Consider the following 226958-nt stretch of genomic DNA (forward strand, 5'->3'; position numbering starts at 1 on the left):
ACGGGGATCCCCTTCCAGTGCCGCCGCCACCAGGCTGCCAAGACGCCATTCACGGACCAGGCCAACCGACAGATGCCGTAGCGAAAAACCCAGCACGATCTGCTGCGCCTCCTCCTCGCGCATCTGGGACTGGGTAAGGCAACGGTCGAGAGTCTGCGCGTGCGCACCGCCGAAACACCAAAACGCCATTTCACCGACGCGTGCCAGCAGCGCGGCGATAAAGACCTCTTCACCGGATCCATCGCCCCGTCGCGCCGATACCCAACGCGCCTGCACTGCAGCATGGAAACTACGAGCCATCTCGATCTGCACACGGCTGCGCACACCGCCCTTCAACAGGGAATCGATCAGCGACACCGACAGCGCAAGTTCCGCCACCGGATCGAAGCCCAGCACCACAATGGCTCGCGACACCGTATTGACGCTCTGGCGCGCGTTGTTGAAATAGGCGCTATTGGCAAGGCGCAACACCTTGGACGTCATCGGCGCATCCTTGAGGATGACCTGCGCCAACGCCGATGCGGACGCCCGCTCATCACTCATGATCTCACGCAGGGCCTGGACCGTATGCCCGAAGACAGGCATTTCACACCCGCGAATCCGCTCAATCCACGCCGACAAATCCTGATCGTTCTGACTCATGCCCTCACCTCTCGCCCCATAACGGCTGCCGGCTGCCCATCTTGAGGCAGACTGTAAACGAACGGGGCCGGCATGACGCCGGCCCCGTAGTCCACATCAAGCTAACTCAGCTCAGCTTACCGTGGCAATGCTTGTACTTTTTGCCGGAGCCGCAGGGGCAAGGATCATTGCGGCCCGCCTTGGGCGCGAGGTTCACCTGCGGCTGCACGGTATCCCGGTCCGGGTTGGCGATCGCCAGAGCCTCGTCGTAATCGGCATGGTGATACTGGACGTTCTCCAACTCGGGCGGCGCCTCAGCCTCCTCCAGCTGAGCCTCCGAGCGGATCTGCACGGTCATCAGCAACTTGGTGACTTCGGTACGCACAACCTGCAGGAGACTCTCGAAGAGTTCGAAAGCTTCGCGCTTGTATTCCTGCTTCGGATTCTTCTGCGCATAACCGCGCAGGTGGATGCCCTGGCGCAGATGATCAAGGGCGGACAGGTGCTCACGCCAGTGAGTATCCAGGCTCTGCAGCATCACGTTGCGCTCGAAACCACGCCAGGCATTGATGTCCACCAGAGCGACCTTGTCCGCGTAGGCTTGGGCGCCCGCCTCGAGAATGCGCTGCAAGATGTCCTCGTCGGCGAGATTGGGCTCCGCCTTGACCCATTCGCCCACCTGCAGCTTAAGCTGGTATTCGGACTCCAGAGCCAGTTCGAGCGCGGAGATGTCCCACTGTTCCTCGACGGAATCGACCGGCACGTAGATGCGGAACAGGTCGTGCAGGACACCCTCGCGCATCGCCGTGATGGTTTCGGCGATGTCGGCGCTTTCCAGCAGTTCGTTGCGCTGCTGGTAGATCACCTTGCGCTGATCGTTGGAGACGTCGTCGTATTCGAGAAGCTGCTTGCGGATATCGAAGTTGCGCTGCTCGACCTTACGCTGGGCGGTTTCAAGCGAACGGGTCACCATACCCGCTTCGATGGCCTCGCCCTCGGGCATCTTGAGGCGCACCATGATCGCGTTGAGGCGCTCGCCGGCGAAGATCTTCATCAGCGGATCTTCGAGGGACAGGTAGAAGCGGCTCTCGCCCGGATCGCCCTGACGGCCGGAACGACCGCGCAGCTGGTTGTCGATACGGCGCGACTCGTGACGCTCGGTACCGATGATCTTCAGGCCGCCGGCCGTCAGCACCTGTTCGTGGCGGACCTTCCATTCCTCGCGCAGCTTGGTGATCTGAGCGTCCTTGTCCGCCGCAGCGAGGGACTCGTCTTCACGGATCAGCGCAATGGGTTTCTCCACGTTGCCACCCAGCACGATATCGGTACCGCGACCGGCCATGTTGGTGGCGATCGTGATGACGCCTGGCCGGCCGGCTTCCGCAACGATTTCGGCTTCCCGGGCGTGCTGCTTGGCGTTCAGCACGTTGTGAGGCAGCTTGGCACGGGTCAGCAGGTCGGACAGCACTTCAGAGTTTTCTATCGACGTCGTCCCGACCAACACCGGCTGACCACGAGCGACCGACTCCTTGATGTCGGCAACGATAGCGTCGTGCTTTTCCTTCAGGGTGCGGTATACCTTGTCGTTCTGGTCTTTGCGGATCATCGGACGGGAGGTCGGCACGACGACAGTCTCAAGACCGTAGATCTGGTGGAACTCGTAGGCTTCGGTGTCTGCCGTACCGGTCATGCCGCCCAGCTTGCCATACATCCGGAAATAGTTCTGGAAAGTGATCGAGGCCAGTGTCTGGTTCTCGGCCTGGATACGCACCCCTTCCTTCGCCTCGACGGCCTGGTGCAGGCCTTCGGACCAGCGACGCCCGGACATCAGGCGGCCGGTGAATTCGTCGACGATCACCACTTCGCCGTCCTGCACTACGTAATGCTGGTCCTTGTGATACAACGCGTGGGCGCGCAGCGCCGCGTAGAGGTGGTGGATCAGAAGGATATTGCTGGGATCGTAAAGGCTGGTCCCCTCGGCCAGCAGGCCCAGGTTGGCAAGGATCTGCTCGGCGTGCTCGTGGCCTTCTTCGGTGAGCAACACCGAATGTGCCTTCAGGTCGACGGTGTAGTCGCCCGGCGTGGTGATGTTCTCGCCCTCACCTTCCTGAACACTGAGCAAGGGCGGCACCGCGTTCATGCGCAGGTAGAGTTCGGTGTGATCCTCAGCCTGCCCGGAGATGATCAGCGGCGTCCGCGCTTCGTCGATGAGGATGGAGTCCACCTCGTCGACGATTGCGTAGTTAAGGCCGCGCTGCACCCGCTCGGCCACGTCGTAAACCATGTTGTCGCGCAGGTAGTCGAAGCCGAACTCGTTGTTGGTACCGTACGTGATGTCCGCCGCGTAAGCTTCCTTCTTCTGGTCGTGGGGCATCTGCGACAGGTTGCAGCCCACGGACAGGCCGAGGAAACGGTAGATGCGCCCCATCCAGTCAGAGTCGCGGCTGGCCAGGTAGTCGTTGACCGTGATGACATGTACGCCCTTGCCGGACAGCGCGTTGAGATACACCGGCAGCGTCGCGGTCAGGGTCTTGCCCTCGCCGGTACGCATTTCGGCGATCTTGCCATCATGTAGCACCATGCCGCCGACCAGTTGCATATCGAAGTGGCGCATCCCATGCACGCGCTTACCCGCTTCCCGAACCACGGCAAAGGCTTCCGGCAGCAGAGCATCGAGACTTTCGCCATTGGCGATGCGCTGGCGGAACTCAGCGGTCTTCCCACGCAGCTCCTCGTCGGACAGGGCCTGAATCTTCGGCTCCAGCGCGTTGACGCTGCGCACCGTTTGCGTGTACTGGCGAATCAGGCGGTCGTTACGGCTGCCGAAAATTTTCTTGAGTAGGCCTGCGATCATTTGATTTGGAAGGGGAAACGCGGCAAAACGCCGATTCTAACATGGCGTCCGGACTCGACCATGACAGGCCCACGGGCGGGCGCCCGCTTGTACGACACGAACGTTCTCCATAGCATGGGGGCGCATTCCCGAAATCCAAGCCCCATGAGCACCAGTTCGATCGACAATTTCCTCGGCAACGGCACCACCCTGTCCCGCCTGCAGGCCCACGCAGGCCGCCTCCTGCGTCTGCAGCGTCAGCTCGACGCCCTGCTGCCCGACTACATGGCCCGCAGCTGCAAAGTCGCCAACCTGAAGGGGGAGGAACTGGTACTGCACGTGGATAGTGCCGGGCTGGCCGTCAAGCTACGCCAGGCTGTACCCAGCCTGCTGACTGACTTTGCTCGGGCCGGGGTGCTGCTCCGCGACATCAAGGTCAAGGTCGCGGTCCGAGAATACCGCCCGGCCCCTCCCCCACCGCCGTCCCGCCACATCAGCGACTCGACCCGCAGCGGACTCGACCAGCTAGCCTCCGACCTCCCGGCCGATTCACCGCTGGCCAAGGCCCTGAAGCGTTTCGTGAAGAATACGGGTTAGACGAACGGAACGAGCACGCGCTCGAGGATCAGCAGCGCGAAAAACAGTAGCGCAACAATGATGGCGTAACGGAACAGGCGCCAACCCAGCACCAGATAGCGCTGCTCCCGCGTGAAGATGAAGGCGAACACCGATGCCCCGATTCCGATCGCCACCAACACCGCCACAATGCGCAGGATCAGCAAGGCAAACCTCAGGCGCTGGCAAGGTCGAAGAGTTGCGCCACCGCTGGCGGCGTCTTGGCATCTTCCTCGAAGGTGACGATTTCCCAGGCGCTGCGGTTTTCCAGCAGCACACGCAGGATCTGATTGTTCAGGGCATGTCCGGACTTGTAGGCGCTATAGGACGCCAGTAAGGAATGGCCCGCCAGGTACAGGTCGCCGATAGCATCGAGCACTTTGTGCTTCACGAACTCATCCGCATAGCGCAGGCCATCAGCATTCAGCACGCGGTATTCATCCATCACGATCGCGTTATCGAGGCTCCCGCCCAGACCAAGACCATTCGCGCGCATGAACTCCACGTCCTGCATGAAGCCGAAGGTGCGTGCACGGGCGACTTCGCGCACATAGGAGTGCTCGGCGAAATCCACGGTTACGGATGTTCCGGTACTGTCGATGGCTGGGTGGTTGAACAGGATGGAGAAGCTCAGCTTGAAGCCGTCGTAGGGCTCCAGGCACACCCATTTGTCCCCCTCCACGTACTCGACCGGCTTGACGACCCGCAGGAAACGCTTGGGTGCCTCCTGCTCCTCGATACCGGCGGACTGGATCAGGAACACGAACGGGCCGGCGCTACCATCGAGAATGGGAATTTCCGCCGCGTCCACGTCGATGTGCGCGTTATCGACGCCCAGCCCGGCCAGCGCGGACATCAGGTGCTCGACGGTATTGACCTTCGCACCATCCTTCTGCAGGCCCGAGCACATGCGCGTATCGCACACGGCATAGGGGTCAGCCGGCAGATCCACGACCGGATCGAGATCGACGCGGTGGAAGACGATGCCAGTATCCGGCGCCGCCGGACGCAGCGTGAGCGAGACCTTGTTGCCGCTGTGAAGCCCCACACCGGTAGCGCTGACGAGGGTTTTCAGGGTTCTCTGCTTCAACATGATGATCCGGTCTCGCATTCAACTCGTTGAATTTTAACACACCACCCTTGTCGCACTGCAGCATCAAGCGTAGACCACCCGGCATCCAAATGACAAACGCGCAGCGGACGGAGGCAACGTCCCACTGCGCGTTTGTCTAAGCCACCACGAGGGGCGGCTCTTTGCGGGTCAGTCCGCCTGCTTGCGCAGGAAAGCCGGGATATCCAGCGTGGACATACCGTTGGCGCTCATGGCCTCGACCGTCGTACGGGACGTGCGGCGGATCACGGCCGGCAGCTCCAGGTTACCGTAATCCACTTCCATGCCGACGTTGTCGGTACCGGTGCGGATCACCTGCATCTCCGGCTTGCGTGCAGCGGCTGCACGCACCACGCCGAGGCCAGTAGCAACCACGGTAACGCGGATGCGATCTTCCATATCCTCATCGAAGACCGTACCGTACTTGACGAAGGCTTCCTGAGCAGCGAAGGCCTGCACGGTGCGCACGGCATCACGGACTTCAGCCATCTTCAGGCTGCGGTTAGCGGTAATGTTGATCAGCACGCAACGGGCTCCAGCCAGTTCGGTACCTTCCAGCAGCGGTGACACGGCAGCCTGTTCAGCAGCAATACGGGCACGATCTAGGCCGGACGCCTCGGCAGAACCCATCATCGCGCGGCCCATTTCGGCCATCGCAGTACGCACATCCTGGAAGTCCACGTTCACCAGGCCATGCACGTTGATGATTTCGGCTATGCCGCCGACCGCGCAGGTCAGCACGTTGTCGGCGGAGCGGAAGCACTCCTCGAAGCTGGCGTCATCACCATACACTTCGAGCAGCTTGTCGTTCAGCACCACGATCAGCGAGTCCACCTGCTTGGAGAGTTCCTCCACGCCACTCTCGGCGACGCGGATACGGTTCTCGAAATCGAAAGGCTTGGTCACCACGGCCACGGTCAGGATACCCATTTCCTTGGCAATCTCGGCCACCACCGGTGCGGCACCCGTCCCCGTGCCACCACCCATGCCGGCAGTGATGAAGCACATGTGCGCCCCCTCCAGTGCCGCCGCGATGGCGTCGCGGGACTCCTGGGCCGCGGCACGACCGGCCTCCGGCTTCGCGCCGGCACCCAGACCACTCTTGCCGAGTTGGACCTTGGTGTGCGCCAGACAACGAGTCAGGGCCTGGGCATCGGTGTTGGCGGCGATGAAATCGACACCCTGCACCCCTTCGCGGATCATGTGATCGACCGCGTTACCACCAGCGCCACCGACACCAATCACCTTGATGTTCGTGCCGCCAGCAGCCTTTTCAACAATTTCAAACATTTACCTCGCCTCCAAGAGATACTGCGCTGATCGTGCCACTGCGCAACCGGCCCCATATTTAGTGATAACCGCAAATTTTACAGCTAAATAAGGGCCGCTCGCACACTGTTATCCAATTGCAATGATTTCACCCACCGGGCCCAACGGCCCTCAGAAATTGCGCTCAAACCAAGACTTCATCCGCGAAAACACCTGCCCCACATTGCGCGTCTGACGCGCCTGAATACCTCGCCGCTTTTGCGCAGCCCCCTCCATCACCAGACCCATCGCATTGGCATAGCGCGGTTCGCAAACCACGTCGGCCAGCGCACCGTCGTATTTCGGATAACCGATCCGTACCGGCATGTGGAAGATCTCCTCACCCAGTTCGACCATGCCCTGCATGACGGCTGCGCCACCCGCCAGCACGATGCCGGAGGACAGCAACTCCTCGTAGCCCGAGCGGCGTAGTTCGGCCTGGACCAGTTCATACAGTTCGCACACGCGCGGCTCGATCACGTCGGCCAGCGCCTGGCGGGACAGTTTGCGCGGCGGACGATCGCCGACTCCCGGCACCTCGATCATCTCGGAGGCATCGGCCAGCGTGTGCATCGCTACACCGTGGCGGATCTTGATTTCCTCGGCCTCGGCGGTCGGCGTGCGCAGCGCCATCGCAATGTCGTTTGTGACCTGATCGCCGGCAATTGGAATCACCGCGGTATGGCGGATCGCACCCTGCGTAAACACGGCCAGGTCGGTGGTGCCACCGCCAATGTCCACCAGGCACACGCCCAGTTCCTTCTCGTCTTCCGACAGGGTCGCGTAGCTGGAGGCCAGCGGCTGCAGGACCAGATCGAGCACCTCGAGGCCGCAACGGCGCACGCACTTAACGATGTTCTGGGCCGCTGACACAGCACCGGTGACGATGTGCACCTTCACTTCCAGACGCACGCCGCTCATGCCGATCGGCTCTCGCACGCCATCCTGGCCGTCGATGATGAATTCCTGGGTCAGGATGTGCAGGATCTGCTGATCGGCCGGCAGCGGCATCGCGCGGGCAGTCTCGATGACCCGTTCGACGTCGATCGGCGAGACTTCCTTGTCCTTGATCGCCACCATGCCGTTGGAGTTGAAGCTGCGGATGTGGCTACCGGCGATACCGGTATACACGTCGCGGATCTTGCATTCAGCCATCAACTCGACCTCCTGGATAACCCGCGAGATCGCATCGACGGTAGCCTCGATATTCACCACCACACCCTTCTTCAGGCCCGAGGACGGCTGCGTGCCGAGGCCGATCACGTCCATGCGGCCGTCCGGCTTGAGTTCGGCCACCACGCAGGTGATCTTGGATGTACCGATATCGAGGCCGACGATCAGTTCCTTATATTCCTTGCTCATCGCTTACCTTTGCTTTCTTGCTTGCCCGCCGCCACTGCAGGCGGTATCGGCCGGAGGGCAAAACCACTGGGGTAGCGGAGATCCACTACCGCCACATTCATGTTCACTTGCGCCTTGGCGCGGGGGTAATACTTCACGAAGCGGGCCAGGCGCTCGTCGATCGGCGCCTTCGGCTGGTCGTGTCCGAGCTCGATAGTGAGGCCGTCGTCCATCTTCAGCTGCCAGGCCTCCCGGGCCGACAGGGAGACGCCGACGAGTTGCTTGCCAAGGGGGCCTAGCTTGCGGGTGAACTCGTCGAACTTGGTCAACAGCGCCCCGGACGAGCCCTCAGGTCCACTGAAGATCGGCATGCGCGCATTGCTGGCCGCCGAGAACACTTCACCGTACCGATTCACCAGGCGCATGTCACCGGTTTCGCCCACCCTCCAGTAGGCTGATGCAACATGCTCCTCGAGACGCACTTCGATACCGCCCGGCCAGTGCCGGCGCACATCGGCACGCCGCACCCACGGCAGCTTCTCGAAGGCCCCGCGCACATCATCCAGATCTACCGTGAAGAAATTCCCGCGCAAGGACGAACGCGCCGCGTATTCCAGCTGGGCCGTGGTGACCTGGGCCAGCGGCGTCATCACCACCACCTCGCGCAGCGGGTACACCGGCAGGCGCGAAATCGCCGCCACCGCCGCATAGCCGAGGCCCGCCGCGCCGAACACCATCAGCACATCGGAAATGAGATTGAGGAGCTGTGGACGATCCCACAGCCCGTTCCCTCCCGCGTCCCGGGCCGGGCGCGCGGCGCGCGCGCGCTTCGCAGGGGCAGCCTTGCCTCCCGCTGGCGGCGGAACGTTGGAAGTGGTGCGCTGGTCAGCCAAGACGCGCTCCGGCAAGGATTTCCAGGCACAGGGCCTCGAAGGACAGACCGGACACACGGGCCGACATCGGTACCAGCGAGTGGTTGGTCATACCAGGCGCGGTGTTGATCTCAAGCAACGTGAAACTGCCGTCGTCCCGCAGGATCAGGTCGGCACGGCCCCAGCCACGACAGCCGAGCACCTGCGCACAACGCACGACGGCCACCTTGATCTCGGCCTCAAGGGCCTCGGGCAGACCGCTCGGGCAGAAGTACTGGGTGTCGTCGGTGAAGTACTTGTGCTGGTAATCGTAGTTGCCATCCGGCGCGACGATGCGCACCAGCGGCAGGGCCTGATCGCCGAGGAAGGGCGCGGTCAACTCCTGGCCGGTCACGAACTCCTCCGCCAGCACCAGCGAATCGTACCTGGCCGCCAGTTCCCAGGCAGCCTTCAGCTGGCCCGCCTCGGTGACCTTGGCGGCGCCCATGCTGGAGCCTTCATGCACCGGTTTGACGAAAATCGGCAGGCCAAGCTGAGCCACCACCGCATCCCAGTCCGTCCTCTCGTCGAGGATTGCGAAGCGCGGCGTCGGCAGGCCGCTGGCCAGCCACACCAGCTTGGTGCGCCACTTGTCCATGGCGATGGCGGAGGCCATCACGCCGCTGCCGGTATAGGGAATGCCCATCAGTTCGAGGGCGCCCTGCACTGTGCCGTCTTCGCCACCGCGCCCGTGCAGCGCGATGAAGACACGGTCAAACCCCTCTTCCTTGAGGATGTGCAGATCCCGCTCGGCCGGATCGAAGGCATGGGCATCCACGCCCGCGCCCTGCAGGGCCGCCAGCACGGCACCTCCCGACATCAGGGAAATCTCCCGTTCAGCGGACGTCCCGCCCAGCAGGACCGCCACTTTTCCGAATCGACTGCTCACCTCAGTTGCCACCTTATTAGACTCCACCACTCACCAGTTTGCCGGGTACGGCGCCGATGCTGCCGGCACCCATCGTGATCACCACGTCCCCGTCCTGCGCCGCGGCCAGGATGGCCGCCGGCATGTCTTCGATGTTCTCGACGAACACCGGCTCGATCTTTCCCGCCACGCGCAACGCCCGTGCCAGCGAACGGCCGTCGGCCGCCACGATGGGCGCCTCGCCGGCGGCATACACGTCGCCGAGCAACAGCGCGTCGACGGTGGACAAGACCTTCACGAAATCCTCGAAACAGTCCCGCGTCCGCGTGTAGCGGTGCGGCTGGAAGGCCAGCATCAGGCGCTTGTGCGGGAAGGCGCCGCGGGCGGCGGCAATGGTCGCCGCCATTTCCACCGGATGGTGGCCGTAGTCGTCGATGACGGTGATCGCACCGCCACTAGGCAGCGCCACCTCACCGTAGCGCTGGAAGCGCCGGCCAACGCCCTTGAACTCGGCCAGGGCCTTCACGATCGCCTCGTCGGACACGCCAACCTCGGTCGCCACCGCGATAGCCGCCAACGCGTTGAGCACGTTGTGACGGCCTGGCAGGTTGAGAACCACGTGCAGGGGCTCGAACTCCCCGTGGCGACGCAGCACATCGAACGTCATCTTGCCGTCCACCGCGTGAATGTTCTCCGCATGCACGTGGGCGGACTCCGAGAAGCCGTAACGGACAATCTGCTTGGACACCAGAGGCACAATGGAGCGCACATGCTTGTCGTCGTCGCACAGCACCGCCACGCCGTAGAAAGGCAGGTGCTGCAGGAAATCCACGAAGGACTGCTTGAGCCGCGCGAAATCGTGGCCGTAGGTCTCCATGTGGTCGGCGTCGATGTTGGTAACGACCGAAATCACCGGCGTCAGCAACAGGAAGGACGCATCGGATTCGTCCGCCTCAGCTACCAGAAAGTCGCCCTTGCCGAGGCGCGCATTGGCGCCGGCGGCGTTGAGCTTGCCACCGATCACGAAGGTCGGATCCAGCCCGCCCTCGGCGAGGATGCTCGCCACCAGCGAGGTGGTCGTAGTCTTGCCGTGGGTGCCGGCGATGGCGATGCCCTGCTTGAGGCGCATCAACTCGGCCAGCATCTGGGCTCGCGGCACCACCGGAATACCACGGTTGCGGGCGGCGATGACTTCCGGGTTGTCGCCCTTTACTGCGGTGGACGTCACCACTGCATCGGCCTCGGCGACGTTCTCGGCGGCGTGCCCCTGCACCACGCGGGCGCCCAGCGCCTGCAGGCGGCGGGTCGCCACGTTGTCGCCCAGGTCGGAGCCGCTGACCTCGTAACCGAGGTTGAGCAGTACCTCAGCGATACCGCTCATGCCGGCGCCGCCAATCCCGACGAAATGAATGCTTTTGACTTTGTGTTTCACGTTCTTCCTTTAGCCGGCGAGACCGGCGCAGACGTCCGCCACACGGGCCGTCGCTTCCGGCTTGGCACACCCGCGGGCCTTGTCGGCCATCGTCAGCAGGCGCTCGCGATCCATCTCCTGCAGCAGCGCGGCCAGGCGCTGCGGCGTCAGTTCGGTTTGCGGCAACAGCACCGCCGCGCCGGCATCGGCGAGGAAGCGGGCATTGCCGGTCTGGTGGTCGTCCACCGCGTGGGGGAAGGGCACAAGCACGCTGGCCACACCGACAGCCGCCAGCTCAGCGACGGTCAGCGCGCCTGAACGGCAGATCACCAGATCCGCATCGGCATAGCGCACTGCCATGTCGTCGATGAAGGGCAGCAGCTCGCCTTCCACACCGGCCGCGTGGTAGGCCGCGCGCAGCGCATCGATCTGCCTGGCACCCGCCTGATGCGTGACGACCGGACGCAGCGCAGGCGCCAGCAGCGCCAGTGCCTTCGGCATCGCCTCGTTGAGGGCTGCCGCACCAAGACTGCCACCGACCACCAGCACGCGCAGCGGGCCCGAGCGGCCGGCAAAACGCTGCGCGGGAGGCGCCACGGCGGCGATATCGGCACGCACCGGATTACCGGCCCATTCACCCTTCTTCAGCACGCCCGGGAAACCGGTCACCACCTTGTCGGCCACGCCGGCCAGCACCCTGTTGGCCAAGCCGGCGACGGAATTCTGTTCATGCACCACCACCGGCCGGCCGAGCAGTGCCGCCATCATGCCGCCTGGGAAGGTCACATAGCCGCCCATGCCAAGCACCACATCCGGCTTGACACGCCGGATCTGGCCGAGGGCTTGGGCAAAGCCACGCAGCAGGTTCAACGGCAGCAGCAGCTTGCGCAGCACACCCTTGCCGCGCAGAGCCGAGAAACGCACCCAGGCCATGTCGTAGCCGCTGGCCGGCACGATGCGCGCTTCCATGCCCTCCGGGTTGCCCATCCACACCACCCTCCAGCCGCGCGCGCGCAAGGCGTCGGCAACGGCAAGGCCGGGGTAGATGTGGCCGCCGGTACCGCCGGCCATAACCAACAGCGTCGGCATCAGGCCTTGCCTCCACGCATGATCTGGCGGTTTTCCCAGTCGATCCGCAGCAGGATCGCGATGGCCACGCAATTGGCGAGAATACCGGAGCCGCCGAAGCTCATCATCGGCAGGGTCAGCCCCTTGGTAGGCAGCAGGCCCATGTTCACGCCCATATTGATGAAGGACTGCACACCGAACCAGATGGCGATCCCCTGGGCCACCAGCGCCGCGTAGTTGCGCTCCAGCACCACAGCCTGACGGCCGATCGCGAAAGCGCGCTGGATCAGGATCGCGAACAGCACGATCACCGTCACCACGCCGGCGAAGCCAAGCTCCTCGGCGATCACCGCCAGCAGGAAGTCGGTATGGGCTTCCGGCAGGTAGAACAGTTTCTCGATGCTGCCACCGAGACCGACGCCGAACCATTCTCCGCGGCCGAAAGCGATCAGCGCGTGGGACAGCTGGTAACCCTTGCCGTAGGCGTCCTGCCAGGGGTCCATGAAACCGAGGATGCGCTGGCGGCGATACTCGGAGAAGGTGATCAGCAGCACGAAACCTACCGCCGCCACCACAGCCAGCAGCGCGAACAGGCGGACGTTGATGCCGCCCAGAAAGAGCACGCCGAAGGCGATCGCGGTGATCACGACGAAGGCGCCGAAGTCCGGCTCCTTCAGCAGCAGGAAGCCGACGAACAGGATCACTCCGGCCATTGGCAGGAAGCCCTGCTTGAAGCTGCCCATCAACGGCAGCTTGCGGGCCGTGTAATCCGCCGCATAAAGGGCGGCGAACAGCTTCATCAACTCGGATGGCTGCAGATTAACGACCCCCAGCGGCAACCAGCGCCGGGCGCCGTTCACATCCCTCCCCACGTGGGGAACCAGCACGATCAGCAGCAACACCACGCCGGCGATAAAAAGCAATGGCGCCATCTCCTGCCAGGCACGCATCGGGATCTGGAAGACCATCACACCGGCGATCAGGCCAATCGTCAGGAAGACCGCATGGCGGATCAGGAAATAGGCCGGCTGGTGACCGAACATGCGGCTGCCTTCAGCAGTCGCGATGGACGCCGAGAACACCATCACCAAGCCCATAAGTAGCAGCGCCGCCGACGACCAGATCAGCGCCGGATCGAGCTCTCGCGGCTGGCCGAGCGGACGCATCAGGCGATGGACCGCGCGGCCGGTCACCAGCGAACCGTTGTCGCCGGCATGACGGGCCCAGAAATCGGACAGGCGGGCAGCGAGTTTCATACGGCACGCACTCCGGGCAGACGTTTCACCGCGTCGATGAAAACCTGGGCGCGATGGGCATAGTTGCGGAACATGTCGAGGCTGGCACAGGCGGGCGACAGGAGCACCACGTCGCCGGTTTCGGCGCGGGCATCTGCTTCCAGCACCGCCGCATCCATGTCGGCAGCGTGAATCAACGGCACGCCGCAACCGACCACAGCGGCCTCGATGGTCCGCGCGTCGCGGCCGATCAACACAACGGCGCGGGCGTAGCGGCTGAAAGCATCCCTCAGGGGGGAAAAATCCTGGCCCTTGCCATCGCCGCCGACGATCAGCACCACCTTGCGGCGCAGCCCTTCCAGCGCGGCAACCGTCGCGCCCACGTTGGTGCCCTTGGAGTCGTCGTAATAGGTCACGCCATCGCTACGCTCGGCGACCTGCTCGACCCGATGCGGCAGGCCACGGAAGGCCTTCAGCGCCGCCACCAAGGCGGGCCGCGGCAGGCCGGCGGCCTCGCACAAGGCCAGCGCGGCCAGCGCGTTGGCGACGTTGTGGCTGCCGGCCAGCTTCAGCTCTGAACGCGCCAGCAGGCGCTCGGCTCCACGCACCAGCCATTCGCCGTCGGCAACCTGCACCATACCGAAATCATCGGCACCGGCCGGCGCATCGACGCCGAAAGTGAACACGCGTCGCCCCGGCAGGGCCATCGCCGCGACGCGGGCATCTTCCCGGTTCAGGACCTGCACGCCATTTCCCTGGAAGACTGCCGCCTTAGTGGAGGCGTAGTCGTCCAGCCCGTCGTATCGGTCCAGGTGATCGTCAGTAACGTTGAGCACCGTGGCCGAAACGGCTTCGAGCGCCGGCGAGGTTTCCAGCTGGAAACTCGACAGTTCCAGTACCCACACTGCAGGCAACGCCTGACCGGCGGCCTGACGACCCATCAATACATCCAGCGCCGCCGGGCTAATATTGCCGGCAACCACGCCATCCACACCGCAGGCCCGCACCATCTCGCCGGCCAGCGTGGTAGTGGTTGTCTTGCCGTTGGTGCCAGTGATGGCAACGATCTTCGTCTGCTCACGCACGCCGAGGATCTCGAGGGCCTGAACCAGCAGATCCATCTCGCCGACGACCGGGATGCCGCGCTGGCGGGCCATCTGCACAAGGGGCTGGCGCGGGTCGATACCCGGGCTGATCGCGATGCGGTCCACTCCGTTGAGCAGAGTCAGTTCGAACGGACCGGTGACGATCTCCGCTGCCGGCACCTCGCCACGCAGGCGATCCGCATTAGGCGGCTGCTGACGGGAATCCGCCACCCGCAGCACCGCGCCCTGCCCGGCCAGCCAGCGGGCCATCGCCAGGCCGGATTCGCCAAGGCCGAGAACGAGGGTGAGTTGGGCAGTGCTCATGTCGGCTTACCGCAGCTTGAGGGAGGACAGACCAAACAGCACGAGCATGATCGTGATGATCCAGAAACGCACGACTACCTGGGTTTCCTTCCAGCCACCGAGCTCGTAGTGATGGTGCAGCGGCGCCATGCGGAAGATGCGCTTACCACCGGAGTACTTGAAGTACAGCACCTGCACCATCACCGACATGGCTTCGGCGACGAACAGGCCACCCATGATGAACAGTACGATCTCCTGGCGGACGATCACCGCGATGGTACCCATCGCCGCACCGAGGGCCAGCGCGCCGACGTCGCCCATGAAGACCTCCGCCGGGTAGGCGTTGAACCACAGGAAACCCAGGCCGGCACCGGCGATCGCGCCGCAGATGACCGCCAGCTCACCGGCCCCCGGGATATAGGGCACCCCAAGATACTTGGAGAAGCCCATGTGGCCGGCGACATAGGCGAAGATCGCCAGCGCCGAACTGACCATCACGGTCGGCATGATAGCCAGGCCGTCGAGGCCGTCGGTGAGGTTCACCGAGTGGCTGGTGCCATTGATGACGAAGTAGCTCAGGATGATGAAGCCGATCACGCCGAGCGGATAGGCCACGGTCTTGAAGAAGGGCACGATCAGTTCTATCTGGGCCGGCAGCGTAGCCGTCAGGCCGAGGAACATGGCTGCCACCAGTGCGATGGCGGAGGTCCACAAGTATTTCCAGCGGCTCGCCAACCCCTTCGGGTCGCGATAGACCACCTTACGCCAGTCATCCACCCAGCCCACGGCACCGAAGCCAAGGGTCACGAAGAGCACCACCCATACGTATTTGTTGCGCAGATCACCCCACAGCAACGTGGTGAAGGCGATGGCAATGAGGATCAGCGCACCACCCATGGTCGGCGTACCGGCCTTGGTCAGATGGGACTTGGGGCCATCGTCGCGCACCGCCTGGCCGATTTTTTTTGCGGCCAGCCAACGGATCACCGGGGGACCGAAGACGAGCGACAACACCAGCGCCGTACCGGCAGCCAGCACCGTGCGCAGCGTGATATAGCCGAACACGTTGAAAAAACGGGCGTCCTTGCCTAACAACAGGGCCAGTTCAAGCAGCATGACAGGCCTCCCCGCCTACGAAGGAAACCCGACTGCCAACCCTTGTACTGCAACAAATCATCAAACCTTCTCCGCGATGGCGCTCACGACCCGCTCCATCTTCATGAAGCGGGAACCTTTCACGAGCACCACCGTATCTGCATTGAGCTCCTGCTTCAGCGCCGCGACCAGTTCGTCGAGCTTGCTGAAATGGAAACCGCCTTCGCCGAAATTGCGTGCCGCAATCTCGCTCATCTCACCCAGACCGAACAGGAAATCGACGCCTTCGCTCTTCGCGTAGCCGCCGATCTCGTCGTGGTACTGGAAACTCTGCTCGCCGATCTCCCCCATGTCGCCGATCACCAGGATCTTGCGGCCCGGGGTTGCGGCCAGCACTGCGATGCCGGCACGCATCGAGTCGGGGTTGGCGTTATAGCTGTCGTCGATGACCACAGCGCCGTTGAGGCCCTTGCACAGGTGCAGACGTCCCGGCGTACCCGTGAATCCACCCAGCCCATCGGCCACCGCTTCGAGGGTCACCCCCGCCGCCAGACAGGCTGCTGCCGCCGCCAGTGCATTGCGCACGTTATGCTCGCCCGGCACCTGCAACCGGAACCGGACTTCGCCTTGGGGGGCGTTCAGCACGACATCGCTGGCAAAACCGTGACAGGTGCTGCGCGCGGTGACATCGGCGGCCGCCTTCAGACCGAAGGTAAGCGTCCGGCGCCCTTCGTTGAGGCCCTGCCAGAAGCCCGCGAAGGCGTCGTCGGCATTAATCACCGCAACACCGTCCGACGCCAGGCCGTTGTAGATCGCCCCCTTTTCGCGGGCGACCTCCTTGAGGTTGCCCATGCCCTCCAAGTGCGCGCGCTGGGCATTGTTCACCAGCGCCACGGTCGGCCGGGCCAGATGGGTCAGGTAGTCGATCTCGCCCGGATGGTTCATACCCATCTCGATGACAGCTGCCCGGTGGTTGCCCGACAGGCGCAGCAGCATCAACGGGAGACCGATATCGTTGTTGAGGTTGCCCTTTGTGGCCAGTACTGCCAGGTCGGGGTCGAAACCGTCGCGACGCGTCTGCTCACGCAGGATCGCCGCACACATTTCCTTGACGGTGGTCTTGCCGTTGCTGCCGGTCACGCCGATCAGCGGCAATTCGAAACGGCTGCGCCATCTCGCAGCCAGGCGGCCGAGCCCCAGGCGCGTGTCGTCGACGATCACCAGCGGCAGCGGTACCGGGTTGGCCGCCGCCCAAGCGCGGTCCACCATAGCTGCCGCCGCCCCTTGCGCTGCCACCGCAGACACAAAGGCGTGTGCATCGAAGCGCTCGCCGCGCAGGGCTACGAATAGCTGCCCCGGCTGGATTGCACGGGAATCGGTGCTCACGGACGAAAAAACGGCATTCCCGCCCACCGCCGTACCCGCCGTAGCCAGCGCGGCTTCCTGGATATCCATCACAACAGATCTCCCTGAGCATCGTTCCAGGCTTGCAACGCGCCCCGGGCCTGCTCCACGTCGGAGAATGGGTAACGCACACCCTTGATTTCCTGATAAGGCTCATGCCCCTTGCCGGCCACTACGATCACGTCGTCGGCAGCGGCGGACAGGATGGCCTTGCGGATCGCCTCGGCGCGATCGGGAATGATCTCCACCTGAGGGCCGCTCGCAGCCACTGCGATCTGTTGCAGGATCGCCAACGGATCCTCGCTGCGCGGATTATCGCTGGTCAGTACGACCCGGTCGGCGAGGCGTGCCGCCAGTTCGCCCATGATCGGCCGTTTGCCGGGATCGCGGTCGCCGCCGCAGCCGAACACGCAAGTCATGCGCCCGTTGCGTGCGGTAACAGTCGCGCGCACAGCGGTCAGCACCTGCTCCAACGCATCCGGCGAGTGGGCGTAGTCGACCACCACCAACGGATCGCACACGCCGCCCAGAGTCTGCATGCGCCCCTGCGGCGGCGTCAGGCCTTCGGCCACCGAAGCCGCATCGTCGAGCGTGAAACCGGACGCCATCAGCGTACCGATGACCGCCAGCAGGTTGGAGACGTTGAATTGTCCGACCAGATTCGGATACAGATCGGCGGACTCGTTGCCGCAGCGCGCGGTGAAACGCATGCCGGCGGCCGTCGTGGTGAGCTTGTCGGCGATCAACACGCGATTGACCGGGGCCGCGTCGGCATTGCTGGCGATGAGGGTGTAACCGATCACCTCCAGCCCGTGCCCGGCCAGGCGACGGGCTTGCTCCATGCCGAAACGGTCGTCCAGGTTGAGCACCACCGAGCGCAGCCCGGGCATGTCAAACAGGCGAGCCTTGGCGGCGGCATAGTTTTCCATGCTGCCGTGGTAGTCGAGATGATCACGGGTCAGATTGGTGAACACCGCCACATCAAAGCGCAGCCCGTTGAGACGTCCTTGGTCGAGCCCGATAGAGGACACCTCCATGGCCACGGCCTGGGCATCGGCTGCTCGAAACTCGGCAAGCGTACGATGCAGGGTCAGACTGTCCGGCGTAGTGTTGAGGCTGGCCGACAGCGCACCGGGAAAGCCGATGCCCAATGTCCCGACCACTCCACACTTGCGGCCGAGGGCCGCAAAGGCACGGGTCAACCACTGGCTCACGGAGGTCTTGCCATTGGTGCCGGTCACGCCGACCAGCCACAAGGCCTCCGACGGGCGTCCAAAAACTTCATCGGCCAGATAACCGGACAGCGTCGCGAGGCCGTCCACTGCCAGATTGGCAAGCTTCAGGTCGGCATCCCAGACGTAGCCATTGCGCTCCCACAATACAGCCGCAGCGCCTGCATTGACCGCATCCTTGATGAAGCGCCGCCCGTCCACCCGATGCCCGGGATGGGCCAGGAAGACATCACCCGGACGCACCTGGCGTGAATCGACGCACAAGCGCGACACAGCCACACCAGCCTTGGCCAAGGCATCGAGAATGGCGCGCGCCTTCTGCTGAGGCAACTGCATCTACATGGACTCCCCGGAAGCGGCAGACGTGGCGCCCTGACGGGCAACCTGCAAGGGTTTCAAGGGCGCATCGGCCGGCACGCCGAGAGTTCTCAGGGCACCGCCCATCACCTGCGCGAAGACCGGGCCCGCGACGTCACCGCCGTAGTGCTTGCCGCCCGTCGGTTCGTCGATCATCACTGCGACGATCAGGCGCGGATCGGAAATCGGCGCGATGCCGACAAAGGACGCCACGTACTTGAGCGCATAGCGGCCGCCGACCAGCTTCATGGCCGTACCGGTCTTGCCGCCAACGCGGTAGCCCGGAATATTGGCCTGGGTGGCGGTCCCTCCCGGCTGGACCACCATTTCGAGCATCTGGCGCACTTCACGGGCAGTTTGTGGGGAAAACACCTGCGTACCATGCAGCGGGGGCGCATCCAGACGCGACAGGGATAACGGCACCATGTCACCGTCGCGAGCAAACACCTGGTAGGCATTGGCCATTTGCATCAGGCTCACCGAGATGCCGTGGCCATAGGACATCGTGGCCTGCTCGATCGGACGCCAGCTCTTGGCTGGACGCAAGCGACCACCGACCTCCCCCGGGAACCCGAGCTTCAGTGGCGAACCGAAGCCAAGGTTGTCGAACATCTTCCACATCACTTCGGGCTGGAAGGTCAGCGCCATCTTGGCTGCGCCGATGTTCGACGACTTCTGGATCACCTGAGCCACGGTCAAGGCACCATGGGGGTGGGCATCAGAAATCGTCGCCGTGCCGATGGTCATCCGCCCCGGCGCACAATTGATGATGGTATTTGACGTGAACTTGCCGTTCTCGAGGGCCAGAGCCGCTGTGAAGGGCTTCATCGTCGAACCCGGCTCGTAGGTGTCGGTCAGGGCCCGGTTGCGCAACTGATCACCGGTGAGATGAACCCGGTTGTTCGGATTGAAGGTCGGCGCATTGGCCAGCGCCAGGATCTCGCCAGTCTTTGCATCGAGCACCACCACACCGCCGGCCTTGGCCTTGTTGTCAGTGATGGCCTGCTTCAGTGCCGCGTGGGCCAGGTACTGGATCTTATTGTCGAGCGCCAGCGCCACTTCCTTACCATCCTGTGGCGGACGGATGGACTGCACGTCCTCGACCACATTACCACGCCGGTCCTTGACGACCCGGCGGGAACCGGGCTTTCCAGCCAGCGCCGATTCGTAAGCCAACTCAATGCCTTCCTGCCCCTTGTCGTCGACACCGGTGAAGCCCAGCATGTGGGCCGTAACTTCGCCACCGGGGTAGAAACGACGGTATTCCCGCTGGTCGTGGATGCCCGGCAGCTTCAGCGCAGCAATATGGTCCGCCAGCTCCGGCGAAACCTGACGCTTCAGATAGACGAACTCCTTGTCCACCGCCAGCTTCTGGTTAACCTCGTTGACGTCCATCTCCAGCAAGCCGGCCAACTGGCGCGTCTGGGCCGGGCTGAGACGGGCATCCTCCGGAATCGCCCAGATCGACTTGACTGGCGAAGATACCGCTAGCACGTCCCCCTGACGGTCGGTGATCTTGCCACGGGTCGCCGGCACGCTCAGCAGACGAGCGTAACGAGACTCGCCCTTGGCCTGCAGGAACTGGTCATTGACGCCCTGCAGATAGGCCGCCCGGCCGATCAGCGCCAGCGAGCCGCCAAGCAGGCACAGCAGCACGAAGCGCGGGCGCCAGGCCGGCAACTCGGAACGCAGGAGAGGATTGTGATTGAAGGTGACGCCCTTCTTGGCCTTGGTCATGGCCGCTCCTCGATGGCAATGATCTGCCCAGACTGAGGCGGGCGCATCGCGAGTTTTTCGCGAGCGAGCTTTTCGATACGAGCGTGAGCAGCCCAAGTGCTCTGCTCCAACTGGAGCTGCCCCCACTCGACTTCCAGCTGGCTGGAGCGCTGCTGCTCCCGCTCGACGGCGGCATACAGCTTGCGGGCTTGGTGCTGGGACGCAACGACGCCAAGGCTGCTGGCCACCACCAGCATCAGGAGGAATCCGTTGAGACGCGCCATGTCAGGCCTCCAGCCTCTCGGCAATACGCATCACGGCACTGCGCGAACGCGGATTGGCGGCCACTTCGGCATCGGACGGCCACACGGGTTTGCCCACCAACGCCAGCTTCGGCTTCGGCAGATCGACCGCGCGGACCGGCAGACGAGCGGGAAGCTGTGGCGGACGAGACTCATCCCGCATGAAGCGCTTGGCGATGCGGTCTTCAAGCGAGTGGAAACTGATCACCACCAGACGGCCTCCCACAGCCAGCCTTGCAACAACCTGTGGAAGAACTAGCGACAGTTCCTCGAGCTCTTGATTGACACAAATCCGTAGAGCCTGGAAGGTGCGCGTCGCGGGGTGCTGGCCCGGCTCGCGTGTGCGGACCGCTTTTTCCACGATCGCGGCAAGTTGTCTAGTGGTTGCAACAGCCCCCCCTGCCCGAGCAGCTGCAATCGCCTTTGCAATCTCATAAGCAAACCGTTCTTCACCGTATTCCCTCAGTACGCGGGTGATGTCAGCAATCGGCGCATCCGCCAGCCATTCCGCGGCGGTCACCCCGCGGGTCGTATCCATTCGCATGTCGAGCGGCGCATCGAACCGGAAGCTCATACCCCGCTCTGCCTCATCCAGCTGGGGGGATGACACACCCAGGTCCAGCAGGACACCGTCCACCCTCTCGACCCCCCGCTCGGCAAGGGCCTCGGCGAAATCCGAAAACGGCACATGCACCAGTTCGAAGCGTGGATCCGCAATCGCCAGCCCCGCGGCAATCGCCACCGGGTCCCGGTCAAAGGCGATCAGGCGCCCCTTCGGCCCGAGCTTCGCCAGGATTGCTCGACTGTGCCCGCCACGTCCGAAGGTGCCGTCCACATAGACGCCGTCCGGCTTGATAGCCAGGGCTGCCACTGCCTCATTCAGTAGCACCGTGATATGCGGTGTATTCATCACAGCGGCAAAGTTTCCCAACCGGCAGGCATGAGCTGTTCGCCCAAGGCGAAGATCGCCTCCTGCTGCTTCTGCCAGCCGGCATCCGACCATAGCTCGAAGTGATCGCCCTGCCCCACCAGATGCACCTGTTTTTCCAGTTGAGCGAAGGCCCGCAACTCCGGCGCGATGAGCACACGCCCTGCCGAATCCACCTCCTCGTCACGGGCAAAGCCGACGAGGAGACGCTTGAGGAGGGCGGAATGCTGATCGAGGCTGGAGCCGGCTAACACCTTGTCACGGATCGGCAACCAGGCCGGCGCCGGATAGATCAGCAGGCAACGATGGGGATGAGCAGTGAGAACGAGTTGATTCTCGGCGAGCTTCGTCAGCACGTCCCGATGCCGCGCCGGAATCGCCAAGCGACCCTTCGCATCGAGACTGAGCGCTGCTGCGCCTTGAAACATCACTTCCCCCACTTCTCCACTCGGACGAACCGGAAAAACTCACTTTTTCCCACTTTCATCCACTTCGCCCCACTTTAGAGGAAAAGAAATACTCGGTCAACTTGACCACCACGTAAATTTCTTTTTGACACAAGCACTTACAGTTAAGAAAGGCGTAAAGCAAATCCGCTTATAAATCAATGCCCATGAGAAGGAATGCAAAAGTGCTGGATCAATTGCACGGCCCACCGAACACCATCCAGCGGAGAAAAAGAAGATGGAACAGGACACCACCACGCCGCGGACAGACCGAAAAAGTCTCCGCGGGTGGAAAAAAGTGGGGAAACCGAGAATGTGGGGGAAGCCCGCCGATAAGCCGGGTTTTGTCGAGCGACCGGATCGGATGATCCGGCCGCCGGGCAATCATTCCTCTGGTCAACGCGTTGCCACGCCGCTCTAGCAGCCTACCCGGGGACTCCGCGAGCAGCGTCAACGTCCCCCTATTTGGCCTTGCCCCGGATGGGGTTTACCGTGCCGTCACTGTCACCAGTGCCGCGGTGGGCTCTTACCCCACCGTTTCACCCTTACCTGATCTCCGAAGAGCCATCGGCGGTCTGCTTTCTGTTGCACTTTCCGTCGCTTTCACCCGAAGGCTATGGCGCCCGGCCGTTAGCCGGCATCCTGCTCTATGGGGCCCGGACTTTCCTCGATGCGCGAGCACCGCGATTGCCTGGCGAACTTCCCGGCGCGCAGTATAGCGGGTTGCCCCTGTCCGTGCCCGAAAATCACCACGGATCGCGCAACTCCGCCGCTTGTTCGACCACCTTGCCAACCACGCAATCCAGGCGGGACATGAAGGCCGGGTCGTCCATACTCCCCCAAGCCGTCAGCGAATCACCCACAGAAATCCCGACCTCCAGCCTGCCGCAAGCTGCGCTGCTGACAAGCCCCGAAAGGCGCCCGACAACCTTGCGTCCCAAATGCCCACCACCGACCAGCACTACCACCACATCCTCACTGTTACGGGGATCCACACCCAGGCTGCGGACACCGACAGCCCTCAGCGCAGCGCCATGGCGCTCCTCGATCTGCTTGACGATCTCCGGGTTGCCCTTGGGGCGCATCCCGTCGTCCGAAATGTGCACCTGGAAATACAGCACAGCGCCGACAGCCAGCAGGATTAGCACACACAGTGTCACCGCGAGTTTTCTTACATCCATGACTGTTACCGTAGTACACAATGAGGTTTATCGTCCCACGCAAATAGTTACAGCACCACACACTGCGGCAGGTGCATTCATGCCCCAGGCGGACTTGTCAGCAAATATTGCAATAACTGGCTTCAGTTGCATTCGCTTACGCATGTAAGCGCCGCCCGTACGCCCCGCCGTCGCCCCGGTGCTGCAATGAGAGCGTTTCGTTCCGGAGTCTAACAAGATGACAACACGACTCATCCATTGCGTGGCACTCGCCATCCTCGCGGGCACCGGGCTGCTCACCACCTATCCGGCCAGCGCTGACGGCCCGCATGGCCATGGCAGAGGGCCAGGCAACTTTCCCGGCCATCGTGGGCCGATAGGCAACCCCGGATACTGGCATCACGGCTACCACAATGGGAATCTGGGCTGGTGGTGGGTCGCTGGCGCAACCTGGCTATTCTACCCACCGCCGGTCTATCCATACCCTCCGGTAGTCGTCCAGCAAGCCCCCGAGCCCGCCGTGGCCCAACCGGCACCGCAGCCCGCCGCGCAGAACTGGTACTTCTGCGACAGCGCCAACGCGTACTACCCCTATGTACAAAGCTGCGCAGAAGGATGGCGTAGCGTACCCGCCACCCCTCCTTCCGGCCCCCAGAGCGCCCCTGGAACACAGAGCAATTGGTATTACTGCGACAGCGCCAAGACCTACTACCCCTATGTGCAGAGTTGCCCTGAAGGTTGGCGCGCCACACCGGCCTCGCCGCCGCCTGGCAACGCGGCCTCCGGAGGTGCCCAATGAAAGCCCCACACGCGAAAGCCCCACACGCCTGACTCCCGCTCATTCTGTTAAGCGCCCGCGCCAGCCCCTGCAGGGCGGCCCTCGCGGCGCTGTCATGCGGGCGCTGGGCAAGCCTTTCGGCCTGTTCGCCGTCGAGAATCGGCGGTGCCGCCTTTGGCATGGTTGCCGGTACTGCCAGCGGCGCCTCCCAGACTGGTTATTCCGGTGCCGATACCCAACGCCGCTACGACATCACTTACCAGCAATGCAGTACACCAAGGGCAACCAACTATCGGACTGCGGTTATCGGCGGCCCCCCCATCCAGCCCCCAGCTACTACTATCCACCTCCGTGCTGATCGCAGCGCACCACGGATGACTTCCCCTGCGCCGTCCGGCACAATCCGGCGCAGGAGAACCTTGCATGAAATTCGATGTACTCGTCGTAGGCGCCGGACTGGCCGGTGCCGCCTTTGCCGCCGCATTACGCGGCAGCAGCCTAAAGATCGGGATTGTCGAAGCCCGCCCACCTTATCGCCCTACTGGCTGGGATCCCCGTATCTACGCGATCAGCCCCAGCAATGCGGACTTCCTGACCGCCATCGGTATCTGGCCGCATCTGGACATCAGACGCATCGCGCCCGTCTATGACATGGAGATCCACGGCGATGCAGGCGGGCAGTTGGAGCTTTCCGCCTACGACTGCGGCCTGCGTGAACTGGCCTGGATCGTCGAATCCAGCCTGATGCAGCAGGAACTATGGGAAACCGTCAAACGCCAGCACAACGTCACACTGTTGTGCCCTGCCGAACCCTCTGCGCTAGCCATGGATGACGATGCCGGCCGGTTGACGCTGGCCGATGGACGGCGCCTGGAAGCGCGCCTCATCGTCGCCGCCGACGGACGGGACTCGTGGGTCCGCCAGACGGCCGCGATCGGTGCACGCAATACCCCGTATGGCGAAAAGGGTGTAGTCGCCAACTTTCGCTGCGAGAAACCTCACCGAAACACGGCCTTCCAGTGGTTCCGCAAGGACGGCATCCTCGCTTACCTCCCCCTGCCTGAGCAGCAGATGTCGATGGTATGGTCTGCGCCGGACGCCCTCGCCGACGAATTGGTCGCCCTGCCGCCATCCGAGTTATGTGCCCGCGTCGCCGAAGCCGGTGAATACCGCCTCGGCGCCCTCGAACTGACCACCCCGGCCGCCGCCTTCGCGCTGCGCCTGATGCGCGTCGAAACTGTCGTGCAGCCGCGCCTGGCCCTCATCGGTGACGCCGCCCATGCGATCCACCCGCTTTCCGGGCACGGCATCAACCTCGGCTACCAGGACGCCCGCGTTCTCGCCGAGCAACTGGCCACGCTGCCCGCCTGGAGGGATCCGGGCGAACTGTCGATCCTGCGCGCCTATGCCCGCGCCCGCGCCGAGGAAACCGCCTTGCTGCAATACACCACGCACGGCCTCAACCGTCTATTTAAGCCCGCTGATCCGCTTCTGTCCGGGCTACGCAATTTCGGACTGAACCTCACCAACCGCCTGCCGGTCGTACGCAATGCACTGATGCGCTATGCCATCGCCGGCCGATTCTGAACGCGCCGCCCCTGAACCTGCAGTCTCTGGAGATCCTGGATGAAATTCCCCTTCGTACGCTCGCTGCTCGCCACCCTTTTTCTCGCAGCGGGTGTCGCCCATGCAGCCGACGAAGCCTCGGTCAAGAAAAACTTGGAGAGCTTCCTCAACGCCCCGGCCGTCGATAGCGTCAAAAAAACCCCCTACGGCAATCTGTACGAAGTGGTATTGAAGTCCGGAGAGCTGCTGTACACCGACTCCGGCGTCAGCTTCATCATCGACGGCAGCCTGATCGACGCAAAGACGCGCAAGAACGTAACCCAGGCTCGCATGGCCCAATTGATGAAGATCGATTTCAATACCCTGCCGCTGGATCACGCCATCAAACAGGTCCGCGGCAACGGCAAGCGCGTCATCGCCACTTTCGAAGACCCCAACTGTGGCTATTGCAAGCGCCTCGCCAAAGACATGCAAGGCCTCAAGGACGCCACGGTTTACACCTTCCTGTACCCGATCCTCAGCCCCGACTCCACCGAGAAGTCGAAGAACATCTGGTGCGCCAAGGACCGTGCCGGTGCATGGAACGACTGGATGACCGCAGCCAAGGCACCGCCCGCTGCCGCCGCGAACTGCGACACCAGCGCCATCGAGCGCAATGTCGCCCTCGGCCAGAAGCTGAAGGTCAGCGGCACTCCGACCATCTTCACCGCCGATGGCAACCGCCTGCCCGGCGCCGTCCCGCTCGCCCAGCTCGAACAAGCAATGACTCAGGCCACCGGCGGCAAGTAAGAAGGCTGAGCCAGCCGATCGGGTTGTCAGGCCGCTGCGCGAGGGCGGCGCGGCCTGACGATAGGCCGGCAGCTGGCCGATGGCTGGCCGAACAGATAGCCCTGCATCCAATCCACGCCAGCATCCCGAGCCACATCCAGCTGCAGCGGATGCTCGATGCACTGGCACGCCACCTGGGCCCCGAGACGGCGGATCTCCACGACCAGATCGCCCATCACCTTCCGGGCCAGGCTCAGATGGCCTGAATGCCCGATCAAGCTGCGATCCAGCTTGACCACGTCCGGCGCCAGCGCCTCCAGGCGCTCCAGATCGGATGTGTGACGCCCGAAATTGTCGATAGCGATCCGGTAGCCTCGCGCCCGATAGCCAGAAATCGCCCGCAGCAAATCCGGCAGCGCCTCGAAACCGTCGTCCGATACCTCCAGCACGATACGCTCCGGCGTCAGACCACAACGGGCCAGGATGGACTCGAAGACATGCCCGTGATGCTCACGGATCGTGCGCAAGTGCTGAGGATGCACATTGAGGGACAGGAAGCCGCCATGCTGGTGGCGTTCCTGCAGGAAATTCAGCGCATGCAGCGTGCGCGCCAGCCGATCGAGATGCACCAGCTCGGCATCGTCACGGGCATCGAGGAACACCGCCTGCGGCGACAGGCCGACGGCATTGCCCTCCAGCACCTTCAGGTGCGCCTCGTGGCCGAGTACCGCATCGCCCTCCCGCGCCATCACCGGCTGAAACAGCGTGCCCAGCAGCATCGAGCCGAAGCGCGCCCGCACCCGTCCATCGGCGATGACGAAGCTCTGTTCCGGTGCCGACGAGCAGGCCAGCTGGTTGCGTTTGTTGAAGTAATGGACGAGTTCTGTGAGGGGCACGATGTTCTCCCGCCGGTGAATCCTGCGGCGCCGGCTCTCCGGCTCCAAACCGAAGCACGATACCGGCGCCCCCCGAGTCAGCCAACAATGAAATAACGCAAAACTTATTCCCTTCCGCAGCAACCCGCCGGTTAGCTCAGCGGGGCACCTGGTCCCGCGGCCACAGCACCCACATCTCGCCCTTCTGGCGCATCCGCCCGGCCTGCATGCCCGCCTCGGCACCAAAGCCCCAGAAGAAGTCCCCGCGTACGCCGCCCTTGATCGCACTGCCGGTATCCTGCGCCAGCACCAGGCGACGCAGGGGTTGCGAGCTGTTGGGATAGGTAGTGGACAGGAACACCGGCGCCCCCAGCGGCACGCTGCGCGGATCGACAGCCATGCTGCGCCCCTCCGTCAGCGGCTGCCCGATGGCACCAACCGGCCCACCGGCAGAACTGGCCACCTCGCGGAAGAAGATGTAGCTCGGATTGGCATTCAGCAACTCCTGCAGACGCGCCGGATTGGCGCGGGCCCAGTTCTTGATGCCGTCCATCGACGCCTGCTCCATCTTCATTTCGCCACGATCCACCAGCCAGCGCCCTATCGATTGGTAAGCGTAGCCATTGGTGTCGGCATAGGCCAGGCGAACTACACCGCCGTCCGGAAGCTGCACGCGCCCCGAACCCTGCACTTGCAGGAAGAACAACTCGATGGGGTCTTCGGCATACAGGATCGTCTTGCCGGCAAATTTGTCGGGCTGGCGTGCCATGTCGCTGCGGGAGAAATACGGGACGACCTTGTTGCCGACCAGGCGGCCGCGTACTCGTTGCCCCTTCAGTTCCGGGAAGATATCGCCCAGCTCGATGGTCAGCAGATCCTCCGGAACGCCCAGCACCGGCCATTGGTAACTCTTCGAGCGGATCCGGCTGCCTTTGATCAAGGGTTCGTAGTAACCCGTCACCAGGCCCTCATAGGTGCCGTCGGGATTGACGACTCGCCACGGATTGAAGCGGGCCTCCATGAAGCTACGTACCGCCGCGGCGCTGGGATGCCCCCCGAGCGAGCGTGCGGCATCGCAGGGCGCCTGCCACGCCGGCTGACGCATCAACGCGCGGCAGGACGCCAGGAAGGCCGGCCAGGCCTCGTCCAGAGAGTCGCTCCCCCAACCGGGCAGATCGGACCAGGACGAGGACAACAATGGCCGACTCAGCGCTTGCGGCATGACACCGCCACTGTGGGCGACCGGCGCCGCTGTGGGCGATGCGGCAGAAGGCGTCGCGGAAGGAGTATGGGAAGCTGGGGCACAGTGGACACAACCTGCATCGCTGACAGGTTTGGGAGCGCTTGCACAAGCGGTCAGCAGGGCCGAAACCAGAACGACGGACAGACGGGGAAAAGCGCGGAACATGGATGGGGTACACTCACGGCTTGCAGAACAACCGTTTCAGTATAACCACCGGTTCGCCGGCCGGGCGCACAGAAGGACACTCCATGTGGTTGATCGGTCTTGAACTCGGCATCGCCGCCGTGCTGCTCGCCATCGTCGGACTGGCCCTGCGCAGCCCCAGGAACAAGGACTCGGATCCCCCTCCCCATGACTGACCTGAACCAGTTTCTCGCCCGCGCCGAGCGGGTGCTCGAACGCCTCGAAGCCATCCTCCCCACCGCCCCCACGCCGCCCGACTGGAATGCCGCAATCGCCTTCCGCTGGCGGCGTCGACGCAACGCCGCCGGACTGGTGCCGGTAGCCCATCCGCACCAGATCCGCCTCGATGACCTGCAGGACATCGACGACAAGAAGGAACGCATTGTCGCCAACACCCGCCAGTTCCTGGCCGGCAAACGCGCCAACAACGTGCTGCTCACCGGCGCCCGCGGCACCGGCAAGTCCTCGCTGGTAAAGGCGGTGCTCAACGAATTCGCCGCCGACGGCCTGCGCGTGATCGAGGTGGACAAGGACGACCTGGTGGACCTGCCGGACATCGTCGAACTGCTGGAAGGCCGCCCCGAGCGCTTCATCCTGTTCACTGATGACCTCTCCTTCGAAGATGGCGAACCGGCCTACAAGGCCCTCAAGAGCATCCTCGACGGCTCTCTCGCCGCGGTGCCGGACAACGTGCTCATCTACGCCACCTCCAACCGGCGCCACCTGATGCCCGAGTACTTCGCCGAGAATGCCGCCACCGTGCACAAGGACGGCGAGGTCCATCCCTCCGAGGCCGTGGAGGAGAAGATCTCCCTGTCCGAGCGCTTCGGCCTGTGGATCTCCTTCTACCCCTTCAGCCAGGACGAATACCTGGCGGTGGTGAAGCACTGGCTCGGCGAATTCGGCGTGCCTGCCGAGGCCATTCCGGCCGCCCGTGGCGATGCGCTGCAATGGGCGCTGCTGCGGGGTTCGCGCAGCGGGCGCGTGGCCTGGCAGTTCGCACGCGACTACGCAGGGCGCTTCGAAGCATGAAGAAGATCGTCCATGTGTCGGCCGCGGTAATCACCCGGCCCGACGGCAGTTTCCTGGTCGGCCAGCGCGCCGCCGACACCTTCTACCCCGGCTACTGGGAGTTTCCCGGTGGCAAGGTCGAGCCCGGCGAGACCCCGCGCGATGCGCTGATCCGCGAACTGCATGAAGAACTCGACATGCAGGTGGACGAAGCCTGGCCGTGGCTGACCCGAGAGCATGTCTATGAGCACGCCCACGTCAGCCTGCATTTCTTCGAAGTGCCGGCCTGGCACGGCGAGATTCACGACCGTGTCCATGCCGCGCTGGCCTGGCAACAGGCCGACGCGATGACCGTCGAACCGATGTTACCGGCCAACGGCCCGATCCTGAAGGCGCTGCGCCTGCCGCGCACGATGGGCATAACGCAGGCGGCGGAAGTCGGCGTGGCCTCTCAACTGGCATGTCTCGACAAGGCACTGGCTAACGGCCTGCGTCTGGTCCAGATCCGTGAAGCCAGTCTGGCCGAGAACGAACGGGAAGTTTTTGCGCGGGAAGTCGTCGCCCGCTGCCGGGCCCTTGGCGCTATCGCACTGATCAATGGCGACACGGAACTGGCCCGCCGCAGCGACGCTCACGGGGTACACCTGCCCGGCCGTCTGTTGGCCAGTACGACCGCACGGCCTGATTTCGAGTGGGTTGGCACGGCCTGCCACAGCCGTGCGGAACTCGAACATGCAGCCGCGCTGGGCCTCGACTACGCGGTGCTGGGTTCCGTGAAGCCGACCGCGAGCCATCCGGACCAGGCGGGGCTGGGCTGGGAGGTCTTTGCGGAGCGGGTGCGCAACCTGCCGCTACCAGTGTTCGCAGTCGGCGGCCTGGAGGCGGCCGACCTCAACGCCGCCAAAGCGGCCGGCGCCCATGGCATTGCAGCGATACGGTCGATCTGGAAGGACTGATCAGCGACTGAAACGCGACAGGGGATCCGTCTCGTCATCGAGAGGCGTTTCCCCTTCCACCCGGTACGCGTCGGACGCCCAGGCACCCAGATCGATCTTGCGGCAGCGCTCCGAGCAGAACGGGCGATGGGGACTCTGCGGCCCCCAGACAACAGGCGCCCCACAGGTCGGGCATTTCACCTCGCGAGGTGCACGCGGCTTTTCCATCAGAGATTGCAGAAAGTCAGCTGAAATGCCACATCCACATCCACTTGCCCGGGGCGGGTGACGGTTTCGGCATTCATGAAACGGATATTGAGAGCGTACTTGTTGGCACTGGTTTCCGGCACGCAGTGGGCCCCGCCCTGAAGGCGGATGCGGATCATCTGCACGGTACGGCCTCCCATGGTCTGCTGGAAGGCCCCGTGCAGCGCGGTCAGGTCTTCCGGCTGGCCGCTGGCCCGCAGCAGGCGCAGCACAATCGCCTGACCATCGCGGATCGGCAGCAACGGCTGCAGCCAAGCACTCAGGTCATGGCGGCGCAACTCCGGATCTCGGTTCAACCAGTGATGATAGGACGGCAGGTCGAACTCACAGGCCCCGCCCGGAATCGCGGCGCGGCTGCGGATGTTCATCAGCCATTCGTTCTCGCGGAGGTACTGGCCGGTCTTGCCGGCCATCGCGAGCAGGGACGCCGACGCCTGCTCTATCTCGTAGAGCGCGCCGGACAGCGCATCTTCGGAAATCTGGGGATTGTTGCGGAAGGACAACAGGATCTGACGCTGGCGCTCGAGCTCCTGCACGAGATCGACTTTCAGATCCGCCCGGCTGGCGACCTCAAGGATCTCGAACAGCGTCAGCAACGCTACATGGTGTTCAAGCGCGCCGTCCGATGCCAGGAAGTGTGCGGCCTTGTCGAAAAGGTCTTCCAGCCTCAGGAGCGTCCGGATCCTCTCGTTGAGCGGATATTCGTAGGTGATCACGCGCGCGCCTGGATATCGATGGGGATGGTGTCGGTCAGACCGGCGTGAATCATATCACACGCCCTCCAGCTGCGCGGCGAGCGCCAGGTAGCGGTGATGCAGGTCGGCAACCTGCTCCCGTAGCTGCGACAGATCACCACTGTTGTCCACCACGTCATCCGCTGCCGCCAGGCGATCGCCCCTCTGGGCCTGGACCGCCATGATGGCCCGCACCTGCGAGGCCTCGAGGCCGCTGCGACTAACGACGCGCTCGACCTGGACCTCCTCCGGACAATCCACGACGCACAGGCGCTGTACCCGTCCGCGGTAACTCCCAGACTCGACCAGCAACGGCACCACCAACACCACGTAGGGCGTCTGCGCTCCCTGGCATTGGCGGTCGCTCTCCTCGCGGATCATCGGATGGAGAATGCCCTCGAGTCGCTTGCGCACGTCGGGATCCTCGAAGGCCAGCATACGCATGGCGGGGCGATTCAGGGAGCCATCCTCGGCAACCACCCCGGAGCCGAAAGCTCCGCGGATCGCCGCCATGGCGGCCCCACCCGGCGCGGTCAGCGCGTGGGCAATGCGGTCGGTATCGACAACGGCCGCCCCCAGCTCGGCAAAAAAATCGGCCGCCGCGCTCTTGCCGCTGCCGATACCGCCGGTCAAACCTACGACGAAGGCGTGTTCGCTCATGGCGTGCACTCAAGACGATTAACGCCCCGCAGGCGCTCGGAAAGGTCACTGACCACGGTAGCCAGGCTGTCGCTGGGGCCACGCACTTCAAGACGGGAAGCCCCGCCCCGAGCCAGCACCTGAGCACCACGCACCCCCTTTTCCTTCAGGGCTTCGAGCTGGCGACCCGCCGCCACCTCACTCTTGTACAGCCCCAGGGAGATGGCGAACTGCGCCGGCCCGGCCTCCTGCATTATGAAGAGATCGGCGACGCCGAGTTTGCGCAACTCGGCCGCTTTCTTTTCAGCGGCCTCCTTACTCCCCAGCGATGGAACATGCACCCACCAGGACGACGGTACGTCACTACGCCCCTCGCTCAACTTGAAACCGGAGCCAGCCTTGGCGATACGCGCCGACAATTCCCTTATCTGATCGGCACTCAATCCACTGAAGATCACACAGGCCTGCGGGGCGACGGCATCCGGTGCCGGCACATCCTCGACCTTGCTCTCCACCACTGGAGCTGGCGGTTGGACGGCAGGCGCCCGACGGACCGGTGGTCGCGGCTCCTCGCCAACCAGACGAATCCCGTCGGGGTTCAACTGGTTGCTCAGCCGCTCCGGCTCCCCATGATGGAGCTCTCCGCCCAGCCACCCCTTCCACAAGGACAGGGCAAGCAGATTGGCGAACAGCAGGACGATGACGAACACGCGCAATGAGGCCATATCCGCAAGACTAACGTATCCGCCGCATGCGGAAAAGGCACCCGCCACAGGCGGAACAGCGCACGAAGCCTCAGGCTTCGGCCAGCATGCGGACGAGGCCTTCGAGAACCAGGTTGTCCACCACACGCACCGGGCATTCGAGGTGCGGCGCCAGTGTCGCCGCCGCACCGCCATTGAGGAGGCAGACGGCAGACGGTTCGCTGCCCACAAGGCGAAACATGCGCTCGATGGCTCCGAGCTGGGCCTGCAGGCAGCCACTGACGATGGCATCCGCCGTCCGCCGCGGCGCGGCGACGAAGCGGCCGTCCGAATAGGGAAGCTGGGCCGTATCGCGGGCCAGGGACAGGCGCATCAGGTCCAGGCCCGGCAGAATCACCCCGCCCTGGAAGACACCGGAAGCATCGAGTACATCCGCTGTCGTGGCGGTCCCTGACGTCACCACCAGGGCCGCCCCTCCATGGAGCTCGCGGGCACCGATCAGGGCTGCCCAGCGGTCTGCACCGAGACGGGCAGGCTCCAGGTAGCGATTGACGACGCCATAGCCCTCCAGCTGGGGCTGAATCCACTCGGGTAACACATGACGAGCGGCAAGCATTGCCCCCAACCGTCCTCCAACCGTGGCGCCTGCCACGTTGGCGCCGAGCATTCGCTGGACTTGCCCGAGGCCCGCCAGCACATCGGCAAAACCATCCAGGGCGGTCAGCAGGACTGCCCCCTGCCCCTTCCAGCCAGCCCCGTCATGAAGCCCCCACTTGAGGCGGGTATTGCCCACATCAAGCAACAGATCCATCAGGCCATCCTCAGGGAAACATCGCCTGAGAGCACCCGCCGCACGCCATCCTCGGTCTGCAACAGCAAGGCACCGTCCTCGTCCACACCCACGCAGGTCCCGGCCAGCTCTTCGGCCTCCCCGAGGATGCGCACCGGCAAATCGGCAAAGGCATTGCGCTGCTGCCATGCACCGCGCAATGCCCCGAAACCGGCGGCGGCGTAGATGTCGAGCAGGCGCCTCAAGTGGACCAGCACCACACCGAGCAACCGACCGGGGCTCGGCGGTTGCCCCAGACAGACCGCCAGATCGGTCACGCCGGTCGGATAGTTGACACTAGCATCAGGCGGCAGGCGCCGGTTGATGCCGATCCCAATCACGGCGGCCGGCGTTCTGCCACGCCCCGGCAACAACTCGATCAGGATGCCCGCCAGCTTGTGGCCATGGACCAGCACATCGTTGGGCCATTTGAGCTGCACGCCCTCCACGCCAAGATCCTCCAGTGCCCTCGCCACAGCAAGGCCAGCCACCAGGGACAGGCCGGCGGGCACCGGCGCCCCCGGCTCGAAGCGCCACAAGGCCGAGAAGGTCAGGCTGGCACCGGGCCACGACTGCCAGACCCGGCCACGGCGGCCTCGCCCGGCCGTCTGCACGTCTGCGGCCAACACGTATACGCGCCCATCGTCCGGCGGAGGATCGGCCAGCAAGCGGCTGTTGGTGGAGTCGCACTCCTGCAGGAGCACCACGGAAAACCCGGCAGCGTCACCGCCGAGGGCGGCAGCCACCTCGGCCCCGTCGAGGGCCTCGTAAGCAGAATGGTCCAAGAATCACTTCCCGGCTGTTGAAAACAAGCCGGTCATTATGAGCCAAGGTAGGAAAGGTGAGAAACGGGCAGCGCAAATCCGCCCACGGCAGAGACGCGCCAGATTGCCGCTTGGTGTGACAGGAGGCGCGACCACCGGCCCGCGTCGGACAGGAAGCCCGGTGGCGCGCCCCACTCACTCAGGCGTGGTCGGACTCTTCAAGCCCCAGCTCCTGGATCTTGCGGGTGATCGTGTTGCGTCCGATGCCCAATAGCTGGGCCGCCTCGATCCGGCGCCCTCCGGTCGCCGCCAGTGCACGGCGGATCAGGATCCGTTCGAAGTCCCGGCTCAGGCGGTCGAAGACCTCACCCGGATTCTGCGCCAGCGCCCGGTCCGCCTCCGCCATCAGCGCATCGCCCCAGTTGGCCGGCAGCTCGCGGGTCGGCTGGTCCTTCAGCTCGGGCGGCAGGTCGGCGACCTCGACGGTCTGACCGGGCGCCATCACCGTGAGCCAGTGGCACAGGTTTTCCAGCTGACGCACATTGCCGGGGAAATCGAGGCTCTGCAGGTACTTCAGCGTCGCGTCGGACAGACGCTTGGCCTCCACACCCAGCTCCTGCGCGGACAGCGCGATGAAGTGCTTGGCCAGTGGCGGAATATCCTCGCGCCGCTCGCGCAGCGGCGGCAGGCGCAGCCGGATCACGTTCAGGCGATGGAAGAGATCCTCGCGGAACAAGCCCTGGCGAACGCGATCCTCCATGTTCTGGTGGGTGGCGGCGATGACCCGCACGTTGGCCTTGATCGGCTGATGCCCGCCAACCCGGTAGAAGTTGCCGTCGGACAGCACGCGCAGCAGCCGCGTCTGCAACTCGGCCGGCATGTCACCGATTTCGTCGAGGAACAGCGTACCGCCTTCCGCCTGCTCGAAACGCCCGCGGCGCATGGTCTGCGCACCGGTGAAGGCACCCCGCTCGTGGCCGAACAGTTCGGATTCGAGCAGATCCCTCGGAATCGCCGCAGTATTGATCGCGATGAAGGGTGCGTCCCGGCGCGGACTGTGGCGGTGCAACGCGCGCGCCACCAGTTCCTTGCCGGTGCCCGACTCACCGTTGATGAGCACGGTGGCGTGGGACTGGGACAGACGGCCGATGGCGCGGAAGACCTCCTGCATCGCCGGCGCCTGGCCGAGGATCTCGGGCACAGCGCTGAGCACCTCTTCGGTGCCGGCTTGATGGGCACTTTCATCGATCGCACGACGCACCAGTTCGACGGCCTGATCCACGTCGAAAGGTTTAGGCAGATATTCGAACGCGCCGCCCTGGAAGGCCGCAACGGCGCTGTCCAGATCGGAGTATGCGGTCATGATGATGACCGGCATGTGCGGGAAGCGTGCCTTGACCTTACTCAGCAAGGCCAGGCCCGACTCACCGGGCATCCGGATGTCGGACAATAACACGCGAGGCGGCTGGGTCGTCCCCTCCAGCGCCGACATGACCTCACCGGCAGTACCAAAACTCTTGTACGGAATTTCCTCCCGAGCCAGGGCTTTTTCGAGCACCCAACGGATCGAGCGGTCATCATCAACTATCCAGACGGCTGCATTCATATCATTCACACGCACAAGAGTGAAACACGGCAGTACTCTGCCTCACAATTCACGCACCAATAAGGTGCATCAGCTATTCAAGCCCTAAACATCCGCTTCCCGTGTTATAGGCAGAAAGACGGTGAAACAAGTGCGCCCCGGACGGGAGTCCACATCGATCGCCCCCTGATGCTGGTCGATAAAGCTCTGCGCCAACGATAGCCCCAGACCGCTGCCGTTTTCGCGCCCGGAGACCAGCGGATAAAAAATCTTGTCGCGGATCTCTTCCGGCACACCCGGCCCATTGTCGATGACCTGCAACTGCAATGCCAGCTTGAAGCGGCGCTTCGCCAGCGTGATCTGCCGGGCTGCCCGGGTGCGCAGAACGATCTCGCCATCCCCTTGCATGGCCTGGGCAGCATTGCGGGCGATATTGAGGATGGCCTGGATCAGTTGCTCCCGGTCGCCGGTGATATAGGGCAGGCTGGTGTCATAATCTCGGCGCACCTCGACGGACGGAAACTCGGCCAGGATCAGGCGCCGCACGCGCTCCAGCACATCGTGGGGATTCAGCTGCGACGGCTGCATCATGCGGTGGGACGTGAGCAGGCGGTTCATCAGGTCCTGCAGGCGGTCGGCCTCGGCGATGATGACCTGCGTGTATTCCCGCAACTGGGGATCGTCCAGCTCCCGCTCCAGCAACTGGGCCGAACCACGAATGCCGCCCAAGGGATTCTTGATCTCGTGGGCCAAGTTGCGGATCAGCTCCCTGTTCGCCTGCTGCTGGTGCGCCAACTGTTCTTCCCGCGCCACTTTCAGGTGCGCATCCATCGGCCGAAACTCCAGAAGGAGGCGCGCGCCGGCGACTTCCACTGGCGTGACTGTGCAATCCAGGTGCAGGGCCACCATGCCGGGGCGGCTAACTGTCAGGTTATGCCCCGTGTAGCTCCAGTTATCCCGCAAGACATTGTTCAGAGCGCTGTCGAGCCCTGCCGGCTCACCGAGCAGGCGCCGCAAGGAAAAACCGACGATCTTCCGGCTGCTGACGGCAAATAGGTTCTCCGCCCCCGGATTGAGGTAACGAACTACGAATTCGTCGTCGATCAGGACTACTGCCGAAGAGAGCAGCTCCAGACCGGCAAAGGCAGGGGGCGTTGTGTCGAGCTGATCGTTTTGCATACGAGGGCCCAATGCAAGAAGCAGACCAGGCGAGCATACTGCATCCAGACCACCTCACCCCAACTTGAATTCAGCGCAAATTGGAGATCTCGCGCTTCAGGGCCTCGACATTGCGCTCATGCAGCTGGATCTTGTCCTTCAACGGCTGTCGATCACCACCACGGCGCGCCGAATCGAGCTCGGCCAGCTGCCGGCTGGCAACATCCAGCGCACTTTGCTCTGCGCCAAGCTCTTCTTCAAGAATCCGGCGACGATCCGTGTCACGCGCCCTTTGCGTGCCCGCATCAACCCGCGGAAAACCGGCGGAACCACTGGAAGCGGAGCCAACCGAGGCGGACGGGGCCGCAGGCCGACCTCCCCCGCCAGGCACCGACGACACCGCCTGATCCCGGGCCAGAACACTGCACCCCCTGGCGGAGGTCTTACTGTTGGTATAGGTCACATGACCCGCTTCATCGACACACTTGAAGATGTCGGCACGCACCAGCGGCGAACACAACAATGCGGCCAGCACCAAGGCTATTCGTAGACTCATCGTCGGTACAGTGGAAACCGGAAGCGGCAGTAAGTTTAGGGGGCGGGCGGGACAAACACAAACCCAGACCCCGGAAACAAAAAAGGACGGGAGTAATCCCGTCCTTCTTCAACGCAGCAGCCGGCCAGCACGCTGACCGGCCCCGATCCAAAGATCAGATGGCGTAGTACATCTCGAACTCAACCGGGTGCACTTCGACGCGCAGACGGTTCACTTCTTCGCTCTTGAGGGCGATGAAGGAGTCGATGAAGTCATTGCTGAACACACCACCGCGGGTCAGGAACTCGCGGTCCTTGTCCAGGGCTTCCAGAGCCTGCTCGAGGCTGGAGCAGACGGTCGGGATGAGCGCATCCTCTTCCGGCGGCAGGTCGTACAGGTTCTTGTCGGCAGGTTCGCCCGGGTGGATCTTGTTCTGGATGCCGTCGAGGCCGGCCATCATCAGCGCAGCGAAGCACAGGTAGGGGTTCGCACCCGGATCCGGGAAACGGGTCTCGATGCGGCGAGCCTTCTCGCTGTTGACGAACGGGATACGGATGGAAGCGGAACGGTTCTTGGCGGAGTAGGCCAGCTTCACCGGAGCTTCGTAGTGGGGCACCAGACGCTTGTAGGAGTTGGTCAGCGGGTTGGTGATCGCGTTCAGGGCACGGGCGTGCTTGATGATACCGCCGATGTAGTACAGGGCGGTCTCGGACAGGCCGGCGTAGCCGTTGCCAGCGAACAGGTTCTTGCCGTCCTTCCAGATGGACTGGTGCACGTGCATGCCGGAACCGTTGTCGCCAACGATGGGCTTCGGCATGAAGGTCGCGGTCTTGCCGTACTGGTGGGCGACGTTCTGGACGATGTACTTCGTGATCTGGGTCTGGTCGGCACGACGCACCAGGGTGTTGAACTTGGTGCCGATTTCGTTCTGGCCAGCGGTCGCCACTTCGTGGTGATGCACTTCAACCGGCACGCCACAGGCTTCGAGAGCCAGACACATGGCAGCACGCATGTCGTTGAAGGAATCGACCGGGGGAACCGGGAAGTAACCACCCTTCACAGCAGGACGGTAGCCGGTGTTGCCACCCTCGAACTTGATGTCGGAAGACCATGCACCTTCTTCGGAGAAGACCTTGTGGTAGGCACCGGACATGCCGACCTTCCACTCGACGGAGTCGAAGATGAAGAATTCGGGTTCCGGACCGAAGAACGCGGTGTCACCGATGCCGGAGGACTTCAGGTAAGCCTCGGCACGATTGGCGATGGAGCGCGGATCGCGGTCGTAGCCCTTGCCATCGGCCGGGTCGATCACGTCACAGGTCAGGACCAGGGTGGTTTCGTCGAAGAACGGATCGATGTAGGCGGTGTTGGGGTCCGGCATCAGCAGCATGTCGGAGGCTTGGATACCCTTCCAGCCCGCGATGGAGGAACCGTCAAAGGCATGACCGCTTTCGAACTTGTCTTCATCGAAAGCACTGATGGGCACGCCGACGTGCTGTTCCTTGCCCTTGGTGTCGGTGAAGCGGAAGTCGACGAACTTGACTTCGTTCTCCTGGACGATCTTCATGACGTCTTGCGGGGTCATATAACTCACTCCTAACGGGTTGAAGCTGCTGCGCAGTGGATAAAGGTCAATTATTACGACAATTCAGTCGACGAAACCAACAAGCAGCAAGCATGCCAGCACGCGATTGAAAACACTTCATTGTGCCATAAGGCTAATGCACAAGGTTCTTTAAAAAATATGCACCATATATGTGCATACTCAACACAAATGCACCGTTAAGGTGCAATTTTGCAAAGCAGCGCAATCTGTCCCCAGTGGGGGGATGCACCATTGCAGTAGTTCCGCAGCCGCTGCTGCAGGCCAGCCAGCCGATCGGCATCGGCGCACCACTCAAAGGGTAGATACACCTCGGCCTCCACGCGCTCGCCGACGTAGTGGAAAACAGCCGGTGCCGCCTGCGGCACGTCACCGAGCAATGCATCCAGTTCGGCGACCAGCGCCTCGCGGCCGGGCAGCGTACGCCCCAATGCGGCCATCTGGTCTTCTTCAGTATCCACATGCACCAGCACGTCGAGCACATCCTCATGACGGCTGCGCACCCGATGGCGGGCAAGTTCGGCAATGCGGTGCCCTTCCGACACGCTGATCCGTGCATCCACACGAACATGGGCGTCCACCAGCACCCGATGGGCCATGCGGCGGGTACGCAATTCATGAACATCGATCACGCCAGGCGTCGTCGTCACCGTCTCGCGGATCTTGGCGACCTCGTCGGGCTGCACGCCGGTATCGATAAGCTCGCGCAGCGCCTCGTAGCCGAGCATCGCCCCCATGCGCAGGATCATGAAGCCGACCAACGCGGCGCCAAGAGGCTCGAGAAATCGATAACCGAGCAGGCTGCCACCGATGCCCACCGCCACCACCAGCGACGACGCCGCATCGGCACGCGCATGCCAGGCATTGGCCACCAGCATCGGCGAACGCAGGCGTTGGGCCACCGCCAGCATGTAACGGAACAGGCCTTCCTTGCCAGCGAGCGTCAGCAAGGCCATCCACAGCGCCATCGGATGCAACTGGGGCAAGGACTCCAGGCTTTGCAGGCGAACGGCCGCAGTCAACAGGAAGCCCGCACCGACGCCCGCCAGGACCAGTCCCAGCACCAGCGAAGCAGCCGTCTCGTAGCGCCCGTGGCCGTAGGGGTGCAATTCATCGGCGGGGCTTGCCCCATGACGGCTCGCGAACAGGACCAGGAAATCGCCAAGCAGGTCGGACAGCGTATGCATGCCGTCGGCCACCAGGCTCTGGGCATGGGAGATCAGGCCGACGGTGATCTGCAGCACCGTCAGCACGACATTGACAGCGACGCTGACCCAGGTGGCCTGCTGGGCCTGACGGGCACGGTCGGCGTCGAGGGCTTCGTCCGGCGCGGATACGGGATGAGCTTCGAAAGACATGACTTGCAGCCCGTAGGGCCGGGGGTATACTCGCAAGCCCGCCATTCTAGCCGGATGTCCGCCATGGGAAAATTAAGCGAAACACTCGCCCTCGCGCAGGAACGCGGCCAAGGCCTGAACGTTCCCTACGCCGGTAGCCTCACGCCCAAGGAAGCCTGGGAAGTCCTCCAGCTCGCGCCAGGCGCGCGGCTCGTGGACGTGCGCACGCGCGCCGAGTGGGACTGGGTCGGGCGTGTGCCGGGCTCCGTCGAGATCGAATGGATGCTTTACCCGGGCAATGAACCGAATCCGCATTTTCTGGCCCAATTCAAGCGCCAGGTCGATCCGGAAGCGCTGGTGATGTTCCTGTGCCGCAGCGGCGCCCGCTCCAACGCGGCCGCCACGCTGGCCGCGGCGTCGGGCTTCACCAATGCCTACAACATCCTGGAAGGCTTCGAAGGCGACAAGGACGCCAACGGGCGCCGCAACGCGGTCGGCGGCTGGCGCCATGCCGGCCTGCCATGGAACCAGGGCTGAACCAACAGGACTCAATCGATGCAAGCCGTACCGATCAGTTTCGACCGTTTCAACACCCTCGCCGACGCCGACGCCCATGAGCGCATCCGCGCCGCCCGCGCCCGCCTCGGTGATAAGGCCGTGCTGCTGTGCCACCATTATCAGCGCGCCGACGTGTACCAGTACGCCGACCTGACCGGCGACTCCCTCAAGCTATCGCGCCTTGCCGCCGAGACCGACGCCGAGTACATCGTGTTCTGCGGCGTGCACTTCATGGCCGAGGTCGCGGACATCATGTCCAAGCCGCATCAGCAGGCGATCCTGCCCGACCTCGCCGCCGGCTGTTCGATGGCCGACATGGCTAACCTCGCCAAGGTCGAGCGCTGCTGGCGCGAGCTGGCCGAAGTGCTGGACACTCCCGACACGCTGATCACGCCGGTCACCTACATCAACTCGGCAGCCGACCTGAAAGCCTTCTGCGGCGAGCACGGCGGCATCGTGTGCACCTCCACCAACGCGCCGACCATCCTCGACTGGGCCTTCAAGCAGCGCGAGAAAGTGCTGTTTTTCCCTGACCAGCACCTGGGCCGGTGGACCGGCTTCAACAAGGGCATTCCCCTCGACGAGATGGTGGTGTGGGATCCCGACCAGGAATACGGCGGCCTCAGCGTCGAACAGATCAAGAAGGCCAAGATCCTGCTGTGGAAGGGCCACTGCTCGGTGCACCAGATGTTCCAGCCGGCGCACATCATCAAGTTCCGCAACCACTACCCCGACGGCAAGGTCATCTCCCACCCGGAAAGCGCGCTGGAAGTGTGCCGCCAGTCCGACTTCGTCGGCTCCACCGAGTACATCATCAAGATCGTCAAGGAATCCGCCCCCGGCACCCGCTGGCTGGTCGGCACCGAGCTGAACCTGGTAAACCGCCTTGCCGAGGAAGTGAAGCACGAAGGCAAGATCGTCCAGTTCATGGCGCCAACGGTGTGCATGTGCTCGACGATGCAGCGTATCGACCCGCAGCACCTGGCCTGGACCCTGGAGAACCTCGCCGATGGCAAGGTGGTCAATCGCATCACGGTGCCCGAGCACGAAGCCGCGCTGGCCAAGGTCGCCCTCGAGCGCATGCTCGCGGTATCCTGAGCGCATTCCTCGCCAGCCACGACGGCGCCTGCGGGCGCCGTTTTGCATGGTGGCGCCGGATGCGGCAAACGGCCGATGAGCGCAGAATGCACCCCGAAAGGAGACCGCGATGAGCACCACGCTGCGCATCTGCACCTACAACATCCACAAGGGCTTCTCCCAGTTCAACCGTCGCCTGGCCATTCACGAACTACGCGACCGCCTGCGCCTGCTGGGCGCCGATGTAGTCTTCCTGCAGGAAGTCCAGGGCATGCACCTGCGCCACGCCAGCCGCCACCCGGATTGGCCGGCACTGCCGCAGCACGAATTCCTGGCCCGTGATGTATGGCAGCAGACGGCCTACGGCGGCAACGCGGTTTATGACCACGGCCACCACGGCAACGCAATCCTCAGCCGCCACCCCATCCTGTCGCAGGCCAACCAGGACGTCTCCGACCACCGCTTCGAAAGCCGCGGCCTGCTCCACTGCGAGATCCGCGTCGACGGCATGGCGCAGCCTGTGCATTGCATCTGCGTGCACCTAGGCCTCACCGCCGGCAGCCGGCGCCGCCAGATGGCGGCCCTGGTCAAGCGCCTGGACACGCTGGCCCCGGACGGCGCACCGTTGATCATCGCCGGCGACTTCAACGACTGGCGCAACCATGCAGACGACTGCCTGACCGAACCGCTTGGTTTGACGGAAGTCTTCACGTCGATCCGCGGTCGCCCGGCGCGCAGCTTTCCAAGCACGCTGCCGGTGCTGCGCCTGGACCGCATCTACGTGCGCGGCTTCGCGGTCGATCGGGCCGAAGTGCACTACGGAGCCCCCTGGAGCCAGATTTCCGACCACGCGCCGCTGACCGCGCAGATCCGTTTCCGCTGACAGCACCGCGCCATGAGCACCACCTGGCTGCGCGGCAATGCGCTGACCCTGCTGGAGAACGGAACCGAGTTCTTCCCCGCGCTGCAGCTGGCCATTGACGACGCCCGCGACGAGATCCTCCTCGAGACCTACATCTTCGCCCATGACGACATCGGTCAGACGATCGCCACCGCGCTGGTGCGCGCCGCCGCCCGCGGCGTCACCGTACGCCTGCTCGTCGATGGTTTCGGCAGCCGTGAGTTCGTCGCCGAGCACCTGGCGCCGCTAAGCGAAGCTGGCGTCCACGTGCTGATCTACCGCCGCGAGGTCGGCACGCTGCCCCTGCGCCGCCACCGCTTGCGCCGCCTGCACCGCAAGCTGGCGGTCATCGACGGGCGGATCGCCTTCGTTGGTGGCATCAACATCATCAGCGACTACGAGGCACCTAGTCTCGACGCGCCCCGCCACGACTACGCGGTACGCGTCGAAGGCCCTCTGCTCGGCCCCATCCACGCCAGCGTGCGCCACGTGTGGGAGCTGGTCGCCTGGGCCTCCTTCCGCCGACGCCTGCGCCTGCCGACCAGCCCACCCATCGCCCCCCAGCCCTGCGGCGACGTCGAGGCCGCCTTCCTGATCCGCGACAACATCCGCCACCGGCGCGACATCGAGGACGCCTACCTGCTCGGCATTGCCAGCGCGCGGCGCGAGGTCATCCTCGCCAACGCCTACTTCCTGCCCGGCCGACGCTTCCGCCATGCGCTGCTGGACGCATCCCGACGCGGCGTAATGATCACCCTGCTGGTCCAGGGGCTCGCCGATCACCCCCTTCAACAGCGCGCCACCCGTGCGCTGTACGGCCAGTTGCTGGCCGGCGGCCTGCGCATCGTCGAATATCATCGCAGCTACCTGCACGCCAAGGTCGCCGTCATCGACGGGCGCTGGGCCACCGTCGGCTCGTCCAACATCGACCCGTTCAGCTTGCTGCTGGCCCGCGAGGCCAACGTCATGGTCCGTGATACCGGCTTCGCCGAACGCCTGCGCGAGTGCCTGCTCCGGGCGATCCGCGATGGGGGGCAGGAAATATCCGCCGCCAGCTGGCAGCGGGGCCCGCGTCTGCAGCGCCTGCTCAACTGGGCGTCCTACGGGCTGGTGCGTCTGATGATCGGCATCGCCGGCTACGGCAACCATCACTGAAAGCCCTCCACCCAGCGCCAGACGGCGCGACAGCGGCTAACATACGAGCCTTCCGAGTTCCCCTAGCATCCCTCCCCATGTATTCCGCCCCCGCCTTCGAAGCCAAGATCTGTCCGCCCGAACAGCTGCGCGAACGGATCGCCGCGCTACCGCGCCCACTGGTATTCACCAACGGGTGCTTCGACATCCTGCATCGCGGTCACGTCACCTACCTGGCCCAGGCCCGCGCCCTCGGCGCGGCGATGGTCGTCGCCCTCAACAGTGACGACTCGGTGCGCCGCCAGGGCAAGGGGGACGACCGGCCGATCAACACGCTGCAGGACCGCCTCGCGGTGATGGCCTCCCTCGGCTGCGTCGATCTGGTCACCTGGTTCGACGAGGACACACCGATCGCCCGCATCCTCGAATGCCAGCCCGACGTACTGGTCAAGGGCGGCGACTGGGCACCGGACCGCATCGTCGGCGCCCCCGAAACCCTGGCCCGCGGCGGCAGCGTGCATTCGATCCCCTTCGAACACCAACGCTCCACCACCGCACTACTGGAGAAGATCCGCCGGCTGTAATCGCCAAGGCGACAGACAGCGATTATTTGCATATTCGGTTTCGGTCTATTGAAAGGCGGCAGCTAGTTCTAGAATGAATTAGAGAAACAATAACCACTTTCCCGACACGGAGAATCACCATGCGTATCGCCAACAACGTGACCGAACTGGTCGGCAACACCCCGCTGGTCAAACTTAATCGGCTGGCGCCCGCCAACGGCGCGACCCTCGCCCTCAAGCTGGAGTTCTTCAACCCCGCCCACAGCGTCAAGGACCGCATCGCGGCAGCCATGCTCGATGCGGCCGAAGCAGCCGGCAAAATCAAGCCCGACACCATCATCCTCGAGCCCACCTCCGGCAACACCGGCATCGGCCTGGCGATGGTCTGTGCGGCGCGCGGCTACAAGTGTGCGTTCGTGATGCCCGAGACCATGAGCCGCGAGCGCAAGCTGCTGCTGAAGGCCTACGGCGCCGAGCTGATTCTCACCCCGGGCCCAGAAGGCATGCCCGGCGCACTGAAGAAGGCCGCCGAACTGGCCGCCGCCGACTCCCGCTACTTCATCCCGCAGCAGTTCGAGAACCCCGCCAACCCGGCCATCCACCGCAAGACCACGGCCGAGGAGATCTGGGCCGACACCGACGGCCAGGTGGACATCTTCGTGTCCGGCATCGGCACTGGCGGCACCATCACCGGCGTCGGCGAAGTGCTCAAGGAGCGCAAGCCGGGCGTCAAGGTGATCGCCGTCGAGCCCGCTGCCAGCCCGGTGCTGTCCGGCGGTCAACGCGGCCCGCACCCAATCCAGGGGATCGGCGCCGGCTTCGTGCCGGCCATCCTCAACACCGCGATCTACGATGAGATCGTGCAGGTGCCCAACGACGCCGCCCTCGACACCGCCCGCAAGCTGGCCACCGAGGAAGGCCTGCTGGTTGGCATCTCCTCCGGCGCCGCCGTGTGGGCCGCGCTGCAGGTGGCCGAACGCCCCGAAAACGCCGGCAAGTTGGTGGTGGTGATCATCCCGTCCTTCGGCGAACGTTACCTGTCCACCGTGCTCTACCAGCACCTGGAAGTCTGATCCTTCACTTCAGCGAGACCCCGGCTTGACGACCTTCGATTTCAACACCGGCCCCCAGCGGGCCGGCTCCGACAGCATCAAGTGGCGGCGCTATGCCGGCCGCGACGTGATTCCGATGTGGGTGGCGGACATGGACTTCGCCGCCCCGTCGGCGGTGCTGGAAGCCCTCCACGCGCGCATCGACCATGGGGTGTTCGGCTATGCCGACCCGTGGCCCAGCGTTGCCGAGGCGGTCATCGACGGCATCGCCCGCGACCACGCCTGGCAGATCAAGCCGGAGTGGCTGGTGTGGCTGCCGGGGGTCGTCACCGGTTTCAACGTCGCCGTACGGGCGGTTAGCCAGCCGGGCGACGGGGTGTTCACCGCCACGCCGGTCTATCCGCCCTTTCTGCACGCACCGGGCAATTTCGAGCAGCGCCTGGTCACCACGCCGCTGGTCCAGCACGGCGCGCGCTGGGAATGGGACTGGAGCCGCACCGAAGCCGCCGTGGCCGACGGCGTGCGCCTGTTCATGCTGTGCAATCCGCACAACCCGGTCGGCCGCGTCTTCGACCGGGACGAACTCGGCCGCATCGCCACGCTGGCCGAACGCCACGACCTCGTGATCTGCTCCGACGAGATCCACTGTGGCCTTGTCCTCGATCCTGCCAAGCCGCACATTCCCATCGCAACCCTCGACGAGTCCGTGGCGAAGCGCACCATCACGCTGATGGCGCCATCCAAGACCTGGAACATCCCGGCCCTGTACTGCGCCTTCGCGATCATCCCCGACGCAGGCCTGCGCGCCCGCTACAAGCGCGCGATGGCCGGCATCGTGCCACACGTCAATGTGCTCGGGCTGGCCGCCACCGAAGTGGCCTACCGGGACTGCGGCCCGTGGCGGGAGGCGCTGATTGGTACCCTGCGCGCCAATGCAGCACACGTCGTAGACGTCATCAACCGCCTGCCAGGCCTGGCCACCACGCCCGTCGAGGCCACCTACCTGGCGTGGATCGACTGCCGTGAATTCCTCGCCGCCCGCGGCATTGCCAACGCTGCATCCTTCTTCGAGGCCGCTGGCGTCGGCCTGTCCGACGGCAAGGATTTCGGGTTGCCGGGCTTCGTGCGCCTCAACTTCGGCTGCCCGCCGTCCCGCCTGGAGGAAGGCCTGGCACGCATCCGCCGCGCGGCCATTTCCTGAGTTTCATGATCTAACGCAAGAATCCCGGCTTCCCGGCGCGCATACTTTGTGCGTTGCCACCTGCAGCCGGAGGTTCTTGTGAGTGCTCTCCCTGCCACCCCGACCGCCGCCCTCGACGGCGTTCTTCAGCGCCACGGCCACTGCCCGACCGGATTGCTGCAGATCCTGATCGAAGCTCAGGATCTCGAAGGCTGGCTACCGGCCCCAACCCTCACCCATATTGCCCAATCGCTGCACATCCCGCGCAGCCGGGTCGAAGGGGTCGCCGGCTTCTACAGTTTTCTTTACACCCAGCCAGTCGGCCGCTACCGGGTGCTGTTCTCGGACAACATCACCGACCGCATGCTCGGCAATACCGAGCTGATGGATGCCCTGTGCCGCAAGCTGTGGATCGAGCCCGGCAAGCTGTCGGAGGACGGTCTGGTGAGCATCGCCACCACCTCCTGCACCGGCCTCTGCGACCAGGGGCCGGCCATGCTGGTCAATGGCCGTGCGATCGGCCAGCTGACCCACCGGCGCATCAACGAGATCGCCGAGATGATCCGCCAGCAGCGCCCTCTCGAGCTGTGGCCCGCCGAGTATTTCCAGATCGGCGACAACATCCGCCGCAAGGACAGCCTGCTCAACCTGGACATGAAGCCTGGCGAGGCGCTGGCCGCCGTCATTGAGCTGGGCCGCGAAGGCTGGCTGCAGGAAGTGCAGAAATCCAACCTTCGCGGCCGCGGCGGCGCCGGCTTCGCCACGGCGGTCAAATGGGCCAGCGCCCGCAATGCGTCGGGCGAGCCCAAGATCATCGTCTGCAATGCCGACGAAGGCGAGCCTGGCACCTTCAAGGACCGGGTGCTGCTCAACAGCTATGCCGACCTGGTCTTCGAAGGCATGACGCTGGCCGCCTGGGCGGTCGGCGCGTCGGAAGGCTTCCTGTACCTGCGCGGCGAGTACCGCTATCTGATGCCGCGGCTGGAGGCCGTGCTGACCCGCCGTCGTGAGGCCGGTCTGCTCGGCCGCCACATCCTGCACGAGCCCTGCTTCGACTTCGACATCCGCATCCACCTGGGCGCCGGCGCTTACGTGTGCGGCGAGGAAACTGCTCTGATCGAATCCCTCGAAGGCAAGCGCGGCACGCCGCGGATCCGCCCGCCCTTCCCGGTCACCAAGGGCTACCTAGGCCGCCCGACGGTGGTGAACAACGTCGAAACCCTGGCCAAGACCTGCCTGATTGCCCTCGCTGGCGGCGAAGCCTTCGCCGCCAGCGGCACCGCCCAGTCGGCCGGCACCAAGCTACTGTCCATCTCCGGCGACTGCGCTGAACCGGGCATCTACGAATATCCCTTCGGCGTGCCCATCGCGCGCATCCTCGAAGACTGCGGCGCCAGCGACACCCAGGCCGTGCAAGTGGGTGGCGCGTCCGGCGTGTGCCTGGCCGGCTACGAGTTCCAGCGCCGTATCGCCTACGAGGATGTGCCCACCGCCGGCGCTTTCATGATCTTCGACGGCAGCCGCGACCTCTTCGACGTGGCCCGCGCCTTCGTGCATTTCTTTGCCCACGAGAGCTGCGGCTTCTGCACCCCATGCCGGGTTGGCACCTCGCTGCTGCAGGGCTTCATGGACAAACTCGCCGACGGCCACGGCGCCAAGGCCGACTTGGCCGACATCGACTGGCTCGACCGCCTGCTGAAGAACGCCAGCCACTGCGGCCTCGGCAGCGCCGCACCAAATCCGGTCATCGACACGCTGCAGAAATTCCGTCCGGCCTACGAGCGGCGGCTGGTGTCCCTCGACTTCGAGCCGGCTTTCGATCTCGACGCCGCGCTGGCCGAAGCCCGCCAGCTCACTGCCCGCGACGACCCCGGCGCTCACCTGCACACTCACGAGGAAGAAGAAAAATGACAAAACAGTTTCTCCTCGACGGCCAGCCGGTTCCTTTCGAGGACGGCCAAACCATCCTCGAAGCGGCCCGCAAGGCCGGCCACTACATCCCCAGCCTGTGCTGGCACCAAGACTTCCCGCCCCACGGCAGCTGCAAGCTGTGCATCGTCAAGGCCGCTGGCCGCCACGTGTCCGCCTGTGCCACACCGGCCAAGGAAGGCTGGGAGGTGGAGAGCAACACCCCGGAGATGAACGGCGAACGGCGCGGCCTGCTGCAGATGCTGTTCGTCGAGGGCAACCACTTCTGCCCGTCCTGCGAGAAGAGCGGCAACTGCGAACTGCAGGCCCTCGGCTACGAGTACGAGATGCTCACGCCGCGCTTCCGCCATTTCTTCCCCGAACGCCCTGTGGACGCCTCCCACCCGGACATGCTGCTCGACTTCAACCGCTGCATCTTCTGCGAACTGTGCGTGCGCGCCAGCCGCGATGTGGACGGCAAGTCGGTGTTCGCGCTGACCGGCCGCGGCATCCACAAGCACCTGACGGTCAATGCGGAGTCCGGCCGGCTGGCCGACACGGACTTCTCGAAAGATGACATGGCCGCCCACATCTGCCCGGTCGGCGTGATCCTGCACAAGGGCGTGGGCTTCGCAGTCCCCATCGGCGAACGCACTTTCGACACCGAGACGATCCGCAGCAAGACGCTGAAGGAGGAGGAATCATGAGCCCGGCGCCCGCCCCTGCCCGCAAGCTGCGCGTCGCCACCACCTCGCTGGCCGGCTGCTTCGGCTGCCACATGTCCTTTCTGGACATCGACGAGCATCTGTTCGAACTGGTCGAGCTGATCGAGTTCGACCGCTCGCCGCTGACCGACATCAAGGACGTCGGCCCCTGCGACATCGGCCTCATCGAAGGCGGAGTCTGCAACGCCGAAAATGTCCACGTCCTGCGCGAGTTCCGCCGCCACTGCAAGACCCTGATCGCCCTCGGTGCCTGTGCGGTCAATGGCGGCCTGCCGGCCCAGCGCAACCACCTGCCGCTGTCCGAATGCCTGCGTGAGGTCTACCAGTTCCGTCCCGGCCTCGAGAACGGGCAGATCCCCAACGACCCGGAGCTGCCGCTGCCCCTCGACAAAGTGCGGCCGATCCACGAGGTGGTCCGCGTCGATTACTTCCTGCCCGGCTGCCCACCGTCCGGCCCGGCGATCTGGAAGTTCCTCACCGACCTGATAGCCGGCCGTACACCGCGGCTCGCCAACGGACTGCTGCATTACGACTGAGGTTCGCACCATGAGCTTCGAACTGGAAACCGCCACTAATCGGGAGAGCCTGCGCCGGGTCGCCATCGACCCCGTGTCGCGGGTCGAAGGCCACGGCAAAGTCACACTGCTGCTCGACAACGCCGGTCATGTGAAAGAAGCGCGGCTGCATATCGTCGAATTCCGCGGCTTCGAGAAATTCATCCAGGGCCGCCCTTACTGGGAAGTGCCAGTGATGGTGCAGCGCCTGTGCGGCATCTGCCCGGTCAGCCACCACTTGGCTGCGTCCAAGGCCCTGGACCCGGTGGTCGGTGCCACACAGATCACGCCCACGGCCGAGAAGATCCGTCGCCTTATGCACTATGGGCAGATCCTGCAATCCCACGCGCTGCACTTCTTCCACCTGTCCTCACCGGACCTGCTGTTCGGCTTCGAGTCGCCGGTCCACCAGCGCAACATTGTCGGCGTCGCCGCCGCCTATCCCCACGTGGCGAAGGAAGGCGTGCTGCTGCGCAAGTTCGGACAGGAGGTCATCCGCGTCACCGCCGGCAAACGCGTACATGGCACTGGCGCGATCCCCGGGGGGGTGAACAAGTCGGTTAGCGCAGCCGACCGCGACCTGCTGCGCAAGGACGCCGACCAGGTCGTCAGCTGGAGCCGTGACGCAGTGCACCTCGCACGCCGCCTGCACGAGAGCAACAGCCCGCTGTACGACGAGTTCGGCCTGTTTCGCAGCCACCTGCTCAGCCTGGTGCGGGCCGACGGAGCGATGGATCTCTACGACGGCCACCTGCGCCTGCGCGATGCCCGCGGCCAGATCGTCCGCGACAACATGCCCTGCACCGACTATGAGCAGCACATCGTCGAGGAAGTGAAGCCATGGAGCTACATGAAGTTTCCCTTCATTCGCGAGCTGGGCCCGGCCAAAGGCTGGTACAAGGTCGGCCCACTGGCCCGGGTGCAGAACTGCGACTTCATTCCCAGCCCGCTGGCCGAGGCTGAACGCCAGGACTTCATCGCCCGCGGCGACGGCGAACCAATACACGCACCGCTGGCCTACCACTGGGCGCGCATGATCGAGATGCTTCACGCCGCCGAAGTGGTGCGCGATCTGCTGGACGACCCGGACCTGCTGTCCGACGATCGCCTCACCAGCGGCCCGAAGGGACGCGAAGGGGTCGGCATCATCGAGGCGCCGCGCGGCACGCTGATCCACCACTACCGCGTCGGCGAGGACGACCTGATCAGCTACTGCAATCTGATCGTATCCACCACCCACAACAACCAGGCCATGAACGAGGCAGTGCGCCAGGTCGCCCGCCGCTACCTGGATGGGCGCCAGCTCACCGAAGGCTTGCTGAACCACATCGAGGTGGCAATCCGTGCCTTCGACCCTTGCCTGTCCTGCGCCACTCACGCGCTTGGCAAGATGCCGCTGGCCGTCGAGTTGATGAATGAACACGGGCAACTGGTGGATCGGGCCGTCAGTGGAGGGTGAGCAATTGCGACTGGTTATCTTCGCCGTCGGCAACCCGTCACGGGGCGACGACGCCCTCGGCCCGATCTTGATGGCCGAACTGGAAAGCTGGAATCTGCCGAACCTGCGCCTGGTCGGCGACTTCCAGCTGCAGATTGAGCATGCCCTCGACCTGGATGACCGGGATCTGGCGCTGTTCATCGACGCAGGCACGGGTACGCCGGCGCCGTTTTCGTTCCGGGAGATCCGCCCCGCTCCTGACCACTCGATCACATCCCACGCGCTGTCGCCGGAGGCTGTCCTGTACGTATATGGGGAAATCCGCCGGCCACCACCACCGGCCTTCGTGCTGTGCGTGCGAGGTGAGGATTTCCGGCTCGGCGAAGGCTTGAGTCAGGCAGCCAAGTTACATCTGGCAGCAGGCCGGCATCACCTGCAGGCCTGCCTGACCAGCGCCGACGCGGAGCGCTGGCGACAGCTGACGGGCTAGCGGAAGTTTCAGGAAAAGATGATCAAGTACCGGTCTGCAGCGTGGCCGCTTCCCGCCGGCCCGCATATTCACGGATGAGCACGGCGATCGCCCGCGCCGTTTCATCGGGCAGAACGACACTGCCGCGTAACTGGGCAGCCAGGATCAGAGTGCCTCCGTCATTCTTGCCGCGGCAGTCACGCACCAGCAGCAACTGGTCGCAGGGCACTTCGTGCCAAGCGGGCGAACGCGTGTCGATGGCGATGCTCAACGCATCCTTCGTGGAGGCCAGCCAGCCACGGATTTCATCGGCGAAGGCGGCGCAGGACAACACCCGTTCCGACTCGCCGCAACGGCCAAAACCGCTTGCCCACACCAACTCCTCCTGAAGGCTGGAGCCATCCGGATGCAATACCCCGATAGCGATCCGTTCCGCATCAAGGGCGCGCAGCAGCTGCCGCAGCGCGCGCAGGCTGGCGAAGCGCGCATCGTTCAGATGACGCACCAGCGCCGCCCCGGTAATGGCCGCTTCGGTCACAAGGTCACCCACGGGCAACCTCATCTGACAGGTTCATCGATTCCCCTGGCTAAACATATCGGCCACGGCCCGACCCGGTCCGTAGCGCTTGGCCTGCCCCCGGGTGAAGGTGGACAGACGCGGGAGGGATGGCAACATCAAAGCCCTCCATTAACGACAAAAGCATAAACATGAAATATATCATTATCGTTAAATTCTACCGCACAATGGAAATTGTCACATAAGATCCTGACATATACATCTCCTTTCCGCGGTCAAACGTCGACACCATCACAGCATGGCCGCATATGGCGCGCCATACCTTGACTGATTTCAATTTCGGACAAATAGGATGGAATCCGGTTCCGGGCATCGACCACCGGAAACACGCAGTCGGGCCGCGTCTTCTACCCGTCCGCCGATGTCCACCGGACAGCAGCACCAAAAAGATCGGCCCCGACAGCACTGGTCTGCCGGGGCCGATCGATTTCTCTACTGAGAATTGCCCGAGAGCGCTCAGGCTCCTCGCACGCGCCGCTGCAAGGCCATGATCTTGGCCTGCACGTAGCCCTTGAGCTCACGGAACGGCACCGGCTTCGAATACAGGATGACGTCCGGAGGCAACCCGCCCTGTTCGGCAATGTCTTCATCGGTCAGGCCGCTGACCACTACGATGTCGAGATCCTGCAGTTGCGGATCTGCACGCAAGCGGCGGATCATCTCGAAACCATCGATGCCGGGCATGCGCAGGTCGGTGATCAACAGATCCGGCGCCTCGCGGCCGATCTCGAGCAGACCGTCAATGCCGCTGGAAACCAGACGCACCTGAAGAGGCAGGCCCCACGACGTGAAGGTATGCTCGTACAGCTTCTGCAAGATACGGTCATCCTCGGCAACCAGGACCAGCAAGGAATTACCCGGTGCCCGGGTCTGCCCCCCCTGCCCGCCTCCCGCCATCGCGCGGGCCCGGAACTCCTCGATGGAGCTCACCCGAATCCGGCGATGCCCCCCTGCAGTCTTCCAGCCCTCAAGTTGGCCGTTCTCGACCATCTGCTGAACGGTCCCCAAGGACAAACCCAGGCGCTGGGCAGCTTCGGAGGTACTGCAATATTCCTTTTCAGGAGAGTCGGGCGTGGCGGCCATGGATCGATCGGGTAATACGGACAGCGGTTGCAAAAGATCTTATCAGTGTAGACGGACATGACGAAAAGCTCACGATCAGTACGCCGGAAATGGGCGTAGGATCGCCAGTCCGCAAGATTTGAAGAGATCACCTAAAAAAATCGTCTCCGTGAATATGCAATCTCACCCCTCCCGTTCGCCGTTGTCATTCCCAACATGACAACCAGCACCTTCAGCCAAGCATACGGCAAAGATGGGGACACAAGCGCGAAAACGTTGAAAAGACTGGCTTTGTCACAGCCGAACCTACCGCTTCGCATAATCGCGGGTTCGTGTTCACGACAAGGCGGCAGATTATGACCCACTTGTCGACGTTCACAAAATCACCGTGCGGAAAGTGGCCACTCATGCCGGCAAACCGCGGGGATGTGAGGCCACTACCTTCTCAACCAGGAACGGATACCCGAGTGTGCTAATGCACGCAGATCGAAGCGGCCGGACGGGAGCACTTGCCGGACTGATGCTCATTGCATGGAGCGGATGGCTGGGCCTGGGTTTCTCCGTCCTGGGCGCCCCCGGCAGCGGAACCCTGGTCGGCTTCGCGCTGGCAGGCGCCAGCCTGCTGGTGGCCAACATCCGCTTGCCGAGAGGGGAAACCCTGCAAATCCTGTTGGCCGTCGCCCTCGGCACCCTGGCCGCCCTGAGCCTGCTGCGCGCGCTGGAGACGGTCTCTCCGCCTGGCAACCTCCCCACACCAACCAACGCCATCGCACTGGCCCTCGCGGCCATCATCCTCGCCGGTCTCCCAACGGCCAGACGCCAGATTCCTCACATCGCACTGCAGCTTCTGCTGCAGTGGCTGTGTCTCCTGATCCTGCTCGGCAGTGCGGCTCAGGTGCTGAACGGCATAGTCGGCTTCGACCTCTTCGATTTCGCCGGACGCCACTTTGCCCTCGACTGGGCATCCGCACTGGCCCTGACGGTGCTCGCCGTTGGCCTGGGGCTGACCCTGCTGAAGCAGCCCGGGCTGCGCAACTTCTACCGCCATCGCCAGGACAGGCAGGTGCTCGCAGTAGGCAGCGCCATGCTGCTGATCGCCGCCATTGCCGCCTGGCTGATCGGGGTGGGTACTTTCGCCGGCCAGACCCTGTCCCTGTTCCAGCACACCCTGCAGTCCGCCCTGAGTGCCAACATGAGCGTCCTCGGCAGCGCGATCCGCCATGTCACCACAGCGGCGGAACAAGGCATCCAGCTGGCCCGCACGGAAAACCTCGTCCGGCTCGGGGTTGGCGGCCCGGTGCTGCACACCGAACTGCAACGAATCCTGAGCAGCGGCCGGGCCTCGGGCCTGAAGGCCCTGTGGGTCACCGGCGCCGATGGCAGGATTCTGGCCAGCACCGGCGAACGCTCCAGCACCGAACGCAACCGCCTGCGCATCGACCACCACACCTGGCTGTTCTGGAACGACGCCTACTGGATCGAAGTACGTATCCCGGTGGGCACCGGCGCCCCCGTTCCCAACGAGATCGTGGTCCAGGCGCGCCTGGACAGTCTCACCGACGTCCTCAATCACTCCGACAACCTTGGCCATTCCGGCGAGCTCGTCGTGTGCAAATCGAGCGGCCTGAATATCGATTGCTTTCCGACCCGCCTGACCCCTCACGTCTTCACCACACCCAGGCTCGTGGATGGGAAGCGGAGTCCAGCTTCCCGCGCACTGGACGGTGAGCATGGCTTCGGCCTGTCCCGCGACTACCGGGGAAATGCCGTGCTCGCCGCCTACGCCCCTCTGCCCGAATTCGGGCTCGGCGTCGTGCAAAAGCTGGATACCGGCGACATCCACGACCTGCTGCTCGATCAGTTGCGCATCTCCGCTCTGCTGATCGGCATTCTGGTGCTGGCCGGCTCCCTGCTGCTGTACAGCCGCATCAGCCCGGCGATCAGCAAGCAGGCCCGCACCCGCCTGCACCTCGATGAAGCCCAGCGCATCGGACGCATCGGCAGCTGGGAATACGACATCGCCAGCGGCACGCTGGCATGGACCCAGGACGCCGCCGAGGTGCTCGGCCTCGGCCCGGCGACGGACCTGTCCACCCTCGATGCGGTCTTCGCACACATTCCCCGCGAGCAGCACCAGGACGTCCGGCTGGCCCTCGGCGCCGCCCTCAACGGCGGCATGCCACTGGACATCAAGCACCAACTGATCACGGCCGATGGCAGCCGCCGCTGGGTTCACGCCCAAGGCAAAGTGTTCCACCGTCCAGACGGAACCGCCAGCAACATCGTCGGCGTCACCCACGACATCACCGAGCACGTGCGTGCAGAGGAGAAGATCCGTCGCCGCGACATCTTCCTCAACGAAGCCCAGCGTATTGCCCACCTGGGCAGCTGGGAATGGCGCCTCGACACCGACGAGCAGCTGTGGTCCGACGAGTGCTTCCGGCTGTTCGGCTACGAGCCGAACGAAATTGCCGCGAGCCTGGAACAGTTCAAGCGCCTGGTCGTACCGGCAGACCTGCCCGACGTGCTCGCGCATGTGGACACCGTGATCAAGACCCGTCAGCCGTGCTCGTACCAGATGCGCATCCGGCGCCCCGACGGCGAGATCCGCTACCTGGACTGCCACGCCGAACTCACCTCCGACGTCGACGGACGCCGGCTGCGCCTGATCGGCACCAAGCTCGACATCACCGAACAGGTCCGCGCCAAGAAGCGGCTGGCCTACCTGGCCCGTCTCTATGCCGTGCTCAGCAAGGCCAACCAGGCCATCGTGCGGATCCGCGACAACGACGCATTGCGCCAGGCCCTGTGCCGCATCATGGTCGAGGACGGCGGCCTGGTAATGGCCTGGACCTGCCGCATGGCAGACGGCCAACCCACCCACATCACCCACTGGGGCCACGAGGACGGCTACATCGACGCGGCACTGGCCATCTACGCGACCCTGGCGAACGCTCAGGGCCCCACCCAACGCGCCTCGCGCGAAGGTCGCCATGTGCTGTGCGACGACATCGCCACCGACCCCGACATGCTTCCCTGGCGTGAGGCCGCACTTGACCGCGGCTACCGTTCGTCAGCGGCCTTCCAGATCCGCCACCAGGACGAAATCACTCTCTTCAACCTGTACGCGCCAGAGCCCTACTTCTTCACCGCAGAGATCGTCACCCTCCTCGACGACCTGTGCCAGGACGTGGCCTTCGCCTTCGATGCGGCCCACCAGAACGCCCAGCGCCAGAAAGCCGAGGCCGAGCTGCGCCAACTCAACGAAGAACTGGAATGGCGGGTCGCCGAGCGGACCCGCGCCCTCGAAGACGCGAACCGCGAGCTGGAGTCCTTCAGCTCCGCGGTATCCCATGACCTGCGCGCCCCGCTGCGCGGCATCGACGGTTTCAGCCAGGTCCTGCAGCGCCGCTACCAGGACCGTCTCGACGACGCCGGACGCGATTACCTAGACCGCGTACGGCGTGCCGCCCAGCGCATGGGACAACTCATCGACGACATGCTCAAACTGTCCCGCGTGGCCCGCGGCCCCGTGCACCGCCAGCAGGTGGATCTGAGCGCACTGGCCCGCCAGGTCCTGGACGAATTGCAGCGCAACGATCCCGACCGCCAGGTCACAACGCAGGTCCAGGACGGACTGACCGTCTTCGGCGACGCAGGCCTGCTACGCATCCTGCTCGACAACCTGCTCGGCAACGCCTGGAAGTTCACCCGCCACACCCCCCACGCACAAATCCGCTTCGGCAGCCGGATGGACGAACAGCGCCAGGAATTCTTCATCGCCGACAACGGTGCCGGCTTCGACCCCGCCTACGCCCGCAAGCTGTTCAAGGAATTCCAGCGCCTGCATGCGGAAAGCGAGTTCGAAGGCACCGGCATCGGCCTCGCCACCGTCGAGCGGGTGGTACGCCGCCACCACGGCAAGGTGTGGGCTGAAGGTGCCGTCGGCGCCGGCGCAACGATCCACTTCACCTTGCCGCAGCGGGAAAGCACAAGGGACAATAAAGCCTGATGCCACGCTGCCACCTTTCATGAGCCTGCCTGCCTGCCTGCATGTCCTGCTGGTCGAAGACTCCCGCGACGACGCCGACCTGATCCTGCTGGAACTCGAAATGCACTGGCCGGACATTGTCTTCCAGCGGGTGGATGACGAAGCCCAGATGCGCGCGGCACTGGCCGCCGAGCCCTGGGACGTGGTCATCTCCGACTACCGCCTGCCCCGCTTCGGTGCCACCGCCGCCCTCGAACTGTTACGTGGACAGGGCTGCGACCTGCCCTTCATCGCCGTCTCGGGCTTCGTCGGCGAAGAGTCTGCCGCCGCCCTCATCAAGGCCGGCGCATCCGACTTCGTCGTCAAAGACAACCTACCGCGCCTGCAACCCGCCATCGAGCGGGCCTTGCGCGAAGCCGCCATCCGGCGCGACCACGAACGCGCCCAGGAGGCCCTGCGCCTCAGCGAGAAACGCCTGCGCGCCATCACCAACGCCGTCGGCGAAGCCCTGTTCACCACCGATGCCCGCGGCGCGCTGCTGTGGATGAACCCGGAAGCCGAACGCCTGCTCGGGTGGAGCGAAGAGGAACTGCTCGGCAAGCAGATCCATTTCATCATCCACCGTCCCGCCGCCGACGCCCCGCCGTCCGACCCCGCCTGCTGCGGCAGCCTGCTGGCACTGCGCAGCGGCCAGACCCAGCGCATCGAGGACGACATCTACCTGCACAAGGATGGCACGCCGGTACCCGTCTCCTTCGTCGCAACGCCGCTGATCGAGGACGGCCGCATCGTCGGCGCCGTTTCGGCAGCCCAGCCCATCGGCGCGCGCAAACGCGTCCAGCAGGAACTCCTCGAAGCCCGCCGCCGCTCCCAGGAGCTGTCGGCCCACCTGCAGTCGGTGCGCGAGGAAGAACGCACCCACATCGCCCGCGAGCTGCACGACGAGCTCGGCCAACTGCTCACCGCCATCAAGATGGACGCGGCCTGGCTGCGCGCCCGCCTGCCCACCGACGCCGACGCGTTGCACGGCAAGCTCGCCGGCATGACCCAACTGATCGACAGCACCGTCGACTGGGTACGCCGCATGTCGTCCGAACTGCGCCCGGTAATGCTCGACGACCTCGGCCTGCGCGACGCCGTCGAATGGTTCCTGGAAGGCTTCGGCCACCGCCACGGTATCGACTGCAGCCTCGACGCCGCCGCCGCCGAAGACCTGCAGACCGACAAACCCCGTGCGACCGCCGCGTTCCGCATCATCCAGGAATGCCTCACCAACATCGCCCGTCACGCCGCAGCCAGCCGCGTGCTGATCACGCTGGAGCGGGACACCGACGCCATCGAGATCACTGTCAGCGACAACGGCCGGGGCTTCGACCCGGCGAGCGCCGGCACCCGCTCGTCCTTCGGCCTGCTCGGCATCCGCGAGCGCGCCGAAGCCCTCGGCGGCAGCTGCAACATCCGCAGCGCCCCCGGCCACGGCACCACCATTGCGGTGCGCCTGCCCCTCGGTGACCCTACCCAAGACGACAAGGACCCCTCCCGATGATCCGTCTCATGCTGGCCGACGACCACAGCATCGTCCGCACCGGCCTCAAGCAGGTCCTCGGCGACGCGCCGGAATTCAGCGTGTGCGCCGAAGCCGCTACCGGCGACGAGGTCCTGGCCCAGGTCCGCCAATCGCCGCCCGACCTGCTGCTGCTCGACATGTCGATGCCCGGCCGCAGCGGCATCGAACTGATCAAGCAGCTGAAGGGCGAATACCCCAAGCTGCCGATCCTCGTCCTCAGCATGCACAAGGAAGAGCAGTACGCGGTACGCGCCATCAAGGCCGGCGCCGCCGGCTACCTGACCAAGGAGCACGCTGGCGACGAGCTCATCGGCGCACTGCGCAAGGTCGCCGGCGGCGGCGTGTACATCAGCCCGGCGGTCGCCGAACGCCTGGCCCTCGAATACAGCGCCCGCCACAACGAATTGCCGCACACCACGCTGTCCGACCGGGAATACCAGATCTTCCAGATGATCGTCGCCGGCGCCACCATCACCGCCATCTCCGAACGCCTGTCCCTCAGCGTCAAGACCGTCAGCACCCACAAGTCGCGCATCCTGCAGAAGATGGGCATGAGCAGCAGCGCCGAGCTGATCCACTACGCCATCGAACACCAGCTCGTCGAGCTGCGCTGAAGCCCCCCGCGGGCACGTTCATTCGCCGACCGTCCGCAGGCCCGGGGGCTGCGGACAAATCCATCCGCCTTCCACTGCGCACCAGCTGAAATCCTTCCCTTCCCCCGGCCGTCCCTAGGAATCCTCCTACACGCGACCGGCCGCGTCCGACAAAAACTTTAAGCCTCCGCCGATATTCGCCCTCCACGGCGATCGGCACCATTGCGTCCGTAATCCAGGCGCATGACGGCGGCCCGCCCCGACCGGCAGATGCGCGCAGACAAATGAGTGCGGCATCCCGTCCCTGCGCCCGCGCAGAGGGTGGCACCGCCCGAGGAGAGCCCAGCAATGACGGTCAGCGGACACATCGACAGCGCGCCAACCCCCAGCCTTCACGCCGGAGCGCGGCCATGACGCGTCTCGCCGCCTCCCCACTGCTGGCCCTCGGCGCCGGCCTGCCCGGTGCCGTCGCCGTGGCCGTGATCGGCGCGCCCGCCTGGCCCACCTTCGTCGCTGCCGGCGCAGCGCTGCTCATCGGAGGCGGCATCGGCTGGGCCATCCGCCATGGCCTGCGCCAGGACGCCGCCGACGCCACCCAGCAACTCCATCGCAAAACGGAAACGACCCAAGTGGAAAAACTGACGCCCTACGTGGCCAGCCTCGACCAACTGGCCGAACGCCTGTTCCCCCTGTGGGGCCGCCAGATCGAGAGCGGCCGCTCCCAGATGGAAACCGCCGTGGTCGGTCTGACCCTGGCCTTCTCCGCCATCGTGGACCGCCTCGACGTGTCGGTGCGCATCGCCGACGCGGCCTCCGGCGCCGCCGACGGTGAAGGCGGCCTGCTCGGGGTGTTCACCCGCAGCGAAAGCCGCCTGCAATCCCTGATCGAATCCCTGCAGACCGCCAACCGTCACAAGGAGGAGATGGTCGTCGAGGTAAAGCGCCTGCAACAGTTCATCGTCGAATTGCAGAAGATGGCGGTGGACGTCGCCGGCATCGCCGACCAGACCAACCTGCTGGCCCTCAACGCCGCCATCGAGGCCGCCCGCGCCGGTGAAGCCGGGCGCGGCTTCGCGGTGGTGGCCGACGAGGTGCGCAAGCTGTCCGGCCAGTCCAAGACCACCGGCGTCAATATGGGCAGCGCGGTGGACGCCATCAGCAAGGCCATCGCCACCGCCGTTGCCAGCGCCGAGAGCACCGCCATCAACGACGCCCGCGCGCTGCAGGCCTCCGAGGACGCCATCGGCGACGTGCTCGGCGGCTTCCGCAACATCATCGACGGCCTCGTCGAATCCAGCCACACGCTGCGCAACGAGAGCGCCGGCATCAAGTCCGACGTCTCGGACGCCCTCGTCCAGCTCCAGTTCCAGGACCGCGTCAGCCAGATCCTCAGCCACGTCCGCGACAGCATCGACGCGCTGCCGGCCCACATCGCCACCAGCCACGCCGACGTCGCCCGCGGCGGCTGGCCCGAGCCCCTGCCCGTAGACAGGCTCCTCGCCAGCCTGTCCGGCAGCTACGCCACCGCCGAAGAGCGCCAGATCCATACCGGCGGCGGCAGCTCCGCCGCCAACGACCAGACCGACATCACCTTCTTCTAGGAGCACATCCATGGCTAAAACCATTCTCGTGGTGGACGATTCCGCCTCCCTCCGCCAGGTCGTCAGCATCGCCCTGAAGGGCGCCGGCTATGACGTCGTCGAAGCCAGCGACGGCAAGGACGCCCTCGGCAAGCTCGACGGCCGCAAGGTGCACCTGGTCATCAGCGACGTGAACATGCCCAATATGGACGGCATCACCTTCGTGAAAGAGATGAAGAAGCTGCCCAGCTACAAGTTCACCCCGGTCGTCATGCTGACCACCGAAAACCAGGAAGCCAAGAAGGCCGAAGGCCAGGCCGCCGGCGCCAAGGCCTGGATGGTCAAGCCCTTCGCCCCGGCGCAGATGCTCAACGCCGTCTCCAAGCTGATCCTGCCCTGAGCGGCCGGCCGGCATCCAGGAAAGCGCCATGAGCCTCGACATCGCCCGGGACGACGGACAGATCCGCGTCCGCTTCAGCGACGAGCTGAACATCTACACCGCCGCCGCCATCCGCGAAGCCTTGCTGGCCCTGCCGGCGGACGGAAGCCCCTGCCGCCTCGACCTGGGCGACGTCATCGAAATCGACTGCGCCGGCCTGCAAGTGGTGCTGGCCGCCCTGCGCAGCCTGCCCGCCAGCACCCTTGAAGCCTGCAGCGCTCCGGTGCGCGACTGCTTCGCCCTGTGCGGTCTCGACGCCCTGCTGCCGGCCGCCCCCACCTCCAGCGGAGCGCAATGAACATGGATATCGATCAGGCCATCCCGACCTTCCTCCTCGAAGCCCGCGAACTGCTGGAGCAGATGGAGGACGGCCTGCTGCAGATCGAGAATGGCGCGGGCGACGGCGAAACCGTCAACGCCATCTTCCGTGCCGCCCACACCATCAAGGGCTCGGCCGGCATCTTCGGCTTCGACGAGGTGGTCGGCTTCACCCACACCATCGAGAACGTCCTCGACCGCGTACGCAGCAACGAACTCACCATCGACCGCCCGCTGGCCGAACTGCTGCTGGCCAGCGGCGACCACATCGGCACCCTGCTGCAGCGCGTCGCCGACAAGGCCCACGGCCACGACCCGGTCGTCAATGCGATCGGCCACGACCTGCTCGGCCAACTGGCCCGCTTCACCACTGCCAGCACGCTGCCGGTTCCCGCCGCCACCGCCGACGTGACGCCTGCCGCCAGCATTGCCGCAGAAACCGGCGGCGAAACTGCCGTCACCGGCAACTGGCACGTTTCCCTGCGCTTCAGCCGGGAAGTCCTGCAGCACGGCATGGACCCGCTGTCCTTCATCCGCTACCTGGGCAGCCTCGGCGACATCGAAGGCATCGCCACCCTGCAGGACGCGTTGCCGGCCCTCGGCGAGCTGGACCCGGAAGCCTGCTACCTGGGTTTCGAGATCAGCCTGAAGAGCGAAGCCAGCCACGCCGACATCGACGGCGCCTTCGACTTCGTGCGCGACGACGCCACCATCCACATCCTGCCGCCGCACAGCCCGCTGCAGGCCTACGCCGACATGCTGACGGCCCTGTCGCCCGAGCCGGCCGCCCTCGGCGAAGCGCTGCTGTGCTGCGGCACCCTCGAAGCCACCGAGCTGGAACGGGCCCTGGCCCCCGCCCCTGCGGCAGCAACAGCCCTCGTACCGGTCGTCGCCGACGAAGCACCGGCCCTGCCCGCGCCCATCGACGCAGCCGCCCCCGCCGTCGGCGGCAAGCCGGCCCGCGACAGCGGCCGCGCCAAGACCCTGCGCGTGGACGCCGACAAGCTCGACAAACTGATCAACCTGGTCGGCGAACTGGTCATCGCCGGCGCCAGCGCCAACATGATCGCCGGCCAGCTGAAGGCCCGCCGCATGCTCGAAGCCACCGCAACGATGGCGCGCCTGATCGAGGAAGTCCGCGACAGCACCCTCAACCTGCGCATGGTGCAGATCGGCGAAACCTTCAACCGCTTCCAGCGCGTGGTGCGCGACGTGGCCCGCGACCTGGGCAAGGACATCCGCCTGGTCATCAACGGTGCCGAGACCGAACTCGACAAGACCATGGTCGAGAAGATCGGCGACCCGCTGATGCACCTGGTGCGCAACGCCATGGACCACGGCATCGAAGCGGCGGACGTGCGCGTGGCCCGCGGCAAGCCGGCCCAGGGCACGATCCGCCTCGACGCCCGCCACGACTCCGGCGGCGTGCTGATCGAGGTCAGCGACGACGGCAACGGCCTCAACCGCGAGCGCATCCTCAGGAAAGCCGTCGAGAAAGGCCTCGTCGGCCCCCAGCAGAACCTCTCCGACGAAGACGTCTACAAGCTCATCTTCGCCCCCGGCTTCTCCACCGCCGAACAGCTCAGCAACATCTCCGGGCGCGGCGTCGGCATGGACGTAGTCAAGAAGAACATCGAGGCCCTGCACGGCAGCATCGAAATCGACAGCGTCGAAGGCCAGGGCAGCACGATGCGCATCCGCCTGCCGCTGACCCTCGCCATCATCGACGGCTTCCTGGTCGGCGTCGGCGACGCCTCCTTCGTAATCCCCCTCGATCAGGTGATCGAGTGCATCAAGCTGCCCGCCGTCGAACAGCGGACCGACCCACGCCGCGACTACATCAACCAGCGCGGCCAGATCCTGCCCTACACCCGCCTGCGCGACGCCCTCGACCTGCCGGCCGGCACGGGCGGGCGCCATACCGACCGCAACCTGGTGGTCGTGCAGTACGGCGGCAAGCGCGCCGGGCTGGTGGTGGACAGCCTGCACGGCGAGATCCAGACCGTCATCAAGCCCCTCGGCCGCGTCTTCAGCCGCGTCCAGGGCATCAGCGGATCGACCATCCTGGGCAGCGGCGCCGTCGCGCTGATCCTCGACATTCCACGTCTCCTGCAGCAGGTCATCGACCGCGCAGCCGCCTGAACCGCCATTTCCTGAATCCCCAGCCGGAGAACACACCCATGTTCAGCAATCTGAAAATCAGCCAACGCCTGGCCTTCGGGTTCGGGCTCGTCCTGGTCCTGCTCGTCGCCATCGTCTATACGGGCACCACCCGCATGATGACCATCAACGACAGCGTGCAGCAGATCACTTCCGTCAACAACGAGAAGACCCGTGTCAGCAACGCGATGGTGGACAACCTGCGCGACTCGGCGATCGCCATGCGCAACCTGCTGCTGAGCCAGGACGAGGACGTCGTCAAGACCGAGACGGCTCGTCTGGATGCGCGCAAGAAGAGCTACATGGACGGTGAAGCCGAACTCGACAAGCTGCTGGCCGCCAACGCCAGCGACGAGGAGCGCGCCCTCGCCGCCAAGATCAAGGGCCTCGCCCAGACCGTGCTGCGCCTGCAGATCCAGGTGCTCGACGTCGCCCGCCAGGGCCGGATGGCGGAAGCCACCGCATTGCTGTTCAAGGAAGTCCGCCCGGCCCAGCGCGAATGGCTGGATGCCCTGGCCAAGTTCGTCGAGGAGGAAACCAAGGCCACCGAAATCGCCGCCCGCAGGGCCGGCGACACCTACGACAGCGCACTGAAGAGCATGCTGGTGCTGAGCGCCATCGCCATCGTCATCGGCATTGCGCTGGCGATCAGCGTGACCCGCTCGATCACCGGCCCGCTGGCCCAGGCGGTGGGTATCGCACGCGCCCTCGCCGACGGCGACCTGACCACCCGCATCGAGGTGAACCGCAAGGACGAAGCCGGCCAGCTGCTGCAGGCCCTGCAGGACATGGTCGAGAAACTGTCCGACATCATCGGCCAGGTGCGCAGCACCGCCGACAGCCTCGGCAGCGCCTCCGAGGAAGTCTCCGCCACCGCCCAGAGCCTGTCCCAGGCCACCAGCGAGCAGGCCGCCAGCGTCGAGGAAGTCTCCTCCACCGTCGAACAGGCCTCCGCCTCCATCAACCAGAACAGCGACAACGCCAAGCTCACCGACGGCATGGCCTCCAAAGCCGCCGAAGAAGCCGCCTCCGGCGGCGACGCGGTGTCCCAGACCGTCTCCGCAATGAAGGAGATTGCCGACAAGATCGGCATCATCGACGACATCGCCTACCAGACCAACCTGCTGGCCCTCAACGCCGCCATCGAAGCGGCCCGGGCCGGCGAGCACGGCAAGGGCTTCGCCGTCGTCGCCGCCGAGGTACGCAAGCTCGCCGAACGTTCCCAGGAAGCGGCGCAGGAGATCGGCGAAGTCGCCGGCAGCTCCGTGCGCCTTGCCGACCAGGCCGGCCACCTGCTGCAGGCCATGGTCCCGGCGATCCGCAAGACCTCCGAACTGGTGCAGGAGATCGCCGCCGCCTCCGAAGAGCAGTCCGGCGGCGTCGCCCAGATCAGCACCGCGATGCACCAACTCAACCAGGTCACCCAGCAGAACGCCTCCGCGTCGGAAGAACTGGCTGCCACTGCCGAAGAGATGAGCGCCCAGGCCGAGCAGCTGCAGCAGCTGATCCAATTCTTCAAGACCGGCGGCGCGACACCCAACCTGCGTCAGCAGGCCCGCAGCGAAAGGAGCAGAAAGCGCTTGGTCACAAAATCCGACAGCCTGCCGGGCGAACTGGCGGTTGCCGGATCTGGCGTGTCCCCGCAGGACTTCGTCCGCTTCTGAGCGGCGTCCCTCAAACCCAACGGAGAGCGCCCATGCAAACCCGACCGGACCATACCGCCAGCCTTGAACACGCTGGCGAGCGGGAGCAGTACCTCACCTTCAACCTCAGCGGCGAGCTGTTCGCCATCGGCATTCTGTCGATCCGCGAGATCATCGAGTACGCCCACCTGACCCAGGTACCGATGATGCCGCGCTACATCCGCGGGGTCATCAACCTGCGCGGCTCGGTGGTGCCGGTGGTGGACCTGCTGGCCCGCTTCGGCCAGGGCCTCACCGAGCCCAAGCGGCGCACCTGCGTGGTGATCGTCGAAGTGGACAGCGAGGACGGCATCCAACAACTCGGCGTGCTGGTGGACGCCGTCAATGAGGTGCTGGAGATCCCCGCCACCGACGTGGAGCCGCCGCCGTCCTTCGGCGTACACATCCGCAACGAATTCATTCGCGGTATGGGGAAGATCGGCGAGCGCTTCGTGATCCTCCTCGACGTGAGCCGCACCTTCTCGGTGGACGAACTGGCCGGCCTCGCGTCGGTCGCCGCCGGCGAACCCGACACCCTCGCTGCCTGAACGGCAGCCCTTCACGCCCACTAGGAACGACCGTCATGCAACTCAAGTCCTGGAAGGACATGGCCATCGGCAGCCGTCTGATCGCGGTTCAAAGCACCCTGTCCCTGCTCATGGTGCTCCTCCTCGCGGGCGTCATCGGCCACTACGCCGAACGCTACCTCGAGGACCGCGGCATCGCCGAGATGCAGCGCACCACCCAGCGCCTGCTCGACATGATCGCCACCGCCGACGACAGCCTGCGCCTCGGCATGGAACGCAGCCTGGCCCTCTACCGCGCGCCCTACAGCGGCCCGATGAGCGTGGACGCCGGCCATCTGATCCCGTCCGGCAGCCAGCAGCTGCCGCAGCTGAAGAGCGGGAACCTGGTCCTCAACAACGACAACGAAGCGGCTGACCGCTTCACCGCCCTCACCGGCCTCGTCGCCACCATCTCAGTGCGCCAGGGCGACGACTTCTTCATCGTCACCAGCTCCGGCAAGGATGCCAACGGTGTGCGCAACACCGGCGCCCGCCTCGACCGCAAGCACCCGGCCTACGAACGCCTGCTGCGCGGCGAAATCTACGCCGGCCCGTCCAAGCGCGACGGCATGTTCAATTACGCCTACTACCAGCCGATCAAGGACGCCCGCGGTGCCATCATCGGCGCCTACGGCATCGGCATGAACATGGCGGACGGCATGAAGAGCCTGCGCGACAAGTTCCTGGGCATGAAGATCGGCGAGACAGGCTACGCGGCGGTGCTCGACAACGGCTTCGATCCGGGCCTGGTCTACATCCACCCCGCCGCCGAAGGCAAGAACCTGCTCGGCGCCAAGGACTCCAGCGGCCGCGAGTTCATCCGCGACGTGCTCAGCAAGAAGAAAGGCATCACTTTCTACCCCTGGTTCAACAAGGAACTCGGCGACACCGAACCCCGCGAGAAGATCGCCGTGCATGATGTGTACGCGCCGTGGGGCTGGGAGATCATGGTCACCACCTACCGCGACGAATTCACCCGCGAATCCCGCGCCCTGTCGGCGGTGATCCTCGGCGGCACCGCCCTGCTGGTGCTGGCCCTCAATGTCGTGCTCTACGCGATGATCCGCCGCCTGGTGCGCCGCCCGCTGCAGCAGGCCGTGAGCACCGCCCGAGTGATCGCCGGCGGCGACTTCACGACCCGCATCGAAGTGCACGGCAACGACGAAGCCGGCCAGCTGCTGGCCGCCCTGCGCGACATGAGCGGGAAGCTGTCCGACATCATCAGCCAGGTGCGCAGCACCGCCGACAGCCTCGGCAGCGCTTCCGAGGAAGTCTCCGCCACTGCCCAGAGCCTGTCCCAGGCCACCAGCGAGCAGGCCGCCAGCGTCGAAGAAGTGTCGGCTACCGTCGAGCAGGCTTCCGCCTCCATCAACCAGAACAGCGACAACGCCAAGCTCACCGACGGCATGGCCTCCAAGGCCGCAGAAGAAGCCGCCTCCGGCGGCGACGCGGTGTCCCAGACCGTCTCCGCGATGAAGGAGATTGCCGACAAGATCGGCATCATCGACGACATCGCCTACCAGACCAACCTGCTGGCCCTCAACGCCGCCATCGAAGCGGCCCGGGCCGGCGAGCACGGCAAGGGCTTCGCCGTCGTCGCCGCCGAGGTACGCAAGCTCGCCGAACGTTCCCAGGAAGCGGCGCAGGAGATCGGCGAAGTCGCCGGCAGCTCCGTGCGCCTCGCCGACCAGGCCGGCCACCTGCTGCAGGCCATGGTCCCGGCGATCCGCAAGACCTCCGAACTGGTGCAGGAGATCGCCGCTGCCTCCGAAGAGCAGTCCGGCGGCGTCAGCCAGATCAGCACCGCGATGATCCAGCTCAACCAGGTCACCCAGCAGAACGCGGCGGCCTCCGAAGAGCTGGCCGCCACCGCCGAGGAAATGAGCGCCCAGGCCGAGCAACTGCAACAACTGGTGGCCTACTTCCGGACCGCAACGCCGGCCGGCCCCCGCTGACAAGGACGCCAATGGAAATTCCTTCATCCCTTTCATCCACCGGAGGACAGTCCCTGCAGCTAGTCGTCGAGATCAGCGCCGGCATCCGCCAGGTCACCGCCCTGTCCAGCCAGGTGAACCTGGTGGCCCTCAACGCGATGCTGGCCGCCAAGCAGGCCGGCAGCCAGGCCCGCGGCTTCGGCATCGTCTCCAGCGAGCTGCGCCAGTTCAGCGGCCAGCTCGACCGGCAGATGCACGAACTCGGCGACTTCATCGGCGATCTGGTCCATTCGGTCGCCGAGTCGGCTCGCATCCGGCTGCATGTGGCTCATCTCGACCAGATCCCGGCCGCCATCCAGCCCCGCCTGGCTGGCGCCGCCACGCGCATCGAAGCCCGCCAGGCACGTATCGACAGCGACGGCAGCGAGCGCTGGTTCGGCCTCGGCAACCGGCTCGACCACGCCCTGCGCCTGTGCAACACCGGCATCGCGCTGTCGCGCGCGGCCAAGATCGAGGCCGTCTACGGCCAGGCCCTAGCCGCCAGCCTGCGCCAGGTCGCCGACGAGATCGAAGACGCCATCGTCACCATCCTGAGCACCATCAAGCAGTTGCGCCGGGCCCTCGCCCACCACGCCGGCTGAGCCGGCCCGAAACGCCCGACAGGAACAACAATGAAAAAAACCACTCCCATCTTCCAGGATGGCGCGCACCAGTGGATCGTCGTCGCTCGCGACCCCCAACGCCCTGAATACCTGATCGACACCAACGAATACCTCGTCGTCGACGGCCAGCGTGCGCTGCTCACCGACCCGGGCGGCTCCGAGATCTTCTCGGCAGTCTTCTCGGCCCTCACCGCCGCCGTCGACCCACGCCACATCGAAGCCCTGTTCGCATCCCACCAGGACCCGGACATCATTTCGTCACTGGCCCTGTGGCTGGAATTCAACCCGGCGCTCAAGTGCCATCTGAGCTGGCTGTGGTCCGAGTTCGTGCCCCACTTCGGCGGTAAGGACGACACCTTCATCGATATCCCCGACGAGGGCTGTACGATCCGCCTCGGGCGCCTGAACCTGGAAGCCCTGCCGGCCCACTATCTGCATTCGTCCGGCAACTTCCACCTGTACGACCGCAAGGCGCGCATCCTCTTCAGCGGCGACGTGGGCGCCGCCCGCCTCACCGGCGACTACCCGCTGTTCGTCGAGGATTTCGACCGCCACATCCGCCAGGCCGAGGGTTTCCACCGCCGCTGGATGGGCTCGGCGGAAGCCAAGCGCGACTGGTGCGAGCGGGTCAGCCAGTTGCCGATCGACATGCTTTGTCCGCAACATGGCGCCATCTATCAGGGCGCCGACGTGATGCGCTTCATCAACTGGTTCGACGAGCTGCCGGTGGGCAGTGGCCTGCGCCGCGGGGGCAGCCCACTGCACGCCCAGGCGTGAGAAGATCGCCGACCATTCGTTGCCTGCCCCTGCGCTGAGTGAGCAAAGCCATGCCCAAGGAGAACGCCGTGCTGCAGATCCTGCTGATCGAAGACTCGGACGACGATGCTGAGCTGCTGCGCCTGGCGCTGCTCGACAGCGCGATACCGGCCCAGCTCAGCCGCGTCGCCAACCGCGCCGGCCTGAGTGCCGCCTTGCGCGACGGGAGCTGGGACCTGATCGTCTGCGACCACCACCTGCCGGATCTTGACGCCCTCATCGCCCTCGACATGATCGGGGCCGCCGGCGGCGGCAGACCGGAGATGCCGGTGATCGTCATGTCCGGCACGATGGAAACCGCCGAGGCCGTGGAGGCCATGCACCGCGGCGCCCGCGACTGCATGGCCAAGCACGACCTGCCCAAGCTGCTCCCGATCCTCGAACGGGAGATCGCCCATGCCCGGGCCGAAGCGGAGCTGCGCACCGCGCGGGCCACGCTGCAGCAACGCGCCGAGCAGAACCCCGTCACTGGCCTGCCCAACCGGGCCCGCCTGGAACTGCATCTGGAAGCCTTGCTCCGCGACCAGGCCAACGCGGCCCTGTTGCTCATCGAGGTGGGACGCCGCAGCCACGCGATCCGCGCCCTGCTGCCCGATGCCGGCCACAAGCTGCAGCAGGAGATGGCCCGACGCCTGGCCACCCAGGTCGGCCCCGAAGACTTTCTGGCCCATCTGGACGACGGCAGCTTTGCGCTGGCCCTGCCCCACTGCAACAGCGAGGAAGCGCTGGCAGCCATCGCCGGGCGCCTGAACCGCAGCCTGGAACCCCCATTCGAACTCGGCGACTACCGCATCGCCATCAGCAGCCGCATCGGCGCCTTTCCGCGCCGCTCCAACGACGATGACGCCGAACACATGCTGCTCGCCGCCACCGCTGCCCTGCTCCAGGTAGAGGCACGCCGCGGCGGCGCCTACTGCCTGTACACACCGGACATGCACCAGATCGGGCAGCGCCGGCTGATCCTGGAAAGCGCTCTGCACCAAGCCCTGGCCCGCCAGGAATTCGAGCTGCACTACCAGCCCAAGGCCTCCATCTCGGACGGCCACGTGGTCGGTGCCGAGGCACTGCTGCGCTGGCGCCACCCCACGCTGGGCCCGATCTCGCCGCTGGAGTTCGTGCCGATTCTGGAAGACACCGGCCTCATCGTGGATGTCGGACGCTGGGTGATCGAGCAGGCCTGCCGGCAGGCCTGCCGCTGGCGGGAAGAGGGGCTGCCGCCGATCAACATCGCGGTCAACCTGTCGGCCAACCAGTTTCACGAACGGGGCCTCACCGACACCATCCGCGACATCCTGGCCGAAACGCGGCTGGCACCTGAACGTCTGGTGCTCGAAATCACCGAGCGGGTCGCCGTCAAGGGCGAAGCCGAAACCCTCGCCGTGATGGACGCCCTACATCAACTCGGCGTGCGCATCGCCCTCGACGACTTCGGTGCCGACTATTCGTCGCTGGGCTACCTGAAGCGCTTTCCGATCGACTCCCTCAAGATCGACCGCATGTTCATCACCGACCTGGACGCCAGCGAGGCGGACCGCAACATCGTGCGGGCCATCGTCGCCATGGGCCACAGCCTCGGCCTGCGGGTCATCGCCGAAGGCATCGAGACCGAGTCCCAGCGAGCTTTCCTGGTCACCTGCGAGTGCGACGTGATGCAGGGCTACCTGTACAGCCGTCCGCTGACGGCCGATGACTTCGCGCGCTTCCTCACCCTCGCGACCACTCAACCCGCCGTGGCTGTTGAATAACCCGGTGGCTGGCGCGGGCTCACCCGCAACTGCAACTGCCGCTCCGGCCGCAGGGACACATTGAAGCGCAGCTGCGGCGGCGCCATGCCATCAGGCACCGACAGCACATAGCGCTGCAGGATCATCGCGGTGATCACCTTCATCTCGGTCAGCGCCAGGTGCTGGCCGAGACACACCCGCGGGCCGGCGCCGAAGGGCAGATAGGCACCGCGCGGAAACTCCGCCGCAGCGGGGCCGAAGCGCTCGGGCTGGAAACGCAACGGCTCCGGAAACCAGCGCGCATCGCGATGCATCTGCAACACCGGCAGCATGAACATCGTCCCCGCCGGAAAATGCCAGCCCCCCAGCACAATCGGCCGTGTGGAACGCCGGCTGTTGAGCAGCGGCGCCGTCGGGTAGAGGCGCAGCGTCTCCTGCACCGTCTGCGCCAGATAGGGCAGCTTCGGCAGATCGGCAGCGGATGGCGGCCGCTCGCCAAGGCCGAGCCGGACTTCCACTGCGGCCGCCGCCTGGGTCTCCGGCTGGGCCGCCATGCACCAGGCCCACCAGCTCAGCGTCGCGGCGGCGGTTTCGTGGCCGGCGAGGAAGGTCGTCATGCATTCGTCGCGTACGGCCTGCAGCGGCCAGGCCTGCCCGTCGTCCCGGTGCAGCCGCAACAGGCGGGCCAGCAGATCATCGGGCCAGGCATCCTCCGGCAGTTTCAGGCGGGCCTGCAGATGACGCTCGACGAGGCCGTTGAGCGCCGCCAGCGCCTGCCGCTTGTCGCGCTTCCAGGGCATCCAGTCGGGCGCGCTGGCCGGCCAGTAGAACTCCGCATTGGCCGCCGCACTGACCGTGCGCACCGCCTCCTCGGCCACCCGCGCCTCGTCGCCGATCTGGCTCGAGAACAGCATGCGCAGGATCACGTCCATCGTCAGCGAAGTCAGCGCGCTCTCGATCTGCCACGGCGTGCCATCCGCCGGCCAACGATCCAGCGCCATGGCCGTCGCGGCGGCAATGGTCGGCACGAAGGCCTCCACGGCCTTGCCCGAGAAGGCCGGCTGCAGCGCGTGGCGCTTGTCCTTCCAGGCCTGGCCTTCGGCGATGAACACGCTGTGCCCGTGGAGCTGGGCGAACACGCGCATGCCGCGCTCCCAGCGGATCAGCGCATCGTGGTGGCCGACCAGCAGCTCGCGCGCCAGCTGGGGATCGGTGACGACGATCTGGTGCTCCGGCCAGATGCGCAGATGCACCACGTCGCCGAACTGCGCCTGCCACGCGGACAGCTCGCCGAACAGATCACGCGACATGCGCCGCAGCAGGCTCCAGCCCGTAACGCCGGCGGTGGGGCCCGGGGGCCAGGATCCCGGCGCGCCGGACAGCGGCGCCGGGGACGAAGAGCCCGAATGGATCGGGCAGCGGGGAGAAGTCGGTGTGTTCATGGCGGCCATTCTTGATCCGCCCACCGGGGCCGTCTTGAACGCAAACGACATGTCGGGGGCTGCACCGCTGCCTATACTGTCAGCCCATGTCCCCGTACCCGCCGCCCCTCACCGCCTGCCCCCACCCGCTGACCCGTGCACCGCGGCGGCCCGCCGACGATCCGGCCCCATGGTCCCGGCTGTACCCTGCCCCGCCAGCCCTGCAGGGGGCCATCGTGGCCGTGCTGTGCCGCGACACCCGCGGCGTCGCCCTCAGCGACGCCCAGCGCTTGTCCCATTTCCCGGCCTCGCCGCTGATCTCCCTGTCCTGGTTCCAGGAGATGGATGTCGGACTCGTCGAGCCGGACGCGGATGGAGGCCGCTGGACGCCCTTCGGCAACCCAATGGTCATCTCCGGCAGCCAGTCCCGCCCGCGGGTGAGCTGGGCACCGACCTGCGGGCGCGGCAGCGTGATGTGCTTCACCCCCGATGTGGCGAAGGCCCTGTTCGGCCTCGATCTGGGCGCCATCCACGACCGCTTCGTCCCCGCCAGCACGGCGCTGGACGCCCGCTGGCGCCCCTTCCTCGACGCACTGGCCCACGCCCCCGACGATGCCACCACGCTAGCCGTGCTGGAACAACACCTGGCCCCCCGCTGGCAGGCCCTGCAAGGGCGCAGCGCATCCACCCCATCGCTGCGCCAGCTCGGCCGCCACTGGGTCGAGCGCCTCGCGCTGCAAGCCCGCGAATGGCGCCAGACCCACAGCCCGCGGCAAGTCGAACGGCGCATCAAGACCTTCAGCGGCCGCTCCCTGCGCGAATGGCAGGCCCTCGTGCGCACCGAAGGCGTCTTCTTCGCCGCACGCGAACGCTACGAGAACGGCCGCCCCTTCGACTGGGCCGCCCTCGCCCAGGACGAAGGCTTCGCCGACCAGGCCCACATGAGCCGCGAATCCCGCCGCATCACCGGCTTCTCGCCAACGGAATTCGCGCGGCGCTTCATTGAGGATGAGTCGTTCTGGATGTATCGGTTGTGGGTGTGAGGGGCGGGGGATCGGGCCCGTCCACAGACACCTACCCAGCCGGCAACGCTGCAAGGCGCTGTTTCTCCGCCAGCGCCGTCATCAACTCCCGCGTTTCCGCCGCCAGCATGTAGCAGGCCCACAGGTAATGCTCCTGATGCTCGTGGTCGAGACGGCGGAAGCTGATCCCCGCGTTGCCATGGGTCGCCGCCAGCAGCGCATGCAACTGCGCGAGGCGAGCCGTGAGCTGATCGGTGACGGTCATGGCATTCGCACTGTCGGCCAATTCGTACAGCGTGTCGGACGAGGCGGAAAACTGCATCGGCGTATTCATCGCGCAGCCCTCCTTGCGAAATGGCAAGTGCGAAACGATGCGGGCGAAGGGGATGAAGCAGAAGCGTGCTCATATGCGCACACAGGGGCTTGAACAGCCATGACGAAACTCCTTGGTAGATAGCTACGCCACCCCACTCGGCCCGCCATTGACCATGAAATCAGGGCGCACCAAGGGCATGACGAATAAAAACGGCCGCAATACGGCCGGTATCCGCCTGGATTCGTCGAGCTGCTAAACCCGGTCGCCACTGTTTAGGCGACGGCGGGAGTATGGGCGGGGGGCCTTGGTGGGGTCAAGGGGAATGCGGAGACGTGAAGCGCGCGGGAATAGTGCAGCGAGCAACGGGGACTGTGTGGTGTGGTTCGTCTGGGGCGGTCGCTTATTCGTGGATCGCACGATGAGGGCCGGTGAAATCAAGGTCTGTTACCGACCCCCTCCGGACGTTCGATGCATCTGAAGCTCAACGGCCGCTATCTAAGCGGAGTAGCCGCTCGTCGCGCCATGTCACGGCCAGCGTGTCAGCCATAAGAACGAAAAATAGGTATTCAGCAGAGCAAAAAAATCAAACGTCAACCTCCTGATCTGGCTAAAGGAGGTTTCGACCCTCTGGCGACATTCGTCACACGCGATTGTTTGCCTCGAATTAAACGCTCGCTTGCAGGTTTCCAGGAGCTAGTGTCTAGTTCATGGAAGCGGCGACTAAAACGCCCTACATGATGCCGCCGGTCGGCTGCACCTTGATAGCATCCTGGGAGCCAAAGGTATCAATACGTCGGAGTCGAATCTCCAGAAAACGCTGCTCCTCACCGTTCAAGCCTGCGAAAACACGCGAGTTGTAGATCTGCGCGCAGGCTACAGCTTTGCTCACCCCGAAGCGTTGTTTCAAGGCTGTGACGAAATCGCTAATCGATCCCTCCACGGTGTTTCGCATGGACTCCACGATGCCTCGAGGGAGTAACAGTTCCGCTGCAAAAGCGTTCGCTCTTCGCTCCATGAAGTAGTCTATTGCCCCCCCTAGCACCTCACAAAAGGGGAGTCCTCCTACTCGATCCAGTACCAGATGCCCAAGCTCGTGAGCAAGTGTCATCCGAGTACGTTCTGGCGAAATGTGCTGCCGGTCTGCGTTCAAAATCACACACGGCCCGCGCGCGCCCCAAACAGCGACTGCGTCAATCGTCTCCGCACCCAAATGTTGCGTAATTACGCTGATGCCCAGTTCCTCGAAGAGTGCTTCAATCTCGAAGCGGACTGGTCGATCCCCACCAAGCGCATCACGTACAAACTCTGCTGCAACATATCCACCAGAAAATGCAAACTGAGCAGGCATCCTCTGAAGATATTCGCAAGTTTCGGCGCTAATTCTGTCCAGTGCATCCAGCTTGCCAGGAGGGACTGCACGAATAGCGTCGAGTACTCGTCGAATCGTCGCGCTATCGTGAATGCCTGTCGTCATACGAGCTGCCGCTAAGAGAGGCCCTTCTTCGACAAGTCCGTCAGCCCAAGAATCATTGGCGGCCACGCCCCAGAACTCAAACGGATCAGCGTCGCCTTGAACAGCAATAAGCGACTCTTGAGACATGCCTGTAACCGATCTGAAGAAATCTTCCCTTGCACCGACGCCGCGGTCGCGCCATCGATTGATTGCGCTTTTGATCCTGAGATTAGTGGAACTTTCAAACGATTGGGCCAAGGTATCGCAGATTGACACCAGTGCGGCTTGGCACTCTTCGAATGGAGCCCTTATTGGAGCTTGACCGTCAGCGCAAATCCAACAAACCCTACCATTGCGCATCAACGTAAGCGATGGGAGCGACAATCCCTTCCAAGCAGAGGCCAAGTTGTGCCTTCGTTCAAAGGCAAGCAGCTTAGCCTCCTCGGCCTCAGCTAATTCTTCACCTAGCCTAGCCCATCTTCGTTCGGCCACACTCCATACATCCCCAGGGTGAGCTACATCATTCAACCAAGAGTATGGATAGGATTGCTCGAAGACCAGTGCCCCCCAATTCGAAGCTACATGCTCAAGCAAATCAACCCAAGTCCATTCAATTGGCTGCGGCTGATCATCACTGTTGGAGTACCAGTACGGAACACCAAGGACGTACAAGATCCCTTCGCCCCAGCCATTCATGCGGGCAGCTTCATCTTCCGACGGAAGAAACTCGAAACGCATCGGCGAATCAGGATTCATATTGCTTCAACCAATTTTGAAACTCTCTTCCGTAGCCTTGCATGTCCGCTTTTTGCTGCAGAGCTCGCTTAACTGCACGTGAAAGACGATTGCGACTTGGACGACCACGCCAAGGATAGCCATGGTAGGCACCCGGGCCTGACGGAACGGCCTCATAGATGACACCTTCATGCACGTTCCATGCCCGCTCAGGCATTACTTCCGCAATCGTCTGATCAGGCTGTTTCCCTTCAAACTCAGCGTCGTTCAATAGCTCGCGAGCCTGGGCTTTGGACAAGGTTGATGGACATTTTCCGATAATGCCAACACCAGTCGTGACAAAGTCGGCCTTCGGTTCAGACCAACAATGCTTGATCCGATGCTCCGCTGGATCATACTCAACCATCTTACTTTCCTTCGGGACAACCTCTGTCACGGACAGCTAACTCCCTCTATGTCACGAACCTCTGGCGGCAGATAGGAAACCCACTATGCGCACAAAAAGCAGCTAAGCCTTTGAATTCTACAGCATTAAAAGTCGCAGCGAAATTCCTTTGGGGCTGGGTGCCGCCGGTCAAGTGCTGCAACCTCATGGGAGGTTTCGGTCGAATTCCCCCCATGGAGCACTTGGACAGGTTTTGGATGGAAACAGTCACGCAAACGTCAGCTTTGGGGAGCAGGTGACTGGCCGGTTATGGCCGAAAACAGCCCGTCAGCATCTCCACACAAACCAACAACTCCAGCCAATCACTCCCCAAACCAAGCTTCCAATTCAAGGCCAAAAGTGCTTCCCATGAAGTATCCACCCGGTACGGGCAGACGCTATGAATTACGTCACTTGCGCTCCGCCGGCATCGGCTGTGTGGTTCTGAGAAGCAGGTAATCCTGTACCGCTGAAGCCTCAACCGGCCGGGCGCTGCGACACGCCGCTGCGGGTTGGCTGCATCGCCACGTCAGTCCCCTCTGCGATCCGGCTCGGTTGCGTGAATGAAGACGGTAAACGTGTCCGCTGGCCGGGGGGCCTTGGCGAGATCGAGCGCATGACCGATCGCGCCGCGGTGATAGGTGCCGTGGTTGATCAGGTGGTAGAGCACTTCTTCTCGGCTCAGCGTGCCTTTCTTGCCGTCGACGAAGGTGAAGTGGATTCGCTGTTCGAAGTGATCGGGCGGCAAGGCCTGGGCGTAGTCCTGCAGCCACTGGTTCGATGCGCCGAGGCGGGCAGCCAGCGCTTCGAAGGGGGGCAGTTCCGGCGTATTGGTCGAGTCATGCGGTTCGGCCCCGCCGGTAAGCCGGGCGCGAAACAGTTCTTCGACGCGGACCATGTGATTCAGCTGCTGTCTGGCGAAGTCGAACTGGGCGACATGAATCTCGCGGTCGATCCGGGCCACGGCATCCAGGGTCCGCTGATCGGCCCAGGCCTTGTACTTGAGGGGGGTGTGGAGGTGCATGGGGGTGAGGAGAATGGCCTTATCCATTTTGGGTGTACGGCCCGGTGCCGTGCCTTCTCCGAATCTACTGCGCGCCACACGGGGCGGCAAGCATGATGTTCGACGTATTTCCGGGACGCGCATCTATTGCTTCAACGAGGTCTGGACTGGGCCGGATCAGCGTCCTGGCGGTGCTCGCCGCCATGTCCCATGGAATCGCGACCTCCTCTGAGGTACTCGCGACCATCCCGGAGGTAGTCGCGACCACCGCCGAGGGGGTCCGTCCAGTATCAGAAGCCCTCGATTGGGTGCGAGGGATAGGGCAGTCCTGTTTGCGGGCTGCTCGCGAGGAGCGCCCGGACAGTCGGCCCCTGTCCCGGTGGGCCTCGCGAGCAGCTTTCGGATAGGGCGGGAGTGTCGGCGGGATAGGGGTGGTCTGTCCCGGCGGGGCTCGCGAGGGATTCGCGGATAGGGCAGGACATTCGCCGGGCTCCTCACGAGGAGCTTGCGGAGGGTCGGGAGGGCTTCAAGGGATGTCGGATCGGTGTCCCGGGATATCTGGCCGGGCGGATTGCGTGTGCGGAGCGAATCGGCGGATGGCGAGTGGATGTCGCCGGGGCGCGGCAGGGTGTCGGCGGGCCGCCGGACGGCTGCGGAGAGCGGACCGGCCGGCGGGCGGAGGGACGATCAGGCTTCCGGCTTGGCGACGCTGCGCGGCTTGCGGGACAGGCGGGTCTGCATGGATTCCTTGAGGGTGTCGAGGGCGGTGCCCTTGCCGCCGACCTTGGCGAGGGCGTAGCCGTCGTAGGCGGCGCTCATGATGTCGCTGCCGAGGGCCAGTTCGGTGTCGTCGGCCCGGTCGGCCAGGGTGCGCAGGCGTTGCAGGCGGGGGCGCAGGACGTCGAGGGCGACGATGTCCTGCTGGAAGCCGGCGAGGTCGAAATTGCTGGGCACGATGCCGGGGTTCTGGCGCAGCACCAGTTCGGTCTGGCGGCAGAAGGCTTCGGACTTGTCTCCCATCTTGACGGCCTTGCGGCGCTCGTCGGCGGACAGCGTGATGAGGGCACCGAGCTTGGCTTCGAGCGCGGTGAGCATGCCATCGATAGCCTCGACATCGGCCGGGGCAAAGGTGATCGAGACCAGATTCTGGGTCATGGTGAAGCTCCTTGAGATTGAAGTGATGTGGCCACGGCGTGAAGACGCATGTCTTCGTTAATGCCAATGGCAACACCGCGAATATTACATACAGATTATCCTTTTTGAATTATTTCGTACCGCAGGATGGACTGATTGGGGCAGCACGTGTGCGACCGGTTCAATGCGCTGGACGCCCGGATCGGAGAATGCGGCCCGCTGAATCGCGTGGCCCTGGGGCGAGCCCCGGTCAAGGCCGATTGGAGAAAGGCCGTCTGTCTGTCCGCTCCCCCGTCACATGTGTGCAGGCTTCAGGAAACAAGAGCAGGTAGGCAGGAAAGGAAAACCGGCCTGGCGGCCGGTCATTGGAAAATGGAGCTTGACGGGGAAGTCCCTAGAAAGGGTCAGACCGCAACGCTATAACAATGCTCGGGAAGGCAAGCTGTGCCAGTTCGCGCCGCGCAACCAAATCTCGATAGCCGGGGAGTCGTCGCAACCACTTGATGGCAACGAGACCGCCGAGGAGAACCAGGCCAGCGGGTACGAACTGTTGAGAGGTGATCAAAATGACGGTTGCCGCAAGCAGCACCAACGTTGCCAACAAGGGCGCGCGATCGAGCCAGCGCTCACTGGCAGTTCGAGCCACGCGAAGAGCCTGCGCGACCGATTCGTCTGGAAACTCGGTTCTGTACGCGGTGTATGCGTAACGCCCCGGTGCGATCAATCCGTCGGATCTGATATTGGCATTTGGCCTGAATTCAGCATAGGCCGACTCCATCCCGCCGAAGGCAATCCGGCCTTCGGTTGTATGGAAATGGCCAGTCAGTTTGTCGGCTGATATGCAGTAGCGCTCTGTGTCCTTGGGAATTGCCTCGTTTACGAACAGATGCAGGAGATAACCCCCATCTGCGCCAGTCGGGAACCGGACGAGTCGCTCCTCAACGCTGAGTTGGGCGAAGCCCTCCACATCGCGCGGAAGCAATCGGGGTAGCGCGTCGACATCGAACAGCGCCATTTCGGCCACATCGGTTCCGGCAGGAAGGCAGATGGCTGTCATGGGACTAACGTGGAGCTGACCGGCACTGTGCCGCTTTGTGGTGCAGCGTCCAGCGACCGGAGGGAGCGAGGTTGAGCCATGTTAGGTTCTTGCCTTTCGCTTTGTACTAGCCATCCCGATTACTACCGCTCCTGCGGTTAGTGTGATTGGAAGAGCGATCATTGCGATTGTAATTACGACGCGATTGTCATCGTAAGGAACGTCCGAAACGACAAACTCAGCAAGCATGACCCCCGCAATACATGCGATTGAGCCCAACAGTCGGTGCGGCCTTGCGACGGGTAAGAATTGCAGACCAGCCAAGCACACAACTGCAGAAATTGCTTGGGCGTAAAGCGAAACTAGAAACTCCTCGCCATGGGCGTTTGCGACTGGTGACATCGCTAGCAGCGTGAGCATGACTGACCACTGAAGGTACATGACTTTAAAAAACGTAACGTTCGAACTAACGAGCCCCGCCAGACGTCCCGTTGAATGAGGGGTCAGGTTGTCCCGGTCCAAATAGCGACTCATACTTTTCCTGATCCCAGGCGTTGGCAAGGGGGCTGGATTTCGCTACGGCTTTCGAATAGCCAAACGGCTCCTCCACTGAAATGAAAGCCATTGGCGATCCATTTCTTAATAGCGCTACAGCATTTCCATCTGGCGCCCATTTGAACGAGAACTCTCGATCGATGGGGTTGGGAACAACAGCACTTGAGCTCGCAATGTTTTGCAGGAGTTGCGGAGTCGACTTGGATTTCTTGATGGCATCCCAATCCATTGGCCCAATTGGAGGGACGCGGGAGTAGGCGATTGCGTCTCGCTCGATTTTTTGAGAGCCGGGCTTTGTGAGATAGAGGTAAGCAACTTGCTGATCATCTTCCAATATGGCAAGGCGATCAGATGCAGTGCAATGAGATTGGAGAAAGATTTCTTGGCTCATTGCAGGCGAGTTTTCCAAGAATAAAGCGAATGCAAAGAAGATGCTTCTCAAGAAAAGACCTAACTTTTTTTGGTAAGACCGCTCTGCGGCAGCAAAGAGTTCTCCAGAAAGGCCGCTCATCTGGCCATCCGTACGCTTCGGTGTGCTGATCTCTGTCACAGTGTCCTCACGACGAAGGCAACGGCAGTCGGGCAGCACAACTGGCCGACTGCCGCTGTACCAGATTGTTAGCCCGCTGAGCCGAGGACATGATTTAAATACGCGTCAATAGAAAAGACCTGAATACCAGCAGTCTCCGCGGCAGTAAGGAAATTCCTGTCTTCAGTTACCAAAGGAAGTCCTTCGCCTTTGGCCAAGGCGGCAAAGACCAAATCACCAGATCTCATTTCTGGCAAGCCGGCGTCGAGATATCGATTGATAAAGCTTTCATCAATTGGTACAGCATCAATCTCCAATCCATTGGACACCCCTTCCCAAGCTGCGCCCTCAACAATTTGTCCGCCGTTTAATCGCTTCTCTTGGCGTATCGCGTGAGATATTTCGAACATAGCAAATGCTGGGATGCGAACAGTAATATTACTTGCTGTAATAGTCTCTTTCAGCCTGACCGCTTTTGCGTGGCGTGGGCGACTATGCATAAACATATCGACGATTACGCAGGTATCGAGAACTACAACTGTCATGGCATCTCCTATGCAGACTCACGTAGAAGTGGAGAGCAGCCCGAGCCAAGCGTAGGGAACCGCAAGCGCAGCTTGCAGGCAGTCCGGTTGAGCGCCATGTTATGCGAACTTTTCGGCAAGCTGCGGATAGAGGTCATAGACTTTGTCTTCCTCCCATGCTTGGCCTGACGGTTCACCGGGATGAGGACTTTCGCGATTGACGACTGACCCCACTGCGGCCTTGACACCATCTGTCACGGCATACTGATAGCCTTCGTAGAACCAAGCGTCTTCGTCGAAGTCTTCGCCGGCCAATGACTCCGGATCGGCGAGTGCGCTCTCAAACGCAGGGCGGCCGCGGGAAATAAGTGAGGCTCGAAAATCAGAAAATGTGTCATCACCACAGCCGCCGTTGATGACATATGCAGCGCCCCACAATGGCCACGAATAGGCACGATCCATCATTGCATCGAAGAGAACTGAAAACGCTCTCGCATCATCTTTGGATAGCTTGGAGAGCGCGGTTCCAATCAAATCGCACTTCTCATCCATATTGCCGTCAGATTGATCGTGCGCAAAGCCCACGATCTCCCAGAATTTCAATTCGTCCACAGGCATTTCCTTGAGTGCGCATCACTTTGTTTTAGGGAGTCCGTTCCTGCCACATAACACGTGGTTTGCTGCATAACCTCGCCTCCGTGAAGTGAACGAGACCCGCTTGAATGCTGGCAATACGTGGCCGAGGTCGTATGAACTTACAGCGCTGACACCCCACGAAAGCCGGCACCGAATCTCTGCCACCGTGGCGCTCGCTCAAGGTCCTGGACCAATTGCGTGAGCGCCTCCGGTATCAGGACTGGAGCTTACGGACAGTACGGATTTATGTCTATCGGGTAACTTCGCCACGCGGAGCGAAGAAGGACATGCGATATCGGAAAATCCTCGCGCACGGCTGCGACAGGCGATAAAAAACCCGGGTGGCGCACTGGCCGGCCCGGGTTTCTGCGATCCCTTGGCGGGAGCGGCGTCAGAACGGGATGTCGTCGTCGAAGCCGCCGAAATCGTTGCCGCCGGCCGGGCGCTGGGGTGCGGACGGGGCGCTGGGGACCGGGGCGGAACCGCCACCGAAGCCACCGCTGTCGCGGCCACCGCCATAGGACGGCGAGCCGCCACCGCCGCTACCACCGCCGTAGTTGCCGCCGCTGTCACGACCGCCGCCGTAATTGCCGCCGCCACCGCTGTCGCGGTTACCGCCACCGTAGTTGCCGGCCGGACGGCCGCCACCGAAGCCACCGTCGTTGCGGGCCGACTCGTCGCCGCCGCCCATGCCCTGACGGCTGCCGAGCATCTTCATCTCGTCGGCACGGATTTCGGTGGTGTAGCGGTCCTGGCCGTCCTTGTCCTGCCACTTGCGGGTGCGCAGGGAACCTTCCACGTACACCTGGCTGCCCTTGCGCAGGTATTGCCCGGCGATCTCGGCGAGCTTGCCGAAGAACACCACGCGGTGCCACTCGGTGGCTTCGCGCTTCTCGCCGCTGGCCTTGTCGCGCCAGGTGTCGGTGGTGGCGAGGGTGATGTTGCAGATCGCGTCGCCGCTGGGGGCGTAACGGGTTTCGGGATCCTTGCCCAGGTTGCCGACAAGAATCACTTTGTTGACCGAAGCCATATGTCTCTCCTAAAAATTCTGTAGGGCTGGCGCTCAGGCCGTTGCCACGTTGCGGCGCACCGGCGCCGACATGCCGGAGGCGAGGATCAGCCAGGCCACGGCAAGCCCGCCGCCGAGCACCCACACCGCGCCCGGCCCCACATGTTGAGCCAGCCAGCCACCGAGCGCACCGCCGAGGAACATGCCGATGGACTGCAGCGTGTTGTAGATGCCCAGCGCCGTGCCCTTGGCGTGCGGCGGGGCGATCTTGGAAATCCACGAGGGTTGGGTCGCCTCCAGCACGTTGAAGGCGACGAAGAACAGCGTCAGCAGGATCGCCAGCGGCCACATACCGGCGTTGCCCTCGAAATAGAGGCCGACCTGCACCGCCAGCAGCAGCCCGATAGCGGAGTTGAAGATGCTCTTCATGGCGCCCTTCTTCTCGGCGACGATCACCGCCGGCACCATCACCGTGAAGGACACCAGCACCGCCGGGAGGTAAACCTTCCAGTGCTCGGCCACCGGCAGGCCAGCGCGCACGAGGCCGGCGGGGACCAGCACCCACATGGCGGTCTGCATCAGGTGCAGCGCGAAGACGCCGAAGTTGAGGCGCATCAGCTGACTGTTGCCGAGCACTTCGGAGAAGCGCGCGGTGGCCCGCGGCACCGGCGGCGCGGCCGGCACGACGAAGATCACGGCGAAGATCGCCACCACGGCCAGCCCGGCGATGAGCCAGAACAGGCCGCTCATGCCGATCACGGAATACAGCAGCGGCGCGGCGACCATCGAAATCGCGAAGACCAGGCCGATGGAGGCGCCGATCATCGCCATCACCTTGGTGCGGTGCTGGTCGCGGGTGAGGTCGGCGGCCAGCGCGGTGACCGCGGCGGAAATGGCGCCGGCGCCCTGCAGCACCCGGCCGATGACCACCGTATGCACGTCGGGGGCAAGTGCCGCGACGACGCTGCCGATCACGTACAGCACCAGGCCGAAGACGATCACCGGTTTGCGCCCGAAGCGGTCAGAGGCGGCGCCGAAGGGGATCTGCAGGAAGGCCTGGGTCAGGCCGTAGACGCCGATGACCATGCCGACCTGGGCCACATCGTCGCCGCCGGGCGTGCCGTGGGCGTGCACCGCGTAGACCGGCAGGATCAGGAACACGCCCAGCATGCGCAGCGCAAAGATTGCAGCCAGCGAAACGCCGGCGCGGCGCTCGGCCGGGCTCATATTGTCGTCAGTAGAGGAAGCCATGAAACGTGCTGCGTGGGGAGGGTCAGGAGGCGTATATTAACAGGTTGCCCCAGCCCACAATGCCCCATGGACGCCATCCGAATCCGCGGTGCCCGCACCCACAACCTGAAGAACATTGCGCTCGACATTCCGCGCAACCAGCTCACCGTGATCACCGGCCTGTCCGGCTCGGGCAAGAGCTCGCTGGCCTTCGATACGCTGTACGCGGAAGGCCAGCGCCGCTACGTGGAGTCGCTGTCGGCCTACGCCCGCCAATTCCTGCAGCTGATGGAAAAGCCCGACGTGGACCTCATCGAGGGCCTGTCGCCGGCGATCTCCATCGAGCAGAAGGCCACCAGCCACAACCCGCGCTCGACGGTGGGCACGGTCACCGAGATCCACGACTACCTGCGCCTGCTCTACGCCCGCGCCGGTACGCCCCACTGCCCGGACCACCCGGAGCACGCCTTGGAGGCCCAGAGCGTGTCGCAGATGGTGGATGCGGTGCTGGCCCTGCCCGAGGAAACCAAGCTGATGATCGTCGCCCCGGTGATCAGCGGCCGCAAGGGCGAGCAGGCCGACCTGTTCGTCGAGCTGCGCGCCCAGGGCTTCGTGCGGGTGCGCGTGGATGGCATCGTGCATGAGCTGGACAACCTGCCGGTGCTGGACAAGAACCGCCGCCACGACATCGAGGTGGTCGTCGACCGTCTGAAGGTGCGCCAGGACCTGCGCGGCCGCATCGCCGAATCCTTCGAGACGGCGCTGACCCATGCCGAGGGCCGCGCCATCGCGGTGGAGATGGACTCCGGCAAGGAGTACCTGTTCTCGGCCAAGTTCGCCTGCCCGGTGTGCAGCTTCGCGCTGGCCGAGCTGGAGCCGCGGCTGTTCTCCTTCAACAATCCGATGGGCGCCTGCCCCAAGTGCGACGGTCTCGGCAATGTGGATTTCTTCGATCCGCAGCGGGTCGTCGCCCATCCCGACCTGTCGCTCGCCTCCGGCGCGATCCGTGGCTGGGACCGGCGCAACCAGTTCTACTTCCAGCTACTGACCAGCTTGGCTGACCACTACGGTTTCAGCATCGACACGCCCTTCGAGGAATTGCCGGAAGAGACTCGCGAAGTCGTCCTGCACGGCTCCGGCAAGGAGAAGATCGCCTTCCGCTACCTGTCCGACGGCGGCAAGCCGGTGCTGAAGGAACACGCCTTCGAAGGCATCATTCCCAACCTGGAACGGCGCTTCAAGGAAACCGACTCCATCGCCGTGCGCGAAGAGCTGTCCAAGTACCGCGCCAACTGCCCGTGCCCGGCCTGCGGCGGCAGCCGCCTGCGCACCGAGGCGCGCTACGTGCTGATCGGCGAACGCAATCTGTCCGAGGTCAGCCGCCTGCCGCTGGCCCAGTGCAAGAGCTTCTTCGACGGCCTGCGCCTCAGCGGCCAGCGCGCCCAGGTGGCCGAGAAGATCGTCAGCGAGATTTCGTCGCGCCTGCAGTTTCTCATCAACGTCGGCCTCGACTACCTGTCCCTCGACCGCTCCGCCGACACCCTGTCGGGCGGCGAAGCCCAGCGCATCCGTCTGGCCAGCCAGATCGGCTCCGGCCTCACCGGCGTGATGTATGTACTCGACGAGCCGTCCATCGGCCTGCACCAGCGCGACAACGACCGCCTGCTGGAAACCCTGCGCCGCCTGCGCGACATGGGCAACACTGTGATCGTCGTCGAGCATGACGAGGACGCGATCCGCATGGCCGATTACGTGGTGGACATGGGCCCCGGCGCTGGCGAGCACGGCGGCCGGGTGATCGCCGAAGGCACGCCGGAGGTGGTCGCCGCCCATCCGGACTCCCTCACCGGCGCCTTCCTGTCCGGCAGCCGCAGCATCGCGGTGCCGGCCAAGCGTACGCCGGCCGACGCGGACAAATACCTGCGCATCGAGGGCGCCAGCGGCAACAACCTGAAGGATGTCACCATCGACATCCCGGTCGGCCTGCTGACCTGCGTCACCGGCGTATCCGGCTCGGGCAAGAGCACGCTGATCAACGACACCCTCTACGCCCATGTGGCGCGCCACGTGAACGGCAGCAGCATCGAGGCGGCGCCGTGCATCGACATCCACGGCCTGGACCACTTCGACAAGGTCATCAACGTCGATCAAAGCCCGATCGGCCGCACGCCGCGCTCCAACCCGGCCACCTACACCGGCCTGCTGACGCCGATCCGCGACCTGTTCTCCGGCGTGCCGGAAGCCAAGGCCCGCGGCTACGGCCCCGGCCGCTTCAGCTTCAACGTCAAGGGCGGCCGCTGCGAGGCCTGCCAGGGCGACGGCCTGATCAAGGTGGAGATGCACTTCCTGCCCGACATGTACGTGCCCTGCGACATCTGCCACGGCAAGCGCTACAACCGGGAAACCCTGGAGATCCGCTACAAGGGCAAGACCATCTACGAAGTGCTGGAGATGACCGTCGAGCAGGCGCTGGAATTCTTCAACGCCGTGCCCATCGTCGCCCGCAAGCTGGACACCCTGATGCAGGTCGGCCTCGGCTACATCCGCCTCGGCCAGAGCGCCACCACCCTGTCCGGCGGCGAAGCACAGCGGGTCAAGCTGGCGCTGGAGCTGTCAAAGCGCGACACCGGCCGCACCCTGTACATCCTCGACGAGCCGACCACCGGCTTGCACTTCGCCGACATCGAGCTGCTGCTGTCGGTGCTGCACCGCCTGCGCGATCACGGCAACACCATCGTCGTCATCGAGCACAACCTGGACGTCATCAAGACCGCCGACTGGCTGCTCGACATGGGCCCGGAAGGCGGCAACGGCGGCGGCACCCTGGTCGGCTGCGGCACGCCGGAAGCGCTGGCCGCCAACCCCGCCAGCCACACCGGCCGCTACCTGGCCAAACTGTTGCCCGGCGCCTGAGCCCTCACCCGCTTTCCCCATCCGCCCCCGTGCCACCGCCGGGGGCGGCATCCAGTACACTGATCACCCGTCTCGTCGCACTTTTATCGCGCCATGTCCGAACTCTGGTCCTCCCTCCGCCCGCAACTCGAATACCTGGCCACCCCGCTGCCGCTGGCAGCCCTCGGACTCGCCGACGCCCACCGGGACGAGATCGCCCCGCTGCTGTTAGCCGAGCTGGAAGCGCTGGCCGCCGACCCGACGCCGGCCCAGGCCGACGGCTACGTGCTGCATCTGTATGCGATGCTGCTCCTCGCCCGCTGGCGCGACCACCGTGCCTACCGGCCGCTGGTCGAGCTGGGCCATCTGGACGAGAGCCAGGTGGACACCGTCTTCGGCCAGCTCGTCCATGACAGCTTCGGCCGTGCGCTGGCCTCCACCTGCGACGGCGACCTGGCGCCCCTCAGCACGCTGGCCGACGACGACGGCGCCAGCCGCTGGGCCCGTGCCGCCGCACTGGAAGCCATGAGCCTCGCCGCCCTCGAAGGCCTCACGCCGCGTGCGCCGGTGGTGGACTTCCTCGCCGACTTCGGCACCCGCGAGGCCCAGGCCCTGCAGGACACGCCGGAACGCGGCGAGGACTTTCCGCTGCTCGACGCGCTCGTCACCCACCTGGCCGACCTGGGTGCCGTCGAGCATCTGCCGACGATCCACGAATGGTTCGCCGCCGGCCTCATCGACGACAGCTATGTGGACGCCGACCAGCTCGAGGACGACATCCGCCGTAGCCCCGCCGACGCACTGGCCGCTCTGCGCGAAGCCGGCCACGGCCTGATCGACGACCTGCGCCCGGAGATCGCCGCCTGGCCGGACATCCACCACATGCCGCCGGTGGCGCTGGCGCCGATCCCCCTCGGCGCGATCCGCGAGCCCATCGTCCGCGACGGCGCCAAGGTCGGCCGCAACGACCCCTGCCCCTGCGGCAGCGGCCGCAAGTACAAGAAGTGTCATGGCGCCAACTGAGCGCCGCCGACTGAATCCCGACATCCTGCTGCCATCAGGCCGACACCCGCGCTCGGCTATCATGGCGGCCTCGCGACGAACTGAAAGCCCATCATGACCGACACCACGCCCGACCTCCCCGCCGATGCCTCCGACAGCAAGGCTGGCTTCGATCTGGACGATTTCGAGGTCCGCGTGCTGGCGGTACTGATCGAGAAATCCTTCGTCACCCCGGACACCTACCCGCTGTCGGTCAATGCGCTGGTCACCGGCTGCAACCAGCTCACCGGCCGCGAACCGGTGATGAACCTGTCGGAGGCCACCGTGCTGGCCACCCTCGACCGCCTCTCCGAGCGTGGGCTGGTCACCCAGCGGCACCAGGCCGGGGCACGCGTCTCCAAGTGGGAACACCAGATCCGCCTGCGCCATTCCCTCACGCCGCCGATGCAGGCGGTGCTGGCCATCCTGATGCTGCGCGGCCCGCAGACCATCGGCGAGATCCGCGCCCGCTGCGAGCGCATGCACACCTTCGGCAGTCCGACCGAAGTCGAAGACGTGCTGGAGAAACTCGGCGACAAGTACCCGCCGATGATTGTCCAGCTACCGAAGGCACCCGGCACCAAGGAAGCCCGCTACACCCACCTGATGAGCGGCGAGGCTGCCGCCCAGCAGAGCCACAGCTTCGAAACCGCCGAGCAGGCCGCCCCCCGCGGCAGCCGCGTCGGGGAACTCGAAGAGGAAGTTCGCCGTCTGCGTCAGCAGCTGGAATGGCTGACCAACGAATTCGAAGAATTCCGCAAGCAGTTCCAGTGAGGGCGTGGAGGCGCGGCGAGTACATGCCGGGTAGCCACCGCACCGGCCCCAGACGCTGCGCCCAGACCACTCGCCCTTAACCCATCGTCCAAGTCAGAACCCCATGCTCGTCCATCCCCAGTTCGACCCCGTCGCCATCGCCATCGGCCCCCTCGCGGTGCGCTGGTACGGCCTGATGTACCTCGTCGCCTTCATCCTCTTCGTGGCCCTCGGCCGGGTCCACGCCAAGCGGCGGCCGGAGCTGGGCTGGGATGCGCAGCAGATCGATGACCTGCTTTTCTACGGTGTACTCGGGGTGATCCTCGGCGGGCGTCTGGGCTACGTGCTGTTCTACAAGCCGGCCTACTACTTCAGCCATCCGGCCGAGATCCTCGCCGTCTGGCAGGGCGGTATGGCCTTCCACGGCGGCTTCCTCGGCGTGCTTGTCGCCATGTGGCTGTTCGGCCGCAAGACCAATCGCCCCTGGCTGGCCGTCACCGACTTCATCGCCCCGCTGGTGCCCCTCGGCCTGGCCGCCGGGCGCCTCGGCAACTTCATCAACGGCGAGCTGGTCGGACGCGTCACCGACGTGCCATGGGCGATGATCTTCCCGCAGGTGGACAACCTGCCGCGCCACCCGTCCCAGCTCTACCAGTTCTCGCTGGAAGGAGTCAGCCTGTTCCTGATCCTGTGGTGGTTCGCCGCCAAGCCGCGGCCCCGCGGCCTGATCTCGGCGGCTTTCCTGATCGGCTACGGCTGCTTCCGCTTCATCGCCGAATTCGGCCGCGAGCCGGACGACTTTCTTGGCCTGTTGACCTTCGGCATGTCGATGGGCCAGTGGCTGTCCCTGCCGATGATCCTCGCCGGCATTGCCATGGCCGTGTGGGCCGCCAAGCGCAACAAGACCTGAAGCCGGCCGCAGCGCCGCTCAATCCATTGGCAGACCGATGGCCGCCAGCACCCAGGCGGCCAGCAGCACTCCGTTGCTCAGGGCAAAGGCCGCCAGGCGGTGATAGACGTTGTTGTAGCCCAGGTGGATCAGGCTATGCACGACCCTCAGCCCAACGTAGGTCCATGCCAGCCCCAGCTGCAACGCCGAGTGCTGGCCGGTCACGTAGCACAGCAACCCCAGCACGTAGAACAGCACCGGCAGCTCCAGCAGGTTCATATAATTCCGGTTGGGCAGGCACACATCGGGCGGCACCCGTGCCGACTCGCCGAAACGGAAATCGGACGCCTGGACGCGACCGGCAAACCCCGCGCCAAGCCGCCTGACGGCGATCAGCAGCAGGATCACGAAGGTCCAGCCCGCCAGGGCGAACTGGGGATAGAGCATGGCAACGCGCATGGAAGCAGGTGGGGCAGCACGGGCAACGCCCGCCAAAGCCATTCACAATGCATGAACACGCGCGCAGCATAAGTGAGCACACCGGGAATGTCCAAGATGTGCACAGGGTTTTCCTGGCTTGGCAGCCGGATGGAATCAACCCAAAGTGAGTGCCATGAACACCCAACCCAACAATCCCCTGCACGGCATCACCCTTGAACACATGCTGACCGAGCTGGTCGCCCGCTATGGCTGGAAGAGCCTCGGTGCGGCCATCCCGATCCGCTGCTTCAACAACGACCCCAGCATTCCGTCCAGCCTGAAGTTCCTGCGCCGCACGCCCTGGGCCCGTGCCGAAGTGGAGTGGCTGTACCTGCAGCAGCGCGGCTGATTCGGAGCAAAGAGTGCCAAAGTTAATAGTGCCCCGATAGAAAACCACAAATACTGCCAATCGAATACTCCATCCATCCTCAATCCCGCTCACAACAAGAAGAACGGAGATCTGCAGTTTGAGGAAAAGCCATCCGTCCAGCCCCTCGAAGGCGGCCATGCAGCCCGGCCGTCTGCGTCGCCCTTCCGCATCCGCAGTCCGGGCGGACAGCCCGCTGCCGGGTGCCCCGCCTGGCACGCCGGGACGATGCCGATCGTGACAATCCCGCTGCGTCACCTCGAACGCCTGCTGCCTGTTTCGGTGGGTCTGGCCTCCCTGTGCCTGACCGGTTGGCTGTGGCTGCACGAGCGGCAGGGCCTGGACGCCAGGTTGCGGACCCAGTTCGAATCCAGCGTGCGCCAGACCACCGGCCGCATCGAACAACGCCTGGCCGCCGTCGAGCTGATGCTGCGCGGGGCCCGTGGCCTGTTCGAGGCCTCCAGCCAGTTCAGTGCCGATGACTTCCGACGCTACGTGAACGTGCTGACCGATGGCACTGATTTCGCCGGGCTGCAGGTCATGGCTTACACGCCCCGGCCACCGGGACATGCCGACGACGCGCCGCTGCCGATCGCCTATGTCGCCCCCTATACGCCAGCCAACGAGGGGGCCATCGGGCGTGACATGCATGCCGACCCACTGCGCCGCGAGGCCATGCAGCAGGCGCGGGACGCCGGCATCGCCGCGATGACCCGCAAGATCATGCTGCTGGTGGATGAAGCCCCCAGCCAGCCCGGTTTCGCGATGTACCAGGCCCTCTACGCCAAAGATCAGCCCATCGACAGTCCGGCGGCCCGCCGTCAGGCCCTGCGTGGCTGGGTGCATGTGGCCTTCCGGCTCGAGGCACTGATGACCAGCCTGTACGGAGAAGGCATCCCCGGCCTCGCACTGCGCATCTACGACGGCAGCGATGTCACGCCGGAAACGCTGATCTTCGACTCCCACCCCGAAGCGGACGCGCAAGCCACACCGCGCTTTGCCACGCTCCAGTACATCAGCTTTCCCCAGCACAACTGGACGCTGGCCATCCGCAGCACACCCGAATTCGAACAACAGCGCGGCCTCGGCTCGACCCGGATCATCGCCGTGGCCGGCACCAGCCTGAGCCTGCTGCTCGCCCTGCTGACCTGGCAACTGGTTACCGGCCGCAGCCGGGCCTTCGCCCACGCCCAGGCGATGACGCGCGAACTGCGGGAGAGCGAGGAGCGCATGCGCCACATGGCCCAGCACGACCCGCTGACCCGCCTGCCCAACCGGGCGCTGTTCGCCGACCGCCTGCACTCCGCGCTGGCGCGGGCCCGTCGGGAAAACACGCAGGCCGGCCTGATGTTCGTGGACCTGGACCGCTTCAAGCCGATCAATGACGCCCACGGCCACGCGGTCGGCGACAAGCTGCTGATCGCCGCCGCTTCGCGCATGCGCGAATGCCTGCGCGAAGCGGACACCCTGGCCCGCATGGGCGGCGACGAGTTCGTCGTGCTGCTGCCCCACGTGGATACGCCGATGGACGCCCGACGCGTCGCCGGGCGCATCCTCAGCGCCCTGTCCCATCCCTTCGAGGTGGACGGACTGCAACTGCAGATCTCTGCCTCCATCGGCATCGGCCTGTTCCCCGACCATGGCGAGGACGACGTCAGCCTGATGAAGAGCGCCGACAACGCCATGTATCAGGCCAAGGACGTAGGGCGCGCCTGCCTGGTCTTCGCCGACTGAGCGCCACGTTCAGCAGCATTCCACCTCGATCTGCTCAAGCAGCGCCAGCCCCGCCTCGTCGTCGCAGCGTTCCAGGAGCTCGCGGATCTGGTTGATGTTGCTGTGGATCAGGAACAGGTCGTCGGCCTGCGGCCCGCCTTCGCCGCGACGCTTCTTCTGGAAGTAATCCCAGAAAACATTGCCGCGCCCCGGTTCCCGCAAATGGGCGTCGAGGACTTCCATCAGGCGCCGGGCATTCAGGTCGCAGTCGATCCCGCAAAAGCTGATGTAACGATCCGGCTGACTGGCCGGCTGAAGGTGTTCGCTTTCCCGCTTCATCACGTTTCTCCTGAAAAATGGATGAAACGGACTGTACGGAAAGGCTCCCGGCGCTTCCGTCGGCCAGCCGACACTCCGGCTGGCGGCTAGCCCTGCGCCAGACTGCGGGCGGCCAGCGCCGGCAGGTCGTGGATCAGCAGGGCGCGCCGGCCGCGGCGGCTCAGCACGCCTTCCCGCTGCCACTGGTTGATCAGCGAGGACACCGACTGGCGCGTGGTGCCGAGCAGGCAGGCGATGTCCTCGGTGCCCAGGTCGATGGGCAGCACGCAGCCTTCCGGGCCCTGTTCGCCGCGTCGCTCGGCCTGGCGCACCAGGAAACGCGCCAGCCGCGCCGGCACGTCGCGGAAAGCCAGGTCTTCAACCAGCGACACCGCATTGTCGAGGATGCGCCCCAGCACCTTCATCATCAGCGGCGCCACCGCCGGCGCACCAGCCAGCTTGGCGGCGAACTCGCGGATCCCGATCACCGACAGGGCCGCCGGCTCCAGGCTGCGCACGAAGGTCGGCGTGTGGGTGGTGAAGATGTCGCCTGGCTCGAGGATGGTCAGGCTCAGCTCCCGCGCATCGCTGGCCAGGTAGACCCGCAGACGGCCGCTGCGCACGATGAAGACCTGGTTCAGGGCCTGGCCGGGGGTGGCCAGCAGCTGCCCCTTGCCCACCTCGCGGGAGGTGAAGCCATCGAGGAAACCAGCCGGAAAACCGGCCAGCTGATCGGGATACGGGGCGGCCATGGCCATGACCATAGCACACAGCGCCCCCCGGCCCGCCCCGCAAGGCTGCCCCGGAGCAAGGCCCGGCGCCCCTTCCGTGAGATCCGCCGCTTTCCCGGACGAATATCCCTACGTTAAGATGCCCTACAGAGCGTCGCCTAGTTCTGGATTCGGACGGGTGTCGCATTACCCCCGCACCGGCCCGCGCGGCCGGTCGTCCGACCTCTCCCGAGCGGCGCCGCACCGGCAGCCAGGGGGAAGGCTCACGTCCCGCAGGCTGCCGTTCCGGTCCCCCAACGACAATGAGAGCGCAGCCATGGAATACGAAACCGTAGACACGCAAGTCTCCCCCACCGGGCGCCTGGAAGTGCTGTCCAGCTCGGAAGCCGCCAAATTGTCGAACCAGGGCGACAGCGCCCTGAACACCCTGTACCGCAACTGTTCGCTGGCGGTGCTCAACTGCGGCAACGAGATGGACGACGGCAAGGAGCTGCTGGAGCGTTACCGCAACTTCGACATCCGCGTGCTGCAGCGGGCCCGCGGCATCAAGCTGGACATCCACGGCGCGCCGGCCAGCGCCTTCGTGGACGGGCGCATGATCCGCGGCATCCAGGAACACCTGATTGCCGTGCTGCGCGACGTGGTGTACGTGGGCAACGAGATCAACGGCAACCCGAAATTCGACCTCCGCACCTCGGCCGGGGTCACCGACGCGGTGTTCCACATCCTGCGCAACGCCAACGTGCTGCAGCCGGTCGCCCAGCCCAACGTGGTGGTGTGCTGGGGCGGCCACTCGATCAACCGGGAGGAATACGACTACACCAAGCTGGTCGGCTACCAGCTCGGCCTGCGCGGCATGGACATCTGTACCGGCTGCGGCCCCGGCGCCATGAAGGGGCCGATGAAGGGTGCCGCCATCGCCCATGCTACCCAGCGCCTCAAGGGCGGCCGCTACCTGGGCTTCACCGAGCCGGGCATCATCGCCGCCGAAGCGCCCAACCCGGTGGTGAACGAACTGGTCATCCTGCCGGACGTGGAGAAGCGCCTGGAAGCCTTTGTGCGCACCAGCCACGGCATCGTGGTCTTTCCGGGCGGGGTCGGCACCTGCGAGGAGATCCTTTACATCCTCGGCATCCTGCTCCACCCGGACAACGCGGGGATCCCCTTCCCGCTGGTGTTCACCGGCCCGAAGAGCGCGGAAGAATACTTCGTGCGCATCGACCACTTCATCGCCGACACCCTCGGCGACGCGGCCCGCCAGCGCTACAAGATCATCATCGACGACCCGGCGCGGGTGGCGCGGGAGATCAAGGGCGGCATTGAGCAGGTGCGCAACTTCCGCAAGGAAAAGCGCGACGCCTACTACTTCAACTGGCTGCTGCGCATCGAGCATGAGTTCCAGCAGCCCTTCCGCCCGACCCACGAGCGCATGCGCGGCCTCAAGCTGCACAAGGGGCAGCCGGCCCACCTGCTGGCCGCCAACCTGCGGCGTGCATTCTCGGGCGTGGTGGCCGGCAACGTGAAGGACGAGGGCATCCGCGAGATCGAGAAGCACGGCAGCTTCGAAATCCACGGTGATCCGGCCATCATGGAGCCGATGGACGCGCTGATGGCTTCCTTTGTGGCCCAGGGCCGCATGAAGCTGCCGGGCAAGAAGTACAACCCCTGCTACCGCATCGTCGCTGAAAAGCACGACTGAGCAACCGGCCGGCGGGGCGAACCCGCCGGCCGGCAGACTCACGCCTTCTTCCCCACCAGCACTACGCCGGCCACCACCAGCGAGCCGCCGAGCAGCTGGAACAGCCCGATCGGCTCGGTGAGGATCAGCCAGCCGAGGAACAGGGTGATCACCGGCCCGAGGGTACCGATCAGCGACACCGGACCGGCGCCCAGGCGGCGCATCGCCTCCGACACCATCCACACCGGCAGCACCGTCGAGAACAGCGCCATCGCCGCCGCCAGCAGCAACACCGGCGCCGGCTGCACCAGGAGGCCGAGGGGCCGGGTCAGCGCGAAATGGGCCAGGCACAGCACGCAGGCGGCGGTACTCGCCCAGGCGGTGGTACGTGCCGCCCCCAGGCGCACGACGGCCTGGCCGTTGCCCATCAGGTACAGCGCGTAGGACACCGCACTGGCGAACACCAGGCTGCCGCCGATCCACACATCGCGGGCGGTGCCGGTAATCGTCAGGTCGTGGGCCAGCGCCAGCGCAATGCCCGCGTAGCACAGCGCGATGCAGGCCAGCGCCCGGCGGGTGATCGGCTTGCCGAGAAAAAGCGCCGACAGCACCACCACCAGTGTCGGGTAGGCAAACAGGATCAGCCGTTCGAGGGCCGCCGAGATGTAGTGCAGGCCTAGGAAATCCAGGTAACTCGCCAGGTAGTAGCCCGACGTGCCGAGGCCCAGGAGCAGCAGCACGTCCCGCCCAGTCAGCGGCGCCGGCTGGCGGCGGCGCTGGTCCTGCCAGCCGAGGGCGACGAAGAAGGGCAGCGACATGCCCATGCGCAGAGCCAGCAGGGTGATCGCATCAACGCCATAGGGATAGGCCAGCTTGATCAGGATGGCTTTGAAGGAAAAGCCCACCGCACCGAGAACGGCGTAGATGAGCCCGACACGGTGACCGGGGTTCATGAGCATTCGACAAAATGGAACGGCCCCCATTAGGCCACCGGATCGCAACGGGGGGAATTGGTAAGATCCGGGGGCTGCATTCGCCGGAGACGAAAGCTTGTACTACGACCTCACCGACCTGCGCCTCTTCGCGGCGATTGCTGAAGAGGCCAGCCTGACCCGCGGCGCGGCCCGCGCCCACCTGGCTCCGTCGTCGGCCAGCCATCGCCTGGCCCGCCTGGAAGAGAGCCTCGGCGTGGCCCTCTTCGAACGCCACGCCCGCGGCCTGCGCCCCACCCGAGCCGGCGAGGCGCTGCTCGGCCACGCCCGCCGGGTGTTCGCCCAACTCGAACAGATGCACGCCGACCTGTCGCCCTTCGCCCGCGGCGTGCGCGCCCAGGTCAGCCTGTACGCCAACACCAACGCCATCAACTGCTTCCTGCCCGACGATCTGGGCGACTTCCTGCGCGCCGAGCCGCACATCCGCGTGACGCTCAAGGAGATGACCAGCCCGGAGATCCTGCGCTGCGTAGCAGCCGGCGAGGCAGAGATCGGCGTGGTGGCCGGCGAGGTGCCACCCGACGTGCTGCTCGCCCGCCCCTACCGGCAGGACCGCATCGTGCTGGTCACCCCGCCTGGCCATCCGGTGTCGGCACGGGCCCGCGTGCGCATCGCCGAAGTTCTCGACCAACCCTTCGTGATGCTCCACGCCGGCAGCGCCTTCCACACCGGGCTCATGAATTACGTGGCGGAAACCGGTGGCCGGCTGGACGTGCGCATCGAGGTGCGCAGCTTCGAGGCCGTGCTGCGCATGGCCGGCGCCGGCGTCGGCCTGGGCCTGGTACCGCGCTCGGCGGCGGAGCGGGCCGGCCGCCAGCGCCCCTTCGCGGTGGTGGACGTGGACGAACCCTGGGCCAGCCGCGACCTGTCCATCGTCGTACGCCGCGACCTGGCCCTGTCGCCCCACGCCCAAGCCCTGGTGGACGCCCTCGCTGGCGGGCAGAACGCACATTGATGCACGCCCTTGTCGGCTTCCCCACACGGATGGCATCGCCCGCCTCCCCCGCAAACCTGAAATAACGGGGCTGGCCGGGCGCCGGCATGGCGGCGCGAAACTTGCGTGAGTGCCTCCGACCCATCCGGAGGAATCACCGATGAAGTTGCAGCTCGAACGTCCGTTCGTCGAGGCCTTGGTGCAAGCCCACCCGCGCCTGTCCTGGCTGCTGGAGCAGATGCGCTTCGGCAACCGCGCCGAAGTGAGCTTCCTGCAGATGGAGCACGACGAACTGCATTTCCTCGAAGTCCTGTTCGAAGGCGCCGGCCCCGAGATGCGCGCCCGCGCCGCGCAGATCTCCACGCTACGCAAGGCCCTGGCCGGCGACGGCATGCGCTTCGAATCGGAAGACCTGGAACTGCTGGTGCCGGCCATCGCCCGCTACCTGGCCGACGACGCCATCCGCGGCTGGCTGTTCAGCGCCGCCAGCGCCGGCAAGCCGACTGCCTGGGTGGTCACCCGCCTCGACTACACGCCGGCCTCCAATGAGGAAACCGGCAAGGTGCTGATTGAACTGAAGGCCAACACCCGCGGCAAGGTCGTCACCAGCAACATCCGCATCGTCGCCAGCGACATCGCCAACCGCACGGTCGGCGGCATCTTTGCCGCCAAGGGCTACCTGAAGGAAACGCCGGAGCTGATCGCCGCCTATGACGACATGGCCGAGCGTTACTTCGACTGGCGCGCCCGCTACGGCGAGCAGTTCTCCGGCCGCGGCACTGCCCTCTACGCCGAGAACCCCACCGCCAGTCACCGGGACACCGACTGGTCGCGCAAGGACGTGGTGATCCTGTCCTCCAGCGGCGGCGAGGCGCGCCTGGTGAACGACGAAGGCATCCTGTCCGACCGGGTGCTGACCCTCGACGCCCCCGGCGACATCCTCGGCCCCTACCTGCGCCGCGCCGCCAAGAGCCTGCGCTACAAGGCCGACGACGTGGTGGAGGCGTCCCGCGATGCGATGCCCAAGGGCTTGTTCACCAGCCTGCCGGTGCACTTCTTCATCCTGATGTTCCACCTCGACCTGCACCACTACCTGTGGGTGCACGTCGGCGACATCCACCCCTACGAATACAAGCCGGCCCTCAAGCAGAAGCTGATCCTGCCCGCCGAGCAGACCGACCTTATCGACATCCTCACCGCCGAGATGGACCTGTTGATGGACGACATCGTGGCCGGCAAGTCCGGCGGCACCACGGTGCTGTGCGCCGGCCCACCGGGAGTCGGCAAGACCCTCACCGCCGAGGTGTACTCCGAGATCATCCGGCGGCCGCTGTACCGGGTGCACTCTGGCCAGCTCGGCCTCAACGTAGCGGCCATGGAAACCACGCTGAAGGAGGTGCTGACCCGCGCCCAGCGTTGGGGCGCCGTGATGCTCATCGACGAGGCCGACGTGTACATCAAGCGGCGCGACGACAACATCACGATGAACGCGGTGGTCGGCGTGTTCCTGCGCGTGCTCGAATACTTCAACGGACTGCTGTTCCTCACCACCAACCGCATCGACGACATCGACGAAGCCATCGTGTCGCGCTGCATCGCCCTCATCAAGTACGCCTCGCCGGATGCAGCGGCGCGCCAGCGCATCTGGCAGGTGATGGGCGAGCAGTTCGGGCTGGCCCTCGACGCGGCGCTGATCGAACGCCTGGCGGCGCTGTTCCCCGACGCCAGCGGGCGCGACATCAAGGGCCTGGCCAAACTGGTGGCCAAGTATTGCAAGCAGAAGGCCTGTCCACCCGACTTGGCCGCGTTCACCCGCTGCGCCACCTTCCGTGGCCTGGAGGTGGCCCATGCCTGAACACCCGGCGGCGGCCTGGGCGCGGCAGGCGGCACTGACGCCCAGCGACATCGATTGCACGACGGCGGTGATGCTCAAGATCCTCGACGGCAAGTGCAAGATGAACCCGCAGGAGAAGGAGATCATCGCCGTCATCTACGACGCGGTGAAGGACCGCCCCGGCCACATTCTCGACGACACCGACCACCGTCTCATCGCCCGTGCCCGCCAGGGCATGGACGACGAGCTGGTGGAGCGCATCTACGAGCAGCGCCTGATTGCGGAAACGATGATCTCGCGCCCGGTCATGAAAGCCTACAAGGCCATGCTGCGGGCCAGCGGTGTGCTCGCCACCGCCCAATCGGAGCAATCCGCCGAAGATATTTAAATCAGATATCGACTAAGCTCTCGGCCACCCGACATGCCCTTTCCGGGCACCCGGAGCACGAGAGACACGCGAGGTCGATGGATGAATTGGAAGAAATGGTTCCGCCGCGAGGGCGCCGAAGACGCAGCCGACAGCGAAGAACGGGAAGAGGAGCCGCTGACGATCCTGCCCGAGACGCCCACCACACGGGTCATTGACCTGGACGCCATCGACGCCATCGAGGCCCACATGCGCTGGAAGGCCCGCCTCGAAGCCCGCCTGTTCAGCCCCGGCAAGGGCCCCATCGCTGCCGACCAGGTCTTCCTCGACAAACGCAGCACCCTCGGCCGCTGGCTCTACGGCCGCGGCCACGAACGCTTCGGCACCCTCGACACCTTCAGCGAGCTGCGCCGCCACCACGCCGAGTTCCACCGCTACGCCGGCCAGGCCGTGCTGGCCTTCAACGCCGGCCAGCGGGACGAAGCCATCCGCCTGGTCACTGGTGGCAACTATGCCCGCGCCTCCCAACGCCTGCGCCAGACCATCACCCGGCTGTTTGAAGAGGCCGCAGGCCAGGACCACAGGTAGTCGAGCAGCAGCGAAGGCGGGCGCGGATTCATTCCACCCGCCCCTGCCCCCCGTCTCCGAACAAGCCTTTCCCTTGCCCGGCGGCGGTGGCTGTGACAGAGGTAGCGACAGCCTCAGTGCTTGTGGTCGTGCTCCATCGGCGCTGCGGCCGTCAGGGCACGTACTGCGGCCTTTACCTCGACCGTCTCGACCTTCTTGTCCTTGCCTTCCACCTTCAGAGTGATCGGCACCACCTCGCCCGCCGCCAGGGGTTTCTTCAGGTCGATCAGCATCACGTGGTAGCTGCCAGGCTTCAGCTCGACCGGCTTGCCAGGCTGCACGTCCAGGCGTGGCACGGCGCGCATCTTCATCACGCCGCCGTCCATTGCCATCTCGTGGATCTCGACGACGCCGGCCACCGGGCTAGCCGCGCCGACGACGGTGACGCCGCCCTGACTGCTGAGCTGCATGAAGGCGCCGGTGACCTTCTGGGCCGGCACGGTGCCGCGCACCCATGGGTCCTTGACGTCCAGGTCCGCGGCAGCGGCACCGCCGATGAACAGGCCGGCCAGCGCCAGCCCTGTGAGCTTTTGGATGATGTGCACGAGATACCTCCTTGATTGGAACCGGGCCGCAGCTTAGCGCGCCCGGAGGCTGGTGCGGAAATGGACGTGGGCCGGCGCGACCATTTGTCGCAGCCCGCAATTGTGTCGTATCGCGGCGACGGGCTCAGGACCAGTTCACCGTCGCCGCCAGCAGGTAGCCAGCACCGTAGACGGTCTTGATCAGCTTGGCGTGCTGGGGATTTTCCTCGAAGCGGCGGCGCAGCCGCGAGACGCGCAGGTCGATGCTGCGGTCCAGCGCCGACACGTCGCGTCCGCCGAGCAGCTGTTCGCGGGTCAGGATGTGATTGGGGTGGGCCAGCAGCACCGACAGCAACTGGGCCTCCGCGGTGCTGAGGGTATCCTGCTCGCCGCTGGGGCTGGTGAGGGTGTTGCTGCCTGGCTCGAAGCGCCAGCCGGCAAACTCGGCGACGCGCTGGCTGGGGTCAGCCGGCAAGACCACCTGGCCCGGATAGCGGCGCAGGATGCTGCGCACTCGGGCGATCAGCTCGCGCGGCTCGAAGGGTTTCACCACGTAGTCGTCGGCACCCAGTTCCAGGCCCATGACCCGGTCGTAGGTGTCGCTGCGCCCGGTCACCACCAGCAGGCCGCAGGAATGCTTGCCGCGCAACTGCTGCAGCACCGCCATGCCGTCCATGTCCGGCAGGCCCAGGTCGAGGATCACCAGCTCCGGCGCCTTGTGGCGCAGGCCATGGAAGAAGGCCTCGGCGGTGCGGAACGACTCGGCCCGGTAGCCGAATTTTTCCAGCGTATCGGCGATGAGGCGCGCGATCGCCGCCTCGTCCTCGACCACGTAGATCAGTTCTGGGGGACGGGTATGAGCCATAGCCCGAAAGCTTGGCTCATGCGGCCAGCGGACGCAAGGCCGCCAGCAGCTTGTCGCGGGAGAAGGGCTTGGCGAGCAGCGGCAGATCGGGGTCGGCCTCGACGCTGGCCTGGGCTTCGGCGAAGCCACTCATCAGTACGATCGGCAGCTCCGGGCGGAAGCGTCGCACGAAGCGCGCCAAGGCCCGGCCGTCCATCGTGCCGGGCATCACCACGTCGGAGATCACTAGCGCGATGGCCGGAATGTTCTCCACCATATCGGCCGCCTCGGCGCCGTTCTCGGCCTCAACCACCGCACAGCCCAGCTCGGCCAGCTGCATGCGCACCACAGTGCGCACGTCCACGTCGTCCTCGGCGAGCAGCACCAGCTTGCCGGCCAGATCGGCGGCATTCACGTCGATGCCGGCCGGCAGCACGTCGGGCTGCTCGTCTTCGGCGATGCTGGGCAGCAGCAAGGCCACCGTGGTGCCGCGGGCCTGACGGCTGCGGATGCGCACGCCGCCGCCCGACTGCTTGACGAAGCCGTACACCATCGACATGCCGAGGCCGCTGCCCATGCCGAACTGCTTGGTGGTGAAGAAGGGCTCGAAGACCCGCGCCAGCGTGCTGCCGTCCATGCCCATGCCGTTGTCACTGACGGCGATCTGCACGTAGTCGCCGGGCGGCACTTCCAGGTCGGCGGCGGCATGCACGCTGAGCTGTTCCAGCGAGGACTCGATGCGCAGCTCGCCACCGTTGGGCATCGCGTCGCGGGCATTAAGGGCCAGATTGAGCAGCGCGTTCTCGAGTTGGTGGGCATCAACCATCGCCACCAGACAGGGCTCGCGGCTGGCCGTGCTGACCGCAATGGTGGACGGCAGGCTGCGGCGGATCAGCTTGGACATGCCGAGAATCAGCTCGTTGACCTCCACCGGCCGCGGCTCCAGCGGCTGGCGGCGGGCGAAGCCGAGCAGCCGGCGGATCAGCTCGGCACCGCGATTGGCGGCCTGCATGGCCGGCTCGACGAAGTTCTCGGTGAGCGGGTCGTTGGGGTGGTTTTCCTTCAGCGCCACCAGGTTGCCGATCACCACCGTCAGCATGTTGTTGAAATCGTGGGCGAGGCCGCCGGTGAGCTGGCCGATGGCCTCCATTTTCTGGGCCTGGGCCAGCGCCGCCTCGGTGCGGCGCTGCTCGGTGACGTCCACCGAGTGCACGTAGCAGCCCTGCACCTCGCCGTCCGGCCCGATGTCCGGCACCAGCGTGCTGCTGGCGCGGGCCGGCATGCCGTCGCGGCCGGTGAGGGTGTATTCGTAGGAGACCTGCTCGCCGGCCAGCGCGCGGGCCAGGTAGCCGGCGACCATGTCATACACTTCCTGCCCGGTGACGTCGCGGATCTGCTTTCCCTCCACCTCCCGCGCCGACCAGCCGAACCACTCCGCGTAGCCCTTGTTGGCGTAACGGTAGACGCCGCTGCGGTCGAAATAGGCGATGGCGGCCGGGATCGCGTCGGTGATCTCGCGCAGGCGCTGCTCGCTGCGCTGCAGGGCCTGGGTGATCGCTTTGTTGGACTGGATCGCCGCGGTCAGCTCGACGTTGGCGCGGGTCAGCTCCTCGGTGCGGGCATGGATGTGTGCCTCCAGCTCGGCCTGATGATCGGCGATCTGCTGCTGGGAGCGACGCTGCTCGGTGACGTCGGTATACACCGTGATGAAGCCCTGGTGCGGCAGCGGAAAGCCGCGGATCGACAGCACCTGGCCGTTGGGCCGCACACGCTCGGTGACGTGGGGCAGGAAACTGCGCGCCCGCGCCACCCGCTCGGCGACCTGTTGGTCCGGGTCGCCGGGCCCGTAGTCGCCGCGCTCGGCGTTGTAGCGGATGAAGACCTCGAAGGACACGCCCAGGCTGGCCAGCTCGGGCGGGAAGTCGAGCAGGCGCAGGAAGGCGCCGTTCCACGCCACCATGCGCAGTTCTTCGTCGAAGACGGTGACGCCCTGGTCGAGCAGGTCGAGCCCGGCGCCGAGCATTTCCCGGTAGCGCCGGTCGGAGGACGGCTGCGCACCGTCCGCGGGGTCTTCACCGCTGGGTGTGCGTTCCTCGACGGGGTTTGCGGGCCTGTCCTGCTGCTTCATCGCTGTCCTGTTTCCGTGCGGCCTGAATGGCTGACTGATCCGATTTTAGCCAGCGTCCCGGGCGACGGAGACGGCCGACAAAATTGAGTACATTTTCACGAAACTTCCGACAAGGTTGTCTGCGAACCTTCTCTTCGATCTTCGGGATTCCGCCCACAAAGCCACCCCGGAGAACGGGCCCCAGAGCCACCGCCTCATCAAGTCGTGGCGCCAAGAATCAAGAGGAGAAAAACAGGTGTCGAACAATCCCTACGAGCAAGGGCTGGACAAATGCGCGGCCAACCATGTCCCGCTGTCGCCCTTGTCCTTTCTCGAGCGTAGCGCCCAGGTCTATCCCAACCGTCTGTCGGTGATCCACGGCGCCCGCCGCTTCACCTGGAGCGAGACCTACGCCCGCTGCCGCCGCCTGGCCAGCGCCCTCGCCAAGCGCGGCATCGGCCGTGGCGACACGGTGGCGGTGATGCTGCCCAACATCCCGGCGATGGTCGAGGCCCACTTCGGCGTGCCGATGGTCGGTGCCGTGCTGAACACCCTCAACACCCGCCTCGACCCGGAAGCCATCGCCTTCATGCTGGCCCACGGCGAAGCCAAGGTGCTGATCACCGACCCCGAGTTCGCCGCCATCATCGCCCCGGCCCTCGAACTGCTGGAAGGCCCCAAGCCGCTGGTCATCGATGCCCTCGACCCGGAATACCCGGGCGACACGCGCCTCGGCGAGATCGAGTACGAGGACTTCCTCGCCGACGCCGACCCGGAGTTCAAGTGGTCCCTGCCGCCCGACGAATGGGACGCCATCGCCCTCAACTACACCTCCGGCACCACCGGCAACCCGAAGGGCGTGGTCTTCCACCACCGCGGCGCCTACCTCAACTCCGCCTCCAACATCATCAGCTGGGGCATGCCGCAGCACGCCGTCTATCTGTGGACGCTGCCGCTGTTCCACTGCAACGGCTGGTGCTTTGCCTGGACCCTGGCCGCCAACGCCGGTGTCAACGTGTGCCTGCGCAAGGTAGACGTTCCGCTGATCTATGAGCTGATCCGCACCCACAAGGTGACCCACTTCTGCGGCGCACCGATCGTGCACGGCATGCTGATCAACGCACCGGAAGGCCTGCGCGCCGGCATCGAGCACAAGGTATCGGCGCTGATCGCTGGCGCCGCGCCCCCCGCCGCGATCATCGAAGGCATGGAGCGCATCGGCTTCGACATCACCCACGTATATGGCCTGACCGAGACCTACGGCCCGGCCGCGGTGTGCGCCAAGCACCCTGAATGGGACGAGCTGCCGATCGCCCAACGCGCCGAGCGCAACGGCCGCCAGGGCGTGCGCTACCACATGCAGGAAGGCATCACCGTCCTCGACCCGCAGACCATGGAGCCAGTCCCCGCCGATGGCGAGACCATGGGCGAAATTATGTTCCGCGGCAACCTGGTCATGAAGGGTTACCTGAAGAACGAGAAGGCCACCGCGGAAGCCTTCTCCGGCGGCTGGTTCCACACCGGCGACCTGGCCGTGCTGCACCCGGACGGCTACGTGAAGATCAAGGACCGTTCCAAGGACGTGATCATCTCCGGCGGCGAGAACATCTCCTCGCTGGAAGTGGAAGAAGTGCTGTACCGCCACCCGGCAGTGCTGACCGCCGCGGTGGTCGCCAAGCCCGACGAGAAGTGGGGCGAAGTGCCGGCCGCCTACATCGAGGTGAAGGAAGACGCCAAGGTCACGGTGGAAGACATCGTCGCCCACTGCCGCGAGCATCTGGCCCGCTACAAGGTGCCCAAGTTCGTGGAGTTCTGCGTACTGCCCAAGACCTCCACCGGCAAGATCCAGAAATTCGTACTGCGCCAGCAGGCCAAGTCGGCCTCGGCGATCGAATAAACACAACCGGAGACAAGAACCCATGAAGATCCTCGTGCCCGTCAAGCGCGTCGTCGATTACAACGTCAAGATCCGCGTCAAGGCCGACCAGTCCGGCGTCGAGCTGGCCAACGTCAAGATGGCCATGAACCCCTTCGATGAAATCGCCATCGAAGAGGCCGTGCGCCTGAAGGAAGCCAACAAAGCCACCGAAGTGGTCGCCGTGTCCGCCGGCGTCGCCCAGTGCCAGGAAACCCTGCGCACCGCAATGGCCATCGGCGCCGACCGCGGCATCCTGGTCGAATCCGATGCCGACCTGCAGCCGCTGGCAGTCGCCAAGCTGCTCAAGGCGCTGGTGGACAAGGAGCAGCCGCGCCTGGTGATCCTCGGCAAGCAGGCCATCGACGACGACTCCAACCAGACCGGCCAGATGCTCGCCGCGCTGCTCGGCTGGCCCCAGGCCACCTTCGCCTCCAAGGTCGAGATCGGCCCGGAGAGCGTCAGCGTCACCCGCGAAATCGACGGCGGCCTGGAGACCCTGTCTCTGCCGCTGCCGGCGGTGATCACCACCGACCTGCGCCTCAACGAACCGCGCTACGCCACGCTGCCGAACATCATGAAGGCCAAGAAGAAGCCGCTCGACACCGTCAAGCCGGCCGATCTGGGCGTGGATGTGGCCCCGCGCCTGAGCACGCTGAAGGTCGTCGAGCCCGCCGCCCGCAGTGCCGGCGTCAAGGTGGCCGACGTGGCCCAACTGGTCGAGAAGCTCAAGAACGAAGCGAAGGTGATCTGATCCGCCGAGGGCGAAGTTCATTCGCCCTCTCAGCGTCGATCTCCGCCACGGGCGCATGCGCGCCCCACACAGGAACAGAGAAAGCGAGTCAGGAGACAAAATGCCCATTCTCGTCATTGCCGAACACGACAACGCCGGCCTGAAGGCCGCTACCCTCAACACCGTCAGCGCCGCTGCCAAGCTCGGTGGCGACATCGAAGTGCTGGTTGCCGGCGCCGCCTGCGGCGCAGCTGCCGAAGCCGCCGCCAAGCTGACTGGCGTCGCCAAGGTCAAGGTCGCCGACGGCGCCGCCTATGCCGAACAGAGCGCCGAGAACCTCGCCGCCCTGCTGGTGGACGTGATCAAGGCCGGCGGCTACAGCCACGTGCTGGCCCCCGCCACCACCTTCGGCAAGAACGTGCTGCCGCGCGTCGCCGCGCTGCTCGACGTGGCCCAGATTTCCGACATCGTCGCCATCGAGTCGACCGACACCTTCGTGCGCCCGATCTATGCCGGCAACGCGCTGGCCACCGTCAAGTCCGCCGATGCGGTGAAGGTCATCACCGTGCGTACCACCGCTTTCGACCCCGCAGCCGAAGGCGGCTCCGCCGCGGTTGAAAGCATCGCCGCCGGCGCCGACCTGGGCCTGTCCAAGCTGGTCGGCCGCGAGCTGACCGTGTCCGCCCGCCCGGAACTGGGCGCCGCCAAGATCATCGTTTCCGGCGGCCGTGGCCTCGGCAGCGGCGACAACTACCGTGCCGTGCTGGAGCCCCTGGCCGACAAGCTCGGTGCCGCTCTCGGAGCCTCCCGCGCCGCTGTGGATGCCGGCTTCGTGCCCAATGACTACCAGGTCGGCCAAACCGGCAAGATCGTCGCCCCGCAGCTCTACCTGGCCGTCGGTATCTCCGGCGCCATCCAGCATCTGGCCGGCATGAAGGACTCCAAGGTGATCGTGGCGATCAACAAGGATCCGGAAGCCCCGATATTCCAGGTGGCCGACTACGGCCTCGTCGCCGACCTCTTCGAGGCCGTGCCGCAGCTGGCGTCCGCACTCTAAGCACGCCCTTGCCGTGGGCCGCGCGTGAAGCCGCCGCCCACGGCGACAAACCCATCTACCGAATTCGCAAGGAAACACCATGAGCAATTACGTCGCCCCCGTGAAGGACATGCTGTTCGCCATGAACGAGCTGGCCGGCCTGCAGGAAATTGTCGGCCTGCCCGGCAACGAGGACGTGTCCATCGACCTGGTCGAGGCCATCCTCGAAGAAGCCGGCAAGTTCGCCACCGAAGTCGTCGATCCGCTCAATCCCGTGGGCGACAAGCAGGGCAACAAGTGGAACAACGGCGTGGTGACCACCGCCGACGGTTTCAAGGAAGCCTATGCCTCCTTCTGTGAAACCGGCTGGAACGGCATGCCCGCCTCCACCGAGTTCGGCGGCCAGGGCCTGCCGGTGACCGTCTCCACCGCCGTGCTGGAAATGTGGAAATCCGCCAGCATCTCCTTCTCCCTGTGCCAGATGCTCACGCTGGGCGCGGTGGAGGCCATCGCCCACCACGGCTCCGACGAGCTGAAGGCGGCTTACCTGCCCAACATGGTGTCCGGCAAGTGGACCGGCACGATGAACCTCACCGAGCCGCAGGCCGGCTCCGACCTCGCCGCCATCCGTACCAAGGCCGAACCCCGCGGCGACGGCAGCTACGCGATCACCGGCACCAAGATCTTCATCACCTGGGGTGAGCACGACATGGCCGAGAACATCGTCCACCTCGTGCTGGCCCGCCTGCCGGACGCCCCTCCGGGCGTGAAGGGCATCTCCCTGTTCATCGCGCCGAAGTTCCTCGTCAATGCGGATGGCAGTCTCGGCGAGCGCAACGACCTGATCTGCGCCTCCATCGAGCACAAGATGGGCATCCACGGCAGCGCCACCGCGGTGATGTCCTTCGGTGACAAGGGCGGTGCCATCGGCTACCTGGTCGGCGAGCCGAACCGCGGCCTCGAGTACATGTTCACGATGATGAACCACGCCCGCCTGAACGTCGGCCTGGAAGGCGTCGGCGTCTCCGAGCGCAGCTACCAGCACGCGCTGGCCTACGCCCGCGAGCGCATCCAGGGCAAGATCATCGGCGACAAGTCCGGCGACAAGAAGCCCATCCTGCACCACCCGGACGTGCGCCGCATGCTGATGGACATGAAGTCCCGCACCGAGGCCGGCCGCGCCCTCGCCTACTACGTGGCCGGCTGCATGGACCGCGCCAAGAGCCACCCGGACGCCGACGTGCGCGCCGCCAACCAGCGCCGCCTCGAACTGCTGACCCCGGTGGTGAAGGGCTGGTGCACCGAGAACGCCCAGGGCATCACCTGGAACGGCGTGCAGGTGCACGGCGGCATGGGCTTCATCGAGGAAACCGGCGCCGCCCAGTACATGCGTGATGCCCGCATCATCACCATCTACGAAGGCACCACCGCGATCCAGGCCAACGACCTGATCGGTCGCAAGACCGCCAAGGAAGGCGGCAAGAGCATGCAGCAACTGCTCGCCGAGATCGCCGAGACCGGTTCTACGCTGCGCAACTCGGACAACCCGACGCTGAAGGCCCTGGCCGACGCGCTGGGCAACGGCATCGCCGCACTGGATGAAGCCACCAACTGGCTGCTCGCCAACTACGACGCCAACCCGCAGGCCGCCGCGGCCGGCTCGGTACCCTTCCTCAAACTGACCGGCATCGTCGTCGGCGGCTGGCTGATGGCCCGTTCCGCGCAGATCGCCGCCACCCGCCTGGATGCCGCCGATGGCGACTTCTACAAGGCCAAGCTGGCTACCGCCGCCTACTTCGCCCAGCACGTGACCCCCGAAGCCAACAGCTACCGGGATGCCATCGTGAACGGTGCCGAGTCGGTGCTGGCCCTGGAAGAAGCCCTCTTCTAAAGGCCCTTCCCCACCCTTTTCCGGCCTGACGGCCGGTCCGTGCCCCGCCTCTCCGGAGGCGGGCAGGAGCCCTTTTTTGTTCGGAGAACGCAGCAATGACCCGTGACGCGATGGAATACGACGTGGTGATCGTCGGCGCAGGCCCCTCCGGCCTGACGACCGCGATCCGCCTGAAGCAGCTGGCCGCGAAGGCCGGCAGCGAGCTTTCGGTGTGCGTCGTCGAGAAAGGCTCCGAGGTCGGCGCCCACATCCTGTCCGGCGCGGTCATCGAAACCCGTTCCCTGGAAGAGCTCTTCCCCGACTGGAAGGAGCGCGGCGCCCCCCTAAACACACCGGTGAAGGAAGACCGCTTCCTGTTCCTGACCACTGACAAGGCCTACAAGCTGCCCACCCCGCCGCAGATGCACAACGACGGCAACTACATCGTCAGCCTCGGCAACGTGGTGCGCTGGCTCGGCCAGCAGGCCGAAGAGCTGGGCGTCGAGATCTACCCTGGCTTCGCCGCCGCCGAGGTGCTCTACCACGAGGACGGCTCGGTGAAGGGCATCGCCACCGGCGACATGGGCCTCGAGAAGAACGGCGAGCCCGGCCCCAACCATCAGCCGGGGATCGAATTGCACGCGCGCCAGACGGTGTTCTCCGAAGGCTGCCGCGGCTCCCTCACCAAGGGCCTGTTCACCAAATTCAACCTGCGCGACGGCGCCGATCCGCAGACCTACGGCATCGGCATCAAAGAGCTGTGGGAAGTGCGCCCCGAAGTCCACCAGCCGGGCCTCACCGTGCACACGGTCGGCTGGCCGGTGTCGTCGGACGTGTACGGCGGCTCCTTCCTGTACCACCTGGAAAACAATCAGGTCGCCGTCGGCTTCGTGGTCGGCCTCGACTACAGCAATCCGCACCTGTCGCCCTACGAGGAATTCCAGCGCTTCAAGACGCACCCCGAGATCCGCAAGTACTTCGAAGGCGGCCGACGCATCGCCTACGGCGCGCGGGCCCTCAACGAAGGCGGCTTCCAATCGGTGCCCAAGCTCACCTTCCCCGGCGGCGTGCTGGTCGGCGATACCGCCGGTTTCCTCAACGTGCCAAAGGTCAAGGGCACCCACATGGCGATGAAGTCGGGCATCGAGGCCGCCGAGGCGATCTTCGCCCACCTCTCAGCCGAAGGGCAGACCGGCCACGAAGTGCTCGGCTACCCGGAGCGCCTGAAGAAGAGCTGGCTGTGGGACGAGCTATACACCGTGCGCAACATCCGCCCGAGCTTCCGCTGGGGGCTGTGGGGCGGCATCGCCTACAGCGCCATCGACACCTTCCTGCTGAAGGGCCGCGCACCGTGGACGCTGCATCACCACGCCGACCACACCCAGCTGAAGAAGGCCTCCGAGTGCGCGCCGATCGTCTATCCGAAGCCGGACGGCAAGATCAGCTTCGACCGCCTGTCCTCGGTGTTCATCTCGGCCACCAACCACAGCGAAGAGCAGCCCTGCCACCTGCGCCTGAAGGACGCTTCGGTGCCGGTGGCCACCAACCTGGCTCTCTACAACGCACCGGAAACCCGCTACTGCCCCGCCGGCGTGTACGAAATCGTCGAAGACACGAGCGGCCCGCGCATGCAGATCAACGCGCAGAACTGCCTGCACTGCAAGACCTGCGACATCAAGGATCCGACACAGAACATCGACTGGGCGGTGCCCGAAGGAGGCGGCGGCCCGAACTACCCGAACATGTAAGACCCTGTAGTACCCATAAAAAAGCAGGACCGGGGGGAGAACAGCACTCACCCCCATACAACTAGAAGAACCAGAGACCTTCAACACCTTCCAAAGGAGGAACCATGTCAGCGGAGATCTACAAGAAAGTGCGGGCCAATCCGCGCTTCTCGGAACTTGAAGGCAAGCGTAGCCGCTTTGCCTACCTGCTCAGCGCGATCGTGCTGATCACCTACTACGCGATGATGATGCTCGTCGCCTTCGCTCCCGAGGTGATGCGCACGCCGGTTTCGGCGGGCTCGACCCTCACCATCGGGGTGCCCATCGGCGCCGCCATCATCATCGGCTCCTGGCTGCTCACCGGCTGGTTCGTCAGCCGTTCCAACGGTGAGTTCGACCGTCTCAACAACGAGATCATCCAGGAGGCCACCAAGTGAAGGCACGCAAACACCTCCTCGGCGCGACGTTGCTGACCCTGATGGGCGCCGCCGCCTACGCTGCCGACGCCATTGGCGCCGTGCAGAAACAGCCCCTCAACATGACCGCCATCGGCATGTTCTTCGTGTTCGTGGTGGCCACCATGGGCATCACCTACTGGGCCGCCAGCCGCACCAAGTCCACTGCCGACTTCTACACCGCCGGCGGCGGCATCACCGGCTTCCAGAACGGCCTGGCGATCGCCGGCGACTACATGTCGGCGGCAACCCTGCTGGGCCTGTCGGCGATGACCTTCTCGAAAGGCCTGGACGGCTTCATCTACGCCATCGGCTTCTTCGTCGGCTGGCCGGTGATCCTGTTCCTGATGGCCGAGCGCCTGCGCAACCTGGGCAAGTTCACCTTTGCCGACATCGCCTCCTACCGCCTCGACCAGGGCACCATTCGCAGCTTCGCCGCCTTCGGCTCACTGACCGTGGTGTGCTTCTACCTGATCGTGCAGATGGTCGGCGCCGGCCAGCTCATCAAGCTGCTGTTCGGCCTCGACTACACCACCGCGGTGATCGTCGTCGGTGTGCTGATGGTGATCTATGTGACCTTCGGCGGCATGATCGCCACCACCTGGGTGCAGATCATCAAGGCCTGCCTGATGCTGTTCGGCGGCACCGTGCTGCTGTTCCTGGCCCTGAGCCAGTTCGGCTTCAGCCTGGAAACTGCAGCACAGAAGGCAGTCGAGGTGCACAAGGACGGCGCCAAGATCATGGGCCCCGGCTCCCTGCTGGCCGATCCGGTCAATGCGGTGTCCCTGTCCCTCGGCCTAGTCTTCGGCACTGCCGGCCTGCCGCACATCATGATGCGCTTCTTCACGGTGCCCAACGCCAAGGAAGCCCGCAAGAGCGTCTTCGTGGCAAGCGGCTGCATCGGCTACTTCTTCATGGTGGTGTGCGCGCTGGGCCTGATGGCGATCGTCATCGTCGGTCAGAACCCCGAGTTCTTCGAAGGCGGCAACACCGCCGGCAAGCTGATCGGCGGCGGCAACATGCCGGTGATGCATTTGGCCAAGGCGGTCGGCGGCAACCTGTTCCTCGGCTTCATGTCGGCAGTGGCCTTCGCCACCATCCTGGCGGTCGTCTCCGGCCTGGCTCTGGCTGGCGCCTCGGCCATCGCCCACGACATCTACGCTCGGGTCTTGCGCAAGGGCAGCGCCACCGAAACCCAGGAAATGCGCATTTCCAAGCTGGCCACCGTGGCTCTCGGCGTGGTCGCTGTGCTGCTCGGCATCCTGTTCGAGAAGCAGAACATCGCCTTCCTGGTCGGCCTGACCTTTGGCATCGCCGCCTCCACCAATTTCCCGATCCTGATCCTGTCCATGTACTGGAAGGGCCTGACGACCCGTGGCGCGCTGCTTGGCGGCCTTGTCGGCCTGATCTCCGCGGTGACGCTCGTGGTGCTGTCCAAGGCGGTGTGGGTGGTCGTGCTCGGCAACGCCGCGCCGGTCTTCCCGTACGAGCAGCCGGCCCTGTTCTCGATGCCGCTGGCCTTCTTCTTCACCTGGCTGTTCTCGGTGACCGACAGCAGCGCCCGCGCCAAGACCGACAAGGCCGGTTTCGAGGACCAATACGTGCGCTCCCAGACCGGCATCGGCGCCGCGGCGGCCAGCGCCCACTGAGGAGACGGCAGACAATCCCTTATCTTTCCTCACTCCCCCTCGAGGAAATGTTTCGGGCGCCCTTGGGCGCCCATTTTTTTCACCCAGACCTTGCAGCCATCAAGACGCAGGAGACCGGTGCCGCAAATGCAAAAAACCCGGCAATTGGCCGGGCTCTTTTATGCCGTGATCCTGCGCTTGGCAGAATCGCTCCGCTGATCCGAAATTACTCGGCGGCGCGGATGTTGGCTGCTTGCTGACCCTTCGGGCCGCTGACGATGTCGAACGTCACGCGCTGGCCTTCAGCCAGGGTCTTGAAACCCTTGGACTGGATGGCGGAGAAATGGGCGAACAGATCGTCGCCGCCGCCTTCCGGGGTGATGAAGCCGAAGCCCTTGGAGTCATTGAACCACTTCACGGTACCAGTTGCCATTTTGATAAATCCTAAAATAAAAAAATACGGAGTTGCCCCCAGGGCAGGGCGAAGCTCAAGACGGCGGGGTGATGAAGGGAAGACAACCGCAGGACTGCGGATACTGAACCAGACAACAACAACACTACTTCTTGAAGATCGCAAGGCCGCACTGTGCACTGAAACCTACGCCAACGCAAACACTATTTGCATCACGACACGAAAATAGTTCTGGCCATCCTGCCGCGCCATCGGCCACGCCACGATGGCCTTCGCAGATCAGGCGCGCAGCAGTGCCTTCACCATGCGCTCGGACAGCTGCTCCGCCGTAAACTGCGGCTCATTGGGCGGGTAGAGTTCCTGCTCGTCGAGGTTGAAGTCGTACTCCTTCGCCAGGGTCAACATCTCACGGATCTTCTGACAAGCGGCAAGCTTGTCCTTCAGTTCGGGGTTGGTACGGGCCAGATCGGAAAAGGCCTTGATGTCCTTGATAGCCATACGGTTCTTCCTGTGCAATAACTCATCGAACGCTCGGACTGCGAGGTTTCCGACAAAACCCTTCTTAGGGAATGGCTTTTGTCGTCGCAAGCCCTCCAAAACGCCTGTGAACCCAGACGCCGACAAGTCACCAGCAAGGAATGCGCCACCTGCGACAATCGACCGCATTCCCGACACCTGCCACACCCGCTACAGTGCGCTCCACCGGCAGGCACGCCGCTCCCCCCGGCGCCCTGTCACCCGCTGCCTGCCGGTGCTTACCCCCACCCCGCTTCGGGGATAATGGCCCGATGCCGCTACCGATGCTTGCCGACCGACCGCTCCGCCCAGCCGATGCCCTGCGCCGTCTGATCAGCCTGCGCTGGCTGTCCCTCGGCGGTATGCTGACGACCATCGTCGCGGTACCTTGGCTTCTCGACATCCCGCTGCCGGCGCGCCCGCTCCTGGACATCTGGATGGTGCTGGCGCTGTTCAACGGGGCCAGCCTGCTGCGCGCACGGCGTCTCAGCGAAGTGCGCGGCGTTGAGCTATTCCTTCAACTGGCAATCGATCTCTGCGGCTGGAGCGCCTTCCTGTACTTCACCGGTGGAGCCACAAATCCGCTGATTTCCCTACTTCTGCCGCTGGTGGCCATCGGCGCCGCCACCCTGGCGGCTCCATGGGCCTGGCTGCTGGCCGTACTGGCGGTGGCCGCCTACTCGACCCTGTGGGAATTCAACGAACAACTCGACATCTACGACTCCGGCCTCGCCGTGCATTGGCACTTGGCCGGTATGTGGCTGACCTTCGCACTGTCGGCCGGCGTCATCGTGTGGTACGTGGTGCGCATGACCGCCGCGATCCGCCTGCGCGATCAGGCTCTCGCCGAAGCCCGTGAAGCCCACCTGCGCAATGAACGCATCGTCGCCCTCGGCAACCTGGCCGCCGGCGCCGCGCACGAGCTGGGTACGCCGCTGGGCACGATGGCGATCGTGGCCGGGGAACTGGTCCGCAATCCGCAACTGGACGACGACACCCGCGCAGACGCCGAACTGCTGCGCGAGCAGATTGCTCATTGCAAGACCATCCTCGGCGGCCTCACCCTGCGCGCCGGCAGCCTGCGCGCCGAAGGCGGCGAAGCGATACCAGCCGATGCCTGGCTGCTGCGCATCACCGATCACTGGCAGCGCCTGCGCCCCCACGTCCCGCTGGCCGTCCGCTGCGACTGCGGCCAACCTGCACCGGCCCTGGTCGCCGATGCCACGCTGGAGCAGGCCATCCACAATCTCATCAACAACGCCGCCGACGCCTGCCCGGCTGACGTCGAGTTCGAGGCGAGCATCGCAGATGATGCCTTGCTCGTACGCATCTTCGACCGCGGCCCCGGCATGCCCGCCGCGCTGCGCCCCCGGACCGGCCGCGAAGCCCTGGACAGCCGCAACGAAGGGCTCGGTATCGGCCTGCTGCTGGCCTTCGGCGCGGTCGAGCGTTGCGGCGGGCAGATCCGCTTCGCCCCTCGCCCCGGCGGCGGCACAGAAGCCACTCTCACCCTTCCTCTGCCAGCCCTTCGCCCATGACCCAACCGGACGCCCCCCACATCCTCATCATCGACGACGACCCCGCCTTCAACCGCGTGCTGACCCGTGCCCTCGGCCAGCGCGGCTTCGCCGTCTTCGGCGCCCAGGAGCCCGAGACGGCGCTGGCCCTTGCGCGCCAGCACGAACCGGAATACGTGGTGCTCGACCTCAACATCGGCGGCAGCTCTGGTCTGCGCCTGATCGAACCGCTGTTGGTCGTCAATCCCGACTGCCGCATCCTGGTCCTCACCGGCTACGCCAGCATCACCACAACCGTGGATGCGATCAAGCTCGGTGCCACCCAGTACCTGGCCAAACCGGCCGACGTGGATGCCATCCTGAAAGCCCTCAACGCCACCGAGGTGGTCATCGACGACGAAGTGGCCGCCAGCCCGATGTCGGTGGACCGGCTGGAATGGGAACACATCCAGCGCGTACTCGCCGAACACGACGGCAATGTGTCGGCCACGGCGCGTGCGCTTAAAATGCACCGACGCACCCTGCAACGGAAACTGGCCAAGCGGCCAGTCAAGGAATGAAACCTTCAGACAACCCCGACGATCGCGTCCGCCTCGACAAATGGCTGTGGGCGGCACGTTTTTACAAGCACCGCACGCTGGCCACCGAGGCTGTGGATGGCGGCAAGATTCAGCTCAACGGCCTCCGCGTGAAGCCGGCCAAGGAAGTGAAGATCGGCGACACGGTGGACATCCAGCTCGCCGAAACCCACTTCAAGGTGGTCGTGAAGGGCATCGCCGACAAGCGCGGCAGCGCCCCGGTCGCCCAGGGCCTTTACGAGGAAACCGCCGACAGCATCGCCGCGCGGGAAAACCAGAAGGAGCAGCGCCAGCTCGCCGCCACGCCGGGCGCCGACCTGCACGGCCGCCCGACCAAGCGCGACCGCCGCCAGATGGGCCGCTTCACCGGCGGGTATTGAGCTTGCGGGCCGGGGCTTACAGGCCGAGGGCCAAGGCCAGCGGCAGGAAACCCAGCGACGCCACGTTGCCGATCAGCACGATGGAGGCGACCTTTTCCGGCTCCTGATGGTAGCGCTCGGCGAACATGTAATTGAGCACCGCCGGCGGCAGCGCGCCGAACACCATCAGCAGCGCCCGCTCCTGGGGCGCCAGCGGCACCAGCAGCATCAGCCCGGCGGCCAGCAGCATGCCGATCACCGGCCGCGTCACCGCGCCGAGCAGGCCGAGGCGGATCTCGGCGATGCGGGACTCGGTGAGGCGCACCCCCAGCGCGAACAGCATCAGCGGGATCGAGATGTCGCCGAGCATCTTGATCGCCAGCATCGCCGGCTGCCACACCTCGATGCCAGCAATGCCGACCGCAAGGCCAGCCACGGTAGCCAGCACCGACGGCACCTTCCAGACATTGATCAGCCGCGTATGGTGATCCAGCAACCAGGCACCGAAAGAGAAGTGCAACAGGTTAGAGACCATGAACATCACCACCGCTGGCGCCAGCGCCTGCTCGCCGAAGGCCAGCACCGCCAGCGGCAGCCCCAGGTTGCCGCAGTTGTTGAACATGATCGGCGGCATGAAGGTCTTCGGCGCATAACCGAACAGCCTGGCCGCCGCCCAGCCGAGCAAACCCGAGCCGATCACCAAGGCCAGCGTCACCCACAGCAGCGGCAGGTATTCGACAATGTGGAAGGACTTGTTGGCGAGCGCCGCGAACACCAGCGCCGGCACGAAGACGTCCAGGTTCAGCTTGTTGGCATGGGACAGGTCAGGGCGGGAACGCTTGCCGACCAGGTAACCAACGGTAGTGATGGCGAACAGCGGGAACAGGATGGAAACGATGCGGAGGAACATGGGGGCGCAAGCAAGTAGTTGAGGGAAGCGACACGCCGCCCCCTCCCAGTGGCTGCGCGCCTCGACACATATACGCGATTCATCCTGCGAATGAAATGAGGGGCTGCCCGGCAGCCCCTCATTCGATGCCATCGCGCAAGCGCGACGCCTTACAGCACGTAGCGGGCGAGGTCTTCGCGCTGGGCCAGCACCTCCAGGCGGGCATCCACGTAAGCCGCATCGACGAGCACCTTTTGGGAGCCCGCCTTGCCGGCCTCGAAGGCGAGTTCCTCGAGCAGCTTCTCCATCACCGTGTACAGGCGACGGGCACCGATATTCTCGGTCTTCTCGTTCACCTGGAAGGCGATCTCGGCCAGGCGGCGGATGCCTTCCGGAGCGAACTCGAGGCTCACGTCGTCGGTGGCCAGCAGCGCCTCGTACTGACGGGTCAGGCAAGCGTCGGTCTGGGTCAGGATGCGTTCGAAATCCTCGACCGACAGGGACTCCAGCTCGACACGGATCGGGAAACGGCCCTGCAGCTCGGGAATCAGGTCGCTCGGGCGGGACAGGTGAAAGGCCCCGCTGGCGATGAACAGGATGTGGTCGGTCTTGATCATCCCGTACTTGGTGCTGATCGTCGTGCCTTCCACCAGCGGCAGCAGGTCGCGCTGCACGCCCTGGCGGGACACGTCGGCACCGTGGCTGTCGGAACGGGTAGCGATCTTGTCGATTTCATCGAGGAAAACGATACCGTTCTGCTCGACCATGCGCAGCGCCTCGGTCTTGAGGTCTTCCTCATTGACCAGCTTGGCGGCCTCTTCGTCGGCGAGCAGCTTGATGGCCTCGCTGATCTTCAGCTTGCGGGACTTCTTCTTTCCGCCGCCGATGTTCTGGAACATGCTCTGCAGCTGGCCGGTGAGTTCTTCCATGCCCGGGGGCGCGAGGATCTCGGCGGTCATGCCGGGCACGGAAACCTCAAGCTCGACTTCCTTGTCGTCGAGTTCACCCTCGCGCAGCTTCTTGCGGAACTTCTGGCGGGTGGCGTTATCTTCGGCGGCCGGAGCCTCTTCGCCAAAACCAATGGTCGGCCGGGCCGGCGGCAGCAGGATATCGAGCACGCGATCCTCGGCGGCGTCCAGCGCGCGGTCGCGGACCTTCTTCATGGCCTGCTCGCGATGACTCTTGATGGCGATTTCCACCAGGTCGCGGATGATGGTATCCACATCGCGGCCCACGTAGCCGACCTCGGTGAACTTGGTCGCTTCGACCTTGATGAAGGGCGCGTTGGCCAGGCGGGCCAGGCGGCGGGCGATCTCGGTCTTGCCGACGCCGGTCGGCCCAATCATCAGGATGTTCTTGGGGGTGATCTCGCTCTTCAGCGGCTCGGCCACCTGGGCGCGCCGCCAGCGGTTGCGCAAGGCGACGGCAACGGCCTTCTTCGCCTTGCCCTGGCCGACGATGTGCTTGTCGAGTTCGGAGACGATCTCCGGGGGCGTCATCTGGGTCATGGGGTCAGCACCTCGATGGTGTGGCACTGGTTGGTGTAGATGCACAGATCGCCGGCGATGGTCAGGGATTTCTTGATGACCTCTTCGGGTGCCAGCTCGGTGTTCTCGATGAGGGCGCGGGCCGCCGACTGGGCGTAGGCACCGCCGCTGCCGATGGCGACGATACCCTGCTCCGGCTCCAGTACGTCGCCGTTGCCGGTGATGATCAGGGAGCTGTCCAAGTCGGCCACCGCCAGCATGGCTTCCAGGCGGCGCAGAGCGCGGTCGGTACGCCAGTCCTTGGCGAGTTCGACGGCACTGCGCACGAGGTTGCCCTGGTGCTTCTCGAGCTTGGCCTCGAAGCGCTCGAACAGCGTGAAGGCGTCTGCGGTGCCACCGGCGAAGCCAGCCAGGATGCGGTCCTGGTAGAGCTTGCGGACCTTGCGGGCGCTGGCCTTGATGACGATGTTGCCGAGCGTGACCTGACCGTCGCCACCAAGGGCCACGTGCCGGCCACGCCGGACCGAGAGAATGGTAGTGCCGTGATATTGTTCCATCGGACCGATCTGGGGGCGGAAAAATGGATTGCAAGCCCCGGGGACCTGCGATTTATCGATCGAACAGGCGTCGTCAGTCGCAGCCTCAGCCGCGTAGTTCGATCCGCGCCACCTGGTGCAAGCCCATCACCTGCATCAGGGCCGCCACCATCGAGTTGACGCTCTTCAGGACCACCAGCCGCCCTTGGGCGTGCAGTTGCGAGATCACATTGAACAGCGTGCCGGCAGACACGAAATCCATGCGGCGCAGGCGGCTACAGTCCACATCCACCTTGGTGCGGTTATGGGCAAAGCTCGAAATCTTGCGCAGGATGTCGGCGTTGGCACCGACGACTTCACCTTCCAGCACGTAGGTATCGCTCATCTCCACGGCTAGGGAATCCGCTTCCAGCTGACTGTCCGTCACGGCCGGAGGCGGCTCCCAGGACGGTGGCGACTCCTCGAAGGTCATCGCGTATTCGAGGGCCTGCTCCTCGAAACGCTCCTGCTGATCGGTGTATTGCAGGATTTCGAGAAACAGCAGCCAGATGGTCTGGTTCTCGCGCCTGCCGCTGTTGACCATGCCGCCCAGCACCGAGGCCAGGTGCGGCGCACCGATGAGGGACAGTTTGACCTTGGCCCGGCGCAACCCCCGCACAGCACGCAGCAGCAACTCCGCCCCGGCATTATCGACACCCCTCAAGCGGGTCAGGTCGATACGCAGCGCACCGGTGCGCATGCCGATCTGGATCAGCTGCGCAAACTGGGCCGCCGCCTGGCTTCCCAGTACGCCGGACAGATTGACGGTCTGGGCCTTGGCTTCGCCACCACGCGGCGACTGCATGGACAAATCCTGCCACGCGGGCGGCGAGCGCTCGAACTCGGTTGCGAACGTCAGGCTCAGGGTCTCAAAGCGCTCCTTCTGGCCGGTCAGCCGGAAGAGATCGAGCAGCATGCCCCACAGGATGAAGCGCGCGTCGCCGGGCGCTGTCGTATCGAGTGCGTGTTCCAGCACGGAACGCGCGTCCTCGTAGCCGCCGTTGGCATAAAGGATGGCCGCCTCTTCGGCAGGCGGGGACATTTCCTCGACGCCCTCCTCGAGATGCACCTTCTCGGCGCACTGGGCCAGAACCCGGTTCAGGTCGCCACCGGCAACGGTAAACTCGAGGGACGAGGCCTCGGTACGGGGCCCCGGCGAACGGGATGAGGCACTGCGCTGGCCGGCAGACGGAGACCGGGCAACCGACGCAGAAGCAGAAGCCGTCGAATCCCGGGAACGGGGTGCAGGACTTCCGGCAGGTGCAGGCTTCTTGCCGAAAAACGGTAGCACCACTCCACTATCCTCCGCGGTCACTTGTTTTGTCGATTAAAGAGGATACCACTCAACACGGCACCCCTTCTTTGTTTTACATCCGGCTGTATTTCACGGACGAGATCACAAATAGCATAACCATCAGTAATGCGCAGACCGGCCCGAAAGGCTGATCGAAGCCCAGGGAAGCCACGAAAGCGCAGGTGTACCCCCCCATGCCGATCAGCGCCGACCAGACCAGACCGGCTCGCCAGCTGCTGCCGAAACGATAGGCGATCAGTGGCGGCACGAACACCAGCGCGAAGGCTGCCATCACGCCGAGGCTGACCGTAGCCAGGGCCACCGCCAGACCGGCGAGCAAGTCGAACAGCATCAGGCGCGGCCGTTCATCACGCCCCCGCGCCCGATAGAAGGCCGGAAAGAAGCGCCCGAGCAGCAGCGGCCGGGACAGCCAGGCCAGCAGCGGCAGCACGACGGCACACACCAGCGCGGCAGCGACCAGATGGCCTTCACCGGTGAAGTACAGCTGGCCATCGAACAGGGCGTGGCCGGCCTGCTCGGCGAGGGGATGATTGGCGACCAGCAGCACGCCGCCGGCCCAGGCCAACAGCATCATCAGCGCATAGGCATTGGCGCCGGCACGCGCCGCCAGCCCCTTCAACAAGGCCGCCAGCAGGGCCGCCAGTACTCCGCCGGCCACCATCGGCCAGTCGAACACCATCGCCAGCAATGCACCGGCCGAGGCCATCTGCGCAAAGGCCAGCGCTGCCAGCCATTCGTTGCGCAACCGCAGGTACATGCCGAGCAGCGGCAGCAGCCCGGCCAGCAGCAGGCCGGTGACGAAGGGCACGCGAAACAGGGGGTCGAGCAACAGATCGAAGCTCATGCGCCAACCTCCACGACACGCGTACACACCTCGTCGATCAGCCCATGATCGTGGGACACGATGATGATTCCCTGGTCCGCATGGGCGTGCGCCAGCCAGTCGATCAGGTAGGCCACGCCAGCCCGGTCCAGGTTGTTGGTTGGCTCGTCGAGCAGGATCAGGTCGGCCGGTGCCGTCAGGCAAGCCCACAGGCGCAGGAACTGCAGTTGGCCGCCGGACAGGCGATCGAGGCGCCGGTCCAGCCTTTCGGCGAGCCAGGACGGCAAACCATCCGCGGTGGCTCCGGTGAGGCTCAGCAGTTCCCGCCCAGTCAGCGGCACGCCGCGCAGATCGTCGAAGCCCTGGGCCTGATGGGAGATCTGCAGGTCTGGCGCTTTCTCGACCTGGCCCTCGAAGACCTTCACGCCGCCCCACAGGGCTTTCAGCAGTGTGGATTTGCCGGCCCCGTTGGGGCCGGCCAGGCCGAGGATCTCGCCCCGGTATAATGCGAAACTCAGGGGGCTGGCCACCGGCGCGGCATAGCCCGCCACCAAGCCATTAACCCGGAGCAGGAAATCATCGGCCATTCCGCACTCCCTACTTCAGCCCGGCCAGCAGGCGCCGGATCGTGTCATCGAAGAGCGCGAACAGATCGCCCGCCTCCGCATCACCGCCAACCGTAAACGGCAGCACGACGACCGGCAGGTGCGCCCGCTCACCGAGCCATTCCGACGCGGTGGGCCGGGAGTAGGCCGGGCGCAGGATCAGGCGCGCCGGCGTGGCCTTCTGGCGTTCGAGAATACCGGCCAGATGGGCGCTCGACGGTTCGACGCCGGGCTTCGGCTCCAGCGCGCCGAGCTCCTTCAGGCCCAGCCAGTCGGCCAGGTAGGGGAAGGAGCGGTGCTGAACCCACACAGGCACCCCGCGCAGCGGTGCAGCGGCCTGCTCCCAGCGCCCCATGGCGGCCTTCCAGCGCTCCGTGAAGCGGGCCAGCCCGGCCTTGTAGACAGCCGCGTTGGCCGGATCAAGCTGGGTCAGTCGGACGGCCAGCACGTCGGCCACTTTCAGGACGTTGCGTGGATCGGTCTGGATGTGGGGGTTGCCGCCGGGATGCACGTCGCCGTCGGCCCGGTCGAGACGCGCCGGCACCTCCAGCAGGCGGACCGTCGAGGCCGCCTCCAGATAGCCCGGCTGCCCCGGCTGGATCGCCGCGTTGCCGGCCTCGCGCAGGACCACCGGCAACCAGCCGATCTCCAGATCGGCACCGGTGGCGATCACCAGCTGGGCGCTGCGGGCGCGGGCGATCAGTGACGGCTTGGCCTCGATGCGGTGCGGGTCCTGCAGCGCATTGGTGGCGGAGAACACGTTCAGTTTGTCACCACCAATTTCCCGGGCCAGCGCGGCCCATTCGGGCACCGTGGCGAAGACATTGAGGGCGGCCGACGCCGGCATCGCGGCAAAGGCCATCAGGACGACGGCCAGACGCAGAATTGCTTTCGAGAACATTCCTTGCACTCCTCAGAACGTGTGGGCGCCGTGGGCGCCGAGGCTCATGATGTACTGCAGCCAGACTTGGTTGTCGGTCTCCCCGTTGCGCGACTGGTCGCGTGCCACCTGCAAGCGCAGACGCGAGAACTCCGACGGAGACCAATCCACCATCGCCGACTGGCGGCGCGGATCGTAGCCAGCGAGGATCGGAAGATCCGCCACGCTGAGCGTGCCCAGATCCGTCGTGCCGCTGCGCAGCCAGTCGCCGCGTACGCCGACGCGCCATCGCGGCATGAACTGGTAGACCGCCTGCAAATAAGCACCGGACGGACGGAAGCGGGCCGCCGACAGGGCTGCAGCCCCATCCGTGTCGTAGGTCAGCTCACCCGTTTCGCGGCGCTGGAAGTATTCGCCCTGCAGCTTGAGGTTGGTCACGCTGCTGTTGCCGTTGGGAGCCCACTTGTAGATGAAGTCGGCGATCCAGGTCTGGCTGCGCCCGGAGAAGGCGTTGTTGACGCCGCCGTCCTCGAAGCTGCGCTCGCGCGGATTGCTATGCACGTGGGACAGGCCGACGCGCCACGCCGACGACTCACCGATATCCCCGCCGACATGGGCGAAGGCCGTCCACAGGCCGGCGCCGTTGGCTTTGCGCTCGGCACCAGGGAAACGCTCGCCGCTCGCCACTTCGGCACCGAACTCCATGAACAGCTCGGTCGGCGCGACCCAGCGCAGTTGCAGGCCGTCGTTCTGCAGACGTGGCCCGAAGAAGGCCTTGTAGGCCAGCGGCGCATCGGTGAAGTCCCATTCATGGGGATGCTGCTGATTGAGGTAGCCGACACCGGACAAGAAACGCCCGGCTTTCAGCTTGAGGCCGGCCGGCATGGCAAGGGTCTCCACATTGACCTCCTCCACCTCGACGGTGCCCTTCCCATCGTCTTCAGCCAGCGAGAAGCGTGCATTGCCGCGGAACAGGTGATCCACATTGGCCGAGAAGGCCAGTTCCGACTCACCGAGGGAGAAGCCCTTACGGGGTGGCCCGACCTCACCGCCGGACGGCATGAAGCCATCGATGCGGTAGGAGGCGGGATCGCGCTGCAGGCGCGTGAACTTGCTGTCGAGAATCAACGAGACGGCCGGGTTGAAAGCGCCTTCCTCGGCGGGGCGACGGGCCACGCTGTCGACCGCGGCCTGGGCTTCGGCGGCCCGGCTCTCCACCTGCACGACGGAACGGGCGGCGGCACTGGCCGTCGTGCCCGCCTCTGCCGCGCTGGCGGCGGCCTGGCTGGCCTGCTTCTCGGTTTCGGCCAGACGCTGCTCGAGCGCCTGGATACGTTGTTCATAGGATTGGCGCAGCTCGCGTAGTTGCTCGCGGAGCTGCTTCAGATCGGCGTCGGTGGCGGCAGATGCCGCGGCGGGAAAGGCCGCGGCCAGGGCGGCGCACAGCACGCCCGGACGTACGAAAGTCATGGTCGGATCTCCTGGGATCAGTCCGTATAGGTACAGGCCGGCGCAACCATTACAGGCGCACCGGTCCAGATGTCGGAAAACGGATCAGGCAGGAGAGATGGGAGGACCGCGGCTGTGGGGACGCGGCAGACGCGCTACCCGACCGGCCACCGGGCTGTCCGCCGGAATGGCCTGCGGCTGCGCCTGCGGCGGCGGGGAGGGCGGCGTGGACGGCAGGGCCGACGCCAGGTCGGCGGCGGCCAGGCACAACAGGCAGCGTTCGTGGCGCTCGGCAGCGGGCACGCCACCCTCGAAAGGCGCCGACGCGGCCGTGGATTCGTCGTGGGCCAGACCGGCCAGTTCGCCGACGTGGCTTACGGCGTGAGCCGCCGCAAAAACCTGCGCGCATACCAGCAGCAGCGCCAGCACGCTGCGGAACAGGGCGGAGGGACGAGCGCCGATGCGCATCACGCAGCCGCCTTGCCAAGCAGCTGGAAAGGCTCGAAGGCCGCCTCGACAACGGCCTGGTCGAATTCGCGCGCGATGAAGACCAGGCGGGTGCGGCGGTCGTCATCCGGCCATTCCGGCAAAGGCACTTCGGGATAGCGCAGGTGATGGACCCCCTGCACGACCCGCGGCGCCGACTCGCCGCGCACATGGACGAGACCCTTGATACGCAACAGCTGCGGGCCGTAGCGGGTCTGCAGTGCATCGAGGGTTGCCGAGAAATCGCCCCAGGCCACCGGCGAGTCGAGACTCACGACAAAGGCACGTACGGCCTCATCATGGAGGAGCGGATCTGCGGTACGAGGGCGGGCGGACGCGTAGGAAGGACTCCGGCCAGCGGTGCGCACCGCCTCTTCGGCCAGCCAGTGGATCACCGCGGGGGATGTGTCGCCATCCCGCAGGCCACAATCGATGAGCACAGCCGGGTCGAGGTCACCGGACACCGCGCAGATCTGCCGCGCTCCCGGGTTGAGCATGGCCAGCCTTGCCGCAAGCGCATCGATTGCCGAAGCCTCGACCAGATCGCCCTTGGAGATCACCAGGCGGTCCGCCAGCGTAACCTGTCTGACCGCCTCCGGTCGCCCCCCCAACTGGTCGAGCCCGAACTGGGCATCCACGACGGTGACGACACCATCCAGGCGGTAACGCTCGGCGATGAAGAAATCCCGCATCAAGGTGAAGATCACCGGCGCGGGATCCGCCAACCCGGTGGTCTCGATGACGATGCGATCGAGCGCCGATAACTGGCGACGCAGCCGGCGCATGAAGAGATCCCGCAGCGCACGGGTCAGATCGCCGCGCACGGAACAGCAGATACAGCCCGACTCGAGCAGGACGAGGTTTTCGTCCAAGCGCTCGACGAGCAGATGATCGATCGGCTCCGCACCGAACTCGTTCATCAGCACCACACTACCGGCCAGTTCGGGGCGGCGCAGCAACTGATTGAGCAAAGTGGTCTTGCCAGCCCCCAGGAAACCGGTGAGCAGGGTGACAGGAATGCGGTTCGCCGGAGCGCTCATGGAATCAGCTTCGGCCCCACCCGACGGCGGGGCCCCGGGCGGCTTATTCCCCGTAGAGCTTCTGGGTCCGCTCGCGACGCTCCTGCGCATCGATCGACAGGGTCGCCGTCGGACGGGCCAGCAGACGGCCGATGCCGATCGGATCACCGGTTTCCTCGCACCAGCCGTAATCGCCTTCGGCGATACGGCCGAGGGCCTCGTCGATCTTCTTCAGCAGCTTGCGTTCACGATCACGCACACGCAGTTCGAGGGCATGCTCTTCCTCGACCGTCGCGCGGTCGGCCGGATCGGCCACCAGTTCGTTCTCACGTAGGTTGGCACCCGTGCTGGCAGCGTTCTCGAGAAGTCCATCACGCATCTTGGTGAGACGGTCCCGGAAAAACTCCAGCTGGGCCGGGTTCATGTAATCGTCTTCCGGCATGGCCAGAATTTCGGCCTCGGTAAGCAGCTTCTCATTGCTTGTCGTGGTTGCAACCATGTCTCATTCCTCCCATGAATCGACTGTCGGACCCGGGCGCCCAAGGCCATCCCGAATGTGGGCCCTTTTCGCGACTCTCGCAAGATACGCGGCCCATTTGCCACGATCCGCCCATCACGCGCAGAAACTCTGCGCATTAACCAATGCACGAAACGCACCAGTTTCTATCAAGAGCGCGATTCTATGCACAGGATCACTGCAATTACAACGGCGCCCTGCCGATCGTCGGCAAGTCTCCGCCTACATTCTGAAACACTGATTCGCCACAGTCGCTGCGTGGCGGCCATTCCCTAAGGTAAAATGCTGCGATGCATGCATCGACCCCCCCCGCTCCGGTTGAGGGCAAGAGGCTCTTTTCGCTGCCGGTCCGGGTGTACTATGAAGACACTGACGCCGGCGGCGTCGTCTATTACGCCAATTACCTCAAGTTCTGCGAGCGTGCCCGCACCGAAGTGTTGCGAGCGTTGGGCTTCGAGCAAAACCGTCTGTCCGCCGAGCAGGATATCCTATTTGTGGTACGCACCGTACAGGCCGACTACCTGCGCGCCGCGACGCTCGACGATCTGCTCGACGTCGTCACCACGATCAGCAAGCTCGGCCATGCAAGTTTGAACTTCGCCCAGCAGATCCGCCGCGAAGGCACGACGATTTTCGCGGCAAACATCACGATCGCCTGCATCCGAGCCAGCACCAAACGCCCCACCCCGATTCCCCTCGCCGTACGCGCCCTGTTCGCCACTCTGGTTGAAACCGATGAACGTCACTGAAGACCTTTCCATCCTGTCCCTGATCGCCAATGCCAGCCTGCTCGTCAAGCTCGTGATGGCAATCCTCGGCACCGTTTCCTTCATGTCCTGGTACTGGATCTTCCGCAAGTGGTTCCAGATCCGTGACGCCAAGAAGAAGACCGACGTCTTCGAACGCGACTTCTGGAGCGGTGGCGACCTCAACGCGCTGTACCAGAGCGCAGCTACCAGCCGCCACGAAGCGGCCGGCATGGAGCGCATCTTCGAAGCCGGGTACCGCGAATTCGCCAAGCTGCGCGGCAAGAATCTCGACCACGGAGCGATCATGGACGGCGCCCGCCGCGCCATGCGCGCCACCTACCAGCGCGAGGTGGACGACCTCGAAGCCCATCTGGCCTTCCTCGCCTCTGTCGGCTCGGTGTCACCCTACGTCGGCCTGTTCGGCACCGTATGGGGGATCATGAACGCCTTTCGCGGCCTCTCCAACGTCGGCTCCGCCACCCTGGCCCACGTGGCGCCGGGCATCGCTGAGGCCCTCGTCGCCACGGCCATCGGCCTCTTCGCGGCGATCCCCGCAGTCGTGGCCTACAACCGTTTCGCCCACGACATCGACCGCATCGCGATCCGTTTCGAGAGCTTCACCGAGGAGTTCCTGAACATCCTCCAGCGCCAGCTGCGCTGACCGGAGCCCCGCCGCCATGCGTCAACGCCGCCTGATGAACCAGATCAACGTCGTACCCTACATCGACGTGATGCTGGTGCTGCTCGTTATCTTCATGGTCACCGCTCCGATGATCCAGTCCGGCTCGGTGAATCTGCCCAGCGTGGACAAGGTCCCCGCACCGCCCACCGACGCGATGATCGTCCAGGTCAAGCCTGATGGCGGACTGAGCCTGCGCACCTCCGGCAATGCACCGGAGAAGAGCTTCAGCCGCCAGGACCTGATTGCCGAGGTGCAGTCCGCCGTATCCGCCAAACCCGACCAGCCGGTGGTCATCGCCGCAGACAAGAGCGTCAAGTACGAGCAGGTGATGAACACCCTCAACGACCTGCGTAACGCCGGTGTCAGCAAGGTCGGCCTGCAAACCCAGGTCGGCAAGCAATGAATCCTGCCCCACCCGCCAACGAACGGGGCAAATGGGCGTCGCTGCTGCTGGCCGCCGCGGTCCATATCGCCCTCGGCCTTTTCCTGTTCTACGGGGTCCGCTGGCAGAACCGCCTGCCGGAAACCGTCGAGGTGGACCTGGTCGGCGCGCCGCTGCCGGCTGCCGCATCGCCTGCCCCGCCACCACCGCCTCCTCCCCCAGTGGAAGAAGAGGCGCCCCGGCCCCGCCCCACTCCGCCACCGCGAGCGGTGGTCAAACCTGCGCCCGAGGCGGCCCACGAGCCACCTCCGCGCAAACAGCCGGACATCGCGATCAAGACGCCGGAGCACAAGAAGCCGACTCCGAAGCCCGAACCGAAGCCTGAGCCCAAGCCGGAACCCAAACCCAAACCCGAACCGAAGAAGAAGCTCGAGCCGAAACCGGAGCCCAAACCCAAACCCGAACCCAAGCCAGAGCCAAAGAAGAAACCCGAGCCCGAACCGAAAAAGCCCGAACCCAAGAAGCCCGAGCCGGAACCCAAGCCGAAGACCGAACCGTCCAAGACGGACAAAACGGCCAAGCCGGTGGACAAGAACACCAAGACCGACAAGAACTCCAAGGCGGAGGCCGACCACAGCCGCGAACTGGAAGACCGCCGCATGCGCGAGCTGATGGCCCGCGACAGCGAGAACGCCAACCAGAGCAAGCAGCTCCAGGAGGAACTTGCGCGGGTCGCAGGGGCCAAAGCCAGCGCGGCGCGCAGCAAGGCCATCGAGGCCTACATCGAGAAGATCCGCGCCAAGGTGAAGGGCAACATCGTGCTACCGCCGGGCGTCAGCGGTGATCCGTTCGCGATCTTCACCGTGGATCAGCTGCCCGACGGCTCGGTGATCGAAGTACGCCTGAAACGCTCGACCGGCAACACCCAACTCGACGGCGCCATCGAGCGGGCCATTCAGAAATCCAGTCCGCTGCCAAAGCCGGACAAGCCCGACCTGTTCAACCGTACGCTGGAACTGAAGTTCTATCCGCTCCGCGACTAACAAACAAACGAGCCATGCCCATGAATGAACGCATCCTGACCGTCCTGCGCAGCGCCGTCCCGGGCTGCGCGCTGGCCCTGGCCTCCGCCGTTGCCCACGCGCAGCTGGCCATCGAGATCACCGGTGCCGGCGCGAACCGCATGCCGGTGGCCGTTGCTGCCTTTGAAGGCGAAAATGCGCTGCCCCGCGCCGTCACCGACGTCGTCCGTGCCGACCTCGAGCGCAGCGGCCTGTTCAAGATGGTCGAACTCGGCCCGTCCCCGATGGGCGCCAACGCCCCGGTGGACTACGCCCGCATCCGCTCCCGCGGCGCCGACGCGGTGGCCGTGGGCACCGTCAGCCCAGGCGGCAGCGGCCGCTACCAGGTCCAGGTGCAGTTGCACGACAGCCAGAAGCAGGCCAGCCTCGGCGGCCAAGCCATGACGATGGCCCCCAGCCAGTACCGGGCCACCGGCCACCGCATCGCCGACTTCATCTACGAGAAGCTGACCGGCGAACCCGGCGTGTTCTCCACCCGCATTGCCTACGTGTTGAAGGTGGGCCCGCGTTACGAGCTGCAGATCGCCGACGCCGACGGCAGCAACGCCCAGACTGCCCTCGCCTCGAAAGAACCGATCATCTCCCCGGCCTGGTCGCCGGACGGCACCCGTCTGGCCTACGTATCCTTTGAAGCCAAGAAGCCGGTCGTCTATGTACATTCCCTGGCCACCGGCCAACGCAACGTGGCCGCGAACTTCAAGGGATCCAACTCCGCCCCCGCCTGGGCACCGGATGGCCGTCGCCTGGCTGTGGTACTGACCAAGGACGGTCAGTCCCAACTTTACAGCGTGAACGCCGACGGCTCCGGCGTGCAACGTCTGGCATCGTCGGCAGGCATCGACACTGAACCATCCTGGTCCATCGACGGCATGATCTACTTCACTTCCGACCGCGGCGGTAGCCCGCAGATTTACCGAGTCCCGGCCGGCGGCGGCAATGCGGAGCGCGTGACCTTCGAAGGCAGCTACAACGTCAGCCCCCGTCCGTCGCCAGACGGCAAGAGTCTGGTCTATGTGTCCCGCAATGGCGGCCGCTTCCAGATCACCATGCTCGACCTGGCGTCCCGCCAGACCCAGATCCTGACTGACACATCCAAGGACGAATCGCCGAGCTTCGCCCCCAATGGCCGCATGATCCTCTACGCCACTGAAACCGGTGGCCGCGGCGTACTTGCGGCGGTGTCTGCGGACGGTCGTGTGAAACAACGACTGTCGGTACAATCCGGCGACGTGCGCGAACCCGCCTGGGGTCCGCAGCCGCGCAACTGACAAGACCAACGGACCATCCCCAACCCGCCCGACCGCCCACGGAGCCCACCATGAAGTTCGCCAGCCTCACGCTGTCCCTGATCGCCGTCGGCCTGCTGGCCGCCTGCTCGTCTGCCCCCAAGACCGACGCCGACCAGGCGGGAGCGGCCGTCGAGGAGCGCTCCAGCGGCGCATCCACTTCCGGCATCGACAACAACCGCGTCGTGCCGGTGGACGCGGGCAGCGCCAGCGGCACCGGCATCGCCGCACTGAAGGATCCGAAGAGCATCCTGTCCAAGCGCAGCGTACTGTTCGACTACGACAGCTACGTGATCAAGAGCGAGTACCAAGCGCTGATCGAGGCTCACGCAAAGTTCCTGCTCGCCAACCCGAAGATGAAGATGCTGATCCAGGGCAACACCGACGAACGGGGCAGCCGCGAATACAACCTGGCCCTCGGCCAGAAGCGCGCCGATGCGGTGAAGAAGGCACTCAGCTTGCTTGGCGTATCCGAAGCCCAGCTCGAATCGGTCAGCCTCGGCGAGGAAAAGCCCAGCTGCGGTGACTCGACCGAATCCTGCTGGGCCGCCAACCGCCGTGGCGACATGCTCTACTCGGGTGAATTCTGATGGTCCGCCGCCTCTTGCCGCTGCTGCTGATCGGGCTGTTCAGCGCTCACGCCCATGCCGGCCTGTTCGACGACGAGGAAGCACGGGCGCGCATCAACAAGATGCGCGATGACTTCAACACCCGCATCACCAAACTCGAAGACGCGAACAACCGGGCCCAACTCGATTTCGCAAATCAGATCGAGCAACTGAAGACCGAGATCGCCCGCCTGCGCGGTGAGAACGAAGTGCTGACCAATGATCTGGCCAACGCCAATAAGCGCCAGAAGGACTTCTACGTCGATCTCGACAATCGCCTGCGCAAGCTCGAAACCACGCCGGGCGCCGCCAGCGACGGATCCCAGCCAGCCCAGCCCCAACAGCCCGCAGCAACCGCAGATCCCGCCAACGAAACCCGCGATTACGAAGCTGCGCTGAACCTGCTTCGTGGCGGCAAGTATAAGGACGCGGCTGCCGGCTTCAACGCCTTCATCAAGAACTACCCGAACAGCAGCTTCCAGCCAAACGCCCATTTCTGGGCCGCCAGCGCCCAGTACCAGGCCAAGGACAATGCCGGTGCGGCCGAGCACTATGCCAAGGTCGCCAGCCAGTGGCCTGACGACACCCGCGCGCCCGACGCCCTGCTCGGTCTGGCCAATGCCCAGCATGCGCTCAACGACACGAAGGGTGCGACAAAGAGCCTGGAACGGTTGCTCGCCAAGTACCCCAACAGCTCGGCGGCGCAGATCGCCCGCCAGCGCCTCAAGAAGTAAGCCCTCCAGAAGCAACCCCCACCGTCCCGCCGATTCGCGGGACGGCCTTCTTTCTTCAGCACCATGTCTTCATCCGGCCGCCCCCTCACACTGCGCATCACCGAGATCTTCCATTCACTGCAGGGGGAAACCTCGCGGAGCGGACTGCCGACGGTCTTTGTCCGCCTCACCGGCTGCCCGCTCCGCTGCAGTTGGTGCGATACCGAATACTCGTTTACCGGCGGCACCACCCGCACGCTGGACGACGTCCTCGCCGAAATCGCCAGCTACGGCTGCAAGACGGTCTGCGTGACCGGCGGCGAGCCGCTGGCCCAGAAAGGCTGCCTGAATCTGCTCGGCGCCCTGTGCAACGCGGGCTACTCGGTTTCGCTGGAGACCAGTGGAGCGCTCGATATCAGCAGCGTCGACCGGCGCGTTTCGCGCATCGTTGACCTCAAGGCCCCCGGCTCGGGCGAATCGGAACGCAACCTGCTCAGCAACATCCCGCAGCTGACCCTCCACGACGAGCTCAAGCTGGTACTGGCCAGCGAAGCAGACTACGAGTGGGCCAAGGCGCAGATCGCCAAATATGACCTGACCGAGCGCTGCCCTGTTCTCCTGGCGCCGGTGCAAGGCCAGCTGAAACCGGCCGATCTGGCCGCCTGGATCCTGCGCGACCGCCTGCCGGTGCGCATGCAGGTGCAACTGCACAAGATCATCTGGGGTAACGAACCCGGCCGCTGAGCTGCCAGTATCACGGTTTTGCGCCGCCGACCTCCGGTCGGCGTTACCATTTTCCGACCTGCCCGGAGACTCCATGAACACTCCACGTCCTCGCGCCGTCGTACTGTTGTCCGGCGGCCTCGACTCAGCCACCTGTCTGGCCATCGCCAATTCCGAAGGCTTCGACGCCTACGCCCTGTCGGTCGAATACGGCCAGCGCCACGCCGCCGAGCTGGCCGCAGCCCAGCGCGTCGCCAAAGCACTGGGTGCCGCCGCCCACCGGGTTGCCCACGTGGACCTTGGCCAGTTCGGTGGTTCCGCCCTCACCGACCCGGCTCTCGCGGTGCCCACCGATGGCGTCGATGGCGGCATCCCGATCACCTACGTGCCGGCCCGCAACACCATCATGCTGTCGATCGCCATGGCCTGGGCGGAAGTGCTCGGCGCGCAGGACATCTACGTGGGCGTGAACGCCGTCGACTACTCCGGCTACCCGGATTGCCGGCCAGCATTCATCGAAGCCTTCGAAAAGATGGCCAACTTGGCCACCAAGGCCGGTGTAGAGGGCCAACGGCTGCACATCCATGCCCCACTGATCGACCTTTCCAAGGCTGACATCGTGCAGCGCGGTACCGCGCTGGGCGTCGATTATGGTCTCACCGTGTCCTGCTATCAGGCTGATGATGACGGTCGCGCCTGCGGCTTATGTGACGCCTGCCGGCTGCGCCGGGCTGGGTTCGAGGCTGCCGGCCTCCCCGATCCGACCTCTTACCGGTGAGCCAGCGCATGGCAGGCCCGGCCCTCATGCCCCGCACGCTCCCACCCATCACGCGGCAGAACAAACCAGTGACCGAGATTCGCAATGACAAAAAACAGTTGACAACGGATATTTTTTCGCTATAATGCGCATCTCTTCCGGGGGTCGGTAGCTCAGTCGGTAGAGCAGCGGACTTTTAATCCGTTGGTCGCGAGTTCGAATCTCGCCCGACCCACCAGCAAGGTGGGGCTGTAAAAAACCGGCTCCAAAGAAAAATGGGTTGTTAGCTCAGTTGGTAGAGCAGCGGACTCTTAATCCGTAGGTCGAGTGTTCGAGCCACTCACAACCCACCAGATTCAGACAAAAGGTCAATCCTTCGGGATTGGCCTTTTGCTTTTTGTCAAATGGAGCAGATTCCGCTATTTGGCAGCACCTGTCCTTCCCCTTCGTTCATCACAACCCGGCAATTCATCGGCCCCGCATTTCCGAGACGCCGAACTCCGCAAATCCGGCACCCACGACACAAAGGTCGCCCCATAGAAAAATGTTGCATTGCACAATATTTTGACCTATGCTCTAAGCGTCTCCTCCACCCCTCCTCCATTGGTGTGGATTTCAACCCGAGCGGCTAACGCCTCTCGGGTTTTCTTTTTTGTATCCCCCCGAGCAGCGCATCCAAGCTCTGAATAAAAACAGAAAAACAAAATATAACAATGACTTATTCCTCTCCCCGATCTCTGACAACAGGACAAAGACCTTGCAATGCCCCTTCCCTCGGGACTATCATGCAGTGGATTTTGAAGATTCGCTGAGTCGCCCTTCCTGCTCGTTACCCAAGCCAGTGGGGCCCTAGATTCGTGGGTCGATCGTCTTTGTCGCTCGACAACCATCCAGAATTTCAAAGACTTGACTCGCCTGCGCGGTGGCCCAAGCTCTTCAGGCTCAGTTAGTTTCTTGCCGATCCGGCTCCATCTTTGCTGATCGAGCAAACTAACTGCAACGCACTCTTCATCTTCGCCTGCGACGCTTGCGCGCAGGCACCCTATCCGCCGGCCCGCCAGTCTCCGCGCCGACATTCGATCGCCACTGCCCTTCGAGGCCCTGGCAGAACTTGGCCCGCCAAGGCGGTGGCGGGCCACGGCCGACGCGCCCCATTCCGGGATGCCGCCCGGCCACCCTATGGAGCATGTACATGGCCAAAGAAGAACTTATCGAAATGCACGGCAAGGTTACCGAAGTTCTCCCCGACGGGCGTTATCGCGTCACCCTCGACAATGAGCACAACCTGATCGCCTACGCGGGCGGCAAACTGAAGAAGAACCACATCCGCATCATCGCCGGTGACGAAGTCACCCTCGAGATGTCCCCCTACGATCTGAGCAAGGGCCGCATCACCTTCCGCCACCTGCCGCCCAAGACCGGCAACATGGCTCCGCCGCCGGCCCGCCGCTACTGAGCGCCTGCACCACAGAACAGCCTGGAATCCGCCGCTGCGCAAGCACTGCGGTAGATCATGAAAAAGCCCCTGCCGTTGTGTCGTCAGGGGCTTTTGGTTTTGCGCTTCAACTGAACGCGTCTGCGCGTACGGCCATCACTTCTCCACGAAGGCGTGCTCAATCACATAATCACCGGGTTCCCCGATCCGCCTCGACATCTTGAAGCCCCGCTTGTCGAGCAAATCGCGGGAATCCTTCAGCATCGCAGCGCTACCGCAGATCATGACCCGGTCCACCGCCGGATCCAGCGGCGGCAGGCCGATATCCTCGAACAATTTGCCGCTTTCAATCAGATCGGTCAGCCGGCCCTGATTGCGGAAAGGCTCCCTCGTCACGGTCGGGTAGTAAATGAGCTTGTCCCGCACAGCCTCGCCTAGGAATTCGTGATGTGGCAACTCGTTGGTGATGTAGTGCTCATAGGCGACTTCACTGACGGTGCGTACACCATGAATCAGAATGACCTTCTCGAAACGGTCATACACATCGAGATCGCGGATCACACTCATGAACGGCGCCAACCCGGTACCCGTGGAAAACAAGTACAAATGCTTGCCCGGCAGCAAGTCATGCAGCACCAGCGTCCCGGTGGGCTTTCGTGACACCAGCAGATCATCCCCCGGCTTGAGGTGCTGCAGGCGGGAAGTCAGCGGACCATTGGGCACCTTGATGCTGAAGAACTCAAGGGTCTCCTCGTAATTGGCGCTGGCAATCGAATAGGCACGGGTCAGCGGACGACCATCCACCTCCAGGCCGATCATCACAAACTGACCGTTTTCGAAGCGGATCGCCCGGTCACGCGTCGTAGTGAATGAAAACAGGGTGTCGTTCCAGTGATGAACGGACAGGACTTTTTCGGTGATGTAGGCAGCCATGGGGTCGTAAAAAGAACGAAAGAACAGGGCTGGATTCTAGCGCGGGACACCCGCGCCAAAGGCAGCCCACGCCTGCTGGCGCCTGCCCAAGCGTGAAAAATCTATCGCAACGTGTTACCTCCACCTCAAAACGGGTAAAAGGCAGACTTTCATCACGGACGCAGTGATAGCCCTCAGTTATAAAGCAGCCATACCCCCGTGCGCACAGAAAAACTCGTGTGCTGCCGAATTGACGTGAAGACCCTTTGAGGCCTCCAAACTCATGAAAAAGACTTTCTCTGCAGCAAGCAAGCTTCTCCTCGCAGGTGGATTGCTGTCCCTATCCGTACACGCCAGCGCAGCCCCCACAAGCACCGTTGCGCCCTGCGGCACGACTGACGTCGAGATCACGAAAGTCAGCCAATATTCTGGCACGACCAGCAACGCAACGCTGAACACCATCTACAACGGCAACATGGCCGCAGCCGCCTGTGCAGGAGCCTTCTCCGGCAATGACGGCTTCTACCCCTCCACCAACCTCGGCTACGCCGACGACGGCCTGCTCAACGGCGGAATCCAAAATCAAAGCGGCGCAACCCTTTTCCCGGGTGGCGCCTTCATCACCCCCCAATCCCCGCTGCAGGATCTGGACAAGAACGGCCAGGTTAACGACCCCGGCTGGATCATGCTCGGCAAGTTTGAGCAAACGAACGGTAGCTGGGGCTTCACTCCCAGCACCGTCGGTGGCAGCTCCGCCATCGTACTGAGTTCCTTCTTCACGGCCACCATCACCGGACAGGGCACCGGAACCTGGTCCTTCACGCCTGATGCCACGGTTGCCCAGCGCACCAGCAGCCTGCTCGACCGTAACTACTTCGATCAGTTCGCACTGGTTTTCAAGGCAGGGAATGCCTTCTCAGTGTATGACTTCACGCCGGCAGAGTTTGGCATGAACGCCCCGCAGATCACGGATCCGGTCATGAATTGGTCCGGCACCTACGACGTGAGTGATACGCTGAAGAACGGTGGCGGCGGCGGAGCCGGCCTGTCGCACATCAGCCTGTGGGTGCGCGACCCGGCCCCCACAGGGCAGACCAGCCAAGTGCCCGAACCCAGCACGCTGGCGCTGGCAGGCCTGTCCGCGGTCGCACTGATTCGGAGCCGCCGCAAGGCCGCCTGCTGAGCACCCACCCTGTAAAGGGGCATAAAAAAACCGGCACCGCCTCAGGGCACTGCCGGTTTTTTTACGGCCTGCCGCTCCGTGAAGAAAAGCAGCCGCGAGCGGAAGAAGCCTGACTTACTCTTCTTCGTCCATCACCGCCGAGGTATACACGGCCTGCACATCGTCGAGGGACTCCAGCGCGTCGAGCAGCTTCTGCATGCGCAAGGCGTCGTCACCGGCCAGTTCCGTCTCGTTGAGGGGCTTCATCGTCACTTCACCAAACTCGGCGGTGAACCCGGCCTTCTCGAGGGCCTCCTTCACTTCACCGAACTGGTAAGGATCGGTCAGCACCTCGATGGAGCCATCGTCGTTGGTCGCCACGTCATCGGCACCAGCTTCCAGCGCGGCTTCCATCAGCGCATCTTCCGAGGTACCCGGCGCGAACAGCAGCTGGCCGCAGTGTTTGAACTGGAAGGACACGCAGCCGTCGGTGCCCATGTTGCCACCGTACTTGTTGAAGGCATGGCGCACGTCAGCCACGGTACGGGTCTTGTTGTCGGTCAGGCAATCAACCATCACCGCCGCGCCGCCGATGCCATAGCCTTCGTAGCGGGCTTCCTCATAGGTGACGCCCTCCAGCTCGCCGGTACCTTTCTTGACCGCCCGATCGATGTTGTCGGCAGGCATGTTCACTGCCTTGGCCTTGTCCACCGCCAGACGCAGGCGCGGGTTAAAACTGGCGTCGCCCCCACCCATGCGGGCCGCGACGGTGATTTCCTTCGCCAGCCGCGAGAAGACGCGACCGCGCTTTTCGTCCTGCCGGCCCTTGCGATGCTGGATATTGGCCCACTTGGAATGACCCGCCATGATGCGCTAAACCTATAAATCGAAAGCTTTAAAGTATAGCGCACGGGCAGACCGGCTGCCCATGCGCACGCTATCGATCAGGGGCAGGTCTGCGTGGTCGGACGCTTCGACTTCGTCACCGCCGTGTTCTTGGCCAACGAGAAGTACGGATCACAGGCGGGTGCTGGCGTGCCGGTACGCGCCTCGACGGCACCGGACGAGGCAATCTCGCCTCCACCAAGCTCAGCACTGATCCGGTAGCGATAGGCGCTGTCCGGGCTCAGGGCGCCATCCACGAAGCTCGTGCGGGATGCCGGGAGCGTCACCACCTCGGCCTCGGCCGCCCCCGCCGCCGCACGCGCCACGCGGTAGGCCGTGGCGCCCTGCACCGGCGTCCACACCAGGGCCACCTGACTGGCACTGCGATCCACGACCTGCAACGCCGGCGCACTGGCCACGGAAGCGACGGCCTCCACCGGCACCGCACGGGTGGCCAGCTTTTCGGCCATCCGCCACACTGCGGCGATCTGCGCACCGCCTTTCTGGGCATAGCGACCGGCGCTGCTGTCGTACATGAAATCGTTATATCCCCACCAATCCCAACAGCCCATCGGATTGACCGGCGCGATCGGCGCACCGATCGTGGCACGCGCCTGCGGATACAGCACGACGATGCGATTCTTGTCCGCCCACTCGTTGAAGCCGGCGCCCGCTGCGAACTGCGTGCCGATCGACCCCGCGTCCTGCATGCAGCCATGGAAAGCAATGTGCAGGCGACAGGGCTCGCCAGCCTTGCAGGCCTGCGGCACATAGACGTAGCCGGTGTCCCCCATCGCCAAACGGATCGGCATCACCGGTGCGCCCTGGCGATCCCGCGCATACGGAGTCTGCTCAAATGCCTCAAGGCTGCTGCCGAGTTGGGCCGTCACCGTCCGCTGCAGCGGACCGTAGAAGAGCTGCAGCGCCGCGCCGGCGGCATCGTAGAGCCCGCTCTCCACAGGCTTGTCGGCACAGGCGTTGATGAACTTGCCACCGGTCTGCGCGCAGGTATTGCAGCTTCCGCTGGTCGCGTCGGCACAGGCGGCGGAAATCTGCGCGTGGCCCGCATTGAGATCGTCCTTGTAGAAGACCTGGCTGGCTGGCGTGAAAGCGCCGAACCAGTCGCGCAGTGCGTCATTGGCCGGCTTCTTGACGATGCCGTCGTTGTAGCCGTGGAACAGCCACACGGTCTGCCCGGCCAACCCTTCCACCGGATCGATCAAGCCCCGAGCCGACCAGGCGCGGGCCGATGCCTGCATTTGCGCCAGCGTATCGGCGGAGATCGGCGTCACACCGTAGTCCGGATCGCCCTGCATGCAGCGCCGGATCGCCCGGCTCACGCCGGCTCCGCCCAACGCATCCTGCAGCGCACAGAAATACGGGCCACCGGCCGTCGCCGCCACGCCCTTCACCGCAGCAGAATGGGCTACGCCCATCTGTACCGCCATGAAAGCCCCGGACGAGATTCCCGAGACCGTGGTCTGCCTGAGATCGATGTTCAATTCGGGCAGGTCTGCGGCCTGAACCGCGGGCACAGCAAGCAGCAGGGCGGCCAGACGCAGCGCCGCCAACGACGACAGGGAAACAGTATGCATGGGCAAATCCTCGCAATGACAGATGGGACCCATCTAACGTAGACGTCAATGCTGCGAAGCACAATGACAAAAAAATGAACATCCGGCGATTGCGCCCGGCTGGCCGGCAGCGATCAATCCCGCTACCCTCACGGCTTCACCCGTTTGCCTGGAGCCCCCCCATGACCGAGCCGCTGCTCATCGCCAAGACAAAGGACAAGGAAATCAACCTGTTGCCCCAGCTCGCCAACCGCCACGGCCTGATCACCGGCGCCACCGGCACCGGCAAGACGGTCACGCTGCAGAAGATGGCCGAGTCCTTCGCCCGCATCGGCGTGCCGGTCTTCATGGCCGACGTGAAGGGGGACCTGTCGGGCATCGGCGCCGCCGGCGTCGACTCCCCCAAGCTCAAGGAACGCCTGACCGCCATCGACATCAACGAATTCACGCCGCGCGCCAATACCGCGGTGTTCTGGGACGTATTCGGCGAAGCCGGCCACCCGGTACGGGCCACCATCTCGGACATGGGCCCGCTGCTGCTGGCGCGCCTCCTCAATCTGAACGACACGCAGACCGGCGTGCTGCAACTGGTCTTCAAGATCGCCGACGACCAGGGCCTCTTGATCATCGATCTGAAGGACCTGCGCGCCACCATTCAGTACGTGGGCGATAACGCCAAGGACTTCACCACCCAGTACGGCAACATCTCGGCGGCCTCGATCGGCGCCATCCAGCGCGGCCTCCTCACGATCGAGACCCAGGGCGGCGACAAATTCTTTGGTGAGCCGATGCTCGACATCGCCGACCTGATCCAGACCGACGCCGACGGCCGCGGCGTAATCAACGTGCTGGCCGCCGACAAGCTCTACAACTCGCCCAAGCTGTATTCCACCTTCCTGCTGTGGCTGCTCGCCGAGCTGTTCGAGCAACTGCCGGAAGTCGGCGACGTGGACAAACCCAAGCTGGTGTTCTTCTTCGACGAAGCCCACCTGCTCTTCAACGAGGCCCCCAAGGCCCTGCTGGAAAAGATCGAACAGGTGGTGCGCCTGATCCGCTCGAAGGGCATCGGCGTTTACTTCGTGACCCAGAACCCCCTTGATGTGCCCGAATCCGTCCTCGGCCAGCTCGGCAACCGGGTCCAGCATGCGCTGCGGGCCTTCACGCCGAAGGACCAGAAGGCCGTCAAGACCGCCGCCGAGACCATGCGCGCCAACCCGGAATTCGACGCGGCGACGGCCATCATGGAGCTGGGTGTCGGCGAGGCGCTGATCTCCTTCCTCGATGAGAAGGGCCGCCCAGCCATCGTCGAGCGCGGCTTCATCGTCGCCCCCGAATCGCGCCTCGGCCCGCTGACGCCGACCGAACGCAAGGCCGCCATCGAGGGCTCGGTGATCTACGGGCACTACGAACAGGTGGTGGACCGGGAATCGGCCTTCGAGAAACTCACCGGCTCAGCAGCCTCTGGCAATGGCGTCCCAGCAGCAGACGGCACCGCAACGCGTGGCTCAACGGCACCCGCGCAGGAAGAAAGCCGTGGCGGCGGCCTGCTCGGCGGCCTCAGCGAGATCCTGTTCGGCAGCACCGGACCACGCGGCGGACGTCACCCCGGCCTTGCGGAGACCGCCGCCCGCAGCGTGGCACGCACCGTCGGCTCGACGATCGGGCGGGAAATCGTGCGCGGCGTGCTGGGCTCCATCCTCGGCGGCAACAGCGGCCGCCGGCGGTAAGCCGTCCAGGCAGGCGTGGGCACGGTCAGCACCCTACTCCAGTCGGAAACCACAACGCCGCTCCGGGCTGCGGCGGCCAAGTCTTACCAGACACCCAGCACCTCCAGCTGCTTCGTCGCAGCTTCACTCCAGCCCCGGTTGGCCGCTGGGCTGGCTGGGCTGGGGTGCAGCACGCGGCCGAACTGCAGCGGCAGGCCGGCCAGCGCCTCGCGGGCGCGCTGCTCGGCCCATGCGCCGACGCCGATCACCCACTCCGGCTGAAGGGCTTCCACCACCTGGCGCAGATGCGCGTCGCAGGCCGCCAGCAAAGGCCCCTGCTCGACCGCCGGCAGCTTGTCCGGCGTCACGTTTCGGCCACCGTCGAAAAAGGCCAGCGGACAGTAATTGGCGACGAAATGCTCAGCAAAGAAGGCCTCGGCGCTGCCGAAGCGTTCGGCAAACAGCCCCCACAGCCGGCGCCCGCTGACTTCCGAACGGGGACAGCCGAAACCCTCGATGGGGCGCTTGGGGTTTTCCTCGGCCGGCTTCACGACCTCCGCCTCGATGCCCATCCAGTCGCGCACCGCGGCGATCTCGCCGAAGGGCACGCCGGTCTGCACCATGCCGAAGGGGCCGGGGTTCATGCCGACGAAGACCACCTTCTTGCGACCCTGGCCGAAGCGCTGCAGGTACAGCGCGTTGGGCGCCCATGCATAGCTGAGGGGGTTATAAACGTGGGACACGGGCGCCGCAAAGCGCATCGGGTCGAGGATCTCGCACAGGGTGCGGGCGGCGGATTCGAGAGGCGTCATATCAGGAACGAAAAGAATCAGGCGGTCGCGACGCGGGCTTCGCGCCACGGCGCCACCTTGAACAACAGCAGCATGCCGGGCACCGCCAGCACGCCACACAGCATGAAGAAATCGAACCAGCCCAGGCTTTCCACCAGCCAGCCGGCGGACGCGTTGATAAAGGTCCGCGGCACCGCCATCAGACTGGTGAACAAGGCCAGCTGGGTCGCCGTATAGGCCGGATGAGTGGTGCGCGCCATGTAGGCGACGAAGGCCGTCGTACCGAGCCCGACCGCCAGCGCCTCCAGGCCGATGACCACCGCCAGCACGCCCAGGCGGCTGGCATCGGCCTCCGCCGGACCAAGCCAGGCCAGCCACGCGAAGCCGTAGATCGCCAGCCACTGGACGAAGCCAAAGACCCACAGCGCGCGATTGATGCCCAGCTTGACCATCCACAGCCCGCCCAGCAGGCCGCCGATCACGCTCGGCCAAAGACCGGCATTCTTCGCCACCAGGCCGATCTCGGTCTTCGAGAAGCCCATGTCCAGGTAGAAGGGCGTCGCCAGCGCGGTACACAGGGAATCGCCAAGCTTGTAGAGGAAGATGAAGGCCAGCACCACCAGCGCGGAACGCACGCCATGGCGGCCGAAGAACTCCCGGAACGGCTCCACCACCGCGTCGCGCAGCGTGCGCGGCGCTCCGCTGGCCGTCGCCGGCTCCTTCACCAGCAGCGTCATCGCCAGGCCCGGCAGCATGAACAGCGCCGTCACCAGGAAGACCTCGGCCCACGGCAGGTGATCCGCCAGCACCAGCGACAAGGAACCCGGTACTAGGCCGGCCAGCTTGTACGCATTGACGTGGATCGCATTACCGATGCCCAGCTCGATCTCCGGCAGCAGTTCGCGCCGGTAGGCATCGAGCACGATGTCCTGGGTCGCCGACAGGAAGGCGATCAGCGCCGTCAGCCCGATCACCAGGCCGAGGTTGCCCGTCGGCGACAGCGTGCCGAGCCAGGCGATGGCCGCCAGCAGCAGCACTTGGGTCGCCCCCATCCAGCCCCGCCGCCGGCCGAGCAGCGGCAAGGCGTAGCGGTCGAGGAAAGGCGACCAGACGAACTTCCAGGTGTAGGGAAACTGGATCAGCGCGAAGGCGCCGATGGCTTTCAGGGACAGGCCCTCGGTCTTCAGCCAGGCCGGGATCAGGTTGAGCAGCAGGTACAGCGGCAAGCCGGAAGAGAAGCCGGTCAGCACGCAGATCAGCATGCGGCGGTTGGCGAGGGCACGCCAGGGGGATTCGGTCATTGGGGGACAGCGCTCGGAACGAAGGCGAATGATAACAATCGGTTACTTGCTTCCGACGATCCGGCGCCGAAAAATGCAGGCATACAAGAAAGAAGAACCACAGGAGGCAGCATGCATCAGGTCAGCGTCGTGTTGCGGGCCGACCGGGAATACGAATTCACCGTGCACGCCGACGAGACAAGCGGGCTCACCGGCGACGCCGCACGGGCCTGGCTGCAGGAAGAGTTCGAGGCGCTGGAATGCACACCCAGCAACCCGATGGGCAAGGTGCTGATCCTCGATGTGATCCTCAACGTCGCAAAGTATGCCGGGGAGGCGCGCTTTGCCCAGGGAGGCGACTGGGCGCGGCGCTTCGCGGCCTGCGTCGGCGTGGCCCTCAACCGACCGGCCGTGCGTGTGGATGTGCCGGCCTTCCTGGTCGGCTGAGGGCTCCGCTCAGGCTCTCTAGCTTCCTGTCGTCAGGGCTGCTTCGGCGGCGGCACACACCTCGGCGCGATTGCGCCCATCCCGCTTGGCCTGGTAGAGATTGGCATCGGCATTACGGAACAGCAGAGCCAGGCGGCCTTCCGCCCGCTCCACATAAGCACCACCCACCGACAGCGTCACGATGCCCCAATCGGCATTGAGCGTATGGGGGATCTCCAGTTGCCGCACGGCCTCGAGCAGTTGCTCGGCGACATCCAGGTAATCCGTCTCGGCGCAACGGGGCAGCAGCACCGCAAATTCTTCCCCACCGTAGCGGGCAACGAAGGCATCCCGGCTCAGCTCATTGGCGATGGTGCGCTCGACGACACCAGCCATGGCGGCGGCAATGGCCCGCAGGCAATCGTCACCGGCCTGGTGGCCATAGTGGTCGTTGTAGCGCTTGAAGTTGTCTACATCGATCAGCAGAAGGCCGAAAGGTGCGCCGCACAGCTGGGCCTCGTCCCACTGGTGATCCAGACGCAAGTCCATGTAGCGGCGGTTGTAAATGCCGGTCAGGCCGTCTTGGTGGGCCAGGGCCTCCAGCTTGTGGTTGGCCTCGAAGAGCTGCTTGCGCAGACCGGCGATACGCGCCATCGCCTTCATCTTGGCTTGCAGCACCGCCTCGGGCACCGTCTTGGCGATGAAATCGTCACCGCCGGCCTCGATGGCCGTGACCAGGTTCTCTGGAGTGTCGGATGCAGTGAGGAAGATGATCGGCGTCCACGCCCAGTCCTGCTTGGCCTCCAGCGCACGGATCCGCTCAGCCGCGACGAAGCCGTTCATCACCGGCATTTCCACGTCCATCAACACCAGATCCGGCGGACAGCAACAAAAACGCTCAACCCCCTGCTCGCCATTCTCGGCCTGCGTCACCTCGTGACCAAGAAGGGTAAGGCGGGCAGCCATCACGGCAGACACCGCGCGCGAATCATCCACCAGCAGAATCCGCATCGTGCACTCTCTCGATTTCTTTATATCGAAAGTAATAGTAGCGCAGTCCGTGGGAGAAATCGGCCTTCATACACACCACTTAACAAGCTGATCCGGAACTTGGGACAGATCAAGGTTTTGCCCCTCGGGCAGGACGACACTGCCGGCATGGACATCGCCCCCGACACTTCCCGCACCACCCCGGCCGCCGCGCCGCCGGGCGATCTGGCGATCTGGTTCTTCATCCTCGCCGAGCTGCTCGCCTTCGGCGTGTTCTTCGCCGCTTACGCCTTTGGTCGCGCGCACAACGTCGAGCTGTTCAACGAGATGCAGAAGACGCTGGACCGCGAAGCCGGCGCCGTCAACACCGTGTTGCTGATCACCGCCAGCTGGTGCGTGGCACGGGCCGTCGAAGCGGTCGGACGCAGCCGCCCGGCCACCGGCGCACGCTGGCTGCTGGCCGGCATCGCCTGCGGCGGCGGCTTCCTGGTGGTGAAGGGTTTCGAATACGCCGACAAGTTCAGCGCCGGCATCAACCTGTCCACAAACACCTTCTACATGTTCTACCTGTCGCTGACCTTCTTCCACTTCATGCACGTGATCCTCGGCCTGGTGATCCTCGCCGCCCTGTGGGTGAAGACCCGCCAGGGCGCCTACGGCCCGGCCGACATGAACGGCATAGAGAGCGGCGCGGCCTACTGGCACATGGTGGATCTGGTGTGGATCGTCCTCTTCCCCCTCGTCTATGTAATGCGATGAACACCCGCCATCTCAACACCGCTTGGGTCGTGCTGATGCTCGCCACGCTGGCGACGCTGGGCATCGGCGAGTTCGGAGCCCGCTTCGGGCTCGCCGGCCCGCTGGCGATGGCTGCGCTGCTGGCCATCTGCTTCATCAAGGGCCGCCTCGTGGTGCTCGACTTCATGGGCCTGCGCGGGGTCAAATTCTTCTGGCGCGGCTTGCTGCTCGGCTGGCTGCTGCTTGTCTCGGCGCTGATTGCCATCGCCTACTGGATCGCCCTCAAATGAACGCACCGCTACCCACCGACGCCCCCTTCTACGAAGCCGCCGGCAACGAGATCACGGTCTTCGAGCAGGCCTGGAAGAACCGCCTGCCGCTGCTCATCAAGGGCCCCACCGGTGTCGGCAAGACCCGCTTCGTCGCCCACATGGCGGCTCGCCTGGGCCTGCCGCTGTACACCGTGGCCTGCCACGACGACCTCACCGCCGCCGACCTGGTCGGCCGCCACCTGCTCGGTGACGGGCAAACGGTGTGGTGCGACGGCCCACTGACCCGTGCGGTGCGCGAGGGCGGCATCTGCTACCTGGACGAAGTGGTGGAAGCCCGCCGCGACACCACGGTGGTCATCCACCCGCTGGCCGACGACCGCCGCACGCTGCCGATCGAGCGCACCGGCGAAGTGCTGCACGCGCCGGAGCGCTTCATGCTGGTGATGTCCTACAACCCGGGCTACCAGAACTTCCTCAAGGGCCTCAAGCCATCCACGCGCCAGCGCTTCGTCAGCCTGCGCTTCGACTTCCCGGCGGCCAGCCGCGAAGAGACCATCCTTATCGGCGAGACCGCCTGCGACCCGCTGCTGGCCCGCCAGTTGGTGTCCATCGCCCAGCGCCTGCGCAGCCTGAAGGACGTGGACCTGGAAGAAGTCGTGTCCACGCGCCTGCTGGTCTATGCCGCCAAGTTGGTCAAGGTAGGCCTCGACCCGGTGGAAGCCTGCCGCTCGGCGCTGGTGGAGAGCCTCACCGACGACGAGGACGTGGCAGACGCGCTGCTCGAAGTCGTCAAAGCCACTTTCGGACGCTGATCCCCCACGCGCGGGCTCGCCGGCAAGGGATTACCCCGCGCCGGCACGGCCCGCGCCCTTGCCCGCAAGCCTTCCCGGCCGACGCGCAAGCCGCGGCAGCTCGGAGGCAAACCGTTTTTCCCTGCCCGCAAGGCGCCGCGTGACGCCGGCCAGACATTCCGGCTTGCGCCTGCAGCGGCCGGGCTTGCGGCGAGGGCGCGCCGGCTAGCCCTTCTGCGGCGGCCAGGCAGGAATACGCCAGCCCCGGCCGACAGCCAGCAGACGCAGGCCGGTGATGGTGCAGATGCTGGTCAGCGTGGACAGCTGCGGCGCCACGTCCAGCGCCTGCAGGCCGAGGAACAGGCCACAGCCGATGAAGGCACACATTGTGTACGGCCGGTGGTCGTGGAAGACCTTCGGGATCTCGTTGCACAGCACGTCGCGCAGCACCCCGCCGAACACCGCGGTGATGGCCCCCATCAGCACCGCGACGATGCCTGGCATGCCCGCCGCCAGCGCCACCGACGCGCCGGAAATGGCGAACAGGCCCAGCCCGCAGGCATCGGCGGCCTCCATCAGGGTGTCGGTCAACTGCAGGCGCCGTGCGCGCAGCAGCAGGGGCGTGATCAGCGTCATCCCGAGCACCAGCCACACGTATTCCTGGTGCTGCACCCAGAACAGCGGGCGGCGGTCGAGCAGAATGTCGCGCAGCGTGCCGCCACCGAAGGCGCTGACGAAGGTCACCGAGAACACCCCGACGACGTCCATACGCTTGCGCGTGGCCTCGATGAGGCCCGACAGCGCAAAGGCGATGGTCGCGGCGATTTCGATGGCGGTGAGGAGTAGTTCGATCTTCATGGCGGAAGCTGGGCGCTTGTACCGGCGCCCCCTGAAAAGCACGGAGGGCGACCGCAGCCGCCCTCCAAGTTAGACCGTTTTGCGCGGCCCGCGTATTACAGCAGCGGGGCCAGCCACTTGCGGGCTTCGTCCACCGTCATGCCGGTACGCGCAGCCCAGTCTTCCAGCTGATCCTGGCCGATCTTGCTGACCGCGAAGTAATGGCTGTCCGGGTGCGCGAAGTAGAAGCCGCTGACCGCCGCCGCCGGCGTCATCGCAAAGCTCTCGGTGAGGCCCATGCCGGTGTTGGCCGGGGCGTCGAGGAGCTTGAACAAGTCACCCTTGACGGTGTGGTCCGGGCAGGCCGGATAGCCCGGCGCCGGACGGATGCCGCGGTAGGCTTCCTTGATCAGCTCGTCGCAGCTCAGCGTCTCGGCCGGCGCGTAGGCCCACAGTTCCTTGCGCACCTTGGCGTGCAGCCATTCGGCGGCGGCCTCGGCGAAGCGGTCGGCCAAGGCCTTCAGCATGATCGCGTGGTAGTCGTCGTGGGTGCGCTCGTAGGCGGCCAGGCGGCCCTCGATGCCGAGGCCGGCGGTCACCGCGAAGGCGCCCACGTAGTCGGCCACGCCGCTGTCCTTGCCGGCCACGAAGTCGGCCAGACAGTAGTTGGGCTTGCCGGCCGGGCGTTCGTGCTGCTGGCGCAGGCCGTGCCAGCTCATCAACACTTCGCTGCGGGACTCGTCGGCATAGATCTCGATGTCGTCGCCGACCGCGTTGGCGGGGAACAGGCCGACCACCGCGCGGGCCTTGACCCACGGGTTGGTGTCCTGCTCGGCAACCATGCGGGCCAGCATCACTTCGGCGTCGGACTTCAGCTCGCGGGCGGTCTCGCCGACGATGTCGTCGTGGAGGATCTTCGGGTAGCTGCCGGCCAGGTCCCAGGTCTGGAAGAACGGGCCCCAGTCGATGTAATCCACCAGTTCGGACAGGTCGATGTCGAAGGCCTGCACGCCCAGCTGGGCCGGCACCGGCGGCACGTAGGTCGCATCACCGTTCCACTTGAATGCATTGGCGCGGGCTTCCTCAAGCGTGACCATCGCGACGCCCTTCTTGCCGGCGTGCTGGGCGCGGATCTTCTCGTAGTCGGCGGCCACTTCGGCCGCGTAGCCGGCGCTCTGCACCTCGGACAGCAGGCTGGTCACCACGCCGACGGCACGGGACGCGTCCGGCACGTAGATCACCGGCTGGTCGTAGTGCGGCGCGATCTTGATCGCGGTGTGGGCGCGGCTGGTGGTGGCGCCGCCGATCAACAGCGGCACATCGAAGCCCTGGCGCTTCATCTCGGACGCCACGTGGCTCATCTCTTCCAGCGACGGGGTGATCAGGCCGGACAGGCCGATGGCCTGGGCGCCGTGCTCCTTCGCCGCGGCGAGGATCTTGTCGCAGGGCACCATCACGCCCAGGTCGACGATGTCATAGCCGTTGCAGCCGAGCACCACGCCGACGATGTTCTTGCCGATGTCGTGCACGTCACCCTTCACGGTGGCGATGACGATCTTGCCCTTGGAGGTAGCGCCGGTACGGGCCTTTTCCTCTTCGATGTAGGGGATCAGGTGGGCCACGGCCTGCTTCATCACGCGGGCCGACTTGACCACCTGGGGCAGGAACATCTTGCCGGCGCCGAACAGGTCGCCGACCACGTTCATGCCGGCCATCAACGGGCCTTCGATGACGGACAGCGGCGGCTTGCCCTCGGCGGCCAGCTTGGCACGCACTTCCTCGGTGTCGGCGACGACGAAGTCGGTGATGCCCTTCACCAGCGCGTGGGACAGGCGCGCCTCGACGGGCTGCTCGCGCCACGACAGGTCGGGGCCGGAATCCTTGGCCTTGCCTTCCTTGACGGTCTGGGCGAACTCCACCAGCGCCTCGCCGGCGCCCGGGTGGCGGTTGAGCACCACGTCCTCGACCTTGGCGCGCAGCTCCGGCTCCAGGTCGTCATAGACGCCGAGCATGCCGGCGTTGACGATACCCATGCTCATGCCGGCCTTGATGGCGTGGTACAGGAACACCGTGTGGATCGCCTCGCGCACCGGGTCGTTGCCACGGAAGCTGAAGCTCACGTTGGAGACGCCACCGCTGATCTTGGCGTAGGGCAGGTTCGCCTTGATCCAGGCCACCGCGTTGATGAAGTCCACCGCGTAGTTGTCGTGCTCCTCGATGCCGGTGGCAATGGCGAAGATGTTCGGGTCGAAGATGATGTCTTCCGGCGGGAAGCCAATGCCAGTCAGCAGCCCGTAGGCCTTGGCGCAGATCTCGGTCTTGCGGGCGAAGGTGTCGGCCTGGCCCTTCTCGTCGAAGGCCATGACGATCACCGCCGCGCCGTACTGGCGGCACAGGCGCGCCTGGCGCAGGAACTCGGCCTCGCCCTCCTTCATGGAGATGGAGTTGACGACGCCCTTGCCCTGGATGCACTTGAGGCCGGCCTCGATGACGCTCCACTTGGAGGAGTCGAGCATGATCGGCACGCGGGAGATGTCCGGCTCGGAGGCGATCAGCTTGAGGAACTTCTCCATCGCCGCCATGGAGTCGAGCATCGCCTCGTCCATGTTGATGTCGATGACCTGGGCGCCGTTCTCCACCTGCTGGCGGGCCACCGCCAACGCGTCGTCGAAGCGGCCTTCGAGGATCATCCGCGCGAAGGCGCGGGAACCGGTGACGTTGGTGCGCTCGCCGACGTTCACGAACAAGCTGTCGGGGCCGACGTTGAAGGGCTCCAGGCCGGACAGGCGCAGCTTCTTCTCGACGTGCGGGATGCTGCGCGGGGTGACCAGCGCCACCGCCTCGGCAATCGCCTTGATGTGGGCCGGCGAGGTGCCGCAGCAGCCGCCGACGATGTTCACCAGGCCGGAGCGGGCCCATTCGACGATCTCGGAGGCCAGCTGCTCCGGCGTCTCGTCGTAGCCGGTGGGCGACAGCGGATTGGGCAGACCGGCGTTGGGATGGGCAGAGACGAAGGTGTCGCAGACGGTGGACAGTTCGTCCACGTACTGGCGCAGCTCCTTGGCGCCCAGCGCGCAGTTGAGCCCGAAACTGATCGGCTGGGCGTGGCTGAGGGAGTTCCAGAAGGCCTCTGCGGTCTGGCCGGACAGGGTGCGGCCGGAGGCGTCGGTGATGGTGCCGGAGATCATCACCGGCACGCGCTGGCCAAGATCGGCAAAGAGCTTCTCGACCGCGAACACCGCCGCCTTGGCGTTGAGGGTGTCGAAGATGGTCTCGATCAGCAGGATGTCGGCGCCGCCTTCGAGCAGGCCGCGGGCCGAGTCGTAGTAATCATCGACCAGCGCGTCGAAGCTGATGTTGCGGTAGCCCGGATCGTTCACGTCCGGCGAGATCGACAGGGTGCGCGACGTCGGTCCGAGCACGCCGGCACAGAAACGCGGCTTGGCCGGATTGGCGGCGGTGAATTCGTCGCACAGCTGGCGCACCAGACGGGCGCCCTCCACGTTCAGCTCATAGGCCACGTCGGCGAGGCCGTATTCGGCCTGGGACACGCGGGTGGCGTTGAAGGTGCAGGTCTCGATGATGTCCGCGCCGGCTTCCAGGTAGGCCCGGTGGATGCCGCCGACCACGTCCGGGCGGGTCAGCACCAGCAGGTCGTTGTTGCCCTTCAGGTCCTTGGGGTGATCGGCAAAGCGCTGGCCGCGGTAGTCGGCCTCGCCGAGCTTGTGCTGCTGGATCATCGTGCCCATCGCCCCGTCGAGGATCAGGATGCGATGGGTCAGGGCGGACTGGAGTTCGGCGGTGCGGTCGGCTTGCATGGATCTACCTCGGTACGGATTTTGTCAGCCGGGAGGGACGCGCGCTGCAGCGGCACAAAAGCGAACGGCGCGGCAAACCCGGCTGGAAGGTTTGCGAGCGCCGTTGATGATTGCCGAGCCTGGCCCACGGGTTTCGCAGGTCGCAACGCTCCTCGGCAAGGGGCGGATTTTACGGGGTTTTCAGTCCATCTGCCAAGATCGGGCAGCGTTCAGGCATCGACCGCGGCGAGCAATTCGCGGGCGTCATCCCGCCACCAGCCAAGGGCCGCGTAAAAGCCTTCCCACACGCAGCCGTTGCAACCGCGCCCACAGCAGGTGGTCGGTGCCGGCGGCGGATTGCGGTGCGCCAGCCCGGCCGCGTCCAGCAGGCTGCAGATCGTCGCGATCTGCGCGTCGGCCTCAGCGAGGTTGGTGGGTCGGCGGGTAAAGGGGTCGGCAAACGCAGTCATGGCGGCAACTCCGGCGGGGCCGCGACGATAGCACGACGGCGCGACGCGGAGCATCCCCATTGGGCGATGGACTCGCCCTCTGCTCTGAACTAGATTCAAGACTGCGATCGGCTGCGATGCCCACCGGGTATCGAGCCCACCGACAGGAGCGTTCCGATGCCCCGAAAGATCACCAGCAAGCCCCCAAAGGCCGCCTCCCGCCCCCGCCAGCAGAGTGAAGGGACGGCGCCCCCCGACCACCCGTACGACGTGTTCATCTCCCATCAGGCCGGCGACATCGAACCGGCTCGCGACCTGTATCGACATATCCACGACACGCTGGGCTACGAGGCCTATCTCGACGAACAGGACAGCGCTCCCGAGATGGATCCCGACACCATCGATGCGATTGCGGCCGAACGCTTGCGCAAGATCATGCGCCGTGCCGCCAGCCTGATCCTGGTGATCGGCCCGAACACCGGGCGGTCACGCTGGATGCCATGGGAACTGGGCTTCTTCGACGGTCGACAGAGCTCCCAGCGGATCGGCATCTATCTGGCGGAAGGCGCGCAATTGCCCGGCCAGCAGGAGTACCTGGGAATCTACCCGAAGGTGCTGCGCAAGGCCGACGTACGCCACTTCCTGGCCGAGGCCACGATGGACGCCGCCGCCCTCGACAGCGTCACACCAGACTTGCTGGAACGCCATCTGCACCATCTGCAGCGGGCACCGTTCGACTACTGGCTGTCCCTGCTCCAATGGCAGTTCGGCTTTCTCGGAAATCTACTCGGCGACTTCCAGCCGGAAGACCGGCCCGAAGCCCTGCAGGCCAGTCCCTGGCTGGCTGCACTGCGCCTGTGGCAGGACCAGTTGGCAACAACCCGCCTCAACCTGTGGGAGACGAGCCGACAGGGCAAGGCCCAGCCACTGGCCCTCCCTGCCCTCGATGCGCCTTCCTGGTGGCGGCAGGACTTGGGCACCCGCCCGGGCCCCGCCGCCGTCACCGTGCAGCGCACCCGGCATTAGCGCCAGACGGAGCGGAACGCCCTCGGCGAACGCACGCCCGACAGTCCCAAGAACAACGACGCAGGCGAATGAACACGTTCCCCAGCTGCGATTAGCCGGTTGTGCCCGCATCCAGCAACGCAAGGGGAGGATAATGCCGTCATGTCCCCCCCTCTCCCTCCCTGGCTAGAAGCCTTCCGCGCCCAACTCGGCGCGGAGTTCGTCGAAACCCATATTTCCTGGCTGCTACTGGCCGACGGCTTTGCATGGAAGCTGAAGAAACCAATCACGCTGCCCTTTCTCGACTACGGATCGGCGGCCCGCCGGCAGTTCTTCTGCCAGGAGGAACTGCGCCTGAACCGGCGCTTTGCGCCCGAGCTCTACCTGGGCCTGGAGGCGATCGGCGACAGTGGAGAATGGGCAGTGAAGATGCGCCGCTTCGCCGAGAGCCAGCGCCTCGACCACGTTTGCGCCCGCGGTGCGCTGACGCTGGAGCATCTGTCTGCCCTTGCCCGCGTCGTACATGCCTTCCACCGCGCCGCGGCGACGGCCCCCGCCGGCAGCCGCTTCGGCGAGCCGGCGCAGATCCGCACTCCGGCCATCGACAACTTCAGCGCCATCCGAGGCTTGCGGCCGGATGCAGCGCCACGCCTCGACCACCTGGAAGCCTGGACCGAGGCAGAGTTCGCACGCATCGAACCCATACTGGCGGCCCGCAAGGCAGCCGGTCGGGTGCGCGAATGCCATGGCGACCTGCACCTTGGCAACCTGGTGCTGCTGCACGGCGAAGTGATCCCTTTCGACTGCATCGAGTTCAATGACGATTTCCGCTGGATCGACGTGGCTTCCGAGCTGGCCTTCACCTATGTGGACCTACTCGACCACCGCCGACCGGATCTGGCCGTCTGGCTGATCAATGAATGGCTGACCGAGTCCGACGATTTCAACGCCGTACCGGTGCTGCGCTTCTACGCGGTGTACAAGGCGATGGTGCGCGCCAAGGTGGCAGCCTTTGCCGGCCAGCCGGACACCACCGACGACTATCTGGCCCAAGCTGAGCGCCTGACCACCCCGCCGCGCCCGCGGCTGGTGATCACCCACGGCCTGTCCGGCTCCGGCAAGAGCAGCCTCAGCGCCGAGTTGTTGCGCGCCGATCCCCACGCCGCCACGCTGCGTCTGCGCTCCGACGTGGAACGCAAGCGCCTGTACGGCCTGCCCCCGCTGGCCAGCAGCCGCTCCTGCGTGGCCGGCGGCATCTACACACCAGAGGCAACCCGCCGCACCTACGCACACCTATCCGAGCTGGCCGGTCAGATACTGGACGCCGGCTGGTCGGTGATCGTCGACGCGGCTTTTCTCAAGCGCAGCGAGCGCGACAGCTTCGCCGTGCTGGCACAGCAGCACGACGCCGGTTTCGCCATCCTCGCCTGTACTGCACCGCTGGACGAATTGCGCCGCCGTCTGCAGGCTCGCCGCAACGACCCTTCCGAAGCCACCGTCGAAGTGCTCGAACGGCAGTTGGAGTGGATCGAAGCACTGGACGCGGACGAACAGGCCCGCGTCATCCCGCAGCCTCAGCGCAGGGAACCGACGTAGCGCTCGGTTGGGTGGGTGGCGTTCGGTCGCGATGAGCGCAGCCGCTCGAGGAGACCCCGGGCCACCTGGTCGTTGGCCGCGTCGCCATCCACCGACGCTTCCTCCAGCTCCATGGCAATCGTCAGCCGCGCGGCCAGGTCGGCCAATTCGGGATTGCCGGTCTCCCGGGCCAGGCGCACGATCTCCCGCGCGTAGTCCTTGTTCACCCGCATGTATTCCACGTCGGTGATGCGATTGCTGACCCTGCGCATCAGCAGGTGGATGCGGCCCAGCAGGCCGTAGATGACGGTATCGGACTCCATGGCGATTCCTTTCCGGTTCCGTTGAAAATCAGTTGATCAGGCGTGGCTGATGGTTTCGCCGTGCTCGACGAGGTCGAGGCCCTCCGCCTCGGTCCGCTCGTCCACCCGCAGCCCCACCAGGCGGTCGATGAGCTGTAGCACGCAGAAGGTGGCCGCGCCGCTGTAAACCAGCGTGGCGGCAATGCCCGCCAGCTGGGCCAGCACGTCGCCCCGCACGCCGCCGATGGCCGGAGAGGCCAGCCAGCCGGTGAGCAGCGCACCGAGAATGCCGCCGACCCCGTGGATGCCGAAGGCGTCCAGCGCGTCGTCGTAACCGAGCATGCGCTTCAGCGCGGTGGCCCCCAGGTAGCAGCCAACGCCCGCGACGAGACCGATCAGCAGCGCCGCCTGCGGCGTGACGTAGCCAGAGGCCGGCGTCACCGCCACCAGCCCGCCGACCGCACCGGACACCAGGCCGAGGGCGCTTGGCCGGCCGCGCATCAGCCATTCGGCGCCCATCCAGGCCACCGCGGCGGTCGCCGCGGCCAGCTGGCTGACCAGCATCGCCATGCCGGCCCGGCTGTCGGCCGCCAGCGCCGAGCCAGCATTGAAGCCGAACCAGCCGACCCACAGCAGCGCCGCGCCGGTGAGCGTCAGGGCCAGGTTGTAGGGCGTCATGGCCTGCCGGCCGAAACCGTCCCGCGGCCCCAGCACCACGGCACAAACCAGGCCGGCCACGCCGGCGTTGATATGCACCACGGTGCCGCCGGCGTAATCGAGCGCCCCCAGCTTCGCCAGCCAACCGCCCGGCTCCCACACCCAGTGGGCCACCGGCGCATAGACCAGCACCGACCACAACGCGGCGAACAGCAATACCGCCGAGAACTTCATGCGCTCCGCGAAGGCGCCCGGCACCAGCGCGGTGGTGATGATCGCAAAGGTCAGCTGGAACATCGCGAACACCGATTCGGGAATGCCGGCTCCATCGACGCCGGCCTGTCCATCCAGTTGCAGGCCGTCGAGGAAGAGTCGGTCGAGTCCGCCCAGCCAGGCCGAGCCAGGGCGCAGCGCCAGGCTGTAGCCGACGAGGCTCCAGGTCAGCGTCACCACCGCGGCGATCGCCACGCTCTGGCTCATGGTGGACAACACATTGCGACGCCGGACCATGCCGCCGTAGAACAGCGCCACGCCGGGCAGCGTCATCAACAGCACGAGGGCACTGGCGGTCAGCATCCAGGCGGTGTTGCCGCCATCCGGCTGGGCCGGGGCTGCAGCCCGCGCGACATCGGAAAACAGCGACCAGAGAAATAGCGCCGCAGCAAAGCGGGCCAGGACAGACAAGGCAGGACTCTTCGGCATGAGCACTTTCGGCAGACGGACCGCGCGCGGGGCGGCATATGTGCACATGCAGCAAATCCTGTGCCGGGCCGGATCGGCCGGAAAGCCCGTGTTTTCGCTCGTCTTGCGCCCCTGGATGGCTCACTCATCCGACATGGGGCACCGGCCTGGTGCAGGCCGCTGGCATCGGATCGTCGCCACCCCGGAATGGGCACTGCAAATGGACAAAGCCCGGCCGGAGCCGGGCTTTGTCCATTACTGCATCAACAGACGAGGAATCAGGCCGCCTTGGCCTTCTCGCTGCCGCCGACGAAGAAGCTGAGAATGTACAACAGCAGGCCGAGCAGGAAGATCACGCCAGTGCCTTCACGCAGCCAGTAGAAGATCGAGATCTGATCCTGGGCCGCCATGAAGGGGATCGGGGTGCTGCTGTAACGCTGCAGCCACACCTGCAGGATGCCAGCGGCGGTCAGGAACAGGGTGATGAACACCATCGCGATGGTCATCAGCCAGAACGACCACATCTCCAGCACCTGGGAACGCTCGCTGTTGGCGGCACGGCCGCGCAGGATCGGCATCGCGTAGCTGATGATGGTGATCACAACCATCGCGTAGGCGCCGTAGAAGGCCATGTGACCGTGAGCAGCGGTGATCTGCGTGCCGTGGGTGTAGTAGTTCACCGGAGCCAGGGTGTGCAGGAAGCCCCACACGCCGGCGCCGAGGAAGGACATCACGCCGGTGCCCAGGGCCCACAGGGTGGCGGCCTTGTTGGGGTGCTCGCGGCGGCGGCGGTTCACCATGTTGAAGGCGAAGACGGTCATCGCGAAGAACGGGATCGGCTCCAGCGCGGAGAACACCGAACCCCACCACTGCCAGTATTCCGGCGTACCGATCCAGAAGTAGTGGTGGCCCGTACCAATGATGCCGGTGATCAGGGTCAGGGTGATGATCACGTACAGCCACTTCTCGATCACTTCGCGGTCGACGCCGGTCACCTTGATCAGCACGAAGGCCAGCAGGGAGCCGAGGATCAGTTCCCAGACGCCTTCGACCCAAAGGTGCACGACCCACCACCAGAAGTACTTGTCGAGCACCAGGTTGGACGGGTTGTAGAAGGAGAACAGGAAGAACACCGCCAGACCCCACAGGCCCATCATCAGCACTAGGCTGATGGAGGTCTTGCGGCCCTTCAGCATGGTCATCGTCAGGTTGAACAGGAACACCAGCGCGACGACGACGATGCCGACCTTGGTGATCAGCGGCTGTTCAAGGAACTCCCGCCCCATCGTCTCGATGATGTCGTTGCCGGTGTAATGCGCCAGGGCGGCGTAAGGCACGAGCAGGTAGCCGAGGATGGTGGCGGCTCCGGCGATGAGGAAGACCCAGAACATCGCAATCGCCAGCTTCGGCGAATACAGCTCGGTCTCGGTTTCCTCCGGGATCATGTAGTAAGCCGCGCCCATGAAGCCGAACAGCAGCCAGACGATCAGCAGGTTGGTGTGGACCATCCGGGCCACGTTGAACGGGATTGCGGGAAACAGGAAGTCCCCGATGACGTACTGCAGGCCCATGATCAGGCCGAACAGCACCTGGCCGAGGAAGAGCCCGATGGCCGCGATGAAGTATGGCTTCGCGACCGACTGGGAGGAATATTGCATGGTGATGGCTCCTTTCAGATCGGCGATCAGCCTTCGATGTTGGGCGGCCAGTTGGCGGTGTTGATTTCCGACGAGTACTTCAGGAATTCAACGAGGTCGTTCAGCTGCTGTTCCGTCAGATGGAAATTGGGCATCTGGCGGCGGCCCGGCGCCCCGGTGGGCTGGGACTGGATCCACGCCTTGATGAACTCGGGGCCGCGACGCTTGTAGACGTTGCCCAGCTCGGGAGCGAAGTACGCGCCCTCGCCCATCAGGGTGTGGCAGCCGATGCAGTTGTTGGTCTCCCACACTTTCTTGCCCGCCACGACGGCCGGGGTCAGGTTGGCGTGGTTATCCCGCTTGGGGATGGTCTGCATCGAATCGAAGGTCAGCGCGAGGAACAGGAGCGCAAAAAACACGGTGCCCCCGAAAAAGATGTTTCGCGCCATGGATTTTGTGAATGTCCCGCTCATGGAACCTCCCTGGATGGCTTCGCTGCACGGCGCAGCTTGGGCCGGATGTTCCGGATCGCGGGGGGCGGCGTCCTTGACTCGGGTCAAGGGCGTCGGATGGCACCCCGCGGCCCGGGTGCCGGAACGCCATGGGGATATGCACTCGTAGCACGGGAAGGTACCGCCACATGTCATCCGGAAGCCCCATGCGACCGCCGCAAACGCTCAGTGCAACACGACGGTAGTCAGCCCCGCGGCAAGGCCCGATAATCGCCACCGTCCGAACGATCCCCACGCCCTGCGCCCTGCCATGACGCTCCGCCCCGAACTCGACTTCATCGGCCTCGCGCCCTTTCTGCGTCTCAGCATCGCCGGCGGTGACCTGCGCCAGGTTGCCCAGGCGCTGCTCGAACAGGCCCGGCAGGACCAGGACAACCCGAACCTGTGGATGAATCTGGCCACCGCCTTCTTCACGATCGGCGAGCGGGAACTGGGCCTGACAATCCAGGCCCAGGCGCTGCAGACGCAGCGCCGCTACACGCTGCCGGCCCGCCGCCAGCCAGCCCGTTGCCGCCTGCTGGTGCTGCTGAACGCCGGCGATCTGGCCGAGAACACGCCGATCGACTGCCTGCTCGAAGACAGCGACGTGGAGCTGATCTACCAGTACGTCAGCGCCGCCGAGCCGTTGCCTGCGGATCTGCCGGAACACGATGCGCTGCTCGTCGGCCTGTCGGTCAGCGAAACCAGCCAGCCCATCCTGGACGCCCTCGTGACCCTGCTGGCCAACTGGCCGAAGCCGGTCATCAACGCCCCACGGTACATTCCGAACGTCGAGCGGGAAGCCGCCAGCACGCTGCTGCAGGACGTTCCCGGCCTGCTGATCCCGGCCACCTGGCCGGTGGATCGCGCCACTCTGGCTACCATCGCCAACGGCAGCCGGATCATCGAAGACAGCTTCCCCGGCGGCCGCTTCCCGCTGATCCTGCGCCCCATCGGCTCCCACGGTGGCCACGGCCTTGCGCGCATCGACACGCCGGCCGAAGTTGACGCCTACCTGGCAGCCGAGCCCGACGACAGCTTCTACCTGTCGAACTTCATCGACTACAGCGGCGCCGACGGGTTGTTCCGCAAGCTACGCGTGGCGCTGATCGACGGCCGGCCCCTCGCCTGTCACATGGGCGTGTCAGCCCACTGGATGATCCATTACCTCAACGCCGGCATGTACGAGGACGCAGCCAAGCGCGCCGCGGAGCTGGCCTTCATGGAAGGCTTCGCCGACTTCGCGGCCCGGCACGCCACCGCGCTGGAGGCGATCCACCATCGCTCGGGGCTGGACTACATCTGCATCGACTGCGCCGAAACCCGGAATGGCGAATTGCTGATATTCGAGATCGACCACGCGATGGTCGTCCATGCGATGGACCCGGAAGAGCTCTTCCCCTACAAGCAGGTGCACATGCTGAAGGTGAAGCGGGCTTTCGAGGATTATCTCTACCGTCTCCAGGCTTCCCAGCCTAAGCCGCTCTGAGCGCCCGCCGATGACCACCCCAGCATCCAACCCGCTGAACGCGCTCAACTTCTCCGGTGGCCCCGGCGCACTGCCGGACGTCGTGCTGCAACACGTGCAGGAGGCAATCCGGGCCGTGCCCGAGGTCGGCCTTTCCATCCTCGGCATCAGCCACCGCTCCGACTGGTTCGCCGCGGTCGTGGACGAACTGGAAAACAACATCCGCACACTGTTGGGCCTGCCAGCCGACTACCGCGTGCTGTTCCTGCAGGGCGGCGCGACCCAGCAGTTCTCGATGCTGCCGATGAGCCTGCTGGCTGGCAGCAGCCAGCCCGCCGACTACCTGCACACCGGCTACTGGAGCGGCAAGGCGCTGCCCGAGGCGCGCAAGGTCGGACCGGTGCGCGTGCTGTGGAGTGGCGAGTCCTGTGGCTTCCGGCAGTTGCCGGCCGACGGGGAACTCGCCTTCAACCCGCGGGCGCCCTACCTGCACTACGTCTCCAACGAGACCGTCGAGGGCCTGCAGTTCCACCGGGTGCTCGGCCGCGACGACGTTCCGCGCATCTGCGACATGTCCTCCGACTTCCTGTCGGCGCCGGGCGACTACAGCCGCTTCGCGATGATCTACGCCCACGCGCAGAAGAACATCGGGCCAGCCGGCGTAACTGTGGTGATGCTGCGCGACGAACTGCTCGCCAACGCACCGGACGACCTGCCGGCCTTCCTCGACTACCGGGCGCAGATCGCCGCCCACTCCATCCTCAACACGCCGCCGGTGTTCGCCATCTACGTGGTGCTGCTGGTGACCCGCTGGCTGTTGCAGGACATCGGCGGCCTCGCCGAGATGGACCGCCGCAACTCCGCCAAGGCCGCGCTGCTGTACGGCGCGCTGGACGCCAGCCATGGCTTCTACGCCGGCCATGCAGCCCCCGCCGACCGCTCGAAGATGAACGTGGTGTTCCGCCTGCCGACCCCCGAGCTCGAAGCCGCCTTCATCGCCGAGGCACGCGCTGCCGGCTTCTCGGGCCTGAATGGTCACCGCAGCATCGGCGGCATCCGCGCATCCATCTACAACGGCCTGCAACTGGCTGCGGTTGAAAAACTGGTGGACTTCATGGACGGCTTCCGGCGCCGGGCACCGGTGGCGTAGCCCCCTTGCGGGGAGCCCACGTCTCCCTTTGAGAATCGTGGGAAGGCCGTGCTTCCGCAGAGTGGCTCCTCCGGCCAGAATTCCCGTCACACAAAAGCAGACGGGCCGCGATTGCGGCCCGCCTACTCCCCAGGGGCCGGGCCCGAAGACCCGGCGTTTACTCCCCCCTTTTTGCTGGTCTTAGCCCTTCGGCGCCTTATCGGCCTCCGGCTTGGCCTCTTCGGGCTTCAGCGGCGGATGGAATTCTTCCGGCGTCGCGCCATCCTTGGGCGAACCGATGGACTGTTCGACGGGCGGCAGCGTATGGGCGATGCCCTTGTGGCAGTCGATGCAGGTCTTGCCCTCGTTGAGGCCGGTCTGGTGCATGCGCGACGAACGGCGGCCCTGCTCGGCGTAGTCGAAGCCCTCGAAGTTGTGGCAGTTGCGGCATTCGCGGGAGTCGGTCTTCTTCATCCGCTCCCATTCATGCTTGGCCAGCTCCAGGCGCTTGGCGTTGAACTTCTCCGGCGTATCGATGGAACCGAGGATCTTGTGCAGCACCTCGTTGGACGCCTGGATCTTGCGGATCATCTTGTGCGTCCAGTCCTTCGGCACGTGACAGTCCGGGCAGGTCGCGCGCACGCCCGAGCGGTTGGAGGCGTGAATCGTGTTGCGGTACTCCTGGTAGACGTTGTCCTTCATCTCGTGACACGAGATGCAGAACTCCTCCCGGTTGGTGAATTCCATCGCGGTGTTGAAGGCGCCCCAGAACAGGATGCCGCCGATGAACAGCATGGCGGCAAAGCCCCACCCCACGGAACGGATGCGGCCGATGAAGCCTTTCTTGTTGGTATCCATTTGTGCAACTCCCTGGTCTGGCGCTCAGCGCATGCCGGTGCCGGGCTTGAAGGTGTTGCCCACCAGCGGGCGGGCGTCGCTCTGCGGCACGTGACACTGGTTGCAGAAGTAGCGGCGCGGCGAGACGCTGGACAACTCTTCGCCCTCACGCGTCTTGAAGTGGGTCACCGAGATCTTGGTCGCACCGGTTTCCTTGGCGCGGCTCCAGGCGTGGCAATCCAGGCACTTGTTGAAGTTCTTGGTGATGTTGTAGCCCTTGATCTGGTGCGGGATCAACGGCGGCTGCTGCACGAAGTCCCGCGGCAGCGGCGGCTGGTCGCGCCCGTAGCGGGTGCCGTCGCCTTCCGGATCGCTGGCGTTGATGTCGGCTCCGCGCAGGCTTTGCAGCTTGACGGGCGCCTCCGTGGCAGCCACGGCGGCGGGAGCGAGGAAGGTCTGGGCAAGGGCCGCAGACAGGGTCAGGGCCACTGCGGTGGCCCGCAGACGGGCGGAATTGAAGGTCGGCTTGTTCATCACTCGCTCCTTTGGTCGAACCTATGAGTCATCTTGAAAACCTGTTTGTCACATACGTCGATGCAGCGCCCGCAGGTCGTGCAATCGGAAGAAAGAATCAGCGGCCCGGCCTGCCTGACCGCCTTCAGCGCCGGGCGGATCACCTGTGGCTCGGGGCACACGGCGAAACAGTCCATGCAGTCGTCGCAGGCGCTGCGCTTGGCGGCGGAAACCCGCAGCAGCGCGGTCCTGCCGAGCAGCCCGTAAAAAGCCCCCATCGGGCATAGATGGCCGCACCAGCCGCGGCTGGCCACCAGCAAGTCATAAACAAAGATCCCGGCGATCACGAACAACCCGCCGCCCATGCCGAAGATCAGCCCCCGGTGCAGCAGGGACACCGGATTGACCCACTCCCAGACCAACCGGCCGGTGACGGCGGCCGCCACGAGAATGCCGCCGAGCAGCCAGTAACGCGTTGCAGCATCGGGCACCCGGCCGGTCTTGATGCCCAGCCGGCGGCGCGTCCACGCAGCGGCGTCGGTCACCACGTTCATCGGGCACACCCAACCGCAGAACACCCGGCCGCCCACCAGCAGATAGAAGCCCAGCACGATGGCCGTACCGGTCAGCGCCGCCGCATAGGGCAGATGGCCGGTCAGCAGGGTCTGCAGCGCCAGCAAGGGATCGGTCAGCGGCAGCACGCCCAGCGTCAGCGACGAGGACAGGTTGCCCTTGGCGATCCACAACCCGAACCACGGTCCGGACAGGAAGGCCAGCAACACCAGCGTCTGGCTCAGTCGGCGCAGCACCAGCCAGCGCTGTCGCTGCCACGGGTTGCGCGGCGCGGTGGGGGCAACGGAAGACACGGGGACGCTTGCCATGATCAAGGCTTCCAGTGGGAATCCAGACCGCCCCGACGGACCACACCGGAGGAGTCCTTCGACGACGGCACGGGTGCAGCCGGCGCCGCTGACGGCGCTGCCGTGGCGGGGGCCACCACCGTCTCGGTAGCACTACGGCCAGCGGTCGAACCCTCGAAACCGCGCACCGGCAGCTCCACCTGCTCGCCGATCAGCGAACCGCCGTGGCGGGCTTTCTCTTCCCAGCCCTTGCGGTAATGGGCCGGCAGCGCACCCTGGGCCAGCTTGCGCGGCAAGACCTTGATCGCCGGCTCCGGCAGCACGCAGGACTTCTCGCACTTGCCACAGCCCGTGCATGCATCGGAATGCACCGTCGGCAGCAGCATCGCATGGCGGTCTGAGCGCGGGTTGTGCTGGGTCTCCAAGGTGATCGCCTTATCGATCACCGGGCACACCCGGTAGCACACATCGCAGCGCAAGCCGAGGAAGTTCAGGCAGCTCTCGTGGTCCACGAGGGCCGCAAGGCCCATGCGGGCCTGGTTGATGTCGGTCAGTTCCCGGTCCAGCGCACCGGTCGGGCAAGCCTTCACGCACGGAATGTCGTCGCACATCTCGCAGGGGAGCTGGCGTGCAGTGAAATACGGGGTGCCGGTCGGCACCGGCTCGCCGAGATCGGCCAGCTTGAGGATGTGGTAGGGACAGTCGCGCACGCACAGCCCGCAGCGCACGCAGGCAGCCAGGAAATCAGCCTCCGCCAGCGCCCCCGGCGGCCGCAGGGCCTGAGCCGGCAGCGCCGACGCGCTGCGCGAGTACAGCCCGGCGCCGAGCGCCAGCAGGCAGCCGCCACCGGCGGCAGCGGCCACGCCGTTGATGAAACGGCGCCGCGCCGCCGATGCTGGCGATTCGGCAGCGGGCGACTTGCGGGCAGGTTGGCGAGCGGAGTCCACGATCAGTCCATTCATTGAGCGCACGCGACAGCTGCGGGAGCAAGCTCCCTTGCCCCACACATCACGTCGCGCGTTACCCCAAGTCTCAGGCGCGCACCACCTTGACCGCACACTTCTTGAAGTCGGTCTGTTTGGAGATCGGGCAGGTGGCGTCGAGAGTGACCTTGTTCACCAGCTTGGATTCATCGAAGAAGGGCACGAAGATCAGCCCCACCGGCGGCTTGTTGCGGCCCTTGGTTTCCAGGCGGGCGGTCATTTCGCCGCGACGGGACTGGACCTTGACCACCATGCCGCGCTGCAGGCCGCGCTTCTTGGCGTCGTCCGGGTGCATGAAGACCTGGGCTTCCGGCACCGCCTTGTGCAGTTCCGGCACGCGCCGGGTCATCGTGCCGGTGTGCCAGTGCTCCAGCACGCGGCCGGTACACAGCCACATGTCGTAGTCGGCATCGGGCTTCTCGGGGGGATCCTGGTAGGGCAATGCGAAGATCACCGCCTTGCCATCCTTCTGGCCGTAGAACCGGATGCCCTCGCCGGCCTTCACATACGGATCGTAGCCTTCGCGGTAGCGCCACAGGGTCTCCTTGCCATCCACCACGGGCCAGCGCAAGCCGCGCGCCTTGTGGTACATGTCGAAGGGCGCCAGATCGTGACCATGGCCGCGGCCAAAGCTGGCGTATTCCTCGAACAAGCCCTTCTGCACATAGAAGCCGAAGGCCTCGGCCTCGTCGTTGGTGTAGTTCTTGATGGCGTGCTCGTTCACCTTGACGGTGTCACCCTTCGGGAACTTGTTCACCACCTTGTTGGCGTACAGCACGTCGTACATGGTCTTGCCCTTGTACTCGGGCTTCTTGGCGAGCAGCTCGGCCGGCCATACCTCTTCCATCTTGAAGCGCTTGGAGAATTCGAGGAACTGCCACAGGTCCGACTTGGCCTCGCCCGGCGCCTTGACCTGCTGGCGCCACACCTGGGTACGCCGTTCGGCATTACCGAAGGCGCCTTCCTTCTCGGTCCACATCGCTGCCGGCAGGATCAGGTCGGCAGCCATCGCCGACACGGTCGGATAGACATCGGACACCACCACGAAGGCCGCCGGATTGCGCCAGCCCGGGTAGATCTCCTGGTTCACGTTGGGACCAGCCTGCATGTTGTTGGTGGTGCTGGTCCAGTAGCACTTGAGCTTGCCGTCCTTCAGCGCGCGGCTCTGGGCCACCGCGTGATAGCCGATCTTGTCGGGGATGGTGCCGTCCGGCAGTTGCCAGATCTCCTCGGCGTGGTGGCGGTGCTCGGGGTTGGTCACCACCATGTCGGCCGGCAGGCGGTGGGCGAAGGTACCCACTTCCCGCGCAGTGCCGCAGGCGGAGGGCTGGCCAGTCAGCGAGAACGGGCCGGAACCCGGCGTGGCGATCTTGCCCACCAGCAGGTGGACGTTGTAGATCATGTTGTTGGCCCAGGTGCCACGGGTATGCTGGTTGAAACCCATGGTCCAGAAGCTGACGACCTTCTTCTTCGGGTCGGCATACAGCTCGGCCAGCTTCTGCAGGCGCTCCTTCGGCACACCGGACAGCTTGGACGTGTAGTCCAGCGTATAGGTGGAGACGAACTTCTTGAAGTCCTCGAAGGTGATCGGCTTAGCGTCGTTGGGGTTGTTCTTCGGCTTGCCGTCGGCGCCCGGGTAGCCGTTGAACTTGGCGTCCTTCTCGAGCGGGTTGTTGGGCCGCAGGCCGTAGCCGATGTCGGTCTCGCCTTGTTTGAAGTTCACGTGGGCCTTCACGAACTCCTGGTTGACCTTGCCCGACTGAATGATGTGGTTGCAGATGTAGTTGAGGATCGCCAGGTCGGTCTGCGGCACGAAGACCATGCCGTTGTCTGCCAGCTCGAAACTGCGGTGCTCGAAGGTGGACAGCACGTGCACCTGCACGTCGGTCTTGGTCAGGCGGCGGTCGGTGATGCGGGTCCACAGGATGGGGTGCATCTCGGCCATGTTGGAGCCCCACAGCACGAAGGCGTCGGCCTGCTCGATGTCGTCGTAGCAGCCCATCGGCTCGTCCATACCGAAAGTGCGCATGAAGCCGGTCACCGCCGAGGCCATGCAGTGGCGGGCATTGGGGTCGAGGTTGTTGGAGCGGAAGCCGGCCTTCATCAGCTTGGAGGCGGCGTAGCCCTCGAAGATCGTCCATTGGCCGGAGCCGAACATGCCGATGGAACCCGGCCCTTCGGCCTTCAGCGCGGTCTTCCACTTCTCGGCCATGACATCGAAGGCCTGGTTCCAGCTGATCGGCGTGAACTCGCCGTTTTTGTCGTACTTACCGTCCTTCATGCGCAGCAGCGGACGGGTCAGGCGGTCCTCTCCGTACATGATCTTGGACAGAAAGTAACCCTTGATGCAGTTCAGGCCGCGATTGACCGGTGCGTCCGGATCGCCCTGGGTGGCCACCACGCGGCCGTTCTGCACGCCGACCAGCACCGAGCAGCCGGTGCCGCAAAAGCGGCACGGCGCCTTGTCCCAGCGCACCGCGTTGGCGTTGCCGGTGTCAGCCGGCGCCGGCGCGGCCTCCTTCTTGGCGGCAAGGGCGGGCAGGGAAACGCCGGCCGTGGCGGCGGCCGCGGCGATCGCCTGGGTCTTGATGAAGTCGCGTCGGTTGATGGTCATGATTGAGCCTCCTCGCAGGGGGAATTCGTTTCGGACTGTTGATTCGAAAGCAGGGGATCGTCGCGGTGCTCGTAGGCCAGCGTGGCAGCCAGCACCTGCGGAACCCGGTGAATGGCGATCAAGGTGTCGGTCATGGTGGCGCCGTCCGCGTCCTCGACGGTAACGATCAGCTTGCCGTCGTCGGACATGCCGTGGCACTCGACGCCCGGAAAGGCGAGCAGTGCAGCTTCGGCGGCGGCACGGGCATGGGGGTGGATGCGCAGGACAAGACTGGCAATGTTCATGACGGCTCCAGAGCAGGATCGAGGGCGACGCGCACGATGGCCGTCGTGGGACAGGGCGCCAGGCAAGCGCCGCAGCCGGTGCAGGCAGTGTTGTCCACGTCGGGCAGCGGAACGCCGCCGATGCGTGGCCGGAAACGGATCGCCGAGGCCTCGCAGATTTCACCGCACACCCGGCACTCCACGTGGCGAGCCGCCAGGCAGCCTTCATCGATACGGATGCCGTAGGCCCACGCGCGCTGCGCAGTGTCGCGGCCGATGGCGCCGGTGGAGCAGGCCTGAGCGCAGCCGCCACAGAAGGTGCATGCCGCAGACGTGAAATCCGCCTCCGGATAGCCACCGGCACCGCGTTTCAGCAAACCGGTCGGACAGACCGGCAGGCAGGCGTCGCAGCGCGAGCACAATTCGAGGAAGCGGTTCTCGGTGGTGCTCCAGGGCGGACGGAATGGAGTTCCGCCGGGCGCCCTGACACCCAGAAAACGACGGCGGGAAACATCCATGGCAGGCTCGTGGTTTTTGTCGGACGGGGCGATCCTATGCCCCACGCCACGAAGAAACCTTGATCTGTGCGAAGGAATTCAGCGCGGGAGCGCTTGCAGCGAAATGCCGTGCTCCTCGGCGCAGGCAGCGAGGACAGCCAACGCCTGGTCGCTGTCGAAATCCGCCACTGCGCCGGCGAAAACCTCGAAGCGCGCCCCCATGACGGCCTGCAATAGCGGCCGCTGGGTGTCGAGCAGCTGCCCACTGGCAAAATCGCCTGCGGCCAGCAGTTCGGCCAGGCGGCAGAACACGGCGGACACGGCACCCGCATCCGTGGGCGGCTCGGTCACCGATGCGCCGGGCACAGGCAGCGCAGCGGTGATCGCCTCGACGAGGGGCGCCAATCCGGCCGCGACCTCGGCCTGCAGCGGCGCCAACGCAGATGGCGCGTCCTGCCGGCGCAGGGCCTGCTCCAGGTCGGCGGCGCGGGCACCGAGTTCGTGGGCGCCGACCTGCGCAGCCACGCCCTTCAGGGTATGGGCGAGACGGACCGCGGTCGTCCAGTCACCGGACTCCAGCGCTTCCTGTAAACGCCCGGCAAAATCCCGCTGTCCCTTCACGAATTTGTCGAGCTGGGACAGGTAGAGCGCCTCCCGCCCGAGGGCGTGGTGCAAACCGGCCACCATGTCCAGACCGGGAATCTCCCGCAGCGGTGCGGACGTCGGGGCGGCCCCTGGCACGGCCACGGCGCCGGGCACGGTGATCCAGCGCATCAACGTCGCCCACAGAGCTTCCGGGTCAATGGGCTTGGCGACATGGTCGTTCATGCCGGCTGCCAGACAGCGCTCCCGATCGCCAGCCATCGCGTTGGCGGTCATCGCCACGATGGGCAGCGTTGCACAGGCAGGTAGGCGGCGGATCTCGCGGGTAGCGGTCAGGCCATCCATCACCGGCATCTGCACGTCCATCAGGATCAGGTCGTAGTGCCCGCCGGATGCCTTGTCGATGGCCACCTGGCCGTTGTCGGCGACGTCCACCTGCAGACCGACCTGCAACAGCATCTCGCTGGCCACCTCCTGATTGAGCTCGTTGTCCTCCACCAGCAGCACACGGGCGCCGCGCAGCGGGCCGGGCACGGGCGGAAAGTCCGCAGCCTGCGCTGGCCGCTGGCACAACCCACCGTCACTTCCCAGCGTGCGCATCACCGTGTCGAACAGCAAGGACGCTCCAACCGGTTTGATCAGCACGTCACGGATGCCCGCCTCCTCGGCAGCCTTCATCAACTCGTCGCGCCCGTAGGCCGTAACCATCACCAGGCGCGGCGGCACGGCCAGGGACAGGCGGCGGATCTCGCCGGCCGTGGCGATACCGTCCATGCCGGGCATCTGCCAGTCGAGAAAGGTCACTTCGTACGGATGCCCGGCCGCGGCGGCCCGCCCCAGTTCGGCCAGCGCTGCCGGCCCCGAATCCACGGCTTGCACTGCGAAGGCCATCCGCCGCAGCATCTCGCCAATCACCTCACGGGCGTTGGCGTTGTCATCCACCACCAGCATGCGCCGGCCCCGCAGGTCAGCGCCCGGCAACAGCCGGCGCACTACCGCCGTGCTGCGGCCGAGAAGCGCCGTGAACCAGAAGGTGGAGCCCACCTCCGGCATACTATCCACGCCCACCTCGCCACCCATCAGTTCGGCCAGACGTTTACTGATCACCAGGCCCAGGCCGGTGCCGCCGTACTTGCGGGTGGTGGACGAATCGGCCTGCTCGAAGCTACGGAACAAGCGGGCGCGCTGCTCGCTGCTGAGCCCGATGCCGGTGTCGCGGACCTCGAAACGCAGCAGCACGCCGTCGCGCCCCGCCTCGACAACCCTCACGCGGATCGTCACTTCGCCCTTCTCGGTGAACTTCACCGCGTTGTTGGCGTAGTTGACGAGGATCTGGCCGAGGCGCAGCGGATCGCCAACCAGGCTGCCCGGCACGTCGTCGGCCACGTCCACGATCAGCTCCAGCCCCTTGGTGGCGATCTTGTCGGCGATCAGGCTGGCGACGTTGTCGAGGACCCGCTCCAGTTCGAAATCGGTGCGCTCGATGACCAGCTTGCCGGCCTCGATCTTGGAGATGTCGAGGATATCGTTGATGATGCCCAGCAGGTGCTGGCTGGAGCTCTGGATCTTTTCCAGGTAGTCGCGCTGACGCGGCGTCAGTTCAGAGCGCAGCGTCAGGTAGGCCATGCCGACGATGGCGTTCATCGGCGTGCGGATTTCGTGGCTCATGTTGGCCAGGAAGTCGGACTTCACACGGGCCGCTTCTTCGGCCATGGCGGTGGCCTGCCGCATGGCCTCAATGGCGTCCCGCTCGGCGGTGATGTCGTCGATGATCCACACCGAACCGCGGGTGTGGTCGTTCAAATCGACGGCGCGGGCGGTAAGCCGCGCCCAGAACAGGCTGCCGTCCCGGCGCATCAGCTGCTGCTCGCGGCTGTGGGTCTCGCCGCGCCAGATCTGAACATAGGGCTCGCCACCAATCTGCCAGGCCGCATCGTCGGCGTACCAGATGCGCGTCGGGCGGCCCAGCATGACGCCCGGCGGCCAGCCGAACATGTCGTGCAGCTGGCGGTTGCCGCGCTGCAGCGTGCGGTCGACGATCAGCGCCATGCCCGACGTCGCCGCGTCAAAGATCGCCTGCTGCTCGGCATAGGCAAGGCGCAGCCGTTCGGCGGCCTCCCGCTCGGCGGTGATGTCCTCGAAGATGCCGACCACGCCCCGGGACGGATCGCCACCGTCCACCGCATGGGCGGCCATGCGCACCCAGAAGCGCGTGCCGTCTTTGCGAACCACCTGCTGCTCCCAGGTGTGCGTGCCGCCATGCCAGAGCATCTCATAGACCGCTTTGCCGACCTGCTCGTAAGCTGCGTCGTCCGGATACCATATGCGGCTCGACTGGCCGACCTGCTCACCCGGCGCATAGCCGAACATCTCGTCGAGGCGTCGGTTGCCGCGCAGGATGTGGCGCTCGCGGGTCAGTACGATGCCGACGCTGGCCGACTCGAACAGCGCCTGTTGCTCGGCCATCGCCGCCGCCAGGTCGGCGGTGCGGCGGGCCACTTCGTCCTCCAGGCGATTCCGCGCCGCTTCACTCTCCTGGCGCGCCAGTCGCACTTCCTCGAGGGCCCGGCGCAGTTCCTCGGTACGGGCATCGACGCGCCCACTGAGCTGGCGGCTCCACACCACCAAGGCCAGTACCGCCAGGGCCAGTGCGCCGAAGCCGTAACCAGCGTAGTGCAGATAGGGCAGCGCCGACTGCTCCAGCAGCGCGCCGAACCACTTCTCATCAATGCGCCCCAGATCCTTCTCAGGAATGGCCGCAAAACCACTGGCGATAAAGTGCTGCAAATCCTCGTCATCACGCCGCACGGCCCAGTGGAAGTGCTGTACGTACATCGGTGCGGTATGCCGGAAATCGTCGGCAATGCCGAACTGGTACAGCAGATACGCCGCCGGGCGCTCGTCCATGCAGAACACCCGCAGCTGCCCCTCCGCCACACTGCCGACCAGGGCCGCAAAGCTGCGGTAGCGGCGCACGTTGGTGGAGCCCTCGACAGCCAGCCGCTCGGGACAGGCGTCGCCCTCCTTCACGCCAACCACGAAGCCGCGGCTGGAACCCGCGTCGACGATGCCCGAGAGGTCCCGCTGAAAGAACAGCATTGTGTCGAGGCGGGCATAGGGCACGGAGAACAGGTAGCGCCCGTCCCTTTCGGGGGAGCGCACGATGGTGTCGATGACGTCCGCCGTACCGGCCCGCATGGCCTCCTCGGCCTTCGCGCCATCCATGCCCAGCAGGCGGACCGTTACGCCGGTCTGGGCTTGCCAGGCCCGCCAGCGATCCGGCACGACGCCCTGCAGCACCCCGCTCGCGTCACGCAGCGTATAGGGCGGGAAATTATCGTCGAGCACCACGGTGATCGACGTACGCGGCAGCCCCCCCTCATCCGCTGCAAGCATCCCGGCACCGAAGCAGGCCCCAACCAACAGGACAGGCAGGCAGCGCAGGAAACGGGCAGGCATACGTTCAGTCCATGACCGACAGTTCGTCCAGCGCCGTGCGCAGGGTCGTCAGCGCATGATCGAAATCGAAATCGGCGATCTGCCGCTCCAGCGTTGCGGCATGCTCGCCGAAGGCCGCCGCGAACAAGGCCCGGTGTTCCCGGTACAACGACGAACCGGCCAGGTCGTACTCGGCCAGCAAGGCCTGCAGGCGTGCCGCCACTTGTCGCAGTTGCTGCCAATCCACCTGCACGGGCGCCAGCGCCAGCGCCGGCGACGGCGCCGCTGCGGCCGGCAGCACGTCCTTCAAGGCCTGGCACAGCGCGACGAAATCGGCTTCGAGGGCGGCCGCCTGTACCACCAGTTCGCCGCTCGGCATGCTGCTACCGTCGCGCAGGGCGCCTTCCAGCGCCGGCGCAGCAGCCTGCAGGCGGGTGATGCCGAGGGTTGCGGCCAGCCCCTTGAGGGTATGGGCATGGCGGTGAGCCGTCTTCATGTCCCCGACCATCAGTGCCCGTCTCAGCTCGGCCGGCACCTCGCTGGCCACGAAGCTGCCGAGCAGCCGCGCATAGGCATCGACGCGGCCGCGGGTAGCGCGCAAACCGGCCGCCAGATCGAGGCCGTCGACCACCGCCAGGCGGGCCCGCAGAAGATCGTCTTCGGGCGCGGCGGACACCAGCCTGGCGGCATGTCCGCCCGCCCCTTCGGGCAACCACTGCAGCAGCGTCCGGTAGAGGGTCTCCGGCACCACCGGCTTGGCGATATGGTCGTTCATGCCGACCGCCAGGCAGCGCTCCCGGTCCTCGTCGAAGGCATTTGCGGTCATCGCCAGGATGGGGGTGGCACCGTAGCCCGGCAGAGCCCGGATAAGACGCGTGGCGGCGAGACCGTCCATCACCGGCATGTGGATGTCCATCAGGATCACGTCGTAGGACGCGTTGCGCGCCCGCTCCACCGCCTGCTGCCCGTCGCCCGCCACCTCGACCTGCAGACCAACGCCTTCCAGCAGCGCCAGCGCCACCTCGCGGTTGATCGGGTTGTCCTCGACCAGCAAGATGTGCCCACCGTGGCGCTGGAGCAGACGGCGCTCGGCATCGCCTGCCGGTGCGCGTTCGGGCTCGACAACCCGCGTCGGAGGCTGCGCCCGCGAGCGCCCCGGTTGCAGCGGCAGTTCGACCCAGAACGTGCTGCCGTGCCCGGGCTCGCTGCCCACACCGATGCGCCCGCCGAGGAGTTCGGTAAGGCGCCGCGAAATCGCCAACCCCAGGCCGGTGCCGCCGTACTTGCGGGTCGTCAACGCGTCCGCCTGCAGGAAGGGCTGGAACAGTTCGGCCTGCAGCCCGGCGGACAGGCCGATGCCGGTGTCGCACACCTCGAAGCGCACCCACAGGCGCCCGTCGTCCGTCGCCAATGGGCGGGCACGCAGGATGATCTCGCCACGCTCGGTGAACTTGACCGCATTGCCGGCGAAGTTGAGCAGGATCTGCTGAAGGCGCAAGCCATCCCCGCGCAGCAGCGGCGGCACATCCTGCAGGTCGGCATGCACGGCGAGGTGCTTGGCCTCGGCCTTGTCGCGGATCAGGCTGATCACGTTGTCGATGACCCGCCCGACCTCGAAATCGACGGACTCCAGCTCGAGGCGACCGGCCTCGATCTTGGACAGGTCGAGAATGTCGTTGATGATCCCCAGCAGGTGATGGGCGGCGCCGGAAATCTTGGACAGGCGGTCGATGTGGCGTGGCTCGTCGAGGTCGCGCCGCAACAGGTGGGTCAGGCCGATGATCGCGTTCATCGGGGTGCGGATCTCGTGGCTCATGTTGGCCAGGAACTCGCTCTTGCTGCGGCTGGCTGCCTCCGCCGCCTCCTTGGCGACGATCACTTCCGCACTGCGCGCTGCCACCAATTGCTCCAAGTGGGCGCGGTAGTGCTCCAGTTCCTCGGCGTTACGCTTCTTCTCAGTGATGTCTTCCTTGATCGCCACGTAGTGGGTGATGCGGCCATCCGCCTGGCGCACCGGCGCGATATTGGCCAGCTCGACGTATTCGCTGCCGTCCTTGCGCCGGTTGATGAGCTCCCCGTGCCAGGCCTCACCGCTCGTCAGCGTCGCCCACATGCCATCGTAGGTTTCCTTCGGCGTGCGGCCCGACTGCAGCATGCTGGGGTTCTGGCCAACTGCCTCCTTGCGGGCATAGCCGGTATTGCGCACAAAGGCCTCGTTGACATAGTCGATACGCGCCTCGAGATCGGTAATGACGATGCTCTCCGGGCTTTGCTCGACCGCCATCACCAGCTTGTGCAGTTCGGCCTGGGCTTCCTCCTGGGTGATCAGCGCCTGCCGGAAGGCCAACACCGCGTTGGCCAGCCGACGCAGTACGCTGTGCGGGTCGGCCCCGAGACGCTCGACCTCGGCCAGCTCCGACGGATCCACCTGCCCGGCCGCGAGCCCCTGCAGCACGGCACTCAAGCCATGCAGGCGGTGGGTCACCCAGTGGATGATGAGGGCCCAGAAGGCCATCAGTACCAGCATCAGCAAACCACCGAACAATGCAACGTGCCCAACCAACGCAGTGATGCCCTGTGTCAGTAGGGCCTCGATCAGCCGTCGGTCGGCCTGCAGGCTGTACAGGGAGAACAAGTTGAAACCGGCCGCCAGCACGGCAACCACCGCCACCGGCAGAAAGAGCAACAACGGGTACGGCAGGCGGAGCTTCATCGGTGAGCTCCGTCCACCTCCGGCTCAGGGTCGGCGAAACGTGTAGCAATGTCGGCAAAACGTTCGCGGCAGGCAAGAAAGGCATCTACCACATCCGGATCGAAATGACTGCCTCGCCCGTCGACGATGATCTGGGTGGTTTCTTCCAGCGTCATCGGCGGTTTATAGACACGCCGGCTCATCAGCGCGTCGAAGACGTCGGCTAGTGCCATCAGGCGCGCCGACACCGGGATCGCATCCCTGGCGTGACCGCCCGGATAGCCACTGCCGTCCCATTTTTCGTGGTGGCCCAACGCAATCTCGCGGGCGATGCACAGGAAGGCGAAGGCCTCGCCGGCCTGGGCGGCGGAGGCCTCGTCGGCACTTTCCAGGGCCTGGGCCATGGCCTTGTCGATAGCATCGGCGCCGATGGCCGGATGGGCCTTCATGATCTCGAACTCATCGCTGGTCAGCCGGCCACGCTTGAGCAGGATGCTGTCGGGGATTCCAACCTTGCCGATGTCGTGCAGCGGCGCCGCCTTCACGACCATGCCCAGACGGGCACCGCCCAATGCCGAATTGAAGCGGGGGTGCTCCGCCAGATGGCGCGCCAGCATGTCCACATAGGTCTGGGTGCGTACGATATGCCGCCCGGTCTCGTTGTCCCTGGCCTCGCTGAGGCAGGCCAGCGCGCGCACGCTGAGTTCCTGCACGAGCAGGTTCTCGCTCATGCGCCGGCTGACTTCGCGCTCCAACCATTCGTTCTCGTTGGCCAGCCGGTCACGGGCCTGCTTGAGCTCCAGGTGGGTACGCACCCGCGCCAGCACAATGGCCGGATTAATCGGCTTGGTGATGTAATCCACGGCCCCTAGGGCCAGACCGTGCTCCTCGTTCTCGGCAGCGTTCATGGCCGTCACGAAGATCACCGGGATATTGCGCGTGGCCGGGTCAGCATGCAGGCGCTCCATGACCTCGTAACCATCCATCCCCGGCATCATCACGTCGAGCAGGATCAGATCCGGGCGCGGCGAAAGTCCTGCCGCCCGCAGCGCCCGCTCGCCGGAATTGGCGGCACGCACCCGGTAGTGGGACTGCAGTAGTTCCCCCAGAACTGCCAGATTCTGCGGCGTATCGTCGACGATCAGGATCGTGTGCCGGGCTGCAAGGGCCTCAGGCTTGTCGCTACTCGCGTAAATGCTCATCAGGAAGTCTCCACCCCGGAGCAGGGCGATCGGCAAAGGGCGGGGGGTAGGCCAGGGGCGACATCAGCATTCCATACAAGCGTCACGCGCGCCCTTCATGAGCATGAGTCTAGTAGCCCTTTTGCCTAGCCATCGGCATATTCGATTACGGCAAGCTTAACGGCACTTATCCAAAGGGCTTTAGGGGAGAGTTGCGCCACTCCCGCCTTGCCCGAGACTCAACTGAGACTCAACGCCACCTGGGATTTCGACCACAAACGCTTCTTTGAATTCCCAATACCAACCCATCCCGGAAATAATCCATCAAACGGGACAACTGGCTCACAGCAACTTGTCAATGAAGAAGCGGGGGCGCCGCTTGGTCTCCAGATAAGACTTGGCAACGTATTCACCAAGAATCCCGATCGACAGTAACTGTACCCCGCCCAGGAAGTACATCGGCACGACAGTGGAAGCCCAGCCAGGAACCGTCGCACCACTTGCCAACGCACGGATGACGACCCAGCCCGCCATCATCAGGCTGACCAGGCAGGTGGCCAAACCAATGCCGGAAATGAAGCGCAGCGGCACTACGCTGAAAGAAGTAATGCCATCGATAGCAAACGCAAGCATCTTGCGAAGGGGATACTTGGACTCCCCCGCAAAACGTTCGGAGCGGGCGTATTCCACCTTGGCGCTCTTGAAGCCGATCAAGGGAATGATCCCACGCAAGAACAGGTTTACCTCGTCGAATTCACGCAGATTTTCGATCGCTCGCCGGGTCATGAGCCGGTAGTCCGCATGATCGAAGACCACATCCACCCCCATCACTGTCATCAAGCGGTAGAAGCCCTGGGCTGTAAGGCGCTTGAAGGCCGTATCGGTGGTGCGGCTACTACGCACGCCATAAACGATGTCACTGCCTTCGGCGTGGGCTGCAAGCATCCCCTTGATGGCCCGCGGGTCATCCTGCAGGTCCGCGTCCATCGAAACGATCACATCACCTTCCGCGGACAACAGCCCCGCCAACAAGGCACGCTGGTGACCACAGTTGCGCGACAGCTTGATGCCACCAAAATTGGGATCATCCGCACTAAAGGCTTCGATCTGGCGCCATGTCCGGTCCCGACTCCCGTCATCCACGAAATACACACGACTGTCCGGTGCAATACATGCGTCGGCGATCAATTCATCAAGAAGTACCCGCAACTGGCGCTGGGTTTCCGGCAGGACTTCTTCTTCGTTGTAACACGGGATGACGAGTCCGAGGCGGGGAGGCATGGGATTTTCCTTATTGGCTGACCTTGGCGGGCCTGAAAACGATGTAGCGCTGGCAGACAAAGGACAACAGGGTGATCGGCACCAGTGCCAGCCCGCCTCCCAAATAAGCATTGATGCCGTACTCAAGGAACAAGGCAATCAAGGCAATATTGACGCAATAGAGGAAGAGCCAGAGCACCACAAAACGCGGCAAGCGGCGGATCGAGGAATTCCCGAATACAAAGCGTCCCTGACTGACGAAGGACACAGCGATCCCGAAAACCAGGGAGCCGAAATTGGCCACGGCATAATTAAGACCCAGGGCCAGCAGCAGCACATAACTCCCATAGGAGAGGCCGGTATTGGCCAGCCCCACCACGCCGAAGCGCAAGAACTGGGATGCGGCGGGATGCTTCAAGATGTGCATTGAGGACTAAGGCAGCAAAGCGGCTCGAGAATGTCTAACGGAGGACGAAGGTGTAGATGATGCGGCGGGCGAGGTTGTTGAGACGAGCCCGCAGGCGACCTACGGCGATATCCATGTCACCCGCCCGCACTTGGGGAAGATGGGCAATAGCCTGGATGAAGCGACTGAATTCGCTGGCCTGTTCCCGGCCGATGGCCACGCTCCACGACCCCGTGGATACGCGGAAGGACGCCAGCGGCGCATCATCGCACCATGCGTCGCCATGGGCCAACAGACGACACCAGTAGTCCAGATCGAGCACATAAGGAATGCTCGCGTCGAATACGCCAGCACGTTCGGCAGCGCTGTGCCGGAAGAGGACGGCACCCGGCTCGCCGATCAGGTTGGTACCGCCCCGGACACAGGCCCGCAATACCTCGTCAGCAGCCACGCGACCACTTTTCCAGGGGGCGCGCTTCACGAACAACGGCTTGTCACCCTTCCCGATGATGTGCCGACTGGCAAAGCTCAACACCACATCAGGATGGGCATTCAGGGCAGCCACCTGGCGTGCAAGGCAATCCGGCTCAATCAGGTCATCATGGGGAAGCACCTTCACATACTCCCCTCGGGCCTCCTCCAGGCAACGGTTCCAGTTTCCCTCTGCGCGCAGGTTGGACGGATTCCGCAAGTAGCGGACCCGACGGTCTCCGAGGTAACGGGCCACCCGCGCACCGGTGTCATCCGGGGAGGCGTCATCAATGACGATCAGCTCGAAATCCTGCCAGGTTTGGGCCAGGACGGAGCGAATAGCCATCTCGAGAAAATCCCCCCCACACCAGGTGGGGATACACACAGATACCTTGGGAGTGATCATGACATCGAATTGTTGTCTGCAAAAACACAGCTTGCGGCTGCAACGGCACGTCAGCTAGGCGTTACCGCACCAGGATTACGTTCGCTGGGGACGAACTCACGGCCTGCCGCCGCGTGAAGACGGTGAAGTTCCGATGGCTCGAAGACATTGACGAAATAGAGGGGACGCCCCTTCGACTCGTTAAATATGCGCCCCAGATACTCTCCAAGCAACCCGACCGCAATTAGGTTGCTTCCGCCCAGCAGCAGCGTGACGACCATCAGGGAAGGATAGCCCTTGACCGACTCACCATACATCAGCGTCTTGTAAATCGTGTAGATTGCATACATGAACGCGAGACCTGCTACGCAAACTCCCAGGTAAGTTGCAATCTTCAGGGGAGCAATCGTGAAGGAGGTAATACCCTCCAGCGCAAAATTCCAGAGTTTCCAGTAGTTCCACTTGGTCTCGCCGGCAAAGCGTGGATCCCGGTCATACTCAACGGCTATACTGGGATAACCGATCCACGCAAATAGCCCTTTCATGAAACGATGCTGTTCGTTCAACTGCCCGAGGGCGAGGACGGCACGTCAACTCAACAGCCGGAAGTCACCGGTATCTTCTGGAATTTTGATACGGCTGACCGACTGCATGACTCGGTAGAAATAGTGAGCCGTGATCTTTTTGAACCACGACTCGCCGTCCCTGACTTTCCTCTTGGCATATACATTGTCATAGCCGTGCTGCCATTTGGCCACCAAGGCGGGAATCAACTCGGGGGGGTCCTGCAGATCGGCATCGATGATGATCACCGCGTCGCCAGCGGAATGCTCCAGACCGGCAGAGACAGCAATTTCCTTACCGAAGTTACGACTCAGATCCACGATGGAGACGCGCGGATCCGCAGCCCGGATGGCATGCAACACAGCCATCGTGTTGTCACGACTCCCGTCATTGACATAGACGATTTCCGCCTCGCAACTCATCTGATCAAGAGTTTGGGCCAGTCGGCGGTGGAATTCGCCCAGCACTTCCTGCTCGTTGTAAGCAGGTACCACTACCGACAAACTGTAGCCCACGTCGGGGATGGAGGTCTTTCTCGAGCTCATGGATTTACCCGAAACGTCCATAGTCTATTGCCGATGAAGTTGAAAACAAGAATCAGGCCACTGGCAACGGTCTGGGCAAACAGATAATGGAGGCTCAGGCCCAATAGCAGCATCATGAACAAGTAGTTCAGTCCGAAGCCCGCACCGGCAAGTGCGAGAAAACGTGGCAGCGTTTCGACATGGCGACGATCCGAGGAGAAGGTAATCGAATAATTGAGCGAATAATTGATCAGCGCACCCACCACCGCTCCGACAGCGGATGCCGCCAGAGGGCCACTGACACCACTGGAAGTCAAGCCATACAGTGTCAGGAAGTGTCCCGCCGTACCGACCAGGCCGATCAGGCAGAAGGTACCGAACTGCGCAACTGCCATCTTCATCGCACTGCATCCAACCTGACCCGGGCCTCGGGCCGCACCTCCCTACAGGCTTCGGCCTCCAGCAGGGCACCGACCAAGACAGCCACCACACCGGCTAGAGGTATGTGATGGCGACCGCCGCTCTCGAAGATACTATCAATCACAAAGAAGTACAGATAGATCAAATTAAGCAACGACAAACCGAGGGACAGGCGTTCTCCAGCGGGTCGGCGCAACATCAACACCAGCAGCGTCAACCACAGCAGCAACCAGTAGAGGTTGGAGACGATCTTGTGCCCGGCGTAGTGCAAGCCCTCGATCCCCAGAGCCCGCTTGAGACACCAGTAGGCACCGTAAGCATCGTCTCCCTGGAACAGTGCAATCTTTGTCAAGGCCAGGCGGGCAAAATCGTCCGGATTCTCCCTGATCCACTGCTTGCCCAGAGCGAACCCAAGCGCACTACGCTCAACCTCCGGGTAGACGAACAGATCCACCTCACCCCGGTCGATATACCCCCCCGTAGCAAGGGGATTGTTGGCCCGGTAGAAGACCTCGCCACCATTGGTGGCGATGGGTACGAACTTATGCAGCACGGCGACATTACGCAAGCTCCAGGGAGCAATGGCCAAGGCCATACCCAGAGAGATCGACAGCAGCAACACAACGGCCGGCATCAGACGCGCTCGTTGGACCAGCAGATGGGCCGCATACGCTGCGGGCAGAAGCATGAACGAGGGCTGGATCAACGACGCAGCCCCCAGCGAAACACCTGCAGCGATCCCCGCCAACGGAGCCGGACCTTGCTTGCGACTGGCCTTCAGGAACAGCACGCAACTCACGGTCAAGAACAACAACGCCGGAAGTTCCTTGGCTCCACCAGTGGTCGTCAAGATCAGATTGGGCCACAGGGCGATAACCGTAACAGCGATACGCGCCGTAAGGCCACCTGCGAGTTGCAGCGCGAGACTGCGCACCGCCAGGGCCGTGAGCATGAAGAATACGCAGTTGCTGATTACAAGAATCCAGCTGACCTTGCCCAAGACAGCCAAAAAACCAGCCAATATCATCGGGTAGCCAGGAGGCCAGTATGCGAGATCTCCGCGCGGATCCTGGTAAGGTGCATCACGCAGGAAGAGATCGGCCAGGGATAGGTACACGGCACCATCGGATTGAGGTGGCGCCATATAGATCACACTGAACCCGATGCGTAACAGCAGGCCAATCACGAGCAGGGAGGCGAACTCCGTGTTCCGGAAAGGACGCTCCGCCAGACGGGCCAGGCTCTGGAGCAAGCCGGAAAAGGAACAGCCAGCCAGCCAGCGGGCTCCCGCCAAGGAGGCCATAACCGCTACCGCGGCGACCACAGCCGCCTTAGCCTCGCCAAGTGCGCCTACCGCACCAAGGTAGACGATGCATCCCGGGGTCAGTACTGCCACGAGGCTCATTGCACGCTCCAGCGTCGTACCGGCAAGACGCGAGAGGATGAAAAATGGGCTCGAATTCATCAGGCAGCCTCCGGGGAGGACGCGCGGCGACGCCCAACACTTGACAGAATGCACAGAATCACCAGCAGAGCGAAAGCCGCAAGGCTAATGCGCCTACCGGTCTCTTCCTCCGGCAAGCCTTTGAACACGATACGGATGTGGTGTGTCCCCGCGGGCACATCCATCGCAACCAGCCCGCTATCGGTATCCAGTGCATGGGGCGCCGGCTGGTCGTCCAGAAAGGTTTTCCAGCCGGAAAAGTAGAACAGGGGCAGCAGGAGGTGGAATGGCCTGGACGCCCGAACCTCCCACTCCCTTTCATGCACCGTGTCCCGGGTTTCCTTGCATTCTGCAGGAACCCCCGCACAGTAGCCGGTCAGACCACCGTTACGTCGATAGATTTCGGCGCCCTTACCCTGGGTTTTCAACTCGAGCCCATATTGTTTGAAGTCCCCTTCGAGCAACCGGGGGCCCATGACACTCGGGCGGCCCTCCTTGTAAGCTTGAAAGCCGACCACTCCACACAGAGCAACCGAAAGGGCGATCGCAAGGACTACCGCAACCCGCAGCACGACACGCAGGCGTCCTTCAAAATCCAGGGTACTGGCAAGCCCCAAGGCAATGGCAGCGGCCAGACCAGCCACAGACAGGAAGCGATAGGGCCACTGCAGGTTGTTCAACGTCCCTATGTGTTGGTAAAGAGGGTAGGCAAGCTCCGACGACATAGCCAGTGCCACGAAGGCAAACACCAGCACACCGCCCATGAAACGCCGCAAGTGCGGCGCAGTGGATCGGGAATTGGCAAGGGCGAACAGCGCCACGAGGGCGCACAGGAGAATCTGGCTTGCGTAGATCCACTGGATGGCAAACCAACGCATGCCATTTTCCCGGGCACTGAATGTGGCGAAGGCGAAACTGTTCTTCCAGTTGAAGTACAGGGGGTCGCTAGAAGCGTCAGCCAGCAGGCCCCGGGCAGCAATGGCAGGAATCAGATGGAAAGCCGCCATCCCGACACCACACAGCACCGGCAGGGCCCAGCAGGTCAGAAAGCCGGTCAGCCTTGCTGCCGGCTTGCCACTCTGCATATAAAGCACCGCAGGCGCGGCACAAATCAGGGTCATGAAGGCCACCAAGGTATGGGAGAGGGTGATGGCCGCAGCACAAAGGGCAAGCAGGATCAGGCGGGCCGGCGTATTGGCCGTGTTCAGGGACAGCAGGACGAAACAGACCGCGAGGCTCAGGGTGAAGTGCCAGGGAAAAGCCGCGTAATGAGTAAACAGGAACAGGGAGAAAGGCGTGACAGCAACAAGCGCCCCGGTCGCCAGACCCGCCTTCCTTGAAAAGAGCCGCCCGCAGACCAGATAAGCCATCGACGCGGACACCCAGGTGGCACACAGGGCCAGCAGGCGAAGGGCTGCCCAGGTGTTCAAACCCAGCTTCATCAAACCGGCAACGAGATACCAGTACAGAAGATAGGCGCCGTAGTGGAGTTCGCCAAGGCCACCATTGGCGAGAAACATCCACCGGGGGTAAGGCTCACCTTTTTCCAAGCTCAGGAAAAACTGGTTGATCCACCGGAAATGAGTTTCCTGATCAATATTGTAGAGAGTCCGGTCGAGCAGCACCGGGACAGCCATCACCAGTACGGCAATACTTGCAAGCAGCAACAAATCTCGAAATACGGACAAAGAACCGGCGGGAGGTCGGGGTCGTTCGCAGTTCTGCATTGAATGAGAGCGCGACGGCGCTGTAAATGGTTTTGATACGTCGATCCGTTCGACGGAATGACGGGACCGCGCTATCGGCCAAGTGGCAACAGGCTGCCGGATTGTAACCGGAAGGCCGGGATCGATATCGTGAATTGTGCATAAACCGCTCGCATGCCATCGACCTTTCTCCGGCATCCTTTTGCCTCCCGAGCAGCCCGCGGGCACTCGCCCGTCACCACACCAGACATGCCCCTGAAAATGACGGGTAGCCGAACGCCGCAGGAACGGCTCGTCCTGAAACCGATACAGAACCAGACTGAAATATACGGAACCATTCGTCCCCTTAGCACTCACAGGACGGGAGTGCTAATATTGCTGCGAAGGAGGTAGCCGTCGATGTCTCAAACCCTGTCGTTTCCCGTTCCGTCCGCGGTTGGCAGCCTGGACCAGTACATCCAGAGCGTGAATCGCATCCCCCTGCTGACCGAGAAGGAAGAGTCCGATCTCGCCCACAGCTTCCGGGAGCACGAGGATCTGGAAGCGGCGCGCAAGCTGGTACTGTCTCACCTGCGCTTGGTGGTCGCTATTGCGCGCGGTTATCTTGGTTATGGCCTGCCCCATGCCGACCTGATCCAGGAAGGCAACGTGGGCCTGATGAAGGCCGTCAAGCGCTTCGACCCGGACCGCGGCGTGCGCCTGGTGTCCTTCGCGATCCACTGGATCAAGGCCGAGATCCACGAGTACATCGTCAAGAACTGGCGTCTGGTCAAGATTGCCACTACCAAGGCCCAACGCAAGCTGTTCTTCAACCTGCGCAGCCTGAAGAGCAGCAGCAACTCGCTGCAGGGTGAGGAAGTTCTGGCAGTTGCCGACCAGTTGGGCGTAAAGCCGGAAGAAGTCCGCGAGATGGAAACCCGCCTGTCCGGCCAGGACGTGGCACTGGAAAGCGGACCGGACGACGAGGAAGAACGCTTTGCGCCGATCGCCTATCTGGCCGACCCCCACGCAGAGCCCTCCGAAGTCATCGCCCAGCGCCAGGCCTCGCGCTTGCAGGACGTGGGCCTGCACGAAGCGCTGGCTAACCTGGACGAACGCAGCCGGACCATCGTGCAGCGCCGCTGGTTGACCGAAGGCGATGCCGCCACGCTGCACGAGCTGGCCGCCGAATACGGCGTGTCCGCCGAGCGCATCCGCCAGATCGAGGCCAAGGCCATGCAGAAGATGCGCAGCCACCTGGCTGCACTGGCCTGACGGCCCCGCGCACGCGCATCCCTGCCAAGGGCAGCCCGCGGGCTGCCCTTTTTCTTGCTACTTGCCGGCCAGCAGACGCTTCAGGTCGGCAACGATCACCGCCGGCTTCTCGCCGTGCTTGATGTACAGGCGCAGCCGCCCCTGAGGGTCATAGACGTAAGTACCGGTCGAGTGATCCACCGTGTAGCGCCCGCCCTGCACGTCACCCTGCTTCTGGTAGAACACCTTGAAATCCCGCGCCACCGCCTGCGTCGTGGCGAGGTCACCATACAGGCCGACAAAGCGCGGATCGAAGGCTGGCACGTACTGGGCCAACAGCTCCTGCGTATCCCGCTCCGGGTCGATGGTCACGAACAGCACCTGCACCTTGTCCGCATCCGCCCCCAGCTCACGCATCACCTGCGCCATATTGAGCAGGTTGGTCGGGCACACATCCGGGCATTGGGTATAGCCGAAGAACAGGGTCACCACCTTGCCCTTGTAGTCAGCCAGCGTGCGCACCTGTCCGTGGTGATCCGTCAGACGGAACCCGTTCGCATAGTTCGCACCCGTGATGTCGGTGTTGGCAAAACCCTCCCGCGCCCCACCGCTGCCCTCGGGCGAACAGGCAGTGAGCACGCAAAGTGCTGCCAAACCAGCAATGCCGCATCGCAACAACGCAAACATTTAAAAAATCCTTATGGCTCAATTAACTGAGCTTTCAAAAAGTGCACTGCAAAACGGGAAGGCGATGCTACACTGCCGCCAGAATTTGATCTGCGTCAAAAAGACGCAGACGGGCCTGGAGGAGACGCCATGGCTATAACAATGAAAGAGGCAGCGGGCGCGCGATCCTGGATCGCGCGCCCCAACTGCTCACTCACCCCCACACTGCGGCGTGGCGTGATCGCCCTGATCCTAGCCGCCAGCCTCATCGTCAGCACGGGCTTCCTGCTGGCCGGTGCGTGGCTGGTATTACCCTTCGCCGGCCTCGAACTTCTCGTACTCTTCATCGCACTGCGCGCCATCAATCGCCAGGACGCCGATTACGAATCCATCCAGATCGCTGACGACAGCCTGATCGTCTCGACCCGCCAGTCTTCCGTTTCGTTCCGTCAGAGCTTTCATGCCGGCTGGGCCCGCGTCTCGCTCGAAGCCGCCGACGGCCCCGACCCTCTACTGTACGTCCGCTCCCACGGGCACACCGCCCGCGTGGGACGCCTGCTGACGGCGGATGAACGCAGGCTGCTTTTCTCGGATCTCTCCCGCCACCTCGCCAGACCTCAATAACCGCCGCGGGTCCGATCATCCCACGAACAGAGAGGTAGAGACTTGAGCCCAACCGCCCCCCGCTCCCAGGCCAGACTTCTCGCTGCACTCGGCCTCCTGTTCGTCTCCGGCTCAGCTCTCGCCGACTTCTCATGGAACTTCCCCAAGCCCGTCACCCCGATCGGGCGTGACACGCTGTCGATGCACAACCAGTTCATGGTCATCATCACGGTGCTGTTCGTGGTGGTGTTCTCGATCATGGTCTATTCCATGATCAATCACCGCAAGAGCGTCGGCGCAGAGCCGGCCCGCTTCAGCGGCCCGCGCGGCGCCCTGCAGTGGTTCTGGGTGCTGGTGCCCTTCGCGATCCTGCTCTTCATCGACTTCGTGCTGATGGGCATCCCGGCCTTCCACGCAGTGATCGACATGGAGGACACCCGCACCAAGGCCGACATGGTGCTCAAGGTGACCGGCATGCAGTGGAAGTGGCAGTACGAATATCCGGACTCCGGCATCAAGTACATCAGCACGCTGGCCACCCCTCGCGAGCAGATCGACGGCAAGGAAGCCAAGGGCGAGCACTACCTGCTCGAAGTGGACAACCCGGTGGTGCTGCCGGTCGGCAAGAAGGTGCGCATCCTGCTCACCTCCACCGACGTGATCCACACCTGGTGGGTGCCCCAGTTCGGCGTCAAGCGCGACGCGATCCCCGGCTTCCTGCGGGAAACCTGGGTGCGCATCGAGGAGCCCGGCATCTACCGCGGCCAGTGCGCCGAGCTGTGCGGCAAGGACCACGGCTTCATGCCGGTGGTCGTCAAGGCGGTGCCGGAAGCCGAATACATCGCCTGGGTGGACAAGAAGAAGACCGAACTGGCCGCCGCGGCCGCCAGCGGCGACCGCACCTGGACCCGCGAAGAGCTGATGGCCCACGGCAAGGAGACCTACGACAAGATCTGCGCCGCCTGCCACCAGCCCACCGGCCAGGGCCTGCCGCCGGCCTTCCCGGCACTGGCCGGCAGCAAGATCGTCAATGGTCCGCTGTTGTCGCCGGACGGCAAGCTGATCCCCGACAGCCACGTGGACCGGGTCATGAACGGCAAGACCGGCACCGCGATGCAGACCTTCAAGACCACCCTGTCCGACGCCGACATCGCCTCGGTCATCACCTACGAGCGCAACAGCTTCGGCAACACCAAGGGCGACATGATCCAGCCCGCCCAGATCAAGGCACTTCGCTGAGGAGCCCAGCATGAACACCGCGTCCCATGCCCTCGATCACCATGACGGCCACCACCCCACTGGCCTGTTGCGCTGGCTCACCACCACCAACCACAAGGACATCGGCACGATGTACCTGACCTTCTCCCTGCTGATGTTCTTCGTCGGCGGGGCGATGATCCTCGGGGTGCGCGCCGAACTGTTCCAGCCCGGCCTGCAGCTGATGAAGCCGGAGTTCTTCAACCAGCTGATCGGCGTGCATGCACTGGTGATGATCTTTGCGGCGCTGATGCCGGCCGCCACCGGCTTTGCCAACTGGATGATCCCGCTGATGATCGGCGCGCCGGACATGGCCCTTCCACGCCTCAACAACTGGGGCTTCTGGCTGCTGCCGCCGGCCGCCATGCTGCTGACAATGCCCTTCTTTCTGGCCCTGTTCGGCATTGGCGACGGCGCCGTCGCCACCGGCTGGACCCTCTACGCGCCACTTTCAGTGCAGGGCGGCATCGGTGTCGATTTCGCGATCTTCTCGATCCACATCCTCGGCATCAGCTCGATCATGGGCTCGATCAACATCATCGCCACCATCCTCAACATGCGCGCCCCCGGCATGACGCTGATGAAGATGCCGCTGTTCTGCTGGGGCTGGCTGGTCACCGCGGTGCTGCTGATCATCACCCTGCCGGTGCTCGCCGGCGGCGTGACCATGCTGCTCACCGACCGCCACTTTGGCACCCACTTTTTCAACGCCGCCGGCGGTGGCGATCCGATCCTGTTCCAGCACCTGTTCTGGTTCTTCGGCCACCCGGAGGTGTACATCCTGCTGCTGCCGGTGTGGGGCCTGATGCCCCATGTGCTATCCACCTTCACGCGCAAGCCGGTCTATGGCCACGATGCCCAGGTGTGGTCTTTCATTGCCATCGGCGTGCTGGGCCTGATCGTGTGGGCCCACCATTTCCTCACCTCCGGCCTGCCGATCCCGGCGCTGCTGTATTTCATGTACAGCACCATGTCGATCTCGCTGCCGCTGGCGGTGCTGTTCTTCTGCTGGATCGCCACTATGTGGCGCGGCGCGATGAGCTTCGAGACACCGATGCTATTCGCCCTCGGCTTCATCGTGCTGTTCGGCATCGCCGGCCTGACCGGCCTGGTGCTGGCCGACGTGGCCGCCGACGCCCAGTATCACCACAGCTACTTCGTGGTGGCCCACTTCCACTACGCGCTGTTCGCCGGCGGCATCATGGGGGTGATGACCGGGGTGTACTACTGGCTGCCAAAATGGACCGGCCACATGTACAGCGAGAAGCTCGGCAAACTGCATTTCTGGCTGACCGTGATCAGTTTCAACTTCACCTTCATGCCCCAGTTCTTCCTGGGCCTTGCCGGCATGCCCCGGCGGATTCCCGACTACGCATTGCAGTTCGCCGAATTCAATGCCATATCCACAGTAGGGGCCTTCGCGTTGGGCCTCTCGCAACTGATCTTCGCCTACAACGTGTGGCGCTGCGTGAAGGGTGGCGACAAGGCGACCGACCGTGTGTGGGAAGGCACCGCGGGGCTGGAGTGGGAACTCAGCTCCCCACCGCCCCACCACTCATGGGAAACCCAGCCCGTCATCAAGGCGGGCTGATCATGGAGGACGACATCATGCATTTCACGTCCGATGACCTGGCCGACCGCCGTCGCGCATCGGCCCGCTTTGCCTGGATCCTCGGCGCCATCGCGCTGGGTCTGTATCTGATCGGCTTCCTCATCGAGCGCTGACGGCGCCATGCGGGAAGCCGCCCTCAGCCCGCCGCCGCGCCGGCACGGCCGACTGATCATTCGCCTGTTGCTGGTGGCGGCGGCCTTCTTCGCCTTCGGTTTTGCGCTGGTACCTCTTTACGACAGCCTGTGCAGGGCGGTGGGCTTCAATGGCAAGACACTGAAGGACGCCATCCAGGCCAAGGACGTGCCGCCGAGCGCAGTGAATTACGCCCGCAGCCTCGGCGTGCAATTCACCTCGACCTTGATGCCCGGCCTGCCATGGGAAATCCGTCCCCTCGAACCGGCCATCGAGGTCCATCCCGGTGAATTGCGCACCACCCGTTTCCTGGTGCGCAACCTGTCAGACCGGACCATCGTCGGCCAGGCCGTGCCCAGCGTGTCGCCCACCGTGGCGGCCCGACATTTCCGCAAGCTCGACTGCTTCTGCTTCAAGCAACAAACCCTCGCCCCCGGCGAGAGCCGCGAGATGGCCCTGACCTTTGTCGTCGATGGCGACATCGGCGAGGAGATCAGCGAGCTGACGCTGGCCTATGCCTTCTTCCCGGCACCGAATCCTAACTAGGGAGTCCGCCTTGAACGCCTCGCACGCCAATTCCGCCGCGCCTCACGCCGGCCATTACTACGTGCCGCAGCCGAGCCTCTACCCGGTCTTCCTGTCGGGCGGCATGTTCCTGCTGGCGCTGGGCTTCATCCTGCTGATGAACAAGTTCGCGCCGGGGCCGTGGGTGATGGCCAGCGGTGCGACGGTGATCATCTTCGTGCTGTTCAAGTGGTTCGGCACGGTGATCGCCGAGAACCAGCGCGGCGCCTACACCGACTGGGAGGACAAGTCCTTCCGCCAGGGCATGGTGTGGTTCATCGGCTCCGAGGTGATGTTCTTCGCGGCCTTCTTCGGCGCGCTGTTCTACTGCCGCAACATCTCGGTGCCGGCCCTGGCCCACATGGACCCAGCTTTCACGCTATACAAGGACTTTACGGCAGCCTGGCCAACCGCCGGCCCGAAAGGCGCCCCCTTCACGCCGATGGCCGCCTGGGGCATTCCGGCGATCAACACGGCGCTGCTGCTGAGTTCCGGCGTCACCCTCACCGTCGCCCACTGGGGCCTGATGAAGAGCTCCCGCAGCCAGCTCAACCTGGGGCTGATCCTCACCGTGCTGCTCGGCGTGATCTTCCTTGGCTTCCAGGCCTACGAATACCACCACGCCTACACCGAGATGGGTCTGACGATGGGCGCCGGCGTGTATGGCGCGACCTTCTTCATGCTGACCGGCTTCCACGGTTTCCACGTGACCCTCGGCGCGATCATGCTGGCCGTGGTCGCCGGCCGTTGCCTGGCCGGACACTTCGACGCCAAACGCCACTTCGCCTTCGAGGCGGTGGCCTGGTACTGGCACTTCGTGGATGTGGTGTGGCTGCTGCTGTTCGTCGTGGTCTATTGGCTCTAGCGCCCCGCGGCGCCGAAGTGCCAGGCCAGCAGCAGGCCGAGAAAGAGCAAAAGGGAGAGGGAGACGCGCAAGGTGAGCGCCCGCACAACCCGGTCGCCGTTACCCCTGTCGCGATAAAGGAAGAACAGGCCCGAAAAGAGGCTGCCGACCACCAGCAACAGCATGAACACCACGGCCAACTTGAATGCCACAGCCCGCTCCCCGAACCCGGTCCGCCGATTGTGCGCCGGCGTCCGGACCATCACAAGCGGCCGCCGCTTCCGTCCTTCTCTGTGGGGCGGCCTGCTCGCGCTGGGCGTCGCCGCAGGTTGCCTCCAGCTCGGCAACTGGCAATACGGCAAGGCCGAATGCAAGCAGGCCGCCCAGGCCCTGCTCGACCAACGCAGCACCGACGCACCGGTGAGCCTCGGCAACACACCGGCCGACGCCGACAGCCTGCGCTCGCGGCCGGTGCTGATCCGCGGCCAATTCGAGACCGAACGCCAATTCCTCGTCGATAACCGTGTCCATCGGGAACAGGCCGGCTACCACGTGATCACGCCCTTCCACATCGACGGCGGCAACATGCGCGTGCTGGTGAATCGCGGCTGGATTCCGGCCGCGGCCCGCCACACCGACATCCCCGCGGTGGATACGCCCCGCGGCCCGCTGGAACTGCGCGGCACCGCCGTCGTACCGGGCAGCCGCTTCTTCACACTGGGCGGTGACAACAACGACGGTGCCTGGCAACCCGTCTGGCAGAACCTCGATCTGGGCCGCTTCGTCCGGCTCGCCCCGTGGCCGGTGCAGCCGGTGGTGGTGCAACTGGATGCTGCCGCACCGGCCGGCTTCGTGCGCGACTGGCCACGCCCGGACGAGCGCCTCGAACGCCACTTGTCCTACGCCTACCAGTGGTACGGCTTCGCGGCCTCCGCGGTGCTGATCTGGCTGGCCCTCGGCTGGAGGCGCCGCTAATGCGCCGCTACCGCCCGCTACTGCTGATCCTGGCCCTGCTGCTGATGCCCTTCGCGGTCGGCGCCGGCCTGTATGCGTGGGGCTGGCATCCGGACCAACCCGGCAACCACGGCGAACTGTTGTCACCCCCGCGCGCGCTACCACCGCTGGCCGATGCCGCCGGCCAGCCCCTCGGCGAACAGGACTTTGACGGCCACTGGAGCCTGGTGGTCGCCGGCCCCGGCCCCTGCGACGACGCCTGCCGCAACTGGATCGTCGCCACCCGCCAGATTCACGTGGCCCTCTACAAGCAGATGCCGCGGGTCCAGCGCACCTGGCTGTCCGATCAGCCGGCGCCCGACATCGCCCCCCTGCACGCCCTGCAGCCCGACCTGCATGCCGCCGTGGCACACAGCGCCGCCGCCCGCGCGGCTTTCGACCTGGGTGACCACGGCCACCGCGTGTACGTGGTGGATCCGCTCGGCAAGATCATCCTGCGCTATGCCCCCGACGCCGACCCGCGCGGCATCCTGAAGGACATGGAACGCCTGCTCCGCTATGCGTGGGCAGGCTGACACACAACCCCGGAGATCCGCCATGCCGACGACCCTCCGCAGCACAGTCGCCCCCACGCCCCTCGGCCTGCGCCTCGGCGCCTTCCTGACCCAGTGCAAGCCACGGGTGAACAGCCTGATCGTTTTCACCGCGATGATCGGCATGTTCCTCGCCGTACCCGGATGGCCGCCGGCCGGCCGCATGCTCGCTGCCACCGTCGGCATCGCGCTGGTGGCCGGCGCCGCCGCGGCGATCAACTGCCTGGTGGAGCGGAGCATCGACGCCCGCATGGCCCGCACCCGCGGCCGCCCGCTGCCGCTGGGGCTGATCAGCCCCGCCGAAACCCTCGGCCTGGCCTGCCTGACCGGCGGCTCGGGCCTGTGGCTGCTGCACGTGGCGGTCAATCCGCTGACCATGTGGCTGACCCTCGCCACCTTCCTCGGCTACGCGATTGTTTACACCGTGATCCTGAAGCCGGCCACGCCGATGAACATCGTCATCGGCGGCGCTTCCGGCGCCATGCCGCCGGTACTCGGCTGGGCGGCGATGACGGACAACATCGGCCTGCCCGCGCTGGCCCTGTTCCTCATCATCTTCCTGTGGACGCCACCTCACTTCTGGGCACTGGCCTGCTACCGGCGCGAGGAATACGCCCGTGCCGGCCTACCGATGCTGCCGGTCAGCCACGGCGTGCCGCTGACCTGCCTGCACATCCTGCTGTACACCGTGCTACTGGCGGCGGTGTCCTACCTACCCTGCACGCTGGGCCTGTCCGGCGGGGTCTATGCGACGCTGGTCAGCCTGCTCAACCTGGGCTACCTACGGGAAGCCTGGATCCTGTGGCGCGATTACTCGGACGCCCGTGCGCGGCACGCCTTCCGCTATTCGCTGATCTACCTCACCGGCCTATTCGCGGCACTGTTCCTGGATCGACTGGCATGAGGGCGCCTCCATCCGGCCGGCGCACCCTCGCCGTCGTCGCCTTCCTGCTCGCCCTCGTGGTGGTGTCCCTCGGCGCCTGGGTGCGCCTGTCGGATGCCGGCCTCGGCTGCCCGGACTGGCCCGGCTGCTACGGCCAGCTGGTCGGCGTGCCGGAACGCGCTCATGAGGTGAGTGCCGCCGAAGCGGCTTTCGGCCAGCGCGTCGAAGCGGGCAAGGCCTGGAAGGAGATGATCCACCGCTACGCAGCCGGCACGCTGGGCCTGTGCATCGCCGGCCTGGCCGTGCTCGGCTGGCAGCACCGCGCCCAGCGCAAGCCGACGCTCGAACTGGCCCTGCTCGCAGTGGTGCTGGTGCAGGCCACGCTCGGCATGCTGACCGTCACCCAGTTGCTGAAACCGGTGATCGTCACCTGCCACCTGCTCGGCGGCATGACGACGCTGGCGTTGCTGGCGGCCCTCGCACTACGGGAAAGCCGCATTTTCCGTCCAACCCCGGGCATCGGCGCCGGCCTGCAGGCCCACGCGGCCATGGCGCTCATCGTCGTCATCGTGCAGATCGCCCTCGGCGGCTGGGTCAGCAGCAACTACGCCGCTGCCGTCTGCCCGGATTTCCCGACCTGCCAGGACAGCTTCGACCCAGCGCTGGATTTCCACCACGCCTTCACGCTGGACCGGGAGCTGGGCATCACTGCCAGCGGCGCCCTGCTGCCAGTCAGCGCCCTGACCGCCATCCACTGGACCCACCGCCTGTTCGCCGGCGTGGTGCTGCTGGTCGCCGGCAGCCTCAGCCTGCGCCTGCTGGCCCGCAGGCACAAGCGCTGGGCCGGCGTCGCACTGCTCGCTGCGCTGGGCCTGCAGATCGGGCTGGGCATCGCCAACGTGCTGCTGCAACTGCCGCTTCCGCTGGCCGTCGCCCACAACACCGGCGCAGCGCTGCTGCTGTGCGTCACGCTGGCCGTGGCCCTGTCCCTTTTCCAGAGGAAAAAAGCCCGCCACCGGCAACCGGCAGCGGGCTTCCCGCGGCGTTTTGAAAAGCTGACGGCCGAATCGGCACGTTGAGCGTTGGGGTGAATGAACTCACCCCAACGCTCGATCCATCCGGCAGCTTACTGCCCGAGGGCGGCCAGCAGCTTGCCGTGGATACCGCCAAAACCGCCGTTGCTCATGACCAGGATGCGGTCGCCGTCGTGGGCTTCGGCGACGATGGCCGCCACCAGTGCGTCGAGATCGTCTTCGACAAGCGTCTTGCCGGCAATCGGTGCCAGCGCCTCACGGGCGTCCCAGCCCAGGTTGGCCGCGTAGCAGAAGACCTTGTCGGCCTGGGCCAGGCTGGCCGGCAGCTGGTCCTTCATCACGCCAAGCTTCATGGTATTGGAGCGCGGCTCCAGCACCGCCAGGATGCGCGCATCGCCAACCTGGCGGCGCAGGCCTTCGACCGTCAGCGTGATGGCGGTCGGGTGATGGGCGAAGTCGTCATACACCGCGACGCCGCGCACCGTGCCGCGCAATTCGAGGCGGCGCTTGACCCCCTCGAAGCGGCTCAACGCATCCAGCGCCACCTCCGGCGTGACGCCCACGTGCCGCGCGGCGGCAATCGCCGCCAGCGCATTGGCCCGATTGTGGCGGCCGGACAGCGGCAGCCGGCGGCGGCCGATCTCCTTGCCCAGGTGGCGGATCACCACCTCATCCTCACTGCCCCCCTCCGCCACCGACCAGCCGGCCGCGTCGTTGAACCATTCGAGCTCGGACCAGCAGCCGCGCTGCATGACTCGCGGCAGCGCCTCCTCGGCGGCGTTGGCGACGATGCGGCCAAGCCGCGGCACGGTACGCACCAGATGGTGAAACTGAGTTTCAATGGCCGCCAGATCGGCGAAGATGTCCGCGTGGTCGAACTCCAGGTTGTTCAGGATCAGCGTCCGCGGGCGGTAATGGACGAACTTGGAGCGCTTGTCACAGAAGGCGGTGTCGTATTCGTCCGCTTCGATGACGAAGAACGGCGACTCGGTCAACCGCGCCGACAGGCCGAAGTTCTTCGGTACACCGCCAACCAGGAAGCCCGGATTGAGGCCTGCGTCCTCAAGGATCCAAGCCAGCAGCGAAGTAGTCGTAGTCTTTCCGTGGGTGCCGGCGACGCCCAACACCCAGCGCCCCTGCAGCACGTTCTCGGCCAACCACTGGGGGCCGGACACATAGGGCAGGCCCTTGTCGAGGATTTCTTCCAGCAGGGGGTTGCCACGGGAAATCGCGTTACCGACGACGAACACGTCCGGCTCCAGGTCCAGCTGTTCGATCCCATAGCCTTCGACGAGCCGAATGCCCTGCTCTTCCAGTTGGGTGCTCATCGGCGGGTAGACGTTGGCATCGCAGCCCGTCACCGTATGGCCGGCAGCCCGCGCGAGGAGGGCCACGCCGCCCATGAAGGTTCCGCAGATGCCGAGAATGTGTATGTGCATTATTCGTCTAAGCGACAGAAACAGTGCCGCAACAGTCGTGTGTAGAATGGGATCTATTCTAATCGAACGGGGAGCTTCGACCTTCCATGCCGCGCCCTGCCGTTCCACACCGCAGCAACCTGCGCCGCGAGATCGCCGCCCTGGCGGCCCGCATGATCGCCGAAGACGGCATCAGCGATTACGGCTTCGCCAAACGCAAGGCCGCGCGCCAGCTCGGCGCCCTCGCCGCCGACGAACTGCCCAACAACGCGGAGATCGAGGCCGAAGTCCGCACTTATCTCGCCGTTTTCCAGGACGAAGAACACCTGGAACGCCAGTACGTAATGCGCCAGGCTGCCGTCGACGTGATGCGCGAACTGGAAACCTTCCGCCCCTACCTCACCGGGCCGGTACTGGAAGGTACCGCCGGGCGCTACTCGGAAGTGGAAATCGACCTCTTTCCCGAAAGCGCCAAGGAAGTGGAAATCTTCTTCCTCAACAACAACGTCGCCTACGAGCACCGGGAGCCACGCCGCAACCAGCCCGACGGTCCGGAGGCGATCCTGGTCTTCGACTGGGACGATATCCCGTTCAAGCTGCGCATCTATTCCCCCGACGTGGAACGCCAGAGCCGCCGCGGTAATCACGGTGCACGCCAGATGGAACGAGCACGCCTGTCCGTCGTCGAAGCTCTCGTCAATGAAACACCGGCCGAAGCCCATATCCATCCATGAGTCGCAGCACCACCCTCGCTCTCGTCATCACCGTCGCACTGGCCTCCGTCGCCGCCGGCTTGTACACTTCTTACTCGACGAGCGCCAACGCCGCGACGCCGACGGCCAGCCTGTCCCAGACCCAGCGTACTGCCCTCGGCAAGCTGCTGGCCCTCGACCTGCCAGACGCCAAAGGCACCCAGCAGCCCTTCTCGGCCTGGAAGGGCAAAGTGCTTGTGGTCAACTTCTGGGCCACCTGGTGCCCACCGTGCCGCAAGGAAATTCCGGCATTTTCGGCTCTGAGCCGCAAATATGCAGGCAAAGGCGTTCAATTCGTCGGCATCAGCATCGACACCGCCAAGAACGTCGCCGGCTTCCAGGCCAAACAGGTGGTGGACTATCCGCTGGTGATCGGCGATCCGTCCCTTGTCCAATTGACCGAGGAACTCGGCAACAGCGCCCAGGGTCTGCCTTTCACGCTGGTCATCGATCGCAGCGGCGGCATCAGCCTGATCAAACTAGGTGAATTGTCCGAACAGGAACTGGACCGAAAACTCGCCGAACTGAGCAAGTCCTGAGGCATATGGCGGAGGCCGCGCGGTGGACAACTTGCGCGTAATTACGGCAAACTTGCACTCATGACGCGCAAAACCAGCACCCAGGAAGCCACTGACGAGAACCTCCCGCAGCAGCGGATTCTCGTTTTGCATGGTCCCAACCTCAATCTGCTCGGTCGCCGGGAACCCGGCATATACGGGCTGACCACCCTCGCCGACATCCACGCGGCGATGGAAAGCCGGGCCAAGGCCGACGGCGTGCTGCTGGAGTCCTTCCAGAGCAACCACGAGGGCGAGCTGATTGACCGGGTGCAGGCCGCGGAAAGCGAAGCCGTCGATTTCATCATCATCAATCCGGCAGGGTACACGCACACCAGCGTCGCACTGCGGGACGCCCTTGCCGGCGTCGCCATTCCGTACGTCGAAGTACACCTGTCGAACATCCACGCCCGCGAGCCGTTCCGCCATCACTCCTACTTCTCCGACAAGGCTGTAGGCGTGATCTGCGGGCTGGGCGCCCAGGGCTATCAACTCGCCCTCGAATTCGCCCTCGCCCGTCTGCGCGCAGCTCGCGCCTAAAACAAGACATCGGCAGGCCGGCCTTGGTGCTGGCCGCTTCACATATCAAGGGGAATACTATGGATCTTCGCAAGCTCAAGAAATTGATCGATCTGGTCCAGGAGTCCGGCATCTCCGAACTGGAAGTCACGGAAGGCGAGGAAAAAGTCCGCATCGCCAAGCACATCTCCGGTCCCGCTCCAATCAACTACGTAGCCCAGGCCCCTGCCGCGCCGGTCGCCGTCAGTGCCCCTGCTGCTGTGCCGGCAGCCCCTGCTGCCGCAGCCGAACCGGCCCTGCCGGACGGCAACGTGGTCAAGTCGCCGATGGTCGGCACCTTCTACCGCGCTTCCGCACCGGGCGCCAAGCCCCTCGTCGAAGTCGGCCAGAGCGTTGCCGTCGGCGACGTGCTGTGCATCATCGAAGCCATGAAGCTGATGAACGAGATCGAGGCCGAAGTGGCCGGCACAGTGAAGGCCATCCTCGTCGAGAACGGCGAACCGCTGGAATACGGCGAACCCCTCTTCGTCATCGGCTAAATCATGGCGATGTTCAAAAAACTCCTGATCGCCAACCGGGGCGAGATTGCGCTGCGTGTGCTGCGTGCCTGCCGTGAGTTGGGCATCAAGACCGTAGCGGTCCATTCCGAACCGGACGCCGAGGCCAAGTACGTCAAACTGGCCGACGAATCCGTGTGCATCGGGCCCGCCTCATCGGCCCTCAGCTACCTCAACATCCCCGCGCTGATTTCCGCCGCCGAAGTCACCGACGCGGAAGCGATCCACCCGGGCTACGGCTTCCTATCCGAGAACGCCGATTTCGCCGAGCGGGTCGAACAGTCCGGCTTCGTCTTCATCGGCCCGCGCGCCGAGACAATCCGCCTGATGGGTGACAAGGTCTCGGCCAAGGACGCCATGAAGGCCGCCGGGGTCCCCTGCGTACCCGGCTCCGACGGCGCACTGCCGGAAGACCCGAAGGAGATCGTCAAGATCGCCCGTGCCATCGGCTACCCAGTGATCATCAAGGCCGCCGGCGGTGGCGGTGGTCGCGGCATGCGCGTGGTGCACACCGAAGCCGCGCTGCTCAACGCCGTCACCACCACCCGTTCCGAGGCAGGCGCATTCTTCGGCAACCCCACGGTATACATGGAGAAGTTCCTGGAGAACCCGCGCCACGTGGAGATCCAGGTGCTGGCCGACCAGCACGGCAACGCGATCTACCTGGGCGAGCGGGACTGCTCCATGCAGCGCCGCCACCAGAAGGTCATCGAGGAAGCCCCGGCACCGGGCATTGAACGCCGCCACATCATCCGCATCGGTGAACGCTGCGCCGAAGCCTGCCGCAAGATCGGCTACCGGGGCGCGGGCACCTTCGAATTCCTGTACGAAAACGGCGAGTTCTACTTCATCGAGATGAACACCCGTGTACAGGTCGAGCATCCGGTCACCGAGCTGATCACCGGAGTGGACATCGTGCAGGAACAGATTCGCGTTGCTGCGGGCCAGAAGCTCAGCTACCGACAGAAGGACATCGAATTCCGCGGCCACGCGGTCGAATGCCGCATCAACGCCGAAGATCCGTTCAAATTCACGCCCTGTCCGGGCAAGATCAGCAACTGGCACGTCCCCGGCGGCCCAGGCATCCGCGTCGACTCCCACGTGTACAACGGCTACACCGTGCCGCAACACTACGATTCGATGATCGGCAAGCTGATCGCCTACGGCGACACCCGCGACCAAGCCATCCGTCGCATGCACATCGCGCTGTCCGAGATGCTGGTCGAAGGCATCAAGACCAACATCCCGCTACACCAGGAGCTGATGCTCGATGCCCGCTTCGTCGAAGGCGGCACCAGCATCCACTACCTGGAGCACAAGCTGGCGGGCCGCAACGACGTCAGCAAGAGCTGATGATGGCGCGCCGCTACTCACTTCAACTGTCATCCAAGGAGGCCTGAATGTGGATTTCAGTCATCCTGCAGGCTGACGCAACCCGCGCCGAGGCCTTGTCTGAAGCACTGATGGAGTATGGCGCCCTGTCGGTCAGCATCGACGACGCGGACGCCGGTACCGAAGCGGAAAAGCCCCAGTTCGGCGAGCCGGGCATGCACCCGGCCAGCCTGTGGGACCACAGCCGCGTCGTCGCGCTGTTCGACACCGACACCGATCTGGCTGCGGCGCTGGCCACCGCGTCGGCGGCGGTCGGGCTCGACGCCGTACCGCCGTTCACCATCGAAGAGGTCGAAGAACAGAACTGGGTGCAGCTCACCCAGAGCCAGTTCGACCCGATCCGCATCACCGACCGGCTGTGGATCGTGCCGTCCTGGCATGAATCCCCGGATGCCGACGCAATCAACCTGGTGCTCGATCCGGGCATGGCCTTCGGCACTGGTTCGCATCCGACCACCCGCCTGTGCCTCGAATGGCTGACCGGCGAGATCATGCCGGGTGTCAGTGTGCTCGACTACGGCTGTGGCTCCGGCATCCTGGCAATCGCCGCCGCCAAGCTGGGCGCCGGTGAAGTCACCGGCGTGGACATCGACGAGAAAGCCGTTGAAACTGCTGCCGACAATGCCGCCAACAATGGTGTCAGCCTGCGCTTGCAGGTCTCAGCCAAGCCCCTCGACGGTACCTTCCAGCGGGTCGTCGCCAACATCCTGACCAACCCGCTCAAGATGCTGGCCCCGCTGCTCGCTGCCCGCGTCGCACCCGGCGGCAAGCTGGCCCTGTCCGGCGTGCTGGAAGCCCAGGCAGATGACGTCATCGAAGCCTACGCCCCCTTCATTACCCTGCGCGTGGGCGCCACTCTGGACGGCTGGGTCCGGCTCGAGGGCGAACGGCCGGCGTCGGCCAAGTCATGATCCTCGCGCGCTGCCCGGCGTGCTCAACCACCTTCCGGGTGCGACCCGAGCAATTGAACGCCCGTCACGGGCGGGTCCGTTGTGGTCAGTGCCAGCACGCCTTCAATGCGCTGGAGAACCAGGTCGAGGAAGAGACCTTGGCCGACGAACTCCCGTCGGAGCCGGTACAGGTCCCGACGGGGAGCGCGACACCCTCCCTGTTCGTCCTGCAGGAAAAGCTGCCCGAGACCACAGACATCCTGGCACCGTCTGTGTCCGCCCCCCCCTCGACCGGGACCAACCCTCCGACTGAGGAACGCTTCCAGGAAGACGCGACGGCCCTGGTTGTCGACAGTGTCGCCAACGACAACGTGCAGGTGGCGGACGCACCCCGGCCTCCGCAGCCCGAAGCCGACGCCTACGGTGCTGCGCTGGAAACCCCAGAGTTCATCACCTTCGAGGACGAGGCGCTCCCGTCCTCCAACACCACACCGACCATCCCGGAAATCGCGGACGACCGCATCGAGCCGGTCGGTGAAATCCGCCTCGAAGCCCTCGATGAACGGCCAGAGGAGGACATGCTGTCGGCGACGGAGGCAACCTCTAAGGATCAGCTGCAGACCCATAGCCCCCTCGACGAAAACGAGGATGAGGACGAAGCCGCAAAGGATGTGGAGCCCCCCGTCGCGCCGTTCCCGTTCAAGCCCGACTGGCCGGACGCCTCCGAACTCGACCTGAAAAATCCCCCCGACCCATCCTTCGTCGAGGACGGCCCGCTCGACTTCGACTCGCTCTTGCACAAGAAGGTCGTGGACGACACGCCGGGCACTCCCCAGCAGGCCTTGGATCAGGACCGCCCCTCTGCGCCGACGGCGGAACGACCTTCGACGGGGCTGCCGATTGAGCCCCGCACCGTAGTTGCGGCGACGAGCGAGCCGCCAGAGCTCGAACAGGACGAGCACGTGCCTTTTGTGGAGGAAATGGAAGAGCACATCGGCCCTTCGCCATTGCAACAAGCGGCCTGGGCGGCAGGTGCCACGCTACTGGTGCTTGCCTTGCTCGCCCAGGGAATACTGGTATTCCGAAGTGAAATCGCCCAGTCGTCGCCTCAGATGCGGCTCTTCATGGAGAGCGTGTGCGCTGGCATGGGCTGCGAACTGCCACTACCCCGCGAGTCGACCTCGATCACCATCGAAAGCTCTGACATCCAGCCGGATGCCAACCGCGAAGCCTTCTTCACGCTGCACGCCACGTTGCGCAACCGTGCCGAGTTCGCTCAGGCCTGGCCGCACCTGGAAATCACCCTGACCGATGCCCGCGACAAGGCTCTGGTCCGCCGGGTTCTGGAACCCAAGCAATGGCTGCCCGCCGACATGCCGCCGGATGCCTTCCCAGCCCGCAAGGAAGTAGCAGCCCAGGTCCGCTTCGAAGCGCCCGGCGTTGCTGCAGCAGGTTATCGGGTCTACGCGTTCTACCCCTGAACGCCCCGACCGGCCGGCATAACATCCGGCAACATTCACCGAAGCGGGCCCAGCCGGGCCACTCCTATAATCGTTTCGCTTACATTTTGCCAACACCATGTCCACGCTCATCTGCGGTTCCATAGCCTTCGATTCGATCATGGTCTTTCAGGACCATTTCAAGAATCACATTCTGCCCGAGCAGATCCATATCCTGAACGTCTCGTTCCTGGTGCCCGAAATGCGCCGGGAATTCGGCGGCTGTGCCGGCAACATCGCCTACAACCTCAAGCTGCTCGGCGGCGATCCGTTGATCATGGCCACCGTCGGCGACGACGTCGCCCCCTATCTGGAGCGCCTCGAGCGCCTTGGCCTATCCCGTGCCCACGTCACCCACGTCCCCGGCACCTACACGGCCCAGGCCTTCATCACCACCGATCTGGACGACAATCAAATCACCGCTTTCCATCCGGGCGCGATGGTCCATTCCCACCTCAACAAGGTGGAACACACGACCGGGGTCACCCTCGGTATCGTCGCCCCCGATGGCCGCGACGGCATGCTGGAGCATTCCCGCCAGTTCGCCGAGGCCGGCATTCCCTTCGTCTTCGATCCCGGCCAGGGACTGCCGATGTTCAACGGTGAAGAGTTGCTGGCCTGCCTGCAACTGGCCGACTACTGCACGGTCAACGATTACGAGGCGCGCCTGCTCAGCGAACGCACCGGACGCAGCATCGAAGTCCTGGCCAACGAGGTCAAGGCGCTGGTCGTGACCCGTGGCGGCGAAGGTTCCGAGATCTACACCGGCGGTCGCCGCCTCGATATCCCGTGTGCCCGTGCCGCAGCACTCGAAGACCCTACTGGCTGTGGCGACGCCTACCGGGCGGGTCTGCTGTACGGCATCGAGAATGGCTTGGACTGGGACCAGACCGGACGCCTGGCTTCGCTGATGGGCGCTCTCAAGATCGCTAGCCGCGGCGGGCAGAACCACGCGCCCAGCCGCGACGAAATCGCCGACGCCTATCGCACGGCGTTCGGCTCAACCCTGTGGTGAAAAAGGACACGACACGATGCGAATCCTCAGCCTGACCCTCGCCCTGCTCGCCGCCCTCAACGTGACCGGCTGTGCCTCCGGCCTCGGTGGCGGCGACTACGAACGGACCGAAGCCCGGCGCGTAATGAGCGTGCGCATGGGCGTCATCGAAAGCATCCGCCCGGTGAAGCTCGAAGGCACCAAGTCTCCCGTTGGAACGCTTGCTGGCGCCGCGATCGGCGGCGTGGCCGGCAGCACGGTCGGTGGCGGCAAGGGCTCGGCCATTGCCGCCGTCGTCGGCGCGGTGGCCGGCGGCCTGGCCGGCTCGGCGGCGGAGGAAGGCCTGACCCGCCAGCAGGGCATCGAAGTCACCCTCAAGATGGACAACGGCGAACTACTGGCCATCGTGCAGGAAGATGGCGGGGAGAACTTCAAGCCCGGCGAACGCGTGCGCCTGCTGCAGGACGGCCGCAACACCCGCGTCAGCCGCTGAACTCATCCCATTCCGTGAGGTTGATTGAAGTCACCCCCACGGAATGGGTGTCAGGCAGGGGAAACACCCGGATTCAGGATCCGGTCACACGTCCGTAACGCCCTCTTCACGGCGCCGCAATGCAGCATTTTCACAATGCGCGGAAACCCAATGAGGATTCCGTCAATGCTGCACAAGGAACAACACGTCGCCCAGCGCCCCGGTCGCAACCTGCATGTCGGGCTGGCCAGCTGCTCCACCGAGATTCTGGAAGCGCAAAAGCTGCGCTACCGCGTGTTCGCCGAGGAAATGGGCGCCCGCCTTTCGAGCCGCACGCCGGGCGTCGATCGCGACCTGTACGACGCCTTCTGCGACCACTTGATTGTGCGCGACGAGGACGCCGGCCGTATCGTCGGCACCTACCGCATCCTGTCGCCATCAGCCGCCCGTGAAGTCGGCAACTACTATTCCGAGAGCGAATTCGACCTGACCCGCCTGCGCCACCTGCGCGGCCGCATGGTGGAAATCGGCCGTTCCTGCATCGACCCGGACTACCGCTCCGGCGCCGTCATCACACTGCTGTGGGCCGGCCTCGCCCGCTACATGCTCGAGAACAACCACGACTACCTGATCGGCTGTGCGTCGATCAGCATGGCCGACGGCGGGCACGCCGCAGCCAGCCTGTATAATCGCCTCAAGGACGAGTATCTGTGCCCGCTCGAATACCGGGTCTTCCCCCGCACGCCGCTGCCGATCCAGGCCCTGCGCCAGGATCTCGACGCCGACACGCCGCCGCTGATCAAGGGCTACCTGCGTGCCGGCGCATGGATCTGCGGCGATCCGGCCTGGGATCCGGACTTCAACACCGCCGACCTGCCAATCCTGCTGCCGGTTTCGCGGCTCGACGCCCGCTACGCCAAACATTTCATGGGACGCAAGGACTGAAACCCGCCAGCCCCACCCCCCGCCCGATCCGCATCCTCCGTGCTGTCCGCCTGACAGGCCACCTGCTGCAAGGCCTGTTTCTGGCCGCGTTCGTCTTTCCCTTCGTGTCGGCAGCCAAACGCCTTCGGCTGCGCCAGCGCTGGTCGGCGCACCTGCTCGGCACGCTAGGCGTACGCCTGCAGGCCGACGAACCCTTCGTCGCGCCCGGCAGCCTACTGGTCGCCAACCATGTGTCGTGGCTTGATGTCTTCGTGATCAATGCGGCCTATCCGGCAGCCTTCGTCTCGAAGGCCGAGGTACGCCAATGGCCGCTGATCGGCTGGCTCGCCGCGAAGAACGAAACAGTCTTCCTGCGCCGCGGCAGCCGCGGCCACGCGAAGATCGTGAACGGGGAAATCGGTGGCCTGCTCGGCCAGGGACGCCACGTGGCGATCTTCCCCGAAGGCACCACCACCGACGGCAGCCACGTGCTGGGTTTCCATGCGGCGCTGCTGCAGCCGGCTATCGAAGCCGGTGCTCCGATCCAGCCGCTGGCCATCGCCTACCGCCTGCCGGACGGCCGCTACACCCGCTCCCCGGCCTACGACGGAGACATCAGTCTGGTCAACTGCATCAGGGCGATCATCGCCGAGCCGGAGATCATCGCTCGCGTACGCGTCGCCCCGGCCATCCGGCCTGGCGAACTGCCTGACCGCAAGGCCATCGCCCACGCGGCGCGGGAGAGCATCGCCACACGCATCGCCGACTGAACGTTCAGGAAGGCCTGGGCTTGCCGTGGGCCAGACCCGGACAGGCCACCTGGAACACGGCCCGGTCTTCCAGACGCACGGCGGTCAGCTCGCGCCCCCATAGACATCCGGAGTCCAGTGCCATCAGATTGGGCTCGATACGCAAGCCCAGCGCCGACCAGTGGCCGAAGACAACGGTGGTATCGGCGCTCTTGCGCCCTCCCACCTCAAACCAGGGCAGATAGCCCTTCGGCGCCTTGGTAACCTCGCCCTTGACCTTGAAGTCCATCACGCCATCCGCCGTGCAGAAGCGCATGCGCGTCATCGCATTGACGATCACCCGCATCCGCTCGTAATCGCGCAGATCGTCGCTCCACGCGGCGGGCTCGCTGCCCCACATGTTATGCAGCAGATCCGCGTGATAAGGCCCGGCCAGTGCGCCCTCGACCTCGCGAGCCAGCGCCCGCGCCTGCTCCACCGTCCAGCCCGGCAGCAGCCCGGCATGGACCATCGCAAAACCGTTCTCGACATGCATCAGGGGACGCGTACGCAACCAACCCAACAAGACCTCCCGATCCGGCGCATCGAGCACGGCCTGGATGGTGTCGTCCCTGCCCCGGTTGCGAATCGCCTCGTAGGCCACCATCAGCAGATACAGGTCGTGGTTGCCCAGCACGGTGACCGCTGCCGGCCCCAGATCGCGCACGAAACGCAGGGTGTTCAGGGAATCCGGCCCACGGTTCACCAGATCACCGACCAGCCACAGGCGGTCGTGAGCCGGATCGAAGGAGACGCGGTTGAGCAGTGCGGTCAGGGACTGGAAACAGCCCTGGATGTCGCCGATCGCATAAGTTGCCATTTTCAATGTCCTCCGGCGGTTTGCGCCACCGACCGCAGATGCGGCGCAGTCTGGTTGGCCGGAACATACTCGGGCACCCAGCGACGCAGTTCCCGACGCACTTCAGGCGCATCCACCGCACGACGCTGCCGCAGCCACAGCAGCAGCGCATCGAGCCAGCCCTCCTCGACCGGCAGCGCCCGCGCAATGCGCAGTTTCGGATGATGGGTGGCGCGGGTCTCTTCGCTGTCGGCCAGAACTTCCTCATACAGCTTCTCGCCGGGACGCAAACCGGTAAATACGATCCGGATTTCGTCCTCAGTACGCCCGGACAGGCGGATCATGTCCTGCGCCAGTTCGGCGATCTTCACCGGTTCGCCCATGTCGAGCACGAAAATCTCGCCCCCCTTGCCCATCGATCCTGCCTGCAGCACCAGCTGGGCCGCCTCCGGGATCGACATGAAGTAACGGGTGATCTCCGGGTGGGTCACGGTCACCGGCCCACCGGCGGCAATCTGTTCCTGGAACTTGGGAATCACGCTCCCAGCGCTCCCTAGTACGTTACCGAAGCGCACAATCTCGAACTGCGTGCCCCCTTGGACAGCCAAGGCCTGGCACACCTGCTCCGCCAGGCGCTTGGTGGCCCCCATCACGTTGACCGGGTTGACCGCCTTGTCAGTGGACACCAGCACGAAACGCGGGATACCAAAGGCCACCGCGCTACGCGCCACCTGCCAGGTACCCAGCGCGTTGTTGCGGACTGCCTGCCAGGCGTTGTCGTCCTCCATCAGCGGCACGTGCTTGTAGGCTGCCGCGTGGAAGATCACGTGAGGCCGGTAACGGTTGAGCACCTCGTCCACACGGATCGCATCCTTGACATCACCGGCGAGTGGCACCAACTGTACGTTCGGAAAATAGGCGTGGAACTCCTCGCACAGGCGATACAGCGCAAATTCGGACAGTTCGAAGCAGATCAGCACTGACGGCTCGAAACGGGCGATCTGACGACACAGCGCGGAGCCGATCGACCCGCCAGCGCCGGTCACCATCACGGCCTTGCCACGCAAATACTCTTTGACCTCCGCCGCATTGATACGCACCGGGTCGCGCCCCAACAAGTCTTCCACATCCACTTGACGGACATCACCCACGCTCACTCGACCCAACATCACATCTTCGATGGCCGGCACCGTCAATGCCTTGACGCCGGCCCGCACGCAAATGCTGGTCACACTGCGCCGTAGTTCGTGGCGCTCATGGGGCAGGACGATGATGGCGTGACCAACGCGGTGTTCCGCCGCCACCCGCGCCAGATCCGAGAAGGCACCCAACACCTTGTAACCGTAGATTTCCCGCCCTTCACACGCGCCCGTCTTGTCCAGCAGCCCAACGACACGCCACTCGGACGAGCGGGACAGATCCTTGATCAGATTCACTGCGGCCTCCCCGGCACCCATCACGATGACGGGCTGCCCCTGGGCACGCAGCGCGCCATACAGACGAAACTCCTTCCAGGTCCGGTAGAGGGCTCGCGTACCCCCCATATACATGATCAGCAGCAAGGGCTGCAGCGCATAGATCAGGCGCGGCACCGTCGGGTGATAGCGCACTGCGACGACCAGCACCAAGGGCGTCACCAGGGTGGCGACACCCACCGCACGCAGGATGCGTAGTAGATCCGGCAAGCTGGCAAAAACCCAGATCCCCCGATACAGGCCGAAGGCCCGCAGCAACATGCCCTGCAGGAACAGCACGATGGGCAGTGCCACACCGAAGGCCGGCATGAAATCAACGGGGATATCGGTATTGAAACGGATCAGATAGGCCAGCCACCACGTCAGCGCGACCCCGAACAGGTCCGACAGAAACACCAGCAATGACCGGGACATAACTTCCTTTACGGCTTGACGGCTTCAGCAGCTTCAAAACGCCGCCAGCGCAGATCCACCCACACACCTACCGCCAGAAAAACGATTGCCCACATTGTAAGCGTGATGCATTGCAGCGAAAACCCTGAGGGCAATATCAGCACCGCCGAAATGCCCGTTCCAAGCATCAAACCATAGGCCCGCAAGGCCGTCCCCCGGTGCCCCAACCCCATACGGACCATGCGCTGGTAATAGTGGCTGCGGTGGGCCTGCCAAACCTTCTCGCCACGCAAGGCACGCCGCAGCAGCGTGACTGTCGCATCCAGCACGAAAGGGGCAAAGACCAGCAGCGGGAACCACAACGGCCAGGCACCGCCGCCCCAGCCCACCAGGCCGAGAGACCCGGCCAGAAAGCCGAGTGGCACCGAACCCACATCACCCATGAAGATGCGGGCCGGATGGAAATTGAACAACAGAAAACCGGCCGCACCGGCCGCGACGGCCGCACATGCAAGGGCCATACCGAAGCGCCCTCCCAGATAAGCCGCCACCGCATAGGCGGAGAAGCCGAACAGAGCCATCCCCCCCGCCAGCCCATCCGAGCCATCCATGAAGTTATACAGATTGGCCAGCCACACCAGCGACACCAACAGCAGGCCTCCCATCGCCCATCCCAGCGAAAAGCCTGCGCCATACAGAAAGCCGGCAGCTACCAGCACCTGCACGAGAAAACGCAGGCGGGCCGGCAAGGTGTGACGGTCGTCTAGCAACCCGAGCAAGGCCAGCACGCCCGCCCCGCCGACTGACAACAAAACGTTGACTGGCAACCATCCAGACGCCGCCGTCAGCCCCACACCAACCAGGCTACCAGCCATGACGCCGACGCCACCGGTACGCGGAATGGGCTGCGAATGCAGGGAGCGATCGTTCGGGTGATCCAGAAAATACAGCCGACTCGCGGGGTGGCAGCATGCCCGCGTGGTCAGCCAAGCCGCCAGCCATGCCATCGGCACGACGAGCCAGCGCAATGTATCGGACATGCTTGCCTGTCATTGAAAACTGAAGTCTGCCCCAGTATCAGGCAACAGCCTTTCCTGCTGCAACAGTGAAGGAAGCAAAGGCAAAAAAGTTCATATAGGAGGATTTATGGTACATTCTCCTATATGAACTTTTCCGTGCACATTCCCCTCCATGCTCAACCCGAACAGTTGGAGCGTCTCTCAGCTCTCCAGAGGGCGGTGGCAGAAGTGTGCAACGCACTGGCACCCATCGTGCGGGACACCCGCTGCTGGAACCGGGTCGGGCTACACCACCTGGCCTATCGAGGTCTGCGTGAACGCTTCCCGCAAGTCGGCTCCCAGATGGTCTGCAACGCGATCTACTCGGTATCGCGCACCTGTAGGCTACTGTTCCAGCATCCACAAAGCCCGTTCAACGTCACCCGCAATCCCGACAAGCCGCTACCGCTGTTGCAGTTCCAGCCCAGCCTGCCGGTGTATTTCGACCGCCACACACTGAGCGTCAAGGTCGGCCAGTTGTCCATGTACACCCTCGACGGGCGCATGAAGTTCCAGCTCGGTCTCACCGACGCCGACGTACAGCGCTTCAAGGAAAACAAGCTGCGCGAAATCGTGCTGACCCAGACGCCAAACGGCTACCGACTCTCCTTCACCTTTGCAGCTCCTCAGTCGGGCGGGGATGACAGCACGGACACCAATTTCGACGAGAACGGCGACCTGCCCGAATACGTTCTGGTCTCCGAAGACACCCCTCTCCCACACCCGGCTGCGGACGCTCCCCAGTCGGCATCTATCTAAGCCCCCTTTCAGGTAACAGCCATGAAGCCCGGCGAAAAACCCTCCGCTCTGCGCGAAGCATTGCTGCTGCAGAAACCCGCCTTCCACAAGGTGATCTTCTTCAGTTTCTTCATCAACCTGCTGGTCATGGCGCCTACCGTGTACATGCTCCAGGTGTACGACCGGGTGGTAAACAGCCGGAACCTGATGACGCTGGGCATGCTGACCCTGATGATCGTCCTGCTCTACATCGTCATGGAGGCACTGGAATGGGTACGTAGCGGCCTCCTCCATCAGATCGCGCTGAAATTCGACGACCGCGTCAACGAGCAGATTTTCAATACAGTCTTCGAAGCCAATCTGCGCGGTATTCCTGGTGCCACCGCTCAAGTGCTGCAGGATCTGCGCACCCTACGCGACTTCATCTACAGCCATGCGCTGACCGCGATCATCGACGTTCCCCTGTCGATGCTCTATATCTTTGCAATCTTCTACATCAATCCGGAAATGGGCTGGATGTCCATCGTGGGCGCACTGCTCCAGGTCGGCCTGGCGTGGCTCACCGAAAGGGACACCCAGGCGCCCCTCAGCGCGGCCAACCGCTCCACCATTGCTGCGCAGAACTACGCCGCGGACAGCCTGCGCAACGCCCAGGTCATTGAAGCAATGGGCATGCAGAGCGGCATCCACAAGCGCTGGCTCAAACGCCAGAACGAAACGCTGCGCCAACAAGCCCATGCCTCCGACAAGGCCGGCACCTACTCGGCGCTATCCAAGTTCGTACAGCAATCCCAGTCCTCCCTTCTGCTCGGCGCCGGCGTCTGGTTCATCATCATCGGCCTCTTTCCCCACGGCGGTGGCCTGGTCATCGTCGCCTCGACCTTCGGCGGCAAACTGCTGTCGCCGATCGTGCAAGTCATCGGTGCCTGGAAACAGGTGGTAGCGGCGCGGGGCGCCTATGCTCGCCTCAACACCCTCCTCAGCAACGTCACGCTGCGGCGCGCCGGCATGTCGCTGCCCGCACCCAAGGGGCAACTGTCCGTCGAAAATGTGGTTGCCGGCGCCCCTGGCTCCCACGCGGCCATCCTGCGCGGCGTGACTTTCAGCGTCCCCCCCGGCACCGTCGTAGGTCTGATCGGCCCATCCGCCTCTGGCAAATCCACGCTGGCGCGTCTACTGGTTGGCGTGTGGCCCGCGGCCAACGGCAAGGTACGCCTGGACGGGGTAGACATCTATCCATGGAACAAGGCTGAACTGGGCCCTCACCTCGGCTATCTGCCGCAGGAAGTTGAACTCTTCGACGGGGCACTGGCCGAGAACATCGCCCGCTTCGGTGATGTAAACATGGCCAAGGTGGAAGCAGCGGCACGCGCCGTCGGCCTTCACGACATGATCATGTCGCTACCCGACGGTTATGAAACAAACATCGGCGACGACGGCTGCCGACTGTCCGGTGGACAACGCCAACGCATCGGCCTCGCCCGCGCGATCTACGACAACCCACGCTTCATCGTGCTGGACGAACCCAACTCCAGCCTCGACGAAGCCGGCGAGCGTTCCCTGGTTCATACGCTGCGGAACCTCAAGGCCCAAGGCTCGACCATCATCGTCATTACCCACCGCACCAGCGTGCTGGTCGCAGTGGACAACCTGCTCGTGGTTCAGGACGGTCAAGTAAAGGCCTACGGCCCTCGCGACGAAGTCCTCGCCGCCCTGCAGCAAGGCGCCCAGCAAGCCATGCCCGCCCCCCAGCCGGCCGCGGCCTGATCTTTATATTCCGCCCATCGAACCCTGATGAAAACTCCTTCCTCCTTCCAGCACAGCGAGCTGCGCACCATTCTGTGGGCATTCCGCCGCGAGTTCGCGGTATGCCTGTTGTTCTCGGTGCTGGTCAACATCCTGATGTTGACGCCGACAATGTACATGCTGCAGTTGTTCGACCGGGTCATGCTCAGTCAGAACCTCGTCACGCTGTCGGTACTAACCATCGTCATGCTGTTTTGCTTCGCAGCAGTGGCTTTTGCCGAATGGTCCCGCTCACGCCTGCTGGTTCGCCTGGGCGTCAAGCTCGATCAGAAACTGAACTCCCGCGTTTTTGCTGCCAGCTTTGAAGCCGCGCTGCGGCAGCAGGGCAAAAACCCCACCCAGGGTTTCAGCGATCTGGCCAACGTTCGACAGTTCCTCACCGGCAACGGGCTGTTCGCAATGATGGACGCGCCGTGGTCGCCGATCTATCTGGCCGTGCTGTTCATGTTGCACCCCTGGCTCGGCGCACTCGGCGTCATCTTCTCGCTGATCCTCATCGGCATTGCCTGGCTCTCCCACCGCCTGTCCCACGCCTCCCTCGAAGCGGCGCAGGAAGCTGGCAGCCAGGTCAACGGCTATATCCACAGCAAGCTGCGCAATGCCGAAGTCATCGAAGCGATGGGGATGCTCAGCAATTTGCGCGCCCACTGGAAGACTCGTCAGCAGCGCTACCTGAAACTCAACCAGCACGCCAGCGACATTTCCGAGCGCGTCAAGGCCCTGACCAAATTCGTGCGCTATACCCAGCAGTCCCTGGCCCTCGCGGCCGGTGCAATACTGGTCATTCGCGGCGAGCTCAGCCCTGGCGCGATGATCGCCACCAACGTGCTACTCGGCCGTGCCACCCAACCGGTAGACATGATAGTCATGAGCTGGAAGTCGTTCCTGGCCGCCCGCAAGGCCTTTCTGCGCCTGGAAGAAACCCTGGCCCAGAACCCCCCGCGCGACGCCTGCCTGGTCCATCCCGAACCCAAGGGGCAGCTGAGCCTGCAAAATGTAATTGCCACCGCCCCCGCTCGCCCTCAAGCCATTCTCAAGGATCTCAGCCTGGATTTCCCGGCTGGCGAGGTCATCGGCATCGTCGGCCCCTCCGGCTCTGGCAAATCCACCCTGGCTCGCACGCTGATCGGCATCTGGCCTTATACCGATGGACGCGTGCTGCTCGATGGCGTGCCGCTGGAGCGCTGGGAACGGGACGACCTCGGCCCCCACCTGGGCTATCTTCCCCAGGACATAGAACTATTCGAAGGCACGATCGCCGAGAACATCGCGCGTTTTGGCGATGTGGAACCGGACAAGGTCATCCGTGCCTGCAAGCGCGCTGGCGTGCACGACATGATCCTGCACTTTCCCAATGGCTACGATACGGAGATGGGCCAGGCAGGCGGACAGCTGTCCGGTGGTCAACGCCAACGCATCGCCCTGGCCCGCGCTATGTACGGCGACCCGAGACTGCTGGTGCTCGATGAGCCCAATTCCAACCTGGACGATGTTGGCGAAGCCGCACTGCTCAAAGCGGTCCAGGATCTCAAGCAACAGGGCAGCACCGTCATCGTCATCACCCACCGGCCCAGCATCCTCAACGCTGCCGACCGCCTGCTGGTACTCAACGATGGCCGCATCGCCCTGTATGGTCCCCGCGCCGACGTCATAGCCACACTGCAGGCCCAAGCATCCATCCAGCCGGGCCACAGCCCCGCGGCCCAGCCTGCCTGATCCCAGTCGCCCCCGAAATTTTCCAGAGAAACCGTTATGGTCAATCAAACCGCCTCCCACTCCAGCGACCTACCCGTCGCAGCTCAGCAGCCCCAGGACACGGAAGCCCCGCTGCCCACTGACACCAAGCGCCCCGCCCGTATCGGCCTCTGGGTTCTCGGCATTGGCTTGGGTGGCTTCCTGCTATGGTCCTCATTGGCCCCCCTCGACGAAGGCGTCCCCACCTCCGGAAGCGTAACGATCGATACCAAGCGCAAAACCATCCAGCACTTGACCGGTGGCATCGCCGCAGAGATCTTCGTCAAGGAAGGTGAGTTCGTGAAGGCTGGAGCCCCCCTAATACGCATCGACGACGCAAGCACCCAGGCCAATTTCGAATCGGTCCGCCAACATTACCTGACCGTCCGTGCGATGGAAGGCCGTTTGGTTGCCGAGCAGACAGGACAAACCAGGATCAGCTTCCATCCCGACCTGCAGAAGGTAGCCAGCGATCCTCAGGTAAAACAGACCCTGGACACCCAACAAAGTCTGTTCCAGTCGCGCCGCAATGCGCTAGCCGCCGACCAACTGGCCTACGAAGAGAGTATCCGCGGCCTGGAAGCTTCTATCCAGGGCTACCAAGGCCTGCTGGCGAGCCGCAAAGCTCAGCATGACAACATTCAAGAAGAACTGAGCGGCGTCCGCGATCTGGTCAAGGAGGGCTACGCCCCGCGCAACAAGCAATTGGAATTGGAGCGCCTGCTGGCTGACTCCACCGGTGCCATGGCCGATCTGCAAGGCAATATCCTCCGCGCACGCCAGGGTATCGCCGAGGCCCGCGCCCGTGCCCGCCAGCGTCAGGAGGAATACCGCAAGGAAGTGGACAGTCAGCTTGCAGACGTACGTCGGGAAGTTCAAGCCGATGCCGACAAGCTGAAAGCATCTACCGACGAACTGACCCGCACCACCATCCGCTCTCCGGTAGAAGGGCAGGTCGTTGGCCTGACTACCCAGACTGTCGGCGGCGTCATCGGACCTGGCCAGAAGCTGATGGACATCGTGCCACGCCACGAATCCCTGCTGCTTGAGGCCCACGTGCCCCCCCACCTCATCGATCGCCTCAAACCGGGTCAGGAGACCGACGTACGCTTCTCCACCTTCGCCCACTCCCCGGCGCTGGTAGTGGAGGGCAAGGTGGATTCCATTTCCACCGACCTGATCACCGAGCCCCCCAGTGCCAATGCGCCCGCCAGCTCCTACTATCTGGCTCGCATATCGCTGACCGACAAAGGCATGAAGGAACTGGGTGATCGCCAGATGCAGGCTGGCATGCCCGCCGAAGTCGTCATAAAGACCGGCGAACGTACCGTGCTCAACTATCTGCTACATCCGCTGATCAAGCGCCTCGCTGCATCGATGAAAGAGGAATAAGTCGTGTCCGTTATTCGCCCCCTCATCCGCCTCCTGCCCGCTACCAGCCTGTCACGCCTGACTGGCGCACTCAGCCTGGCGCTGGCCGCCGCGCCGGCCGGTGCCATCGATTTGATGCAAGCCTATGAGCGTGCCCTCAGCCAGGACGCCAGCTATCAAGCAGCCCGTGCCGACGCCGACGCTCGCCGGGAAGCCGTGCCCCAGGCCCTCGCCCAATTGATGCCCAATGTCTCCAGCAATCTGTCCCGCAGCAAGAACATCACGGAACAGCGCTCCCCAAACGCCCTGGGCGTCTTAGGCAAAACCAACTACGAATACTTCAGTAGCAACTACGGTATCAGCCTGCGCCAGCCGCTGTTCCGCAAGTACAACTTCGCGCTCTACCGTCAGGCAAAATCCGACGTGGAAACCGCCGAAGCCAGCCTGGACAAGAGCTTGCAGGACCTTGTCGTTCGCATGGCCGGTAGCTATTTCGATGCGCTGATGGCCAAATCCCAGTACGCATTGGTCATGGCCCAAAAGGATGCCTACGGCTTGCAGCTGGCCGCAGCCAAGCAGAGCTTTGCCAAGGGACAAGGCACTGTCATTGACGTGGACGACGCCCAGGCCCGTTACGACATGACCATCGCCCAGGAACTGGAAGCCCTTCAAAACCTCAGCTACACCCGCCGAGCCCTGCAGGTCATCGTCAACGAGCCCGTGGAAGCCGTCGCCGATCTGGTGCCAGCCCGCATGGAACTGACCCCACCGTTCCCGGACAATGTAGAGGAATGGATCGCGCGTGCAGAAGAGACCAACCCCGAGTTGCGTGCCCTACGCGCCTCCATGGAATCAGCCAACCAGGAACTCGCCAAAGCCCGCTCTGGCCATTACCCAACGGCCGACCTGTTCGTCCAGCGGAGCATGAGCGAAAGCGACAACAACGTGTCCATCAATAGCCGCTACCTGACCTCTCAGGCTGGCGTGCAGGTGAGCATTCCGCTGTTCTCCGGTGGCTACGTTTCCTCGCAAATGCGTCAAGCCCGCGCCAACATCCAGAAAATCGAACAGCAATACGAAGGGCGCCGCCGGGAAATCAGCCTGCAGGTACGCAAGGAATTTCAGAACATTACCGAAGGCATCGCCAAGATCCAGGCCCTGCAACAGGCCGAACGCTCCGCAGAACGGGCACTCGACTCAAACCAGAAGGGCCTCCCTGCCGGTACTCGCAGCCGGGTGGACATCCTCAACGCCCAGCAACAGTTGATCAACACCAAACGCGATCTGGTCCAGGCCCGTCTCACCTACATCCTCGCCCGCGTCCGCCTGCAGGGGCTGGTGAGCTCCCTCAACGAAAAGGAAATCCAGACCATCAACAACTGGCTGGAAACACCGCGCAGCTGAACCCTACGAGCAGCCTGGAGGCGAATGGCTCCGGGGCCCACAGGACTCGGCCCCGAACGCCTCCTACGTTCACAAGAGCGCGAGGATATCCTTCAGGCTGTTACGTAGTTCGTCCGCACCAAGCGGAGACGCCGACGACACCGCAGCAAGCCCTTCGACCCAAGCCAGTTGCTGGGAAAGACATACTGTCCGCGCATCATGGTTCTTACGGACGAACTCCCTGGCCTGTCGCCCGAGCCGCGCCCGCTCCTCGGGCGCGTCAAGCAGGTGACACACTTCATCGGCCAGCCCCCGGCTATCGAAAAAATCCACCAATCGCCCGGTTTCACCATCCTGGATGATCGCCTCCAATGGAGCCGTCCGGCTGCCGACGACGGCACAGCCGATCCCCATCGCCTCCAGCAGACCAGCAGGAACCGCCGAGGGATAACGCATCTGGACATGCACCGTCAACAGCTGCAACAGACCGACCCACTGGGGGGCAGTCAACTCACCGACGAAATGCACCCGGCGCCAGTCGGCCTCAGCAGCCTGGGACCTCAACTCGGCAATCAGGGATTCCCGCCAGCCCCGACCACCGGCTGCTCCTGCGACAACCCCATCACCACCGGCAATCAGCACATGAGCGTGCGGCCGACGATTGAGGATATCTGGCAACGCACGCATGAAAACATGGAAACCGACCTGGGGTGACAGTTCGCGGCAAACAAAGGTGATCACCTCGTCCTGCCGCGTCAAGCTCAACTGTCCGTTGAGGGTCAGGCTGATGTCTTCCTTGGGCCCCAGTGCATCGATATCGATCCCCTCAGGCACCACAGTCAGGCGGTCGCGCCAGGCTTTTGGAAAGGAGTCGGCCTGCCAGCGGGTCGGTACCATACCTTGGTCCGCCCGATCGAACTGCAGGCGTTGAGCCAGTTGCTGCACCCGCAAGCTTCCCTCACGAAGCGGATCCTGCTCCACGAACTCTGCATCGAAATCCCCATCGGCAGACTGTCGGAAATAATCACAACAGATGCCTAAACGAGCCTCCGGCCAGACGTCCTTGACGAACAAACCCTCCCCCCAACCCGAATGAGCCAGGATCACCTGAGGCTCGAAACCCTCGGCCTTCAGGCCAACAGCTGCGCGCATACAGGCCTCGCCAACAACGATCTTGCCCTCCAGCTCAGCCAGCCACGGATGCACACCTGCCGTAGCACTACGCTGCAATGCAAACGGAACCAGGCGGACACCCTCCCACTGCGTTGCGGTCGAGGCCTGCATGGTCAGTGCAACGACAGTGTGTCCAGCCTTGGCCAGTGCCGGCGCCAAATGAGAGAACTGGGCGGGGAAATGCGGATGAATGATCAGAATGTTCATGCGGGTACAATTTCAGGAAGCACGGGAAGCGAACTCTTGGGGTCGTCGCTACGAGAGGGCAATACAATCAGTGATACGAGGCGGAAGGCTGCATTATCCCCGATCACCTCATGGGGTAGTCAGCGCCCTGCGCGTCAATGCAAGCTTGTCGGACTCTGCGTGCCGCCCGATGCCAACTCTGCCAACCAGGGGGGACAGGCCTCCAAGGGCCACCCTCCCACGCTACACTGACTGTGCAGGATACCCAACCATTGCCGTAGAGCCTGCGGCGGCAAGGTCAACATCACCCTTTCGCCCTCTCTTCCACGGAAGGCGAGACGTAGCGCTGCGTCGTTACCCCCGGAAATGTCCACCGCCTGCACCAACCAGCTACACCGAGCCTTCTCCGATCGCACCGGAGCCTGGGGCACGAGCGCCTGCAGCGCAGCCTGCAAGGCGAACCCCTGCATGACATTGGCCATACCGGCGTCCATCTGCCGATTCCCGACTCCATGCTGCTTCTCAAGCCACTCGCAGAGATGAGGGAGCAGGCGGCCAATCAATCGCCGGGTCAGCCACAGGATCTGAGCCTCGCCCGGCGCGATCTCGCCACTCAGACGGATGCGGTCTTCCACGTCCACATACTCGGTGGTGAAACGCTGCAATTCACTCATCGGAGATCACACCAACAACAAAGTCGGGACACCCTCCTGGGCATCCTCGGGGAGGCCGACCACACTGATGACGGTCACACCGACGCCGGATCTGTCTACAGGATGGAAATAGGCGTCCTCACCCAAAGGCCACCAACCGATGGACTCCGCCTCGACAGCATGCAACTCGAGCACCTCATCCACGCACGCACCTGCGGCCGTGTGCTGAGCAACGTTAACTTCGGGCACGAGCGTCGTGCCGCTGATAATAAGGGTATCGTTCATGGCGCCCGAAGTTTCGCGTTAGAGTCGGACAAGTGCAAGTGCCCCGTGCCCTCCACGCCCTCTCCCGACCGCTTTTCAATAGCCGTATCTTTCAGGGCTCCACGCGACGACGCAGATAACTCACAAAACGCGGCACGCCATTCCTCGTTACGTCACGATACTGGTAGGTCACCACGCTGCCTACCGCCGGTGGATCACGACGTAGCGCATCGGTAAAGCCGGTGCCAATCTCAAAGCGCCGCCCCTCCGGCGTCTCGACCTGCAGCGCCCCCATCATCCCGGTCAGCCGGCCACGCCCCGGCACATGAGCGACGACGGTCGCCTCTGCGTCTCGCAGTGGCTTGAGCTTGAGGAGGACGTCGCTTCGACCGGTCAGGTACGGCGCGTCGGCCAGATGCAGCATCACGCCTTCGCCTCCTGCCGAGACGATTTCATCCAGTTTCTCTTGCAACGCCTGGCGGTCGGTTACACGGAACTGCTCGACGAGCTCCAGCCACGGAACCCCAGCCTGCTCCACCAACCCACGCAAGGCCTCGATCCGTGCGGTGAAATCACCACGCCCATTGGGCTGTTCGAAAACCATGAATTTCACCTGCAGCCAATCCTCGTCCCTGGGCTGCAGCTTCCGCACAATACCGGACAGCACCTCGAAACGTCGCCGCCCCATCCACAATTCACCATCGAGTGGTTCCGGCGGCAGTGCCGCAGTGAACCACGCGGGAGCGTTGACCTGACGGCCACTACGAAAACGCAGCATCTTTCCGTCCCACACGGCGCGCACCCCATCCAGCTTCTCGCTGACCCAGTAGCGCGTGACGTCCACGTCACCACGCATCGTCTCGGCCAGCAACAGCGGGGGCGGCGCTATCGGCTCGCCAGCCCAGGCTGGCACCAGCACGCACCCCCAGCACACCGGCAGCATCAACGCGACAAATCCGCGTCGCAGATCAGCTAACATTCTCCGCCTCTCTCTTTTCTGGTCCATGGCGTGCACATTCTAATCAATGCCGATTGCATTTACCCGCCCCTTACGGGAATCGGACGATACGCATTCCGGTTGGCCACTGGCCTGCAGACCCACCCGCGAATCGCACGCCTCGAAGCACTCGCTGGCGGCCGTGAAGTCGATCTGGCAAGTCGCCTGAGGGCAGAACCACGCTGGCTCCGGGTTGCCAAGAAACTACCGTTCCAGAGCCTTTTGCGGCGCACCTACGAACATGTCCGCAACGCCCGCGAACAGGGTCGCCCCGCGGTCTCCAGCAAAGACGTGATTTATCACGAACCCCGCTACATCGCAGCCCGTGTCCGTTACCCTCTGGTAGTCACCGTGCACGACCTGTCCCATGTGCGCCATCCGGAATTTCATCGCCCGGACGCCGTCGAGCATCTCGAACGGGGCCTCGCCGACAGCCTCGAACGGGCAGTCCGCATCATCACTGTCTCGGAGTTTGTCCGTGGCGAAGTCCTGGAACATTTTGGCCTGCCGCCCGACAAGGTCGTCGCAGTCAAAAACGGCGTGGACCCGGTTTTCCATCCGATGAATGCCACTGAAACACTGCCGGTGCGCCGCAAATTCGGCCTGGAAGAGAAGGATTACATCCTTGCCATCGGCACCCTGGAGCCGCGCAAGAACCTGCTGCGCCTGTTCGACGCGTTCTCCCGCCTCCCCGACAATGTGCGCAAGCGCCATCCCATCGTCGTCGGGGGTGCAGTCGGCTGGCTCAACGAAAACATCAGCCAGCGCCTGCGCGCCCTGGAAAGCCGGGGCGAGGTGATCCGCCTCGGCTACGTTCCGGAGGCCGATCTGCCAGCCTTATATGCCGGCGCCTGGGCCTGCGCGTATCCATCCGTTTATGAAGGATTCGGCCTGCCGGCACTGGAAGCCATGGCCTCAGGCATTCCCACCCTGACGAGCAATGCCTCTTCCTTGCCGGAAGTAGCCGGCGACGCCGCCTTGACTTGCAACACGGCCGATGTACTTGAACTGAGCGAACAGCTTGCTCGCCTGCTCGAAGACAACATGCTGCGCGACCGCCTGAGTCGCGACGGCCCGCTCCGAGCCATCGACATGAGCTGGGACGGCTGCGTAGACGCAACCGTGCAGGTTTATGCCGACGCCTTGAGCGCAGCGCGGTAGACCTCCGCATACGCCGCATTGACCTTGGTCATACGGAACAGCTCGTCGAAACGACGAGCCGCTCCTCTCCCAAGCTCTTCCGCAAGTGCGGAGTCGTCGGCCAAGCGCTGCATCGCATTACGTAGCGCCAAGGGATCCTGCGGCGGAATGACCATCCCGGTTTCGCCATCCACATTGACGTAGCTCGACCCCGTTCCGATCTCGCAGCTGATCATCGGCTTGCCCAGCATGGCGGCCTCAAGCAGAAACACGCCGAAGGCCTCGGCCCGCAAATGGGATGGAAAAACGACCCCACGGCACAGGGACAACAGGGCCATCTTGTCCTCGTCACTGATACGCCCGAGCAGATGCACATTCGGCCAACCCTGCACCTGCTCCGCAATCCCATTCCACAATGGACCTTCTCCAGCCATCGCCACCTGCAGCCCCGTGCCCTTCACCGCCTCCAGCAAGAAGGGCAAGCCCTTGTAATGGCGGAACACACCGACAAAAAGGAAGAACCCCTCCCCCAGCCGGGCACGCCAGGCCTCCTGCCGCTGTGGATCCGGCTGCGGATAGGAGTCCGGATCGATCCCCAGCGGTACGACCTCGAGCTTGGAGGCCCAGCGCTGCAGAACCGGACTACTCATTGCGTACTGAGGAGAGGTCGCCACCACCCGGAAAGCCCGCTTGAACAGACGATTCTTCAACGGCCGATAAAACGGCATCAGACGCTGCTGGGCAACCACATCCGAGTGGTAGGTAATGACGATCGGACGCTGCGGCCCCAGCAACGCCACCAAATCACCGAACGGCCACGGATAATGGAGGTGAATGACATCGGCCCAGCGGGCCAAGCGCCTATAAACATCCATCCCTCTCCAAGTCATTGGGCAAGACGCGATTTCGACCGATTGAGGCAAACGCGTCACGTGGATGCCATCAACCTCCAACTCGCTCGGCCCGCCTTTGCGGCTCAAAGTCAGCACGCGCGACTCGATACCGTACGCCGCCCCTCCCAGGCACAGTTGGCGAATGACCTGCTCCCCTCCACCCGTGGTGTCAGGCAGGAAGGTCTTGTAGAAATGCAATACGCGCATTGAATATCCGAAAGTCACAAACGGGCCCGCCGTTCAGGCAGCCGCATATTAATGGACTTCATAATATAATGCTGCCTTTGCTCCAGCATCGAGCAAAGGCAATGGCTCATCCAGAAGTCGTTCAACGGCCCTCCACCTCCTTGCCCCGCAGACTCATCACCTATCTGAAGGTTCGTGCAGGCGAGGAAGACAAACAGAAGCACTTCCTCTATAGCCTCGCCATCCAGCTCTTCTTCATGGTCGCCGGCTTCGATGCCTGGACCAGCGCCGTCCTGACCCTGAGCGTCGGCTACGCCAAGGAGATCTGGGACGAACACTTCGGCAGCGGCTTCTGCTGGCACGACCAGTTCGCCAACCTCCTCGGAGCCCTGTACGCGATCGGCCTCTGGCACATTCCCGCACTGGGCCATTGGGCGACCTAGCCTTCCTACCCGACCCATCCATGCAAATACATCTGCACGCCAAGGAAATCTGGCGCCATCGGGGTTTCATCCTCGCCAGCGTCCTGCGGGAATTCCACCTGCGCTACCGGGGCTCCATCCTCGGCGCAACCTGGCTCCTGATCCCGCCGATCACGATGATCCTGGTTTACACGCTGGTCTTCTCCAACGTGATGCACTCGCGGCTGCCCGGCAACAACACGCCCTTCGCGTACAGCATCTACCTGTGCTCGGGACTGCTGCTGTGGAACCTGTTCACCGAGATCACCCAGCGCTGCCAGTCCATCTTCATCGACAACGGCGGGCTGCTCAAGAAGACCCGCTTTCCACGTCTGGCCCTGCCGGCCATCGTAGTCATCTCGGGCAGTATCAACTGGGCCATCATCACGGCCCTGTTCGTACTATTCCTCGCCGCATCCTCGCAGCTGTCCGTCGCGGGGCTACTCGCCCTGCTGATCGGCTGGCTGCTGACGACGGCGATCGCCGGCAGCCTCGGCTACGCGCTGTCCTTCCTGTTCGTGTTCTTCCGCGATCTGGGGCCGTTCCTGGGGACCGGCCTGCAACTGCTGTTCTGGTGCACGCCGATCGTCTACCCCGCGTCGGTCCTGCCGGAATGGGCTCTCCCGGTGGTCCGTGCCAACCCCTTCTTCCACATCGCCGGCTTCACCCAGCGCGCGCTGCTTGAAATGACGCTCCCGCCCCTCGGCGAGCTGACCGCGCCCTGCCTGTGGGTCGTCGCGCTGGCCATGCTTGCCACGCTGATCCATCGCCGCCTGCAATTCGAGATTCTGGACGAACTATGAAAGGTGCCATCAGCGTCAGCAGCCTGGGCAAGTGCTTCAAGCACTACCCTGCGCCCCATCACCGCCTGATCGAATGGCTCGGCCTCAGCCGGCATCCCCAGCACCAGACCCGCTGGGTACTGCGCGACCTGAACTTCCGCATCCGCCCGGGTGAATCCGTCGGCATCATCGGCCGCAACGGCGCCGGCAAGAGCACCCTTCTGAAGGTCCTGACCGGCACCACAAAGGCCAACGAGGGGCAGGTCGAGCTGGAAGGGCGCGTCGCCGCCCTGCTCGAACTCGGCATGGGCTTCCACCCTGATTTTTCCGGGCGCCAGAACGTCTTCATGGCGGGCTACATGCTGGGCCTGCAGCGCGACGAGATCATCCGCCTGATGCCGGAGATCGAAGCCTTCGCCGAGATCGGCGAGGCAATCGACCACCCGGTCCGCACGTACTCCAGCGGCATGCAAGTGCGGCTGGCGTTCAGCGTCGCCACCGCCGCCCAACCCGACATCCTGATCGTCGATGAAGCCCTGTCGGTCGGCGATGCCTATTTCCAGCACAAGTGCTTCAAACGGATCCGGCGCTTCCGCGAGCAAGGCGTCACCCTACTGTTCGTGTCTCACGACCCCCTGGCGATCAAGAGCCTGTGCGACCGCGCCATCCTGATCGAAAAGGGCGGCATCGCAATGGACGCCTCGCCCGACGAGATCTTCGACTACTACAACGCGCTGATCGCGCTGGACGAGGCGCGCGCCGACGAGCACGGCGAACACATCGCCCAGCAGGGCGGGCAGACCCGTTCCGGCACCGGCGAAGCCAAGCTGCTGGACGGGCAGATCCTGATCAATGGTCAACCTGCGACGATCTTCACGGCCGGCACGCCGATCACCCTCGAGGTGGATTTCAGGATCGACGCACCGCTTGAAGAATTGACCCTGGGCATGATGATCCGCGACCGTCTGGGCAACGACATCTTCGGCACCAACACCTTCCACCTCGGCCTGCCGCTCCCGGTGGAACCGGGCCCGACCCGCCACCGCCTGGCCTTCCGCCTACCGGCCTGCAACCTCGGTCCGGGCAGCTACAGCGTCACCCTGGCGCTGCACAGCGCCCACACCCACATCGGCGACAACTACGACTGGTGGGATCAAGCCATCACCTTCCAGGTAGCCGAACGCAGCGATTACCACTTCGCCGGCGTGGCGATGCTGGAGGTCCATCCCGAACTGCTGACGACCGAAACCCGTACCTCAGCCTGAACACCGACGAGCTCAGGACAGGCGGCCCGGCCATGCCGGGCCGTCGCCCTGCACCTCAGGCTGCCCCTTCGCCGTAGCGGCGACGCAGGGTCAGGAAAGGCTTCTCGATGGCCTGGTAGCTCAGGTTGGCCACAATCCACACCAGCGGATAAGCAATCAGCACCAGCACACCGCCATCCAGCCAGACCCTGCCGGTGATCTTCAACTCCCCGAGCAACTCGTGGAGGATGAACAGCACCAGGCCATGCAGCAGGTAGAACGAGAAGCTGATCTCGCCCCCGCGACACAAGGCCCGATCAAGCCACACCGGGATGCGCAGCGGTGCCGCCAGCCAGGCGCAGATGAACAACGCCCAGCAACCGGATTCGATGAACGACCAGAAGATCCAGAACACCTGTTTCGGCTGCGGCAGGAAATAGCTGGCATAACGGGCCTGGGCCGTACATGCCGCAACAACGAGGATCGCCGCCACAACCAGTAGGGGCGTGCCGTAGCGCACCATCTGCTGCTTCCAGCGCGCAGACAGCATGGCGGCAAGCATGCCGATCAGGAACTGATCGAAACGCCCCACCAGCGTCGAATAAAACATGTGGGTACTGCGCTCGGTGACAAAATAGGCACCCACCTTGAACACCAGCATCAAGGCCAGCAACCGGAGTAGATAAGGCACCCCCTGCTCCTTGGCAAACCGCCCAAGGAAGGGAAACACGAGATAAAAGGTGAACTCCACCGAGATCGTCCACGCCGCCCCCGTGATGAAGGAATTCGAGGTCGGCGCTTGCCCCAGATTGGAAAAGAACAGGTACAGCACATCCTGCGCATTGAAGCGGTCACGGCTTACCGAAATGGCGATGAAATACACCGTTACGAAAAGCGGAAAGATGCGCAGGAACCGGTTGCGCACGAAATCCGCATAATTCAGATGGTCGTAATGCAGCGCAATCGACATGAACAGGAAGCCCGACAGCGTGAAGAACAGGCCCACGCCGGTATGCCCCTCGACCAACAGCCCCAGCCACGGCCGATCCGATGCGGGCTGCCAGTGCAAATAGTTCAAATGATAAAGATGAAACAGGAACAACATCGACGCAGCCAAACAGCGGATGTGATCCAGCCTGGGCTCATAAGCCAGATTGAGTGAACGCATGAAAATCCCATACTTGTCATAATCCGGCAGACACACTATAAACGCCGGCCGACAGCTCGAAACAGTTGGTTATCAAGGTCGCCCAGACTATATCAAATCGATTCTCCAACAAGCCCGTCGAGTGCGACAAGGCCAGGTGGCGGGTTATCATCGCAGCCGACGAAAAGGCGCATGCCGGCACAAGCCGAAATGCCAAGAGAATTTATCAATGCGCAACGATGAACTGAAACAACAAGCCGAACAGGCCTTCCAGCAAGCCTTCGAGCAACGCAAGCGAAGCCCCGGCCAGGAAAGCAGCCGGCTGACCGCTCCAGACATGGAGCGGCTGATCGCACTGATCGAATCTCACCTGGAACAAGCCGCCAGCAAGTACCAAGTACGTAGCAGCCTGCCCGGCCGGCTTGAGCAACTACCGCTGTTGCGCTTCAAAGCGGTCAGAAAATTCGTACTTCGCATCTATGAACTGCTTTTCCGGGAGCAACGCACCGCCGGTCTGGCCCAGATCAATGCATGGCGCGACTTCCTGCAGCTCTATACCCGCAACCAGTGGTTCATGAGTCACGAACTGACCCATGCCCGCGACCACCTGCAGGAGCGCCTCGACGACGCTTTCCGCCACGGCGACAGGGCGCACACGGCTCACGATGCCCTGGCCGCCAGATTCTCCGAACTCAGCGCCCAATCCGACGCCCAGCGGCAGGACCTTCAGCGGCTGACCACGACCCTCACCCTGCAGGAACAGGAACACCGTCACCGGGAAGAAAGGTTGCAACAGGACATCCACTACCTGCAACGCATGGAAGCCCGCATTGCAAGCCTCGAGGATGACCTGCGAGTCAGTCGCAGCACCATCCAGATGCAGACCCAGTGGATCCAGTTCCTGATCGACCGCGGCGCGGCGCTCCCCCAGACGAGCCCGCCGGCCACACCCGCAGCGCCCGCAGGTCCGCTCCCCGAGGCCCCCACGACAGCCAGCGACGCCGCCCGCTACGTCGCCTTCGAAGATCACTTCCGCGGCCATCCGGCCAAGGTCCGCGACCAGTTCGCCGAGGACTACCTGCCGCTGCTGGCCGATGCCGGCCTGCAAGCCGGCGCCAAGGTGCTCGACATCGGCTGCGGCCGCGGCGAATGGCTCGAACTCATGCGCGACCAGCGCTTCGATGGCCATGGCGTCGACCTCAACCCGGTGGTCTGCGAGTTGTGCCAACACAAAGGGCTCGACGTCCTGCACGACGATGCCGTCGCCTACATGGCCCGACAGCCAGCGGGCAGCCTGGACCTGATCACCGCCTTCCACCTGATCGAGCACATCCCCGGCGAACTGCTCGACCGGCTGATTGCCTCGGCACTGCACGCCCTGCGCCCAGGCGGACTGCTCATCCTGGAAACACCGAACCCCGAGAACTTCATCGTCGGCAGCTGCAACTTCTACAACGATCCGACCCACCTCAGCCCGCTGCCGCCCGAACCGACGCGCTTCCGTGTGCAAAGCCACGGCTTTGCCAACGTAGACATCCTGCGCCTGCATCCCCGCGGCACCGTCGATTACAACGCGCTGCCGCCCGGCATCCCGGCCGAACTGCTCGAACGCCTGTTCGTCGGCCAGGACTACGCCCTCGTCGCCCGCCGCTGAACCGCCGCCAACCCGAACGCCAGACCCGCCATGAAAGTCGTTGTTGCCACCACCCAGGTCCCCTTCATCCGCGGCGGCGCCGAAATCCACGCCGAGAATCTTCTCGCCGCCCTGCGTCAGAACGGTGTGGAAGCCGAAATGGTTTCCATACCCTTCAAGTGGTACCCGGCCCCCAAGATCCTCGACCACATCCTCGCCTGCCGCCTGCTCGACCTGGACGAAGCCAACGGGGAAAAGATCGACCGGGTCATCGGCCTCAAGTTTCCGGCCTACCTGATTCCGCATCCCAACAAGGTGTTGTGGATCCTGCATCAGCACCGCACCGCCTATGACCTGAAAAACCACCCCCAGTACGCCGACCTGATCCACCAGGAACATGGCAGCGCCGTCATCGGGGCGATCGAACAGGCCGACCGCCGCTACATCCCGGAGGCCAAGGCGATCTACGCCAACTCCCGCAACGTGGCTGGCCGCCTCAAGCACTTCTGCGACATCGACAGCCAGCCGCTCTACCACCCGCCCGGCAACGCCGAGGCCTTCTACAGCGCTGATGCGGAGCCCTACCTGTACTTCCCGAGCCGCCTCAATCCGCTCAAGCGGCAGTCGCTGGTGATCGAAGCACTGGCCCACACCCGGCAGCCAATCAGCGTGGTCTTCGCCGGCGCCGCCGACAACCCGGCCTACGGCGACGAGCTCAAGGCACTCGCCGAGCGCCTCGGCGTCGCTGCGCGGATCACCTGGGCTGGCCGCGTCAGCGAAGAAGAAAAGCTCAGCCTCTATGCCCGCTGCCTCGGCGTGGTCTACCCTCCGATCGACGAAGACTACGGCTACATCACGCTCGAAGCGATGCTCGCCGCCAAACCCGTCATCACCACCGAAGATGCCGGCGGACCGCTGGAGTTCGTCGAGAACGGACACACCGGCCTGTCCTGCGCACCGACCGCTCAGGCTCTCGCCGCCGCCATGGACGAGCTATGGTCCGACAAGGCCCGCGCCCAGCGCTGGGGCCGGGAAGGAAAAGCCCTTTACGCAGCCCGCAACGTGAGCTGGCGCAACGTCGTGGACACGCTTCTCGCATGATGAAGATCCACTGGTTTTCCCCGCTGCCACCGGCCCGCACCGACATCGCCAACTACACGGCACGACTGGCCCCTCACCTGGCAGCGCATGCCGAGGTCGTCTTCTGCCACGATCAGGCAGAAGCCCCCGAAGACTTTCCCTACCCCGTTCGGGCGATCCGCGACCTCAGCCCCACCGAGCTCAACCAGGCTGACCTCAACATCTACCACATCGGCAACAACGCCGACTTCCACGGCGCCATCTGGAGCACGGCCCAGCGCCATCCCGGACTCGTCGTCCTGCACGACTTCGCCGTCCACGAGTTCGTCTGCGGCATGCTGAACGTCAGCGGCAATCGGGACACACCGCAGCAAGGCCAGCACTACATCAGGCTGATGACAGCGCTGTATGGCGACGCCGGCTACCAGGCCGCCCTCGCCGTCAACGCCGGCCGCCTCTCACCTGCCATCGCCGCCGAGCAGTTCCCGCTCTGCGAAGCTGTAGCGGACGGAGCCCTGGCCATACTGACCCACAACCCACGGCTCGAACCCGACCTGCGCCAGCGCCTACCCCTGCTCCCGGTCCATAG

Annotated in this window: 216 protein-coding genes, 2 tRNA genes, 1 other RNA gene and 1 riboswitch (2 of these 220 cut by a window edge); of the genes, 108 read left to right on the forward strand and 111 right to left on the reverse strand. The window is 64.6% G+C overall.

The annotated features are described in order from the left end of the window. Together AC1PPK_RS00300 and secA are read right to left on the reverse strand one after the other, a co-directional pair. Positions 1–642, reverse strand: partial view of an HDOD domain-containing protein gene (locus tag AC1PPK_RS00300; protein WP_481115854.1) — the 5' end (the start) only. Its footprint begins 798 nt before the window's first position; 642 of the gene's 1440 nt are visible here — the first part of the coding sequence; it begins with the start codon at positions 640–642; its stop codon lies off the left edge, out of view. A 106-nt stretch (positions 643–748) separates the two neighbouring features. Next, positions 749–3475, reverse strand: a complete 2727-nt coding sequence (gene secA, locus AC1PPK_RS00305) for a preprotein translocase subunit SecA (RefSeq protein ID WP_481115855.1) — start codon at positions 3473–3475, stop codon at positions 749–751. A 144-nt stretch (positions 3476–3619) separates the two neighbouring features. Between secA and AC1PPK_RS00310 the strand changes: the two genes are divergently transcribed. Continuing rightward, positions 3620–4051, forward strand: coding sequence for a DciA family protein (locus tag AC1PPK_RS00310; protein ID WP_481115856.1), 432 nt, complete (start codon positions 3620–3622; stop codon positions 4049–4051). Here the strand turns inward: AC1PPK_RS00310 and AC1PPK_RS00315 are convergent. The 19 genes from AC1PPK_RS00315 to AC1PPK_RS00405 all read right to left on the reverse strand — a co-directional run bounded on the left by AC1PPK_RS00315 (position 4048) and on the right by AC1PPK_RS00405 (position 23371). After that, a complete protein-coding gene (locus AC1PPK_RS00315; protein ID WP_481115857.1) occupies positions 4048–4236 on the reverse strand; it encodes a hypothetical protein in 189 nt (62 codons plus the stop codon). The two genes, AC1PPK_RS00310 and AC1PPK_RS00315, sit on opposite strands and share 4 nt — an antisense overlap. Before the next feature lie 8 nt (positions 4237–4244). Beyond that, on the reverse strand, positions 4245–5162 hold the full coding sequence (lpxC, locus tag AC1PPK_RS00320; protein ID WP_481115858.1) for a UDP-3-O-acyl-N-acetylglucosamine deacetylase: 918 nt from the start codon (positions 5160–5162) through the stop codon (positions 4245–4247). Positions 5163–5330: 168 nt separating this feature from the next. Continuing rightward, positions 5331–6470 (reverse strand): cell division protein FtsZ, encoded by a 1140-nt coding sequence (gene ftsZ, locus AC1PPK_RS00325; protein ID WP_481115859.1) that lies wholly within the window; start codon positions 6468–6470, stop codon positions 5331–5333. Positions 6471–6620: 150 nt separating this feature from the next. Continuing rightward, entirely contained in the window at positions 6621–7850 is a 1230-nt protein-coding gene (gene ftsA, locus AC1PPK_RS00330; protein ID WP_481115860.1) for a cell division protein FtsA, read from the reverse strand. Further along, positions 7847–8722: a cell division protein FtsQ/DivIB gene (locus AC1PPK_RS00335; RefSeq protein WP_481115861.1), complete on the reverse strand. Its 876-nt coding sequence runs from the start codon at positions 8720–8722 to the stop codon at positions 7847–7849. The genes ftsA and AC1PPK_RS00335 overlap by 4 nt, the downstream gene beginning before the upstream one ends. Next, positions 8715–9629 carry a D-alanine--D-alanine ligase gene (locus AC1PPK_RS00340; RefSeq protein ID WP_481115862.1) on the reverse strand — a complete coding sequence of 305 codons (915 nt, stop codon included), beginning with the start codon at positions 9627–9629 and terminating at the stop codon, positions 8715–8717. Before AC1PPK_RS00340 ends, AC1PPK_RS00335 begins: the two co-directional genes overlap by 8 nt. Before the next feature lie 16 nt (positions 9630–9645). Beyond that, complete coding sequence (gene murC / locus AC1PPK_RS00345; RefSeq protein ID WP_481115863.1) at positions 9646–11040, reverse strand: UDP-N-acetylmuramate--L-alanine ligase; 1395 nt, start codon at positions 11038–11040, stop codon at positions 9646–9648. 9 nt (positions 11041–11049) lie between these two features. Further along, on the reverse strand, positions 11050–12108 hold the full coding sequence (gene murG, locus AC1PPK_RS00350; RefSeq protein WP_481115864.1) for an undecaprenyldiphospho-muramoylpentapeptide beta-N-acetylglucosaminyltransferase: 1059 nt from the start codon (positions 12106–12108) through the stop codon (positions 11050–11052). Then, positions 12108–13343, reverse strand: a complete 1236-nt coding sequence (ftsW, locus tag AC1PPK_RS00355) for a putative lipid II flippase FtsW (RefSeq protein ID WP_481115865.1) — start codon at positions 13341–13343, stop codon at positions 12108–12110. Before ftsW ends, murG begins: the two co-directional genes overlap by 1 nt. Next, positions 13340–14731: a UDP-N-acetylmuramoyl-L-alanine--D-glutamate ligase gene (gene murD / locus AC1PPK_RS00360; protein WP_481115866.1), complete on the reverse strand. Its 1392-nt coding sequence runs from the start codon at positions 14729–14731 to the stop codon at positions 13340–13342. The genes ftsW and murD overlap by 4 nt, the downstream gene beginning before the upstream one ends. A 6-nt stretch (positions 14732–14737) precedes the next feature. Then, positions 14738–15826 carry a phospho-N-acetylmuramoyl-pentapeptide-transferase gene (gene mraY, locus AC1PPK_RS00365; RefSeq protein ID WP_481115867.1) on the reverse strand — a complete coding sequence of 363 codons (1089 nt, stop codon included), beginning with the start codon at positions 15824–15826 and terminating at the stop codon, positions 14738–14740. 60 nt (positions 15827–15886) lie between these two features. Next, positions 15887–17263 carry a UDP-N-acetylmuramoyl-tripeptide--D-alanyl-D-alanine ligase gene (locus tag AC1PPK_RS00370; protein ID WP_481115868.1) on the reverse strand — a complete coding sequence of 459 codons (1377 nt, stop codon included), beginning with the start codon at positions 17261–17263 and terminating at the stop codon, positions 15887–15889. After that, positions 17260–18777 carry a UDP-N-acetylmuramoyl-L-alanyl-D-glutamate--2,6-diaminopimelate ligase gene (locus AC1PPK_RS00375; protein WP_481115869.1) on the reverse strand — a complete coding sequence of 506 codons (1518 nt, stop codon included), beginning with the start codon at positions 18775–18777 and terminating at the stop codon, positions 17260–17262. Before AC1PPK_RS00375 ends, AC1PPK_RS00370 begins: the two co-directional genes overlap by 4 nt. After that, on the reverse strand, positions 18778–20535 hold the full coding sequence (locus tag AC1PPK_RS00380; RefSeq protein ID WP_481115870.1) for a peptidoglycan D,D-transpeptidase FtsI family protein: 1758 nt from the start codon (positions 20533–20535) through the stop codon (positions 18778–18780). Then, positions 20532–20798 carry a cell division protein FtsL gene (ftsL, locus tag AC1PPK_RS00385; RefSeq protein ID WP_079436376.1) on the reverse strand — a complete coding sequence of 89 codons (267 nt, stop codon included), beginning with the start codon at positions 20796–20798 and terminating at the stop codon, positions 20532–20534. Before ftsL ends, AC1PPK_RS00380 begins: the two co-directional genes overlap by 4 nt. A 1-nt stretch (position 20799) precedes the next feature. Continuing rightward, positions 20800–21726, reverse strand: coding sequence for a 16S rRNA (cytosine(1402)-N(4))-methyltransferase RsmH (gene rsmH, locus AC1PPK_RS00390; protein ID WP_481115871.1), 927 nt, complete (start codon positions 21724–21726; stop codon positions 20800–20802). Next, positions 21726–22172 carry a division/cell wall cluster transcriptional repressor MraZ gene (gene mraZ / locus AC1PPK_RS00395; protein WP_481115872.1) on the reverse strand — a complete coding sequence of 149 codons (447 nt, stop codon included), beginning with the start codon at positions 22170–22172 and terminating at the stop codon, positions 21726–21728. The genes rsmH and mraZ overlap by 1 nt, the downstream gene beginning before the upstream one ends. 335 nt (positions 22173–22507) lie before the next feature. After that, an RNA gene (gene rnpB / locus AC1PPK_RS00400) (RNase P RNA component class A) lies at positions 22508–22893 on the reverse strand. Positions 22894–22936: 43 nt separating this feature from the next. After that, a complete protein-coding gene (locus tag AC1PPK_RS00405) occupies positions 22937–23371 on the reverse strand; it encodes a hypothetical protein (RefSeq protein ID WP_481115873.1) in 435 nt (144 codons plus the stop codon). 217 nt (positions 23372–23588) lie between these two features. On the opposite strand from AC1PPK_RS00405, the gene AC1PPK_RS00410 reads away from it, so the two are divergent. The 3 genes from AC1PPK_RS00410 (at position 23589) to AC1PPK_RS00420 (ending at position 26483) form a co-directional block, all read left to right on the forward strand. Next, a complete protein-coding gene (locus tag AC1PPK_RS00410; RefSeq protein WP_481115874.1) occupies positions 23589–24149 on the forward strand; it encodes a hypothetical protein in 561 nt (186 codons plus the stop codon). 402 nt (positions 24150–24551) lie between these two features. Further along, positions 24552–25715, forward strand: coding sequence for a UbiH/UbiF family hydroxylase (locus AC1PPK_RS00415; RefSeq protein WP_481115875.1), 1164 nt, complete (start codon positions 24552–24554; stop codon positions 25713–25715). Between the two features lie 39 nt (positions 25716–25754). Beyond that, positions 25755–26483 (forward strand): DsbC family protein, encoded by a 729-nt coding sequence (locus tag AC1PPK_RS00420; protein WP_481115876.1) that lies wholly within the window; start codon positions 25755–25757, stop codon positions 26481–26483. Positions 26484–26509: 26 nt separating this feature from the next. On the opposite strand, the gene AC1PPK_RS00425 is transcribed toward AC1PPK_RS00420, so the two are convergent. Beyond that, positions 26510–27358 carry an EAL domain-containing protein gene (locus AC1PPK_RS00425; RefSeq protein WP_481115877.1) on the reverse strand — a complete coding sequence of 283 codons (849 nt, stop codon included), beginning with the start codon at positions 27356–27358 and terminating at the stop codon, positions 26510–26512. A gap of 136 nt (positions 27359–27494) precedes the next feature. Beyond that, complete coding sequence (mltA, locus tag AC1PPK_RS00430) at positions 27495–28559, reverse strand: murein transglycosylase A (protein ID WP_481115878.1); 1065 nt, start codon at positions 28557–28559, stop codon at positions 27495–27497. A 372-nt stretch (positions 28560–28931) separates the two neighbouring features. Here mltA and AC1PPK_RS00435 point away from each other — a divergent pair, with 372 nt between their 5' ends. Further along, positions 28932–29795, forward strand: coding sequence for an ATP-binding protein (locus AC1PPK_RS00435; RefSeq protein ID WP_481115879.1), 864 nt, complete (start codon positions 28932–28934; stop codon positions 29793–29795). Continuing rightward, the gene (locus AC1PPK_RS00440; protein WP_481115880.1) at positions 29792–30730 is read left to right on the forward strand and encodes a Nudix family hydrolase; all 939 of its coding nucleotides are present in this window, start codon (positions 29792–29794) and stop codon (positions 30728–30730) included. The genes AC1PPK_RS00435 and AC1PPK_RS00440 overlap by 4 nt, the downstream gene beginning before the upstream one ends. Here AC1PPK_RS00440 and AC1PPK_RS00445 read toward each other — a convergent pair whose 3' ends face one another. The 11 genes from AC1PPK_RS00445 to AC1PPK_RS00495 all read right to left on the reverse strand — a co-directional run bounded on the left by AC1PPK_RS00445 (position 30731) and on the right by AC1PPK_RS00495 (position 40885). After that, positions 30731–30937 carry a DNA gyrase inhibitor YacG gene (locus tag AC1PPK_RS00445; RefSeq protein ID WP_481115881.1) on the reverse strand — a complete coding sequence of 69 codons (207 nt, stop codon included), beginning with the start codon at positions 30935–30937 and terminating at the stop codon, positions 30731–30733. Beyond that, complete coding sequence (gene zapD / locus AC1PPK_RS00450; RefSeq protein ID WP_481115882.1) at positions 30937–31692, reverse strand: cell division protein ZapD; 756 nt, start codon at positions 31690–31692, stop codon at positions 30937–30939. Before zapD ends, AC1PPK_RS00445 begins: the two co-directional genes overlap by 1 nt. Positions 31693–31746: 54 nt before the next feature. Then, positions 31747–32370, reverse strand: coding sequence for a dephospho-CoA kinase (gene coaE / locus AC1PPK_RS00455; protein ID WP_481115883.1), 624 nt, complete (start codon positions 32368–32370; stop codon positions 31747–31749). Continuing rightward, on the reverse strand, positions 32367–33059 hold the full coding sequence (locus AC1PPK_RS00460) for an SPOR domain-containing protein (RefSeq protein WP_481115884.1): 693 nt from the start codon (positions 33057–33059) through the stop codon (positions 32367–32369). The genes coaE and AC1PPK_RS00460 overlap by 4 nt, the downstream gene beginning before the upstream one ends. 85 nt (positions 33060–33144) lie before the next feature. Next, a complete protein-coding gene (locus tag AC1PPK_RS00465) occupies positions 33145–33864 on the reverse strand; it encodes a type III pantothenate kinase (protein WP_481115885.1) in 720 nt (239 codons plus the stop codon). Then, positions 33864–34667 (reverse strand): biotin--[acetyl-CoA-carboxylase] ligase, encoded by an 804-nt coding sequence (locus AC1PPK_RS00470; RefSeq protein ID WP_481115886.1) that lies wholly within the window; start codon positions 34665–34667, stop codon positions 33864–33866. The genes AC1PPK_RS00465 and AC1PPK_RS00470 overlap by 1 nt, the downstream gene beginning before the upstream one ends. Before the next feature lie 178 nt (positions 34668–34845). After that, entirely contained in the window at positions 34846–36252 is a 1407-nt protein-coding gene (gene ntrC, locus AC1PPK_RS00475) for a nitrogen regulation protein NR(I) (protein WP_481115887.1), read from the reverse strand. A gap of 84 nt (positions 36253–36336) precedes the next feature. Further along, a complete protein-coding gene (gene glnL, locus AC1PPK_RS00480) occupies positions 36337–37410 on the reverse strand; it encodes a nitrogen regulation protein NR(II) (protein WP_481115888.1) in 1074 nt (357 codons plus the stop codon). Positions 37411–37480: 70 nt separating this feature from the next. Next, complete coding sequence (locus tag AC1PPK_RS00485; RefSeq protein ID WP_481118167.1) at positions 37481–37924, reverse strand: DUF4124 domain-containing protein; 444 nt, start codon at positions 37922–37924, stop codon at positions 37481–37483. Positions 37925–38099: 175 nt separating this feature from the next. Then, positions 38100–39509 carry a type I glutamate--ammonia ligase gene (gene glnA / locus AC1PPK_RS00490; RefSeq protein WP_481115889.1) on the reverse strand — a complete coding sequence of 470 codons (1410 nt, stop codon included), beginning with the start codon at positions 39507–39509 and terminating at the stop codon, positions 38100–38102. A 197-nt stretch (positions 39510–39706) separates the two neighbouring features. Then, positions 39707–40885 carry a cation diffusion facilitator family transporter gene (locus AC1PPK_RS00495; protein ID WP_481115890.1) on the reverse strand — a complete coding sequence of 393 codons (1179 nt, stop codon included), beginning with the start codon at positions 40883–40885 and terminating at the stop codon, positions 39707–39709. A gap of 63 nt (positions 40886–40948) precedes the next feature. On the opposite strand from AC1PPK_RS00495, the gene AC1PPK_RS00500 reads away from it, so the two are divergent. The 12 genes from AC1PPK_RS00500 (at position 40949) to AC1PPK_RS00555 (ending at position 52444) form a co-directional block, all read left to right on the forward strand. Beyond that, positions 40949–41401 carry a rhodanese-like domain-containing protein gene (locus AC1PPK_RS00500; RefSeq protein ID WP_481115891.1) on the forward strand — a complete coding sequence of 151 codons (453 nt, stop codon included), beginning with the start codon at positions 40949–40951 and terminating at the stop codon, positions 41399–41401. Between the two features lie 18 nt (positions 41402–41419). Beyond that, complete coding sequence (nadA, locus tag AC1PPK_RS00505; RefSeq protein ID WP_481115892.1) at positions 41420–42520, forward strand: quinolinate synthase NadA; 1101 nt, start codon at positions 41420–41422, stop codon at positions 42518–42520. Positions 42521–42629: 109 nt separating this feature from the next. Next, positions 42630–43382, forward strand: a complete 753-nt coding sequence (locus AC1PPK_RS00510) for an endonuclease/exonuclease/phosphatase family protein (RefSeq protein ID WP_481115893.1) — start codon at positions 42630–42632, stop codon at positions 43380–43382. Positions 43383–43394: 12 nt separating this feature from the next. Next, positions 43395–44555, forward strand: a complete 1161-nt coding sequence (gene clsB, locus AC1PPK_RS00515; RefSeq protein WP_481115894.1) for a cardiolipin synthase ClsB — start codon at positions 43395–43397, stop codon at positions 44553–44555. Positions 44556–44632: 77 nt separating this feature from the next. Continuing rightward, entirely contained in the window at positions 44633–45118 is a 486-nt protein-coding gene (gene rfaE2, locus AC1PPK_RS00520) for a D-glycero-beta-D-manno-heptose 1-phosphate adenylyltransferase (RefSeq protein WP_481115895.1), read from the forward strand. 119 nt (positions 45119–45237) lie between these two features. Continuing rightward, positions 45238–46170, forward strand: coding sequence for a cysteine synthase A (gene cysK, locus AC1PPK_RS00525; RefSeq protein ID WP_481115896.1), 933 nt, complete (start codon positions 45238–45240; stop codon positions 46168–46170). A 25-nt stretch (positions 46171–46195) separates the two neighbouring features. Beyond that, positions 46196–47350, forward strand: a complete 1155-nt coding sequence (locus AC1PPK_RS00530; protein ID WP_481115897.1) for a MalY/PatB family protein — start codon at positions 46196–46198, stop codon at positions 47348–47350. Between the two features lie 78 nt (positions 47351–47428). Beyond that, positions 47429–49240 carry an NAD(P)H-dependent oxidoreductase subunit E gene (locus AC1PPK_RS00535; RefSeq protein ID WP_481115898.1) on the forward strand — a complete coding sequence of 604 codons (1812 nt, stop codon included), beginning with the start codon at positions 47429–47431 and terminating at the stop codon, positions 49238–49240. Continuing rightward, entirely contained in the window at positions 49237–49944 is a 708-nt protein-coding gene (locus AC1PPK_RS00540) for a 2Fe-2S iron-sulfur cluster-binding protein (protein WP_481115899.1), read from the forward strand. Before AC1PPK_RS00535 ends, AC1PPK_RS00540 begins: the two co-directional genes overlap by 4 nt. Further along, positions 49941–50498, forward strand: a complete 558-nt coding sequence (locus tag AC1PPK_RS00545) for an NADH-quinone oxidoreductase subunit B family protein (RefSeq protein WP_481115900.1) — start codon at positions 49941–49943, stop codon at positions 50496–50498. Before AC1PPK_RS00540 ends, AC1PPK_RS00545 begins: the two co-directional genes overlap by 4 nt. Positions 50499–50508: 10 nt before the next feature. Continuing rightward, on the forward strand, positions 50509–51975 hold the full coding sequence (locus AC1PPK_RS00550; protein WP_481115901.1) for a Ni/Fe hydrogenase subunit alpha: 1467 nt from the start codon (positions 50509–50511) through the stop codon (positions 51973–51975). Next, positions 51932–52444, forward strand: coding sequence for a hydrogenase maturation protease (locus tag AC1PPK_RS00555; protein WP_481115902.1), 513 nt, complete (start codon positions 51932–51934; stop codon positions 52442–52444). The genes AC1PPK_RS00550 and AC1PPK_RS00555 overlap by 44 nt, the downstream gene beginning before the upstream one ends. A gap of 22 nt (positions 52445–52466) precedes the next feature. Here AC1PPK_RS00555 and AC1PPK_RS00560 read toward each other — a convergent pair whose 3' ends face one another. Next, a complete protein-coding gene (locus tag AC1PPK_RS00560; RefSeq protein ID WP_481115903.1) occupies positions 52467–52961 on the reverse strand; it encodes a hypothetical protein in 495 nt (164 codons plus the stop codon). A 495-nt stretch (positions 52962–53456) separates the two neighbouring features. Beyond that, a complete protein-coding gene (locus tag AC1PPK_RS00565) occupies positions 53457–54083 on the reverse strand; it encodes a response regulator (RefSeq protein WP_481115904.1) in 627 nt (208 codons plus the stop codon). A 499-nt stretch (positions 54084–54582) separates the two neighbouring features. On the opposite strand from AC1PPK_RS00565, the gene AC1PPK_RS00570 reads away from it, so the two are divergent. The 13 genes from AC1PPK_RS00570 (at position 54583) to AC1PPK_RS00630 (ending at position 72115) form a co-directional block, all read left to right on the forward strand. Beyond that, positions 54583–58074, forward strand: coding sequence for a PAS domain-containing protein (locus AC1PPK_RS00570; protein WP_481115905.1), 3492 nt, complete (start codon positions 54583–54585; stop codon positions 58072–58074). Positions 58075–58093: 19 nt separating this feature from the next. Next, positions 58094–59599: a PAS domain-containing sensor histidine kinase gene (locus tag AC1PPK_RS00575; protein WP_481115906.1), complete on the forward strand. Its 1506-nt coding sequence runs from the start codon at positions 58094–58096 to the stop codon at positions 59597–59599. Next, the gene (locus tag AC1PPK_RS00580; RefSeq protein WP_481115907.1) at positions 59596–60234 is read left to right on the forward strand and encodes a response regulator; all 639 of its coding nucleotides are present in this window, start codon (positions 59596–59598) and stop codon (positions 60232–60234) included. The genes AC1PPK_RS00575 and AC1PPK_RS00580 overlap by 4 nt, the downstream gene beginning before the upstream one ends. Positions 60235–60938: 704 nt before the next feature. Then, the gene (locus tag AC1PPK_RS00585; RefSeq protein WP_481118168.1) at positions 60939–61814 is read left to right on the forward strand and encodes a methyl-accepting chemotaxis protein; all 876 of its coding nucleotides are present in this window, start codon (positions 60939–60941) and stop codon (positions 61812–61814) included. Positions 61815–61824: 10 nt separating this feature from the next. Continuing rightward, the gene (locus AC1PPK_RS00590) at positions 61825–62193 is read left to right on the forward strand and encodes a response regulator (protein WP_481115908.1); all 369 of its coding nucleotides are present in this window, start codon (positions 61825–61827) and stop codon (positions 62191–62193) included. A 28-nt stretch (positions 62194–62221) separates the two neighbouring features. Then, positions 62222–62530: an STAS domain-containing protein gene (locus AC1PPK_RS00595; RefSeq protein ID WP_481115909.1), complete on the forward strand. Its 309-nt coding sequence runs from the start codon at positions 62222–62224 to the stop codon at positions 62528–62530. Between the two features lie 2 nt (positions 62531–62532). Beyond that, positions 62533–64692: a chemotaxis protein CheA gene (locus AC1PPK_RS00600; protein WP_481115910.1), complete on the forward strand. Its 2160-nt coding sequence runs from the start codon at positions 62533–62535 to the stop codon at positions 64690–64692. A gap of 38 nt (positions 64693–64730) precedes the next feature. Then, on the forward strand, positions 64731–66374 hold the full coding sequence (locus AC1PPK_RS00605; protein ID WP_481115911.1) for a methyl-accepting chemotaxis protein: 1644 nt from the start codon (positions 64731–64733) through the stop codon (positions 66372–66374). Between the two features lie 32 nt (positions 66375–66406). Then, the gene (locus AC1PPK_RS00610) at positions 66407–66940 is read left to right on the forward strand and encodes a chemotaxis protein CheW (protein ID WP_481115912.1); all 534 of its coding nucleotides are present in this window, start codon (positions 66407–66409) and stop codon (positions 66938–66940) included. A gap of 35 nt (positions 66941–66975) precedes the next feature. Continuing rightward, complete coding sequence (locus AC1PPK_RS00615; protein WP_481115913.1) at positions 66976–68913, forward strand: methyl-accepting chemotaxis protein; 1938 nt, start codon at positions 66976–66978, stop codon at positions 68911–68913. Positions 68914–68924: 11 nt separating this feature from the next. Then, positions 68925–69533, forward strand: coding sequence for a methyl-accepting chemotaxis protein (locus AC1PPK_RS00620; protein WP_481115914.1), 609 nt, complete (start codon positions 68925–68927; stop codon positions 69531–69533). A gap of 30 nt (positions 69534–69563) precedes the next feature. After that, the gene (locus AC1PPK_RS00625) at positions 69564–70331 is read left to right on the forward strand and encodes an oxygen-binding di-iron domain-containing protein (protein WP_481115915.1); all 768 of its coding nucleotides are present in this window, start codon (positions 69564–69566) and stop codon (positions 70329–70331) included. 50 nt (positions 70332–70381) lie between these two features. After that, on the forward strand, positions 70382–72115 hold the full coding sequence (locus AC1PPK_RS00630; RefSeq protein ID WP_481115916.1) for a putative bifunctional diguanylate cyclase/phosphodiesterase: 1734 nt from the start codon (positions 70382–70384) through the stop codon (positions 72113–72115). Here the strand turns inward: AC1PPK_RS00630 and AC1PPK_RS00635 are convergent. Continuing rightward, a complete protein-coding gene (locus AC1PPK_RS00635; RefSeq protein ID WP_481115917.1) occupies positions 72091–73536 on the reverse strand; it encodes a cytochrome P450 in 1446 nt (481 codons plus the stop codon). The two genes, AC1PPK_RS00630 and AC1PPK_RS00635, sit on opposite strands and share 25 nt — an antisense overlap. Before the next feature lie 86 nt (positions 73537–73622). On the opposite strand from AC1PPK_RS00635, the gene AC1PPK_RS00640 reads away from it, so the two are divergent. Beyond that, entirely contained in the window at positions 73623–74558 is a 936-nt protein-coding gene (locus AC1PPK_RS00640; protein ID WP_481115918.1) for a helix-turn-helix domain-containing protein, read from the forward strand. A 31-nt stretch (positions 74559–74589) separates the two neighbouring features. On the opposite strand, the gene AC1PPK_RS00645 is transcribed toward AC1PPK_RS00640, so the two are convergent. From AC1PPK_RS00645 to AC1PPK_RS00695, 11 genes are all read right to left on the reverse strand, one after another. Next, positions 74590–74871 carry a hypothetical protein gene (locus AC1PPK_RS00645; RefSeq protein ID WP_481115919.1) on the reverse strand — a complete coding sequence of 94 codons (282 nt, stop codon included), beginning with the start codon at positions 74869–74871 and terminating at the stop codon, positions 74590–74592. A 712-nt stretch (positions 74872–75583) separates the two neighbouring features. Then, a complete protein-coding gene (locus tag AC1PPK_RS00650) occupies positions 75584–77044 on the reverse strand; it encodes an ImmA/IrrE family metallo-endopeptidase (protein ID WP_481115920.1) in 1461 nt (486 codons plus the stop codon). Between the two features lie 7 nt (positions 77045–77051). Then, on the reverse strand, positions 77052–77477 hold the full coding sequence (locus AC1PPK_RS00655) for a hypothetical protein (protein ID WP_481115921.1): 426 nt from the start codon (positions 77475–77477) through the stop codon (positions 77052–77054). A 517-nt stretch (positions 77478–77994) separates the two neighbouring features. Then, a complete protein-coding gene (locus tag AC1PPK_RS00660) occupies positions 77995–78516 on the reverse strand; it encodes a DinB family protein (protein WP_481115922.1) in 522 nt (173 codons plus the stop codon). A gap of 639 nt (positions 78517–79155) precedes the next feature. After that, the gene (locus AC1PPK_RS00665) at positions 79156–79623 is read right to left on the reverse strand and encodes a hypothetical protein (RefSeq protein WP_481115923.1); all 468 of its coding nucleotides are present in this window, start codon (positions 79621–79623) and stop codon (positions 79156–79158) included. A 373-nt stretch (positions 79624–79996) separates the two neighbouring features. After that, the gene (locus tag AC1PPK_RS00670; RefSeq protein ID WP_481115924.1) at positions 79997–80659 is read right to left on the reverse strand and encodes a hypothetical protein; all 663 of its coding nucleotides are present in this window, start codon (positions 80657–80659) and stop codon (positions 79997–79999) included. Positions 80660–81104: 445 nt separating this feature from the next. After that, positions 81105–81704: a hypothetical protein gene (locus AC1PPK_RS00675; RefSeq protein WP_481115925.1), complete on the reverse strand. Its 600-nt coding sequence runs from the start codon at positions 81702–81704 to the stop codon at positions 81105–81107. A gap of 107 nt (positions 81705–81811) precedes the next feature. Continuing rightward, positions 81812–82267: a type II toxin-antitoxin system VapC family toxin gene (locus AC1PPK_RS00680; protein WP_481115926.1), complete on the reverse strand. Its 456-nt coding sequence runs from the start codon at positions 82265–82267 to the stop codon at positions 81812–81814. Positions 82268–82366: 99 nt separating this feature from the next. Beyond that, positions 82367–82858 carry a DUF4240 domain-containing protein gene (locus tag AC1PPK_RS00685; RefSeq protein WP_481115927.1) on the reverse strand — a complete coding sequence of 164 codons (492 nt, stop codon included), beginning with the start codon at positions 82856–82858 and terminating at the stop codon, positions 82367–82369. Between the two features lie 415 nt (positions 82859–83273). Next, positions 83274–83912, reverse strand: a complete 639-nt coding sequence (ssb, locus tag AC1PPK_RS00690) for a single-stranded DNA-binding protein (protein WP_481115928.1) — start codon at positions 83910–83912, stop codon at positions 83274–83276. Positions 83913–83945: 33 nt separating this feature from the next. Further along, a complete protein-coding gene (locus tag AC1PPK_RS00695; RefSeq protein WP_481115929.1) occupies positions 83946–85142 on the reverse strand; it encodes an MFS transporter in 1197 nt (398 codons plus the stop codon). Positions 85143–85208: 66 nt separating this feature from the next. On the opposite strand from AC1PPK_RS00695, the gene uvrA reads away from it, so the two are divergent. The 4 genes from uvrA (at position 85209) to lgt (ending at position 90717) form a co-directional block, all read left to right on the forward strand. Next, complete coding sequence (uvrA, locus tag AC1PPK_RS00700; RefSeq protein ID WP_481115930.1) at positions 85209–88034, forward strand: excinuclease ABC subunit UvrA; 2826 nt, start codon at positions 85209–85211, stop codon at positions 88032–88034. A 93-nt stretch (positions 88035–88127) separates the two neighbouring features. Next, entirely contained in the window at positions 88128–89036 is a 909-nt protein-coding gene (locus AC1PPK_RS00705; RefSeq protein WP_481115931.1) for a DUF1186 domain-containing protein, read from the forward strand. A gap of 93 nt (positions 89037–89129) precedes the next feature. Continuing rightward, positions 89130–89828 (forward strand): YceH family protein, encoded by a 699-nt coding sequence (locus tag AC1PPK_RS00710; RefSeq protein WP_481115932.1) that lies wholly within the window; start codon positions 89130–89132, stop codon positions 89826–89828. A 103-nt stretch (positions 89829–89931) separates the two neighbouring features. Then, entirely contained in the window at positions 89932–90717 is a 786-nt protein-coding gene (gene lgt / locus AC1PPK_RS00715; RefSeq protein WP_481115933.1) for a prolipoprotein diacylglyceryl transferase, read from the forward strand. Positions 90718–90735: 18 nt separating this feature from the next. Here the strand turns inward: lgt and AC1PPK_RS00720 are convergent, their stop codons facing one another. Then, positions 90736–91143 (reverse strand): MAPEG family protein, encoded by a 408-nt coding sequence (locus tag AC1PPK_RS00720; protein WP_481115934.1) that lies wholly within the window; start codon positions 91141–91143, stop codon positions 90736–90738. A gap of 166 nt (positions 91144–91309) precedes the next feature. On the opposite strand from AC1PPK_RS00720, the gene AC1PPK_RS00725 reads away from it, so the two are divergent. Continuing rightward, positions 91310–91525, forward strand: coding sequence for a VF530 family protein (locus AC1PPK_RS00725; protein ID WP_481115935.1), 216 nt, complete (start codon positions 91310–91312; stop codon positions 91523–91525). 255 nt (positions 91526–91780) lie between these two features. After that, positions 91781–93277, forward strand: a complete 1497-nt coding sequence (locus tag AC1PPK_RS00730; RefSeq protein ID WP_481115936.1) for a diguanylate cyclase domain-containing protein — start codon at positions 91781–91783, stop codon at positions 93275–93277. Positions 93278–93286: 9 nt separating this feature from the next. On the opposite strand, the gene cowN is transcribed toward AC1PPK_RS00730, so the two are convergent. Both cowN and AC1PPK_RS00740 read right to left on the reverse strand, forming a co-directional pair. Then, a complete protein-coding gene (gene cowN, locus AC1PPK_RS00735) occupies positions 93287–93595 on the reverse strand; it encodes a N(2)-fixation sustaining protein CowN (RefSeq protein WP_481115937.1) in 309 nt (102 codons plus the stop codon). An 86-nt stretch (positions 93596–93681) separates the two neighbouring features. Then, positions 93682–94326, reverse strand: a complete 645-nt coding sequence (locus AC1PPK_RS00740) for a Crp/Fnr family transcriptional regulator (RefSeq protein WP_481115938.1) — start codon at positions 94324–94326, stop codon at positions 93682–93684. A 295-nt stretch (positions 94327–94621) separates the two neighbouring features. Between AC1PPK_RS00740 and ppnN the strand changes: the two genes are divergently transcribed. Beyond that, entirely contained in the window at positions 94622–96004 is a 1383-nt protein-coding gene (gene ppnN / locus AC1PPK_RS00745; protein ID WP_481115939.1) for a nucleotide 5'-monophosphate nucleosidase PpnN, read from the forward strand. A gap of 38 nt (positions 96005–96042) precedes the next feature. On the opposite strand, the gene AC1PPK_RS00750 is transcribed toward ppnN, so the two are convergent. Then, positions 96043–96936 (reverse strand): DMT family transporter, encoded by an 894-nt coding sequence (locus AC1PPK_RS00750; protein WP_481115940.1) that lies wholly within the window; start codon positions 96934–96936, stop codon positions 96043–96045. A gap of 97 nt (positions 96937–97033) precedes the next feature. Here AC1PPK_RS00750 and AC1PPK_RS00755 point away from each other — a divergent pair, with 97 nt between their 5' ends. From AC1PPK_RS00755 to AC1PPK_RS00770, 4 genes are all read left to right on the forward strand, one after another. Continuing rightward, positions 97034–97930, forward strand: a complete 897-nt coding sequence (locus AC1PPK_RS00755; RefSeq protein WP_481115941.1) for a LysR family transcriptional regulator — start codon at positions 97034–97036, stop codon at positions 97928–97930. A gap of 139 nt (positions 97931–98069) precedes the next feature. Continuing rightward, positions 98070–99764, forward strand: coding sequence for an AAA family ATPase (locus AC1PPK_RS00760; protein WP_481115942.1), 1695 nt, complete (start codon positions 98070–98072; stop codon positions 99762–99764). Further along, positions 99757–100131, forward strand: a complete 375-nt coding sequence (locus AC1PPK_RS00765) for a hypothetical protein (protein ID WP_481115943.1) — start codon at positions 99757–99759, stop codon at positions 100129–100131. Before AC1PPK_RS00760 ends, AC1PPK_RS00765 begins: the two co-directional genes overlap by 8 nt. A gap of 81 nt (positions 100132–100212) precedes the next feature. Continuing rightward, complete coding sequence (locus AC1PPK_RS00770) at positions 100213–100698, forward strand: CZB domain-containing protein (RefSeq protein ID WP_481115944.1); 486 nt, start codon at positions 100213–100215, stop codon at positions 100696–100698. 113 nt (positions 100699–100811) lie between these two features. Here AC1PPK_RS00770 and AC1PPK_RS00775 read toward each other — a convergent pair whose 3' ends face one another. From AC1PPK_RS00775 to AC1PPK_RS00785, 3 genes are all read right to left on the reverse strand, one after another. Continuing rightward, positions 100812–101282, reverse strand: a complete 471-nt coding sequence (locus tag AC1PPK_RS00775; protein ID WP_481115945.1) for a copper chaperone PCu(A)C — start codon at positions 101280–101282, stop codon at positions 100812–100814. Between the two features lie 124 nt (positions 101283–101406). Then, on the reverse strand, positions 101407–102126 hold the full coding sequence (locus AC1PPK_RS00780; RefSeq protein WP_481115946.1) for a response regulator transcription factor: 720 nt from the start codon (positions 102124–102126) through the stop codon (positions 101407–101409). A 16-nt stretch (positions 102127–102142) separates the two neighbouring features. Continuing rightward, positions 102143–104233 carry a PAS-domain containing protein gene (locus AC1PPK_RS00785; RefSeq protein ID WP_481115947.1) on the reverse strand — a complete coding sequence of 697 codons (2091 nt, stop codon included), beginning with the start codon at positions 104231–104233 and terminating at the stop codon, positions 102143–102145. 235 nt (positions 104234–104468) lie between these two features. Here AC1PPK_RS00785 and AC1PPK_RS00790 point away from each other — a divergent pair, with 235 nt between their 5' ends. From AC1PPK_RS00790 to AC1PPK_RS00820, 7 genes are all read left to right on the forward strand, one after another. Beyond that, positions 104469–106109: an acyl-CoA synthetase gene (locus AC1PPK_RS00790; RefSeq protein WP_481115948.1), complete on the forward strand. Its 1641-nt coding sequence runs from the start codon at positions 104469–104471 to the stop codon at positions 106107–106109. A 22-nt stretch (positions 106110–106131) separates the two neighbouring features. Continuing rightward, on the forward strand, positions 106132–106881 hold the full coding sequence (locus AC1PPK_RS00795; protein WP_481115949.1) for an electron transfer flavoprotein subunit beta/FixA family protein: 750 nt from the start codon (positions 106132–106134) through the stop codon (positions 106879–106881). Between the two features lie 100 nt (positions 106882–106981). Next, complete coding sequence (locus tag AC1PPK_RS00800; protein WP_481115950.1) at positions 106982–107917, forward strand: electron transfer flavoprotein subunit alpha/FixB family protein; 936 nt, start codon at positions 106982–106984, stop codon at positions 107915–107917. A gap of 79 nt (positions 107918–107996) precedes the next feature. Then, on the forward strand, positions 107997–109787 hold the full coding sequence (locus AC1PPK_RS00805; protein WP_481115951.1) for an acyl-CoA dehydrogenase C-terminal domain-containing protein: 1791 nt from the start codon (positions 107997–107999) through the stop codon (positions 109785–109787). A 95-nt stretch (positions 109788–109882) separates the two neighbouring features. Next, entirely contained in the window at positions 109883–111514 is a 1632-nt protein-coding gene (locus AC1PPK_RS00810) for an electron transfer flavoprotein-ubiquinone oxidoreductase (RefSeq protein ID WP_481115952.1), read from the forward strand. A gap of 104 nt (positions 111515–111618) precedes the next feature. Next, a complete protein-coding gene (locus AC1PPK_RS00815) occupies positions 111619–111930 on the forward strand; it encodes a DUF485 domain-containing protein (RefSeq protein ID WP_481115953.1) in 312 nt (103 codons plus the stop codon). After that, on the forward strand, positions 111927–113597 hold the full coding sequence (locus AC1PPK_RS00820) for a cation acetate symporter (protein ID WP_481115954.1): 1671 nt from the start codon (positions 111927–111929) through the stop codon (positions 113595–113597). Before AC1PPK_RS00815 ends, AC1PPK_RS00820 begins: the two co-directional genes overlap by 4 nt. Positions 113598–113802: 205 nt before the next feature. On the opposite strand, the gene AC1PPK_RS00825 is transcribed toward AC1PPK_RS00820, so the two are convergent. Further along, a complete protein-coding gene (locus AC1PPK_RS00825) occupies positions 113803–114009 on the reverse strand; it encodes a cold-shock protein (protein WP_079435412.1) in 207 nt (68 codons plus the stop codon). 258 nt (positions 114010–114267) lie between these two features. Next, positions 114268–114486: a Nif11-like leader peptide family natural product precursor gene (locus AC1PPK_RS00830; protein ID WP_481115955.1), complete on the reverse strand. Its 219-nt coding sequence runs from the start codon at positions 114484–114486 to the stop codon at positions 114268–114270. A gap of 290 nt (positions 114487–114776) precedes the next feature. Between AC1PPK_RS00830 and AC1PPK_RS00835 the strand changes: the two genes are divergently transcribed. From AC1PPK_RS00835 to AC1PPK_RS00845, 3 genes are read left to right on the forward strand one after another with little or no spacing between them, the layout of a single operon-like run. Continuing rightward, complete coding sequence (locus AC1PPK_RS00835) at positions 114777–116042, forward strand: ATP-binding protein (RefSeq protein ID WP_481115956.1); 1266 nt, start codon at positions 114777–114779, stop codon at positions 116040–116042. Next, positions 116039–116581: a response regulator transcription factor gene (locus AC1PPK_RS00840; protein WP_481115957.1), complete on the forward strand. Its 543-nt coding sequence runs from the start codon at positions 116039–116041 to the stop codon at positions 116579–116581. Before AC1PPK_RS00835 ends, AC1PPK_RS00840 begins: the two co-directional genes overlap by 4 nt. Then, the gene (locus tag AC1PPK_RS00845) at positions 116578–116979 is read left to right on the forward strand and encodes an RNA-binding S4 domain-containing protein (protein WP_481115958.1); all 402 of its coding nucleotides are present in this window, start codon (positions 116578–116580) and stop codon (positions 116977–116979) included. The genes AC1PPK_RS00840 and AC1PPK_RS00845 overlap by 4 nt, the downstream gene beginning before the upstream one ends. Positions 116980–116995: 16 nt before the next feature. On the opposite strand, the gene AC1PPK_RS00850 is transcribed toward AC1PPK_RS00845, so the two are convergent. The 11 genes from AC1PPK_RS00850 to dksA form a co-directional block, all read right to left on the reverse strand. After that, on the reverse strand, positions 116996–117868 hold the full coding sequence (locus AC1PPK_RS00850) for an AEC family transporter (RefSeq protein WP_481115959.1): 873 nt from the start codon (positions 117866–117868) through the stop codon (positions 116996–116998). 149 nt (positions 117869–118017) lie between these two features. Further along, complete coding sequence (gene hslU / locus AC1PPK_RS00855) at positions 118018–119355, reverse strand: ATP-dependent protease ATPase subunit HslU (protein WP_481115960.1); 1338 nt, start codon at positions 119353–119355, stop codon at positions 118018–118020. Further along, positions 119352–119891 carry an ATP-dependent protease subunit HslV gene (gene hslV, locus AC1PPK_RS00860; protein ID WP_481115961.1) on the reverse strand — a complete coding sequence of 180 codons (540 nt, stop codon included), beginning with the start codon at positions 119889–119891 and terminating at the stop codon, positions 119352–119354. The genes hslU and hslV overlap by 4 nt, the downstream gene beginning before the upstream one ends. 85 nt (positions 119892–119976) lie before the next feature. Further along, positions 119977–121203 (reverse strand): STAS domain-containing protein, encoded by a 1227-nt coding sequence (locus AC1PPK_RS00865; protein WP_481115962.1) that lies wholly within the window; start codon positions 121201–121203, stop codon positions 119977–119979. Between the two features lie 73 nt (positions 121204–121276). After that, a complete protein-coding gene (locus tag AC1PPK_RS00870; protein ID WP_481115963.1) occupies positions 121277–122068 on the reverse strand; it encodes a metal ABC transporter permease in 792 nt (263 codons plus the stop codon). After that, positions 122065–122634, reverse strand: coding sequence for an ATP-binding cassette domain-containing protein (locus AC1PPK_RS00875; RefSeq protein ID WP_481115964.1), 570 nt, complete (start codon positions 122632–122634; stop codon positions 122065–122067). The genes AC1PPK_RS00870 and AC1PPK_RS00875 overlap by 4 nt, the downstream gene beginning before the upstream one ends. A 10-nt stretch (positions 122635–122644) precedes the next feature. Next, positions 122645–123553, reverse strand: a complete 909-nt coding sequence (locus AC1PPK_RS00880; protein WP_481115965.1) for a metal ABC transporter substrate-binding protein — start codon at positions 123551–123553, stop codon at positions 122645–122647. A 12-nt stretch (positions 123554–123565) separates the two neighbouring features. Then, complete coding sequence (locus AC1PPK_RS00885; RefSeq protein ID WP_481115966.1) at positions 123566–125002, reverse strand: hypothetical protein; 1437 nt, start codon at positions 125000–125002, stop codon at positions 123566–123568. Between the two features lie 84 nt (positions 125003–125086). Continuing rightward, the gene (locus tag AC1PPK_RS00890) at positions 125087–125449 is read right to left on the reverse strand and encodes a hypothetical protein (RefSeq protein ID WP_481115967.1); all 363 of its coding nucleotides are present in this window, start codon (positions 125447–125449) and stop codon (positions 125087–125089) included. Continuing rightward, entirely contained in the window at positions 125449–126507 is a 1059-nt protein-coding gene (locus tag AC1PPK_RS00895) for a CobW family GTP-binding protein (protein WP_481115968.1), read from the reverse strand. Before AC1PPK_RS00895 ends, AC1PPK_RS00890 begins: the two co-directional genes overlap by 1 nt. Positions 126508–126550: 43 nt before the next feature. After that, positions 126551–126985, reverse strand: coding sequence for an RNA polymerase-binding protein DksA (dksA, locus tag AC1PPK_RS00900; RefSeq protein WP_481115969.1), 435 nt, complete (start codon positions 126983–126985; stop codon positions 126551–126553). 308 nt (positions 126986–127293) lie between these two features. Between dksA and ybgC the strand changes: the two genes are divergently transcribed. From ybgC to infA, 12 genes are all read left to right on the forward strand, one after another. Beyond that, positions 127294–127752, forward strand: coding sequence for a tol-pal system-associated acyl-CoA thioesterase (ybgC, locus tag AC1PPK_RS00905; RefSeq protein ID WP_481115970.1), 459 nt, complete (start codon positions 127294–127296; stop codon positions 127750–127752). Then, positions 127739–128413 (forward strand): protein TolQ, encoded by a 675-nt coding sequence (tolQ, locus tag AC1PPK_RS00910; RefSeq protein ID WP_481115971.1) that lies wholly within the window; start codon positions 127739–127741, stop codon positions 128411–128413. The genes ybgC and tolQ overlap by 14 nt, the downstream gene beginning before the upstream one ends. A gap of 16 nt (positions 128414–128429) precedes the next feature. Beyond that, positions 128430–128837, forward strand: a complete 408-nt coding sequence (gene tolR / locus AC1PPK_RS00915) for a protein TolR (RefSeq protein WP_481115972.1) — start codon at positions 128430–128432, stop codon at positions 128835–128837. Continuing rightward, entirely contained in the window at positions 128834–129859 is a 1026-nt protein-coding gene (gene tolA / locus AC1PPK_RS00920; RefSeq protein WP_481115973.1) for a cell envelope integrity protein TolA, read from the forward strand. Before tolR ends, tolA begins: the two co-directional genes overlap by 4 nt. Before the next feature lie 20 nt (positions 129860–129879). Beyond that, positions 129880–131166, forward strand: coding sequence for a Tol-Pal system beta propeller repeat protein TolB (gene tolB / locus AC1PPK_RS00925; RefSeq protein ID WP_481115974.1), 1287 nt, complete (start codon positions 129880–129882; stop codon positions 131164–131166). A gap of 50 nt (positions 131167–131216) precedes the next feature. Then, positions 131217–131774 (forward strand): peptidoglycan-associated lipoprotein Pal, encoded by a 558-nt coding sequence (gene pal, locus AC1PPK_RS00930; protein ID WP_481115975.1) that lies wholly within the window; start codon positions 131217–131219, stop codon positions 131772–131774. Next, entirely contained in the window at positions 131774–132526 is a 753-nt protein-coding gene (gene ybgF / locus AC1PPK_RS00935) for a tol-pal system protein YbgF (protein WP_481115976.1), read from the forward strand. The genes pal and ybgF overlap by 1 nt, the downstream gene beginning before the upstream one ends. Before the next feature lie 63 nt (positions 132527–132589). Beyond that, positions 132590–133249 carry a 7-carboxy-7-deazaguanine synthase QueE gene (gene queE / locus AC1PPK_RS00940; RefSeq protein ID WP_481115977.1) on the forward strand — a complete coding sequence of 220 codons (660 nt, stop codon included), beginning with the start codon at positions 132590–132592 and terminating at the stop codon, positions 133247–133249. 73 nt (positions 133250–133322) lie between these two features. After that, a complete protein-coding gene (gene queC, locus AC1PPK_RS00945) occupies positions 133323–134006 on the forward strand; it encodes a 7-cyano-7-deazaguanine synthase QueC (RefSeq protein WP_481115978.1) in 684 nt (227 codons plus the stop codon). A gap of 141 nt (positions 134007–134147) precedes the next feature. Beyond that, positions 134148–134223: transfer RNA gene (locus tag AC1PPK_RS00950), tRNA-Lys, on the forward strand. A gap of 39 nt (positions 134224–134262) precedes the next feature. Further along, positions 134263–134338: transfer RNA gene (locus AC1PPK_RS00955), tRNA-Lys, on the forward strand. A gap of 839 nt (positions 134339–135177) precedes the next feature. Beyond that, entirely contained in the window at positions 135178–135441 is a 264-nt protein-coding gene (gene infA / locus AC1PPK_RS00960) for a translation initiation factor IF-1 (protein WP_079435438.1), read from the forward strand. 135 nt (positions 135442–135576) lie between these two features. On the opposite strand, the gene AC1PPK_RS00965 is transcribed toward infA, so the two are convergent. Further along, a complete protein-coding gene (locus AC1PPK_RS00965) occupies positions 135577–136353 on the reverse strand; it encodes a ferredoxin--NADP reductase (protein WP_481115979.1) in 777 nt (258 codons plus the stop codon). A 262-nt stretch (positions 136354–136615) separates the two neighbouring features. Here AC1PPK_RS00965 and AC1PPK_RS00970 point away from each other — a divergent pair, with 262 nt between their 5' ends. Continuing rightward, entirely contained in the window at positions 136616–137515 is a 900-nt protein-coding gene (locus AC1PPK_RS00970; RefSeq protein ID WP_481115980.1) for a PEP-CTERM sorting domain-containing protein, read from the forward strand. 114 nt (positions 137516–137629) lie between these two features. On the opposite strand, the gene AC1PPK_RS00975 is transcribed toward AC1PPK_RS00970, so the two are convergent. Continuing rightward, entirely contained in the window at positions 137630–138361 is a 732-nt protein-coding gene (locus AC1PPK_RS00975) for a YebC/PmpR family DNA-binding transcriptional regulator (protein WP_481115981.1), read from the reverse strand. Positions 138362–138438: 77 nt separating this feature from the next. Next, complete coding sequence (locus AC1PPK_RS00980; protein WP_481115982.1) at positions 138439–139974, reverse strand: extracellular catalytic domain type 2 short-chain-length polyhydroxyalkanoate depolymerase; 1536 nt, start codon at positions 139972–139974, stop codon at positions 138439–138441. A 161-nt stretch (positions 139975–140135) separates the two neighbouring features. Here AC1PPK_RS00980 and AC1PPK_RS00985 point away from each other — a divergent pair, with 161 nt between their 5' ends. Next, on the forward strand, positions 140136–141680 hold the full coding sequence (locus tag AC1PPK_RS00985; RefSeq protein ID WP_481115983.1) for a helicase HerA-like C-terminal domain-containing protein: 1545 nt from the start codon (positions 140136–140138) through the stop codon (positions 141678–141680). A gap of 83 nt (positions 141681–141763) precedes the next feature. Here the strand turns inward: AC1PPK_RS00985 and AC1PPK_RS00990 are convergent, their stop codons facing one another. Together AC1PPK_RS00990 and AC1PPK_RS00995 are read right to left on the reverse strand one after the other, a co-directional pair. Further along, complete coding sequence (locus AC1PPK_RS00990; RefSeq protein ID WP_481115984.1) at positions 141764–142471, reverse strand: uracil-DNA glycosylase family protein; 708 nt, start codon at positions 142469–142471, stop codon at positions 141764–141766. Between the two features lie 17 nt (positions 142472–142488). Continuing rightward, the gene (locus tag AC1PPK_RS00995; protein WP_481115985.1) at positions 142489–143751 is read right to left on the reverse strand and encodes an AmpG family muropeptide MFS transporter; all 1263 of its coding nucleotides are present in this window, start codon (positions 143749–143751) and stop codon (positions 142489–142491) included. Positions 143752–143862: 111 nt separating this feature from the next. On the opposite strand from AC1PPK_RS00995, the gene AC1PPK_RS01000 reads away from it, so the two are divergent. After that, positions 143863–144177 (forward strand): hypothetical protein, encoded by a 315-nt coding sequence (locus AC1PPK_RS01000; protein WP_481115986.1) that lies wholly within the window; start codon positions 143863–143865, stop codon positions 144175–144177. Between the two features lie 18 nt (positions 144178–144195). On the opposite strand, the gene AC1PPK_RS01005 is transcribed toward AC1PPK_RS01000, so the two are convergent. Continuing rightward, positions 144196–145152, reverse strand: a complete 957-nt coding sequence (locus tag AC1PPK_RS01005) for a diguanylate cyclase domain-containing protein (protein WP_481115987.1) — start codon at positions 145150–145152, stop codon at positions 144196–144198. 162 nt (positions 145153–145314) lie between these two features. Here AC1PPK_RS01005 and AC1PPK_RS01010 point away from each other — a divergent pair, with 162 nt between their 5' ends. Genes AC1PPK_RS01010 through AC1PPK_RS01020 form a run of 3 tightly spaced genes read left to right on the forward strand, consistent with a single transcriptional unit; the run spans position 145315 to position 146968 of the window. Further along, positions 145315–145905, forward strand: a complete 591-nt coding sequence (locus AC1PPK_RS01010; protein ID WP_481118169.1) for a cytochrome c oxidase subunit 3 family protein — start codon at positions 145315–145317, stop codon at positions 145903–145905. After that, positions 145902–146174: a cytochrome C oxidase subunit IV family protein gene (locus AC1PPK_RS01015; protein ID WP_481115988.1), complete on the forward strand. Its 273-nt coding sequence runs from the start codon at positions 145902–145904 to the stop codon at positions 146172–146174. Before AC1PPK_RS01010 ends, AC1PPK_RS01015 begins: the two co-directional genes overlap by 4 nt. Next, on the forward strand, positions 146171–146968 hold the full coding sequence (locus AC1PPK_RS01020; RefSeq protein WP_481115989.1) for an AAA family ATPase: 798 nt from the start codon (positions 146171–146173) through the stop codon (positions 146966–146968). Before AC1PPK_RS01015 ends, AC1PPK_RS01020 begins: the two co-directional genes overlap by 4 nt. Before the next feature lie 204 nt (positions 146969–147172). On the opposite strand, the gene AC1PPK_RS01025 is transcribed toward AC1PPK_RS01020, so the two are convergent. From AC1PPK_RS01025 to AC1PPK_RS01035, 3 genes are all read right to left on the reverse strand, one after another. Next, positions 147173–147805 (reverse strand): trimeric intracellular cation channel family protein, encoded by a 633-nt coding sequence (locus AC1PPK_RS01025; RefSeq protein WP_481115990.1) that lies wholly within the window; start codon positions 147803–147805, stop codon positions 147173–147175. Between the two features lie 95 nt (positions 147806–147900). Beyond that, positions 147901–151602: a methionine synthase gene (gene metH, locus AC1PPK_RS01030; RefSeq protein WP_481115991.1), complete on the reverse strand. Its 3702-nt coding sequence runs from the start codon at positions 151600–151602 to the stop codon at positions 147901–147903. An 88-nt stretch (positions 151603–151690) separates the two neighbouring features. Next, positions 151691–151762: riboswitch (S-adenosyl-L-homocysteine riboswitch) on the reverse strand. A 49-nt stretch (positions 151763–151811) separates the two neighbouring features. After that, positions 151812–152051 carry an oxidoreductase-like domain-containing protein gene (locus AC1PPK_RS01035; RefSeq protein ID WP_481115992.1) on the reverse strand — a complete coding sequence of 80 codons (240 nt, stop codon included), beginning with the start codon at positions 152049–152051 and terminating at the stop codon, positions 151812–151814. 156 nt (positions 152052–152207) lie between these two features. On the opposite strand from AC1PPK_RS01035, the gene AC1PPK_RS01040 reads away from it, so the two are divergent. Then, positions 152208–153056, forward strand: coding sequence for a TIR domain-containing protein (locus AC1PPK_RS01040; protein WP_481115993.1), 849 nt, complete (start codon positions 152208–152210; stop codon positions 153054–153056). A 141-nt stretch (positions 153057–153197) separates the two neighbouring features. Beyond that, the gene (locus AC1PPK_RS01045) at positions 153198–154631 is read left to right on the forward strand and encodes a bifunctional aminoglycoside phosphotransferase/ATP-binding protein (protein WP_481115994.1); all 1434 of its coding nucleotides are present in this window, start codon (positions 153198–153200) and stop codon (positions 154629–154631) included. Here the strand turns inward: AC1PPK_RS01045 and AC1PPK_RS01050 are convergent. The 4 genes from AC1PPK_RS01050 to AC1PPK_RS01065 form a co-directional block, all read right to left on the reverse strand. Continuing rightward, on the reverse strand, positions 154610–154933 hold the full coding sequence (locus AC1PPK_RS01050; RefSeq protein WP_481115995.1) for a hypothetical protein: 324 nt from the start codon (positions 154931–154933) through the stop codon (positions 154610–154612). The two genes, AC1PPK_RS01045 and AC1PPK_RS01050, sit on opposite strands and share 22 nt — an antisense overlap. A gap of 36 nt (positions 154934–154969) precedes the next feature. Further along, positions 154970–156271, reverse strand: coding sequence for an ammonium transporter (locus AC1PPK_RS01055; protein ID WP_481115996.1), 1302 nt, complete (start codon positions 156269–156271; stop codon positions 154970–154972). Positions 156272–156528: 257 nt separating this feature from the next. After that, the gene (locus tag AC1PPK_RS01060; RefSeq protein ID WP_481115997.1) at positions 156529–157908 is read right to left on the reverse strand and encodes a cbb3-type cytochrome c oxidase subunit I; all 1380 of its coding nucleotides are present in this window, start codon (positions 157906–157908) and stop codon (positions 156529–156531) included. 26 nt (positions 157909–157934) lie between these two features. Then, a complete protein-coding gene (locus AC1PPK_RS01065; protein WP_481115998.1) occupies positions 157935–158360 on the reverse strand; it encodes a c-type cytochrome in 426 nt (141 codons plus the stop codon). Positions 158361–158649: 289 nt separating this feature from the next. On the opposite strand from AC1PPK_RS01065, the gene AC1PPK_RS01070 reads away from it, so the two are divergent. After that, positions 158650–159867, forward strand: a complete 1218-nt coding sequence (locus AC1PPK_RS01070; protein ID WP_481115999.1) for an ATP-grasp domain-containing protein — start codon at positions 158650–158652, stop codon at positions 159865–159867. Between the two features lie 10 nt (positions 159868–159877). Continuing rightward, positions 159878–160996: a phosphoserine transaminase gene (locus tag AC1PPK_RS01075; RefSeq protein ID WP_481116000.1), complete on the forward strand. Its 1119-nt coding sequence runs from the start codon at positions 159878–159880 to the stop codon at positions 160994–160996. Between the two features lie 180 nt (positions 160997–161176). On the opposite strand, the gene AC1PPK_RS01080 is transcribed toward AC1PPK_RS01075, so the two are convergent. The 18 genes from AC1PPK_RS01080 to AC1PPK_RS01165 form a co-directional block, all read right to left on the reverse strand. Continuing rightward, the gene (locus AC1PPK_RS01080) at positions 161177–161833 is read right to left on the reverse strand and encodes a NapC/NirT family cytochrome c (protein WP_481116001.1); all 657 of its coding nucleotides are present in this window, start codon (positions 161831–161833) and stop codon (positions 161177–161179) included. 24 nt (positions 161834–161857) lie between these two features. Beyond that, entirely contained in the window at positions 161858–162346 is a 489-nt protein-coding gene (locus AC1PPK_RS01085; protein ID WP_481116002.1) for a nitrate reductase cytochrome c-type subunit, read from the reverse strand. Then, the gene (gene napH, locus AC1PPK_RS01090; protein ID WP_481116003.1) at positions 162346–163206 is read right to left on the reverse strand and encodes a quinol dehydrogenase ferredoxin subunit NapH; all 861 of its coding nucleotides are present in this window, start codon (positions 163204–163206) and stop codon (positions 162346–162348) included. Before napH ends, AC1PPK_RS01085 begins: the two co-directional genes overlap by 1 nt. Before the next feature lie 2 nt (positions 163207–163208). After that, entirely contained in the window at positions 163209–164147 is a 939-nt protein-coding gene (gene napG / locus AC1PPK_RS01095) for a ferredoxin-type protein NapG (protein WP_481116004.1), read from the reverse strand. Positions 164148–164217: 70 nt separating this feature from the next. Then, positions 164218–166782: a nitrate reductase catalytic subunit NapA gene (gene napA, locus AC1PPK_RS01100; RefSeq protein WP_481116005.1), complete on the reverse strand. Its 2565-nt coding sequence runs from the start codon at positions 166780–166782 to the stop codon at positions 164218–164220. Beyond that, positions 166779–167066, reverse strand: coding sequence for a chaperone NapD (locus AC1PPK_RS01105; protein WP_481116006.1), 288 nt, complete (start codon positions 167064–167066; stop codon positions 166779–166781). Before AC1PPK_RS01105 ends, napA begins: the two co-directional genes overlap by 4 nt. Beyond that, positions 167063–167563, reverse strand: a complete 501-nt coding sequence (gene napF / locus AC1PPK_RS01110) for a ferredoxin-type protein NapF (protein WP_481116007.1) — start codon at positions 167561–167563, stop codon at positions 167063–167065. The genes AC1PPK_RS01105 and napF overlap by 4 nt, the downstream gene beginning before the upstream one ends. Before the next feature lie 78 nt (positions 167564–167641). After that, complete coding sequence (locus AC1PPK_RS01115; protein ID WP_481116008.1) at positions 167642–171604, reverse strand: response regulator; 3963 nt, start codon at positions 171602–171604, stop codon at positions 167642–167644. A 4-nt stretch (positions 171605–171608) separates the two neighbouring features. After that, positions 171609–174296 carry an ATP-binding protein gene (locus tag AC1PPK_RS01120; RefSeq protein WP_481116009.1) on the reverse strand — a complete coding sequence of 896 codons (2688 nt, stop codon included), beginning with the start codon at positions 174294–174296 and terminating at the stop codon, positions 171609–171611. Further along, complete coding sequence (locus AC1PPK_RS01125) at positions 174293–175477, reverse strand: response regulator (RefSeq protein WP_481116010.1); 1185 nt, start codon at positions 175475–175477, stop codon at positions 174293–174295. The genes AC1PPK_RS01120 and AC1PPK_RS01125 overlap by 4 nt, the downstream gene beginning before the upstream one ends. 321 nt (positions 175478–175798) lie before the next feature. Further along, positions 175799–176737, reverse strand: coding sequence for a glycosyltransferase family 2 protein (locus tag AC1PPK_RS01130; protein ID WP_481116011.1), 939 nt, complete (start codon positions 176735–176737; stop codon positions 175799–175801). 10 nt (positions 176738–176747) lie between these two features. Then, on the reverse strand, positions 176748–177143 hold the full coding sequence (locus tag AC1PPK_RS01135) for a GtrA family protein (protein ID WP_481116012.1): 396 nt from the start codon (positions 177141–177143) through the stop codon (positions 176748–176750). Positions 177144–177177: 34 nt separating this feature from the next. Next, positions 177178–177999, reverse strand: coding sequence for a glycosyltransferase family 2 protein (locus AC1PPK_RS01140; RefSeq protein ID WP_481116013.1), 822 nt, complete (start codon positions 177997–177999; stop codon positions 177178–177180). Positions 178000–178049: 50 nt separating this feature from the next. Then, a complete protein-coding gene (locus tag AC1PPK_RS01145) occupies positions 178050–178523 on the reverse strand; it encodes a hypothetical protein (RefSeq protein ID WP_481116014.1) in 474 nt (157 codons plus the stop codon). A 45-nt stretch (positions 178524–178568) separates the two neighbouring features. Then, positions 178569–179087, reverse strand: a complete 519-nt coding sequence (locus AC1PPK_RS01150) for a glycosyltransferase family 2 protein (protein ID WP_481116015.1) — start codon at positions 179085–179087, stop codon at positions 178569–178571. Beyond that, positions 179084–179467 carry a GtrA family protein gene (locus AC1PPK_RS01155; protein ID WP_481116016.1) on the reverse strand — a complete coding sequence of 128 codons (384 nt, stop codon included), beginning with the start codon at positions 179465–179467 and terminating at the stop codon, positions 179084–179086. Before AC1PPK_RS01155 ends, AC1PPK_RS01150 begins: the two co-directional genes overlap by 4 nt. Next, complete coding sequence (locus tag AC1PPK_RS01160) at positions 179464–180951, reverse strand: glycosyltransferase family 39 protein (RefSeq protein ID WP_481116017.1); 1488 nt, start codon at positions 180949–180951, stop codon at positions 179464–179466. The genes AC1PPK_RS01155 and AC1PPK_RS01160 overlap by 4 nt, the downstream gene beginning before the upstream one ends. After that, the gene (locus AC1PPK_RS01165) at positions 180951–182597 is read right to left on the reverse strand and encodes a 6-pyruvoyl-tetrahydropterin synthase-related protein (RefSeq protein ID WP_481116018.1); all 1647 of its coding nucleotides are present in this window, start codon (positions 182595–182597) and stop codon (positions 180951–180953) included. Before AC1PPK_RS01165 ends, AC1PPK_RS01160 begins: the two co-directional genes overlap by 1 nt. 438 nt (positions 182598–183035) lie before the next feature. Between AC1PPK_RS01165 and rpoH the strand changes: the two genes are divergently transcribed. Continuing rightward, entirely contained in the window at positions 183036–183890 is an 855-nt protein-coding gene (rpoH, locus tag AC1PPK_RS01170; protein ID WP_481116019.1) for an RNA polymerase sigma factor RpoH, read from the forward strand. A gap of 57 nt (positions 183891–183947) precedes the next feature. Here rpoH and AC1PPK_RS01175 read toward each other — a convergent pair whose 3' ends face one another. Next, a complete protein-coding gene (locus AC1PPK_RS01175) occupies positions 183948–184556 on the reverse strand; it encodes an SCO family protein (protein WP_481116020.1) in 609 nt (202 codons plus the stop codon). Positions 184557–184685: 129 nt separating this feature from the next. On the opposite strand from AC1PPK_RS01175, the gene AC1PPK_RS01180 reads away from it, so the two are divergent. The 5 genes from AC1PPK_RS01180 (at position 184686) to AC1PPK_RS01200 (ending at position 189568) form a co-directional block, all read left to right on the forward strand. Next, positions 184686–185159: a DUF2244 domain-containing protein gene (locus AC1PPK_RS01180; RefSeq protein WP_481116021.1), complete on the forward strand. Its 474-nt coding sequence runs from the start codon at positions 184686–184688 to the stop codon at positions 185157–185159. Between the two features lie 42 nt (positions 185160–185201). After that, positions 185202–186377, forward strand: coding sequence for a cytochrome c oxidase subunit II (gene coxB / locus AC1PPK_RS01185; RefSeq protein WP_481116022.1), 1176 nt, complete (start codon positions 185202–185204; stop codon positions 186375–186377). Positions 186378–186387: 10 nt separating this feature from the next. Next, on the forward strand, positions 186388–187986 hold the full coding sequence (gene ctaD / locus AC1PPK_RS01190) for a cytochrome c oxidase subunit I (RefSeq protein ID WP_481116023.1): 1599 nt from the start codon (positions 186388–186390) through the stop codon (positions 187984–187986). Positions 187987–188127: 141 nt separating this feature from the next. Then, on the forward strand, positions 188128–188685 hold the full coding sequence (locus tag AC1PPK_RS01195) for a cytochrome c oxidase assembly protein (RefSeq protein ID WP_481116024.1): 558 nt from the start codon (positions 188128–188130) through the stop codon (positions 188683–188685). A 10-nt stretch (positions 188686–188695) separates the two neighbouring features. Further along, positions 188696–189568 carry a cytochrome c oxidase subunit 3 gene (locus AC1PPK_RS01200; RefSeq protein ID WP_481116025.1) on the forward strand — a complete coding sequence of 291 codons (873 nt, stop codon included), beginning with the start codon at positions 188696–188698 and terminating at the stop codon, positions 189566–189568. Here AC1PPK_RS01200 and AC1PPK_RS01205 read toward each other — a convergent pair. Then, a complete protein-coding gene (locus tag AC1PPK_RS01205; protein WP_481116026.1) occupies positions 189565–189759 on the reverse strand; it encodes a twin transmembrane helix small protein in 195 nt (64 codons plus the stop codon). The genes AC1PPK_RS01200 and AC1PPK_RS01205 overlap by 4 nt on opposite strands. On the opposite strand from AC1PPK_RS01205, the gene AC1PPK_RS01210 reads away from it, so the two are divergent. From AC1PPK_RS01210 to AC1PPK_RS01225, 4 genes are read left to right on the forward strand one after another with little or no spacing between them, the layout of a single operon-like run. Then, positions 189731–190522 (forward strand): SURF1 family protein, encoded by a 792-nt coding sequence (locus AC1PPK_RS01210; RefSeq protein WP_481116027.1) that lies wholly within the window; start codon positions 189731–189733, stop codon positions 190520–190522. The two genes, AC1PPK_RS01205 and AC1PPK_RS01210, sit on opposite strands and share 29 nt — an antisense overlap. After that, on the forward strand, positions 190522–191076 hold the full coding sequence (locus AC1PPK_RS01215) for an SCO family protein (RefSeq protein WP_481116028.1): 555 nt from the start codon (positions 190522–190524) through the stop codon (positions 191074–191076). Before AC1PPK_RS01210 ends, AC1PPK_RS01215 begins: the two co-directional genes overlap by 1 nt. 22 nt (positions 191077–191098) lie before the next feature. Further along, a complete protein-coding gene (gene cyoE, locus AC1PPK_RS01220; RefSeq protein ID WP_481116029.1) occupies positions 191099–191998 on the forward strand; it encodes a heme o synthase in 900 nt (299 codons plus the stop codon). Continuing rightward, a complete protein-coding gene (locus AC1PPK_RS01225) occupies positions 191995–193056 on the forward strand; it encodes a COX15/CtaA family protein (RefSeq protein WP_481116030.1) in 1062 nt (353 codons plus the stop codon). Before cyoE ends, AC1PPK_RS01225 begins: the two co-directional genes overlap by 4 nt. 47 nt (positions 193057–193103) lie before the next feature. On the opposite strand, the gene mpl is transcribed toward AC1PPK_RS01225, so the two are convergent. Beyond that, complete coding sequence (mpl, locus tag AC1PPK_RS01230) at positions 193104–194450, reverse strand: UDP-N-acetylmuramate:L-alanyl-gamma-D-glutamyl-meso-diaminopimelate ligase (protein ID WP_481116031.1); 1347 nt, start codon at positions 194448–194450, stop codon at positions 193104–193106. A gap of 86 nt (positions 194451–194536) precedes the next feature. Between mpl and AC1PPK_RS01235 the strand changes: the two genes are divergently transcribed. The 11 genes from AC1PPK_RS01235 to AC1PPK_RS01285 all read left to right on the forward strand — a co-directional run bounded on the left by AC1PPK_RS01235 (position 194537) and on the right by AC1PPK_RS01285 (position 203755). Continuing rightward, the gene (locus tag AC1PPK_RS01235; RefSeq protein WP_481116032.1) at positions 194537–195163 is read left to right on the forward strand and encodes a hypothetical protein; all 627 of its coding nucleotides are present in this window, start codon (positions 194537–194539) and stop codon (positions 195161–195163) included. Then, positions 195160–195720 (forward strand): TlpA family protein disulfide reductase, encoded by a 561-nt coding sequence (locus AC1PPK_RS01240; RefSeq protein ID WP_481116033.1) that lies wholly within the window; start codon positions 195160–195162, stop codon positions 195718–195720. Before AC1PPK_RS01235 ends, AC1PPK_RS01240 begins: the two co-directional genes overlap by 4 nt. 60 nt (positions 195721–195780) lie before the next feature. Next, positions 195781–196278: a type II 3-dehydroquinate dehydratase gene (gene aroQ / locus AC1PPK_RS01245; RefSeq protein ID WP_481116034.1), complete on the forward strand. Its 498-nt coding sequence runs from the start codon at positions 195781–195783 to the stop codon at positions 196276–196278. 59 nt (positions 196279–196337) lie between these two features. Beyond that, on the forward strand, positions 196338–196796 hold the full coding sequence (accB, locus tag AC1PPK_RS01250) for an acetyl-CoA carboxylase biotin carboxyl carrier protein (RefSeq protein ID WP_481116035.1): 459 nt from the start codon (positions 196338–196340) through the stop codon (positions 196794–196796). 9 nt (positions 196797–196805) lie between these two features. Then, on the forward strand, positions 196806–198167 hold the full coding sequence (gene accC / locus AC1PPK_RS01255; protein WP_481118170.1) for an acetyl-CoA carboxylase biotin carboxylase subunit: 1362 nt from the start codon (positions 196806–196808) through the stop codon (positions 198165–198167). A gap of 47 nt (positions 198168–198214) precedes the next feature. Beyond that, entirely contained in the window at positions 198215–199117 is a 903-nt protein-coding gene (gene prmA / locus AC1PPK_RS01260) for a 50S ribosomal protein L11 methyltransferase (RefSeq protein ID WP_481116036.1), read from the forward strand. After that, complete coding sequence (locus tag AC1PPK_RS01265) at positions 199114–200577, forward strand: DUF3426 domain-containing protein (protein WP_481116037.1); 1464 nt, start codon at positions 199114–199116, stop codon at positions 200575–200577. Before prmA ends, AC1PPK_RS01265 begins: the two co-directional genes overlap by 4 nt. 97 nt (positions 200578–200674) lie before the next feature. Next, positions 200675–201610, forward strand: coding sequence for a carbohydrate kinase family protein (locus AC1PPK_RS01270; protein WP_481116038.1), 936 nt, complete (start codon positions 200675–200677; stop codon positions 201608–201610). 16 nt (positions 201611–201626) lie between these two features. Continuing rightward, on the forward strand, positions 201627–202082 hold the full coding sequence (locus AC1PPK_RS01275) for an outer membrane lipoprotein (RefSeq protein ID WP_481116039.1): 456 nt from the start codon (positions 201627–201629) through the stop codon (positions 202080–202082). 150 nt (positions 202083–202232) lie between these two features. Continuing rightward, complete coding sequence (locus AC1PPK_RS01280; protein WP_481116040.1) at positions 202233–203006, forward strand: GNAT family N-acetyltransferase; 774 nt, start codon at positions 202233–202235, stop codon at positions 203004–203006. A 104-nt stretch (positions 203007–203110) separates the two neighbouring features. Then, positions 203111–203755, forward strand: coding sequence for a lysophospholipid acyltransferase family protein (locus AC1PPK_RS01285; RefSeq protein WP_481116041.1), 645 nt, complete (start codon positions 203111–203113; stop codon positions 203753–203755). Positions 203756–203759: 4 nt separating this feature from the next. Here AC1PPK_RS01285 and AC1PPK_RS01290 read toward each other — a convergent pair whose 3' ends face one another. From AC1PPK_RS01290 to AC1PPK_RS01300, 3 genes are read right to left on the reverse strand one after another with little or no spacing between them, the layout of a single operon-like run. Continuing rightward, a complete protein-coding gene (locus AC1PPK_RS01290) occupies positions 203760–204593 on the reverse strand; it encodes a symmetrical bis(5'-nucleosyl)-tetraphosphatase (protein ID WP_481116042.1) in 834 nt (277 codons plus the stop codon). A 2-nt stretch (positions 204594–204595) separates the two neighbouring features. Further along, the gene (locus tag AC1PPK_RS01295) at positions 204596–206461 is read right to left on the reverse strand and encodes a polysaccharide biosynthesis protein (RefSeq protein ID WP_481116043.1); all 1866 of its coding nucleotides are present in this window, start codon (positions 206459–206461) and stop codon (positions 204596–204598) included. An 8-nt stretch (positions 206462–206469) separates the two neighbouring features. After that, the gene (locus AC1PPK_RS01300; protein WP_481116044.1) at positions 206470–207480 is read right to left on the reverse strand and encodes an MraY family glycosyltransferase; all 1011 of its coding nucleotides are present in this window, start codon (positions 207478–207480) and stop codon (positions 206470–206472) included. A 135-nt stretch (positions 207481–207615) separates the two neighbouring features. On the opposite strand from AC1PPK_RS01300, the gene AC1PPK_RS01305 reads away from it, so the two are divergent. The 5 genes from AC1PPK_RS01305 to AC1PPK_RS01325 are packed head-to-tail and all read left to right on the forward strand — an operon-like array spanning position 207616 to position 214551. Then, positions 207616–208257: a hypothetical protein gene (locus AC1PPK_RS01305; protein WP_481116045.1), complete on the forward strand. Its 642-nt coding sequence runs from the start codon at positions 207616–207618 to the stop codon at positions 208255–208257. 21 nt (positions 208258–208278) lie between these two features. Beyond that, complete coding sequence (locus AC1PPK_RS01310; RefSeq protein WP_481116046.1) at positions 208279–210003, forward strand: type I secretion system permease/ATPase; 1725 nt, start codon at positions 208279–208281, stop codon at positions 210001–210003. A gap of 27 nt (positions 210004–210030) precedes the next feature. Beyond that, positions 210031–211758 carry a type I secretion system permease/ATPase gene (locus tag AC1PPK_RS01315; protein ID WP_481116047.1) on the forward strand — a complete coding sequence of 576 codons (1728 nt, stop codon included), beginning with the start codon at positions 210031–210033 and terminating at the stop codon, positions 211756–211758. Between the two features lie 36 nt (positions 211759–211794). Continuing rightward, positions 211795–213168, forward strand: coding sequence for an HlyD family type I secretion periplasmic adaptor subunit (locus AC1PPK_RS01320; RefSeq protein ID WP_481116048.1), 1374 nt, complete (start codon positions 211795–211797; stop codon positions 213166–213168). Between the two features lie 3 nt (positions 213169–213171). Next, the gene (locus AC1PPK_RS01325; RefSeq protein ID WP_481116049.1) at positions 213172–214551 is read left to right on the forward strand and encodes a TolC family outer membrane protein; all 1380 of its coding nucleotides are present in this window, start codon (positions 213172–213174) and stop codon (positions 214549–214551) included. Between the two features lie 69 nt (positions 214552–214620). On the opposite strand, the gene AC1PPK_RS01330 is transcribed toward AC1PPK_RS01325, so the two are convergent. The 4 genes from AC1PPK_RS01330 to AC1PPK_RS01345 all read right to left on the reverse strand — a co-directional run bounded on the left by AC1PPK_RS01330 (position 214621) and on the right by AC1PPK_RS01345 (position 217785). After that, positions 214621–215910 (reverse strand): glycosyltransferase, encoded by a 1290-nt coding sequence (locus AC1PPK_RS01330; protein WP_481116050.1) that lies wholly within the window; start codon positions 215908–215910, stop codon positions 214621–214623. A gap of 134 nt (positions 215911–216044) precedes the next feature. Next, on the reverse strand, positions 216045–216563 hold the full coding sequence (locus tag AC1PPK_RS01335) for a hypothetical protein (RefSeq protein ID WP_481116051.1): 519 nt from the start codon (positions 216561–216563) through the stop codon (positions 216045–216047). Between the two features lie 6 nt (positions 216564–216569). Next, complete coding sequence (locus tag AC1PPK_RS01340) at positions 216570–216827, reverse strand: hypothetical protein (RefSeq protein WP_481116052.1); 258 nt, start codon at positions 216825–216827, stop codon at positions 216570–216572. 91 nt (positions 216828–216918) lie between these two features. Further along, positions 216919–217785: a DNA ligase gene (locus AC1PPK_RS01345; RefSeq protein WP_481116053.1), complete on the reverse strand. Its 867-nt coding sequence runs from the start codon at positions 217783–217785 to the stop codon at positions 216919–216921. A 30-nt stretch (positions 217786–217815) separates the two neighbouring features. On the opposite strand from AC1PPK_RS01345, the gene AC1PPK_RS01350 reads away from it, so the two are divergent. Continuing rightward, on the forward strand, positions 217816–218964 hold the full coding sequence (locus tag AC1PPK_RS01350; protein ID WP_481116054.1) for a glycosyltransferase family 4 protein: 1149 nt from the start codon (positions 217816–217818) through the stop codon (positions 218962–218964). Here the strand turns inward: AC1PPK_RS01350 and AC1PPK_RS01355 are convergent. Then, positions 218934–220043: a glycosyltransferase gene (locus AC1PPK_RS01355; RefSeq protein WP_481116055.1), complete on the reverse strand. Its 1110-nt coding sequence runs from the start codon at positions 220041–220043 to the stop codon at positions 218934–218936. The two genes, AC1PPK_RS01350 and AC1PPK_RS01355, sit on opposite strands and share 31 nt — an antisense overlap. A 140-nt stretch (positions 220044–220183) precedes the next feature. Here AC1PPK_RS01355 and AC1PPK_RS01360 point away from each other — a divergent pair, with 140 nt between their 5' ends. The 3 genes from AC1PPK_RS01360 to AC1PPK_RS01370 are packed head-to-tail and all read left to right on the forward strand — an operon-like array spanning position 220184 to position 222530. Next, positions 220184–220465 (forward strand): hypothetical protein, encoded by a 282-nt coding sequence (locus tag AC1PPK_RS01360; RefSeq protein ID WP_481116056.1) that lies wholly within the window; start codon positions 220184–220186, stop codon positions 220463–220465. A 20-nt stretch (positions 220466–220485) separates the two neighbouring features. After that, complete coding sequence (locus AC1PPK_RS01365; protein ID WP_481116057.1) at positions 220486–221286, forward strand: ABC transporter permease; 801 nt, start codon at positions 220486–220488, stop codon at positions 221284–221286. Next, on the forward strand, positions 221283–222530 hold the full coding sequence (locus AC1PPK_RS01370; RefSeq protein WP_481116058.1) for an ABC transporter ATP-binding protein: 1248 nt from the start codon (positions 221283–221285) through the stop codon (positions 222528–222530). The genes AC1PPK_RS01365 and AC1PPK_RS01370 overlap by 4 nt, the downstream gene beginning before the upstream one ends. A 55-nt stretch (positions 222531–222585) precedes the next feature. On the opposite strand, the gene AC1PPK_RS01375 is transcribed toward AC1PPK_RS01370, so the two are convergent. Continuing rightward, entirely contained in the window at positions 222586–223713 is a 1128-nt protein-coding gene (locus AC1PPK_RS01375; protein WP_481116059.1) for an acyltransferase family protein, read from the reverse strand. A 172-nt stretch (positions 223714–223885) separates the two neighbouring features. Between AC1PPK_RS01375 and AC1PPK_RS01380 the strand changes: the two genes are divergently transcribed. The 3 genes in view from AC1PPK_RS01380 to AC1PPK_RS01390 are tightly spaced (at most 30 nt apart) and all read left to right on the forward strand, a layout consistent with a single transcriptional unit that may run on beyond the window. Continuing rightward, positions 223886–225310 (forward strand): class I SAM-dependent methyltransferase, encoded by a 1425-nt coding sequence (locus AC1PPK_RS01380; protein WP_481116060.1) that lies wholly within the window; start codon positions 223886–223888, stop codon positions 225308–225310. 30 nt (positions 225311–225340) lie between these two features. Then, a complete protein-coding gene (locus AC1PPK_RS01385) occupies positions 225341–226390 on the forward strand; it encodes a glycosyltransferase family 4 protein (RefSeq protein ID WP_481116061.1) in 1050 nt (349 codons plus the stop codon). Next, a protein-coding gene (locus AC1PPK_RS01390; protein ID WP_481116062.1) for a glycosyltransferase family protein crosses the window boundary here: on the forward strand, positions 226387–226958 show its start. The gene runs 715 nt beyond the window's last position; 572 of the gene's 1287 nt are visible here — the first part of the coding sequence; its start codon is at positions 226387–226389; the stop codon falls past the right edge of the window. Before AC1PPK_RS01385 ends, AC1PPK_RS01390 begins: the two co-directional genes overlap by 4 nt.

This window comes from Zoogloea sp. JDB1, assembly GCF_056724025.1.

What these genes read in the sequence shown, in the direction of transcription:
- AC1PPK_RS00570 (WP_481115905.1), top strand. Translation starts at nt 54,583, where the DNA reads ATGCTCATTGCATGGAGCGGATGGCTGGGCCTGGGTTTCTCCGTCCTG.
- AC1PPK_RS01020 (WP_481115989.1), top strand. Translation starts at nt 146,171, where the DNA reads ATGAACGCACCGCTACCCACCGACGCCCCCTTCTACGAAGCCGCCGGC.
- mraZ (WP_481115872.1), bottom strand. Translation starts at nt 22,172, where the DNA reads ATGTTTCAAGGCGCAGCAGCGCTCAGTCTCGATGCGAAGGGTCGCTTG.
- AC1PPK_RS01275 (WP_481116039.1), top strand. Translation starts at nt 201,627, where the DNA reads ATGCGAATCCTCAGCCTGACCCTCGCCCTGCTCGCCGCCCTCAACGTG.
- AC1PPK_RS01070 (WP_481115999.1), top strand. Translation starts at nt 158,650, where the DNA reads ATGACGCTCCGCCCCGAACTCGACTTCATCGGCCTCGCGCCCTTTCTG.
- AC1PPK_RS01135 (WP_481116012.1), bottom strand. Translation starts at nt 177,143, where the DNA reads ATGCACATCTTGAAGCATCCCGCCGCATCCCAGTTCTTGCGCTTCGGC.
- queC (WP_481115978.1), top strand. Translation starts at nt 133,323, where the DNA reads ATGAACACTCCACGTCCTCGCGCCGTCGTACTGTTGTCCGGCGGCCTC.
- accC (WP_481118170.1), top strand. Translation starts at nt 196,806, where the DNA reads ATGTTCAAAAAACTCCTGATCGCCAACCGGGGCGAGATTGCGCTGCGT.
- AC1PPK_RS01300 (WP_481116044.1), bottom strand. Translation starts at nt 207,480, where the DNA reads ATGTCCGATACATTGCGCTGGCTCGTCGTGCCGATGGCATGGCTGGCG.
- AC1PPK_RS00615 (WP_481115913.1), top strand. Translation starts at nt 66,976, where the DNA reads ATGCAACTCAAGTCCTGGAAGGACATGGCCATCGGCAGCCGTCTGATC.
- AC1PPK_RS00590 (WP_481115908.1), top strand. Translation starts at nt 61,825, where the DNA reads ATGGCTAAAACCATTCTCGTGGTGGACGATTCCGCCTCCCTCCGCCAG.
- AC1PPK_RS01335 (WP_481116051.1), bottom strand. Translation starts at nt 216,563, where the DNA reads ATGAGTGAATTGCAGCGTTTCACCACCGAGTATGTGGACGTGGAAGAC.
- AC1PPK_RS01195 (WP_481116024.1), top strand. Translation starts at nt 188,128, where the DNA reads ATGCGGGAAGCCGCCCTCAGCCCGCCGCCGCGCCGGCACGGCCGACTG.
- AC1PPK_RS00595 (WP_481115909.1), top strand. Translation starts at nt 62,222, where the DNA reads ATGAGCCTCGACATCGCCCGGGACGACGGACAGATCCGCGTCCGCTTC.
- AC1PPK_RS00795 (WP_481115949.1), top strand. Translation starts at nt 106,132, where the DNA reads ATGAAGATCCTCGTGCCCGTCAAGCGCGTCGTCGATTACAACGTCAAG.
- rsmH (WP_481115871.1), bottom strand. Translation starts at nt 21,726, where the DNA reads ATGAATACACCGCATATCACGGTGCTACTGAATGAGGCAGTGGCAGCC.
- AC1PPK_RS00890 (WP_481115967.1), bottom strand. Translation starts at nt 125,449, where the DNA reads ATGCGCATCGGCGCTCGTCCCTCCGCCCTGTTCCGCAGCGTGCTGGCG.
- ctaD (WP_481116023.1), top strand. Translation starts at nt 186,388, where the DNA reads ATGAACACCGCGTCCCATGCCCTCGATCACCATGACGGCCACCACCCC.
- AC1PPK_RS01345 (WP_481116053.1), bottom strand. Translation starts at nt 217,785, where the DNA reads ATGTTAGCTGATCTGCGACGCGGATTTGTCGCGTTGATGCTGCCGGTG.
- AC1PPK_RS00445 (WP_481115881.1), bottom strand. Translation starts at nt 30,937, where the DNA reads ATGGAAAAGCCGCGTGCACCTCGCGAGGTGAAATGCCCGACCTGTGGG.
- AC1PPK_RS01265 (WP_481116037.1), top strand. Translation starts at nt 199,114, where the DNA reads ATGATCCTCGCGCGCTGCCCGGCGTGCTCAACCACCTTCCGGGTGCGA.
- AC1PPK_RS00555 (WP_481115902.1), top strand. Translation starts at nt 51,932, where the DNA reads ATGAACACGGGCAACTGGTGGATCGGGCCGTCAGTGGAGGGTGAGCAA.
- napH (WP_481116003.1), bottom strand. Translation starts at nt 163,206, where the DNA reads ATGGCAAGCGTCCCCGTGTCTTCCGTTGCCCCCACCGCGCCGCGCAAC.
- AC1PPK_RS00620 (WP_481115914.1), top strand. Translation starts at nt 68,925, where the DNA reads ATGGAAATTCCTTCATCCCTTTCATCCACCGGAGGACAGTCCCTGCAG.
- AC1PPK_RS00800 (WP_481115950.1), top strand. Translation starts at nt 106,982, where the DNA reads ATGCCCATTCTCGTCATTGCCGAACACGACAACGCCGGCCTGAAGGCC.
- AC1PPK_RS00725 (WP_481115935.1), top strand. Translation starts at nt 91,310, where the DNA reads ATGAACACCCAACCCAACAATCCCCTGCACGGCATCACCCTTGAACAC.
- AC1PPK_RS00810 (WP_481115952.1), top strand. Translation starts at nt 109,883, where the DNA reads ATGACCCGTGACGCGATGGAATACGACGTGGTGATCGTCGGCGCAGGC.
- AC1PPK_RS01215 (WP_481116028.1), top strand. Translation starts at nt 190,522, where the DNA reads ATGCGCCGCTACCGCCCGCTACTGCTGATCCTGGCCCTGCTGCTGATG.
- ftsL (WP_079436376.1), bottom strand. Translation starts at nt 20,798, where the DNA reads ATGGCGCGTCTCAACGGATTCCTCCTGATGCTGGTGGTGGCCAGCAGC.
- AC1PPK_RS01045 (WP_481115994.1), top strand. Translation starts at nt 153,198, where the DNA reads ATGTCCCCCCCTCTCCCTCCCTGGCTAGAAGCCTTCCGCGCCCAACTC.
- AC1PPK_RS00500 (WP_481115891.1), top strand. Translation starts at nt 40,949, where the DNA reads ATGGGAAAATTAAGCGAAACACTCGCCCTCGCGCAGGAACGCGGCCAA.
- ftsZ (WP_481115859.1), bottom strand. Translation starts at nt 6,470, where the DNA reads ATGTTTGAAATTGTTGAAAAGGCTGCTGGCGGCACGAACATCAAGGTG.
- AC1PPK_RS00870 (WP_481115963.1), bottom strand. Translation starts at nt 122,068, where the DNA reads ATGAGCTTCGATCTGTTGCTCGACCCCCTGTTTCGCGTGCCCTTCGTC.
- pal (WP_481115975.1), top strand. Translation starts at nt 131,217, where the DNA reads ATGAAGTTCGCCAGCCTCACGCTGTCCCTGATCGCCGTCGGCCTGCTG.
- AC1PPK_RS01155 (WP_481116016.1), bottom strand. Translation starts at nt 179,467, where the DNA reads ATGAAGATGGCAGTTGCGCAGTTCGGTACCTTCTGCCTGATCGGCCTG.
- prmA (WP_481116036.1), top strand. Translation starts at nt 198,215, where the DNA reads ATGTGGATTTCAGTCATCCTGCAGGCTGACGCAACCCGCGCCGAGGCC.
- AC1PPK_RS00415 (WP_481115875.1), top strand. Translation starts at nt 24,552, where the DNA reads ATGAAATTCGATGTACTCGTCGTAGGCGCCGGACTGGCCGGTGCCGCC.
- AC1PPK_RS01120 (WP_481116009.1), bottom strand. Translation starts at nt 174,296, where the DNA reads ATGAAGCTCCGCCTGCCGTACCCGTTGTTGCTCTTTCTGCCGGTGGCG.
- AC1PPK_RS00845 (WP_481115958.1), top strand. Translation starts at nt 116,578, where the DNA reads ATGAAACCTTCAGACAACCCCGACGATCGCGTCCGCCTCGACAAATGG.
- AC1PPK_RS00825 (WP_079435412.1), bottom strand. Translation starts at nt 114,009, where the DNA reads ATGGCAACTGGTACCGTGAAGTGGTTCAATGACTCCAAGGGCTTCGGC.
- AC1PPK_RS00830 (WP_481115955.1), bottom strand. Translation starts at nt 114,486, where the DNA reads ATGGCTATCAAGGACATCAAGGCCTTTTCCGATCTGGCCCGTACCAAC.
- AC1PPK_RS00760 (WP_481115942.1), top strand. Translation starts at nt 98,070, where the DNA reads ATGAAGTTGCAGCTCGAACGTCCGTTCGTCGAGGCCTTGGTGCAAGCC.
- AC1PPK_RS01035 (WP_481115992.1), bottom strand. Translation starts at nt 152,051, where the DNA reads ATGACTGCGTTTGCCGACCCCTTTACCCGCCGACCCACCAACCTCGCT.
- AC1PPK_RS01240 (WP_481116033.1), top strand. Translation starts at nt 195,160, where the DNA reads ATGAGTCGCAGCACCACCCTCGCTCTCGTCATCACCGTCGCACTGGCC.
- AC1PPK_RS00545 (WP_481115900.1), top strand. Translation starts at nt 49,941, where the DNA reads ATGAGCCCGGCGCCCGCCCCTGCCCGCAAGCTGCGCGTCGCCACCACC.
- AC1PPK_RS00840 (WP_481115957.1), top strand. Translation starts at nt 116,039, where the DNA reads ATGACCCAACCGGACGCCCCCCACATCCTCATCATCGACGACGACCCC.
- AC1PPK_RS00380 (WP_481115870.1), bottom strand. Translation starts at nt 20,535, where the DNA reads ATGACCAAGGCCAAGAAGGGCGTCACCTTCAATCACAATCCTCTCCTG.
- tolA (WP_481115973.1), top strand. Translation starts at nt 128,834, where the DNA reads ATGAATCCTGCCCCACCCGCCAACGAACGGGGCAAATGGGCGTCGCTG.
- AC1PPK_RS00630 (WP_481115916.1), top strand. Translation starts at nt 70,382, where the DNA reads ATGCCCAAGGAGAACGCCGTGCTGCAGATCCTGCTGATCGAAGACTCG.
- AC1PPK_RS00575 (WP_481115906.1), top strand. Translation starts at nt 58,094, where the DNA reads ATGAGCCTGCCTGCCTGCCTGCATGTCCTGCTGGTCGAAGACTCCCGC.
- AC1PPK_RS00965 (WP_481115979.1), bottom strand. Translation starts at nt 136,353, where the DNA reads ATGGCTGCCTACATCACCGAAAAAGTCCTGTCCGTTCATCACTGGAAC.
- AC1PPK_RS00880 (WP_481115965.1), bottom strand. Translation starts at nt 123,553, where the DNA reads ATGTTCTCGAAAGCAATTCTGCGTCTGGCCGTCGTCCTGATGGCCTTT.
- AC1PPK_RS00750 (WP_481115940.1), bottom strand. Translation starts at nt 96,936, where the DNA reads ATGAACCCCGGTCACCGTGTCGGGCTCATCTACGCCGTTCTCGGTGCG.
- murG (WP_481115864.1), bottom strand. Translation starts at nt 12,108, where the DNA reads ATGCCGACGCTGTTGGTTATGGCCGGCGGTACCGGCGGCCACATCTAC.
- AC1PPK_RS00850 (WP_481115959.1), bottom strand. Translation starts at nt 117,868, where the DNA reads ATGTTCCTCCGCATCGTTTCCATCCTGTTCCCGCTGTTCGCCATCACT.
- AC1PPK_RS00765 (WP_481115943.1), top strand. Translation starts at nt 99,757, where the DNA reads ATGCCTGAACACCCGGCGGCGGCCTGGGCGCGGCAGGCGGCACTGACG.
- AC1PPK_RS00585 (WP_481118168.1), top strand. Translation starts at nt 60,939, where the DNA reads ATGGAAACCGCCGTGGTCGGTCTGACCCTGGCCTTCTCCGCCATCGTG.
- AC1PPK_RS00995 (WP_481115985.1), bottom strand. Translation starts at nt 143,751, where the DNA reads ATGACCGAATCCCCCTGGCGTGCCCTCGCCAACCGCCGCATGCTGATC.
- AC1PPK_RS00705 (WP_481115931.1), top strand. Translation starts at nt 88,128, where the DNA reads ATGTCCGAACTCTGGTCCTCCCTCCGCCCGCAACTCGAATACCTGGCC.
- AC1PPK_RS01025 (WP_481115990.1), bottom strand. Translation starts at nt 147,805, where the DNA reads ATGAAGATCGAACTACTCCTCACCGCCATCGAAATCGCCGCGACCATC.
- coaE (WP_481115883.1), bottom strand. Translation starts at nt 32,370, where the DNA reads ATGAGCGAACACGCCTTCGTCGTAGGTTTGACCGGCGGTATCGGCAGC.
- AC1PPK_RS00510 (WP_481115893.1), top strand. Translation starts at nt 42,630, where the DNA reads ATGAGCACCACGCTGCGCATCTGCACCTACAACATCCACAAGGGCTTC.
- infA (WP_079435438.1), top strand. Translation starts at nt 135,178, where the DNA reads ATGGCCAAAGAAGAACTTATCGAAATGCACGGCAAGGTTACCGAAGTT.
- AC1PPK_RS00435 (WP_481115879.1), top strand. Translation starts at nt 28,932, where the DNA reads ATGACTGACCTGAACCAGTTTCTCGCCCGCGCCGAGCGGGTGCTCGAA.
- secA (WP_481115855.1), bottom strand. Translation starts at nt 3,475, where the DNA reads ATGATCGCAGGCCTACTCAAGAAAATTTTCGGCAGCCGTAACGACCGC.
- AC1PPK_RS01060 (WP_481115997.1), bottom strand. Translation starts at nt 157,908, where the DNA reads ATGCAATATTCCTCCCAGTCGGTCGCGAAGCCATACTTCATCGCGGCC.
- rfaE2 (WP_481115895.1), top strand. Translation starts at nt 44,633, where the DNA reads ATGTATTCCGCCCCCGCCTTCGAAGCCAAGATCTGTCCGCCCGAACAG.
- AC1PPK_RS01315 (WP_481116047.1), top strand. Translation starts at nt 210,031, where the DNA reads ATGAAAACTCCTTCCTCCTTCCAGCACAGCGAGCTGCGCACCATTCTG.
- AC1PPK_RS00665 (WP_481115923.1), bottom strand. Translation starts at nt 79,623, where the DNA reads ATGACCCAGAATCTGGTCTCGATCACCTTTGCCCCGGCCGATGTCGAG.
- mraY (WP_481115867.1), bottom strand. Translation starts at nt 15,826, where the DNA reads ATGCTGCTTGAACTGGCCCTGTTGTTAGGCAAGGACGCCCGTTTTTTC.
- napG (WP_481116004.1), bottom strand. Translation starts at nt 164,147, where the DNA reads ATGAATGGACTGATCGTGGACTCCGCTCGCCAACCTGCCCGCAAGTCG.
- accB (WP_481116035.1), top strand. Translation starts at nt 196,338, where the DNA reads ATGGATCTTCGCAAGCTCAAGAAATTGATCGATCTGGTCCAGGAGTCC.
- AC1PPK_RS01140 (WP_481116013.1), bottom strand. Translation starts at nt 177,999, where the DNA reads ATGATCACTCCCAAGGTATCTGTGTGTATCCCCACCTGGTGTGGGGGG.
- AC1PPK_RS01065 (WP_481115998.1), bottom strand. Translation starts at nt 158,360, where the DNA reads ATGAGCGGGACATTCACAAAATCCATGGCGCGAAACATCTTTTTCGGG.
- AC1PPK_RS00975 (WP_481115981.1), bottom strand. Translation starts at nt 138,361, where the DNA reads ATGGCGGGTCATTCCAAGTGGGCCAATATCCAGCATCGCAAGGGCCGG.
- AC1PPK_RS00580 (WP_481115907.1), top strand. Translation starts at nt 59,596, where the DNA reads ATGATCCGTCTCATGCTGGCCGACGACCACAGCATCGTCCGCACCGGC.
- ybgF (WP_481115976.1), top strand. Translation starts at nt 131,774, where the DNA reads ATGGTCCGCCGCCTCTTGCCGCTGCTGCTGATCGGGCTGTTCAGCGCT.
- AC1PPK_RS00540 (WP_481115899.1), top strand. Translation starts at nt 49,237, where the DNA reads ATGACAAAACAGTTTCTCCTCGACGGCCAGCCGGTTCCTTTCGAGGAC.
- AC1PPK_RS00835 (WP_481115956.1), top strand. Translation starts at nt 114,777, where the DNA reads ATGCCGCTACCGATGCTTGCCGACCGACCGCTCCGCCCAGCCGATGCC.
- AC1PPK_RS01040 (WP_481115993.1), top strand. Translation starts at nt 152,208, where the DNA reads ATGCCCCGAAAGATCACCAGCAAGCCCCCAAAGGCCGCCTCCCGCCCC.
- lgt (WP_481115933.1), top strand. Translation starts at nt 89,932, where the DNA reads ATGCTCGTCCATCCCCAGTTCGACCCCGTCGCCATCGCCATCGGCCCC.
- AC1PPK_RS01210 (WP_481116027.1), top strand. Translation starts at nt 189,731, where the DNA reads ATGAACACCACGGCCAACTTGAATGCCACAGCCCGCTCCCCGAACCCG.
- AC1PPK_RS00780 (WP_481115946.1), bottom strand. Translation starts at nt 102,126, where the DNA reads ATGGCTCATACCCGTCCCCCAGAACTGATCTACGTGGTCGAGGACGAG.
- aroQ (WP_481116034.1), top strand. Translation starts at nt 195,781, where the DNA reads ATGACGCGCAAAACCAGCACCCAGGAAGCCACTGACGAGAACCTCCCG.
- AC1PPK_RS01280 (WP_481116040.1), top strand. Translation starts at nt 202,233, where the DNA reads ATGAGGATTCCGTCAATGCTGCACAAGGAACAACACGTCGCCCAGCGC.
- AC1PPK_RS01235 (WP_481116032.1), top strand. Translation starts at nt 194,537, where the DNA reads ATGCCGCGCCCTGCCGTTCCACACCGCAGCAACCTGCGCCGCGAGATC.
- AC1PPK_RS00805 (WP_481115951.1), top strand. Translation starts at nt 107,997, where the DNA reads ATGAGCAATTACGTCGCCCCCGTGAAGGACATGCTGTTCGCCATGAAC.
- AC1PPK_RS01365 (WP_481116057.1), top strand. Translation starts at nt 220,486, where the DNA reads ATGCAAATACATCTGCACGCCAAGGAAATCTGGCGCCATCGGGGTTTC.
- napF (WP_481116007.1), bottom strand. Translation starts at nt 167,563, where the DNA reads ATGGATGTTTCCCGCCGTCGTTTTCTGGGTGTCAGGGCGCCCGGCGGA.
- AC1PPK_RS01130 (WP_481116011.1), bottom strand. Translation starts at nt 176,737, where the DNA reads ATGCCTCCCCGCCTCGGACTCGTCATCCCGTGTTACAACGAAGAAGAA.
- glnA (WP_481115889.1), bottom strand. Translation starts at nt 39,509, where the DNA reads ATGACCCCGCAAGACGTCATGAAGATCGTCCAGGAGAACGAAGTCAAG.
- AC1PPK_RS00625 (WP_481115915.1), top strand. Translation starts at nt 69,564, where the DNA reads ATGAAAAAAACCACTCCCATCTTCCAGGATGGCGCGCACCAGTGGATC.
- AC1PPK_RS00785 (WP_481115947.1), bottom strand. Translation starts at nt 104,233, where the DNA reads ATGAAGCAGCAGGACAGGCCCGCAAACCCCGTCGAGGAACGCACACCC.
- AC1PPK_RS00985 (WP_481115983.1), top strand. Translation starts at nt 140,136, where the DNA reads ATGACCGAGCCGCTGCTCATCGCCAAGACAAAGGACAAGGAAATCAAC.
- cyoE (WP_481116029.1), top strand. Translation starts at nt 191,099, where the DNA reads ATGCCGACGACCCTCCGCAGCACAGTCGCCCCCACGCCCCTCGGCCTG.
- AC1PPK_RS01225 (WP_481116030.1), top strand. Translation starts at nt 191,995, where the DNA reads ATGAGGGCGCCTCCATCCGGCCGGCGCACCCTCGCCGTCGTCGCCTTC.
- ssb (WP_481115928.1), bottom strand. Translation starts at nt 83,912, where the DNA reads ATGGCTTCGGTCAACAAAGTGATTCTTGTCGGCAACCTGGGCAAGGAT.
- AC1PPK_RS00660 (WP_481115922.1), bottom strand. Translation starts at nt 78,516, where the DNA reads ATGGATAAGGCCATTCTCCTCACCCCCATGCACCTCCACACCCCCCTC.
- AC1PPK_RS01175 (WP_481116020.1), bottom strand. Translation starts at nt 184,556, where the DNA reads ATGTTTGCGTTGTTGCGATGCGGCATTGCTGGTTTGGCAGCACTTTGC.
- AC1PPK_RS00375 (WP_481115869.1), bottom strand. Translation starts at nt 18,777, where the DNA reads ATGCAGTTGCCTCAGCAGAAGGCGCGCGCCATTCTCGATGCCTTGGCC.
- AC1PPK_RS00440 (WP_481115880.1), top strand. Translation starts at nt 29,792, where the DNA reads ATGAAGAAGATCGTCCATGTGTCGGCCGCGGTAATCACCCGGCCCGAC.
- AC1PPK_RS01055 (WP_481115996.1), bottom strand. Translation starts at nt 156,271, where the DNA reads ATGCCGAAGAGTCCTGCCTTGTCTGTCCTGGCCCGCTTTGCTGCGGCG.
- AC1PPK_RS01015 (WP_481115988.1), top strand. Translation starts at nt 145,902, where the DNA reads ATGAACACCCGCCATCTCAACACCGCTTGGGTCGTGCTGATGCTCGCC.
- AC1PPK_RS01355 (WP_481116055.1), bottom strand. Translation starts at nt 220,043, where the DNA reads ATGCGCGTATTGCATTTCTACAAGACCTTCCTGCCTGACACCACGGGT.
- AC1PPK_RS01270 (WP_481116038.1), top strand. Translation starts at nt 200,675, where the DNA reads ATGTCCACGCTCATCTGCGGTTCCATAGCCTTCGATTCGATCATGGTC.
- mpl (WP_481116031.1), bottom strand. Translation starts at nt 194,450, where the DNA reads ATGCACATACACATTCTCGGCATCTGCGGAACCTTCATGGGCGGCGTG.
- AC1PPK_RS00550 (WP_481115901.1), top strand. Translation starts at nt 50,509, where the DNA reads ATGAGCTTCGAACTGGAAACCGCCACTAATCGGGAGAGCCTGCGCCGG.
- AC1PPK_RS00875 (WP_481115964.1), bottom strand. Translation starts at nt 122,634, where the DNA reads ATGGCCGATGATTTCCTGCTCCGGGTTAATGGCTTGGTGGCGGGCTAT.
- mltA (WP_481115878.1), bottom strand. Translation starts at nt 28,559, where the DNA reads ATGCCGCAAGCGCTGAGTCGGCCATTGTTGTCCTCGTCCTGGTCCGAT.
- AC1PPK_RS00740 (WP_481115938.1), bottom strand. Translation starts at nt 94,326, where the DNA reads ATGGCCGCCCCGTATCCCGATCAGCTGGCCGGTTTTCCGGCTGGTTTC.
- AC1PPK_RS01330 (WP_481116050.1), bottom strand. Translation starts at nt 215,910, where the DNA reads ATGAACATTCTGATCATTCATCCGCATTTCCCCGCCCAGTTCTCTCAT.
- AC1PPK_RS01080 (WP_481116001.1), bottom strand. Translation starts at nt 161,833, where the DNA reads ATGGATACCAACAAGAAAGGCTTCATCGGCCGCATCCGTTCCGTGGGG.
- queE (WP_481115977.1), top strand. Translation starts at nt 132,590, where the DNA reads ATGTCTTCATCCGGCCGCCCCCTCACACTGCGCATCACCGAGATCTTC.
- AC1PPK_RS01340 (WP_481116052.1), bottom strand. Translation starts at nt 216,827, where the DNA reads ATGAACGATACCCTTATTATCAGCGGCACGACGCTCGTGCCCGAAGTT.
- glnL (WP_481115888.1), bottom strand. Translation starts at nt 37,410, where the DNA reads ATGCAAAACGATCAGCTCGACACAACGCCCCCTGCCTTTGCCGGTCTG.
- AC1PPK_RS00695 (WP_481115929.1), bottom strand. Translation starts at nt 85,142, where the DNA reads ATGGCTTCCTCTACTGACGACAATATGAGCCCGGCCGAGCGCCGCGCC.
- hslU (WP_481115960.1), bottom strand. Translation starts at nt 119,355, where the DNA reads ATGACCCAGATGACGCCCCCGGAGATCGTCTCCGAACTCGACAAGCAC.
- AC1PPK_RS00710 (WP_481115932.1), top strand. Translation starts at nt 89,130, where the DNA reads ATGACCGACACCACGCCCGACCTCCCCGCCGATGCCTCCGACAGCAAG.
- AC1PPK_RS01380 (WP_481116060.1), top strand. Translation starts at nt 223,886, where the DNA reads ATGCGCAACGATGAACTGAAACAACAAGCCGAACAGGCCTTCCAGCAA.
- AC1PPK_RS00410 (WP_481115874.1), top strand. Translation starts at nt 23,589, where the DNA reads ATGACAACACGACTCATCCATTGCGTGGCACTCGCCATCCTCGCGGGC.
- ntrC (WP_481115887.1), bottom strand. Translation starts at nt 36,252, where the DNA reads ATGAATGCAGCCGTCTGGATAGTTGATGATGACCGCTCGATCCGTTGG.
- dksA (WP_481115969.1), bottom strand. Translation starts at nt 126,985, where the DNA reads ATGGTTGCAACCACGACAAGCAATGAGAAGCTGCTTACCGAGGCCGAA.
- tolR (WP_481115972.1), top strand. Translation starts at nt 128,430, where the DNA reads ATGCGTCAACGCCGCCTGATGAACCAGATCAACGTCGTACCCTACATC.
- cowN (WP_481115937.1), bottom strand. Translation starts at nt 93,595, where the DNA reads ATGAAGCGGGAAAGCGAACACCTTCAGCCGGCCAGTCAGCCGGATCGT.
- AC1PPK_RS00670 (WP_481115924.1), bottom strand. Translation starts at nt 80,659, where the DNA reads ATGACAGCCATCTGCCTTCCTGCCGGAACCGATGTGGCCGAAATGGCG.
- murD (WP_481115866.1), bottom strand. Translation starts at nt 14,731, where the DNA reads ATGAGCACTGCCCAACTCACCCTCGTTCTCGGCCTTGGCGAATCCGGC.
- ftsA (WP_481115860.1), bottom strand. Translation starts at nt 7,850, where the DNA reads ATGAGCAAGGAATATAAGGAACTGATCGTCGGCCTCGATATCGGTACA.
- uvrA (WP_481115930.1), top strand. Translation starts at nt 85,209, where the DNA reads ATGGACGCCATCCGAATCCGCGGTGCCCGCACCCACAACCTGAAGAAC.
- AC1PPK_RS00640 (WP_481115918.1), top strand. Translation starts at nt 73,623, where the DNA reads ATGTCCCCGTACCCGCCGCCCCTCACCGCCTGCCCCCACCCGCTGACC.
- AC1PPK_RS00605 (WP_481115911.1), top strand. Translation starts at nt 64,731, where the DNA reads ATGTTCAGCAATCTGAAAATCAGCCAACGCCTGGCCTTCGGGTTCGGG.
- AC1PPK_RS00650 (WP_481115920.1), bottom strand. Translation starts at nt 77,044, where the DNA reads ATGCGTTTCGAGTTTCTTCCGTCGGAAGATGAAGCTGCCCGCATGAAT.
- AC1PPK_RS00970 (WP_481115980.1), top strand. Translation starts at nt 136,616, where the DNA reads ATGAAAAAGACTTTCTCTGCAGCAAGCAAGCTTCTCCTCGCAGGTGGA.
- ftsW (WP_481115865.1), bottom strand. Translation starts at nt 13,343, where the DNA reads ATGAAACTCGCTGCCCGCCTGTCCGATTTCTGGGCCCGTCATGCCGGC.
- metH (WP_481115991.1), bottom strand. Translation starts at nt 151,602, where the DNA reads ATGCAAGCCGACCGCACCGCCGAACTCCAGTCCGCCCTGACCCATCGC.
- AC1PPK_RS01385 (WP_481116061.1), top strand. Translation starts at nt 225,341, where the DNA reads ATGAAAGTCGTTGTTGCCACCACCCAGGTCCCCTTCATCCGCGGCGGC.
- AC1PPK_RS00895 (WP_481115968.1), bottom strand. Translation starts at nt 126,507, where the DNA reads ATGAGCGCTCCGGCGAACCGCATTCCTGTCACCCTGCTCACCGGTTTC.
- AC1PPK_RS00465 (WP_481115885.1), bottom strand. Translation starts at nt 33,864, where the DNA reads ATGGATCTGTTGCTTGATGTGGGCAATACCCGCCTCAAGTGGGGGCTT.
- AC1PPK_RS01150 (WP_481116015.1), bottom strand. Translation starts at nt 179,087, where the DNA reads ATGAGCTCGAGAAAGACCTCCATCCCCGACGTGGGCTACAGTTTGTCG.
- tolQ (WP_481115971.1), top strand. Translation starts at nt 127,739, where the DNA reads ATGAACGTCACTGAAGACCTTTCCATCCTGTCCCTGATCGCCAATGCC.
- AC1PPK_RS01310 (WP_481116046.1), top strand. Translation starts at nt 208,279, where the DNA reads ATGAAGCCCGGCGAAAAACCCTCCGCTCTGCGCGAAGCATTGCTGCTG.
- AC1PPK_RS01160 (WP_481116017.1), bottom strand. Translation starts at nt 180,951, where the DNA reads ATGAATTCGAGCCCATTTTTCATCCTCTCGCGTCTTGCCGGTACGACG.
- AC1PPK_RS00815 (WP_481115953.1), top strand. Translation starts at nt 111,619, where the DNA reads ATGTCAGCGGAGATCTACAAGAAAGTGCGGGCCAATCCGCGCTTCTCG.
- AC1PPK_RS01105 (WP_481116006.1), bottom strand. Translation starts at nt 167,066, where the DNA reads ATGAACATTGCCAGTCTTGTCCTGCGCATCCACCCCCATGCCCGTGCC.
- AC1PPK_RS01000 (WP_481115986.1), top strand. Translation starts at nt 143,863, where the DNA reads ATGCATCAGGTCAGCGTCGTGTTGCGGGCCGACCGGGAATACGAATTC.
- AC1PPK_RS00680 (WP_481115926.1), bottom strand. Translation starts at nt 82,267, where the DNA reads ATGACAGTTGTAGTTCTCGATACCTGCGTAATCGTCGATATGTTTATG.
- AC1PPK_RS01320 (WP_481116048.1), top strand. Translation starts at nt 211,795, where the DNA reads ATGGTCAATCAAACCGCCTCCCACTCCAGCGACCTACCCGTCGCAGCT.
- AC1PPK_RS00770 (WP_481115944.1), top strand. Translation starts at nt 100,213, where the DNA reads ATGAATTGGAAGAAATGGTTCCGCCGCGAGGGCGCCGAAGACGCAGCC.
- AC1PPK_RS00495 (WP_481115890.1), bottom strand. Translation starts at nt 40,885, where the DNA reads ATGTCTTTCGAAGCTCATCCCGTATCCGCGCCGGACGAAGCCCTCGAC.
- AC1PPK_RS00610 (WP_481115912.1), top strand. Translation starts at nt 66,407, where the DNA reads ATGCAAACCCGACCGGACCATACCGCCAGCCTTGAACACGCTGGCGAG.
- ppnN (WP_481115939.1), top strand. Translation starts at nt 94,622, where the DNA reads ATGGAATACGAAACCGTAGACACGCAAGTCTCCCCCACCGGGCGCCTG.
- cysK (WP_481115896.1), top strand. Translation starts at nt 45,238, where the DNA reads ATGCGTATCGCCAACAACGTGACCGAACTGGTCGGCAACACCCCGCTG.
- AC1PPK_RS00980 (WP_481115982.1), bottom strand. Translation starts at nt 139,974, where the DNA reads ATGCATACTGTTTCCCTGTCGTCGTTGGCGGCGCTGCGTCTGGCCGCC.
- hslV (WP_481115961.1), bottom strand. Translation starts at nt 119,891, where the DNA reads ATGGAACAATATCACGGCACTACCATTCTCTCGGTCCGGCGTGGCCGG.
- AC1PPK_RS00885 (WP_481115966.1), bottom strand. Translation starts at nt 125,002, where the DNA reads ATGACTTTCGTACGTCCGGGCGTGCTGTGCGCCGCCCTGGCCGCGGCC.
- AC1PPK_RS00645 (WP_481115919.1), bottom strand. Translation starts at nt 74,871, where the DNA reads ATGAATACGCCGATGCAGTTTTCCGCCTCGTCCGACACGCTGTACGAA.
- AC1PPK_RS01085 (WP_481116002.1), bottom strand. Translation starts at nt 162,346, where the DNA reads ATGAACAAGCCGACCTTCAATTCCGCCCGTCTGCGGGCCACCGCAGTG.
- AC1PPK_RS01050 (WP_481115995.1), bottom strand. Translation starts at nt 154,933, where the DNA reads ATGGAGTCCGATACCGTCATCTACGGCCTGCTGGGCCGCATCCACCTG.
- AC1PPK_RS00565 (WP_481115904.1), bottom strand. Translation starts at nt 54,083, where the DNA reads ATGGCCGCCACGCCCGACTCTCCTGAAAAGGAATATTGCAGTACCTCC.
- lpxC (WP_481115858.1), bottom strand. Translation starts at nt 5,162, where the DNA reads ATGTTGAAGCAGAGAACCCTGAAAACCCTCGTCAGCGCTACCGGTGTG.
- AC1PPK_RS01125 (WP_481116010.1), bottom strand. Translation starts at nt 175,477, where the DNA reads ATGAGCATTTACGCGAGTAGCGACAAGCCTGAGGCCCTTGCAGCCCGG.
- AC1PPK_RS00600 (WP_481115910.1), top strand. Translation starts at nt 62,533, where the DNA reads ATGGATATCGATCAGGCCATCCCGACCTTCCTCCTCGAAGCCCGCGAA.
- AC1PPK_RS01370 (WP_481116058.1), top strand. Translation starts at nt 221,283, where the DNA reads ATGAAAGGTGCCATCAGCGTCAGCAGCCTGGGCAAGTGCTTCAAGCAC.
- AC1PPK_RS01295 (WP_481116043.1), bottom strand. Translation starts at nt 206,461, where the DNA reads ATGTCCCGGTCATTGCTGGTGTTTCTGTCGGACCTGTTCGGGGTCGCG.
- AC1PPK_RS01180 (WP_481116021.1), top strand. Translation starts at nt 184,686, where the DNA reads ATGGCTATAACAATGAAAGAGGCAGCGGGCGCGCGATCCTGGATCGCG.
- AC1PPK_RS00720 (WP_481115934.1), bottom strand. Translation starts at nt 91,143, where the DNA reads ATGCTCTATCCCCAGTTCGCCCTGGCGGGCTGGACCTTCGTGATCCTG.
- tolB (WP_481115974.1), top strand. Translation starts at nt 129,880, where the DNA reads ATGAATGAACGCATCCTGACCGTCCTGCGCAGCGCCGTCCCGGGCTGC.
- AC1PPK_RS00420 (WP_481115876.1), top strand. Translation starts at nt 25,755, where the DNA reads ATGAAATTCCCCTTCGTACGCTCGCTGCTCGCCACCCTTTTTCTCGCA.
- AC1PPK_RS00675 (WP_481115925.1), bottom strand. Translation starts at nt 81,704, where the DNA reads ATGAGCGGCCTTTCTGGAGAACTCTTTGCTGCCGCAGAGCGGTCTTAC.
- AC1PPK_RS00990 (WP_481115984.1), bottom strand. Translation starts at nt 142,471, where the DNA reads ATGACGCCTCTCGAATCCGCCGCCCGCACCCTGTGCGAGATCCTCGAC.
- AC1PPK_RS00635 (WP_481115917.1), bottom strand. Translation starts at nt 73,536, where the DNA reads ATGAACACACCGACTTCTCCCCGCTGCCCGATCCATTCGGGCTCTTCG.
- AC1PPK_RS00310 (WP_481115856.1), top strand. Translation starts at nt 3,620, where the DNA reads ATGAGCACCAGTTCGATCGACAATTTCCTCGGCAACGGCACCACCCTG.
- clsB (WP_481115894.1), top strand. Translation starts at nt 43,395, where the DNA reads ATGAGCACCACCTGGCTGCGCGGCAATGCGCTGACCCTGCTGGAGAAC.
- ybgC (WP_481115970.1), top strand. Translation starts at nt 127,294, where the DNA reads ATGCATGCATCGACCCCCCCCGCTCCGGTTGAGGGCAAGAGGCTCTTT.
- AC1PPK_RS00405 (WP_481115873.1), bottom strand. Translation starts at nt 23,371, where the DNA reads ATGGATGTAAGAAAACTCGCGGTGACACTGTGTGTGCTAATCCTGCTG.
- AC1PPK_RS01115 (WP_481116008.1), bottom strand. Translation starts at nt 171,604, where the DNA reads ATGCCTGCCCGTTTCCTGCGCTGCCTGCCTGTCCTGTTGGTTGGGGCC.
- AC1PPK_RS01290 (WP_481116042.1), bottom strand. Translation starts at nt 204,593, where the DNA reads ATGGCAACTTATGCGATCGGCGACATCCAGGGCTGTTTCCAGTCCCTG.
- napA (WP_481116005.1), bottom strand. Translation starts at nt 166,782, where the DNA reads ATGACCATCAACCGACGCGACTTCATCAAGACCCAGGCGATCGCCGCG.
- rpoH (WP_481116019.1), top strand. Translation starts at nt 183,036, where the DNA reads ATGTCTCAAACCCTGTCGTTTCCCGTTCCGTCCGCGGTTGGCAGCCTG.
- AC1PPK_RS01075 (WP_481116000.1), top strand. Translation starts at nt 159,878, where the DNA reads ATGACCACCCCAGCATCCAACCCGCTGAACGCGCTCAACTTCTCCGGT.
- AC1PPK_RS01145 (WP_481116014.1), bottom strand. Translation starts at nt 178,523, where the DNA reads ATGAAAGGGCTATTTGCGTGGATCGGTTATCCCAGTATAGCCGTTGAG.
- nadA (WP_481115892.1), top strand. Translation starts at nt 41,420, where the DNA reads ATGCAAGCCGTACCGATCAGTTTCGACCGTTTCAACACCCTCGCCGAC.
- AC1PPK_RS01010 (WP_481118169.1), top strand. Translation starts at nt 145,315, where the DNA reads ATGGACATCGCCCCCGACACTTCCCGCACCACCCCGGCCGCCGCGCCG.